Genomic DNA, 230,686 nt, shown 5'->3' with positions numbered 1-230,686 from the left:
ATCGGCACCCTGACCGCCCTGGACTTCCTCGGCTTCGGCCTGCCGCCCGGCGCGCCTTCGCTGGGTGAGCTGGTGGCCCAGGGCAAATCCAACCTGCAGGCGCCCTGGCTGGGCATCAGCGCCTTCGCCGTACTGGCGGTGATGTTGAGCCTGCTGGTGTTCATCGGCGAGTCCGCCCGTGACGCCTTCGACCCGAGGAAATGACATGAGCGAAGACAACCTGATCGAAGTCCGTGACCTTGCGGTGGAGTTCGTCACCGGCGAGCAGGTCAACCGCGTGGTCGATGGCATCAGTTTCGACATCCGCAAGGGCGAGACCCTGGCCCTGGTCGGCGAGAGCGGTTCGGGCAAATCGGTGACCGCCCACTCGATCCTGCGCTTGCTGCCCTACCCCCTCGCACGCCACCCCGGCGGCAGCATCCGCTACGAGGGGAAGGACCTGTTGCATCAAAGCGAAAAGGCCATGCGCCACATTCGCGGCAACCGCATCGCGATGATCTTCCAGGAGCCAATGACCTCCTTGAACCCGCTTCACTGCATCGAGAAACAGATCAACGAGATCCTGCTGATACACAAGGGCCTGACGGGCAAGCAAGCCACCGCCCGCACCCTCGAACTGCTGGAAATGGTCGGTATTCCCGAGCCGAAGAAGCGTCTGAAGGCCTTGCCCCATGAACTGTCCGGCGGCCAGCGCCAACGGGTGATGATCGCCATGGCCCTGGCCAACGAGCCTGAACTGCTGATCGCCGACGAACCAACCACGGCACTGGACGTGACAGTTCAGCTGAAGATTCTTGAGCTGCTCAAGAAACTGCAGAAGCGCCTGGGCATGGCCCTGTTGTTGATCAGCCACGACCTCAACCTGGTGCGGCGCATCGCCCACCGCGTGTGCGTGATGCAACGCGGACAGATCGTCGAACAAGCCGACTGCAGCCAACTGTTCAGCGCACCGCAACACCCTTACACGCAGATGCTGATCAACGCCGAGCCCAGCGGTTTGCCTGCACATAACCCGGAGGGCGCGCCGCTACTGGAGGTGAAGGACCTCAAGGTCTGGTTCCCGATCAAAAAGGGGCTTCTGCGGCGCACGGTTGACCATGTGAAGGCGGTGGATGGCGTCAACTTCAGCCTGCCCCAGGGGCAGACGCTAGGGATCGTGGGTGAGTCCGGCTCCGGTAAATCGACATTGGGCTTGGCCATCCTGCGCTTGATTTCAAGCCAGGGGGCAATCCGGTTCCACGGGCAGAACCTGGAGCGCTTGAACCAGAAGGAAGTCAGGCCACTGCGGCGGGAAATGCAGGTGGTGTTCCAGGACCCCTTCGGCAGCCTGAGCCCGCGCATGTGCGTGGCGGACATCGTCGGCGAGGGTTTGCGTATCCACCGCATCGGCACTGCGCAGGAACAGGAAGCGGCGATTATCGCGGCACTGGAGGAAGTGGGGCTCGATCCGCGGACCCGTCACCGTTATCCCCATGAGTTTTCCGGAGGCCAACGTCAGCGGATCGCGATTGCCCGGGCCTTGGTGTTGAAGCCTGCACTGATCTTGCTGGACGAGCCAACTTCAGCGCTGGACCGGACCGTACAACGGCAGGTCGTGGAATTGCTGCGCAATCTGCAGAGCAAGTACAACCTTACCTACCTGTTCATCAGTCATGACCTGGCGGTGGTCAAGGCGCTGAGTCACCAGTTGATGGTGATCAAGCATGGACATGTGGTGGAACAAGGGGATGCGCAGACAATCTTCCATGCGCCGCAGCATGCCTATACGCGGCAGCTGCTGGAGGCGGCGTTCCTGGAAGTGGAAGCGGTCGGATAGGTTGCCCGCGAAAAACCAACTACTCGGGGATCAGGAGGCGTACCGCGTCTTCTGCTCGCCGAGCGTGTGGTTTCAGCACACCCTGCAGAAGGTCACGAGCCTTGGCGAGCTGGCGAAAAAACAGTCTCACTGCGCGTGCCTCAATTGAAGACCCAAAGCACGCGGGTGGGTTTGTCCGTTAGGTTGGCGTAACGAAAACGTGCGTGGGATTGCAACTGAAAGCTGTCATTGGTGCGAAGCGTCACAGGCTCACCGTCGTCCAGCCAAACCGTCAACTCGCCTTCGAGCACGAAGCAGCCCTGCTCCGAACTGTCATCCAGGTATTCCTCCCCGCTGCTAGCCCCTGGTTCGAGGTGGCTGTCCAGCATGGAAAAAGCCCCGTTGATCGTGGGCGAGACCAGCACATCGGTAATACCACCGCCCAGATGCAGCGTACGACGGGCCTCAGGACGGGTTACCCAGTCAAGCCCACGGGGTTTGTCCAGGTTGTAAAAGTACGCCGTCGACACACCGAGCGTTTCACTGATCGCCGTCAAGTCCGCCACGGTTGGACGCGACACGCCCCGTTCTACCTGGGAGAGAAAACCCACCGAACGGCCAATACGTTGAGCCAGCTCGCCCAGTGTCAGGCCTTTGAACTTGCGCAAGTCGCGAATGAGTACAGCCAGCTCTTCAATTTCTTCGTGAACTTTCATGCTTGAACCTTGAACGCAAGAACATCGCATGCCGTGATCTTCAATGGGCTCGACAACATGAAGGCGGGTTCACGAGTTTGTGCGAAGTAAACGTACGACCCAAGATCAAGCGCGGCTAAGCAACATAGAAATGATTGGCATGGAAAATACAGGAATGCCTTCACAAATCAAGCCCGCCACCGCGCTTGCTTCAAGGCAGTGAAGCGAGCCCCTCGGCGGGAACCGCTTGGCCCCTACCGAGACGCCCTACCCTCACTGAATGGCCTGGTAGGTCAGGTCCAGGCACTTGCGCGCCTTTTCCACCAGTTCGTCGATCTCTTCGATGCTGATGACCAGTGGCGGCGCGATGATCATGGTATCGCCCACGGCGCGCATGATCAGGCCATTGTCGAAACAGTGCTGGCGGCAGATCATGCCGACCCCTTGGCCTTCGTAGCGCGCCCGAGTGGCTTTGTCCTTCACCAGCTCGATCGCACCGAGCATGCCCAACCCGCGCACTTGGCCCACCAGCGGGTGGTCGGCCAACTCGCGCAGGCGCTTTTGCAGGTAGGGCGCGGTTTCTTCGCGGACCCGCTCGATGATCTTCTCGTCGCGTAGGATACGCAGGTTTTCCAGGCCTACCGCAGCCGCCACCGGGTGACCGGAGTAAGTGAAGCCATGGTTGAAGTCACCGCCTTCGCCGAGCACCTTGGCCACTTCGTCACGCACGATCACACCGCCCATGGGGATGTAGCCAGAGGTGAGGCCCTTGGCGATTGTCATCAGGTCGGGCTCAAGGCCATAGTAATCGGTACCGAACCACTGGCCGGTTCGACCGAAGCCGCAGATCACCTCGTCGGCGACGAACAGGATGTCGTACTTGGCCAGAATTTCCTTGACCTTCGGCCAGTAGGTCTGCGGCGGAATGATGACACCTCCGGCTCCCTGGATCGGCTCAGCGATGAAGGCGGCGACATTGTCCACGCCAACCTCAAGAATCTTCTGTTCCAGCTGCTCGGCCGCCCACACACCGAATTCGGCCTCGGTCATGTCGCCGCCTTCGCCAAACCAGTACGGCTGCGGGATGTGCACGATATCCGGAATCAGGCCGCCCTGCTGGTGCATGCCGCTCATGCCGCCCAGCCCCGCACCGGCCACGGTGGAGCCGTGGTAACCGTTGATGCGGCCAATGATGACCTTCTTGCTCTTCTTGCCCTTGATCGCCCAGTAGTGACGAACCATGCGCACCACGGTGTCGTTGCCCTCGGAACCGGAGCCGGTGAAGAACACATGGTTCATGCCTTGGGGGGCCACGTCGGCAATCGCCTTGGCCAGTTCCAACGCGGGTGGGTGCGCGGTCTGGAAGAACAAGTTGTAGTACGGCAGTTCCTTCATCTGCCGGCAGGCCACGTCGGCCAGCTCGTCACGACCGTAGCCGACCGCCACGCACCACAGGCCGGCCATGCCATCGAGGATCTTGTTGCCTTCGCTGTCCCACAGGTACACGCCCTTGGCAGAGGTAATGATACGTGGGCCTTTCTCGGCAAGTTGTTTGACATCGCTGAAAGGTGCCAGGTGATGGTCACGACTCATCGCTTGCCAGGCAAGGGTCTGCGAATTCTTTTCACTCATCGACTTCTCTCCATCAATATACGCAGGCGGGCTGCGCGGATACTTTTCTAAATGCGGGATCGGGCAGTTTTCAGGCGGACTTCAACATCAGTTGGCGCAGCACCGAACGTTGCCGGCAGGCTTTTCCAAACGACTGGAAGATCGTCAGGTAATGTGGGTTTTCCAGCACCTGAAACTCCGGGTGCCATTGCACGGCCAGGGCAAATCCCTTGCTGCCTTCCACCGAGATCGCTTCCACCAGGCCATCCGGTGCACGCGCTTCCACCCTTAACCCAGGCGCCAACACATCTATGCCCTGGCCATGTATGGAATTGACATCGATGATCGCCGGCAACCCCATGCGGTCCATCATGCCGCCTGGCTGTATATGCATCGTGTGGCGCGGGCCATATTGCTTTTCCATGGGTTCATCCTTGCCCTCGCGGTGGTCCATGAATGAACCCGTCTCATGAACTTTCTGATGTAAGGTGCCACCCAGCGCAACATTCATCTCTTGGAAGCCACGGCAAATGCCAAGTACCGGAACGCCTGCCGCGATGGCTGCACGCATGAGCGGTAAAGTCGTGGCGTCGCGCACAGGGTCGTGATGAGTTCCCGGTGCACTGGCTGGGCCGTTGTAATGGAAAGGTTCGATATTGGACGGCGAGCCGGTAAAGATCAGCCCATCCACCGTGTCGATTATGTCGGCGGTATCCATCAAGTCAGCGAGACTGGGAATCACGATTGGTAAACCACACGCCGCCTTGGCCGCAGCGCGCGCATACTTCTCGCTGATAATCTGGGTCGCATGCTGTTCAATCATGCGGGTGCATGCTGTGATGCCGATAACGGGCACACGTGGCATATCATCCTCCGGCAAATCAGTGTTGGGAGTTAAATTCAAACTTGTTGAATAGAGGGTGCAGCGTCATGACTTGGCTATTGGCACTTACAAGAACCAGCGATATTCGCGAGCACTGATGTCATTGAGAAAATCCAGTTGCTCCTGGTATTTGTTTTCGCAGTAGACCATCACGAACTCACTGCCTAGCCCCTCGTTGACCACCGGATGGTGGCGCATGGCGGCTATTGCGCTCAGGGCATCCTTGGGAAAGTCGATACCGCTCTTGCGGTTGTCGTTCAGTGGCGCAATGGGTTCGATGCCGCGATCCAGGCCATGCTCCATCCCAGTCAGGATGGCCGCCAGCACCAGGTACGGATTGGCATCGGCGCCGGCGAGCCGGTGTTCGATACGCACGTTGCGCGAGTCGGACTCGGGAATGCGAATGCAGGCGTCGCGGTCTTCGAAGCCCCAGCTCGCAACGCTGGCAGCGTTGACCATGGCCCCGTAGCGGCGGTAGGCATTATGGTTGGGTGCGAAGATCGGCATGCAATGGGGAAGCAGCTCCAGGCACCCGGCCACCGCATGGCGCAAGTTGCGCTGTTCGCGACCGGCGAGGATGTTGTTGCCAGCGTCGTCGTACAGACTCACATGCACATGCATCCCGCTGCCCGGGGCGTCCAGGTATGGCTTGCTCATGAAGCTTGCACGATAGCCATGCTTCATCGCGACACCGCGAGTGCTGCGGCAGAACAGCGCCGACCAGTCCGCCGCGCTCAGCGCATCGTCGCTGTGGGAGAAGTTGATTTCGAACTGGCCAGGGCCAAGCTCCGCCGTGATGACGTTTGCCGGCACGCCCTGCTCGTTAGCGACATCGACCATCTCATGCAGTACGGACGAAAATCGCGACAACCGTTCGATATGCATGTTCGGCTGATCATCTTCATCGTCAGTCGCGGTATCGCGCGGGAACCGCGGCAGGCCGTCCTTGAGCTTGCGATCGAACAGGTAGAACTCAAGCTCGAAGGCCACGACCGGGCGGATGCCGCGCTTGGCAAGACGTTCGACCACACGGGCCAGCACTTCACGGGGCTCGAACTCGATAGGATTTGCAGTGCCGTCCGAAGTCATCAGCATCTGTGCGATCACTTCCTTTTCCCAGCGCACCGGTCTCAACGTCCCAGGCACCAGGCGCCGTGCTGCATCCGGGTCTCCATCGGCAAAGCAGTAGTCACCAATCGGGTAGAGGCCACCCTGGGTGCCCAGCAGTACACAATTCTGCGGCACCTTCAGCGGGGCGCCGGCTGCGACTTTCTCGAGCATGTCCATTGGGTATCGCTTGCCATAAAAGTGCCCGGGAATATCCAGTGCAATCAGGTCGACATACCGTACTTCTGGGTGTTCCGCTCGGAACGAGCGCACTTCAGTCAACAGATCCGGAAAGATGAGACTCATCTTCTTATCCTTGTGATGTGAACGAATTCAATTGAATACCCAAAGCACGCGGGTGGGCTTGTCCGTCAGATTGGCGTAACGCAAGTGCGCGTGGGGTTGCAGCTGGAAGCTGTCGTTTGCATGGAGTGTCACGGCGTCGCTGTCGTCCAACCACACCGTCAGGTCACCCTCGAGCACGAAGCAGCCCTGTTCCGAACGGTCGCTCAGGTACTGCTCGCCACTGGTCGCACCCGGCTCGAGAAGGCTGTCGAGCATGGAGAAGGCGCCAGCGATAGTGGGCGAAGCGAGCACATCGGTAATGCCCGAGCCGAAGTACAACGTGCGTCGCTCATGAGGGCGAGTCACCCAACTGACGGCGCGAGGCTTGCTCAGGTTATAGAAGTATGCGGTGGAAACGCCGAGCGCTTCGCTGATTGCGGTAAGGTCCGCCACGGTGGGACGGGTAGCACCCTGCTCGACCCGGGAAAGGTAGCCCACCGAACGATCAGCGCGCTCAGCCAGTTCGCTCAACGACAGGTTCTTGAATTTGCGCAGGTCGTGAATAAGGATCGCCAGGGCCTCAACCTCTTCGTGCATCTTCATCGCTTAGAGCCACCGTGAAATTTTTAGACTTATTTTTCATGAAAAAATACATGAAAAAATTCACGAGTCAAGCGACGTGTCATTTTCTGGCCAAGGGCAAGCCCACTCCAGTCCTGTAGGAGCCGGCTTGCCGGCAAGAAGCCCGACACTGATGCGCAGTGCAACCTTTGCCGCAAAGCTCAACAGGCATCGCAGAGAGAATGCCGAGCAAGTGCGACGTTTAGCCCTTCCACCCGCTGTAGTCCCAATCCTACGAGTCGTGTCGACCCGCGTCTGACATACCTGGGAATCCCTTCCCGTAGTGTTTCCAGTGATTGCCACGGCGCAGGCTTCGCGCCTAACCAGCCCATTTCCCGGACTTCGGTTCCGTTCCCTGCCGTGTTCGCGCGACGGACAGCAGTCGTTTTCACTACGTTTTCCTAAAGGAGGACAGGGATGTTTGCCGCCGCGAACCAGACCCATTTCAGCTTGCACATCGACGGCCTGGAGCACGATTTCCAGGTCCTCGCCTTCGACGGCACGGAAGCCATCAGCCAACCCTACGCCATCGACCTCGAGCTGGTCAGCGAGCGCCCCTCGCTGGACCTGGAACGCCTGCTGCACAAACCCGCCTTCCTCCAGCTCGACGACAGCGGCCGTGGCCTGCACGGCCTGAGCCCTCCCGCCAACCCGGCCAAGCGCCCGCTGGGCAGTGAGGTGCTGGCATGAGTGGCGAAACCAAGCAACGCGAAGCGCAAGTCGCGGTCGCCCCACTCAACACCATCGACGCCAAGGACGTGGGCCGCGGCGCCGCCGCCTTCGACGCCTGGCCTGACCTGGGACCTGTTCGACCGTCTGGTCCGCTTCGACGATGGCAAGCTCAGCGTCGCGTACAGCTACGACGCGCTGGGCCGTCGCCTGCACAAACACTCGACCGCGCATCACTACGACGATCCCCGTGCGGGCAGTGGCTGGAACCAGATGCAACGCGCCAAGCGCCAGCGCGAACTGGGTTGCGGTTACACCCTGTACGGCTGGGATGGCGACAACCTCGCCTGGGAAAGCTCGCCACCGCAGGACGAAGGCGAAACCGGGCGGACCGTGCACTACCTGTACGAACCGGACAGCTTCGTGCCCGTTGCGCAGGCGCTGCGCAAGGCACCGATTCGCCTGTTACGGCAGCCGGACTGGCGTGGACGCGAATACGACATCGACCAGGACCCGCTGTGGCAGCACGAAGTGAAGCCGCAGCCGATCGATGCGATTGCCTGGTATCAGTGCGATCACCTCGGTACGCCGATGGAGCTGACCGACCACCACGGAGAGGTGGCGTGGGCGGGGCAGTACAAGGCGTGGGGTGACGTGCGCGAGGTGCGCTCGGAGTGGGCCAAGCAGGTTGGGATGAGCAACCCGATTCGCTTCCAGGGGCAGTACCACGATCATGAGACCGGGCTGCATTACAACCGGTATCGGTACTATGATCCGAGGGTTGGGCGGTTTGTGAGCCAGGACCCGATCAGCTACGGTGGAGGGTTTAATCTTTTTGAGTACGCACCGAACCCCATCGGTTGGCGCGACATGCTCGGGCTTGCAAGAGATTGCCAGCTTGGAACTTACGGGAGTTTAACCAGCAAACCCAATAGAGGAGACAAGTTGGATGCCCATGAGTTTGTGAGGAATGAGTTGCTGGAGCAAATGCGTCTGACGCCTGAGGGGGTTAGAAATAAAGCGAATCCTTCAATTGCCATACCAAAAACCATACATCAGCAAGTTCACAGAAATGAGAACAAGCTTGCTGCTGAGCACTTAGGGCTTGGCCGGGATGAGTTTCAATATGATACAAACGGACGTCCTAGTAGGCGTCAGATGGATATTTGGCAGGGAGCGTTGCGAACATCAGGCCTGCCGGCCTCTCGAGCCCGGCAGTTAAGGCAGGAAGCGGAGCAGTTCTTGTCGAACTGTCCTTGTACGATTTGATTTGGAGGTGTGGGATGTTTAATGAATTGACTTTTGAAGAGGGCGAATTTGATCTGCGTAAACCTTATCTAGGCGGTGGGGCGCACCTACCAGGCTCCATAAGCTGGCCTTTAGACCGTCAAGGCAACCCTAAGCTCCACTTAGCGTGTTTTCCGCTTTCCTTTTTGGCTGAATACAGTGATGTCAAGCTGGATGGTGCTAAGTTGGTCTCTGTATTTGTACCCTACTCTAAAATGAGTGATGACTATATTGATGAGGTCATGGAGGAAGGAGGAGATGTGTTGATTTATTCTCCGGGCGCGCAGCCAATTTATGGCTATGGTACGGATTTTTTACCGCCAAGATTGATTTCTGTTGTCAAAAATCAAGGCGAAGACAGTGATGAAAATGGGATCGCAAAGATTGGTGGGACTCCATGCTGGCTCCAGGATGAAGAATTTACGCCAGGAATGAGCTATGCCCTACAGATTAATAGCTCCCGCTTGAATAAAGCGGTTCCTTCACATAAGGGAATTCTTGTAGGTGGTATAGGGACACTGCTACTCGGGAGGCTAGATGGCGAAGTGCAGGGTAGATTTATAGTTCAAACAACTTGATGTTTATTTGATCGGGCTTTGGTGATGTCGGATTATAAGGTCTCCCATTCTGGTGTCGCTGGAGTCAATGCGCCCCTTTATATGAATTTAATGCGTGAAGGGGCTGCGCTACCGAGGGATCCTTGGCAAGGGTTTTGGTCATAACATCACGTCAGAATGTATAGCGCAATTCTGTTTTCGACAGATCTATATGTGAGGAATTACGCAAAAAAGATAGGCTACAATATATTTCGCGGGCTTCTTGAAGTCTATCACTATGCATTTGCACGAAAAAGCAATGTGCTTTTTTGGGTGGTGATTTTAAGAGTGTTCGGGAGTACATTGATCTTTCTCGTTTCCGCAGGACTTTAGGCCAAGAGTACCTGGTACTACTACGATATCCAGGGCCATCTGTATCGCATCCGCTACCCGGACGAACGCTCCGAGTGGCTGTTCCGCGATGAGCGCAAGAAGCTCCTGCGCCACGTGCACGCCGATGGCAGCGAAGACCGCTACGACTACGACGATCAAGGCAGCGTCATTCGCCATATCCGTGCCGACCACAGCAAGACGCACTTTGCCTACGACGACCGTCGTCACCCGATCAAGATCCGCGACGCAGAAGGCGGCCTGTGGCTGCGTGATTACGACCGGAAAGGCAACCTGGTCGAAACCACCGACCCGCTGGGCAACAAGACCGAATTCGCCTACACGCCTTCGGGCCTGGTGAAGGCGATCAAGGATGCCAACGGCAACGAGAAGAAGCTGGCGTACAACGCGGCGGACCAGCTGATCGAGTACACCGACTGCTCGGGCAAGACCAGTCAATGGGAGTACGACGACGTCGGTCGTCTGGTGCTGTTCACCGATGCGGCGGGCAACAAGACCACCTACGCGTACAAGGCCGGTCAGCTGGCGAAAGTCACCCACCCCGACAACACCGAAGAGCGTTTCGAACGCGATGCCGAAGGCCGCCTGTTGGCCCACGTCGACGCGCTGGACCGCTGCACCACCTGGTCCTACGACGCGGCCGGCAAACTGGTCGAACGGGTCGACGCCAACGAGCACACCTTGCGCTACCGCTGGGACAAGCTGGGCCGCCTGATCGGGCTGGAGAACGAGAACGACAGCAAGGCCACGTTCCTGTACGACCCGGTCGGCCGCCTGCTGGAAGAAAAGGGCTTCGATGGTTTGGTCACCCGCTACCAGTACGACCCGGACAGCGGTCGACTGGCCAGCACCCAGGTCGGTCAACGCCGGATCGACATCACCTTCGATGCCGTCGGGCGTCTGGCCTCGCGCACGGCCCGCCAGGGCGACCAGCGCCAGGAAGAAACCTTTGCCTACGACGGCAACGGCAAGCTGATCCAGGCCATCAATGCCGACAGCAAGCTGCAATGGTTCCATGACGAAGCGGGCAACCTCACTCGCGAGCATCAGTACTACCTCAAGACCGCTGTGCCGATGGTCGCGGTGTGGAGGCACGAGTACGACGCGCTGAACCTGCGCACGGCGACGATTCGCCCCGATGGCCATAAGGTCAGCACGCTCACCTACGGCAGCGGTCACGTGCTGGGCATGACCATCGACCAGCATGAGCTGCTGGCCTACGAGCGCGATGATCTGCACCGCGAGGTCGTGCGGCACCAGGGCAACCAGCTGATGCAGACCCAGGCGTGGGACCCGGCGGGTCGCCTGCAGGAGCAATGGCTGGGTAGCCACGACGGCAAGTCCACGTTGCTCAAGCGCCAGTATCAATACGATGCCGTCGGCCAGCTGACCGACATCCACGACACCCGCCGTGGTCACCTGGCCTATCAGTACGACCCGGTGGGCCGCCTGCTGCAAGCCACCAGTCGCCTGGGTGTCGAGACCTTCGCCTTCGACCCGGCCGGCAACCTGCTGGACCAGAAGACCCAGGAACTCAACCGCCCGCTGGAAAGCGACCCGCGTCGCAACAAGCTGATGGACAACCTGCTGCGCGAGTACGCCGGCACGCATTACCAGTACGACGAACGCGGCAACCTCATCCACCGCCTGCACAACGGCGACAAGGCCCGCCTGACCTGGGACCTGTTCGACCGTCTGGTCCGCTTCGACGATGGCAAGCTCAGCGTGGCATACAGCTACGACGCGCTGGGCCGTCGCCTGCACAAACACTCGACCGCGCATCACTACGACGATCCCCGTGCGGGCAGCGGCTGGAACCAGATGCAACGCGCCAAGCGCCAGCGCGAACTGGGTTGCGGTTACACGCTGTACGGCTGGGATGGCGACAACCTCGCCTGGGAAAGCTCGCCACCGCAGGACGAAGGCGAGACTGGGCGGACGGTGCATTACCTGTACGAACCGGACAGCTTCGTGCCCGTCGCGCAGGCGCTGCGCAAGGCACCGATTCGCCTGTTACGGCAGCCGGACTGGCGTGGACGCGAATACGACATCGACCAGGACCCGCTGTGGCAACACGAAGTGAAGCCGCAGCCGATCGATGCGATTGCCTGGTACCAGTGCGATCACCTCGGTACGCCGATGGAGCTGACCGACCACCACGGAGAGGTGGCGTGGGCGGGGCAGTACAAGGCGTGGGGTGACGTGCGCGAGGTGCGCTCGGAGTGGGCCAAGCAGGTTGGGATGAGCAACCCGATTCGCTTCCAGGGGCAGTACCACGATCATGAGACCGGGCTGCATTACAACCGGTATCGGTACTATGATCCGAGGGTTGGGCGGTTTGTGAGCCAGGACCCGATTAGCTACGGCGGCGGTTTAAACCTGTTTGCCTATGCGCCGAACCCTGTGGAGTGGATTGACCCGTTGGGGCTGTGGAAAGGACAGCCGCGTCAGTCGAATGGGCGGTTTGGGGCAGGGAAAGATCCTTCGATACCGTGTCCGTGTGAGACCGAGACCTCAGAAAAAGTTCATGGCAATAACTTAAATACTACTGCTTTAGCAGTTGGTTACACGCTGAGAGATCGTAATGATGATGAAAAAATTATGAAGTTTGGCGAAACGACGATGGGCACAAGACGGTATACAAAAGCATATCTCGATAAAAATAACGTGAATATGCAGATCGAAGTTTCTGGCACGAAAAGGGAGATGCATGCTTGGCAGCATCGGCAGATCTTGGATTATAAGGCTCATAACGGAGGGGGTAGGCCTCCTTTGAATAAAAGCGATTTCTAGGAGTGGCTTATGAAAGTTTGGATGTCGAGCGAGAAGGAAGCGCTGGTAGGTAAGGCTGAGCACGCTGCTCGTAACAAAATCGAGCCTGTAATAAATCGAATTTTAGACAAGGTTAATTTGGTCGGCGACCTCGAGAAGTGGAGTGTTATTTTTATAATTATGCGCGATGAGTGGTTGGAAAGTTATCCGGAATTGAAACGCTATCATAAGGCAAAAAAAGATGTAGAGCTGCGAGTGCAGTTGCCATTTTCTGAGTTTAGAGATGCTGATGAAAACCAGCAGGTCAACCTACTGCTAGACGCACTGTTGCGCTCTGTAGATATGATGGGTGAAATGAAGAACTTAAAGCTAAAATATGAGGATTACTATTTGTTAAAGGAAGTGATTGAAAGGGCGCGTTTAGAATTAAATCCTACTTAGGCGCTGGACGAAAAGAGATGTCGCAAACACTGCATGGAGCAAGCCAGCGAGACCGTGGCTTCTTAGCTTTTCGCGAGCTTGTCGAAACGTGTCACGATGCGCCTATTTTCTTTCAGCTAGCCAAACATGCGCTCGATGAGGTTGCGTTGTCGGTACTTGGGCCTTTCAAACAGTCTGGGTAGGCCAGGTTTGGGTTTGCGCTTCATTCCACTGCGACTGCGGCCTAGAGCGTGACCGGTAGGCTCGTCAGCCCCCCTTTTTCCGAGCGCCAGATGAGACTCGGGTTGCGCGTACTGCGGTTGAGTCGACTATCCAGGTTTGCAAATCGATCAACCCTTGCTCATTCAATCTCAGATGTAACCGTTTGAGCATCTGATCGAATGCCCCATGATGACGCCAGCCTCGAAACCGTTGATACACCGTTGACCTTGGGCCGAAGCGCTCCGGAACATCTCGCCACGCAGCCCCCAAGCAGAGCACCCAGCGCACACCATCGAGCATCAGGCGTGACCAGCATGAGCTGCTGGCCTACGAGCGCGATGCTCTGCACCGTGAGGTGGTCCGGCATCAGGGCAACCAGCTGATGCAGACCCAGGCGTGGGACCCGGCGGGTCGCCTGCAGGAGCAATGGCTGGGTAGCCACGACGGCAAGTCCACGTTGCTCAAGCGCCAGTATCAATACGATGCCGTCGGCCAGCTGACCGACATCCACGACACCCGCCGTGGTCACCTGGCCTATCAGTACGACCCGGTGGGCCGCCTGCTGCAAGCCACCAGTCGCCAGGGAGTCCCGACCTTCGCCTTCGACCCGGCCGGCAACCTGCTGGGCCAGAAGACCTAGGAACTCAACCTAAACGCTGGTGCACGCCGAGCCCCAAGGCGGTGTACAGTACCCCCACGAAAATCCCAGGAGCCTGACAATGACCGCAACGCTGTCCCCCCTGAAAATCGACTGCGATTTCGATTCCGGCAACATCCAGGTACTGGATGCCAGCAACCCGAGCCGGGTGCACCTGGCCATCCGCCCGGACACGCACAGCGGCCATTTCCAGTGGTTCCACTTCAAGGTCAGCGGTCTCACGCCCGGCCAGGTCCATCGCTTCAGCCTGGACAACGCTTCGCAGTCTTCCTACAAGAACGCCTGGAGTGGCTACAACGCGGTGGCGTCCTACGACCAGCAATCCTGGTTCCGGGTCCCCAGCCAGTTCGATGGCAAGGCCCTGTCATTCGAAGTGAAGGCCGAACAGGAGCAGATCTGGTTCGCTTATTTCGAGCCCTACCCCCGCGCCCGTCACAACCAGCTGATCGAACGCGCCCGGCAGATTCCGGGAGTCGAGCTGCTGGCTAGCGGCCGCAGCGTGCAGGGCCGCGATATTCCGTTGCTGCGCGCAGGCGATGGCGCTGCAAACAAACGCAAGTTGTGGCTGATCGCCCAGCAACATCCGGGCGAGCACATGGCCGAGTGGTTCATGGAGGGTGTGATCGACCGCCTGCAAGCCAACGACGCGGTGGTGCAGCAACTGCTGGCCAAGGCAGACCTGTACCTGATCCCGAACATGAACCCCGACGGCGCCGTCCTCGGCCACCTGCGTACCAACTTCAAGGGCAAGGACCTCAACCGGGCCTGGCAAGACGCCAGCGTCGAGCTCAGCCCAGAAGTGTTCTTCGCCCAGGCGCAGATGAAACAGTACGGCGTGGATGCGTTCATCGACGTGCATGGCGATGAGGAAATTCCGCATGTGTTCACCGCCGCCTGTGAAGGCAACCCAGGGTACACGCCGCGGCTGGCGAAGCTGGAGGCGCAGTTCCGCAGCACGCTGTGCAGGGTGACGCCAGACTTTCAGACCGAATATGGCTATACCCGTGACGAACCGGGGCAGGCCAATACGACCCTGGCGTGCAATGCGGTGGGCATGGCCCATGACTGCCTGTCGCTGACCCTGGAGATGCCGTTCAAGGATCATGACGATGCGCCCAACCCTGAGACCGGATGGTCGGGGGCGCGGTCGAAAGCGTTGGCCGGGGCAGTGTTGGAGACATTGTCGAAGATGGTCGATGATTTGCGTTGAGGTTGTCGGCGTCCTCGCCGGCCAGCCGGCTCCCACGAGGCTGTGGGGGCCGCAACAGCGGTGTCAGAACTGCACGTCCAGCACCACATTATCGATGTAAGTCGCCGCCGGCGGTGTGGCCTGGTCGGTGTATACCTTAGCGTTGTAGTTGAAGACCTGGCTCCCGGTACCAGTCCCATTGCCCGGGTTTATGTCGGCATCGCTGCTCGAACGCCGGGCGCTGCTCAACGCCCCCCAGCGCACCGCACCGGCACTTTTGAAGATGTCGTACGCCAGGTAATTGTTGGCGCTGGATTTCATCCGGCGCCGTCCGCCCGATACGTTCTGCCCGTCGTCCAACCCTACCGTGTAGCTGCTGCCCTTGGTACAGGACAAGCTCACGCTCTGGCTAACCGTGCCAAACCCACTCACCACCGGCGCGCTGGCGAAACTGATGTTGGGTGTGGTGATCTGGCAGTCGTTGCTCACGGTCAGGCTCACATTGAGCGACCTGCTGCCACTACCGGAATCTCGCCCCGCCAGGCACAGGCCGCCGACGGCGACCCCCACGCAATAATCCCAGTTCCAGGAAAGGGTCAGGGTTTCCTGGTACAAGCCTGCCGCCACATTGCTGCCGATCTGGGTCCTGAAGTACAGCGGCACGGTTTTGGGCGCAGTGCTGCCAAGCAGCCCGAGTGCTTCGAGGATGCCCTTGGGTGCGAAGTCGAACGCTGGTGTGCCGCGGCTGATGGGATAGGACGTAGTGTTATCGCCATAGATCGTATAGGGGATGACATCCCCCGTCGGCCCAACCAGACCGGTCGTCGACGATGTGATCGTGAGATAGAAATGGTCAGTGGTCGACAGCAGCGCCAACAAAGAGCCCGTGCATTGAAGCCCGGCATTGGTTGTGGAGGCACTCTGCACGACGGTGCGTACCAGGGTCGAGTTGACCGTGCCGAAAGCAGCGGGCGCGGTCGATACCAATGTGCATCCCGCCCAGGCAGGCCCGGTCGACACCAGTGCGCACGACAGCAAGCCGCCAAGTCTCACCTTCATCGGCACACCAGTGGGCCGATCAGTGGAATCGAGCCCTCCCCTTCAGGCAGATCGAATTCGACCTGACATTGCCCGCCCCCTTCCAGGTCGACGCGCAGGCGGTTGTGCGGCGACAGATTCTCCAGGTACACCAGGCCATCCCAGCCGACCACCGCCTGTCCACCGCTTTGCTGGTGGGTCACACGGCTGCCCAGCTTGAGTGCCTGCTGGCCAACATCGACCAGTTCGATGCTCGCCGCCATCACCCGCTTGAGCTGAAATTCCAGCAAATAGCCGCTGCCTCGCCGCACCGCTACTCGCTGCTCCACCTCTGCCGCCAGGATGTCCGGCGGCAGGTTCATGGGGTCGATCTCGTACTTGCCGCGGTAGTAGCCGCTGCCATAGGGCACCAGCAGGTGGCCGTTCCGGTCGGTACGGCCCACCTCCTGGTTTTCGTAGCGCACGGGGATATCGGCATAACCGCCGGTGCTGACCACTACGAAGGCATCGTCGATGCGGTTGGCGGCGAACAGGCCGGCGTCCATCCACACCAGGGAACCGGTGGCATCTGCCCAGCGGGTCATCGCGCCACTGCTGCCGTAGGCCCCGACCTGCAACTGCACCGACTGCAGGCGCCAGGTCACATCGGCTTGGCGGTAGGCGTCGCGGTCACCGCCCGTGGCGTACCCCAGGTTGTAGCCAACTCCACCGCCCAATGGCACGGCGCGGCTATAGTTCACGCGTTGCAGGTCTTCGCCCTGCTGACTGCGCTCGGTACTCAGGGCCAGGGTTCCGTGCAGGTCGAACGGGATCACCAGCTGGGCCTGCACTGCCCACTGGCTGTCGCCTATCTCGCGATTCGCCGACAGATACAGGCTGCTGTTGCCCCAAAGCGGCTTGCTCCAACTCAGGTTGAGCAGGCGGGTCCGTGTGCCATCGCCGGCGCGCACATCGAAATAGCCGGCACCGAGGCTACCGTACCGATTCAGGTTCAGACTCGCGGTGACCTGCTCGCTGCGCTGACTCAACTGCATGTCCGGGGTATCGACCCGTGACAGATCAGCATAGCCGCCGTGACGCTGCAAGCGCTGATAATTGAAACCCAGCCGCTGGCTGTTGAATTGATAGCCGAACGCGACCTGATGGCCTTTTTCCCCCTCGAACTGGCTTTGGGCCAGGGCCGCATTGAGCACGCCGAAGTTACCCAGCCGCATGTTCCCGCCCAAGCCACCGAGCAACAGCGATTCGGCGGTCTCGACATGGCTTTCCAGGGTGAAGCTGTCGGAAACGCCATGGCGCAGGCTGGCTGAGGCGACGCCTGGGCCATAGCTGAAGTCGCGCACGCCATAGTCACGGCGCAAGCTGCCAGCCGCCACCGAAAAATCCGACAAGCCTTTCTGCAACAAGGTGCTGGTGACATAGAACGGCAAGGTGGTGGAAACCTGACGGCCGAGTGCGTCGGTGGTGACTACCACGGCCTCACCCGCACCGTTGATGAAAGGCACGTTAGTCAAGGTGTAGGGGCCCGGTTGCAGCTCGGTGGTGCTGCTCTTGTAGCCGTTGATGAAGAGGTCCAGCGACGTCGGCACTGCTGCTTCACCGGCAAATGCCGGCAGTGGGTAGGTGACCAGGTCCGGCCGGGCGCCGAAGTCGCGCGACACCTGCACACCGCCGACGCGCACCGATCCGGTCCAGGGCAAAGCACCGGTGACCAGGTCACCGGCATCGTAGGTCAGCAGGCGCTGTTCGTCGGTGTAGCGCCATAGGGTGTCATAGCGCAGGAAACCCTGACGGCTGTCATCGCCTGGCATGCGCTGGAACGACTGACGCCACTGGCCGGTGGTGGCAAACGAGCCCCAACTATCGAACAAGCGCAGTTCATTCCAGGCAGCGAGGTAGGTACCACCCTCATCGGTATCATTAAGGTAGAGGTCGTAGTTGAACAATGCGCCGAAGCTGCTGCGGGCGTCGCTGGGTGGATACAGGTTGCGATCGCCGACCTGCTGGTCTGGCAGCCATGCGGGGGGCACTTGCAGCATAAGGCGCTGGTTCTGACTGTCGTAATCGACGTGAAGGCTCTGCACGGCATCCAGCTCCACTTCCCCTTGGGGGTTGCCCGGCAAGTCGATACCCGCACTGCGAAGCACGTCGCTTTCCAGATAGAGACGTCCGTTGCGCTGCTGGACCGGTACCAGTTCAACCCTGGGCACTTGGTTCACCCATACATCGAGGTACAACGTGGCGTCGGCGACGGCAGCCATCTCCGTGGGAGGCGGCGGCAGGTCGTCGGCCACGCCGAGGTTGGGGCTTAACACAGCAGCCCCCAGGCACCATGGACGCGCCATCAGTGACAGCCATTTCACGCACGGTTTCCAACCATTGCCGGGGCCCCCTTGGCCACTGCCTAGCAATCAGCTGAAGATTCATTGGCCCTGACGGATAGCCTCGGCCACTTCCTGGCCATTGATCCGCCCTTTGAGCACACTGCCAGCGTTCGGCGCCAGTGGTGCCGGCCAACGCATGCTGGCACCCGGCAACACATAGCCCAGCAAGCCTTCGGCCAGCGGCTTGGCCTGACTGCCCTGCTGTACCACCACATCCGTCAGGCGTGCGTGGACAGGGCCAGTGTTGCGCAACTCCACATAGGGCTTGCCCTGTATCGTGACCGCACGCCAACTCAGTTGCGGCTTGCCGACACTGTCGACGCTGCGCTTGCCCTCGGGATCTGGCTTGCCCCACAAACCCTCGCCGTAGACGAACAACGGCACCGAATAGCGCATCTGCAGGCGAATGGCCGCGGTGGTGCCTTGGCTGGCATTGTCGGTGGGCAGCGGCGAAGGGATTTCATCGATGATGATGCGGTATGCCTGCTCCTGGCCGGCAGGTGAACTGCCGGTGCGGGTCAGTCGTACGAGTTGCTTCTGCCCCGGCGCGATGGTGGCCACGGGCGGGCTGCCGATGATGTCGCGCTGGGCCTGGAACTGCTCCTGGTAATCGCCTTGGCGCCAGGCGAATACTCGAACCTGCAGGCTTGCCGGCGCCGTCCCGCGGTTTTCCAACCACAGCGCACCGGCTTTCTGGCCCGCTTCCAGCACCGGGTCGATCGGCCAGATCAGCACCGAGGTGGCCGCCCCAGCCGGCAAACAGACCAGCAGCAACCCCCCGATCAATCCTCGCGCACACTTCGCGCCTGACGCCATACTGCTCTCCTTGATTGCTTGTCATGGTTGCCGGCTGCATCACCAGGTCACCGTCACCTGCACCACGTCGGTGTAGATGCCGGCTGGCAAGGTGCCGCTCAACAGCGTCCGGCCATAGACCGGTAACTTGATCGCGGTGGGGTCGGCGTAGCTGACGTTTAGGCTCGCCCCAATCCCCAGCACCTGGCTGTAGGCGGCATCGCTGTAGAGTTGATACGCCAATAATTGGCTTCCACCGCTGCGCTTGAGGTTGCGTGTACCACTGGCGGAGTTCTGGCCGCCGTCCAGGCTCATGCTCAGGGTCACCCCCGGGGTGCACTGGAACGTCACCGTGGTGCCGCCCAGGGACGTGTTCAGGGTGCTGGTCGACAACGCCGACTGGGTACCGAAATCCAGCAGGCCATAGTTGGTCGCGCCGCCGATCACCAGGCAGCCAGCAACGATTTGTGCGGAAACCTGGAATGTGCTGCTGGTCGCCGCATCCAAAGGCGCGGCCAGCAGCGCCCCCGCCCCCGCGAGGCAGATGTTCGTCCATGGACGCATGACTCAGAACGACAGCTCGACCGCCACGGTGTCGGTATATACCCCCGCCGGCAGGCCAGCCTTGCCCCGTGCCTGACCGTACAGGTTGACGGACTGGGCCACGCCTGTGCTGGTCGGTAAGGTTATGGTGCCGTCGATGGGCAGCAGCGTGGTGCGCCCGGCATCGGTATAGAAGTCGTAAGGCACGAAATTGCCATTGCCATCGGACAAGGCTCGCGTCCCACCACTGGACTGGCCATCATGAGTGCCCGTGCGCACCTTGATCACCGGCACGGTGCCTGCCGAACAGAGGATGCTCATCGCGGAGGCGCCACCGAGCACCTGCGCGTTGGCGCTGGTGAACAGGGCTTCCTGGCTGCCGAAGTTGAGGGAGCCGAAGTTCAACCCCGAGTCGCCTGAAGTGCCGTTGACCTGGCACGCGGCAGTCAGCGTGAGCGTCGCACTGATGGTGCCAGTCACCGTGGCGGCCTGAGCCTGGTACGCCAGCGCCAATCCGAGGCCGGCGAGGATACAACGGGTGATTGTCGTGCGCATCGGAGTCTCCTTGCGTGATTACCAGTCCAGAGTCACTCTCAGGGTGTCGCGATACAGCCCGGCCGGCAGCGCGCGCGATTGCGCTACCACCACGCCGTAGATGGGAATCGGGATCTGCTGGGCGCTGCTGATGGTGAACGCGCGTGCCTGGCCAATGCCGTAGTGGCTATTGCCACCCGGGTCCAAGGCCAGTTGGTAAGGGATGGTTTCGCGGCCGTTGCTGAGCCGACGCACACCATCGCTACCGTTGAGGCCACCATTGATTCGCACGTTGAATGCCCTGACTTCAGGCGTGCAGCTGATCCTCAGGCTGCCCTCACCGCCCACTTCGTCCACCCGCCCGCGTAACGGCTGGTCCCAGCTCGGCCCGCGCGCGCCGAAATCCATCACCCCCGGATTGGCCAGGGTAGCGGGCTGATCGGTACCGTTGCTGATCTGACAGGCCGTGCTGATGACCAGGCGCGCCTGGATGAACCCGGTGGTGGTGCCATGGGCTATGCCACTGGGCAACAGCAGTGGACCAAGGCTAAGCAACAAGATCGAGGTTCGGTTCATGGCGTCGCGTCCCTGGTCATGGGGCTTCCTACCAAGTCACTGTGACTTTGAGCATGTCAGCGTAAAGCCCCGCTCGCGGGACCCAGGCCAGGCTGTCGATACGGGCGTAGAGCGGAAGCGCCACCGAGCCGCTGTCAGGCACCCGTGCCGAGTGCGGCACACCCGCCGCTACCGGCTCGCGCCAAGCGGCATCCCGGTATAGACGATAAGGAATCGGACGGGACTTGCCGTCGTTGCTCGCCAGGTAGCGTAGCTCGCCGACTCCGCCATGCTGGCCACCATCGACCCGCACCTGATACGGCGTATCAGGATTGCATTCCAGGCGCGGGGGGCGCCGGCTGATCAGCACGCCGCTCAACGGTGTGCCTGGGCCGTCCAGGCGTGCGGCGGCCCCCAGATCGATTCGTCCCAAGGCCTGCGCGCCGGCGTCGCGTTGCTGGTTGACCAGCATGCAACCGCGCTCTACCTGAACCCGCACTTCCACAAGGAAGTCAGTCGCCACGGCATTGCCGCTCAACAGCAGGCCCAACAGCGCGGCCAGAAGGCGTTCCGTCACTCTTTTATCCTTGTATTTATGTGCTGGATTTCAGCGTAGCAGCGGAATGCAGTTCCCGTGATGGCTTTGAGCCACTCTTTTGTATTAACTCTGACGCGCGACGTGGTGCCAAATGAGTAAGAAAATTTACCCATACACCGAACCCGCGACGCTTCCCATGCCTCAAATAGCTATTGGGCCGGTAAAGCGGCCTACATTCTGTTACGTTAACCACCATTCAACAGCCTGTATCAGACGCATGCACGATGCATGGGCGCAGAAGGACAGGAGTTTTCATCGATGACTTTAGACAAAGCGCTTGCCGAAGCCCTCGAGCGGTGCGCCCAGGAGCCGATCCAGGTCCCAGGCAGCATTCAGCCCCATGGGTTTTTGCTGGTGCTGGACGAGCATGATCTGCGCGTCCTTCAGGCCAGCGACAATACCGAACGCTGGTTGGGCGTGCCGGCCAGGGAGCTGCTGGGCAGCCTGTTCGCCGACCTGATGAGCGGATCCTTCGACCTGCGCGGGCACCTTGCGCGGCTGCCTGCGCAGGAAGTGTTCCCGTTTCACATAGGCGATGTGCGCCTGCGCCCTGGTTCACCCTACGGCGACGTCCTGCGCTTGTTGGTCCATCGTCACGACCAGGTGCTGATTACCGAGTTCGAGCCTTTGCGCACGCCGCAGGGCCTCGAAGCCCATGGTGACTACTATCCGCTGGTTCGGGGTTTCGTGGGTAGCCTGCACAAAGCCGGCAGCCTCCAGGCATTGCTGCAACAGTCGGTGGAGCAGATCAAGCGCATCACCGGCTTCGGTCGGGTCAAGGCCTACCGCTTCGATGGCGAGGGTAATGGCGAGGTACTGGCCGAAGTGGCGGATGACGGTTATCCGAGTTACCTGGGCCTATGCTTCCCGGCCTCGGACATTCCGCGCCAGGCCCGCGAGTTGTACCGGGTCAACCGGATTCGGGTGATCGAGGACGCCCATTATCAGCCGGCAAACCTGGTTCCCGCCGCCAACCCGCGCACGGGCAAGACGTTGGACATGAGTTTCGCCACCCTGCGTAGCGTTTCGCCGGTGCACCTGCAGTACATGCGCAACATGGGCACCCTGGCGTCGATGTCGCTGTCGATCGTGGTCGATGATCAGCTGTGGGGCCTGATTTCGTGCCACCATGCGCAGCCGCGTCCCGTGGATTTGCGCACCCGCACCGCCTGCGAACTGCTGGCCAGCGTGCTGTCGCTGCAGATCGAGTCACGCGAATCCCATGCCCGTACCCGCATGCTGCTCGACCTGCGCCAGCATATCGTGCAGATGATTTCGTCGATGGCCGACCATGACAGTGTCAGCGAGGGCCTGCACCAACTGCCGCAGGTACTGCTGGACTTTGCCGGTGCAACCGGGGCTGCGGTCATCTCCGCCGAACGCTGCGAGCTCATCGGCCAGACACCACCAGTCGCGCAGGTGACTGCACTGGTGCACTGGCTGTCCCGGGATGACGAAGTGGTATTCCATAGCGACAACGTGGGCCGCGACATCGACGAACTTCCCGAGCTCACCCGTCACGTCGCAGGTGTGCTGGCCGTGGCGATTTCGCAGATCCATTCGCATTACCTGCTGTGGTTCCGGACCGAGCAGGTTCGCACCGTGCAATGGGCCGGGCGCCCTGAAAAACATATCGGCCCGCAGGGCAATCTCGACCCGCGGCACAGCTTCGAACGCTGGCAGGAAGAGGTGCGTGGCTACAGCGAACCGTGGGACCCACTGCTCATCGAAGGCGTCGTCGAGCTGCGCACCGCGGTGCTGGGCATCGTCCTGCGCAAGGCTGAAGAGCTGGCACAACTGGCGAACGAACTGCGTCGCTCCAACAAGGAACTGGAGGCCTTTTCCTATAGTGTGTCCCACGATCTGAGGGCGCCGCTGCGCCACATTGCCGGGTACAGCGAACTGCTTGGGGAAATCGAAGGTGAAGTCCTCAGCCCACGTGGCAGGCGGTTCTTGCAGCACATCGGCGAGGCAGCGCAGTTCGCTGGCAGCCTAGTGGACAACTTGCTGAACTTCTCGCAGATGGGCCGCTCTGCCTTGCGCCTGTCGGACGTTGACCTCAACGCCCTGATCACCGCCATTCGTAGCGATCTCGCGCCGGACTACAAAGACCGGGAAATCGTCTGGGACATCGCCGATTTGCCAAAGGTGCACGCCGACCCCGCCTTCATCAACATGGCCTTGCAGAACCTGATCGCCAACGCCATCAAGTATACCCGCGGGCGAGCGCCGGCCCGAATCCAGATCAGTGCTGTGCAACACCCGACAGAAATCGAGATCTGCATTCGCGATAATGGCGTAGGATTCGATATGGCCTATGCCAACAAACTGTTCGGCGTGTTCCAGCGCCTGCACCGCATGGAAGACTTCGAAGGTACCGGCATCGGCCTGGCGAGTGTGCGACGCATCATCGAGCGCCACGATGGCCGGGTGTGGGCCGAAGGCCAGATCGACCACGGCGCTGCATTCCATTTCACCCTTCCACGTGACCCCTCGATTTATTGAGGCACCTGAAACCATGCTCAAGCCTATCCTGCTGGTCGAAGACAACCCCCGTGACCTGGAGCTGACACTTCTGGCCCTCGAGCGCAGCCAGTTGGCCAACGAAGTCATTGTCCTGCGCGATGGCGCCGATGCCCTTGACTACCTGCTGCGCCGTAATGCCTATGCCGGGCGCGACGATGGCAACCCGGCCGTCTTGTTGCTGGACCTGAAGCTGCCGAAGGTCGACGGCCTGGAAGTGCTCAAGGAAGTTCGCGCCACCGCGGAGCTGCGCAGCATTCCCACGGTGATGCTGACCTCCTCGCGGGAAGAGCCCGACCTGTTGCGTGCCTACGAACTCGGAGTCAACGCCTACGTGGTAAAACCGGTGGAGTTCAAGGAGTTCGTTGCCGCGATCTCCGACCTCGGCGTGTTCTGGGCCGTGCTCAACGAGCCACCTCCCGGATCACTGAGGCTGAACCGCCGTGGCAACAATTGAGGCGAGCGCAACCATGCTGCCGACTCCGCTGAAACTGCTGATGGTCGAAGACAGCTCGATGGATGCCGAGCTGACCTTGGTGCGCCTTGAACGCAGTGGGCTACAGGTGCAATCGCAATTGGTCTTCAACCATACCGAGGCTGAACATGCCCTGCGCGAAAACGACTACGACCTGATTCTCTGCGATTGCGTGCTACCCGGCTCATCGGGCACCGAAGTGCTGGCCATCGCCCAGCGCCTGGCGCCGGATGTGCCGTTCATTTTCTTGTCTGGCATCTACGGTGAAGAGCATGCGGTGGAAATGATCCGCCTGGGTGCCACCGACTACGTGCTGAAGAAGAACCTGCCACTGCTGCCCAAGGCGGTTCGCCGGGCCCTGACCGAAGTGCAGGAGCGCCAGCGTCGGCGTCGCGCCGAAGAAGCGCTGGCCGATGTCGAGGCACGGGCCCGCATCGCCATCAACGCGGCAGGCATGGGCACTTGGGATTATCGACCCCAGGAAGACGTGCTGCTGTGGGATGACCGTTGCAAGACCCTGTTCGGTCTGCCCACCGACACCGAGATGAACCTTGAGGTGTTCTACGCCGGCATCTACCCCGACGACCTGCAAATGGTCCGGGACGCCGTCAACCAGGCCCTTTGCACGGACAGCGACGGGCATTACAGGGTCGAATTCCGAATCGCCCTGCGCAACGGCATGGAGCCCCGCTGGTTGCTTAGTAGCGGCCAGAGTCAATGGGTCGATGGCCGGTGTGTACGCTTTTCTGGTGTGCTGCAGGACATCCACACCCAGCGCATGGCCACCCAGGCGCTCAAGCAACTCAATGAGATGCTCGGCGAGCGGGTGGAACGCCGCACTCGCGAGCGCGACCGCGCCTGGGAGCTGTCCCAAGACCTGTTGGCAGTGCTCAACAAGGACCTCACCCCCGTCGCGCTGAACCCAGCATGGGAGGCCAGCCTGGGGTTTTCCCGCGAGCGTCTGAGCCAGGTTTCGCTGTTGCATCTGCTTCCCGAGGCCGACCAGGAAACCCTGCTCACCGAACTGGCGGCCCTGGCCCATGGTCGCACCAGTGCCCGCTTCGTCAGCCGCATCCAGCATGCTGGCGGACAGCAGCGCTGGTTGTCTTGGGTGGTGGTGCCTGAAGACACCCTGCTGTATGTGGTAGCCCGTGACATCACCAGCGAACGTGAGTCCGCGCTGGGTCTGGCAGAAGCCAACACCCGCCTGCGCGAACAGATCACCGAGCGTGAGCGCATCGAGGCCGCACTGCAGCAAATGCAGCGGCTGGAGGCGGTCGGCCAGCTCACCGCCGGGGTCGCCCATGACTTCAACAACCTGCTGACGGTGATTCTCACCGGCGCCTCCTTCCTCGAGCGCGACCTGGCCAAGGCCGACATGGATAAAGCCCGCTCTCGCCTGACCCACATCCGTGAAGCCGGGGAGCGTGGCGCCAAGCTGACTTCGCAGTTGCTGGCATTTTCTCGCCGTCAACGTCTGGAACCTGTCCCATTGAACCTCAACCAGACACTGGCCGGGCTGGAGGAACTGCTGCGCCGCACCCTGGGCGGCAATGTCGCGGTGCGCCTGGACCTGGACACCAACCTCTGGCAGGCGCTGACCGACCCGACCCAGACCGAGATGATCATCCTCAACCTGGCGATCAATGCCCGCGATGCCATGACCGACGGCGGCCAGTTGACGCTCTCGACCCGCAACACCCGGATCAAGGCACGTCCCCAACGTCCGGAAGACCCAGAGCCTGGCGAATACGTGATGCTGAGTATCCGCGACACCGGTTGCGGCATGAGTGAAGAGGTGCTGGCCAAGGTCTTCGAACCCTTCTTCACCACCAAGGACATCGGCAAGGGTTCTGGTCTGGGTCTGGCTCAGGTGTTCGGTTTCGCCAAGCAATCCGGCGGTGGCGTGCGCATCGACACCGAGCCAGGGCGCGGCACCCAGGTCGCGGTCTACCTGCCGGCGGTCAAGCAAGAAGTCGAGGCAAGGCCGATCGTGGCCAGCATCGCACCATCGGTCAGCGAGAGCGGCCGGGACCGAACCGTGCTGCTGGTGGATGATGACCATCTGGTACGCGACATGATCGGCGATGTGTTGCGCCAGTACGGCTATCAGGTGCGCCAAGCGCACAACGGCGAGCAGGCACTGGCACAACTGGACGAAGGCATCGACCTGCTGCTGACTGACTTCGCCATGCCTGAATTCAATGGTGCCCAGCTGGCCGTGGCCGTGCGTGAGCGCTTCCCGCGCCTGCCGGTGGTGTTCCTGACCGGCTATGCCGAACTGCAAGGCCTGGAGTTGCCGGGCAGCCTGGTGATCCAGAAACCGGTGCAGGCCGAGGAATTGGCGCGGATATTGAAGGAATTGCTCGGCATGCCAGGATAGGCATGATGCGCAGAAACGACTTTACCCAGCGCCGATCGACTCCGCACTGAGCTTTGAATGTTCTACGGGAAAATGGCAGGGGCGGCTGGATTCGAACCAACGCATGGCAGGATCAAAACCTGCTGCCTTACCGCTTGGCGACGCCCCTGTATCGGAAGTAACGATCATTAACTTGATGTTACTTTGACAATTCCAAGTGAGTGACAACTGGGTTGTTGTCTTGGAATGCGCGGCACTTTAACAACATTATTCGTACCTGGGAAGCCCCTAGTGCAAAAAAAATTGCAGTAAAACAGCGAGTTAGTGTTTTTCGGTATTCGAACGCCAGCTACCGCACAAGCAAGTCGAGGGTAGCTGGATCGGCTTCCCCGGCATAAAACTGCAAAAGCGCCTGGTCGATCACGCTGTCATGCGGGTCGACCTGGGCGAACAGCGTGAGGCAGGAACGAAGCTTCAGATCGTCAGGCCGACCAAGGATCTGGCGAGCTGTCTTATCGGTGTGGGGCAGCAACGCATCGATGCATTGCAGCAAGCGGGCGCCCAGCAGCGGATGGTTCAGGTACGCCCGCGCTTCGGCCAAACCGGAAATCGCGTAGCGCTCGGCCATGGCGCTGTGCCCGAGGCCATCGAGCTGCGGAAAGATGAACCACATCCAGTGGCTGGTCTTGTGTCCAGCCACAAGCTCGCTCAGCACACGCGGGAACACCTGCTCCTGCGCGTCCACGAAGCGGGACAACTGAAAGTCATCGCTCATCTGGGCACCTCGCTTGCAATTGATGGGGGCTGCACCGCAACCCTGAGCGCTCAGCGATCCCCCTCAGCTCAATCCGATACATCGCCTGCAACGATGATTGCCTCCAAGTTTCATTATTAGTCAAAATAGACGGCTTCCCGCAGACTGCACCCTGCCCTGCCATAGCCCAAGGAGGCTTCGTCTTGCCCGCCTGGATTCCGTCCCCTTTGCGTCAGCTCGGCCAGCGCCTGCGCGCCGGTATGTCCAATGACAGCGAGTTGCTTGCCTGGTTCGAAGACAAGGCCAGTGCCCGTGGCTACCAGCTCAGCGAGGGGCAACGCAGGGTCATCCAGTGCATGTCCGAGCAACTGGCCCGACTGGCGCAAGGCCAGCCTCGCAGCCTGTACCTGCATGGTTCGGTGGGCCGTGGCAAAAGCTGGCTGCTCGACGGTTTCTTCCAGGCCGTGCCGGTGCAGGCCAAGCGGCGCCTGCATTTCCACGATTTCTTCGCCCGCTTGCACCAAGGCATGCATCGCCACAGGGCCCTGGATGACGCCCTGGGCGCGACGCTGGACGAGCTCCTGGGCGATTGCCGGGTACTGTGCTTCGACGAGTTCCATGTGCACGACATCGGCGACGCCATGCTGCTCAACCGCTTGTTCAGCGCCTTGTTCGAGCGCGAAATTTTCCTGCTGGTAACCTCCAACTATGCGCCGGAGGGCCTGCTGCCCAACCCGCTGTACCATGAACGTTTCCTGCCGGTGATCCGCCTGATCAACAGCCGAATGCAGGTGCTGGAAGTCAGTGGCGATACCGATTTTCGTAGCCTGCCGGCCAACCGCGAGCACCAGCGTTTCACCTACGGCAGTTTTGTATGGCCTGGCGATGCTGCACAACGCCGGCTGCTGAACGTGCCAGCGCTGCAACCGATCATGCTGGAGGTCAACAAACGCCCCCTGCGCGCGTTAGCCACAGCAGGCCGACAAGTGATGTTCGCGTTCGAGGACTTGTGCGAGCACGCCACAGCGGTCATCGACTACCTGGTGCTGACGCAACAGTACGATGAATGGATCATCGACCGGCTGGATGATTTGTCGGAGTGTTCATTGGCCGCGCAGCAACGCTTCGCCAACCTGGTGGATGTGCTGTATGACCAGGACAAGCAACTGACGGTCATCGGCCAGCGACCACTGGCCGACAGCCTCGGTGGCACGCTCGCCGACCTGATGCGCACGCGTAGCCGCCTGGGGCAGTTGCATCAAGTCGGACCGGATCGCGACTAGCTTCTTGTGTTGCGCTCGCTGACCCTACCGCGTGCAAGCCAGCTGCTGCTAGTGCACCGGTCACCCAAGGCCGACACGGCACACGGTCCATGTGGACGCGGCCCCGCGTCGCGAAAGAGCTGCGCAGAGCCCCAGCCATCGTGACACCGAAGCCAGGGCTCTGCGGCACGATAGCATCTAACCAGCCCGTGGCAAGTCGGCCAGCACTGCTTCGATCTCCCCCAGCACCGCTGGGTCATCCAGGGTCGACGGCGGCACATAGTCCTGGCCATCGGCGATCTTGCGCAGCACCGCCCGCAGGATTTTCCCTGAACGCGTCTTGGGCAAGCGCTTGACCAGGCGTACCCGGTTGAAGCACGCCAGCGCGCCAATCTCTTCACGCACACTGCCGACCAGCTCGACCAGCAGCTGCGACTCGGCAATGCCCTCCCCGTCCTTGAGCACCACCAGCGCCAACGGCACCTGGCCCTTGATCTCGTCATGCACGCCGATCACCGCGCATTCCGCCACTGCGGGATGTCGTGCCACCAGGTCCTCCATCTCGCCAGTGGACAGGCGATGCCCGGAGACATTGATCACATCATCGGTGCGCCCCATGATGTAGACGAAGCCGTCATCGTCCAGATAGCCGCCATCACCGGTGTGGTAATACCCCGGATAAGTCCGTAGGTAAGCCTGCAGGTAACGTTCGTGATCACCCCATAGCGTCTGGCTGCAACCCGGCGGCAGCGGCAATGCGATGACGATCGAGCCCTGATGATTCGGCCCAAGCAGGCGCCCTTCGTCATCCAGCACGCGGACGTTGTAGCCGGGTACCGCTCGGTTGCTGGATCCAGGCCGCGCCGCGCTGCCTTCCAGGCCCACGCAGGGGGCGGTCACCGGCCAGCCGGTTTCGGTCTGCCACCAGTGATCGTGCACTGGTTTTCCGCTGACCCGTTCCAGCCACTCGTGGGTACTGGAGTCGAGCTTCTCACCCGCCAGGAACAGGTGGCGCAGCGAACTCAGGTCATGACGACGGATCAGTTCTCCGTCCGGATCCTCCTTGCGGATCGCACGCATCGCCGTCGGCGCACAGAACAAGGCGTTGACCTTGTACGCCTCGACCACGCGCCAGTAGGCCGAAGCATCCGGCGTGCGAATCGGCTTGCCTTCATAGAACACCGTGGTGCAGCCATTCATCAGCGGGCCGTAGACGATCAGCGAATGGCCCACCACCCAACCCACGTCGGAGATGCCCCACCACACATCGCCAGCCTGCATGCCATAGATATGGCGCATGGCGTAGCACAAGGCGACCGCATTGCCACCGTTCTCGCGAACGATGCCCTTGGGTTTTCCAGTGGTTCCGGAGGTGTACATGATGTAAAGCGGGTCGCCGGCTTCCAGCTCCACCGGGGGCACCGGCTTGGCGTCGACAAGGGCCTGGTTCCAGTCAAGATCGCGCCTTGCCTGAAGCTCGGCACGCGCTTGCGGACGTTGCAGCACCAACACCTGCCTGGGCTGGTGCCTGGCCAGTTGCAAGGCACGATCGACCAGCGGCTTGTACTCGATCACCCGATCGAACTCCAATCCGCACGAGGCCGTGAGCAGTAACGTTGGCCGGGCATCGTCGATACGCAAGGCCAGTTCATTGGCGGCAAAGCCACCGAACACCACCGAGTGCACCGCGCCGATACGCGCACAGGCGAGCATGGCCATGGCCGCCTGCGGCACCATGGGCATGTAGATGATCACGCCGTCACCCTTGCCCACGCCCAGCTCACGCAGCAGTCCGGCCAGGCGTGCCACCTCATCGCGCAACTGGTTGTAGGTGAAGCTTTGCTTCACGCCGGTGACCGGCGAATCGTATATCAGCGCCAGTTGCTCGCCCCGGCCCTGCTCGATCTGATGGTCCAGGGCCAGGTAGCAACTGTTCAGGCGACCGTCGGCGAACCAGCGGTGGGTGCCATCAGGGTTCTGTTGCAGGGTTAGGGAAGGCTTGCGGTGCCAGGCCAGCCGTTCGGCCTGTTCGGACCAAAAAGCAGCAGGGTCGGAAATGGAATGGGTGTAGCTGTGCTGGTAAGTCATGGCGAAGGAAACCCGGTACTTGTTGTTATTGAAGGGCGGATATTGAGTATGGACCCGCACGCCGGGGCCGCCATGGGACTAAAGTCACAACCGACCTGCAAATTTGCAGACAACGCAATTGCGCCCCATAACAGTGCAAAGCCTCTAGAATAGGCCGCCCCTTCAGTCACCGAGCAGCCCATGGATATCGATCAGGCCCGAACATTTCTGGAAATCGTGCGGTGCGGCAGCCTGGTGGCCGCTGCCGAACGCCTGTTCGTGTCGCAGACGGCCATAACCGCGAGGGTGCAGCGCCTGGAACGACAACTGGGCTGCCAACTGTTCGTGCGTAGCCGAACCGGTGCCAGCCTGACCAGCGACGGTGAAGCCTTCGTCAGCTACGCCAACCAACTGGTGCAGACCTGGGAGGCGGCGCGGCGCGACCTGCCGCTACCCGAAGGCTGCCAGCAGGTGCTGCATATCGGTGCCGAGGTAAGTCTGGGCAACCCGATGCTGCTCGATTGGGTCAGCGCCCTGCACCGTGAGCTACCCAGCCATGCCATCCACAGCGAGGTCAGCGACGGCGAGTCGTTGCTGCGCAAGGTTGAAATGGGCCTGCTCGACGCGGCCCTGGTGTACCAGCCGACCTACGGCCCAGGGCTGCAAGTGGAGCAATTGATGGAAGAGAAGCTGATCCGCGTGCGTCGCGTCGATCGGCCAGAGCCTTACATCTACATCGACTGGGGCGAAGCCTTCCGCCGCCAGCATGATGCCGCCCTGCCTGACTGCGCGCGCCCAGCCCTGAGTTTCAACCTGGGGCCGCTGGCCCTGCAGTTCATTCTCGACCAGGGTGGCAGCGGCTACTTCCGGACGCGCGTGGTCCAGGCCTACCTGGACAGCGGGGTGTTCGAGCGGGTGCCTCAGGCACCGGAGTTCACCTATCCGACATTCCTGGTGTACCCGCGCAAGCGTGACAGCGAAGCCCTGCAGCAGTCCTTCGCGCTGCTGCGCCGGCTGGTGGCTGCCGGCGCCAGCGATTGGTCACAACGCTGGGACCCGCTGATCTGAGCCGTTGAGAATCTGGCGCTTGAGGCCGGCGATCAGATCGGTCTGGGTGACCACCCCCACCAGACGCTCCCCCTCGAGCACTGGCAAGCAATGCAGGCCTTGCTCACACAGCAGTGGCAGCAGGCGCTCAAGAGGGTGTTGCCCGCTCACGCTGACCACACGACGGCTCATGACCTGAGCCATACGCACGGTTTTGCGACCGAACAGACCCTGCCAACCGAACCGCCCGCGCTGCATGGCCGGGCCGACCAGGTCACTGAGGCTGACGATGCCCACCAGCTTGCCTCGCTCCAGTACGGGCAGGGTTTTCAAGTGGTGACTGGCCAACATGGCCCAGGCCTGCTCCAGGGTGGTGTCGGGTGTGGCGAACTGCACGTCACGGGACATCACCGAGGCGGCAGTGATACCACCAAGACTGCGCTGCAAGGCGTTTTGCTCGGTGGCGAGAATGATGCGTTGCAGTTCGTCGCGGGTGACGTCGACGAACTCGCCCAATTCGTCCAGTGCCTGGTCCAGGTCTTGGCTGCTGACGCCGACACGCTGGCTGGGCAGCGGGTCGTGCGTGTGGTGCGGTTCATTGCGCGGTGCTGCACCCTTGGGGTAGCGCACACCGGTCATGCGGTTGTAGATCACCGCCACCGTCACCAGGATCAAGGCATCGAGCAGCACCGGCTCAAGCAGATGATCCCCCAGGGCGGTCAATCCCGCGTCGGCCAGCACTGCGCTCACCGCCACGCCACCACCCGGTGGGTGCAGGCAACGCAGCAAGCACATCAACACCAACGACAGCCCCAGGGCGACGGCCGCTACCCACAGTTCGCTACCCAAGCCCTGGCGCATGGCCAGACCCACGGCACCCGCCAGGGCATAGCTGCCCACCACCGACCAGGGTTGGGCCAAGGGCCCGGAGTGCACGGCGAATACCAGTACCGCCGAGGCGGCCAAGGGCCCAAGCAAGTGCAAGGCAATCCCAGGGCCATAGGCCAGGCTGGTCAACCAACCGGCGAGGAACAGGCCAAGCAGTGCACCGAAGGCGGCGCGCAGCCACTCTTGGGGAGGAATGTTCAAGGGGGCAGGCAACAGCCTGCTCAGACGGCTTTCAGAAGACGAGGCAGACATTCAGGTAATGGGGGTCATGTTTTTTGGGTTGAAAAGGAAGCCCAGCCGCAGCGGCCTGGGCCCTGGAAGCCATCCATGGAGAGATGGAAACTGCAGCGTTTCATTGTGCAGGGATGCCCAGGGGTTGGACCAATTCAAAAAAATGCGGCTGTACTGCAATTTTTTTGCAGTGCTGATACGGCCCCACGCTCGGCAAGCTGATACCTGCAGGCGCGTCAGCCGGTTATCAGCGCTGTCTTGCGTGGTAGTTCGAGGCGGACCCGCAACCCGCCCAGGGGGCTCTCCAGCAAGGCCAGTTGCCCGCCCCAGGCTTCGACGATGTCGCGCACGATCCCCAGCCCCAGGCCATGCCCGTCGACCTGCTCATCCAACCGCGAACCCCGCTCCAACACCTGCTGGCGCTGCCCTTCGGGAATCCCAGGGCCATCGTCGTCGATGCAGATCCGATACCCCTCAGGCGTCGGCGCAATCGACAGTCGGACCTCGCTGTCGGCCCATTTGCAGGCGTTGTCCAGCAAATTGCCCAGCAGCTCCAGCAAGTCCTCGCGGTCCCACGGCAACAGCAGCCCAGGCGGCACCTCATGCACGAGCGACAAACCCTCGCCATGGATCATGGCCAGCGTGCCGAGCAGCCCTGGCAGCTCGGCATCGCAATCGAACTGCGCACCCGGCAGTGCGTCCCCGGCCAGGCGCGCCCGGTTTAGCTCCCGGGCCAGACGCTGCTGGATCTGCTCGAGTTGTTCGCGCATCTGCGCCTGCACCTCGGGCAAATCCTTCAAGCGCTCGCTGGACGCCAAGGTGAGTAACACCGCTAGCGGCGTTTTCAAGGCATGCCCCAGATTGCCCAGGGCGTTGCGCGAACGGCGCAGGCTGTCCTCGGTGTGGCTCAGCAAGTGGTTGATCTGGTCGACCAGCGGCGCCAGCTCGGTGGGCACTTCAGCATCCAGCTGCGTACGTTGGCCCTGTTGCAGCTGGGCGATCTGTTGGCGTGCCCGCTCCAGCGGTCGCAGCGACCGGGTGACCGTGACCCGCTGCAACACCAGGATCAGCACCAGCGCCACCAGCCCAATGCCCAGGCCGATCTGCTGCATTCGCCGAAAGCCCTCGCGCACCGGGGAATAGTCCTGGGCCACGCTGATGGAGACGTCCTGTCCAAGGCGCCGATAATCCGCACGCAACGCCAGCAGTTGCTGGCCTTCTGGCCCTAGCGCATGGCTGTCCGACAGACCCGGCGCAGCGGGCTTGGGCATGTTCAGGTCCCACAGCGAGCGCGAGCGCCAGGTGCCTTGGTCGAAGTCGATACGAAAGTAGTAGCCGGAAAATGGCCGTTGGTAAGCAGCGGAAATACGTCGTTCATCGAGCTGCAAGCCGGACGGCCCGCGCACCATCGCCACCAGCAGGTTCTCGCTTTCCTTGCGCAGGCCCGCCTCCAGGTAGCGCTGCAGCCCCACCTCGAACAGCCACAGCGTCAACTGAGCGAGCGCCACGCCCACCACCACCAGTACTGCTACGAGGCCCAGACTCAGGCGCGCCTGGATCGACTTCACTCGGCGCTCCCGGCGTACAGGTACCCTTGGCCACGGCGGGTCTCGATCACACTGCGACCCAGTTTGCGCCGCAGATGATTGACGTGTACTTCCAGCACATTGGAATCGCGCTCGGTTTCACCGTCGTACAGATGCTCGGCCAAGTGGCTCTTGGACAGGATCTGCCGCGGGTGCAACATGAAGTAACGCAACAAGCGGAATTCCGCTGCGGTCAGCGGGATATCCACCCCATCGCGCTTCACACACTGCTGGCTCTCGTCCAGGTGCAGGCCGGCCGCTTCGAGCGTGGGCTGGTTGGCCAGGCCACGGGCACGACGCAACAGGGCCTGGATGCGCAGCTGTAATTCTTCAGGGTGGAACGGCTTGCTCAGGTAATCGTCGGCCCCAGCCTTCAGGCCCTCGATACGCTCGGCCCAGGAACCCCGGGCGGTTAGAATCAGCACAGGCGTGACCAGGCCAGCGGCACGCCATTGGCCCAGTACTTCAAGGCCCGGCAACCCTGGCAAGCCAAGGTCGAGAATGATCAGGTCGTAAGGCTCGCTTTGGCCTTGGTACACCGCGTCACGGCCATCGGCCAGCCAGTCCACGGCATAGCCTTGGCGTTGCAGGCTGGTGATCAGTTCATCGGCCAGCGGTACGTTGTCCTCGACAAGCAACAGGCGCATTCAGTCGTCTTCCTCGTCTTTGAGCAGGGCGCCGGAGGTGGCATCGAGCTTGATTTCACGCACCACGCCTTCGGTGGTCAAAAGCTCGACCTCGTACTCGTAGCGGTCGTCCTCTTCTTCCAGTTCGGCCTCCAGCAAACGCGCCCCGGGGTGACGCCCCAGGGCGGTTTCGAGCAGTCGCTCGAGCGGCAGGATGATGCCCTTCTGGCGCAGCTCCAGGGCTTCGTCCTGATCCAGATCCCGGGCAACGGCCAGGGAGCAGACGGCCAGCAGCGAAAGCGCCAGGTAACGCGCCGGCCGCGGTAACGCGATCATCAGTTGTCCCGCTCGTCCTTCAGCACTTCACCGGTCTTGGCATCCAGGTCGACATCCCATTCGACGTTCTGCGCATCACGCAGATCGACCTTGTAGATGTAACGGCCGTACTCGTTTTCCAGTTCGGAGTCGGTCACGGTAGCGCCTGGATGCTTGGCAACGGCAGCTGCCTTGAGTTCATCCAGCGACTTGATGGTCTTTTCGCTAACCAGCTTGACCACTTCGTCAGGCTGAACGTCCTTGGCGAAGGCGGCATTGGCGCCCAGGGCAAGGGCAGCGGCGGCGAACAGGGCAGTCAAGGTTTTCATCGTTTCTCTCCTTGGAGATGTTCAAGTTGTCTACGGGGTTAAGATTACCCAGCGGTCCTTAATTCAACCTGAAAACAGCTGGCGCCATGATAGCGCATGTTTCCCCTTGCGCCCCGCGGATGCAGAGCCGGTGTGGGAAAGCGCCGGACCTGCGAGCGATGGTTCTATAATGACCCGCTTGTTGCCAGCGAGAACCTCAATGAGCGCCATCCACATCAAGTACCCCGCCCTGACCTTCAAGGCCGGCACCCGTGCCCTGCGGCAGATCCGCGAACGTGGCTTGCAGGCGGCCGATGTCGGCGTGCTGCCCGGCGCCGCGGGTGGCCCGAAACCTCTGGGTATCCAGGGGCTGGACCTGGCATTGTTCGGCCAGTGGCTGCCCTCGGCGCCGCGCCAGCGGTCGCTGATCGGTGCGTCGATCGGCTCGTGGCGCTTCGCCAGTGCCTGCCTGGACGACCCGGTCGCGGCCCTGCGCCTGCTGGGCGAGCTGTACACCGAACAGGACTTCGCCAAGGGCGTCACCCCGGCCCAGATCAGCCGCAGTTGCCAGCGCATGCTCGATGACCTGCTGCAGGGGCGCGATGGCCAGATTCTCGCCAACCCGCACTACCGTCTGAATATCCTGGTGGTCAAAAGCCACGGCCAGCTCGCTTATGACCACCGTGGTCGATTGGGGATGGGGCTGTCGTCGGTCATCGCTGACAATCTGCTCGGGCGTTCGCGACTGGGTCGACACTTCGAGCGGGTGATCCTCCATGATGGCCGCGCCACACCCCCGCTCGATGCGCTCACCGACTTCCCATCACGCTGCCTGCCGCTCGACCTGGGCAACCTGCGCCATGCGCTGCTGGCCTCGGGCTCGATCCCGATGGTCATGGAGGGTGTACGCGACATCCCCGGCGCCGGAACCGGCACCTACCGCGACGGCGGCCTGCTCGACTACCATCTGGACCTGCCCTACCGCGGCGACGACCTGGTGCTTTACCCCCATTTCACCGACAAGGTGGTGCCCGGCTGGTTCGACAAGGTCCTGCCCTGGCGCAAGGGCGACCGCACGCGCCTGCAAAACGTACTGCTGATGACACCCTCGCCGCAGTACCTGGCAGCGCTGCCCTACGGCAAGCTGCCGGACCGTAACGACTTCAAGCGCTTCATGGGCGATGCGCCAAGCCGCAAGCGCTACTGGTACAAGGCCATCGCCGAAAGCCAGCGCCTGGGCGACGAACTGCTGGAGCTGATTGCCACCGGGCGGCTGCATGAACAGCTGCAAGCCTTGTAGCGGCCATGCTGGTAGACTGCGCGCATTATCGATTCACACAGAGTTATGACAGTCGTGGAAATCTTCAAAGAGTTTACGTTCGAATCGGCCCACCGCCTGCCCCACGTTCCTGCCGGGCACAAGTGCGGGCGCCTGCATGGTCACTCGTTCAAGGTCGGCCTGCACCTGACCGGCCCACTCGACCCGCACACCGGCTGGATCCGGGATTTCGCCGAGATCAAGGCAGTCTTCAAGCCGATCTACGAGCAACTGGATCATAACTACCTGAACGATATTCCAGGCCTGGAAAATCCGACCAGCGAAGTGATCGCAAAGTGGATCTGGGACCAGGTCAAGCCGCTGCTGCCAGAGCTGTCCAAGGTACGCATCCACGAAACCTGCACCAGCGGTTGCGAATATACCGGGGACTGACCTGGCGTCCCCTTCGCTGGCAAGCCAGCTCCTGCGGGACAAACGCGCCCCCTCGTAGGAACTGGCTTGCTGGCGATGTATCAGGCAGCTTCACTGCACGGCTTCAGCCCTGTCCGCCCTCTAGCGCATCACGCAGGAAACCTGGGGCGATGTACCGCTGGTAATGCGCCTCGGAAAGCAGAAAGAACTCCCGGTCGATGGCATCGCGCAACTGCGGCAGTTCCCAGTCGCGAAACTCCGGCAGCAACACCATCCCGTAGGCCTCGACGTCACGAATCATCCGCGCCCCACGCGCGATCAGCTGATACGCCCAGCAATATTCCGACTGCTGTTCGACGAAGCGAATCGAACGCTGCACCAGTTGCTGGCGCAGCAGGTGTTTGTCGAACACCTCCAGCTTGGCCATCATCACCTGCGCCAGCAGTTGCTCCAGACGCATCCAGACCGCGCGCTTCTGCTCGTCGTCGTAGCCGTTCCAGTGGATCACCTCATGGTGGAAACGCTTGCAGCCACGGCACACCGTGTCTCCATAAACCGTGGAGCACAGGCCGACGCAAGGGGTCTTGATGGCGTGATTGGACATGGAAAAACAACGGCTTGGCGATGGAACACTGGCCCATGTTAGCCCTTTGTCTAACCAGGGTCACTCGTTAAAGTCACATTCGCCGCCTTACCTTCAGGCTTTTTTTGCCGTAGAATCATCCCGCCTTTTCAAGGCAACAATGTCCGTTGGAAGCTGTTTTCAAAGCGTCACGAGCACAGTTCATCCGGTAGAACGGCGTTGGCCCGGGCCATGTACCCACATGCCCGAGCCAGCCCTCATCAGCCTTCCGTTCTACAGGCGTAAAACTTTGAAAGCAGCTTCTGTAAGGATTCTCTGCGACTCTGGCTGGACGGCTCAAAAAGCCGTGCTCCGCGCATGGGTGCAGGGAATGCTGGATGAGCGTCCCGGACTCCCTTTAGGGACCACTGATGAGGGTAATAACTGTGCTTGAAGCCTACCGCAAACACATCGAAGAGCGTGCCGCCCTGGGTATCGTCCCCCAGCCGCTGAACGCCGAACAAACTGCAGGCCTGGTCGAGCTGCTGAAAAACCCGCCGGCCGGCGAAGAAGCCTTCCTCGTAGACCTGATCACCCACCGCGTTCCGCCAGGAGTCGACGAAGCTGCCTACGTCAAGGCCGCTTTCCTCTCCGCTGTCGCCAAGGGTGAAGCCAAGTCCCCACTGATCGACCGCAAGCACGCCACCGAGCTGCTGGGCACCATGCAGGGCGGCTACAACATCGAAACGCTGGTCACGCTGCTGGATGACGCCGAGCTGGGCGCCGTCGCGGCCGAACAGCTCAAGCACACCCTGCTGATGTTCGATGCCTTCCACGACGTGGCCGAAAAGGCCAAGGCCGGCAATGTTCACGCCAAGGCCGTCCTGGAATCCTGGGCTGCCGGCGAGTGGTTCACCTCCCGCCCGGCCATCGCCGAGAAGTACACCCTGACCGTGTTCAAGGTGCCTGGCGAAACCAACACCGACGACCTGTCCCCTGCTCCAGACGCCTGGTCTCGCCCTGACATCCCGCTGCACGCCCTGGCCATGCTGAAAATGGCCCGTGACGGCATCGAGCCGAAGCAGCCTGGTTCGGTCGGCCCGCTGGCCCAGATCGAAGCGGTCAAGGCCAAGGGCTACCCAGTTGCCTACGTCGGTGACGTGGTCGGTACCGGTTCTTCGCGTAAGTCCGCCACCAACTCGGTGCTGTGGTTCTTCGGCGACGACATCCCTTACGTGCCGAACAAGCGCGCAGGTGGCTTCTGCTTCGGCACCAAGATCGCCCCGATCTTCTACAACACCATGGAAGACGCCGGCGCCCTGCCGATCGAGTTCGACTGCACCAACCTGGCCATGGGCGACGTCATCGACGTTTACCCATTCAAGGGTGAAGTACGCCGTCACGGTAGCGACGAGCTGGTCACCACCTTCGAACTGAAAACCGAAGTGCTGCTCGACGAAGTTCGTGCCGGTGGCCGTATTCCGCTGATCGTCGGCCGTGGCCTGACCGAGAAAGCCCGTGCCGAACTGGGCCTGGGTGCTTCGGACCTGTTCAAGAAGCCAGAACAGCCTGCCGATTCCGGCAAGGGCTTCACCCTGGCCCAGAAAATGGTCGGCCGCGCTTGCGGTCTGCCAGAAGGCCAAGGCGTACGCCCAGGTGCCTACTGCGAACCGAAGATGACCACCGTCGGCTCCCAGGACACCACTGGCCCGATGACCCGTGACGAGCTGAAAGACCTGGCATGCCTGGGCTTCTCCGCCGACCTGGTCATGCAGTCCTTCTGCCACACCGCGGCCTATCCGAAGCCGATCGACGTCACCACCCATCACACCCTGCCAGACTTCATCCGCACCCGTGGCGGCGTGTCGCTGCGCCCAGGCGACGGCATCATCCACAGCTGGCTGAACCGCATGCTGATGCCGGACACCGTCGGTACCGGTGGTGACTCGCACACCCGCTTCCCGATCGGCATCTCGTTCCCGGCCGGTTCCGGCCTGGTAGCCTTCGCTGCTGCTACCGGCGTCATGCCGCTGGACATGCCTGAGTCGGTACTGGTGCGCTTCAAGGGCAAACTGCAACCGGGCATCACCCTGCGTGACCTGGTTCACGCCATCCCTTACTACGCCATCCAGAAGGGTCTGCTGACCGTCGAGAAGAAGGGCAAGAAGAACATCTTCTCTGGCCGCATCCTCGAGATCGAAGGCCTGAACGACCTCACCGTCGAGCAAGCTTTCGAGCTGTCCGACGCCTCGGCCGAGCGTTCTGCCGCAGGTTGCACCATCAAGCTGCCAGAGAAGGCCATCGCCGAGTACCTGCAGTCCAACATCACCCTGCTGCGCTGGATGATCGGCGAAGGCTACGGCGACGCCCGTACCCTGGAGCGCCGTGCCCAGGCGATGGAAGCCTGGCTGGCCAAGCCTGAGCTGCTGTCGGCCGACGCCGATGCCGAATACGCCGAAATCATCGAAATCGACCTGGCCGAAGTCAAGGAGCCTGTGCTCTGCGCGCCGAACGACCCGGACGATGCCCGCCTGCTGTCCTCGGTACAAGGCGAGAAGATCGACGAAGTGTTCATCGGTTCGTGCATGACCAACATCGGTCACTTCCGCGCTGCCGGCAAGCTGCTGGACAAAGTCAAGGGCGGCATCCCGACCCGCCTGTGGCTGGCTCCGCCAACCAAGATGGATGCTCACCAGCTGACCGAAGAAGGCTACTACGGCATTTACGGCAAGGCTGGCGCGCGCATGGAAATGCCAGGCTGCTCGCTGTGCATGGGTAACCAGGCACGTGTGCAGACCGGTTCGACCGTGGTCTCCACCTCGACCCGTAACTTCCCGAACCGTCTGGGCGACGCCACCAACGTGTACCTGGCATCGGCCGAGCTGGCTGCTGTCGCTTCGATCATCGGCAAGCTGCCGACCGTCGAAGAGTACATGCAGTACGCCAAAGACATCGACAGCATGGCTGCCGACGTCTACCGCTACCTGAGCTTCGACCAGATCGCCGAGTTCCGCGAAGCGGCAGCCAACGCCAAGATCCCAGTGGTCCAGGCATAAGCTGAGTTGTAAGATGTAAAAGAAAAGCCCCGGTAGAAATACCGGGGCTTTCTTGTTTCAACCTGTGCCGACCTCTTCGCGGCTGAAGCCGCTCCTACAGGGACCGCACAGTTTTCGAGGGTTGTGCAGGACGACGAGCAACCTCAGATCACGAACAAATCGACAAACCGATGCACCGCCATCTGTTCCAGCTGCTGCTGGTCCTTGCACACCTGAAGAATCTCACCACACCGCTGCCGCGCAAAACGCGTCGCCAGGTTCTCCCTGAACTTGGCCTCCAGCAACGCAATGCCCTCCCCACGCCGCCGCCGATGCCCGATCGGGTATTCCACCACTACCTGTTCGGTACTGGTGCCATCCTTGAAGAACACCTGCACGGCGTTGGCGATCGAGCGCTTGTCCGCTTCCAGGTATTCGCGGCTGAAGCGAGGGTCTTCCACTACCTCCATTTTTTCGCGCAAGCGGTCGATGCTCGGGTGGTTGGCGTGGAAAGCATCCTCGTAATGCTCGGCCACCAGATGGCCGAAGATCAGCGGCACCGCCACCATGTACTGCAAACAGTGGTCGCGGTCGGCGGCATTGGCCAGCGGCCCGCTCTTGGAGATGATACGGATCGCCGACTCCTGGGTAGTGATGACGATTCGGTCGACTTCGTGCAGGCGGTTACGCACGAGGGGATGCAGGATCACGGCTGCCTCACAGGCGGTCTGGGCGTGGAACTCGGCGGGGAAACTGACCTTGAACAGCACATTTTCCATCACGTAGCTGCCCAATGCCTGAGGCACGCGCAACGCCTGCTGGCCGGCAGGCTTGAGCGCCAGGTCCTTGTTGGTATGGCTGAACAGCACGTCGTAGAACCCCCACTGCGGCGCAGTGAGCACCCCTGGTACACCCATCTCGCCGCGCAAGGCGATATCGGCCAGGCGCACGCCCCGACTGGACGCATCCCCGGCAGCCCAAGACTTGCGCGAACCGGCGTTGGGTGCATGACGGTAGGTGCGCAGTGCCTGACCATCGACGAAAGCATGGGACAACGCACTCAGCATCTGCTCTCGGTTGGCCCCCATCAGCCTGGCGCACACAGCTGTAGAAGCCACCTTGACCAGAATCACGTGATCGAGGCCAACGCGGTTGAAGGCGTTTTCCAGCGCCAGTACACCCTGGATCTCATGGGCCATGACCATGGCTTCGAGCACATCACGCATCAACAACGGTCGCTCGCCCGTGGCCACGCGCTTTTGCGACAGATGATCGGCGACTGCCAGAATACCGCCGAGGTTGTCAGAGGGATGCGCCCATTCGGCGGCCAGCCAAGTGTCGTTGTAGTCCAGCCAGCGGATGGTACAGCCGATGTCCCAGGCGGCCTTCACCGGGTCAAGGCGATAGCTGGTGCCGGGCACGCGCGCGCCATTGGGTACCACGGTGCCCTCGACCAGCGGGCCGAGGTGCTTGGTGCATTCAGGGAAGCGCAAGGCAAGCAAGCCGCAACCCAGCGTGTCCATCAGGCAGTTGCGCGCGGTATCCAGGGCCTCGGGTGAATCGACCCGGTAGGTCAGGACATAGTCGGCGAGGGTTTGTAGCACGCCGTCGTAATCGGGGCGCTCGTTCAGATCCACGTTGGCGCTCATTTGCAGCTCCTGTGAATTCGGGGCCGCAGGGCGGCCCTACTCATTCAAAGCCAAGCGCCAGTGGTGCGTCAGAAACTATCGCCAGGCACCCTCACCCAGCCTTCCATCAGCACGCGAGCACTACGGCTCATGATTGCCTTGGTCACCGTCCACTCGCCGCCCACCTGTCGCGCCTCGGCCCCGACGCGCAATGTGCCCGAGGGATGACCGAAACGCACGGCACTGCGTTCGCCCCCGCCTGCGGCGAGGTTGACCAAGGTGCCCGGAATGGCGGCAGCGGTGCCGATTGCCACGGCTGCAGTACCCATCATCGCATGGTGCAGCTTGCCCATCGACAACGCACGCACCAGCAGGTCGACATCGCCGGCCGCGACCGTCTTGCCACTGGACGCAGTGTAGGTGGTTGGTGGCGCGACGAAGGCGACTTTCGGCGTGTGCTGACGCCCGGCAGCCTGATCGACGTTGTCGATCAACCCCATGCGCACTGCGCCATGGGCGCGAATGGTCTCGAAGCGCAGCAAGGCCTGCGGGTCACCGTTGATGGCATCCTGCAGTTCGGTGCCGGTATAACCAATATCGGCCGCGTTGACGAAAATGGTCGGGATACCGGCATTGATCAGCGTCGCCTTGAAGGTACCGACACCCGGCACCTCCAGGTCGTCCACCAGGTTGCCAGTGGGGAACATCGCACCACCGTCGCCATCCTCGTCAGCTGCCGGATCAAGGAACTCCAGCTGCACCTCGGCCGCCGGGAAGGTTACGCCATCCAACTCGAAATCACCGGTTTCCTGCACTTCACCTTCGGTGATCGGTACATGGGCGATGATGGTCTTGCCGATATTCGCCTGCCAGATACGCACGGTGGCGATGCCGTTGCGCGGGATGCGCGCTGGGTCGACCAGGCCGCTGCTGATGGCGAACGCACCAACGGCCGCGGACAGGTTGCCGCAGTTGCCGCTCCAGTCAACGAAGGCCTTGTCGATCGACACCTGGCCGAACAGGTAATCGACATCGTGCTCCGGCTTGATGCTGGGCGAAAGAATGACGGTCTTGCTGGTGCTGGAGGTCGCGCCCCCCATGCCGTCGATCTGCTTGCCGTAAGGATCGGGGCTGCCAATGACCCGCAGCAACAATGCGTCGCGGGCCGGGCCGGGAATCTGGGCTTGCTCGGGCAGGTCTTGCAGGCGGAAGAACACGCCTTTGCTGGTGCCACCACGGATGTAGGTGGCGGGGATCTTCACTTGCGGTACATGGGCCATGTTCAATTCCTGTCTCGCACAGCCCTTGTGGGCGCGGGGCTTGCCCGCGCCCACAAGGGACCGCGCTACTCCTGATTAGGCGGTCGCTTCGAGGAAGTCCTGGGCAAAGCGCTGCAGCACCCCGCCGGCCTCGTAGATCGATACCTCCTCGGCGGTATCCAAGCGGCAAGTCACCGGCACCTCGACGCGCTCGCCATTCTTGCGCGTCACCACCAGCGTCAGGGTTGCACGCGGCTTGCGCTCGCCCAGCACGTCATAGGTCTCACTGCCGTCCAGCGCCAGGGTCTTGCGATCGGTGCCTGCCTTGAATTCAAGCGGCAACACGCCCATGCCCACCAGGTTGGTCCGGTGAATGCGCTCGAAACCTTCGGCGACAATGGCCTCGACACCCGCCAGGCGTACGCCCTTGGCCGCCCAGTCGCGAGATGAACCTTGGCCATAGTCGGCCCCGGCAACGATGATCAGCGGCTGTTTACGCTCCATGTAGGTCTCGATCGCCTCCCACATCCGGGTGACCTTGCCTTCCGGCTCGATGCGCGCCAGCGATCCCTGCCTGACACTGCCGTCTTCCTTGCGCACCATCTCGTTGAACAGCTTGGGGTTGGCAAAGGTGGCACGTTGCGCGGTGAGGTGGTCGCCACGATGGGTGGCGTAGGAGTTGAAGTCCTCCTCCGGCAGGCCCATCTTCGCCAGGTACTCGCCCGCCGCGCTGTCGAGCAGGATCGCGTTGGAGGGCGAAAGATGGTCGGTGGTAATGTTGTCCGGCAGCACCGCCAGTGGGCGCATGCCACGCAAGGTGCGCTCACCCGCCAGGGCGCCTTCCCAGTAGGGTGGACGACGAATGTAGGTACTCATCGGGCGCCATTCGTACAGCGGTGCCACCTTCGGCCCACGGTCTTCCTCGATGGCGAACATCGGAATGTAGACCTTGCGGAACTGCTCCGGCTTGACCGCCGCACGCACCACCGCGTCGATCTCTTCATCGCTCGGCCAAATGTCCTTGAGGCGAATCTCCTTGCCGTCGACCACACCCAGCACATCTTTCTCGATGTCGAAGCGGATGGTGCCGGCGATGGCATAGGCCACCACCAAAGGCGGCGAGGCCAGGAAAGCCTGCTTGGCGTAGGGGTGGATCCGCCCGTCGAAGTTACGGTTGCCCGAAAGCACGGCGGTGGCGTACAGGTCGCGGTCGATGATCTCTTGCTGGATCACAGGGTCCAGCGCGCCGGACATGCCGTTGCAGGTGGTGCAGGCAAAGGCGACGATACCAAAGCCCAGTTGCTCCAGTTCCTTCTCCAGACCCGCTTCTTCCAGGTACAGCTGAACAGCTTTGGAGCCCGGGGCAAGCGACGACTTGACCCAGGGTTTACGCATCAGGCCGAGTTTGTTGGCGTTGCGCGCCAAGAGGCCTGCGGCGATCACGTTGCGCGGGTTGCTGGTGTTGGTGCAACTGGTGATGGCGGCAATGATCACCGCGCCGTCCGGCATCTGGCCCGGGACTTCCTCCCAGGCTCCGGCGATACCCTTGGCCGCCAGGTCGCTGGTGGCCACGCGGGCATGCGGGTTGGACGGCCCTGCCATGTTGCGCACGACACTCGACAGATCGAAGCGCAGCACGCGCTCGTACTCGGCCTTGGCCAGTGCGTCGGCCCACAGGCCGGTCGCCTTGGCATAGGTCTCCACCAGCTTGACCTGCTGTTCTTCGCGACCGGTCAGTTTGAGGTAGTCGATGGTCTGCTGGTCGATGGCGAACATCGCGGCAGTAGCGCCGTACTCCGGGGCCATGTTGGAGATGGTGGCACGGTCGCCCAGGGTCAGGGCGCGGGCACCTTCACCGTAGAACTCGAGGTAAGCACCCACCACCTTCTGCTTGCGCAAGAATTCGGTCAAGGCCAGGACCAGGTCGGTGGCGGTGATGTTCGGCGCCAACTTGCCGCTCAGCTCGACACCGACGATCTCCGGCAGGCGCATCCAGGAGGCGCGGCCAAGCATGACGTTCTCGGCCTCAAGGCCACCCACACCGATGGCGATCACACCCAGGGCATCGACATGAGGTGTGTGGCTGTCGGTACCGACACAGGTGTCCGGGTAGGCCACGCCACGGTCGTTGTGGATGACCGGCGACATCTTCTCCAGGTTGATCTGGTGCATGATGCCGTTGCCCGGCTGGATCACATCGACGTTCTTGAACGCCTTCTTGGTCCAGTTGATGAAGTGGAAGCGGTCTTCGTTGCGGCGGTCTTCGATGGCGCGGTTCTTCTCGAACGCCTGCGGGTCGAAACCACCGCACTCGACGGCCAGGGAGTGGTCGACGATCAACTGCACCGGCACTACCGGGTTGACCTGTGCCGGATCACCGCCTTTGTCGGCGATGGCATCGCGCAACCCGGCCAGGTCGACCAACGCGGTCTGGCCGAGGATGTCGTGGCACACGACACGGGCCGGGAACCAGGGAAAGTCGAGGTCGCGCTTGCGCTCGATCAACTGCCCCAGCGAAGCGTCGAGGGTGGCCGGGTCGCAGCGGCGCACCAGGTTTTCGGCGAGAACGCGGGATGTGTAAGGCAGGCCATCGTAGGCGCCGGGCTTGATCGCCTCGACCGCCGCGCGGGCATCGAAGTAGTCCAGGTCGGTGCCTGGCAGGTGCTTGCGAAATGCAGTGTTCATATCGTTATCAGGCTCGGTCACGGTGTTCGGGGCAGGTGCGGCGTGGACCTCCGGAGGCACAGTGCGCCCCCGGCGTCTTCCACGATCAGCGCTGGTCGATCGGCACGAACTGGCGCTGCTCGACGCCGACATACTCGGCGCTCGGACGGATGATGCGGTTGTTGGCACGCTGCTCGAAGACATGCGCCGCCCAGCCAGTCAGGCGCGAGCAGACGAAAATCGGGGTGAACAGCTTGGTCGGGATACCCATGAAGTGATACGCCGAGGCATGGTAGAAGTCGGCGTTGGGGAACAGGCGCTTCTGCTCCCACATGGTCTTGTCGATGGCCTCGGAAACCGGGTACAGCACTGTGTCGCCCACCTCGTCGGCCAACTGCTTCGACCAGCCCTTGATCACCTCGTTGCGTGGATCGGACTCTTTATAGATGGCATGGCCGAAGCCCATGATCTTGTCTTTGCGCTCGAGCATGGCGAGCAGCTCGGTCACGGCTTCCTGCGGGCTCTGGAAGCGCTCGATCAGCTCCATCGCCGCCTCGTTGGCGCCGCCATGCAGCGGGCCGCGCAACGAACCGATGGCCGCGGTGATGCACGAATACAGGTCCGACAGGGTCGAGGCGCAAACTCTAGCGGTGAACGTCGAGGCATTGAACTCGTGCTCGGCGTAGAGAATCAGCGAGACGTTCATGACCTTGACGTGCAGCTCGCTTGGCTTCTTGCCGTGTAGCAGGTGCAGGAAGTGACCGCCCAAGGTGTCTTCGTCGCTGGTGCAGTCGATACGCACACCGTGATGGGTGAAGCGGTACCAGTAGCACATGATCGCGGGGAACACCGCCAACAGGCGGTCGGTCTTCTCGCGCTGGGCCTCGAAGGTCAGTTCGGGCTCCAGGGTGCCGAGCACCGAGCAACCGGTGCGCATCACGTCCATGGGGTGGGCATCACGCGGGATGCGCTCCAGGACTTCCTTCAGCGCTTGCGGCAGTTCGCGCAGGCCCTTGAGCTTGCGCTTGTAGTCGGCCAGTTCAGCCTTGCTCGGCAGCTCGCCGTACAGCAGCAGGTAGGCGACTTCCTCGAACTCGGCGCCGGCGGCCAGGTCACGGACGTCGTAACCGCGGTAGGTCAGCCCGGCACCGGCCTGGCCAACTGTCGACAATGCAGTCTGGCCGGCTACCTGGCCACGCAGGCCTGCGCCACTGAGTACTTTTGCTTCGGCCATGGTTTTTCTCCTTTCTTGAAATTGTTATTGAAGCGGTCTGGCTAATTTCTCAGGTCACTCTGCTGCCCCGTCGCGCCTACCGGTTCGGCGCGGGCACAGGCTCAACCTTTCTTCTGGGCGAACAATGCATCGAGGCTCTGCTCGAAGGCGTGGTAACCAATGGCATCGTAGAGCTCCATGCGGGTTTGCATGGTGTCGATCACGTTCTTCTGGGTCCCGTCACGGCGCAACGCGGTGTAAACGTTCTCGGCGGCCTTGTTCATGGCACGGAACGCCGACAGCGGGTACAGCACCAGCGACACGTCGACCGAGGCCAGCTCTTCGGTGGTGTAAAGCGGCGTGGCGCCGAATTCGGTGATGTTGGCCAGAATCGGCGCCTTCACTCGATCGGCGAAGGTCTTGTACATCGACAGCTCGGTGATGGCTTCCGGGAAAATCATGTCGGCGCCCGCCTCGATGCAGGCTTCGGCGCGCTCCAGCGCAGCGTTCAGGCCTTCAACAGCCAGGGCGTCGGTACGCGCCATGATCACGAAGCTGTCATCGGTGCGGGCGTCCACCGCAGCCTTGATGCGGTCGACCATCTCCTGCTGGCTGACAATCTCTTTGTTCGGACGGTGCCCGCAACGCTTGGCGCCCACTTGGTCTTCGATATGAATGGCCGCGGCGCCGAACTTGATCATCGAGCGCACGGTACGCGCCACGTTGAAGGCTGAAGCGCCAAAGCCGGTGTCGACATCCACCAGCAGCGGCAGGTCGCAGACGTCGGTGATACGCCGCACATCGGTCAACACGTCATCCAGCCCGGTGATGCCCAGGTCCGGCAGGCCCAGAGAACCTGCAGCAACACCGCCACCAGACAGGTAGATGGCCTTGAAACCGGCACGCTTGGCCAGCAGGGCATGGTTGGCGTTGATGGTCCCGACCACCTGCAGCGGATGTTCGGCGGCAACGGCGTCGCGAAAACGCTGACCGGGGGTGCTCTTCACAGTCATGACTCACCTCGTGGGCTGTTGTTGTTGGCGTCCAGGTAGTGACGCTCGATGTTGCGTTTGGACGCGCCGATGTGACGGCGCATCAGGAGTTCGGCCAGTTCGCCGTCTCGGTCGGCGATGGCGTCGAGAATACGGTGGTGCTCGGCGAAGGCCTGGCGCGGCCGGTTGGGCGTAGCGGAAAACTGGATGCGGTACATGCGCACCAGTTGGTACAGCTCGCCGCACAGCATCTTCACCAGGGTCTGGTTGCCGCTGCCCTGGATGATCCGGTAATGGAAGTCGTAGTCGCCTTCCTGCTGGTAATAGCCCTGCCCCGCCTGAAACGCGGCGTCACGCTCGTGGGTGTCGAGCACCCGACGCAGCTCTTCGATGTCGGCCAGGCTCATGCGCTCGGCGGCCAGGCGACAGGCCATGCCTTCCAGGGATTCGCGAATTTCGTAAAGCTCGATCAGTTCGGCATGACTGAGCGAAACCACCCGCGCCCCCACGTGCGGCACACGCACCAGCAGGCGCTGGCCTTCCAGACGGTGGATGGCCTCGCGCAGCGGACCGCGGCTGATGCCATAGGTACGCGCCAGTTCAGGCTCGGAGATCTTGCTGCCAGGGGCGATCTCGCCCTTGACGATCGCGGCCTGGATACGGCGGAAGACGTTCTCGGACAAGGTTTCCGTTTCGTCGCTCACTGCCGGGCTGTCGATGGAAAGGTCCAGCATATTGTTGACACCTTGCTAGTCACTTCGCCAGAAACTAGCGAATCAGGCGCAAGCAGTCAAAGACAAAATGAATATTGTCGACAATCGTCTAAGAACGAACTTACCCAAGCCCAGTGCTGTCTGATTGCGACGCGCTGGCGTCAAGACATCGTCGTGATAGAATGCCGCGCCTCCAACGGAGTATGGATTGCGTGTCTGTCATCCATTCATGTTGTTGACAGATGAACGAGGAAGCTTGCGCCGTAGTTGCCAGTCGCCTTACACCGAACCCTGCACAGCACCGCGCCAGGACTATGAGACTTACACCCGTTTTATTGCTGTCATGCCTCACCCTGTTGCCGGCCCTTGGCCAGGCGGCAGGCAAGACCGTGTATGGTCTGAACGAATACGCCCGCCTGGGCGACCTCGACCTGGAAGTGGCCGCCAAGCTCGACACCGGCGCCAAGACCGCATCCTTGAGCGCGCGCGACATCAAGCGCTTCAAGCGAAATGGCGAAAGCTGGGTGCGTTTCTACCTGGCCATCGATGCCGCCCACTCGCACCCGATCGAGCGCCCCCTGGCCCGCGTCAGCAAGATCAAGCGCCGTGCCGGCGACTATGATGCAGACTCCGGCAAGGCCTACACGGCCCGCCCGGTCATCGAACTCGAAATCTGCATGGGCCAGACCCTTCGCACCATCGAAGTCAACCTCACCGACCGCAGCGCCTTCCAGTTCCCGCTGCTGATCGGCTCCGAGGCGCTCAAGCACTTCGACGCACTGGTCGACCCAAGCCTTAAATACGCGGCCGGCAAACCTGCCTGTGCCACCGAAGCTCCTAAAGCAGAGTAATCCCGATGCGCTCTCTTACCCTCCATTTGAAAGTCCTGATCACCGTGCTGGTGCTGCTGGGCGTGGCGGTCACGGCTTATCAGATCTTCTTCCTCGGCATACCGGTGACCGAGGACGAAACCGATGACCTCTGGAACATCGACGCCAAGGTCGAGTTCGTGGCCAGCGCCAAGGACCCGGTCAAGGTCCAGATGTTCGTGCCGCCGCTGAACCGCGACTACGTCAGCCTCAATGAAAGCTTCATTTCCAACAACTATGGGGTGAGCGTCAACCGGGCCGATGGCAACCGCAAGGTCACCTGGTCGGCCCGCCGCGCCAGTGGCAACCAGACGCTCTACTACCGCCTGGTGCTGACCAAGCGCTATAGCAAAGAGAAAACCACGGTAAAAGGCCCTACCTTCCGTGACAGCCTGGCCGTCGAGGGCCCTGAGAAGATCGCCGCCGAAGCCCTGATGGCGCCGATCCGCCAGCACTCGGCCGACGTCGAGACCTTCGTCAGCGAGACCATCAAACGGGTCAACAACCTCAACGACGACAACGTCAAGTTGCTGCTTGCCGGCGACACCTCGGCGATGAAGAAAGCCCAGGTCATCGACCTGCTGCTGTCGATCGCCCACGTGCCGATCGAAAAGGTCCACACCATCCGCCTGGTCGCCGATACCCCGCAAACTCCTGAGTTGTGGCTGCGCAGCTTCAACGGCACCGACTGGCTGTACTTCAATCCGGACACCGGTGAGCAGGGCCTGCCCAGCGACCGTCTGCTGTGGTGGACCGGCGATGACAACCTGATCACCGTCGATGGCGGCAAGAAAGCCAACGTCACCTTCAGCATGAACAACAGCGAGATGAACGCCATCCGCCTGGCCAAGCTGACCGACGAGAACACCGACGCCGACTTCCTCGAATACTCGCTCTACGGCCTGCCGCTGCAGACCCAGCAGACCTTCATGATCATGGTGATGATTCCGATCGGCGTGCTGGTGATCCTGGTGCTGCGCAACCTGATCGGCATCCAGACCCTGGGCACCTTCACCCCAGTGCTGATCGCCCTGGCCTTCCGGGAGACCCAGCTGGGCTTCGGTATCATCCTGTTCACGGTGATTACCGCCCTGGGCCTGTCGCTGCGCTCGTACCTCGAACACCTCAAGCTGCAGATGCTGCCGCGCCTGTCGGTGGTACTGACCTTCGTGGTGGTGCTGATTGCCGCCATCAGCCTGTTCAGCCACAAGCTGGGCCTGGAACGCGGCCTGTCGGTCGCCCTGTTCCCGATGGTGATCCTGACCATGACCATCGAGCGCCTGTCGATCACCTGGGAAGAGCGTGGCGGCGGCCATGCCATGAAAGTCGCCATCGGCACTCTGTTCGCGGCCTCGCTCGCGCACCTGCTGATGACCGTGCCTGAGTTGGTGTACTTCGTCTTCACCTTCCCGGCGGTACTGCTGATCCTGGTGGGCTTCATGCTGGCGATGGGTCGCTACCGCGGCTACCGCCTGACCGAGCTCGTGCGCTTCAAGGCTTTCCTGAAGAAGGCTGACGCCTGATGCTCGGCCTGATCAAGACCTGGAAAGCCCTGGAGGCCCGGGGCATCATGGGTATCAACCGGCGCAACGCGGACTACGTGTTGAAGTACAACAAGCGCCACCTGTACCCGATCGTCGACGACAAGATCATCACCAAGGAACGTGCCTTGGCCGCCGGCATCCATGTGCCGGAAATGTACGGCATCATCGAAACCGAAAAAGAAATCGAGAAGCTCGACCAGATCATCGGCGAGCGCAACGATTTCGTCATCAAGCCGGCGCAAGGCGCCGGCGGTGACGGCATCCTGGTGATTGCCGACCGTTTCGAGGACAACTACCGCACGGTCTCGGGCAAGATCATCAGCCATGAGGAAATCGAACACCAGATTTCCAGCATCCTGACCGGCCTGTACTCGCTAGGTGGCCACCGCGACCGCGCGCTGATCGAGTACCGGGTGACCCCGGACCAGATCTTCAAAAGCATCAGCTACGAAGGCGTGCCGGACATTCGCATCATCGTGTTGATGGGCTACCCGGTGATGGCCATGCTGCGCTTGCCGACCCGCCAGTCCGGCGGCAAGGCCAACCTGCACCAGGGCGCCATCGGTGTAGGCGTGGACCTGGCCACCGGCATGACCCTGCGCGGCACCTGGCTGAACCGGATCATCAGCAAGCACCCCGATACCACCAACGCGGTAGACGGCGTGCAGTTGCCGAACTGGGACGGTTTCATGAAGCTGGCCGCCAGTTGCTATGAACTGTGCGGCCTGGGCTACATCGGCGTAGACATGGTGCTGGACCAGGACAAGGGGCCGTTGATTCTCGAACTCAACGCCCGCCCTGGCCTGAACATCCAGATCGCCAACGACTGCGGCCTGACCCAGCGCACCCACGCCATCGAGGCGCACCTGGAAGCGCTGGCCAAGAATGGCGAAACCGAAGATGCCGAGCAGCGCGTGCGCGTTGCCCAAGGGCTGTTCGGGCACGTTCTTCAGCGTTGACGGCACCAGCCAATCGCCGGCAAGCAGGCTCCCACAGCGCTCCGCGATCGTCGCGGTGCCTGTCGGAACCGGCTTGCCGGCGATGCGGCCGCGACACGCCACACAAATGCCGCACCAATGCTAGGCGCATACCCCACTCAGGTCTACAATCGCCCTCCTCGCTTTGTCATCGCCGTCCATCCTGATGCCGACCTGTACGCTACATCCCCTACCCTATCAGCCCGACCCCGCAGCCTATTTCGCACGTCTGCGACAGGCGCCCGGTGCCATCCTGCTCGATAGCGCCCGCCCCGGTGCCGAACGCGGTCGCTTCGACCTGATCAGTGCCTGGCCCATGCAGCACCTGCAAGCACACCCCGACGAGACGGGACGCGCCTTCCTGCAGCGCCTGCGTGCCGGACTGGCACGACTGGGCCGGGCCGAGTTGCCCGAAGGTGTCGAACTGCCGTTCGCCGGCGGCCTAATCGGTTACCTGAGCTACGACTTTGGCCGTCGCCTGGAGCACCTGCCCGCCAAGGCCCGCGACGACCTGGGCCTACCCGATGCCCAATTGGGCCTGTACGCCTGGGCACTGGTCACCGACCACCAGCTTGGCACCAGCCAACTGGTCCTGCACCCGAGCCTGGCGCCTGGCGAGCGGGACCGGCTGATGGACCTGTTCCAAGCCCCTGCCGGCATCGAGCACCCCGAATTCAAGCTGCTCGCCCCAATGGCCGGCGATCTGACCCCAGTGCAATACAAAGCTGCCTTCGACCAGGTCCAGCAGTACATTCAGGCTGGCGATTGCTATCAGATCAACCTGACCCAACGGTTCCGTGCACCCTGCCAGGGTGATCCATGGCGCGCCTATCAAGCCTTGCGCAAAGCCTGTCCAACGCCTTTCTCCGGTTTCCAGCAACTGGCCGACGGCAGCGCATTGCTCAGCTTCTCTCCGGAGCGCTTCATCCGGGTCAGCCAAGGACTGGTCGAAACGCGGCCAATCAAGGGCACCCGCCCGCGCTCTGCCGACCCGGCCGAAGATTTGCGCAACGCCGAAGAGCTGCGTCACAGCCCCAAGGACCGCTCGGAAAACCTCATGATCGTCGACCTGCTGCGCAATGACCTGGGCCGCACCTGCCAGATCGGCTCGGTAAACGTGCCCGAGCTGTTCAGCCTGGAGAGCTACCCCAACGTCCACCATCTGGTCAGCAGCATCACCGGTCGCCTGGCCGACGACAAAGATGCCCTGGACCTGATTGGCGACAGCTTCCCCGGCGGCTCAATCACCGGCGCACCGAAGATCCGCGCCATGCAGATCATCGACGAACTCGAACCCACCCGCCGCGCCCTGTATTGCGGCTCACTGCTGTATGTGGACGTGCGCGGCGAAATGGACAGCTCCATCGCCATTCGCAGCTTGCTGATCAAGGACGGCCAAGCCTGTTGCTGGGGCGGCGGCGCCGTCGTGGCGGATTCGAACTGGCAGTCGGAGTACGAAGAGTCGATCGCCAAGGTGCGGGTACTGATGCAGACCCTGCAAGGGATGTAATTGTGCGTGCGCTTTCGCCCATCAGCGACGTGACCAGGACGGCTGTCACGCAGGACGTCTGCCCCGCCGTTTTTTGTTACCATCACATCACTACGAGCGCACAGCGCCACAGCCAAGATGGAAACCGCCTGATGAGCCAACCCTTCGACGTCGCCGCCCTGGCCGCGACCTATGCCAACAAGTCCCCCCAGGACATCCTTAAGCTTGCCTTCGAACACTTTGGCGACGACTTGTGGATCTCCTTCAGCGGCGCCGAGGACGTGGTCCTGGTCGACATGGCCTGGAAGCTGAACAAGCAGGTCAAGGTGTTCAGCCTCGACACCGGCCGCTTGCACCCGGAAACCTATCGCTTCATCGACCAGGTACGTGAACAGTACAACCTGCCGATCGAGATTCTCAGCCCAGACCGCGCCAAACTGGATCCGTTCGTCAAGGAAAAAGGTCTGTTCAGCTTCTACAAGGACGGCCATGGCGAGTGCTGCGGCATCCGCAAGATCGAACCGCTGCGACGCAAGCTGACCACAGTGAGCGCCTGGGCCACCGGCCAGCGTCGCGACCAGAGCCCCGGCACCCGCAGCCAGGTGGCGGTAGTGGAAATCGACACGGCGTTCTCCACCCCCGAGCGCACCTTGTACAAGTTCAACCCGCTGGCACAGATGACCAGCGAGGAAGTCTGGGGCTACATCCGCATGCTGGAGCTGCCCTACAACAGCCTGCATGAGCGCGGCTTCATCAGCATCGGTTGCGAACCCTGCACCCGTCCAGTGCTGCCGAACCAGCACGAACGCGAAGGTCGCTGGTGGTGGGAAGAGTCGACCCAGAAGGAATGCGGGCTGCACGCTGGCAACCTGATCAGCAAGGCCTGAACCACAGGCAAAGAAAAACCGGCCCTTGAGCCGGTTTTTCATTGCCTGTCGCTATCAGTGCACGGGCAGCTCGACGCCGTCGAACAGCTCTTCGAGTTCCTGCTTGTTATGGCATTGAATGGCCTTGGCCATTACCTCGCGGGTCAGGTGTGGGGCGAACTTTTCGATAAAGTCGCACATGAAGCCACGCAGGAAGGTGCCACGACGGAAGCCAATCTTGGTGATGCTGGCCTCGAACAACTCGCTGGCATCCAGAGCCACCAGGTCACTGTCGAGCTTGCTGTCCACAGCCATCTTGGCCACGATACCCACGCCCAGCCCCAATCGTACATAGGTCTTGATCACGTCGGCATCAGCGGCGGTGAACACCACCTTCGGCGTCAAGCCACGGTGATTGAACGCTTCGTCCAGCTTGGAGCGGCCGGTGAAACCAAATACGTAGGTGACGATCGGATACTCGGCAACGGCTTCCAGGGTCAGCTTCGGTAACTTGGCCAGCGGATGGCCCTGCGGCACCACCACGCAACGGTTCCACTTGTAGCACGGCATCATGATCAGGTCGCCGAACAGCTCCAGGGCTTCGGTGGCGATGGCGAAGTCGACGGTGCCGTCGGCGGCCATCTCGGCAATCTGCATGGGCGAGCCCTGGTGCATGTGCAGGGAAACTTCCGGATACTGCTTGATGAAGCTGCTGATCACTGGCGGCAGCGCATAGCGTGCCTGAGTGTGAGTGGTAGCGATGGACAGCGTACCCTTCTTCTCGTTGGAGAATTCCTGGGCGATCTGCTTGATGCTCTCAACCTTGCGCAGGATTTCGCCTGCAGTGTTGATGATGCGCTCACCTGCGGGCGTAACGCGGGTCAGGTGCTTGCCGCTGCGGGCGAAGACTTCGACACCCAGCTCATCCTCGAGCAGGCGGATCTGCTTGCTGATCCCGGGCTGGGAGGTATACAGACTCTGTGCCGTCGCAGAGACGTTGAGGTCATGGTGCGCCACTTCCCAGATGTAGCGCAGTTGTTGAAGCTTCATAGGTTTCCCTCGGATCAGCGGTAAGTCACCGGCAGCAGGCAGCGACGAGATATAACTATATTAGTGGTTCTCGAAATAAATCTAGAACTATTTTGTTACACGCCTCAGGAAAGATTCCTACCGTCACGGTCACGATTTCCTACGCCCCAAATGCTGAGCCAGCGGCACCATGTACACCGGCACCGGCGACAACTGCAGCAAGCGAACCGCCGTGCGCCCGAGGGGCACATCGACACCTGCCCCCTGGCTGTGGCTACCGAAAATCAGCAGGTCGACCGCCAGGCGCTGCGCCTGGTCGAGTATCACTTGGGCCGGATCACCTTGGCGCACCCTGACGTTTTTGATCACCGCCAGGTCCGCCGCCTCCCCCAGTTCCTCGCGAAAATTCTCCAGCACCCGCTGCTCGATGTTGGCCATGACCGTATTGACGCCCTCGCTGTGCAGCTCATCCAGGGTCTGCTCGTCGAGGTAGCTTTGCAGAAGCGACTCGGCGAACTGCCCCATCGGCTCCACTGCATGGATCACGTACAGCTCCGCGTTGAAAGTTCGCGCCAGGGCCAGGGCATGCTGCATGACGAATGGCGCGTAAACACCGAGGTCGGTGGCATACAACATGGAACGAATCATTCGACCTCCTCGACTGCCGCTAAGGCAGAGCAAGCTACAGCTTAGCAGCGCCGGGCAGCCTCGCTTCGCCGCCCGGCGCACCGGGGCTGCACGCCTGGGCAGGCTCAGGTGCGGCGACTGTCGCGGTCGATGAATGCCAGGGCCTTATAGAGCATTTCCATGTTCGGCAGGCGGCAGCCGGCGGCATGCGCCTGGGCCAGCGGTTCGGCGTAGATGGCTTGCAGCTCCAGCGGGCGGTGCTGGGCAAAGTCGTGATACATGCTGGGCCAGTAATCAGGCATCTGCTCGGTCATGCGAAACAGCTGTTCAGCGTAACCTTCAGGCAAGGCATGCCCGCACGCTTTTGCGCCCAGGACGACTTCCGCCATCAGCGCCTGAATCAATGCCCGGCTGTCGGCGTCGGCCATCAGTGGCGTAGTGCTGGCCCGCAACAGCACCGACAGGCCGTTGTAGGGCACGTTCCACACCAGCTTCTGCCAACGCGCCTGGTCAAGGTTGCTCATGGCCTTGGAGTCGATTCCCGCTGTACGGAACAATCCGGCGCCCTCTTCGACGATCGCCTCGCCGCCGTCCGTGGCCGGCCCGCTGTGATAGCCCAGGTGGACCGCCCCCAGGGCTTGATGTCGGATCAGCCCCGGTGCCTGTCGGTTGACGCAGATGAAACACAAGCCACCCAGCAGGTGCAGGTCGTCGCGCAGAGCCGGGCGCAGCTGCGTTTCAACCCCAAGGCCATTCTGCAGCAACACCACGCGGGCGCCCGGCGCAGCTGCCTGCATGATCAGCGGTGCCAGCTCGAGATTGCTGGTTGCCTTGGCTCCCACCAGCAGCCAATCGCACTGCGGCATGTGCGCGACGTCAGCATAGGCCTGAACCTCCATCCGCACCTCACCGTGTACCGCACTGTCGAGCCTCAACCCCTGCTGACGCACCACGTCGTATTCACTGCGCAGCAAGAAGTGCACATCGAAGCCGGCGCGCAGCAGCATCAGCCCATAAAAGCCACCGATGGCGCCACTGCCGATGATGCCGATACGCGGTTTGCCAGAATGCATAGGGGGACTCCAGGTAAAGGACGGTGAGCATTTTTACACCGGTTTGTCGATGCGAAGCACCTGATTCACCATCAGGCGCCCAGGGCTTTGGGGAAAAACCCCGCAACGACGGGACTCAGCCCATTGTCGCGCCCCCCTTAACGCGCTAAGGTTCGGCTCCCCGCTGCGAATTTTCTTGCTGCTGGGCCGCACGGGGATTGCTGGCGGCCGGCACCCGTGACCTGACGAGTAACACGATGGCTGATTTACCGATCGATGACTTAAACGTTGCCTCCAACGAGACCTTGATCACCCCTGATCAGCTCAAGAAGGAAATCCCCCTCAGCGCCAAGGCCCTGCAGACCGTTACTGCCGGCCGCGAAGTGGTGCGCAATATCCTCGACGGCAAGGACCACCGCCTGTTCGTCGTGGTAGGCCCCTGCTCGATCCATGACATCAAGGCGGCTCATGAATATGCCGAGCGCCTGAAGGTCCTGGCCGAAGAGGTTTCCGACACGCTGTACCTGGTCATGCGCGTGTACTTCGAGAAGCCACGCACCACCGTCGGCTGGAAAGGCCTGATCAACGACCCGTACCTGGATGACTCGTTCAAGATCCAGGATGGCCTGCACATTGGTCGTCAGTTGCTGCTGGACCTGGCCGAAATGGGCCTGCCGACCGCCACCGAGGCGCTCGACCCGATTTCCCCGCAGTACCTGCAGGATCTGATCAGCTGGTCGGCCATCGGCGCCCGCACCACTGAGTCCCAGACCCACCGCGAAATGGCCTCGGGCCTCTCTTCGGCAGTGGGCTTCAAGAATGGCACCGATGGCGGCCTGACCGTGGCCATCAACGCCTTGCAGTCGGTCTCCAAGCCTCACCGCTTCCTCGGCATCAACCAGGAAGGTGGCGTATCCATCGTCACCACCAAGGGCAACCCTTACGGCCACGTGGTACTGCGCGGCGGCAACGGCAAGCCGAACTATGATTCGGTCAGCGTCGCCTTGTGCGAACAGGACCTGGCCAAGGCCAAGATCAAGGCCAACATCATGGTCGACTGCAGCCATGCCAACTCCAACAAGGACCCGGCCCTGCAGCCTCTGGTGATGGAAAACGTCGCCAACCAGATCCTCGAAGGCAACCAGTCGATCATCGGCCTGATGGTCGAGAGCCACCTGAACTGGGGCTGCCAGTCGATCCCGAAAGACCTGAGCGAATTGCAGTACGGCGTCTCGATCACCGATGCCTGCATCGACTGGAGTGCCACCGAGAAGACCCTGCGCAGCATGCGCGCCAAACTCAAGGATGTGCTGCCGCAGCGCAAACGCGGTTAAGCCACGCCCAATGAAAACGCCGGGCATCGCCCGGCGTTTTCGTATCTGGCGTCCAGCGCCGGTATCAGACTTTGCTCGAATGGCGCTGCTGGCGTTCCATGTAGCGCTCGACGTAAGAGCACGATGGGATCACCGTGTAACCCATCTGATCGGCGTACTCCAGGGCCTTCTCGGTCAGCGCTGCGGCAATACCGCGGCCGCGCAGGGCGTTCGGCACGAAGGTGCGATAAATGTCCAGCGTCTGCTTGCCCAGGTCCATGTACGTCAGATAGGCACGGTGACCGTCCACATTGGTCTCGAACTGATGACCGGCCTGGTCATGGTGGATAGTCAGCGCTTCACTCATCACTACTCCTCACAGGCCTTTATGGCAGGCCCTTACCTTAACCGATGATGGTTTATCCGGCGGAGGAACCTCTACGCCACCATTTGCCCCTTGGACCTCGAGGCGATTGCAATCGTTCGGTCGGCTGGGCACTCACAAATAGTAGGCGCCGCAGGCAGGATTGCTCAAGGTGGGAGCGATTAAAAAGCTCGGAACTCCACGGCGAACCACCCACCCTGGACTCCGGAACAGCAGCCGGATGCTCTTGGGCTTAAGACGTCAACCGACAGTTAAAGTCACCGTTAGTTCAACAAAAAAGTTCCCACGCTACAAACGCTTGCGTCACCTGTACGGTTTTTTCACAAATCCCCTACAAATCTTGTCGGCTACCCCTTCGCCAACATTTTTTTGCAGTTCTTGCGCTTAGTCAGTTTACTTACTACAAGTAATGGGTACTATGTACGCCGGCCAGTTTCTCTTTTCCGAGAGATGGCTATTTAATAGAAAGTCCTTGAAGGGGAACACGATGAACAACGTTCTGAAATTCTCTGCTCTGGCTCTGGCCGCAGTTCTGGCTACCGGTTGCAGCAGCGTATCCAAAGAAACCGAAGCTCGTCTGACTGCGACTGAAGACGCAGCAGCTCGCGCTCAAGCTCGTGCTGACGAAGCCTACCGTAAGGCTGACGACGCACTGGCAGCCGCTCAGAAGGCTCAGCAGACCGCTGACGAAGCCAACGAGCGCGCTCTGCGTATGCTGGACAAAGCCAGCCGCAAGTAATAATCCTCACGGATTGTTGAGAAGCCGACCCACTTGTGGGTCGGCTTTTTTATTGCCTGTCGTCTTTACCTGCCTGTCTGCGGCAGAAACGAAAAGGCCTGCACTAAGGCAGGCCCTAAAGGCATCGCGAAACGGCTTTACTGCAGTTCAGCCGGGATGCTCGACACCATCGGTGCCGCACCCTGGTTGTTGACCGGCACTGCAATTTCAACCGGCATGCCATCTTCCGCGGCGACTACGTCACGCACCATGTCCCAGTTCATGCGCAGGTTGTTGGCCAGGTCTTCACGCTTGAGCAACGCGTTGATGACCGCGGTGTGCTTGTCGACCACCGATGGGTTGCCATGATCGTCCAACGGCGTGTGAGCCTCCAGATAGACCTTGCCACCACTGATACCGAACTTGTAAGGCTCGTTGATGATACGAACCGGCGTACCCACCGGCACCATCTTCGACAACTCCAACACGTTGTTGTTGAGCATGCGGAAGCAACCATGGCTGGTACGCATGCCAATACCGAACTTTTTGTTCGAACCGTGGATCAGGTAACCCGGCACGCCCAGGGTGAACTTGAACGGGCCCAGCGGATTGTCGGGTCCTGCTGGCACCACCGCAGGCAGGATGTCGCCATCGGCAGCGTGCTCGGCACGGATCGAAGCAGGTGGTGTCCAGGTCGGGTTGGGCGTCTTGGCGGTGATCTTGGTGTTGGCGATCGGCGACCCCCAACCTTCCCGGCCGATACCCAGTGGGAAGGTGTGCACGACGTTTTGCCCTTTCGGGAAGTAGTACATGCGGTATTCGGCAAGGTTGATGACGATCCCTTCACGCGGGCCTGGCGGCAGCACATAACGGGTCGGCAGGATGATTTCGGTACCGGCGCCCGGCAGCCACGGGTCGACACCCGGGTTGGCGGCGATCATTTCAAGGTAGCCGAGGTCGTTGGCCGTGCCGATGTCGGCAAAGGTGTCCTCGTACTTGGCCTTGATGACCTGCACTTGACCGACGACGTCTTCACCGGGTGGCGGCAAGGGCAGCTCCAGCGCGACGGCGGGCCCAGCTACCAGCAGGGCGACCAGGGACAGGCTACGGGTGACGGCGGGAAAGCGCGGCAACATCCGGTAAATCCTTCGAAAGATGGGTCAAGACAGTCGATTGTACACCCGCCCTGTTGGGAACGGGAGGCATTGACGAGCTGCATGCGTTTCAGATGATGAAAGGTGCTCAGAGTTCCGGCCACACGGGGCGCATCCCCCGCCGCTGGGCCTCGAGAATTGCCCGGCACAACGTGCACAGACGGTTGTCGCGATAGATCGAGCGCTGCACACCCGACCAGCGTGGTTGCGCCGGCAGCAAACCGCCACACAGCGTGCGATCCACGGGCACCCCCAGCTCGAGCTGACGGGCCACCAGATGAACGCGGATTTCCTGGCACGCGAACAGGTCGAGCTGTTCGTCGGGCTCGATCAGTTGGTAGGCATACAAGGACCAGGCAGGACGCGGCATTGGGGGCTCTCGAAACGGGGGGCGCAACATTAGCCGAAAGCCGGCCCCGTTAAAAGCGTCACAGCAAGGGTTTTATCGCCGGCCAGGCATTTTCCAGCAAGCGTGTCTGGGCGCCCTGGGCCGGGTGGATGCCATCCGCCTGCATCATCTCCGGTACACCCCCCACACCTTCGAGGAAAAACGGCACCAGCGACACCTTCTTTTGCGCTGCCAATTGCTCGTATACCTGAGTGAAGGCCGTGGTATAGCGCACCCCGTAGTTGGGCGGTAACCGCATGCCCAGCAGGACGACCTTGGCGCCCGCGTCATGGGACTGGTCGATCATCGAGGCAAGATTTTGTTGCAATTGCTGCGGAGGCTGACCACGCAGCCCGTCGTTACCGCCCAACTCCAGTACCACCAGGGTCGGCTTATGCGCTGCAAGCAGCGCCGGCAGCCGCGCCTGGCCTCCGGCACTGGTATCGCCACTGATCGACGCGTTGACCACCTGATCGTTGAAACCCTCGCGTTTCAGGCGTTGCTGCAACAGGGAAACCCAACCTTGGCGGCTATCCAGCCCAAAACCGGCGCTGATACTATCGCCAACAACCAGCAGCGTTCCCGCTGCCGCGCTCTGGGCCAGGCAAAACAGCGCCAGACCGGCACTCAACCACCACACTCGCATTGGATTCTCCATGGGCCCCAGCATTCTCGTTGCGCAGAACCTTAGCAAAGTGGTCCCAAGCGCGGAAGGTGACCTGACCATCCTCCACGCCCTCTCCCTTGATCTCGCCCAGGGCGACAGCCTGGCCATCGTCGGTGCATCGGGCTCGGGCAAGTCGACCCTGCTCGGCCTGCTCGCCGGGCTGGACCGCCCCAGCGCCGGCAAGGTCATCCTCGCAGGCCAGGACCTGGGGCCACTGGACGAGGACCAGCGCGCACGGGTGCGTGCCGAGCATGTCGGCTTCGTGTTCCAGTCGTTCCAGTTGCTCGACAGCCTCAACGCCCTGGAAAACGTGATGCTGCCGCTGGAGCTCGACGGTCGTCGCGATGCCCGCGAACAAGCCCGCACCTTGCTCGAACGCGTCGGCCTGGGCAAGCGCCTGAGCCACACGCCTCGCCAACTGTCCGGTGGCGAGCAGCAACGGGTAGCCATCGCCCGGGCATTTGCCGCGCATCCGGCGGTACTGTTCGCCGATGAGCCGACCGGCAATCTGGACAGCCATACCGGCGAGCGCATCAGCGATCTTCTATTCGAGCTTAACAAGGAACGCGGCACCACCCTGGTGCTGGTCACCCATGACGAGCGCCTGGCCCAGCGCTGCCGCCGCCAGATCCGCCTGGACGCTGGCCGCCTGGTGGCCGCTGCGGAGGTCTGATGACCCACATGCCCTTTTCCCGCCTGTGCGGCTTGGCCGTGCGCCAACTGCTGCGCGACGCCCGCGCCAGTGAAGTGCGCGTGCTGTTCTTCGCCCTGCTGGTCGCCGTGGCCGCCAGCACGGCCATTGGCTACTTCGGTGCCCGCCTCAACGGCGCCATGCTGTTGCGCGCCAGCGAGTTCCTGGGCGCAGACCTGGTGTTGCAGGGTAGCTCGCCCGCCCGCCAGGACCAGATAGACGCCGGGCGATCTCTGGGACTGAGCCATGCGCAGGTGGTCGAGTTCACCAGTGTGGTGGGCGGTGACGCCGGCATTCAGTTGTCCAGCATCAAGGCCACCGATAGCGCCTATCCGCTTCGAGGGCAGGTGCGCAGTGCCGCTGCGCCTTATGCGCAAGAAGCGCCTGGTGGCGGCCCTGCCCCCGGTGAAGCCTGGGTCGAGCCGCGTCTGCTGGCGGCACTTGGGCTGTCGATTGGGGACAGTATCGACGTGGGTATGAAACCCTTGCGCATGAGCCGCGTACTCACCTACGAGCCGGACCGCGCCAACAACTTCTATAGCCTGACACCCCGGGTGATGATGAACCTCGCGGACCTGCCCGCCACCGGGGTCATCCAACCCGGCAGCCGGGTGACCTACCGCGACCTGTGGCGCGGCGAAGGCCCGGCCCTGGCGCAGTATCGCCAGACCCTCGAAGGCGGGCTGGCGGCTAACCAGCGACTGCGCGATACCCGCGACGGCAACCAGCAGATCGGCGGCGCCCTGGGCAAGGCCGAACGTTACCTGAACATGGCCAGCCTGGTGGCGGTGCTGCTGGCTGGCGTGGCGGTGGCCTTGTCGGCCAGCCGTTACGCGGCACGACGCCTGGACGCCAGCGCGCTGCTGCGCTGCCTGGGGCTCTCCCGCCGGCAGGCCCTGGGACTGTATTGCGTGCAACTGGCCCTGCTCGGCCTTGCCGCAGCCCTGGCTGGCGCCCTGCTCGGCTGGCTGGCGCAGCTAGGCCTGTTCCGCCTGCTCGAAGGTCTGTTACCGAGCGTTGTACCACCCGGTGGATTGACGCCAGCGCTAGCGGGAATCGGCACCGGCTTGGTGGCCCTGGCCGGCTTCGCCCTGCCCCCGATCGCCGCTCTCGGCCAAGTGCCACCTTTGCGGGTGTTGCGTCGTGACCTGCTGCCCGTGCCACCGAGCAGCTGGCTGGTCTACGGGGCGGCCTTGCTCGCACTGGGTCTGATCATGTGGCGCCTGAGCCTCGACCTGCTGCTGACGTTCGCCCTGCTGGGCGGCGGCCTGCTTGCCGCACTGGTGCTCGGCGGTTTGCTCTTGCTGGGCTTGCGCAGCCTCAGGCGGCTGCTGGCCGGTGCCCCCCTGACCTGGCGCCTGGGGCTGGGCCAACTGCTGCGCCACCCCATGGCCGCCGCCGGCCAGGCCCTGGCGTTCGGCCTGATTCTGCTGGCCATGGCTTTGGTCGCACTGTTGCGCGCCGAACTGCTCGACACCTGGCAAGCGCAATTGCCCAAGGACGCGCCCAACCATTTCGCCCTGAATATCCTGCCGGACGATCGCGAACCGTTCGCCGAACGTCTGCGTCAGGTCAACGCCAGCACAGCGCCGCTCTACCCGGTCACGCCGGGGCGGCTGATCCGGATCAACGACCAACCCGTGCAGCAGGTCGTCAGCAAGGACTCGGCGGGCGAGCGCGCGGTACAACGCGACCTTAGCCTGACCTGGGCCGCCGAACTGCCCGAGGGCAATACGCTGACCGCCGGCAACTGGTGGCAGGTTCCGCCGCCCGTCGACCAGATTCCTGGTGTTTCTGTCGAAGCCGAACTGGCCAGCAGCCTCAAGCTGCACATGGGCGACCTGTTGACCTTCGACATCGGCGGCCAGCAGCGCCAGGCCCGGGTCACTAGCCTGCGCAGCGTGCACTGGGACAGCTTCCAGCCGAACTTCTACATGATCTTTCAGCCTGGCACGTTGCAAGGGCTACCGACCACCTACCTGACCAGCTTCTACCTGGGGCCTGGCCACGACCTTGAAGTAGTGGCACTGTCACGGGCATTTCCGGCGGTGACCATTCTCCAGGTCGATGCCTTGCTTGAGCAGCTACGCAGTATCCTTGCCCAAGTCACCCTGGCAGTCGAGTACGTCCTGTCGTTCGTGCTGGCGGCGGGCCTGGCAGTGCTGTTCGCCGGGCTGCAGGCGACCCTGGACGAGCGCATCCGCCAGGGTGCATTGCTCCGTGCACTGGGTGCGCCGCGACCGCTGCTGGTCAAGGCCCGGCGCATCGAGTTCGGCTTGCTGGGCGCTGTCAGTGGCACGCTCGCGGCGTTGGGGTGCGAGCTGATCACGCTGGTGCTGTATCGCTATGCCTTCGACTTGCAATGGAGCCCGCACCCCTGGCTGCTGGTGCTACCGCTGGCCGGCGCGCTGCTGGTGGGTGGCGCGGGCGTGTTGGGCACGCGACGGGCATTGAACGCCAGCCCGCTGGCCGTCCTCAGAGAAAGTTGAAACCCCGGATGCCCACGGCAAGGTCCGCTGCTGGCCATAGCGGACCCACGTCAGGGGGTGGAATAGGTAATCTTGGTGATGTACCAGACAGCTTCGCCAGCCGGCGTCGCGACGACCACTTCGTCGCCCTCGGACTTCTTCAGCAGTGCCCTGGCCATCGGCGAGTCGATGGAGATGTAATCCTTGCGATCATAGATTTCATCGTAGCCGACGATACGGAATGCCTTGGTGTCGCCCTCGACGTCCTCCACTTCGACCCAGGCCCCGAAGAATACCCGCCCTTCCTGCTCTGGCGAGTAATCCACCACCTTTACATCTTCAAGGCGCTTGCGCAGGTAGCGTACGCGGCGGTCGATTTCCCGAAGCAGCTTCTTGTTGTACTGGTAATCGGCATTCTCGCTCCTGTCACCCAGCGACGCTGCCCATGCCACTTTCTGGGTAATTTCCGGCCGATACACTCGCCACAAATGGTCGAGTTCACCTTTCAAGGACTCGAACCCATGGCGGGTGATGATGTTTGTTGGCAACTCTGACCCCCGACAACGTCTGATCAACGAACAGTCCGGGGCCAAGCATACAACAATCCATCAGTGCCTGAACCGCTGTCAGCGGCGGGTGATCAGGCCCTGGCGCGCAATGCGGGTGAGGTGGCCGATGACCTGGCCGGCATCCTGGGCTGTGGGTGCCTGGATCACGGCAAGGTCGAAGCGGTCGTTGCCGTACTGTTCGAGGTCGAAGCAGGATTCGGCGAACTGGATGAGAAACGCACGGGCCTGGCCTTTACGGCGCGACAAGCCTTCGAGATGACGCAAAAGCGTGGGCTGATGCTGGCCGCCGAGCAGGATGCGCGGGGTACGGGACGCCTGGTTGGCAGGCAGTGGGGTCAAGCAGACACTGGTACGTGGACAACTCATGGAGCATCTCTCCGCCTCGCGAATCCCGCTGGGCAGCGGTGGGAGGCGTCACCGAACCAGCGCTTTAGCGGTATTTCGGATGACCCGGAGGGGGCTTATCCCGCGCCCCGCAAGTAGCTGTTTAAATCGGCGCAGGCGGTATCCTAGAGCGAGAAGCGGCAAGCTGCAAGTAGACCTTCATCGCAGCTTGCCGCAGACCGATTTCAGCGGGCGATCAAACGGTCCAGCGAGAAGCGACCCGCGCCCTCGATGAGCACCGCCACGGTACCGGCCAGCAGCGCCAGGGCGAACTCGTAGCCGTTGTTGGACATGAACAAGCCGTTGCCGATGTGCACCGAGAAGATCGCCACGATCAGGGGCACGGTCAGTGCCAATGCAGCAGGACGGGCCAACAAGCCGATCACCAATGCCAGGCCGCCGAAGAACTCTGCGCTCCCCGAGAGCAGGGCCATCAGGTAGCCAGGTGCCAGACCGATGCTTTCCATCCATTGGCCAGTGCCTTCCAGGCCGTAGCCGCCAAACAGGCCGAACAGTTTCTGCGCGCCGTGGGCCATGAAGATGATGCCGACCAGAATGCGAATGACGCTAAGACCTGCGCCGGCACGGGTGGAGAACAGGGCGTTGAGAGTGGTGGTGTTCATTTCGAGACTTCCTTGAGTAAGCGGTGTGTGTTGGGATGGGCGCCATCTTAATCAAATTAACGGATAGTAAAATCGCAAAATAACGCTAACCACTATCGATATATTCGATACTTTAACGCTTGGCCACTCGCTCCAACACCGCACGCTCGCGATTGAACGCCAGGAAGTATTTATTGACGCTGTTGACGAAGTTGACCGGCCCCATCCCCACCTGCTCCATGGCGATGCGCTCGGTTTGGAAGAACCATTGGTTACCGTTGAGGCCTCGGCGCCGAGCCTCGGCACGCATGGCTTGGACGCGCTCTGGCCCGAGGTTGTAGGCTGCCAGTACGAAGGCCATGCGTTCACGCTCGTTGATCTGCGCACTGGCGAAAAACTTGCGGCGAATCATCGCCAGGTAGCGGGCACTGGCCTGGACGTTGCCATCGACGGTCGCGGTATTGCTCACCCCCACCCGCTGCGCCGCCGAGGGTGTGATCTGCATCAGCCCGTGGGCCCCTCCACTGCCACGGGCACTTGGGTTCAGAGTGGACTCCTTGAACGCCAGCGCGGCCAGGTTCAACCAGTCGATCTGCTGGGCCTGGCCGTGCTTCTGCAACACCGGGCGCAGCGAGGCCAACCGCTGGCGGTCCTTCTTGGCCAACGGGTCGTGCACACGGTACTGGCGTCGATAGATGCGTTCGAATGCCGCATCCTGGTTGTCCGGTGCACGGTAGACCTGCAGGAAACGGTCGACGGTGGCCAACAGCTGCGGTGCATCGCGCCGGACATACCACCGTATGGCCTGCGGCCTGCCCACTTGCACCCGGGTGTCGAGACGAAGCCGCGGCATCACCTTGGCCCAGCGCTGCGCAATGGGCCGCTCGACCAGGGTCAGGTGGTAGATGCCGGCCTGGACCATCTCCAGCACGTCTTCGATCGCCAGGGTCGCATCGACCCACTCCACCTTGATCGGCGGCCGCTTGCGCAACGCCAACTGCTGGTTGAGCTGTTCGATCACCGGGCCGGCGGCGCTGGCACTGGTCAATGCCACGGTGCGACCCGACAGTTGCTCGACCCGGCTGAAGCTGCGTTCGCCCTTGCGCCCCACCAGCACCAGCGGCACCAGGTCCAGCACCGGAGCGCTGGTGTCGACGCCGCGCACCATGGAGGGGTCGAGCAACTCGCCCGGCGCGGCCAGGTCTCCTTCGCCACGCTGCAGTGCACCCAGCAATTGCTCCTTGGCCCTGGGGATCAGCTTGAGCTGAACCTGCTGGCCGTCACCCGCGCGGGCGTTGAGGTAATGCTCGAGCGCACGCAGGCGATAATACTCCAGGCCAACCGGCTCGCCCTTGACCTCGCCCGAGCTGTTGCGACTCTGGTTGACCAAAACCCGCAACACTTTACTGGCGCGGACGTGTTCCAGATCACGGACATTGGCAGGCGGCACGCTCTGCTGAGGGCCAGGCAGACGCGGCTGGGCCTGGCCGGTCGTGAGCAGCCCAAGCGTCAGCAGCAAGATGAGCAGGTATCGCAGCATGCTAGAACGTGTCCGAGGTCGGGAGGCGGCATCCATGTGGCACAGGCAGCTCGTAATAAACGGCGGCAGAAGACCACGGCAACAGCCTGAAGTTCTTGGCTTTTTTCCGAATATCGCGCTTTTTGCTATGCTGGCCGCCCCGCGGCACGAGGTAGCACCATGCAACTGATCGATATCGGCGTCAACCTGACCAACAGCAGCTTTCATGATCAACAGGCGGCCATTGTCGAACGCGCCATCGAGGCCGGTGTGGCGCAGATGGTCCTGACGGGCACCAGCCTGGAAATCAGCGAACAGGCCCTGGCCCTGTGTCAGCAGCTCGATGCAGACGCCCGCCACCTGTTCGCCACCGCCGGTGTGCACCCCCATGACGCCACATCCTGGGATGCCGACAGCGAACGCCAGTTGCGCCAACTGCTGAACGAACCAAGGGTGCGTGCAGTCGGCGAATGCGGGCTGGATTTCAACCGCGACTTCTCCCCTCGCCCGCTGCAGGAAAAAGCCCTGGAAGCCCAGCTGGCGCTCGCCGCCGAATTGCGCCTGCCGGTGTTCCTGCACGAGCGCGACGCCAGCGAACGCCTGCTGGCGGTGCTCAAGGACTTCCGCGACCACCTGCCTGCCGCTGTGGTGCACTGCTTCACAGGCGAGCGCGCGGCGCTGTTCAGCTACCTGGACCTCGACCTGCATATCGGAATGACCGGCTGGATCTGCGATGAACGCCGGGGAACCCACCTGCACCCTCTGGTTGGGAACATCCCCGAAGGCCGGCTGATGCTGGAGAGCGATGCGCCCTATCTGCTGCCGCGCAGCCTACGGCCAAAACCGAAGAATGGACGCAACGAGCCAGCGTTCCTGCCCGAAGTATTGCGCGAGGTGGCCTTGCATCGTGGCGAATCGCTGGAGCACACCGCCGCCCACACCACGGCAACGGCACGGGCCTTCTTCGGGCTCCGTTGACGCATATCAACACAGGCGCTGGCTTGCCCGGGCACAATGATGGCACCTTGCCAACAATGTTCCCGCTCAACTCAGAGAAGACCTGCCCATGGGTGCCTGGATTAGCAATGTTTCCCTGAAGTACAAGTTCTGGGCCGTCAACGCGGTGGCCTTCGTCACGACCCTGCTACTGGTGCTGTACGCCGTGCACCTGGAGCAACGCGCCCGGGCGGAAGCCGCGCAGGGCCAGGCATCCGCCCAGGCAGCGCTACTGGCTGCCTGGCCAACCGGGCAAGCCCTGCCCGTGCAGGCCAATGTCATCACCTGGCAGTCCGGGCAAACTCCAACCTATGCCGGCGAACCCGTGGAAGGCCTGCGCGATGCCCAGGGCTGGGTCGAGTTACCCGCCGCCTGGATCCTCGGCGACAACCCGCTACGTGGCGCCCAAGTACTGCGCCATGGCAACCAGCAGGTTGCGGTGCTGGCCGCTTCGCCGAGCCTGCGCCAGGTGTTCCTTGACCGTTTCACCAACTATGCAGTGTGCGTGCTGATCCTGATGCTGGCGATGCTCTGCGCGTCGCAACTGTTGATTCGCTTCCTGCTGAGCCAACTCAACACCCTCAAGGACGTCATGCTGCACGTGGAGAAAACCGGCGACTTGTCGGCGCGGGTCCCCTTGGCCTGTGGCGATGAAGTCGGCCAGATGGCCGGTGCCTTCAATGCCATGCAGTCGACCTATCACCGCGTGGTCAGCACCGTGGCACGTACCGCCGCGCAACTGGACTCCGGCGCTGCGCGCCTGGCAGCGAGCATGAACGAGGTGCGCCACGGCATGCTTGGCCAACAGAGCGAAACCGACCAGGCCGCCACGGCCATCAACGAGATGTCGGCCACCGTGCATCACATCGCCCAGCACGCCGGCGCCACCCGCGACCTTTCGCAGACCGCTGATACCTTGGCCGGGAGCGGCAAGGATGTCGTCAACCGGGTTCAGGATTCGATCTCCGGGCTGTCCAGCGGCGTGCAACAAACCGCCGAAATGATCCGCCAGCTCGCTGATGACAGCCAGAAGATCAACGGTGTGGTCAGCGTCATTCACAGCATTGCCGAACAGACCAACCTGCTGGCACTCAACGCCGCTATCGAGGCCGCCCGCGCCGGCGACCTGGGCCGCGGTTTCGCCGTGGTCGCCGACGAGGTGCGCAACCTGGCCAAGCGCGTACAAACCTCCACCGACGAAATCACCACCATGGTCGCGGCGCTGCAGTCCGGCACCCGCGATGCCGTCGAGTTCATGCAAGAGAGCTCGTACAAGGCTGACGACTGCGTCAAGCAAGCGCAGGAAGCCGGCATCGCCCTGGCAGAGATCACTGACGCCGTGGCGCAGATGCGCGAGAGCAATACCCAGATCGCCGTGGCCGCGGAGCAGCAAAGCCAAGTCGCCGAAGAGATGAATCGCGCGGTGGTGAGCATTCGCGACGTGACCGAAGAAACCGTGCAGCAGACCGTCGGCTCGGCCACCACCAGCAGCGAACTGGCGACCTTGGCCGGGGAACTGAACAAGGCTATTGGCCAACTCAAGCTATAGTCACCATAGCCAGCGTCGATTGGCTGCCGATCCTCGGCGGCACTAAGCTTTGGGCATGACCGAGAGGAAATGCCCATGAGCAAACGTCTGCCCAATCTGCCCGCCTGGCAATGGCGCGGCTACCATCACAACCACCGCCACCCCACCAACCTGGTGCTCCACCTGATCGCGGTGCCGCTGTTCATCCTGGGCGCGCTACTGGTGCTATCGGGTATCGTCGCGCTGGACTTGGGCCAGATCGCAGTCGGTGTCATCGCCCTGATCGCAGGCCTTGGCATGCAGCGCCAAGGCCATCGCCTGGAAGCCGAGCAACCGGAACCCTTCGCCAACCGCAAGGATGCCGTAAAACGCCTGCTGACCGAGCAGTTCATCACCTTTCCGCGGTTCGTGCTCAGCGGCGCCTGGTGGCGTGCCTGGCGAGAGCGACACAAACATCGGCGTTGAAGCTCCTCCCTCCTGTGGGCGTCCTGCTTCGCACCCGCTAGGCGAATACCGTGACCGTTTGCCGGCTCAGCGCCAGCAACTCACCGTCGGCCGTCCACAGGGCTGCCGCCGCGTGTCCGTAGCCATCGCGGGCATGTTCGGTTTCGACGCAATAGCGGCACCAGTCCAAGGTCGACAGTTTCGGCGTCGGCTGGATGAACTCGATGGTCCAGGTCAGGGTACTGCCCGCCGCCGGCTGTTTCAGGAAGGGCATCAGGCTGGGCGGCCAGGCATCGACCAGGGCGAGCAGGTGAGCTACGTTGACCTGCGCCTGTGCAACATCGCGCAGTCGCACCCAGCCCCCCATCTGCCGTGATGCATTGCCGCTGAACGGTAGACCACCGATCGCCCAGCGCAGGGCCACATGGCGCATGAACTCCGGGGTGACTCCTTTGATATAGGGAAGCTCCGGGGCAGACGCTTCGAGCGCCTTCATGGGGATCGCAGGCTGTGCTGGCACGTCGACCACCGAAGGCCGCCCCGCACCAAAATTGCCTTGGATCAGGGTGACGACCTGACCACCTTGCACGGCTCGGCCCAGCAGCGTGCTAACCGCCTTGCCCTCGCGCAGCACCTCGGCCTCGAAGCGTATCGGTACATCGGGGGCAGCCGGGGCAACGAAGCTGATGGCCAGCGAACGCACCGGCCGATCGTCAGGCAGTTTCAAGCTCATGGCCTTGTAGACCATGGCCGCCATGAGGCCACCGAACACAGCGCGGCCCTGGGCCCACTCAGGTGGGATGCTGATGGGGTCGGATTGCGCTCCTACAGCATTGAGCAATTGATCGAAGTTCACGGGGCAAGGCTCCTCGGGCAGGCATATGAGGCCATACTAAAGGCCCTGCCACGAGCCATCAGCCCGCATTTCGGTCATTTGCAGGGCTATCTGTGCTCAAGCGCCGCCTGCAGGGCATCCAAGGTGACATCGGACTGACGCTCGGCCTCATGCAACTCCTGCTCCCAGTCCGCACCGCAGGAGGCTAGGTCCGCCTGCTCGCGAGCCTGTATCAGCCATTGCAGCCGATCATGCCAGTCGCCCAGGTCACCCTGCGCACGCTTGAGCAGACGCCGCAGTTTCTTCCCCGTATGCCCCAGTTGCGGATAGGCTTCATCACCATAACGGGCTCGCTTGATCAGCAAACGCAAGCGATGCCGGTCATGGGCAGGGTCGGCCAGCGCCTTGCGCAATTTGCGCCATTGCTTGTCCAGACGCTTGTCGATGCGCCTGTCGAGCGACTTGGTCAGCCCCTCGCGATCAGCCGCACGCAGGAACAAGGGAAACGCATCGAGAATGGCCAGCACCCGGCCTAGTTGCGCGCTGTTCGCCACGCTGGCGAAGGTATTGCCCCGCCCTTCCAGACGCCGCTTCCCCGCCTGGACGATGCCACGGCGAACCAGCTCTGCACCCAGCACCTCACGGTCTCGCAATGGCGTGGTCAGGCTACCCAACGCCCTGGCGGCATCTTCCAGTTGCTCCACCCCAGGCAACCCGCGCAACGGCCGCAACAGGCTACGCAAGCGCCGTAGGCTGGTGCGCAGATCATGCAGCGCCTCGCTGTCGGTATCGGCAGCCAGACGCTCGCGACTCGCCAACAGTCGCACCTGCAGGTTCAGGATCTGGGCAACGACATGATCGAGCATGGTGGTGGGCATATGACGCTCCCCGGTCAGCGCCCGGCGCGGGACTCACGGATATAGAAGCGTGCCTTCTCGGCTTTGCGGGTACACCCTTCGAAGCCTTCGAACTGTTGCTGGGTCTTGGCCCCGGTCAACAGCGACAGTGCCTTGGAGTAACTGACGGTACCGGCAAAGCCTTCGGCCTTGGCCAGGTCGAGCTCCTTCCAGGCGGCATCCAACTGGGTCGCACAGCTGTCACGGTAGGCCGTCTTGCCCGCACAGCCAGCAAGGGCCAGGGCAATCAGAGGAAGGCAGATCCAGGCTTTCATCAGTGTTACCTCAAAAGAAAATAAGTGTGGCTGTTCGACGCACGGTCCGCTGAAAAGTGCCCTGCTCGATATGCCTTGCTTAGAGTAGTCCAGCGCGGTCTACATTGAAGCACAGGCATCAAAGCGTGCATTGTTGGACAATGGTTGCACAAGCCGGGGAACGATCATGAACAAACGTGTAGCGCTGGTGTTGGGATCGGGTGGGGCTCGGGGCTACGCCCACATTGGCGTGATCGAGGAAATCGAACGGCGCGGTTATGATATCGCCTGCATTGCCGGTTGCTCCATGGGCGCGGTGATTGGTGGCATCTACGCCGCCGGCAAGCTCGACGACTACCGCAACTGGATCGAAAGCCTCGATTACCTGGATGTGCTGCGCCTGGTGGATGTCAGCTTCCGCCTTGGCGCCATTCGCGGCGACAAGGTGTTTGGCCAGATTCGCAAGATCGTCGGCGAAATCAACATCGAACAGTTGCGCATACCCTACACGGCGGTAGCCACCGACCTCACCAACCAGCAGGAAATCTGGTTCCAGGAGGGCTGCCTGCACCAGGCCATGCGTGCTTCGGCGGCCATTCCGAGCCTGTTCACGCCCGTGATGCAGGGCAATCGCATGCTGGTCGACGGCGGCATCCTCAACCCGCTGCCAATCGTGCCGGTGGTATCCAGCCACTGCGATCTGATCATCGCGGTCAATCTCAACGCCACCAACCAGAAACAGTATCAGTTGCCTGTCATCGAGCGCCCGGCAGCCTTCAAGATGCGCTTCGACGCGCTGCTGACCTCGCTGGGGTCGCGCTTGCCGTTCCGGCGCAAGCCCGCAGAAGAGTTGATACGTATCGAACAGGAGATCGTCGCCGAGGGGCTCGCGCCCCCCAACCCCTGGCTCGCCGACGTCGCCGACCCCGAAGCTCAGCAGCCTGCGGCAGCTCCGGAGCGCGAAGGTGCCCCCAAGTCAGCCACCGGCTCGTTCATCATCGACAACGTCGGTCCGGCGTCACTGCTGGACCTGATCAACCAGAGCTTCGAAGTGATGCAAACCTCGCTGGCGCAGTACAAGATCGCAGGGTACCCGCCGGATGTGCTGATCAACGTGCCCAAACGTGTATGCCGGTTCTTTGAGTTCTACAAGGCGCCTGAGCTGATCGCACTGGGGCGTGAGATTGCCCGGGATACCCTCGATAACTACGAGGGTGAGAAGCGTTAGACCTCCGCCCCCTTACCCCGCGGTAGCGGCTTGCCGGTGATGAGGCCAACCCAAGCCGCAGAAACGAAACAGGCCGCATGAGCGGCCTGTTTCGGTTTGCAGCAACCACTCAGTAACGAGTGATGTCCGCTTTGGCTTCCAGCTGCTTGCGGTAGGCCGCGAAGTCCTGCTGACCGGCCCGCGAAGCGAGGTAGCTGCGGATCTGCAGCTTCTCCTCGTCGCTAGCGGCGGCGCCTTCGTTCACGCCCTTGAGTTGCAGCACTACCAGGCTGCCGTCATTGAGCACCACACTGCCGAACACCGGTTTGTCCTTGGCTTGCGGCTTGGCCAGACGGAACAGCGCCTGCAACTCGGCCGGGTCGATACCGTCCTGGCCACGGGTAACGGCTTCATGTGCAGTCCACCCCTGCCCTTCGTATGCAGCACCCGCGGCGATGGAACCATCGCGCAGACCTGCAATCAGCTTGTCGGCTTTGGCCTTGAGCTCGGCGGTAGCCTTCTCTTTGGCCAGGTGCTCCCTGATGTTCTTGGCCACGGCCTCCAGCGGCAGTTGCTCAGGCTTGCGGTGCTCCTTGACGCGCAGCACCACGGTGGTCTCCGGGTCGAGCTCGATGGCGGTGCTGTTGGCAGCCTCCTCCAGCACTTCTTCGGAGAATGCCGCCTGGATCACCGCACGGTTGGCAGTGATACCTTCGCCGCCTTCACGACCGAACGGTGCCGAAGTCTGCACCTTCAGGTTCAGGTCCTGGGCCGGCTGAACCAGGTCGGACGCCTCGTAAGCGGCATCCTGCAACTGCTTGGCGGCATCGACGTAACGCTGCTCGACCAGCGGCAGCTTCAGGTCGCGAGTCAACTTGTCCTTGAGGCTGGCAAAGCTCGGTACTTCCGGCGCCTGCACGCCCAGCAGCTTGATCAGGTGGTAGCCGAACTCGGTGCGCACCGGAGCCGATACCTGACCGTCCTTGAGCTTGTACAGCGCATCCTCGAAGGCGGGGTCATAGACGCCCGGGCCAGCGAAACCGAGATCACCACCGCTGTTGGCCGAGCCAGGGTCCTGGGAGAACTCCTTGGCCAGGGCGGCGAAATCCTCACCCTTGGCCAGACGCTGCTCGACTTCCTCGATGCGGGCCTTGGCCTGGGCATCGCTGACCTTGTCGTTGACTTCGATCAGGATGTGAGCGGCATGGCGCTGTTCGGCCAGGTTGGCGATTTCTTTCTCGTACTGGGCCTTGAGCTCGTCATCGGTCACTTTGACCTGGTCGAAGAACACCGACTTCTTCAACTCGATGTAGTCGATGACCACCTGGTCCGGCGACATGAACTCCTTGGCATGCTCGTCATAATGCGCCTTGACCTCTTCGTCGCTGACCTTGACCACAGCCGGGTTGGCCTTGAAGGTCAGGGAAGCGAAGTCACGGGTCTGGTTTTCCAGGCGAGCGAATGCCTCCACCTGCTTGTCAGTGACGAAGCTGCTGCCGGCAAGGCCGGTACGCAGTTGGCCGATGAGCATTTCTTCGGCGAGCATGTCGCGGAACTGCATGCGGCCATAGCCCATCTGGCGGATGACCTGGTCGAAACGGTCGGCATTGAACTTGCCGTCGACCTGGAATTCCGGTCTTTGCAGGATCACTTGATCCAGCGCTGCCTCGGATAAGGCAAACTTGGCGTCCTCGGCTCCCTGCAGCAGCAGTTTGCGTTCGATGAGCCCGTTGAGCGCGGCGTCGCGCAGCATCTTGTCATCCAGCAGCGCAGGGTCGAAATCCTTGCCCAGCTGTTGCATCAGCTGACGACGCTGCATGTCCGCGGCCTGGCTCAGCTCGTTCTGGCTGATGGTCTGGCCGTTCACCTTGGCGGCGTCCTGCGAATGAGTGGCGGCCTGAAAAATGGCCTCGAACCCGGTCAACGCCATCAGCACGACGATGAGGCCGATGATGGTCTTGGCAATCCAACCTTGTGAATTGTCCCTGATATTTTGCAGCATGCGTCCCCCAGAAACGGTTGTACCACTGCGTCGACAACCGCGGAGCGTGGGTAGAGTCCTGATATGAAGAAAGGCGCATCCGGTGGATGCGCCTTCTCAAAGCGGGCGTGCTCGGCGGGAACGTTTGCGCCCCACCGCCACGCGGTCGGACCTGGCCAAGCCAGGACCGGCTGAAAGAGACGACTTAGTTGACGGCGTCTTTCAGGCCTTTACCAGCCTTGAAGCCTGGAACCTTGGCGGCAGCGATCTTGATAGCCTTGCCGGTCTGTGGGTTGCGGCCGGTGCGCTCGGCGCGCTCCTTGACCGAGAAGGTACCGAAGCCAACCAGTACCACATCGTCACCTTGCTTCAGGGCGCCGGTGACGGATTCGATGACTGCGTCCAGCGCACGGCCGGCTACAGCTTTCGGGATGTCAGCAGATGCGGCGATAGCGTCAATCAGTTCCGACTTGTTCACTCTAAGTCCCCTTATTCTCTATTGAGTTTGTTTCTAAGTATGTAATGAAAAGCTTATGAAACGTGCGCTGGGCGGCTTGTTGACAATAGCGTGCCGCTTTATAGCAAGGCCCCGAAAAAACTGTCAAGGAAAGCCCCCCAGCTAAAAACTACTAGTGCGTGCTGATTCTTTCCTTAGCATCGCCGTCGCGCTTTTCATCTTTCGCGACTATCTCCGGAGCCACATCTGGCAAGGGCTCCGGGGCGTATTGCAGCGCAATTTGCAGGACTTCGTCAATCCATTTGACGGGTTTGATCTGAAGATCCTGTTTGATATTTTCCGGAATCTCCTTCAGATCGCGAACATTCTCCTCGGGAATGATCACCGTCTTGATCCCGCCACGGTGTGCCGCCAGCAGTTTTTCCTTCAAGCCGCCGATAGCCAGAACCTGGCCACGCAGGGTGATCTCACCGGTCATGGCAACATCGGCGCGCACCGGAATCTGGGTCAGTGCCGACACCAGCGCAGTGCACATGCCGATACCCGCGCTCGGCCCGTCTTTGGGCGTTGCCCCCTCTGGCATGTGGATGTGCACGTCGTGCTTCTCGTGGAAATCGGCGGCAATGCCCAGGCTTCGGGCACGGCTGCGAACCACGGTCTGCGCGGCCGTGATCGACTCGACCATAACATCGCCCAGCGAGCCGGTCTTGATCAACTGGCCCTTGCCCGGAATCACCACGGCCTCGATGGTCAGCAATTCGCCGCCCACTTGGGTCCAGGCAAGGCCGGTAACCTGGCCGATCTGGTCTTGCTGCTCGGCCAGGCCATAGCGGAACTTGCGCACGCCAAGCAGGTGCTCGAGCTGCTCGCTGGTAACCTTGACCTTGACCTGCTTCTGCCCGGTATGTTCCTTGACCACCTTGCGGCATACCTTGGCGATCTGCCGCTCAAGGCCACGCACACCGGCTTCGCGGGTGTAGTAGCGAATGATGTCGCGGATGGCCGAGACGTCGATCTCGAGCTCTTCCTTCTTCAAACCGTTGGCCTTGACCTGCTTCGGGGTCAGGTACTTGACCGCGATGTTGATCTTCTCGTCCTCGGTGTAGCCCGGCAGACGGATGACTTCCATGCGGTCGAGCAGCGCCGGCGGGATGTTCATCGAGTTCGAGGTGCAGAGGAACATCACGTCCGAGAGGTCGTAATCGACCTCCAGGTAGTGGTCGTTGAAGTTGTGGTTCTGCTCCGGATCCAGCACTTCCAGCAGCGCCGAAGCCGGGTCGCCACGCATGTCGCTGCCCATCTTGTCGATTTCGTCGAGCAGGAACAGCGGGTTGCGCACACCCACCTTGGTCATTTTCTGGATCAGACGACCCGGCATCGAACCGATGTAGGTACGACGGTGACCCCGGATCTCGGCTTCGTCACGCACGCCACCGAGGGCCATGCGCACGAACTTGCGGTTGGTGGCGGCAGCGATCGACTCGGCCAGCGAGGTCTTGCCGACGCCAGGCGGACCGACCAGGCACAGCACCGGGCCGCGAATTTTCTTTACGCGCTTCTGTACGGCGAGGTACTCGAGAATGCGCTCCTTGACCTCTTCCAGGCCATAGTGGTCGGCATCGAGAATTTCCTCGGCCTTGGCCAGGTCCAGGCGCACTTTGCTCTGGGCCTTCCACGGCACCTGCACCAGCCAGTCGAGGTAGGAGCGGACCACCGTGGCCTCGGCCGACATCGGCGACATCTGCTTGAGCTTGTTCAACTCGGCCTGGGCCTTGGCCAGTGCGTCCTTGGGCAGGCCGGCGGCTTCGATGCGCTTCTTCAGCTCTTCGACTTCATTGTGGCCTTCGTCGCCGTCACCGAGCTCCTTCTGAATGGCCTTCATCTGCTCATTCAGGTAGTACTCGCGCTGGCTGCGCTCCATTTGCTTTTTGACCCGACCGCGGATGCGTTTTTCCACCTGCAGCAGGTCGATTTCCGCATCCAGTAGCGCCAACACATGCTCGACACGGGCCGGCAGGTCGACGATCTCAAGGATTTCCTGCTTCTGCTCGATCTTCAGCGCCATGTGGGCAGCCATGGTATCGACCAGGCGGCCCGGCTCTTCGATGCTGTTGAGCGACGACAGCACCTCGGCGGGGACTTTCTTACCCAGTTGGACGTACTGCTCGAACTGCGACAGCAGGGTACGCACGAAGACTTCCGACTCGCGCTCGGCGGCGTCGACTTCGTCGATCAGGGACACTTCGGCACGGATGTGCCCTTCAACTTCGGTGAAACGCTCGACCGCGCCGCGCTGTTCGCCCTCGACCAACACCTTCACGGTGCCATCAGGCAATTTCAGCAGTTGCAGCACGGTGGCAACGGTACCGACACGATACAGGGCGTCTTCGCCCGGATCGTCATCGGCTGGGTTCTTCTGGGCAAGCAGGAGAATCTGCTTTTCGCCCGTCATCGCGGCCTCGAGGGCTTCGATAGACTTTTCGCGCCCCACGAACAGCGGGATAACCATGTGCGGGTAAACAACGACATCGCGCAATGGCAAAAGAGGCAAGTCGAGGGTGGTCTTCATGATTTCGCCTCTACAGCGGCCTTATGGCCGGAAACCGGTGGAAATTATGCTTGGACCTAATGTGGGGGCAGGCTTGGCAAATTACAAGCGCTGGAGAAGGAAAAGCAGAAAGGGGCCCGTAGGCCCCTTCTTGCTTGTTGCCATCGCCCGACTCAGAGGTCAGGTGCGGCCTTGGCTTGCGGCTCACTGTTTTCGTAGATCAGCAGCGGCTGCGAAGTGCCTTCGATGACGCTCTCGTCGATCACCACCTTGCTGACATCCTTCTGCGAAGGAATCTCGTACATGGTGTCGAGCAGCACGCCTTCGAGGATCGAACGCAGGCCACGGGCGCCAGTCTTGCGCTCCAGGGCCTTGCGGGCGACGGCCTTGAGGGCGTCGCTGCGGAACTCGAGGTCCACGCTTTCCATCTCGAACAGCTTGGCATATTGCTTGGTGAGGGCGTTCTTCGGCTCGGTGAGGATCTGCATCAGTGCAGCCTCGTCCAACTCGTCGAGCGTCGCCAGCACTGGCAGACGGCCAACGAACTCGGGGATCAGGCCAAACTTCACCAGATCGTCCGGCTCGACCTCACGCAGCGACTCACCGACCTTCTTGCCTTCTTCCTTGCTGCGCACTTCCGCGCCGAAACCGATGCCACCTTTGGTGGAGCGGTTCTGGATGACCTTTTCCAGGCCCGAGAAGGCGCCACCACAAATGAACAGGATGTTGCGGGTATCAACCTGCAGGAATTCCTGTTGCGGGTGCTTGCGGCCCCCTTGCGGCGGTACGGAGGCGACGGTGCCTTCGATCAGTTTCAACAGCGCTTGCTGCACGCCCTCACCCGATACATCGCGGGTAATCGACGGGTTGTCCGACTTACGTGAAATCTTGTCGATTTCGTCGATGTAGACAATACCCATCTGGGCCTTCTCCACGTCGTAGTCGCACTTTTGCAACAGCTTCTGAATGATGTTCTCGACGTCCTCGCCCACATAACCGGCTTCGGTCAGGGTCGTGGCGTCAGCGATGGTGAACGGTACGTTCAACAGACGTGCCAAGGTTTCGGCGAGCAGAGTCTTGCCCGAGCCGGTTGGCCCGATGAGCAGGATGTTGCTCTTGCCGAGTTCGACCTCGTCACCCTTCTTGTCACGTTGGTTCAGGCGCTTGTAGTGGTTGTACACCGCTACGGACAGCACCTTCTTGGCGCGCTCCTGACCAATTACGTACTGGTCCAGGATGCCGCTGATTTCTTTCGGCGAAGGCAATTTGTGCGCGCTGCTTTCGGCCTGGGCTTCCTGCACCTCCTCACGGATGATGTCGTTGCACAGGTCGACGCACTCGTCGCAGATAAATACCGAGGGCCCGGCAATCAATTTGCGCACTTCGTGCTGGCTTTTGCCGCAGAAGGAGCAATAGAGCAATTTGCCGCTGTCCTCGCCGTTACGGGTGTCAGTCATTCGATCGATCCAATCCGGTAGGCTTGCAACACAAGATGAAGGCAATTGCGGGCTTTTTCAAGTCCGCAGGTAGGCGCTTTCGGCACCTACCTGCTCTGGCACCTGGGTTCAGGAGGCCAGTTGCCGCTTGTCGTATACCGAGTCGATCAGGCCGTACTCGGCCGCGCGCGAGGCGCTCATGAAGTTGTCACGCTCGGTGTCGCGCTTGATGGTCTCCAGGTCCTGGCCAGTGTGGTAGGCCAGCAGCTCGTTCAGGCGCGCCTTGATGTTGAGGATTTCCTGGGCGTGGATCTCGATATCGGTGGCCTGACCCTGGAAGCCGCCCAGCGGCTGGTGGATCATCACACGCGAGTTCGGCAGGCAGTGACGCTTGCCCTTGGCACCGGCCGCCAGAAGGAAGGCGCCCATGCTGCAGGCCTGGCCGATGCAAATGGTCGAGACGTCCGGCTTGATGAACTGCATGGTGTCGTAGATCGACATGCCAGCAGTCACGGAGCCGCCCGGAGAGTTGATGTACAGATGGATATCCTTGTCCGGGTTTTCCGCTTCAAGGAACAGCAGTTGCGCCACCACCAGGTTCGCCATGTAGTCCTCTACAGGGCCAACCAGGAAGATCACTCGCTCCTTCAACAGGCGCGAGTAAATGTCATAGGCACGTTCGCCACGGGCGGACTGCTCGATAACCATCGGGACCAGACCGCCTGCGGCCTGGATGTCAGAGCTCTGCTGAATATAAGAATTGCGGGACATGTCCTGCGCTCACTCCCAAATAGTCATGGCTTGAATACGCACAAGCCAGCGCGAAGGCTGGCTTGTGGGGGTTTCCTACGAGAGAAACGTATTACTCAGCGGCTGGAGCCTGTGCTGGTTTTACTGCTTCTTCGTACGAGACCGATTTGTCGGTCACAGTCGCTTTCTGCAGAACAGTATCTACAACTTGTTCTTCCAGCACAACCGAACGGACTTCGTTCAGTTGCTGGTCGTTTTTGTAGTACCAGGCGATGACCTGCTCAGGCTCTTGGTAAGCCGAAGCCATTTCTTCGATCATCTCGCGAACCTTGACGTCGTCCGGCTTCAGCTCGAACTGCTTGACCACTTCGGCGACGATCAGGCCCAGCACAACGCGGCGCTTGGCTTGCTCTTCGAACAGCTCGGCTGGCAGCTGCTCAGGCTTGATGTTGCCACCGAACTGCTGAACAGCCTGGACGCGCAGGCGGTTGACTTCGTTTTCCAGAAGGGCTTTCGGCACTTCGATCGGGTTGGCGGCCAGCAGACCGTCCATGACCTGGTTCTTGACCTTGCTCTTGATCGCCTGACGCAGCTCACGCTCCATGTTCTTGCGAACTTCGGCGCGGAAGCCTTCCAGGGTCGATTCCTTGATACCGAACTGGGCGAAGAACTCTTCGTTCAGCTCTGGCAGCTGAGGCGCGGCAACGGCGTTGACGGTAATGGTGAACTCGGCGGCTTTGCCAGCCAGGTCCAGGTTCTGGTAGTCCTCTGGGAAGGTCACGTTGACAACGCGCTCTTCGCCAGCCTTGGCGCCTACCAGGCCATCTTCGAAGCCTGGGATCATGCGGCCGGAGCCCAGCACCAGCTGAGTGCCCTTGGCCGAACCACCGGCGAAGGCTTCACCGTCGATCTTGCCGACGAAGTCGATGTTGACCTGATCGTCTTTCTCGGCGGCGCGCTCGACGGTTTCGAAGCGCACGTTCTGCTTGCGCAGCACTTCCAGCATGTTGTCCAGGTCAGCGTCAGCCACTTCGGCGCTCAGGCGCTCGACCTTGATCGACTCCAGGCCCGCAACGGTGAACTCTGGGAAGACTTCGAAGACAGCGACGAATTCCAGGTCCTTGCCCTTCTCGAAGGACTTCGGCTCAACGGACGGAGCACCAGCCGGGTTCAGCTTCTGCTCGACAACCGCCTCGTAGAAGGAAGCCTGGACCAGGTCACCGAAGACTTCCTGACGGGCATCGCCCTCGAAGCGCTGGCGGATCACGCTCATTGGCACCTTGCCCGGACGGAAGCCCGCGACCTTGGCGCGCTTGGCAGTCTGCTGCAGACGCTTGTTGACTTCGTTCTCGACGCGCTCGGCCGGAACGGCGATGGTCATGCGGCGCTCGAGAGCGGAAGTGTTTTCAACAGAAACTTGCATGGATATTCCTCGTTGCACAGACGTTAGCCGGCGATAGCCCGACTCCAGAATCAAGGGCAAACATTCTAGTGAGTCGCGCACCAGAAGTCACCCCACCCGGGACGACGGAAAACCACGCCGGTCGATTAACTTGCAAGGCCCGCACGGCGCACCGCCGGGCCCTTCTATATAAGGAGGCTGCGCGACGCCTTGGGCGGCACACAACCGAAATACCTTGTCAAACAACTGCCAGGGCAAGCGACACTGTTTACTCAGGGTCGATCTCGTTGAACTGGCAGTACTCTTCCCACTCCATCCCCAGCGCCTCGGCCACTTCGCGATGGGTCTCCAGGCGCATCGCCTGCAGTTGCTCAGGGCTTTCGGCGATCAACTGCAGCGCCAGCTCCCAGGGCTCGATACCCTGCTCCTCGGCGGCATCCTCGAAGGCCCATTCGATCTGCTGGGCTTGCTCACGGGCATCAAGCTCGCAAATCTCTTCGAGCAGCTGCGGATTGGCTTCGGCGAAGCGCTGCAGCGCCAGGGCCTGACGGGCTTCTTTTGCAATCATTGGGTTGTTCCTCTGCCGGCCAGATGGTCCGGTGTTTCAACCGGCTGAAATCTAACAGCTTTTATTGGGGCGCCACCAGAGGATTGCAAGGGGGGAGGGAATCCAGCAATTCGCACGGCGCATCGCGAGCAAGGCTCGCTCCTACGTTCGTTTCGGGCCAATCATTCCTGCGAGATTTGCGCTCAAACGCTTCGGCACTCGACGCGATATCGCGTCGTCAAACAAGGCGGTCGCGCGCGTCTGTCACTGGCGGTACCGGCCCGAAACAGACGCAGGAGCGAGCCTTGCTCGCGATGCGCCGCGTGGGCGGCGCTCGATACCCGCACCAGCCAACAACTCAAGACACGCCCCAAAAGGCACAAAAGCCGCAATAAGCGGCTTTTCAATGCAAAAGATGGTGCGGACGAAGAGACTCGAACTCTTACAGCTTGCGCCGCTGGAACCTAAATCCAGTGTGTCTACCAATTTCACCACGTCCGCATACAGCAGATAACATAAAGGCGCCCGACCATTCGATCAAGGCGCCCTTAAAGAATATGGGGTGGACGATGGGAATCGAACCCACGACAACTGGAATCACAATCCAGCGCTCTACCAACTGAGCTACGCCCACCATATTGCGGTCTTGCGGTACTACATTACAACCGTGTTACAACCTTACAGAAGCATGGTGCGGACGAAGAGACTCGAACTCTTACAGCTTGCGCCGCTGGAACCTAAATCCAGTGTGTCTACCAATTTCACCACGTCCGCGTAGCGCTTAAAACAAAGGCGCCAGATCATGCAATCAAGGCGCCTCTGAAGAATATGGGGTGGACGATGGGAATCGAACCCACGACAACTGGAATCACAATCCAGCGCTCTACCAACTGAGCTACGCCCACCATATCGCTATACAGCCTTACTTGCTCGCCCAAGCAGCCTAATGGCGCACCCGGCAGGACTCGAACCTGCGACCATCCGCTTAGAAGGCGGATGCTCTATCCAGCTGAGCTACGGGCGCATAAGCAGTGTGCCTGACCGAACGAGCCAACAAACCACTCATTCTGCCCGACCTTGCCAACCCGTGCTAGGTCGTACCCGACAAGTGCGGCGAATCTTATAGACGAGCGGGAATACCGTCAACACCTTTTTCTAAAAAATTTAAATTATTTAAGGGGTTAGGGGATTTGCCCGACCACCCGCCTTTGCCCTTTGGCCATGTCGTGCGAGAATGCGCCCTCTTTAATGTTCCTTTCTCGATGGTTAATCACGCGTCTATGACTGCACACCTAATCGACGGCAAGGCGATCGCCGCCAACCTGCGCCAGCAGATCGCTCAACGTGTCGTGGAGCGTCGCCAGCAAGGCCTGCGCACTCCAGGCCTGGCGGTGATCCTGGTCGGCACCGACCCCGCTTCCCAAGTCTATGTCTCGCACAAGCGCAAGGACTGCGAAGAGGTCGGCTTCATTTCGCAGGCCTTCGACTTGCCCAGCGAAACCACGCAGCAAGCCCTGACCGACCTGATCGACCGCCTCAATGACGACCCGGCCGTCGACGGCATCCTGTTGCAACTGCCGCTGCCCGCACACCTTGACGCCTCCTTGCTGCTTGAGCGGATCCGCCCGGACAAGGATGTCGATGGTTTCCACCCCTACAATATCGGCCGCCTGGCCCAGCGTATCCCGCTGCTACGCCCATGCACGCCCAAAGGCATCATGACCTTGCTGCACAGCACCGGCCAGGACCTTTACGGCATGAACGCAGTGATCGTCGGCGCCTCCAACATCGTCGGCCGCCCCATGGCCATGGAACTGCTGCTGGCCGGTTGCACCGTCACCGTCTGCCACCGCTTCACCAAGGACCTCGCCGGCCACGTTGGCCGTGCCGACCTGGTGGTAGTGGCCGCCGGTAAGCCGGGCCTGGTCAAGGGCGAGTGGATCAAGGAAGGCGCCATCGTCATCGACGTCGGCATCAACCGCCAGGACGACGGCAAGCTGGTCGGCGACGTGGTCTACGAGACCGCCCTGCCCCGCGCAGGCTGGATCACCCCGGTACCAGGCGGTGTCGGGCCGATGACCCGGGCGTGCCTGCTGGAGAACACGCTGTACGCAGCGGAAGAACTGCACAAGTAAGCACACGTGGCGCACGACGTGAAACGGCACCCAGAGGGTGCCGTTTTCGTTGGCGAGCCCTACCGCGCCAAACCCGGCCCCTGGTGCTAACACTGTACGCAAGGCATTCGCCGCATCGCCATTAGCCTCACTGCTCCCCCCCCATCAGGAGCAGCCCATGCAGACCTTGCAACCTCACCACCTGGCGCTGATTCAGCAGCGCCTGCCCGACTGGCTGACCGAGGCCACCAAACAGCAACGCCAGATCCTGCGCAAGCGCGTGCAGCACAGCCACAAGGCCACGAGAAAACTGCACGAGGCCATGACTCCCCTCGAATCGGTGGAAGCCTTCTGTCGCCCCTTGCTCAACGAAGCCCTCGCCCGCTGGTATCCGGACATACCGCTCCCTTCACCCGATACGGCCGTGCTGGCCGACCGCACGCCCGCTCATCGACGCATGATGTCCTGGCTGGAAGCCGCCATGCAGAACATGGCCGACGACACGCCCATCCGCCTTTATGCCTCCGAAGACGCCCTCGAGCCCATGGCCGTAGACACCACGCTGTTCGTCAAAGGCGTGCGCAATCTTGACCTTGGCCAACGCTACCTGAACCACCTGCGGCAACACATCGACACGGATGACTTTCGCGCCCTGCTTCGCGGGCAGGACCACGCAGCCTTCGCGGCGGAACTGACCTACGCTCGCCTGCAAGGACGGATCGACAGCCGCGGGGAATCCTTGGGCGAAGCCGCGCTCGCAGGCTCGCACGAAGTGCGCTCACTGACCGGTACAAGACGCCTTCAATGTGGCTACCTGAGCGTTCTCGGCGTCCCCCTGAGCGGGCCTTTGCTGGTGCGACTGGAGCCACGCGACGAGCAAGAGCCCTGCCTGCTCTACTTGCCCGCAGACCCCTCGGGCGCAGTACGCCAGTACCCCTCCCTGCAGGCTGCCGGCACAGCGCTTACCCACCGTTTATGGCAGGAGGACTTCCGACTGTTCTTCAACCGCTTCGTCAGCCACGCGCAACAACCCGCCTTCGCTGCCCGACTGCGGCAAAGACTCTACCCTCGTTACCCCTACGCACTGCTCTACCCAACGCCACCTGTGCTGGAAAAAGGCGAGTCGGTAAGTTGGATCAAACGGCTGTTCCCCTCCCCCCACGACGTATGGCAGGAGACCCTCGACAAGAATGCCCGCCTGACGCTGACCTTCACGCCCTGGACAGGTGACTGTTTCGAACAGCGAGCCAGCAGCCAGGTGCAGGTCGCCTTGACCGATGCCGTGACGCTGGTCGTACCCACGGCGCGTTTCGACGCTGCGATCGGGCAGGCACGCCTGCTGGGCTGGCTGGGCGTGGGCCTGACCGCACTGAATGTGGCGAGCTTGTTCGTGCCGGCGCTGGGCGAGTTGATGCTGGTGGTCGGCGGCGCGCAGATCGTGAACGCGTTTCTCGAAGGCGTGCATGCACTCAACGAGGGAGAAACCGATGCGGCCATCGGCCATCTGTTCGATGTGTTCGACAATCTGGTGCAGATTGCCGTACTGGGCGCCGCTCATGCGGCAATCGGTCTGACTGGCCCGCTGGAGAACTGGACACGCATTCCAGGCCCCTCTGGCCAACGCCTCTGGCATGCAGACCTGCTGCCTTTCAGCCGAGAAGCGCCCTGGCCACCAGGCGCTCCGGCAACCAAAGGCTTGCATCATCATCAGGGCCGTCCCTGGCTCACCCTGGAAGGCAACCACCTTCCGCTCGAAAAAACAGCAGCCCATGGCTGGCGTCTCGCAACCGCCAGAGGCCACCAGTATCAGCCTCGCCTGCTGGGCAACGGCCACAGTCCTTGGCTGCTCGAACACGAGCAACCTCTGGCTTGGACCACCGCCAGGCTCATGCGCCGAATCGGCAACAGTGGCGTCGCGGTGAGTGACGAAACCCTGCTACGGGCCCTGCGCAGCAGCAGTTTCAGCGATGCAGCCGTGCGCCGCGTGGTGGTCGATCAGGAAGCCGCCCCAGCCCTGCTGCTCGACAACCTGCAGGCACTTGGCGCAACGGATGCCGCAACACCTGGGCCGACAAACACCGGCATGGTCGTCCTCGGACGCGATTTTCCTTCCCTGAGTCTCAGGGCCAAGTCCGAGATCCTTGCCAAAGCCAGCAACCGCGACCTGGACCATCTGCAACGCAGTGGCCGCCTGCCTATCGCCATTGCACAGACAGCTCGCCTGTACCTGCGCGAAGCTCGCATCAACCGCGCCTTGCTGCGTTTTTACCAGGACAGCGGCCCCTGGCAGGATCGCGATGCCCTGGCCTTGGGTTGCCTGGAGCAGTTACCTGGCTGGAGCAACGCGGTACGTATCGAGTTGCGCGAAGGCAGTCTGCACGGCCGGCTTATCAACGCTGCCGGCCCGCGCGGTCGACCGGTCAAGACCCTGGTGCGCCATGAACAAAGCTACCAACCCTATGACGAGCACGCAGAATCATTGTCCGGTCACAGGACCCTTTACCAAGCCCTGCTCGATGCCTTGCCGGACAGCGAGCGGACAGCGCTGAACCTGCAGATACACGACCCCCTGCCATTACGCGATGCATTGTTCGAAAAAGCCGCCGCCGACCGCGACAATGCTGCCCGCCTGCTGGGCATGGCTCCGGTACGCAAGCTCTACCAATTACCCACGCGCCTTCTGGAAACAGGACGCATAGGCTATCCACTCAGCGGCCGCGGCCAAGGCTGGGCGAATGACGACGCGTTGTTCGACATGCTGTTTCCCAGCCGCGAGCCAGGCGATCGCGAATGGTTGCGTTATCGCCTGCGCCAGGCGGCCGGAGACGCACCCGGCGCGTTCACCAGGCTGCTCGAAGGCTTGCGAACAGAGTACCAACGCCTTGGCACTACGCTCGACACCTGGGTCAATGACGCAGAAGGGCTTATGGTGGGCGCCATCGAACAGCGCCGCATCGCTCGCACCGAGGCGGCCTGTCGCATACGCCAGGCATGGCGACGGGAAAGCCCGCAAGTCGATCAGGTCGAATTGGTGCTCGAGGTGCAACACCTGGGCTCTCTGCCAACCTTGCCGGTACGCCTGACGCACGTGAATTGGCTGATCGTGGTCGGTTCACGCGCCGGTGAAGCTGCCAATCTGGATGGATTCCTGCAGGCGTTTCCTGGCGTACGCCATCTGGATCTTTCCAGCAATCTGCTGCGCTGGCTGCCTGAACCCTTGACCCAGATGACTCAGCTGGAGTCCCTGGACCTGTCGGAAAACTTCCTGCTTCTGGACACGCCTCGCAACCTCGACGTTCTGGCGCACCTTCCTCGCCTGCAACGCCTGAACCTCACCGACGCGCTAGAAGACTTGCCCACCCAGGCCCTGGAACGGCTCGGTCAGTTGCAGCACCTGTACTCGTTACAGGCAGACCTCAACAATCTGGTGCTGCAGGCCGAACACTTCGATGCCCTGCAAGGTTGGCCTGCATTGACCGAGCTGAGCCTGGGGTCGAACGAAATCACCCTGACCCCGGAAAGCCGCACCGCGCTGGCACGCCTGAATCACCTGCAGTCGTTGCGCCTGGGCGAGAACCCGCTGCGCCTCGCGCCTGACGTGACCGGGTGGCAGCGACTGCACACCCTCGACCTCGACCGCGTCGAGATCACGCAGTGGCCCGTGGGACTCGTCGGCTTGATGGATCAGCGCCCCCTGGTGCTGCGTTCGCTAGACCTTAGCGGCAACCGCCTGGTTGACGCGCCCGAACTGCGCGACACAGCCTTCGCCGAAGCCATTCGCAGTGGCGAGGAAGGCACCTACTATGACTTCGACGACAACCCCTTCGACGAACAGGCCCAGCTCAGGCTGGTCAATGCCGGGCTCCAAGCCATCCCTGACCTCGACGTCCTGGAAGAAGAACCCTGGGCCCTCGAGCTTCCCGCCGAACTCGACGCGCACCGTCAAGCCCATGCCGAAGACCCCGCCTGGTCCGCGCTGTATCGCCTGGTCGAGCGCATGGTCCAAACACCGGACTATCACTCAAACCCAACCCTCACCCGCGAGCGAATCGTCCATGTGCTGAGCACCCTGACCGCCGAAGATCTTGTCGATGGGGAAACTGGCTGGGGACGCGCGCAATTGCTCGAACAAGTCACCGCCGAGATCAACGATGCCGCCGAGGCCTGCGTGGATCAGGCCAGCCTGCTGTTCCAGCGAGTGGAAACGCAAGTCGCGGTGTGGCGCTGCGTAGCCACTTCCCACACCGGAGCATCGGACGAGGCTGTCGCTGTCTCCGTGGTCACCAGCCTGGCACGCCAAGCATGTCTCGATGAACGGGTCGGCGCCCTGTACAACGCCCGCCGGGCGCGACGCCAAGCCTTGAGCGCAGCCGAGGACGAGGCCGCGCGCCAGGCCGCTCCAGCGCTGTTGGCCGACGATGACATGAGCGATGAGCGACTGACCGACCCTCAACTCCCTCCCGACGAAATCGAAATAGCCCTGGTCGCACGCATCGCCTTGCGTGAACGTCTGAGCCTACCCGATCAACCGGCGCAGATCGCTTTCGGCTACCTGGCGCAACTGAGCGAGGGCACATTGGAGCACCTTGCCCAGGCGGTACTGGCCGAGGTGGATGGGGCTTTCCTGGCGCGCTGGGCAAGCGAGCAACCCTTTTGGCGCGCCTGGGTGCAACGGCTTTACCCTGAGGCCTTCCAGGCACTGGCCCGGGAGTGGCAGGCGGCTTCGGAGTACTACACCGACTTGACCGAGCCGACCTCGGCAATCGCGCCCTACACCGGACCGGCCGTGCCACCGAGATTCATCGAAGCCCTGGAGCGGGAGACCTCCGCAGTACAGGGCTTAAGGTGGCGGATTGAAGGCATCTTGCAACGTATCGACCTGGTATCAGGACGGTACAGCGGCGAAAGCGAGCTGTACGAACGGGCTGGCCGATTGCTGCTCAGCACCCGTCGCGACGCCCAAGACGCCCTGTATCGACAGCTGGCGATGACAATGTTCAACACGCAGTGAGGTTCCCTGCACAGGCCTTGGGCGAGCTTCGCGCCAGGGCCGCCCACAGCCGATTCGGCTGCCTGGCGCTTGATTTCAGCTGTTGCGGCTGAGCCCCGCCCTGCGCACAGCCAGCTTTTGCACAGTGCCTGTCGGAAAATATACCTACAGCCCACCCTGAGAGCCCACCCGACGCTCAGGTGCGCCGCTGTACGGAGAACCCCATGACCCGCTATATCGATGTGCAAGACCTCGCCCGCCTGGTCAATCGCAAAGGTCTGTCGACCTGCCTGGTGGAAATGGCCGAGTACATTCGCCAGGACTATCTGCGCTGGCAGGACTTCGAAAAATGCGCGCGCCTGGCCAATCACTCGCCGGACGGAGTGATCGAGCTGATGCCGGTTTCCGATCACAACCTGTATGCCTTCAAACACGTCAACGGCCACCCGAAGAACACCCGCGACGGCCTGCTGACGGTGATGGCGTTCGGCGCCCTGAGCCGCGTCGACACTGGCGCCCCGGTGCTGCTCAGCGAAATGACGCTGACCACCGCACTGCGCACCGCAGCCACCTCGGCCCTGGCCGCCCGCTACCTGGCCCGCGAGGACAGCCGCAGCATGGCCTTGATCGGCAACGGCGCACAGAGCGAGTTCCAGGCCATTGCCTTCAAAACACTGTTGGGTATCGACGAGATTCGCCTGTACGACATCGACCCGACCGCCACCGCCAAGCTGGTGGCCAACCTGGCAGATCGTCCCGGCCTGAAGCTGACCGTGGCAGGCTCGGTCGCCGAGGCCGTGCGCGGCGCCGACATCGTGACCACGGTGACTGCCGACAAAGCCTACGCCACCATCCTTACCCCGGAAATGATCGAACCGGGCATGCACCTCAACGCCGTGGGCGGTGACTGCCCGGGCAAGACTGAGTTGCACCGGGCCATCGTCGAAGCGGCGCGGGTGATTGTCGAGTACGAGCCACAGAGCCGGATCGAAGGCGAGATCCAGCAGGCGGCGGCAGACCTGCCCGTCACCGAATTCTGGAAAGTGGTGACGGGCCAGGTGCCTGGCCGCGAACATGACCGTCAGGTGACACTGTTCGACTCGGTCGGCTTTGCCCTGGAGGATTACGCGGCCCTGCGTTACGTACTGGATTGCGCCCAAGCTCTGGACATCGGGCAGGACATCGAGCTGGTACCGACCCTGGAGAACCCAAAAGATCTATACGCACTGCTGCAACCGCGCAGGGTGGGCATTCGAGCGGCACACCCAGCCAGCTGCGCAATCGCCTGATATTGCGGGGCCGCACGACGGCCCCTCTTTTCCCTGCAGCGACAGTTGCGGAATTACCGCCTAACCTGTCCATGCCTCCCGCTGAATGAAGCCATTGCGCATGGACACCAAGGCCGATTCCAACCACCCCCTGGACCGCATCGACGAGGCGATCATCGACGTGCTACGGCACGATGGCCGCATCACTTTCGAGAAGCTGTCCACCCTTGTTCACCTCACCCCACGCCCCTGCCTGGAGCGTGTGCGCAAACTGGAGCGACGTGGGGTGATACGTGGATACGGAGCGATCATCGACTTGCAGAAAGTATCGCCTGGGCTCTCGTTGCTGGTACTGGTGGCACTCTCCAACCAGAGCGGCCGCGCTGCACAAAAGGCCTTCGAGGCCACCATGCGCAGTTGCCCCGAAGTGTACGAGTGTCATTTGATCAGCGGCCATTTCGACTACAGCCTGCGCATGCGCTGTCGGGATATGGAGCACTACCGGGTCCTTACCGAACACTGGATGAACGATGACGCCCTGCATATCGACAAACTGGTGGCGCACCCGGAGCTGGCGGCGGTCAAGAGCATGGCCCCACTGCCGTGATCAGGCCGAGCGCCATGGCTCCGGTTGTCGATAGGCCTGCGCCCATGCCGCCACCTCGCCCACTGGCATCGGGGCAGCGATGCCATACCCCTGCGCCAGTGCGCAACCAAGCTCCATCAGCACCCGCCCATGCTCGACGCTTTCCACCCCCTCCGCGATGACCTCGCGGCCAAAGGCCCGTGCCAGGCCGATCACCGCCCCGGTGAGCGCCAGGTCATCCTGGTCATGGAGGATGTCGCGCACGAACGACTTGTCGATCTTGATGGTCTGAGTCGGCAGGCGCTTCAGGTAGCTCAAGGACGAATAGCCGGTGCCGAAGTCATCCAGCGAAAAACGTACCCCCAGCGCCAGGCACGCGTCCAAGCAACGGCTGACGTGCTGGAGATTATCCAGCGCCACCGACTCGACGATCTCCAGGTCCAACCGAGTGGGGTCAATGCCTGGGTGCTCGGCCAGCAACTGCGCCAGCCGCGCGGCAAAGTCATTGCGCTGCAGATGTCGGGCGGCGATGTTCACACTCAGCGACCAGTTACGCCCTTCGCGTTGCCATCGACGCAGTTGGTGCAGCGCCTGCTCGATCACCCACTCGCCAATCTCCACGATCAGGTCGGTCTGTTCGACCAAGGGCAGAAACTCGCCTGGCAATACCAGTCCACGGCCTGGGCACTGCCAGCGCAGCAGGGCCTCGAAACCCAGCACCTGGCCGCTGTGCAGGTTGACCTTGGGCTGGTAATACAGACACAGCTCGCCCTGGCGCAGCGCACGGCGCACCTGCGCGACCGTCTGGTGCGTCGCCTTGAGTTCCAGTTCCTGGGAAACATCGAAAATGTGATACCGGTTGCGCCCGCGCTGCTTGGCCACGTACATGGCCTGATCGGCATGGCGTACCAACGTATCGGCATCTTCGTCATCCTGTGGGAACAACGTCACGCCAACGCTGGCACTGAGCGCCAGGCGCTGCTCGCGAATGACATAAGGCGCAGCCAGGGCGTGCAGTATCCGATGCAAGGCGGCATGCAACTGTTGACTGCCATCGACATGACGCAGGATCAGCACGAATTCATCGCCCGACAGCCTTGCCACTGCATCACCGCCGCGCAGGATGCTCCTCAACCGCTGGGCCACCTCGACCAGAAGCAAGTCGCCCGCGGCATGTCCGTAGCCATCGTTGACCGCCTTGAAACCGTCGAGGTCGAGCATGCACACCGCCAACGGAATGTCCTCGCGACGGGAAAACGCCAGGGCCTGGTTGAGCAACTCGGACAAGTACGCGCGGTTGGGCAACCCAGTGAGCACATCGTGTCCGACACGCCATTGCAGGGTGTGCAGCAACTGGCGTTTTTCAGTGACATCGAAGCGGATCGAGACGTACCTGTGCACCTTGCCAGTCTTGGGGTCGATCAGCGGCACCATGGTACTGTCCACCCAGTACAGCGAGCCATCCTTGGCCCGGTTACAGATCTCGCCTTTCCACACCCGCCCTGCGACCAGGGCCCGCCACATGCCCAGGAAAAACTCCGGCTCGTGCAGGCCTGAATTGAGAATACGGTGATTGGCACCGAGCAGTTCTTCACGGCTATAGCCAGAGATACTGCAGAACTGCTGGTTGACGTAGGTGATTCGCCCGCGCAGGTCGGTCTCGGAAAAGATCGCGGCCGCGTCCACGGCCGCGCGATAGATATCGTCCATAGCATCCTGCCTTTAACGGTTGAAGCGCTCCACAAGGGCGCGCAATCCGGCGCACACCTGTTCCAGCTCGGCGCCGCGCGAGGCGGCGGCATTGGCGCTATGGGCACTTTGCTGCGCGATGCCAGCGACCCCGTTGATTTGCCGGGACACCTCTTCGGCTACCGAAGACTGCTGCTGCGAGGCCGTCGCCATCTGCTGGCTCATGTCGCTGATTCGCTGCACCGCCTCGCGTATACCTTGCAACGCTTGTTGCGCCTCCTGCACCTGGGCTACACCGTGCTCGGCCCCTTCGATGCCCTGGCTGGCGATGGCCACGGCCTGCTCGGCGCCCTCGCGCAACGTGTCGATGACGCCCTGGATGTGCAGGGTCGACTGGCGGGTCTTGTCGGCCAACGCCCGAACCTCATCGGCCACCACCGCGAACCCACGCCCTTGCTCACCGGCACGGGCCGCTTCGATGGCCGCGTTCAGTGCCAGCAGGTTGGTCTGCTCGGCGATGGCGCGGATCATCCCGGCCGCCTCGGAGATGGCGTCGGTCTGGTCCGCAAGGTCAGTGACCGCCCGGTTGATCTGCCCAACGGTGGCCGCGAGGTTGCGAATAGCCGTACCGGTCGAGTCGGCGACCCGGTTCCCCTGCTCGGCGAGCCCATGGGCGGTATGGGCTTCACTGGCCGTTAACTGCACATGGCTGGCAACCTCACCGATCGAGGCGGCCATCTCGGTCATGGCGGTGGCGGTCAGGTCGGTTTCGGCGCGCTGCTTGAGCAGGGCGGTTTCAGTGCCACGGGACAACTGCCCCGCCTGCGCGGCGGCCACGGCCATCTGCGCGGCAAGATCGCTCAGGCGGGTCAGCGCTGTCTTGAGTCGCGCATGCTCACCGACCAGGATCAACTGCAACTGCCCGGCAGCGCCCGGCAGGTCGCTGTAGGTCAAGGCTGCGATCGGGTCCGCGAAGGTACCGTCTGCGCCCTGGATCACACGCTGCAACTGCCGGCGCAAATCGTTGCGTCCCCATAGGCCGTAGGCCACGAACAGCGCGAAGGTCACGCCCTGGCCCAGCGCACCAGGCAAGCACTGGTTGGCCGCCACTGCCAGGGCACCACCGAGCATCGGCAGTGCCAGCGCCTGCCCCAGCAATGCCAGGCGACGGCCGGTCGACAACGCCGACTTGCCTTGGCGCAAGCGCGCATACAACGCCTCGGCCCTACGCACTTGATCGCGGGTCGGACAGACCCGTACCGACTCGTAACCGACCACCCGCCCATCTTCCAGGATCGGCGTGACATAGGCATTGACCCAGTAGAAATCGCCGTTGCGACAGCGGTTCTTGACGATCCCCATCCAGCTTTTACCGGCCTTGAGGTAACGCCACATCAATGCGTACACCGCCTCAGGCATGTCCGGGTGCCGCACAAGGTTATGCGGGCTGCCGATCAGCTCGGCTTCGCTGTAGCCGCTGATGGCAGCGAATTCTGGGTTGCAGTAGGTGATCAGGCTGGCCGTATCGGTGGCCGATATCAGTCGCTGATCTTCGGGGAAACGCTGCTCGACCGGTGTAACCGGCAGGTTGACACGCACGATGGGACTCCATTCACAAGAAAACCGGCGCCGCGCTCATCGGACACACCGGAACCGCTTCACATCGTGGGGCTCCAACGCTCCAGAGCACCTGAGCCCCTTGCAGCCTCGGGTCGAGCATAGAGCGAGAGCCGATAATGACTGGCCGGTCAAAGTGCGAATTCTACGAATACCATCACATAAATCAAGCAAATGTGATCCAAGGCAGCGTTGCCTTACACCAAACTATACCGGTAAGTTCCTGATTCTAAATGGGAATTAATTGATGAAGAGATCAGCTCTGGGATTTGCCCTGCGCCGCTACCGTAAGCTGGCAGGCTTGACGCAGGCACAATTCGGCGAGCAGACCGGCTTCGACCCCAAGACCATCAGCCGCTTCGAGACCGGCACCTACACCCCCAGCATCGACGCCCTGCTAACCTTCGCCGACGTTCTGGGCATCAAGCCCAAGGTCTTCTTCTGCGAGCCTGACGATGAAGACGAGCAGCGAGCGTACCTGTTCGATGTGATTCACAAGGCCCCGCCCAAGGCGCTTGGCAAGCTGATTGCAGCAGTGGATCAGGCATTGGCCAAATCCTGAACTCTTTCGCCTCATCCGCGCGGGCGCCCCACCAGGCCCGCAACGCTATGTGCACCGAACTAGAGCCAGTGAGGCCACAATGCCCCATAACTGGTCAGACCGGTAAGGCCGAATTTCCTTGCAAAGTCGGATTTTTCGCGCTTTTATGACCCTGCACTGAACAAACCGGTAAGACCACAATAATTAAGTCCTGCGCTCTTTCGCCCTCGCGGCATCGAAGCAAGGACACCGATCAGAGACCCCTCCCATGCTCAAATGGTGCTCGCGTTCGATCTTTCTGCAAGTGGTGCTGGGCCTTGCCCTCGGCATTGCCTGCGGCCTCAGCTTCCCCGACCTGTCCCTGCAACTCAAACCCCTCGGCGACGGCTTCATCAAGCTGATCAAGATGCTCATCGGCATCATCGTGTTCTGCGTGGTGGTCAGTGGAATCTCCGGCGCCGGCGACCTGAAGAAAGTCGGGCGAATCGGCCTGAAGTCCGTCATCTATTTTGAGATCCTGACCACCATCGCCCTGGTCATCGGCCTGGTCTTCGCCTTCACCAGCGGCATCGGCAGCGGCGCCAACATTCACCTCGAGCAGCTGTCCAGCGCCGACGCCAGCAGCCTGGCCGAACGTGGCCAGCACATCCATGGCGCCACGGCGTTCTTCATGGACCTCATCCCGACGTCGGTGGTCGGTGCCTTCGCCGATAACAACATCCTCCAGGTGCTGCTGTTCTCGGTGCTGTTCGGCAGTGCCCTGAACCTGGTGGGCGACTCGGCGGCGGGTATCTCGCGGCTGATCAATGAGCTGAGCCATGTGGTGTTCCGCATCATGGGCATGATCGTGCGCCTGGCCCCCATCGGTGTGTTCGGCGCCATTGCCTTCACCACCAGCAAGTACGGCCTGGAATCCCTGCAGCACCTGGGCGGGCTGGTCGCCTTGTTCTACCTGACCTGCGCGGGCTTCGTGCTGATCATCCTCGGCACCGTGATGCGCCTGTCGGGCCTCAAGCTGCTGCCGTTCATCAAGTACCTGCGCGAAGAGCTGACCATCGTACTCGGCACCGCCTCCTCCGACGCCGTGCTGCCACAGATCATGCGTAAGCTCGAACACCTGGGCATCGGCAGTTCCACCGTCGGCCTGGTGATTCCGACGGGCTACTCGTTCAACCTCGACGGCTTCTCCATCTACCTGACCCTGGCCATCGTGTTCATTGCCAATGCTACCGGCACACCGCTGGCGATGACCGACCTGCTGACCATTCTGTTGGTGTCGCTGGTGACCTCCAAGGGAGCCCACGGCATCCCAGGTTCGGCGCTGGTCATCCTCGCTGCCACCCTGACCGCCGTACCGGCGATTCCAGTAGTGGGCTTGGTGTTGGTGCTGGCGGTGGACTGGTTCATGGGCATCGGCCGGGCGCTGACCAACCTGATCGGCAACTGCGTGGCTACCGTGGCCATCGCCCGATGGGAAAAGGACATCGACATGCAACGTGCGCAGAATGTGCTCGATGGCAAGCCGGGTTTCGCCCACACCCCACGCAAGCAGCCCAACGCCCATCAACAGGAATTTTGACCGAGTGTGGCCGGCAATGATGCCGGCCCCTCCAGGAGCGAACCGTGATCAGCTCATCGACCGTCGTCAACTCAGTGGTGGAAAAACTGCGCCAGGCGCTTGCACGGGGCCAGTGGCGCTCCGGCGACATGTTGCCTGGCCAACGCGAGCTGGCCGAGCAACTGGGCATCAGCCGCCCTAGCCTGCGCGAAGCCGTCACCGTGCTGGAAACCCTGGGCCTTGTGCGCGCCATGCCGGGCAAGGGGGTTCTGGTACTCGATGCCGAGGCGATGGTGACCGAGCCCGGTGCCGATTCCACGGCACCGGCCAGCCTGGCCGACGTGCTGGAGCTGCGCTACACCCTCGAACCTTTCATCGTCGGCCTGGTGGCGCAATCGGCCAACAGCCAGGACATTGGCCAATTGCGCCTGACCCTGATGGACATGCGCGAGGCCCTCGAGGCCGATGACAGCGAAGCCGGTGTCAAAGCCTACATTGCCTTCCACGAGGCGCTGTTCGCCCTGACCACCAACCCGATCTTCCAAAGCGTGGTACAGCAGACCAGCAATGCCCTCAAGCAAAGTGCCGACATGCTACGCAATTCCCCCGAGCACCTGGCCGCCCGACTCAAGGAGAACGAAGCCGTGGTGCGGGCCATCCGTGATCGCAACAGCGCCCAGGCCAGCGCCCAGATGCGCCGGCACATCCTGGCCGAAGGCCAGCGCATGGGAATCGAGCTGAACATCCCGGACGAACATCACAGCCAATGACCCCAGGAGAGCGACCATGACCGCCTGCGCCCAAGCCGCCCCTCAGTTGCCTGCCCTGCTCGCCGCTGGCGAGACGCGCCTGTCGGCCGATCAGATCTACCCCCGGCTGTTCGACGCCATTCTCGAGCAGCGCCTGCCACCGGGCAGCCTGCTGCCCGAGCAAGCGCTGGGCAATGCCTTCGGCGTCAGCCGCACGGTGATTCGCCGGGTGCTGGGGCGCCTGTCGGATCAGCAAGTGGTGGTTCAGCGCCCAAGCCACACCGCCCACCTGGCCGCACCTGGCCCTGAGCAAGCACGCCAGGTGCTCAGCGCCCGACGCCTGGCGGAGACGACGTTGATCACCCTGGCCACCCAGCGCGCCAAGCCCTCGCACATTCGCCAATTGCGCTCGCTGGTGGAGCGCGAACGCCTGCACCACGAGCGTGGCGAGCGCTGTGCGGCGATTCGACTGGGGGGCGAGTTCCACCTTAAACTCGCGCAAGTGGCCGCCAACGCCCCCTTGGCGCGCTTTCTCAACGGCCTGGTACCGATGACCTCGCTGATCATCGCGCGCTACGAATCACCGTGCTGCGAACACTGCGCCTGGGAGGAACATGCCGCGATCATCGACGCCGTGGAAGCCGGCAACGAGGAAACAGCGCTGACCCTGATGCACCAGCACCTCGACCGTTTGGAAGACAAGCTCGAACTCGAGTGATCCACACCGCCTTTGCGCCATCGCCGCTGCTCGTCGCGGCGACGCGCCGTCGCGATGGGCTGCAAGGCAGGCACCGAATGCGCCCCCTATACTCGTTGAACCCCCTTCACTTATCAGGGAGGCGCTCGCATGACGCTGCGCATTCCCTCACTGCTGATCTGCCTGCTGGTGGCCCTCGGCGGTTGCGCCAGCAAGCCAGCGCCGCCACCGCCGCCCGTGGCGCTCACGCCCGCCATCTGGCAACGCATCGACCAGGAACTGATCGAGGCTTCGGTAGGCGCCGCCGGTTCGGCCAATGACTATGCCCGGCGGTCGATGCGGGTATGGAAAGAGCAAGTGCAGCAGCGTACCGAGAGCGACTTCATCCCTTGGTTCACCGGCTATTGGACCCAGCAATGGCTGACCCTGAAGGTCGCCTGGTACAAGCTCGACAGTGGCGAAGGCCGGGAGCCTGCGGAAAAGCGCCTGGCCCTGTACCTGCAGGAGCAGTATCACGAACGGGTGATCGAACCAGTGGCCGAACAGATCAACCCCGAAGGCATCCGTGATCGGGCTTGCGAGTTGTACGTGCAACTGCTCGGCCAGCAACTGCCAGCCATCATCGCCCGCTATCGTGCGCCGCCTGAGCAGTTCAGCCAGCGCCTCAATCGCATCCCGGCCATCGCCCTGGGCCCGCCCGAGGCACGCAATGCCAGCCTCTATCAGTTGCTGCGCGCCAAGCCACTGGAACAGCAGCCCGCCTGGCAGGCCCTGCGCCAGCACCTGCACCTGCAAGCAGCAAAAGGCCCTGGGCAAACCGATATTGGCTTGTCAACGGTTGCCGACCGCGCCAGCGAGAAGCTCGGGGCCACCCTGGCGCCACGCGGCATAGCCAGTGCCGTGGCCAGTGCCGTGGGCAAGGTGGCCGGGGCGATGATTTCGATCGTCTCGGCCGGCTACGGGATGATCACCCACGACCGCGAGCATCCGCAGATGGTCGAGCAGTTGCGGGTGATCCTGAACGTGGCGCTCAACCAGGAATGGCAGGCGCTGATGGAGAACCGCCAGAGTGGCGCCATGGCGGGGGTGTACTACTTGTCCGGCCAGGTCGAGGACAGCTTGCTGGCCAGCGCACCACAGCTGAGGGAGCAAGAAGTGCAGCAGCGCCAGGAGCCATTATTGATACGCCTGCCGCCCTGAGGCTGGCTGGGCGGCGTCAGGCCACGGCCATCGCCGAGGTCGGCAGGCCGAAGATCCGGTCGAACGCCCAGTTGTAGACGAAGGTGTAGCAAGGCACCAGAACGATGAACGCCAGGTCCACCAGGAACGCCTCGACCAGGCTCATGTCCAGCCACCAGGCAATCAGCGGTATCAGGTACACCACCAAGGTCAGCTGGAAACCCACGGCATGCGCCACCCGCCGCGCCACGCTGCGACCGCGCTTGGCCTGGCGGCTCTCCCAGTACTCGAACAGGCTGTTGTAGATCAGGTTCCAGAGCATGGCGATGGTGGTGATCATCACCGCCAGTGGCCCGGTGTGCGATGCCTGAGTGTCCGACAGGTAGGCCAGCCCCACGGTCGACATGCACAGGCCGATCAGTTCATAGAAGGTCACATAGACCAGTTTGCGTTTCAGTCCCTGCACCAGGGGTTACCTCAAATGACAAAAGCGATGGGCGCAAGGATGATTCATTTTTATTGACAGGCAAAGTCAACAGCTTTCAGATTGACTGACAGGAGGCTGCCCATGAACTTTTCCAGCGATAACATCCAGTTGTTCCTCGCCGTGCTCGACCATGGCTCGTTTTCTGCCGCTGCGCGCGCCTTGGGCAGGGTACCCTCGGCGGTGAGCATGGCCATCGGCAACCTCGAAGCCGAACTGGGCTATACCCTGTTCGAACGCGGCCCGCGCGAAGTGCGGCCCAGCCCCCGTGCCCTGGCCCTCGAGCCCCACGCCCGGCTGATTGCCGAGCAGCTAGGCCTTCTGCAGGTGCATGCACTTGAGCTGTCCCAAGGGCTTGAAAGCAGCCTGTGCATCGCCGTGGTCCCGGACATCGACCACCGTCCCTTGCTGGCCGCCATCGCCCACCTGGGCGAGCGCTATCCGCTGCTGGACATCGCCCTGCTCAGCGCCCCTCAAGAGGATGCCCTGCAGCTGCTCGACAGTGGGCGGGCGGACCTTTGCCTGGCCTTCGCCGGTCTGCACGTAGACCCCCAACGAGGATTCCAGCACATCGGCACAGAGACACTGGTGGCAACCCTGTCTCCCAACCATCGCGCCATGCTCGAAGAGCGCATCCATTATCTTGAGGACCTGGTTGCCGTACGCCAGATCCTGGTGCGCAGCCGCGACCTGCCGCTGGCCGACCCGCGTGCCTCGATCGGTGCCACCCATTGGTACACCGACAGTTTCGACCTCGCCCTGCAGATGGTCGAAGCCGGCCATGGCTGGGGTGATCTGCCGCTCAGCCGGGTCGCCCCGCTGATCGAAGCCGGACGCCTGGTGCGCCTAAATTTTCGCAACACGCACAATGAGCTGCAGCTGCCGATCCATGCCTTCTGGCGCAAGCAACAGCCGCTGCGCCAGGCTGCTCGCATGCTGATCGAACACTTGGCTACACGCTGACCTGCCGTCCGTCGACAGAGGATCAATAAGTCACTGTTACTGTTTCAATTTTTTACCCAGCACGCCGATATGAAAGGTGAAAGGTCCGCACGCCCGTCACAAGCGCGCAGCGCCCTCCCATCACTGGCTCAAGGTCTCGAAACATGAACCTGAAATTCCGCCACAAGATCCTGCTCAGCGCCTGTGCCGTCGTGGTGCTGGCCTTCGCTCTGTTCACGCTTTACAACGATTACCTGCAACGCAACACCATTGCCCAAAACATCGAATCGTCCGTGCAACAGTCCGGTGCGCTGACTGCCAGCAGCGTGCAGAACTGGATGAGCGGGCGCATCCTGGTGCTGGAGAACCTGGCCCAGGACATCGCCGAGCAAGGCGCTGGCGACAACCTGGCCGGGCTGATCGAGCAACCGTCCTACACGAGCAATTTCCTCTTCACCTACCTGGGCCAGGCTACCGGCGCGTTCACCCAGCGTCCCAACGCACAGATGCCTGCCGGCTACGACCCACGCCAGCGCCCCTGGTACGGCGCGGCGGTCAGCGCCGGGCAAACCGTCCTCACCGCCCCCTACCAGGGCGCCGTAGGTGGCCTGATGGTCACCATCGCCACCCCGGTCAAGCGCAAGGGCAACGGCGAGCTGATGGGCGTGGTTGGCGGCGACCTGACCCTCGATACCCTGGTGCAGATCATCAACTCGGTCGACTTCGGCGGTATCGGTCATGCCTTCCTCGTCGACAGCGAAGGCCAGGTGATCGTCAGCCCGGACAAAGACCAGGCGATGAAGAACCTCAAGGACATCTATCCCGGCAGCGGCCTGCGGGTCACCACCGGTATGCAGGATGTCACGCTCAATGGTCAGCAACGACTGATTTCCTTCGCCCCGGTCAGCGGCCTGCCCTCGGCGAAGTGGTACATCGGTCTGTCGATCGACAAGGACAAGGCCTATGCCGCGCTTGGCCAGTTCCGCACTTCGGCGGTCATCGCCATGATCATCGCGGTAGCGGCCATCGCCGGCCTGTTGGGCCTGCTGATCCCGGTGCTGATGCGCCCGCTGACCACCATGGGCCGCGCCATGCGTGACATCGCCGAGGGCGAAGGTGACCTGACCCGCCGCCTGACCGTGCAACACAAGGACGAATTCGGCGAATTGGCGACCTCGTTCAACCGCTTCGTCGAGCGTATCCACGCGTCCATGAGCGAAGTGTCTTCGGCAACTCGCCTGGTACACGATTTGTCGGAAAAGGTGGTCAACGCCTCCAACGCCTCGATCATCGGTTCTGAAGAACAAAGCATGCGCACCAATAGCGTTGCCGCCGCGATCAACCAGCTCGGTGCCGCCACCCAGGAAATCGCCCGCAACGCCGCCGATGCCTCGCAGCATGCCAGCGGTGCCAGCGAACAGGCCCATGGCGGTCGCGAAGTGGTCGAAGAAGCGATCAACGCCATGACCGCTCTGTCGCAACGGATCAGCGAATCCTGCGAGCAGATCGAAGCGCTCAACGCCAGTACCGACGACATCGGCAAGATCCTCGATGTGATCAAAGGCATCTCCCAGCAGACCAACCTGCTGGCACTCAACGCCGCCATCGAAGCCGCCCGCGCCGGTGAGGCCGGACGTGGGTTCGCGGTGGTGGCCGATGAAGTGCGCAACCTTGCGCACCGCACCCAGGAGTCGGCCGAAGAGATCCACCGCATGATCACCAGCCTGCAGGTCGGTTCCCGCGAGGCGGTCCACACCATGAACACCAGCCAGGTGTCCAGCGAGCAGACCGTGCAGGTGGCCAACCAGGCGGGCGAGCGGCTGGCCAGCGTGACCCAGCGTATCGGCGAGATCGACGGCATGAACCAATCCGTCGCCACCGCCACCGAGGAACAGACCGCCGTGGTCGAGAGCCTCAACCTGGACATCACCCAGATCAACGCACTGAACCAGCAAGGGGTGGAAAACCTCAATGAAACCCTGCGTCACTGCGATGCGCTGGCCCAGCAGGCCGGGCGGTTGAAGCAACTGGTGGGTAGCTTCCGAATCTGATTCGGCCCCATCGCTGGCAAGGCGGCTCCCCCTTCGACGAGGGTCCGGCTTGCCGGCGTTTGCTGCATCATCGGGATGCCGCTGCATCAGCGCAGTTATAACCTAATAACGAACAAGTCTATTTGGCTATAAAAAAATCTATATGCTGGGCAGCATCCGAAAACGGGCAAGCTGGGCAGTCGAGTAGCGTATGGATGTAGGTTCTTTTGGTTTCACCATTGCCGGACTGGTTGTAGGTTTCATCGTCGGCATGACCGGCGTCGGTGGCGGTTCGCTGATGACGCCCATTCTTCTTTGGTTCGGCATCAATCCGGCCACCGCCGTGGGTACCGACCTGCTGTACGCCGCCATCACCAAGGCCAGTGGTGTCTGGGTGCATGGCCGCAACAGGAACATCGACTGGAAGATCACCGGCCTGCTCAGCCTGGGCAGCGTGCCTGCCGCCGCGCTGACGCTGTGGTTTCTCAGCACCCTGCACACCGACACCTCGGCACTCAATGCGGTGATCAAACAAGGCCTGGCGGTGGTGCTGATCCTGACCGCGCTGGCGATCCTGTTCAAGTCGCGCCTGCAGGCTTTCGCCAATCGCCATGCCGGTGACCACTACCATCTGAGCGATCGCAGCCTGAATATCCTCACCGTGCTCACCGGCGTGGTGCTGGGCGTGATGGTCACGCTCACTTCCATCGGTGCAGGGGCCCTGGGCACGGTGGCGTTGTTCCTGCTCTACCCGTTCCTGGTTACCCGCCGTCTGGTGGGGACCGAGATCGCCCACGCCGTGCCGCTGACCCTGGTTGCCGGCCTAGGCCATGCGGGCATGGGCAACATGGACTGGTCGCTGCTGGGTTACCTGCTGCTCGGCTCGCTGCCAGGCATCTACCTGGGTAGCCACCTCACCGGGCGTATCTCCGACCGCGTGCTGCGGCCTTGCCTGGCCGGCATGCTGCTGTTGATCGGCTACAAGCTGGCGTTCTGAGCTGACGCGCCTGCGTCACGCCAGACGCAGGCGCCATTGCCCGGTGTAACTCAACGCCAGACGCGACAGCGGCAACACATCGATGCGTTGGTACGCTGTCAGCGGACACCCCAGTAGGTGAACGATCACTGCCCGGATCACCATAGGGTGCGTCACTGCCAACCAGTCCCCCTTCCCCTCGAACGCCTCCAGCCAACCGCCCACCCGCTGGCACACCTCGGCAAAGGATTCGCCCCCATGGGGTGCGCTGCGAGGGTCCTCCAGCCACTGCGCCAGCGCCTCGGGCTGCTCGGCCTGCAACTGCTTCAGCGTCATGCCCTGCCAGCGACCCAGGTCGCAATCGGCCAGGCCGACCTCGACCTGAGGCGCGCCCGACAACCAGGCCGCCGTTTCCCTGGTACGTGCCTCTGGTGCCGTCAACACGCGCACATCGGGCATAGGGGTCAATGGCCGATCGGCGTGGTCCAGAATGCCATCCTGCGCACGATGCAAACGCCCCGCTCGCTGAGCCGCGGTCTGGGCATGACAAATGAGTGTGAGGCGTACAGCTTTCACCGGGAATCTCTTGAGGGTCGAGTTGAGCAGACTGGTTTAGCACGTCTGTGGATGTTTTACCGCAACCGCCAGGGTGACGGAAGGCAGCGTCAGCGCGCCAGGGACTGGCTTGCAGCCTCGCGTCCGGCTCAAAAGCACAGCTGCAGCAGCCCCCAGACCGGCACCAGCGCAACCAACGCAACCGCCAGCCGTGGCCAGTATGGCAGCAGCATCAGCAGTGCCATCCCGGCCAGCGACATCGCACCGAACCAAGCCACCGGTCCCATGGCCCAACCCCAGGCCTGGGCACAGAGCCACAGGCTCGCCAGCAAGGCCAGCCAACCTGCGCTGCGCAGGGTCAGACGAAGCGACCGGGGGCAGGTGCGCTGCCAGACCTGCTTGTAGTGGCGCTCCAGGCCCTGGCACAGCCCGAGCATTCCAGCGTAGGCGCACAGCACGCCGCCTGTGACCAGCATGATCATGCTTGCATCTCCCTCAGGCGCCCTGCCCTTGCCTGCCTGGGCGCCGACGGCTTACGCTGCACCCGCCACGCCGCCGCCCCCAGAAGCCCGCCCAGCACCAGCGCCGTGACCACCACGCCAAGACGGATGGCATCGCCGACTCCCCCGAGCGAGGCCAAGCCTGCGCACAGCAGCGCGGCCAGGCCAAGTTGCTCGACCCAAGCGCGCTTGGCCGGGCGCACACCCGCATGCAGCAGCGCCAGCAACCACACGCCAAAGAACGCCCGTACTTCCCACTGCTCCCGCAGTGCCAGTTCGACTGGCAGCAAGCGGCTGGCCCACAGCAAGCCGATGCAGGCCAGCAGCAGGCCGGTGATGAAGCCGATGTTGCACACCTCGGCAACCCGGTACCCACCAAGCCCGCGTGCTTCGGCACCGCTGTTGGCGTATTGGCGCCCGCGCTTGACGCAGAACAGCACCAGGCCGCTGGCGATCATCGCGCAGCTGACCAGCCCGCAGGCGAAGTACAGCCAGCGCATCGGGTAGCCCCCGAATTGAGCGAAATGCAGGCCGACCATCACCCGCTGGGTCAACGGCGCAGGGCGCAGCTCAGGCACATCGCTGAGCAGCTTGCCGCTGACGCCATCGAACACCATCGCCTGGCCCTTGCTGAGGGCGATGCGGTTGCCCAGCTCCGGGCGGATCTCGATACGTGCGCCGGCCGTGTTGGGGTTACGGATGCTCAAGCCAGCAATCGGGCCGAGCTGGGCCTCGGCCTGGGCCAGCAAGGGTGCGATGTCCACCAGCTCGCCGGGTTGCCTGGTCAACCCACGGGGTTGTTCGAGCCGCGCATTGCCCTGGGCCTGGAAGTAAGCGCGGTGGTTGCCATCGAACAGCGCATCGACGCCCGCGGGAATGTAGATCAGCATGAAGATCACCAGCCCGGTGTAGGTGATCATCAGGTGAAACGGCAGCAACAGCACTGCACTGGCGTTGTGAAAATCCAGCCAGGAGCGCTGGCCTTTGTTCGGTCTGAAGGTGAAGAACTCCTTGAAGATTTTCTTGTGAATGACGATGCCGGTCACCAGCGCGGCGAGCATCACCAGGGCCAGGGCTCCGACCACGAAGATGCCCCAATTGCGCGGCAGGTCGAGGGTGAAATGGAAACGGAAGAAAAAGTTGCCGCCGACGCTGTCACGGACCTCGATGACTTCGCCGGTTGCCGGGTCCAGTTGCACCCCACCGCCATGGCGGCGCTCCCCCGTGGACACCCGCAGCCCCGGCGCCCGCTCGGTGGGCAAGCTGATACCCCAGTGGCTCGCTGTCGGCTCATGCGCCTGCAAAAAGGCCACCGCTTGTCGGGCAGCATCGGCCTGGGAAACGCTACGGGTCGGGATCTCAGGCTTCATCCAGTGATTGAGTTCCTCGTCGAACACCGCCAACGTGCCGGTGACGAAAATGGCGAACAGCAACCAACCGAAGATCAGCCCGGCCCAGGTGTGCAGCCAGGCCATGGATTGAGTGAACGTGTTTTTCATGCCAGCCACTCCAGTGTCTGGGGCCAGAACCCGATGAGCGCCAGCGGCGCTGCCAGGACGAGCGGCGCCCAGGCGCGCAAGGCGTCACGGCTGGCGAAGGCCCAGAGGATGGCGCCGGTGTAGAGGACGAATGCCAGCAGGGTCGAGACGATCACCGCGTCGGCGGGCGATAGCGGCAGCAGACGGGCAAGGCAAGCGGTGGCCGAGTAACTGAAGGCGTAGCCGCCGAGTAACGCGGCGCAGCTGCGGGAGAGGATCTGCAGCCAGGCGGGGACTCTGATCATCGAGTGGTCCTTGGTGTTTTTCCTAGGGGGCTGCGTGCAGCCCGATCGCTGCGGTTCGTCACCACCACAAGCCGACTCCCACAAGGGTCGTGTGGGGCCGGCTTGCTGGCGATGATCAGAACGAGATGTTCAACGAAGCGAATAACGCGCGCCCTGGCTGGTTGTAGGTGTTGGCGCCCGAGCTGCTGGCATTGCCGCCGCGCAGGATCTGCTTGTCGAACACGTTGTTCACCCCTACCCGCACGTTGTAGTTGGCGTTGAACGTGTACCCGGCACTGACATCCACCAACCCGTAGGCTTCGACATCCTGCTGCGCCTGTTCGTCGTAGTCTTCCTGGGTGCGGAAGTTGTAGGTCGGCGATTTCTGCTTGCCGTAGTAAGTGCCGGCGACCTGGAACGACAGCTTGTCGGTGGCACGCCAGTCCAGCGTGGTGTTGACCGTGTACTCGGGGATCACCGACAGCGGCTCGCCGGTTTCGCGGTTGTCGTTGTCGAGCATCCAGGTCAGGTTGGTGTTCCAGTCCACCGTCGGGCTCAGCTCGACGAACAGGTTGCCCTCGATACCCTCGACCCGCGCCTTGCCGGCGTTTTCCCATTGGGTCACACGACGGCCACTGTTGATGGTGTAGAGCACATCGGTATCGCCGATGATCTTGTTCTTGTAGTCGTTGCGAAAGTAGGTCGCGCTGGTGCGCCAGGTGCCACGGTCGTACAGCAGGCCGACTTCCTTGTTGACGCTGATTTCCGGCTTCAGGTCGGCGTTGCCTTGCAGGTAGCAGCCACCGGCGTTGGTCTGCTGCACGCTGCAGCCGTTACCACGGCTGTAGAGCAGGTAATTAGGGTTGGACTGGTACAGGTTCGGCGTCTTGTAGGCGCGGGCAATCCCCCCTTTGAGCGACAACGACTCAGTCAACTTGTGCGCCACATTCAGGCTCGGGCTGAAGTTGTCGCCAAAGGTCTCGTGATGGTCGAAACGCAGGCCAGGGGTGACGGTGGTGTCACCGATAACGATGTTGTCCTCGACGAACAGCGCATAGCTCTTGGCGGTCATCTTCGAGTCGCTGCGGTCGAAACCGCTGATGACGTTGTTGCCCGCGCCACTGGGGTCGAAGCTCTGCGGGCGGAACGAGCCCTGGTCGTTGAGCGACTCGTAGAGGTACTCACCGCCCAGGGTCAGCACGTGCTCGGTGCTGCCCGTGGCGAACGGCAGGTTCACTTCGCTGCTCAGGCGGGTATTGCGCAGGCGCGACATAGCCGCCCCGGTGTCGTTGATCGCCCCTTCAGGCCCACCGGCCAGGCCTTCGTTAAGACGCCAGTTGCGCACGTACTCGTAGGCCAGGGAGGTCTTGCTGGTGCCCCAGGTGAAATCACCCAGGTGGGTCAGGTCGTAGGTGCTCCGTTGCATGACATTGGTCTCGTGGCCATACAGGCTGGAGATCAGCTCGACATTGCTGCCACCGTTGCTGTTCATGGTATCGCCAGCGTAGATGTTGCCCTGGCGGCTGTAACCTGCGCTGGCTTCGAGGCGATGCTCATCATTGAGTTTCCAGCTCAGCAGACCATTGATGTCTTTGTTGCGCACCCCTTCACGGCCAGCGACCAAAGCGCTGTTGGCATGGCTGGCGTTGATGTCCAGGTCGTCGGCATCGGTCTTGGCCAGGCCTCCGTACAACCGCCCCCCCAGGTTTTCGGTCAGCCCGCCGCTGAGGTTGAAGTTGGTCCGTTGGCTAGCCCCTTCGGCGCTGTCTTGGGGCAGTTGGGTGTACAGGTTGACGTTGCCTTTGAACGCTTCGGTGGGGCGTTTGGTGATGATATTGACCACCCCGCCCATGGCGCCGGAGCCGTAGCGCGCTGCAGCCGGACCGCGAAGAATCTCGATGCGCTCGACAGCCTCGGCCGGCACCCAGTTGGTTTCGCCACGGGTGTCGCGGTCGCCGTTCCAGCCATAACGCACCGCATTGCGTGCACTGGAGGGCTTGCCATCGATGAGGATCAGGGTGTTTTCCGGCCCCATGCCCCGCAGGTCGATCTGGCGGTTGTTGCCCCGCGCGCCACTGGCACTGTTGCCGGTGAGGTTGACCCCCGGCTCGCGGCGAATGATGTCGGACAGGTCATTGGCTGGTGGGTGACGCTGGATATCTTCAGCAGTGATGATCGACGAACCCAGCGCCTGGCGTGCCTCACGCTCGGCGGTCACCAAGGTGTCCTGGATCACCAGCGCAGGGTCGGCCATCGGAACCTCCACCACCTCACCGGTGTGTTGCTGTTCGGCCTCGGCCGCAGTCGCCACCATGGCCGGCGACGCCAGCGCGACAAACGCCAGGGCCAGGCTGTTGGGTGAGGTTCTGGATTGCATCGACACTTCTCCTGCGGTCATGGGCAAAGGCACGGCCCGGCCTGCGCGCCGACGGGCCCCTCGCCCTTCGGCCCGGCAAGTATTGTGTGGGGCCAACAGGGATGGTGAATATAATGATTCTCAAATGTGTTTAAATCTTATTTACGAAATTTACATGTTTGTGACGGAACTTCGCCAAGCGGGGGTTCGGTATGTTCGCTTCAGGAGTGGGAGCACGGTCGCCGCGTCGCCCCCAGACGTTTTTCGGGCACTGTCGCAGCGCCGGCAAAGCGGGTCGGCTGGCATGAACAACCCGGCACACCAGCAATGTTGCAACCTGCCCAATGACTCCTACAGTTTCGAAGGTAGGAAGCCGAGGCCAACCATGCGCGCCGCCGAAAAATCCGAACGCTCAGGACCCACCCGGGTACTGCCGAAAATTCCCCGCAGTGTCTGGGCGCTGGGCTTCGTGTCGATGTTCATGGACATTTCCTCGGAGATGATCCACGCCCTTTTGCCGCTGTACATGGTGACCGTGCTTGGTACCTCGGTCGTTGCGGTGGGTTTCATCGAGGGTATCGCCGAGGCCACCGCATCGATCACCAAGGTGTTCTCCGGTGCCTTGAGCGACCGGCTGGGCAAACGCAAGCTGCTCACGGTGCTGGGCTATGCCCTCGCGGCCCTGACCAAACCAGTATTCCCGCTGGCGACCGGCCTTGAGTGGCTGACCGGTGCGCGCTTTGTCGACCGCATCGGCAAGGGTATTCGCGGGGCGCCCAGGGACGCGCTGGTGGCGGATGTGACCCCTCCAGAGCTTCGCGGTGCAGCATTCGGCTTGCGTCAGGCGCTGGATACGGTCGGCGCCTTGCTCGGGCCACTGCTGGCGATCGGGGTGATGTGGCTGACTTCCAGTCACTTCCAGACGGTGTTCTGGGTGGCGGTGGTGCCTGCGTTCCTGGCAGTGTTCATCCTCATAGCCTTCGTCCGCGAGCCGGACACCCTGCCCAAGACGCGTCCCGTACGCTCACCGCTTGCCCTGCGCCAGTTGGTGCGGCTAGGGTCTGCTTACTGGCGGCTGATCATCCTGGCCACGCTGTTCACCCTGGCCCGCTTCAGCGAAGCCTTCCTGTTGCTGCGCGCTCAGGACATGGGCCTGGCCGCGCAGTGGGCACCGGCGGTGCTGGTGCTCCTGGCCCTGGCCTATTCGATCTCGGCCTACCCTGCCGGTACGCTGTCCGACCGGCGCGGCCGCCGCGTGGTGGTGATGCTGGGGCTGGCATTGCTGCTGATCGCCGACCTGCTGCTGGCGCTGTGTCCGGGCTGGATCGGGCTGGCACTCGGCGTGGTGGCCTGGGGGCTGCACCTGGGCTTCACGCAGGGCATATTCAGTGCGTTGATCGCTGACAGTGCCCCGGCCAGACTGCGTGGGACGGCCTTTGGCCTGTTCCACCTGCTCACCGGCGCGGCGCTGCTGGGTGCCAGCGTGGTCGCTGGCCTGTTATGGGATGGCGCAGGTTTTCGGGCCACATTCCTGGTCGGCGCCGCATTCGCCGGCGCCACGCTGGTCGGCTTGGCCCTGTTGCCCCACTTCAGCAGCCAGGTGCGCTCACAGTGAAAACGCTGCATAGATCATCAACGCTTCACTGTCGGCGAGGTAACGTGCCACAGACCCCGGAGCCTTCCAGCTTCGCCCCACCCGCCTCAGGGAGTAACGCCCATGTGTGAGTGCTTCGCCCAATACCAGGGCCCTGCCGACTACCTGCGAGTGCTGGGCGCCGAACAGCCTGTGCTCGACAGCGCCAGCAACGAGCCCCCTGGCCACCCCACCATCGAGCCGGGCACTCGCATGCTGATCCTGCACGACAGCGACACCGGCCTGCGCTTGACGCCACGTCCGTGGGGGTGGACACCGCTGTGGGCGGGGAAGCGCCAGCCTGCGTCGATCAGCGCGCCACTGCAGATCATCAGCGCCTGCCTGCCCTTCCATGCCTTGTGGCCACAGACCCGAGCGCTGGTGATGGCGGACGGATGGTACGCCTGGTCGGACGATGCACAGGCGCCTAACGGGCGACGGTGCCACTTCGTTCGCCTGAAAAGCGGGGCTCCGATCTTCGTCGCCGCGCTGACGCAGATTCGTATAGGGCTGGCGCCAGAAGAGGACGATGGTTTCGTGATCCTGACGCAGGACCATGATCCACGAGCCGGCACCGCCCTGCCCCTGGTGCTGGCGCCGGAACACGCGCGGTCGTGGCTCGATTCGCAGCTGCCGGCGGAGCAGGTGCAGTACCTGGCGCCAGACCAGTTCGAGTGGTCCGCCGTAACCGACCCAGCGCAAGTGCGGCGCTGAACTACAGGCAGGCGCCTCCCACAGGTGCACGCCCTAGCCGACGGGTAGCAACTCCTGTTCGATCAACGACCAACCGCCATGGCCATCCACTTCCAGGCGGTGGGAGTGGAAGCTGGCCAAGGTACTGCGGTGGCCGACACTGACCAGCAAGGTGTCAGGCATCTCATTGCGCAACAATGAATACAGCGCATGCTCCAGCCCCTCGTCCATGGCTGAAGTGGACTCGTCGAGAAACACCACTTGGGGCCGGTTGAACAGCACCCGGGCGAACGCCAGGCGCTGCTGCTCGCCAACCGAGAGTATGTGCGACCAGTCGCAACTGACGTCCAGCCGCTCGGCCAGGTGGGGCAGGTTGACTTGACGCAACGCCTGCTGCATGCGCGCATCGTCCGCCGCACCGCTGCTCGCCGGGTAGGCGATGGCGGTTCGCAGGTCGCCCAGTGGCAGGTATGGGCGCTGCGAAAGGAACAGCGCCTGATTGCCCAGGGGTCTGCGGACCAAGCCTTCGGCATAGGGCCATAGCCCTGCCAGCGCGCGCAGCAAGGTGGTCTTGCCGCTGCCGGACGGCCCCTTGATCAACAGCGCCTGGCCGGCCTGAAGGTTCAGATTCAAGTCGGCGATCAAGGGGTGGCCGTCGGGGCGCAGCACTTGCAGCCGGCTGATGTCCAGCGCGTGTGCCTGGTCCTGCGTGGTGACCTGCGGCAGTTCGCTGGCCTGCTGGTTGGCATCGAGAAAACCGGTCAGACGGTCGAGGGTGGCGCGGTACTGAGCGAAGGTATCGTAGGACTCGCGGAAGAACGACAGCGAATCCTGCACCTGGCCAAAGGCCTGGGAGGTCTGCATCACATCGCCAAGCTTGATTGCACCGCTGAAGAACCGCGGCGCCTGCAGGATGAACGGAAACACCACGGCCACCTGACTGATACCCAGGTTGAAGCCGCTGAACTTCAAGGTTCGGAACACCAACGCCCAGACGTTGCCGATCAGCGCGGTGAAGCGGCCGAGCAACGTGCCTCGCTCCACCTGAGCGCCCTGGTAGAACGCGATGTTCTCCGCGTTTTCGCGCAGACGCATCAATGCATAACGGAAGTTGGCCGTGAGTTTTTCGTTGAGGAAGTTGAGGCGAATCAGCGGACGCCCGAGGCGAAAGGCGATCCAGGTGGCGACGATCACATACACGTAGACGGCGAATACCATCGCCCGCGGGATTTCGTACCCAGCCACCGACAGCGGCGCCGACAGCCCCCAGAGAATGCCCGTGAAGGCGACCAGCGAAACCAGCGCGCTGACCGCACCCAATGCCAGAGACACCGAATTGGTCACGAAGGCGTTGACGTCCAACTCGATACGCTGGTCGGGGTTGTCCACCGGCTCGGCGAGGAACTGCCCACGGTAGTAGGCGTCGCCATGCATCCAATCACCGGTCAGGCGCTCGGTCAGCCAGACTCGCCAATGGATGTTGAAAGCCTGAGTCACATAATAAGTGAACAGCGAGCGCAGCACATGGATGGTGGCCAGCACCGCGAATACCCCGAGCAAGTACCAGAACGCTGTCTGGTCCAGGGCCTGCAACGCGCTGTAGAAGCCGTTGTACCAGAACGAGAAGAGCACGTTCAGGCGCACCGCGAACAAGGTCAGCACCAGCAGCAGCGCGAACCCAAGCAGAGGCCGCCAGCTGCGCCGGAAACTGAAGTAAGGGCCGGCCAACTGCCAGAACTGGCTGCCCCAACGGGTATAGCGCACGGCCAGCGCGGCCGCAGCGGTGAAACAGGCAAGGGTGATGAACGAGGCGATTGCAAGCCAGCTCAGGCTCTCCTGCAAGGCCTGGTGCCAGTTCATGTCCATGGTGCAATTCCGTAACGAGTGCATGGGGTTGTTTTCGCGAGCGTAGCATTACCCCAGGACTCGACAGAAAAACATTACGGACATTTCATCTTCGCACCACCCCCACCCCGGCACACCCTCTGTAGTAGCCGGGTTGCCGGCGACAGGACCAGCACTCCCTCCCCTAGGCCAGAGCCTCCCGCACTTTCGGGTCCAAGCCCTCTCCCCCATGGGCTTGGTTCCACTCGCTCAGTTGCCGACGCATGGCCGGTGTCCAGAAGCTTTTCAGATGCTGCCTCACGCCCTGTACCGCCAGGGCGTGATCCGGTTCGCTGTCGAAGTAATGGGCAATCTGGTTGGCCATCTTCACCAGGTTTTCACTACTCATCGACGTACCTCGGCTTTCTCCGGTTGTTCCGCGGCGCGGCGCTCCTTGAGCAGACGACGCTGCTCCTCGCTGAAGTCCTGGTAGCGTTTCTGCCATTGCGACGGCTGGAACACCTTCACCACCTCCACCGCCGTAACCTTGTATTCCGGGCAGTTGGTGGCCCAGTCGGAGTTGTCGGTGGTGATCACGTTGGCGCCAGACTCGGGGAAGTGGAAGGTGGTGTAGACCACCCCGGGCGCTACCCGTGTGCTGACCTTGGCACGCAGCACCGTCTGCCCCGCACGACTGCCAATGCCAACCCAGTCACCCTCGACGATGCCCCGGCTCTCGGCATCGGTAGGGTGAATTTCCAAACGGTCGGCATCATGCCAGGCGACGTTGGCGGTGCGCCGGGTCTGGGCGCCAACGTTGTACTGGCTGAGGATGCGGCCGGTGGTCAACAGCAGCGGATAGCGGTTGTTGACCTTCTCGTCGGTAGGCACGTACCCAGTGAGCATGAAGCGCCCCTTGCCCCGCACGAACTGGTCGATGTGCATGGTCGGCGTGCCGTCGGGCGCTGCCTCGTTGCACGGCCACTGCAGGCTGCCGTGGCGGTCGAGCTCGGTGTAGCTGACGCGGTGGAAGGTCGGCGTGAGGCGGGCGATCTCGTCCATGATCTCGGACGGGTGGCGGTAGTTCATCGGGTAGCCCAGGGCATTGGCCAGGGCCACGGTAGCCTCCCAGTCGGCTTTGCCGGCCAGCGGCTCCATCACCTTGCGCACCCGCGAGATACGCCGCTCGGCATTGGTGAAGGTACCGTCCTTCTCGAGGAACGAACTGCCCGGCAGGAACACATGGGCGAACTTGGCCGTCTCGTTGAGGAAGATGTCCTGCACCACCACGCACTCCATGGCAAGCAGCGCTGCGGTGACGTGCTGAGTGTTTGGGTCGCTTTGGGCAATGTCCTCGCCCTGGCAGTACAGCGCCTTGAAGCTGCCGTCGAGCGCGGCCTCGAACATGTTGGGAATGCGCAGCCCGGGGTCGGGTTGCAAGGTCACGCCCCAGGCTTGCTCGAATTCGGCACGTACGGTTTCGTTGGAAATGTGCCGGTAACCGGGCAACTCGTGGGGGAACGAACCCATGTCGCACGAGCCCTGCACATTGTTCTGCCCGCGCAATGGGTTCACCCCGACCCCTTCCCGGCCAATGTTGCCGGTGGCCATGGCCAGGTTGGCGATGCCCATTACCGCCGTACTGCCTTGGCTGTGCTCGGTAACGCCAAGCCCGTAGTAGATCGCCGCGTTGCCACCGGTTGCATACAGGCGCGCCGCGGCACGGATCTGCTCGGCGGGTACACCGCACACAGGGCCAAGTACCTCGGGGGCGTTCTCCGGCTGACTGACGAAATCGCGCCAGTGGGCGAAGTCCACGGTCTCGCAGCGGGCGTCGATGAAGCGCTGCGCCAGCAGCCCTTCCGTGACGATCACATGAGCCAAGGCATTGAGCATGGCCACGTTGGTGCCGGGCCGCAGTTGCAGGTGCAGGTCGGCGCGGGCATGGGGCGAGTCGACCAGGTCGATGCGCCTAGGGTCGATGACGATCAGACGCGCGCCCTGGCGCAGGCGCCGTTTGAGCTGCGAGCCGAACACCGGATGGGCGTCGGTGGGGTTGGCGCCGATCACCAGCACCACATCGGCCTGCATCACCGAGTCGAAGCTCTGGGTGCCTGCCGACTCCCCCAGGGTTTGCTTGAGGCCATAGCCAGTCGGTGAGTGGCAGACCCGGGCACAGGTGTCGACGTTGTTGTTGCCGAACGCGGTGCGCACCAGTTTCTGTACCAGGTAGGCTTCCTCGTTGGTGCAGCGGCTGGAGGTGATACCGCCAATCGAGTCGCGCCCGTATTTGAGCTGGATGCGCCGGAACTCACTGGCCGCATAGGTCACCGCCTCGTCCCAGCTGACTTCCTGCCAAGGGTCTTCCAGTCGCTTGCGGATCATCGGTTTGGTGATGCGGTCGGGGTGGGTCGCATAACCCCAGGCGAACCGGCCCTTGACGCAGGCATGGCCGTGGTTGGCGCCGCCATTCTTGTCCGGGACCATGCGTACCAACTGGTCGCCTTTCATTTCGGCGCGGAACGAACAGCCCACGCCGCAGTAGGCGCACGTGGTGATGACCGCTCGCTCGGGCTGGCCAAGCTCGATCACGCTTTTCTCGCTGAGGGTGGCGGTCGGGCAGGCTTGCACGCAGGCACCGCAGGATACGCACTCGGAGCTGAGGAAGTTGTCGCCACCGGCTGGCGCGACCCGCGAGTCGAAACCGCGTCCGGTGATGGTCAGGGCGAAGGTCCCCTGGATATCCTCGCAGGCGCGCACACAGCGGCTGCAGACGATGCACTTGCTGGGCTCGTAATCGAAATACGGGTTGGACTGGTCTTTCTGTTCCGCCAGGTGGTTGGCGCCATCATAGCCGTAGCGCACCTCGCGCAGGCCAACCTGTCCGGCGACGGTCTGCAGTTCGCAATTGCCGTTGGCCGAGCAGGTCAGGCAGTCCAGCGGGTGGTCGGAGATGTACAGCTCCATCACGTTGCGGCGCAGGCCGGCCAGGCGCGGGGTCTGGGTGCGCACCACCATGCCTTCGCTGACCGGCGTGGTGCACGAAGCCGGGTAGCCGCGCATGCCTTCGATTTCCACCATGCACAGCCGGCACGAGCCAAAGGCTTCCAGGCTGTCGGTGGCGCAAAGTTTGGGGATGCTGGTGCCCAGCAACGCGGCGGCACGCATGACGGACGTGCCCGAAGGAACGCTGATCGCGCGCCCGTCGATGGTCAGGCTGACCTGCACGTCGCTTTCGCGCGCTGGGGTTCCGAGGTCGGTCTGGGGGTCGAAGAAATTGATCATTGGGCGGCCTCCGTGGTGGTCAACCCGAAGTCGGCGGGGAAGTATTTGAGTGCACTGGCCACCGGGTAGGAGGTCATCCCGCCCATGGCGCACAGCGAGCCGTACTGCATCGTGTCGCACAGGTCACGCAGCAACAGGGCCTGGTCGTGGCGTTCGGTGAGGTCACGGGTGGCGATCAGCCGGTCCACCACCTCCATGCCACGGGTAGAGCCGATTCGGCACGGGGTGCATTTGCCGCAGGACTCCTCGGCACAGAACTGCAAGGCGAAGCGCGCCATGCTGGCCATGTTCAGGGTGTCGTCGGCCACCACCACGCCGCCGTGGCCGAGCATCGCGCCCATGGCGGCGAACGCTTCGTAATCCAGCGGGGTGTCGAAGTGGCTGGGAGGCACCCAGGCGCCGAGTGGCCCCCCCACCTGCGCGGCCTTCAACGGCCGGCCGCTGGCGGTGCCGCCGCCATAGCCGTCCACCAGGTCCCGCAGGGTCAAACCGAAGGCGCGTTCCACCAGGCCGCCGTAGCGGACATTGCCCGCCAGCTGGAACGGCATGGTGCCCAGCGAGCGCCCCATGCCGAAGTCGCGATAGAACGCCGCGCCCTTGGCCAGGATCGTCGGCACCGAGGCCAGGGTGAGCACGTTGTGCACCAGGGTCGGCAGGCCGAACAAGCCTTGCAGGGCAGGCAGCGGTGGCTTGGCACGGACGATTCCGCGCTTGCCCTCGATGGACTCCAGCAACGCGGTTTCCTCGCCGCAGATATAAGCACCCGCCCCTACTCGCACCTCCAGGTCGAAGGCCTGGCCGCTGCCGACTATGTCGTCGCCCAGATAACCCGCGTCACGGGCGATGAGCAGTGCCTGGTCGAGCACGCGGATCGCATCCGGGTACTCCGAGCGCACATAGATGTACCCCTTGGTTGCGCCCACCGCGAGACCGGCAATGGCCATGCCTTCGATCAGCAGGAACGGATCGCCCTCCATCAGCATGCGGTCGGCGAAGGTGCCGGAGTCGCCTTCGTCGGCATTGCACACCACGTACTTCTGTCCAGCGCCGGCTTCACGCACGGTGCGCCACTTGATGCCCGCCGGGAAGGCTGCGCCACCACGGCCGCGCAGGCCGGATTCGAGCACCTGGGCGACCACATCGGCACCGCCGATCGTCACGGCGCTGCGCAAGCCTTCGAAGCCGCCATGGGCGCGGTAGTCCTCCAGCGACAAGGGCCGGGTGATGCCGGCGCGGGCGAACAGCAGGCGCTGCTGGCTTTTCAGATACGGAATGTCTTCAACGGCACCCAAGGCCAGCGAATGGCCACCCGGCTCGCCCACCAGCGCATCGAGCAAGGCTGGCGCGTCCTCCGGGGTAACCGGCCCGAAGCCTTGACGCCCCCGGCCGAAGTCGCACTCCACCAAGGGTTCGAGCCAGTAGAGACCACGTGAGCTGGTGCGCTGGATCTGCAGCGGCAATTGCCGACGCTCGGCCTCGCGCAACAGGGCATCGGCGACCTGATCGGCACCGACGGCACGGGCCACGGAGTCGCAGGGGATGAACAGCTTCAGCATGCTGCGTCCTCCAGGCAACCCTTGACCAAGGCCCGCAACCGCTCAGGGGTGAGCCTTGCGTGCAGTTGACCGTCCAGCTCCAGGGCTGGCGAACAGGCACAGGCTCCCAGGCAATACACAGGTCGCAAACCGATAGCCCCATCGGCGCTGGTGCCATGATCGTCCAGCGCCAGCTGCTCGCGCAGTTGCGCGGCCAGGGCTTCGGCTCCACGGCTCTGACACGACTCGGCGCGGCACAGGCGTAGGGTGTGCCGGGCTGGCGGCGCGGTGCGGAAATCGTGATAGAAGCTGATGACCCCACGCACCTCGGCCAGGCTGAGGTTGAGGGCATGGGCAATCTCGGGAACGGCGGCATCGGGTACGTAGCCGATGCTGTCCTGGATGGCATGGAGAATCGGTAACAGCGCGCCAGGGTTTTCCTTTTCGCGCGCCAGAATGCTGTGGATCAACGGCAGGTCAAGCAGTTCATCAGGCATACAGCGGACCTCTGCATCACGGGCCCGCCTTTTGTTGTAGTGGCAAGTGCCCGGCGTGTTCTGCTGCGGCGTACCGACCACGTCACGGTTGCGTGGTTGTCGGCAGCCTCCTTGCCCAAGGCCGTGCGTCTGCGCGCACTGGACTCCGGGGCATCCAACAAGCATGGCACTTGTAGGGCCAAGAAGGTGCGTGGGAGCGACCAGGCGCATCCTGAAACCGACGTGAAGGGTTGGCAGCTGCGTGCGCTTGTCGCAGTGGCCATACACGCCCACCGGGATGCCCATCGCTCAACGATAAACCCCGGCGCAAGTTATTGCGTCAGCACCACAACCGTGCCAGGGTCGCGAAGCGCCTTGTCCGCCTCGGTGGGCTGTCTTCAGTGCGCGATTCAGTCGGCGAAGCTAGCGCTTCCTGCAGACGCGGGCGCAGGTGACAGCCTCATCAAGATCAGTTCGCAGGCCGGTGTCGCTGGTACATCGAGAGTGGTCGCTTCTGCGCCCAATCAATCCTTACCGGTCGGCATAGTCGAATCACCGCCCCATATGCGAAGGCCAACCGCCATGGAAGAAACTCGCCAGCGACTTATCCACGCCGCCCTGGAGCTATTTCTGAGCCAAGGACTACATGTCACCGGCGTAGCGGCCATCGCTGCGCGGGCCGGTGTCACCAAGATGACGCTTTACGGCCACTTTCCATCCAAGGATTCGCTGATCGTTGCATGCCTGGAGGAGCGTGATCGCATCTGGCGAGCGAGAGTCGAGCAACTGCGCAACGACTTGCCCGATCCCCTGGAGGCGCTTCTGGCGTTCTTCGATCTCTATCAGGGCTACGTCGAGCACGACAGTCATCGCGGCTGCCTGTTCGTCAACAGTGCTGCCGAGTTTTCCTCATTCAGTCACCCGGTATTCCTTGCTGCGGAGCGGCACAAAGCGGGGGTGCGCGAGCAATTGGTTTCGCTGGCCAGGCTGGCGAAGTTCAACGCCCCACAGCAAATCGCCGATAGCCTGTTTCTGCTGCTGGAGGGCAGCTTTGTGAGTGCCGCGCACGGCAATTGCGCGGCGGTTTTCAATACGGCACGACAAATGGCCAGACAATGGCTGCATTGCCAACCTCACACAGAGCAGTGCACATGAAAGTTGGATTGATCGCGGCCATCGCAGCCACTTTTTCCTGGTCGTTGCTCTATTTGTTGCCGAGCCTGATCGGGGAGTACAGCACCTTTGACCTAGCGGTGGTGAGTTACGCGTTTGCCGGCCTGGGGGCGCTCATTGTGCTGGTTCGGTTCCGTCGACAAGTGACGACGCTGACACTTGGCGATTGGCTGACGGTCGGCCTGCTCGGCTTTCTGGGCTACATCGGCTATTTCTTCCTGATCACCAGTGCCGTTATCGCAGCTGGGCCGGTGATTCCACCGGTGATGCTAGGTTGCGTGCCCATCGTCCTGGCCATCGCCGGAAACCTGCACAGCCAAGTGATTCCTTGGCGTAGCATCGCCGCCCCACTGCTGCTGGGCGCGTTGGGTATCATCATGGTCAATGCCAGCAGTTTCGAGCGCGCCAATGGGCAAGCCTCGCAGCCCGCTGTCATGGTGCTGGCGGGCATCTTGCTTTCCCTGCTGGCGATTGGATTCTGGACTGCCTTCGGCTTGCTGAACGAGCGCGCGCTCCGGACAAGACCGGGCATGGATCCGCTGTTCTGGTCGGCACTGCTTATCCTGACGTGCAGCATCGAAATGGTCGCATTCCTACCCGTGGGGCTCTACCTGAAACTGTCCAGTTTCGTAAGCCACGGCGGCGCTCTCGACGGAACCTCGGCGGTGCTTCTCTGCGGACTGGTACAGGGGTTGGCAGCAACCCTCGGCGGTGCCTGGGCTTGGTCCATCGCAACGCGAAGCATTCCTCTGGCGTTAGGCGGGCAATTGATTGCCAGCGAAACGCTTTACGCCACTACGTTCGGTCTTCTCATCCAGCAGCGTTGGCCATCGCCATTGGAAGCGCTGGGGACGGCAACCCTATTCCTCGGGGTTACCGTGGCGATCGGGCAGTTCTATCGTGCTGATCAACGTCATCGCCAAGGCAGCAGGTAAACCTTCAGGATCTCGCGGTAAGAGTCGGAAGCGGACCTTACCGATTGCCCTTTCCTCTTCCTAAGATTGAATGACCCGGACTGGAAAGCGACGCAAGTTGAGGAAAACTGGGCTCGATTGCATCACCGTACCGTGTGGCTAATACACTTTAAAGAAGCTTATGGCGCCTGAACGGCGGCCAATTAGGGTTTTGCTCGTCTGGGAGATATCTATGTCGTCGCCAATCTTTGCAGCAGCTCAGTGCGCCGTTCAAGCTGGCGATCTCAATGGCAACCTAGCCATGCACATGGCGTTCATGCGACAAGCACACGAGCATGGGGTGAGGTTTCTACTGTTCCCCGAGTTATCGCTTACGGGATACGAACCCTCCTTGGCTGATGGCTTGGCGCAAAATATCGATACCCCGCTAATTTCTCCCTTGCGAAACGTTGCACGGGAAACCTGCATGACCACTGTAGTCGGTTTGCCGTTACGCCTAGCGGGCCATGAAAAGCCTTTAATTGCGTCCTTCGTACTGCACAGAGACGGTTCAGTGACTGCCTATACCAAGCAGCATTTACACGTTGGCGAAGAGCAATATTTCAGTGCGGGTAATGGCGGTGAATTGTTGTCTATCGCGGACGTATCCATAGCCTTGTCAGTGTGTGCTGACTTCAGCCGAGCGGAACACCCATCACATGCAGCGAAGCAGGGCGCACACCTGTATGCCACAAGCGTACTCATCGGGGAAGCTGGCTATCCGCACGATAGCTCGCTTCTGCAGGCATACGCCGAGCAACACGGCATGGCGGTACTGATGGCCAATCATGGCGGCCCGACTGGCGGGTGGGCCGCCGCGGGCCTGAGCGCGTTTTGGGATGAGCAGGGTCACTGCGTTGCGTCCACCGGTGGTACAGGGAATCGCTTACTGGTCGTCTCGAAATGTCTCGATCGCTGGCAGGGTTTTGAAACGCAAGTATCCTTTACACGCTAAATTCGTTAATGCGTTTTGCCATAGTTGAGTGAACGCCGCACGAAATTTAACTATCCGACCTCATCAAATATCTCGGGTGCCGCCTTGAGGTGTAGCAAGCTCAGCAAGGCCGACATCAGCACCAAGATGGCGCCAATCGCAATACCCGTCCTAGAGGCCTGTTCGATAGTCTCTAGGTTAAACAACATACCCATTATCACCGCCCCGCTCGTCTGACCAACCAATCGCGCAGTACCTTGCAGCCCGCCCATTGCACCGCTCCTCTGCACTGGCGCGCCCAAGAACATATTGCGATTGTTCGCAACATTAAACACGCTGAATCCGAACCCACATGAAACTACGCAGAGTATTAGCAACCAGGTTACGCCACGGTCAACTAAAGACATAATGAAAAGCCCAGCAGCAAGCCCCATTCCACCGAACAGACACAGTTTTGCCGTGGAGACTCTATCTGCAAGTGCTCCGGAAAATGGAGCCATGACGGCGACGCTCAGCGGCCATGCCGCCATCAATCCGCTCACCACCCAATTACTCAGACCAAGGCTCTTTTGAAGCAAGAATGGCAGGGCGACCATCCCGACAGTCTGCCCCGAAAAGCAAAATATCGAAGACATAACCGACACACGCAAGCGGTAATGCTTAAGCAAGTCTATCGGAACTAATGGCGCGGCATTCGCCCGTTCCCTTCTAACCAGCATCCACATCTGCACAACAGAAAACACAAGCAACAGAGCACCCGCTATCGGCCTGCTCGCCAACACACCTAGCGCAGCGATGAGGGCTGCAAAGACTCCGACACTCAACAACATACTGAACAGATCAAGCGGATCATCTTTCTTCGTGGAAGGCGGTAGACAGACGGTTGCAAGCAACACCACTGCCACCACTGGAAGTGTGACGCTGAAGAGCCAAGACCACTGGGCGACTGAAATTATGGCAGTGCCGATGAAAGGACCCGCGGCCGATGAAAATGCAACAACTGATGCATTCCAGCCTATGGCGGCTCCAAGTCTCTGATGACTCACAATGCTGCGCAACAGTGCCATCCCCAATGCCATTATGGCGGCTCCGCCAATGCCCTGCAGCAAACGGGCAGCAACCAGCCAGCCAAGCGTAGGCGCTAGTGCACATGCCAAGCTACTGGCGGCAAACAAACCCAGGCCCCACGTGAACACACCGCGATAACCGAATTTTTCTCCTAGCGCCGCACAGGGCAACATCGCTATCAGCAAACCTGCTTGATAGGCCGTCAATATCCAGGTGGCATCAGCGGGAGATACCCGCAGTTCCAAGGCCATTGCCGGGAGCGCTACTGTAGCCATCGCGGTGTTCATAACCACCAACATCATTCCGGCCAGTACGGCGCCGACCGCTATTTTCGATGATGGTGGCGGCGTGTTGTGTGGTCCGGCCACAGGCGGCATCAAGTCGTATGAGCCTGACATCTTCTTCACTGCCGCGTCTCTGGGACCCAATTTCCAGCTTGCTCTACATACCGAGTCATCCGTCGCGCCTCCTTGTCTTCTTTCTTAAGATCGCGATCGGTCAAGCGGAATATCAATGCTTGGCTTCCTAGACAGCGCGTATCGTGGATATCTCCGGGCAAGTACACTTGACTCTCTCCAGCATGGATCACTGTCGAGCCACGTTTGATGAGCTTTACATCACCATTTTGGTCTTCGATCCTGGCATATGTACCCACCTCTACCGCGCCATGCTGCACGGCATAGATGGCCCAGCCCCTGCCATGGTCATGAGGCTGACGGTAAAGTCCAGCCGGCTCCGTATAGGCCAGCAGAATGAACCCATGTTCCGGGTCCCGATAAAGCTCTTTTTGAACTGCCGCTTCCAAGTGAAGCAAAGCGAGCCATTGCTCAGAGCAGTCAGCGTTGACCAGGTCGTCCAATTGTTGCTGGCAGGCCGCGACAAGCTCGGTACTCATCGGCCCCCATGAAGATCTTACGTTGCTGACGAATCTTTCAAGCGTACTCATACAGACTCTCCCAATCGGTTTCTGCTCGCCATTCCACTCTAGGGAGCACCGTTGGTTTGCGGAAGACGCCATACCTGCATTCTAATAGTGCATACGACGCCATACCTCCCTTGAACGAGCGACTTCCACATGACTGCTCCCGATTTGAATCTGCTCATCACCCTCGAAGCCGTATTGGCAGAGGGCAGTGTGGCTCGAGCTGCGAAGCGTCTGCGCCTCAGCCCTTCGGCGATGAGTCGTGCGCTTGCGCGTTTGCGGGAGACGACGGGCGATCCGTTATTGGTGAGAGCGGGTCGTGGCCTTGTCCCCACACCCAGGGCAATAGAGCTTCGTGACAGGGTGAGCCAGTTAGTGAGCGAAGCACAGTCAGTTCTGCGTCCTTCGAAAAAACTCGACCTGCAGAGGCTGGAGCGCACGTTCAGACTCAGGACGAGCGAGGGATTTGTAGAATGTTTCGGGCCAGAACTCATTGCCCGTGTTGCCGACCAAGCCCCACATGTGCGTTTATGTTTCATGCAGAAGCCTGACAAAGACAGCAAGGCATTGCGCGAAGGTGCCGTTGATCTCGAAACAGGTGTGATAGAGACCTCTACGGCACCAGAGCTCTACTCCCAGGCGCTATTTCGAGACAATTATGTTGGGGTAGTGTGCTTATCACATCCTTTGGCTCAAGGCGTGGTTACAGCAGAGCGGTACGCGGCAGGCAAGCACATCCTGGTGTCGCGGACTGGTGCTGACAGAGGCCCCATTGACGACGCGCTTGTATCTCAGGGGTTATCGCGCAATGTGGTTACGATGGTTGCTGGCTTTTCAACCGCAGTGGGACTGGCTCGCGTGTCAGACCTAATCGCTAGCGTCCCTGCACGGCACACCACAAGCCTGCGTGAAGGCATGTACAGTTTTCCGTTGCCGGTCCCAACCGAAGCTTTTACGTTGTCGTTGCTTTGGCATCCTCGCTTCGCGGCCGATCCCGCGCATCAGTGGTTACGCACGCTGTTGAGAGAAGTCTGTTTGGACATGCAGACCGATCCGATATCGGCCTCAGGCGTGCACTCAAACTCCTGAACAATAATGCCGCTCCCTGCGCAGTGACGCTTTTTCGCGCTCGATGGCAGAGCAAAAACTCGGTTCCACCCAGAACTACCGGCAACCGCAAAGATCGGGTGTAAACCCATGCGACCTGCACACAGGCGAATGTGCGGCACTCTTGGTAAACTAGGGCACTTTCTCTTCAGGCGGGCCTGAACGGTGCAGTCGACCGCCCCGTCAGCTCCCCGCTTGCTTGGACATTGACATGTTCTGCGTTGGCACAAGCACGATCTCGGTATGGGTACGCCCTACCCTGTCGCTCTCAGCAGCCTCCAGGACGGTACACACTGCGTAGACCCAGAATGCCCCTAGAATCAGCCTCAAAGCCACAAACCACGCAACCTGAGCCCTCCCGCCGCTTCAGCGTTGCACCGATGATGGATTGGACCGACCGACACTGTCGGTTCTTCCTGCGCCTGCTGTCCAAGCACACCCTGCTCTACACCGAAATGGTCACCACCGGTGCGCTCCTTCACAACGACGCCAACCGCTTCCTGCGCCACGACGTTTCCGAGCACCCGCTGGCACTGCAACTGGGCGGTAGCGTCCCGGCCGACCTGGCCGCCTGCGCGAAACTGGCCGAGGAGGCTGGTTACGACGAGGTCAATCTGAACGTCGGCTGCCCGAGCGACCGGGTGCAGAACAACATGATCGGTGCCTGCCTGATGGCACATCCCGCGCTGGTGGCCGATTGCGTCAAGGCCATGCGTGATGCCGTATCGACTCCGGTCACGGTCAAGCATCGCATCGGCATCAATGGCCGCGACAGTTATGCCGAACTGTGCGATTTCGTCGGGCAGGTACGCGAGGCCGGTTGCCGTAGCTTTACCGTGCATGCGCGTATCGCCATCCTCGAAGGGTTGTCGCCCAAGGAAAACCGCGAAATCCCGCCGCTGCGCTACGACGTTGCCGCGCAGTTGAAAGCGGACTTCCCCGACCTGGAAATCGTGCTCAACGGAGGCATCAAGACCCTGGACGAGTGCCAGACGCACCTTGAGACCTTCGATGGCGTGATGCTGGGGCGCGAGGCGTATCACAATCCGTACCTGCTGGCCGAGGTGGACCAACGCCTGTTCGGCAGCGAAGCGCCGGCGGTAAGCCGTAGCCAGGCACTAGAGACGCTGCGACCGTACATCGTTGCGCATCTGCAAAGCGGGGGCGCAATGCATCACATCACCCGGCATATCCTCGGGCTTGGCCAGGGCTTCCCGGGGGCGCGGCGGTTCCGGCAGTTGCTGTCGGCGGATATTCATAAAGCGCCTGAACCGTTGGTGGTGTTCGACCAGGCGGCGGAGTTGCTGCAGGGGCGGTGACACGCCAGTCAGCGCCTTGCTGCCGACAAGCCGTCTTTTACGGGGACGGGATTGCAAAGCGACGCCAAGGAACCTCTGGCTCGGTTGCGACTCGAACGCTCACCTTTAAAGCCCGCGCCCACAGGGATTCGCGGTGTTCGCCCGAGCAGCGTCGGCAGGCCTTGAGCAGCTGCCGGGGCTCGGGTAATGTCGAGTAAATGCACAGGACAGAGCACGCCCATGACCTCCAAGCTGGAACAACTCAAGCAGTTCACCACCGTGGTCGCCGACACCGGGGACCTGGATGCCATCACTCGCCTCAAGCCAGTCGATGCCACCACCAACCCGTCGCTGCTGCTCAAGGCAGCCGCCATCCCTGGCTATGCCGACCTGCTCAAGCAGGTGAAAGCGGACGCCAAGGGTAATGTCGACCTGGCGTGCGACAAGTTCGCCGTGGCCGTGGGCGCGGGCATTCTCAAGGTCATCCCTGGGCGCATCTCCACCGAAGTGGATGCCCGTCTGTCGTTCGATGAACCGGCGCTGCTGAACAAAGCTCGCCAACTGATCGCCCTTTACGAAGCCGCCGGTGTGAGCAAAGACCGCGTGCTGATCAAGCTAGCCTCCACGTGGGAGGGTATCCGCGCCGCCGAGAAGCTGGAAAAGGAAGGCATCCAGACCAACCTGACCTTGCTGTTCTCCTTCGCCCAGGCCCAGGCCTGCGCCGATGCCGGGGTGTTCCTGATCTCGCCTTTCGTAGGCCGTATCTACGACTGGTACAAGAAGAGTACCGGCCAGGAGTACGTCGGCGCCGAGGACCCGGGCGTGCAGTCGGTCACCCGCATCTACAACTACTACAAGGCCAATGGCTACAACACCGTGGTCATGGGCGCCAGCTTCCGCAACATCGGCCAGATCGAGCAGTTGGCAGGGTGTGACCGCCTGACCATCAGCCCTGAACTTCTGCAGCAGTTGAGCGATGATCAAGGGCAATTGCCACGCATACTCAAGCCGGGTAATGCCGGTGAGGCCAAGCAGGTACTGAACGAAAGCCAATTCCGCTGGGCGATGAACGAAGATGCCATGGGCACCGAGAAACTCGCCGAAGGCATCCGTCAGTTCGCGCGGGATCAGGAGAAACTGGAAAAACTGATGGCTGAAAAAGCCTGATACATACCGGGTTTGCCTGACGGGCGGGAAGTGTTCACATTTTCCGCCCGTTTTATTTTGCACCGTCCGTTAGACGCTGGCTTGCCAGCGTAGGGCCTTTTAGCCACCAGAGCTGTCAATGACACCCTCCTCCTCTTTGCCGCTCGTTCTCGCAGGCCCAGTATTGCGCCGCCTGGAGCCCCAGCGCCTGGCCATCTGGCTCGCCTGCACGCAACCGCTGCAACCCGAATTCACCCTGGACTACCCTGGCATCACGCCAAGGACCGATTGCCAGGTCATCCCAGTGGGCAAACACGCCTACCTGCACCTGCTGGACATCCATTTCGCGCAGCCCCTGCCCTGCAACGTCGAGCTTCAATACGATGTGCTTCTCGGCGGCCGAGGCATTGCCGACTGGGCCGAGCACCTGCTTTACCCCGGCCAGCGGCGCCCCAACTTCGTGCTGCGCGAACGCCTTGACCAGCTACTACACGGCTCTTGCCGCAAACCGCATCACCCCGCCACCGATGGCCTGTTATGTGCCGATCGCCTGCTGCAGCAATGCCAACGGCCTGAACAACGTCCGGCGCTGCTGTTGATGACTGGCGATCAGGTCTATGCCGACGATGTGGCCGGCCCGATGCTGCGGGCCATCCATGCACTGATCGCACGCCTGGGCCTGCTCGATGAAACCTTGGACGGCGCCCTGGTCAGCAACAGCGCCGCACTCTACAAGCACCCCGCCTGCTACTACCACCGTGCGGACTTGCTGCCGGCGCAGGAGCGCAACGAAACCCTGCGCGAGCGTTTCTTCGGTGGCAAACGCAAGCCGATCTTCTCCTCCAGCAATGCCGACAATCACCTGGTGACCTTCGCCGAGGTCATGGCCATGTACCTGCTGGTATGGTCGCCCACGCCCTGGCAACTGGTCGACCTGACCATGCCGCAAGGACTGAACCCCCAACGCCAGGGTCGGTACCACAAAGAGTTGCCGCTGATCGAGGCCTTTGCCGTCAACCTGGCTCCGGTGGCCCGGGTGATGGCGCACCTGCCGTGCTTGATGATCTTCGACGACCACGACATCACCGATGACTGGAACCTGTCGGCACAATGGGAAGAAACCGCCTACGGCCACCCCTTCTCGCGGCGGATCATCGGCAATGCGCTATTGGGCTACCTGCTGTGCCAGGCCTGGGGCAATGACCCCGATGGCTGCAAAGCGCTGGTCGGGCAAGTCGGCGCGCTGGCCGAAACCGCGTCGGGTAGCCAGGTGCAGGATGAACTGATCGGCGAGCTACTGCGCTTTCAGGGCTGGCAATTCAACCTCCCCACCAATCCGCCTCTGCTGGTGCTGGACACCCGCACCCGACGCTGGCGCAGCGAAAGCAACCTGGCCAAGCCCTCCGGCCTGTTGGATTGGGAAGCGCTGTGCGAGCTGCAGCAGGCGCTGCTCGACCATCCTTCCGCCATCATCGTGTCACCTGCACCGATTTTCGGGGTGAAGCTGATCGAGACCGTGCAGAGGGTGTTCAGTTGGCTGGGCTACCCGCTGCTGGTAGATGCCGAAAACTGGATGGCCCACCGGGGTGCAGCGCAGGTGATCCTGAACATCTTCCGCCACTCGCGCACACCGGGGCATTACGTGATCCTGTCGGGGGATGTGCACTATTCGTTCGTCTACGAAGTTCTGATTCGCCATCGTCAGCGCAGCCCGCACCTGTGGCAGATCACCAGCAGCGGCATCAAGAACGAATTCCCCAAACGCCTGCTGGCGGTGCTCGACCGGCTGAACCGCTGGCTGTACGCGCCACGCTCGCCGCTCAACTGGTTCACCAAGCGTCGGGAGATGGAAGTGATACCGCGCACGCCCAGCCATGCCGATGCAGGCGAACGGCTATGGAACAGCGCGGGGCTCGGACAGGTATTCTTCGATGAACAGGGGCGGCCAGCGCGGGTGTTCCAGTTGAATGCCGCCGGTGGAACGGCGACGGAGTTCATGCGACGGGCGTGAGCTTTGGCTTGGATTCACTGGCGCCTTCGCGGGTGAACCCGCGAAGGCAGCGATGCAGAGGTGGGATCAGGTCCGCTCCAGCGCATTTACCAGGTCGTGGAAGGCTTCGCGATTGGAGTCGTTCAACCCCATCAGGATTTTGTGCGCCTCCAGCACCTTGGAGCGCACCACGTCCTCGCTCTGGTCCTGGGATGGCAAGTCGGTCAGGCATTCCGGGCACGGCACCGGACGATCGACGATGTTGAACACCTGATCGAAACCCATCGACTGCAAAAGACGCGAAATGTCCGGGTTGGTGGTGACCACGGTCGGCAACAGGCCAACCTTCTGCCGCGACAGAATCGACAACTTGGCCAACAGGCCCAAGGTAGTGCTGTCGATGCTTTCGGTCTCGGTCAGGTCGATGACGATGGCCGAGAAGTTCAGCGCGGTGAAGATCTTCTCGATCGTCGCATCCAGCGCCGAACACAGGGTCAGGCGCACTTCACCGACAAATTTCAGTACAAAGGTACCGCTTTGCTCGGCGAACTGGATTCTACCGGTACTCATTGAAGGTTCCTGCTCAACACCAATAGGGCGATATCATCCGGCATCTCCCCAAGCGTAGCCAATCCAAATCGTTGGCGCAGCCCATCCAGGCTACCACCCGCTGTCTTGACGATGTCCGGCAAGGCAGCTTCTTTATCTTTGAGCGTGTCTCCCGGCAAAAGGTCCAGAATGCCATCGGACATCAGGCTCAGGCTGAACTGCGGCGGCAGCTCGATCACCTGGTCCTGATAGGTGGCCTCGTCGAACAGGCCCACCGGCAAACCACGGCCTTCCAAGTAACGCGCCTGGCCCGGGGTATACAACACCGGTAGCGGCAGGTGACCACCAACGGCGTAGGTCAGCAGGCCGGTTTCCTCGTCGATCACCCCGCCCACCATTGTGACATGCTTGCCCAGCTTACAGTTGATCAGCCCACGATTGATGTGGCTGAGCACTTCCGAAGGCTTGAACTCACGATTCCTGTTGCGTTTTAGCTCGAACAGCAGCCGTGTGGTCATGAACTTGAGCAACACGGTGACGAAGGCCGACGACGCACCGTGTCCGGAGACATCGGCCAGGTAGAAGGCAATGCGTCGGTCATCCACGCGGAAGTAGTCGGCGAAATCGCCAGACAGGTACAGCGACGGGATGATCTGGTGTTCGAACACGAACTCGCCGGCGCCCCAGGGGCTTTCCGGCAGCATGTTCATCTGCACCTGACGGCCGGCGGTCTGGTCTTCCTGCAACAAGTGCAGGCTGGCCTCGAGCTCACGGTTGGCCGCTTCGAGCTTCTCGCGGTAACGCTGGTTTTCCAGCACCAGCCGCGAACGATCGAGCGCTCGGCGTACCGAGTGCTCGAGCACCGCCAGATCTTCCAGCGGCTTTATCAGGTAATCGGCCGCACCCAGGCGCAGGGCCTCGACGGCATCGCTCATCACCCCGGCTCCGGACACCACGATGACCGGCAACTGCGGCGCGCGCTCGCTGACCTGGCGGATCAGTTCGAGGCCGCCCATCTGCGGCATGCGCAGATCGCAGATCACGAGGTCGGGCTGGTGTTCTTCGAAGACCTGGAGCCCCTGCTGGCCATTGCTGGCCTGAAGGACGCTGAAGCCACTGTCTTCCAGATAGGCGGCGAGGCTCGCACGGACCACGTCGTCGTCATCGATGATCAGCAGCGTTGCACTGGTTTTCTGCATGTGGGCGAACGGCGCCGGTTTGGGTTGGTGAAGCGGTGTCATCAAGACTGACAGCCGACTACAGGGATACTCGGTGGTAACACTCTCTTTGAGTTGTAGGACAAGAAAACTGACCCAGCAACTGGCGGAGGTACCTCGTAAGGCGCAGACGGTACTCCCATCCGCCAGGCGTTTCAAGCACAGCTAGGTCGACGCCCCTGCTCTTTACAGGGCAAATCACCGGGAGTTATAAGAAAGCCGACCCGTGCAACCCGATGGGAAGGATGCAGCATGCCCCAGACGCCCACCAGCCACAGCGAAAAACGTGATTTCATCCGCATGCGCATCGATACCGAGGTCAGCCTGCTACATGCCGGCCAGGTGATCGCGGCGGTATGCCTCGACCTGTCCAGCGGTGGCATGCAGGTACAAGCCGCGCAGCACTTCAAGGTGGGCGATCGACTCGAAGTGCGCATCGACTCCGACCATCCGGCACTCAGGGGATTGCACGCCAGCACCGAGGTCGTGTGGATCGCCGACCAGCCCACTGGGCAGCAGAAACTTGGCCTGCGTATCCTGGCCATGCATTGAACACGCATGGCATACGAAAAAGGCGACCCTGAGGTCGCCTTTTTCGCACCAATGTGAATCAGAAGTCGTCTTCGACTTCGCCATCCTTGACCTTGAACTCGCGGTTCTGCAGGTAGGCATTGCGAATGAAGATGTACTTGTCACCCTGAATCAGCTTTTCCGCCGACAGCAGATTAGCGCGGGTATTGATCACGTCCAAAGCGAAGATCGAGTTGCGGGTCGGTACATGGTCCATGTAGCGGTAGGGCTTGGTGTAGGTGTCCGGGTACTTGGACAGGCCGTCACGTACCGTGCTGGGGCCCAGCAGCGGGATCACCACATACGGACCGCTGCTCACGCCCCAGTAGCCCAGGGTCTGGCCGAAGTCTTCATCGTTGCGCTGCAGGCCCATCTTGGTGCCCACATCGAAGAAGCCACCAAGGCCGAAGGTGGTGTTGACGATCAAGCGCGCGGTATCGATGCCGGCAGCACGGGGCTTGAGTTGAAGCACATCGTTGACCAGGTTGGTCACATCGCCCAGGTTCTGGAAGACATTGTGGATACCATCTTCGAGGAACTGCGGGGTAATGGCCTGGTAGCCCTTGGCCAAGGGCTTGAGTGCATACGTGTCGACGGTGTCGTTGAACCTGAAGATCGGACGGTTGACCGCCTCCCAAGGGTCCTCCTCGGTGGCTGCCTGGGTAGCTGCCACGGGCGCCAGCAGCAAGCTGGCGCAGACACAAGCCTGGGTGACCCGCTCGATCACACCGGCACCGATCCTACGCATAGATGTTTCTCCATCGATTTTCTCGGCCGCAGCCACGCTCAGTGCGCTGCAAATAAGCCGCCAGTATAAAGGCTTGCGGGTTGAGAAACAGCTTTACACATTTTTGCTCAATATTTTGTGAACATCTGTTGCTGGTCATTGGGCCGTAACATTCGCGCCCTAGCCTGCGGACTATTTCAGGGACGTTGCCATGCATGATGCACCTGCCTTCACCGCTGTGCTGTTCGGCCTGCGCAATTGCTTGGTACAGGCTCGAAACGGCAGCCCCCTGCCCGCCCCTGGCGCGCTCGATGCCCTGGCCGGCTTGCGGCGCCGGCAAGTGCCATGCATCTGGCTCGATGAGCAGAGCGTAGCCCAGAGCAAGCACCTGGCCAGTGTGCTTCCGCAATGGCTGCCTGGCCATGGGGCCAATGGCGCCCAATGGCCTGCGCCGAATGCCTGCTGGCAGGCGCTGATGTGCCTGGGTAGCCCGCGCCTGGAAGGCTGCGTACTGGTCAGCGGGGAACCCCGGCTGCTGCAATCAGGCCTCAGCGCCGGCCTGTGGACCGTCGGCCTGGCTGCTTGCAGCCCATCCTGCGACCTTGCCTCCAGCGATTGGCAAGCCATGAGCCCGCACGAGCAGGAACTGGCCCGCGGTAGGGCGACCCTGGCATTGTTCGACCTTGGCGTGCACTCGGTCATCGACCACCTCGAAGCGCTGGACACCTGCCTGGTCGACATCGCCCAGCGCCGACGCAAAGGCGAAAAACCCTGATACAGCACCGTTGATGCGGGTCATGCAAAGCGTGGGCAAGTGGATTACGCTTGAAGACAGGCGAGAACCTTTGCCCCGTCGCCGAGGTCCATGCCTTGCCAAGCCATTGATGGAGAACAACCAATGCCTGCCCGCGAATTGCAAGAGCGACTGAACAGCCTGCGCGAGCAACTGGATCGAAACGTGCCGCTTTCGGATGAGGAACTGGCCGCCCTGCATGAAGAGGCGCGACAGATCGAGGCGCAGTTGAAGCTTGAGGAAGCGACACCAGACCACAACCTGGTGGATGGGGTGAACCTGGCGATCGAGCGTTTCGAGGCCGATCACCCGGATCTGACCGCGACCCTGCGCAGTATCGCCAACTCGCTGCACAGTATGGGTATCTGAAGAAGCGAGGGCCGCTGCGCGGCCCATCGTCGGCAAACCGGCTCCACCAGGGCGTAAAGCAGTCCTAGACTTACTGACGCACCAACCGCAGGTTCTGCGGACTGACCGGACCCGTGCTGCGATACGGGTTGATGTCCAGCCCGCCCCGGCGCACATAGCGCGCATAGACCGTCAGATGCTCAGGCTCGAGCAGATGCTTCAGGTCAAGGTAGATCCGCTCCACACACTGCTCGTGGAAGTCAGCATGCTGGCGGAAGCTGATCAGATAAGTGAGCAGGCTGGCATGATCCAGCGCCTTGCCCTTGTATTCGACCACCACGCTGCCCCAGTCAGGCTGGCCGGTCACCGGGCAGTTGGATTTGAGCAAATGACTGTGTAGCGTCTCCTCCACCACCCGGTCAGGGTCACAATGCAACAGTTCCGGCTGGGGCTGCTCGTAGTTGTGGATAGCGACATCCAGCGCATCGATGCACTGCCCAGGCAACGCCACCACGCCTTGCGCCTCGACTTCGGCCAAGGTGCGCACCTGCACACCCACCGGTTTGCCGGCGGCAGCGGAGAGGTCTTTCACCAGGCACGCCTGCAACTGGGCAATCGACTCGAATACCGTCTGGTTCAACGAGTTGAGGTACAACTTGAACGACTTGGACTCGATGATGTTCGGTGAATCGGCCGCAATGGCGAACTCGCCAATCGCTACCACCGGCTTGCCCGACGGCAGCAGCCAGGACAGCTCGAAGCAGTTCCAGAAATCCACACCTTGCCATGGCAGCGTCTGGGCGGTTACGCCCAACTCGGCCCACTTGGCGGTACGCGGAATCGGAAACAGCAGCGAAGGGGTATAGGTGGCAATGTATTCGCTGGACTTGCCCAGCGGGGAATGTTCGGCGGCGGGATGCATGGAAACTGACCTGAAGGTTCGAAATGCCCCTAGTCTACCGTTTTTGCGCCTCGCCTTGGGGCTCTTGTCACTCGATGGCCGACGACCTGACGGGAACAGGAAGCAATGACTGGCGGTTGGCTGACGGGAAGATTACAACTTCGTCAGCTTGGCCGAGCGGACACATCGTCACGTATCATTTACAGGCCCCCTTCAGCCAACACGGACAATGCATGAAACTGCTGATCGTCGAAGACCAGGCCCGCACCGGTCAGTACCTGTGCCAGGGCCTCAGCGAAGCAGGCTTCGCCACCGAACTGGCCGCCGATGGCGACACCGGTCAGCACATGGCGCTGACTGGCGACCATGACCTGCTGATTCTCGATGTGATGCTGCCAGGACGCGATGGCTGGCAAATTCTGCAGGCCGTACGCCAAGCCGGCCTGGACACACCGGTGCTGTTCCTCACCGCACGCGACGCCATCGAGGATCGGGTCCACGGCCTGGAGCTGGGCGCCGACGATTACCTGGTCAAGCCCTTCGCCTTCTCCGAGCTGCTGGCCCGAGTGCGCACCTTGCTTCGCCGGGGCGCCAACCCCGCCCAGGACACCTCACTGAGCCTGGCCGACCTGCGCCTGGACCTGATCCGCCGCCGTGCAGAACGCGCCGGCCAGCGCATCGACTTGACCGCCAAGGAGTTTGCGCTACTGGAATTGCTGCTGCGCCGACAGGGCGAGGTGCTGCCCAAGTCATTGATCGCCTCGCAAGTCTGGGACATGAATTTCGACAGCGATACCAACATCATCGAAGTCGCGATCCGCCGCCTGCGCCTGAAGATCGACGACCCGCATGGCAATAAGTTGATCCATACCGTGCGCGGCATGGGCTATGTACTCGAAGAGCGCCACGACTGATGCGCCCGGTTTCACTGAGCAGCCGCCTGGCACTCCTTTTCGCCGCCTGTACCGCAGCGGTTTCCCTGGGCGCAGGCTTGCTGTTCAGCCACGCCAGCCGGCAGCACTTCATCGAACTGGACCAGCAGTTGCTGGAGTCGCGCCTGTCGCTGTTTCGCACCCAACTGGCCGGCGTGAACGACGCTCGCGATCTGCGCGCACGCGAGCCTGCTTTGCGCAACGAACTCAGCCACCAGTCGGACCTCGCCCTGCGCGTAGAGGGCCAGGATGGTACGCTGTGGTTCGACAGCCAGTCGGCGTTGCCCGAAACACCCTTGCCTTCCGGGTTGGCCACCTTGCATGCCAACGGTATGGATTACCGCAGCCTCACAGCCCCCTTGAGCGCAGGCGACCGGCACGCTGCGCGCCTGACGCTGTTCCTCGATATCACCCACCACCAGCATTTTCTACAAGGCATGCAGCGCCTGATATGGCTCACTGTCGGTCTTTCGGCGCTGGCCACCGCGCTGCTCGGCGCCTGGGCTGCGCGCCGTGGACTGCGGCCCTTGCGCCAAATGGGCCAGGTCGCAGCCAGTGTGTCGGCACGCTCGCTGACTACCCGTTTGCCCGCCGAGCAGATGCCAGATGAGTTGGCAGAGCTGGCCTGCACCGTGAACGCCATGTTGCAGCGCCTGGACGACGCCTTTCAGCGGCTGTCGGCGTTTTCCGCCGATATCGCCCACGAACTGCGTACACCGCTGTCCAACCTGCTGACCCACACCCAGGTCACCCTCACCCGCCCGCGCAGCCTAGAAGACTACCGGGAGGCGCTACATGGCAACCTGGAAGAGCTGCAACGGATGGCGCAGATGGTCAACGACATGCTGTTCCTGGCCAAAGCCGACCATGGCTTGTTGGTACCCGGCCTTACGCCGCTGGCCTTGCATGACGAAGTGGATGCCCTGCTGGAGTATTACGCACCGCTGGCCGAGGACGTCGAGGTGCGGATGCAGCGCGACGGTGAAGCGATGCTGCAGGGCGACCGCCATATGTTGCGGCGGGCGCTGTCCAACCTGCTGGACAATGCCTTGCGCTTCACACCCGCCGGTGGGCAGATACAAGTGACGTTGGAGCCAGGGCTACGCCTTTGCGTCGCCAACACGGGAACGCCGATAGAGGCGGCGGTGTTGCCTCGGCTGTTCGATCGGTTCTACCGCGCGGACCCGGCACGGCGGGAAGGCAATAACGAACATGCCGGGCTGGGATTGGCGATTACCCGGTCGATCGTACAGGCCCATGGCGGGACCATTCGGGCGGAGTGTACGGATGGGTGGACGCGGTTCGTGATCGAATTCAGCGCCCGGCAGTGAATCCCGGGAGCGGCCTTGCGTAACGAAAGGGGCGCAAAACGCCCCCTAGCACCAACCCGATTTCAGACAGCGAGCCCAATAGCCGGCTGCACCTGCGACGCCCGATACGCTGGGTAGATGGTCGCCAGGAAACTCATCACCAACCCCGCCGTGCAGATGATCGCCACATCCCCCCACTGCAACTCGGACGGCAGGCTGCTGACGAAGTACACATCCGAGGTGAAGATGTGCTGCCCGCTGACCCGCTCCAACCAACCGACGATCTGACTGACGTTGATTGCGGCAATCACCCCGAGCACACCGCCGATCAGCGTTCCGACGATACCGATCAGGCTGCCCTGAACCATGAAGGTGCCCATGATCTGCGCGGGCGTGGCGCCCAGGGTACGCAGAATGGCGATGTCCGGCCCCTTGTCGTTCACCACCATCACCAGTGTGGCGATGATGTTGAACGCCGCCACTGCGATGATCATCAGCAACAACAGGCCGATCATGGTCTTTTCCATCTTCATGGCGCTGAACAGGCTGCCCTGGGTGTGCGACCAGTCGTCGGCGCGGTAGGCATCGCCCAGGCTGGCGGCGATGGCCTTGGACACCTGGGGCGCGGCATACAGGTCATGCAGCTTGAGGCGCACCCCTTGGACCTGGCCCGCGGCCCAGTGCTGCATTTCGCCGGCATCGGCGACATGCATGTAGGCCTGCGAGCCATCGAGCTCGGCACCGACCTTGAAGATACCGACCACGGTCAACCGCTGCATGCGCGGGGTGATACCGCCCGGTTCCTTGCTGATTTCCGGGACGATCAGGGTCAGCTTGTCGCCGGTATTGAGACGGAAGCGACGCGCGGTCAGCTCACCGATCACCACCCCGTATTCTCCTGGCTCAAGGTCCTGCAAACGCCCCTGGACGATGTGCTGGCCGACGATGGACACCTTGCCCTCCTCGGCGGGGTCGATACCGCTGACCTGGATCGGCTGCATGGCGCCCTTGTACGACAGCATGCCTTCCATTTCCGTGATAGGCGCAGCGGCCATCACCGCAGGATTGCTCAGCGCGGCATCGGCCGCCTTGCGCCAGTCGTCCAGCGGCTGCACGCCAAGGATCGCCGCATGGGGTACCAAACCGAGAATGCGCGAGCTCATCTCGCGCTGAAAGCCATTCATCACCGACAACACCACGATCATCGCCAGCACGCCCAGGGACAGGCCGATCATCGAGGTCATGGAGATGAACGAGATGAAATGGTTGCGGCGCTTGGCACGGGTGTAGCGAGCACCGATGAACAAGGGCAAGGGTCTGAACATGTACGAAAACACCCAATGAATAAGTTGCGGGGCGGCTCAGGCCGCCCCAGGCACGCTGATCAGATCGCTACCAGGTGGCCATCGTCGAGCTTCAGCACGCGGTCCATCTGACGCGCCAGATTGAGGTCGTGGGTCACTACCAGGAACGCCGTCTTGGATGCACTGGACAATTCCTGCATCAGCTCCTGGATGCCCTGGGCGGTGTGGTGATCGAGGTTGCCGGTCGGCTCGTCGAGCATCACCAGGCCCGGGCGATTGACCAGGGCTCGGGCGATCGCCACGCGCTGACGCTCGCCGCCGGACAGCTCGGCCGGCTTGTGATGCAGACGATGGCTCAGGCCAACGCGCTTGAGCAAAGCCTCGGCGCGCTCGCGGGCCTCGGGTATGGGCGTGCGGCCGATCAGCAGCGGCATGCACACGTTCTCCATGGCGGTGAACTCGGGCAACAGGTGGTGGAACTGGTAGACGAAGCCCAGTTCACGGTTACGCAGCAGGCCACGGGCACGCTCGCCCAGCGCCGACAGTTCTTCGCCGGCCAGCCAGACACTGCCTTGGGTGGGCCGGTCGAGCCCGCCCAGCAGGTTGAGCAAGGTACTCTTGCCCGAGCCGGAACTGCCGACGATGGCCACTCGCTCACCGGCATGCAGTTCGAGGTTCAACCCGGACAACACCTGCACCGACTCCGGGCCCTCCTCGTAGGACTTGCCCAGGTTGCGGCAACTCAGAACGGCTTTATCACTCATGCGCGACTCACTCATAACGTAGCGCCTCTGCAGGCTGGGTGCGGGCCGCACGCCAGGCCGGGTACAGGGTGGCGAAGAAACTCAGGACCAGCGCCGCACCGCAGACCATGTACACGTCATTGGCCTGGATCTGCGACGGCAGGTAATCGATGAAATACACATCGGCGTTGAGGAACTTGTGCCCGATCAGCTTCTCGATGCCGGCGATCACCGCGCTGACATTGAGCGCGGCGATAATCCCGACCACGGCGCCGATCAAGGTGCCGATCACCCCGATCACCGTGCCCTGGACCATGAAGATGGCCATGATCTGCCCCGGCGTGGCACCGAGGGTACGCAGGATGGCGATATCGCCGCGCTTGTCGTTGACCACCATCACCAGGGTCGAAATGATGTTGAATGCCGCCACGGCCACGATCAGCAGCAACAGCAGGCCGATCATGGCTTTTTCCATGCGAATGGCCTGGTACAGGTTGCCGTGGGTGCGGGTCCAGTCGCGGCTGTAGAATTCCTGGTCACCCAGGCGCTGGGCGATCTCCCAGGCCACGCGCGGGGCCTGGAACAGGTCGTCGAACTTGAGGCGCAGGCCCTGCACCTGGTCGGCCTTCCAGCGGTGCAGGCGCGACAGGTCGGCGATATTGGTCAGGCCCAGGTAGCCATCGATCTCGCCGGCGCCGACGTGGAAGGTGCCGACCACGGTGAAGCGCTTCATGCGCGGGAACATGCCGGCCGGCGTGACGCTGACTTCGGGGGCGACGAAGGTGAGTTTGTCGCCGATGGCCACCCCCAGCTTTGCCGCAGCCTTGTCGCCGATCATGATGCCCCACTCGCCCGGCGCCAGTTGCTCCAGGCGCCCTTGCAGGATGAAGTTGTCGATGATCGACACCTCACGCTCGCGCGCAGGGTCTATGCCATTGAGCAAAACCTTCTGCACCTTGCCATCGTGAGTCAGCAGGCCCTGCATCTGGGTGTAGGGCGCAACTGCCACCACCTGCGGATTCTGCTTTACTTGTTTGGCAAGGGCTGGCCAGTCGTTGACGGGCTGGCCGCTTTCGAGCGTGGCGTGGGGAATCATGCCCAGCACGCGGGTACGCATCTCGTGGTCGAAGCCGTTCATGACCGAAAGCACCACGATCATGACCACCACGCCCAGGGCGAGGCCGATCATCGAGGTCAGGGAAATGAACGAGACGAAGTGATTGCGGCGCTTGGCACGGGTGTAACGCGTACCGATGAATGCGAAAAGAGGTCTGAACATGTCGGGGCTTGTTCGGATGAAAGGGAACGTCCTTGTGGCGAGGCGCCTACGGCGGCTTTACACTCGGACCACCGCCGCTACCATGGGTTCGCCATGACGACATTAGACGAAGAAGATCGCCGCGAATACTACCGCATCGAAGACCGGATCGCACTGGAAATCAGTCCCTTGAGCGCGGCCGAAGCCCTTGAGACAGAACTGTTGCAAGATGAGTCCCCGCTGTTCAACCTGCTCAGCGAACTGCACCTGTCCGACTTCGAGTCCCAGCACCTGCTGCGCCAGCTGAGCGAGAAGGACCGCACCCTGGCCGCCTTCCTGCGCGCCCAGAACAAACGCCTGGACCTGCTCAGCGCCGTGGTTGCGCAGACCCTGATCGGTGAAATCGGCAAGCCTCAGGCAGTGGTCATCTCCGAAGGGGGCATCGAATTCGCCCAGGCCAAGCACATCGCCCCTGGCACGCGAGTGAAGGTAAAGATGGTGCTCATGCCCCGCGCCCATGGCCTGTTGCTGCGAGGCCGGGTGACCCATTGCGATCCTCGACCGGACGGCACCTACGAGGTTGGCACCGAATTCACCGACATGACCGACGCCCAGCGCCAGTTGCTGGCCCGCTACATCCTGCAGCGCCAGCAGCAGCAACGGCGCCAGCAGCTGGAACAGAACCCACCCTCCTCCTGAGCCTGACACTCTTTTGAACTGAAGGAACGAACGTGACCCTGATCTATGGCCACCGCGGCGCCAAGGGCGAAGCACCCGAGAACACCCTGACCAGCTTCCGCCAGTGCCTGTCCCACGGCGTCACCCGCTGCGAACTGGACCTGCACCTGTCCGCCGACAACGAGTTGATGGTCATCCACGACCCCACCCTCAAGCGCACGACCGGACGACGGGGCAAAGTGGTGGAACACACCGCTGACGAACTGGTTACCTACGATGCCCGTAAAGGTGGCCCTGGCCATGTGCAGCCCTGCCCTATCCCGCGCCTGGAAGAGCTGTTCGAGAAATGCGCCTTCGAGCACTGGCAACTGGAAGTGAAAAGCGCATCGCGCACCCGCGCCGCCACCACCGTGCTGGCCATTCGCGAGCTGGCCCAGCAATACGGCATGCTGGACAAGGTAACCATCACCTCGAGTTCACGCGAAGTACTGGGCGCCGCACAGGAACTGGTCCCGGACGTGAAGCGCGGCCTGGTCGCCGAGTACGCCTGGCTCGACCCGCTGAAGGTCGCGCAGAACTACGGCTGCGAAATGCTGGCGCTCAACTGGACGCTGTGCACCCCTGAGCGTCTGATCAAAGCGCAGAACCAGGGCTTGCACGTATCGGTGTGGACGGTCAACGAGCCGGCACTGATGCGCCGGCTCGCTGATTTTGGCGTGGACAGCCTGATTACAGACTTTCCCGGTTTGGCCAAGACCACCCTCGGGTAGGGCTGAAATCGGTCTCCCCGACCGGCTCAGGCCACCGGCCGGAGCCGCTCAAAAAAGCCGGTTCAGGCCGTCGTAGGCAGCTACCCGATAGGCTTCGGCCATGGTCGGGTAGTTGAACGTGGTGTTGACGAAGTACTTCAGATTGTTCTGCTCACCTGGCTGGTTCATGATCGCCTGACCGATGTGAACGATCTCCGAAGCCTGGTAGCCGAAGCAGTGCACACCCAGGATCTCCAGGGTTTCACGGTGGAACAGGATCTTCAACATGCCCTGCGGCTCACCGGCGATCTGCGCACGGGCCATGCTCTTGAAGAAGGCCTTGCCCACTTCGTACGGCACCTTGGCCTGGGTCAGTTCCTGCTCGTTCTTGCCGATCGAGCTGATCTCCGGAATGGTGTAGATACCGGTCGGCACGTCATCGACGAAGCGCCAGCTGCCGTTGTCGACGATGCTGCCGGCCGCCGAACGGCCCTGGTCGTGGGCGGCACTGGCCAGGCTCGGCCAGCCGATCACGTCACCGGCACCGTAGATGTTAGGTACGCTGGTGCGGTAGGCCTCGTCGACCTCGATCTGGCCACGGCTGTTGACCTTGATGCCAATGTTTTCCAGGCCCAGCTTGTCGGTGTTGCCGGTACGGCCGTTACACCACAGCAAGGCGTCGGCCTTGATCTTCTTGCCCGACTTCAGGTGCAGGATCACACCGTTGTCCAGGCCCTCGACCCGCTCGTACTCCTCATTGTGGCGCACGGTGATGTTGTTGTTGCTGAAGTGATAGCTCAGCGCCTGGGAAATTTCCGAGTCCAGGAAGCTCAGTAGCTGGCCACGGTTGTCGACCAGCTCAACCAGTACGCCAAGACCGCTGAAGATCGAGGCGTATTCGCAACCGATGACACCGGCACCGTAGACGATCAGCTTGCGTGGGGTGTGGCTCAGGCTGAGGATGGTGTCGCTGTCGTAGACGCGTGGGTGGTGGAAGTCGATGTCGGCTGGGCGGTACGGGCGCGAGCCGGTGGCGATGATGATGTGCTTGGCCACCAGTTTCTCGACTACGCCGTTGGGGCAAACCACCTCGACGGTCTGCTCGTCGGCGAAGCTGCCGGTGCCGACGAAGACATCGACACGGTTGCGGGCGTAGTAGCCGGTACGCGACGCGACCTGCTTGGAAATCACTTTCTCGGCGCTCTTGAGCACGTCCGGGAAGGAGAACCAACGTGGCTCACCGATGGCGCGGAACATCGGATTGGTGTTGAACTGCATGATCTGCCGCACCGAGTGACGCAGTGCCTTGGACGGGATGGTGCCCAGGTGGGTGCAGTTGCCGCCGACCTGACGACGGCTGTCGACCATTGCCACCTTGCGCCCTGCTTTGGCGGCATTCATTGCCGCGCCTTCTCCGGCCGGGCCGGAACCCAGCACCACTACGTCGTAGTTGTAGACAGCCATGCGTACTCCTTCAGAACTGGCCCGCGGGTCACGGTGGCTCGCGGGGCTCGATCATGCCGCCGAGGCGCCATGAAAAAATTCGGGTGCAGTCTAATCAAGCGTGAACGCCGCGAACATTAACCCTTGGTCGCGTCGTAGGCTATTTTTACCTGCACTACATGTCGTTCACCGACTCCGTGGCGCCGATCATCCGTCCTTGTGCTTTCACTCGCCTTTCACCGCCCGTTCGAACGCAGGCGTAGCTCGGGAGACGAAGCCACCCTCTGCCCGAGTCACCAATACCGCCGCCAACTCATGAGCCACGGCGAAGTCCCAACCGCGCTCAGGCCCAAGAATCAACAGCAGGGTCGAATAACCGTCCGCTTGCAGGGCCGAGGCATCGAGCACGGTGACTGCCGCGAGACTGTGATCGACCGGGCGCCCGAGACGCGCATCGAAGGTGTGCGAATAGCGGCGGCCATTCTGCTCGAAATAGTGGCGATAGTCACCCGAGGTCGACACGGCAAGGCCGTTGACGGGAATGATCTGGCGGGCAATCTGGCGATCTTCACGGGGCAGTTCGAGGGCGATGCGCCAGGCACTGCCATCGGGCTTGTGGCCCACCGCCTTGAGCTCCCCGGTGGCCTCGGCGATGAAGTTGCCGATACCCATGGCGCGCAGGCGCTCGGCGATCAGGTCGACCGCATGGCCAGCGGCGATGCTGTTGAAGTCCACTTGCACCGGGGCATCCTTGCACAGGGCCTGGCCATCGATGTGCAGGTGGCGATAACCCACACGCTGGCGAGCCTGGGCCAGAGCCTGCGGGTCCGGCACCTGCTCGGCCCGTGCCTGCGGGCCGAAGCCCCAGAGGTCGAGCAGCGGCTCGACCGTAAGGTCGAAGGCTCCCGCGCTCTGTTCGGCGAGGCGCTGACCGAGGGCGACCAACTCCAGCATGTCAGGCGGCAGTGCCAAGCACTGGTTGGCCGGGAGCTGGTTGAAGCGGCTGACGGTGGAGTCGCCCCGGTAGGTCGAGTAGTGCTGGTCGACGCCCTGCAAAAGGGTCTCGACCGCTGCCTGCACCTGCGCAGGCGCCGGGCCGCCGGGTTCGCGAACGTACTGGATGCTGTAGCTGCTGCCCATGGTCGGGCCGCTCAGGCGCTCCAGGGTCGGCCCCTGGTCGCAGGCGGTGAGGAGCATCAGGATGAACAAAAGGGCTGTACGCAAGGTTGGGTTCTCGATTGCCTGCACCGACCTTATCGTCAGCCAGCTGACTGACGATAAGACCGGTACAAACACAATAAATGCAGGCCAAAAAAAACGGGAACCCGAAGGTTCCCGTTTTTTCATTGCCTTACAAGCGGATCAGCGCGGAAACGCTGGCGGGTTCACACCGGCCATCTCTTCCATCACGCGAACCACCTGGCAGCTGTAACCGAACTCGTTGTCGTACCAGACGTACAGGACAACACGGTTGTCGTTGCAAATGGTGGCTTCGGCATCGACCACACCGGCGTGGCGCGAACCCACGAAGTCGGTCGAAACCACTTCCTGGGAGCTGACGTAGTCGATCTGCTTGTGCAGTTCCGAGTGCATGGCGGTCTGGCGCAGGTACTCGTTGATTTCGTCGCGGCTGGTGGCCTTTTCCAGGTTCAGGTTCAGGATGGCCATCGAGACGTTCGGCGTCGGCACGCGAATGGCGTTGCCGGTCAGCTTGCCCTTGAGCACTGGCAGGGCCTTGGCGGCGGCAGTGGCGGCACCGGTCTCGGTGATGACCATGTTCAGCGGCGCGGCGCGGCCACGACGGCTGCCCTTGTGGAAGTTGTCGATCAGGTTCTGGTCGTTGGTGAACGAGTGAACGGTTTCGACGTGACCGTTGACGATACCGTACTGGTCGTTGACAGCCTTGAGCACCGGCACGATGGCGTTGGTGGTGCAGGAGGCAGCCGAGATGATCTTGTCATCGGCGGCGATGTCGCCATGGTTGATGCCGTGAACGATGTTCTTCAGCGCGCCCTTGCCAGGTGCGGTGAGGATCACGCGCTCGATGCCTTTGCACTGCAGGTGCTGGCCCAGACCTTCGGCGTCACGCCATTTACCGGTGTTGTCGACCAGCAGGGCGTTTTCGATACCGTACTGGGTGTAGTCGATCGAGGCCGGATCGTTGGAGTAGATCACCTGGATCAGGTTGCCGTTGGCAGTGATGGTGTTGTTGGCTTCATCGATGGTGATGGTGCCATCGAACGGGCCGTGCACCGAGTCACGACGCAACAGGCTGGCACGCTTGACCAGATCGTTCTCGGCGCCTTTGCGCACGACGATGGCGCGCAGGCGCAGGCCGTCGCCGCCACCGGTTTTCTCGATCAGGATGCGCGCCAGCAGGCGGCCGATGCGGCCGAAGCCGTACAGCACGACGTCGGTGCCCTTACGCGCCGAAGCGTTCTGCTGGCCAACCACTTCAGCCAGCTCTTCACGCACGAACTGCTCGGCGCTGCGGCCGTTGCCTTCCTGCTTGAACTTGTTGGCCAGCTTGCCCAGGTCGACCGAAGCGGCGCCCAGTTTCAGCTCGCTCATGGCCTTGAGCAGGGGGAATGTCTCGTGGACGGACAGTTCGGTCTCGTCGGTTTGACGGTGACGCGCAAAGCGGTGGGCTTTGAGGATCGAGATAACCGAACGGTTGATCAGGCTACGGCCATAGATCGAGCTCACCACGTTGTTGTTGCGGTAGAGCTGACCGATAAGCGGGATCATCGCTTCAGCAAGAGCTTCACGATCGATCCACTCACCAAGACACTGGTCGGGCTTCTGAGTCACGGGAACCTTCCACATGTAGGGACAGAAAAAAGGGGCTACATTATGACGCCCCAACGCGTATCGGGCAATGAGCGCCTGTCGCCGACGCCAGAGCGAGTGTTCATGGCCTTTCGAGCCTGACAGCACGCACCGGCACCGGTACAATTGATCTCTTTGCCGCAACGCTTGGAGTGCAATCTCCCGTGTCAGTTCTGCGCCTACCGCAAATGTCGGCCACGGCCGGCAAACAAACCTGGGGCAACTTGCCCGGTGCCGCCCTCAGCCTTGCCATTGCCGAAGCCGCCAGCAACGCTGGTCGCTTCACCCTTTTGCTGACGGCCGACAGCCAGGCCGCCGACCGTCTGGAGCAAGAGCTGCGTTTCTTCGCGCCGGACTTGCCAGTGCTGCCTTTCCCTGACTGGGAAACCCTGCCGTACGACCTGTTCTCGCCGCACCAGGACATCATTTCCCAGCGTATCGCCAGCCTCTACCAGTTGCCTGAACTGGACCACGGCATTCTCGTGGTGCCGATCACCACGGCCCTGCACCGCCTGGCGCCGACCCGCTTCCTGCTGGGCAGCAGCCTGGTGCTGGACATCGGCCAGAAAGTGGATGTCGAGCAGATGCGCACGCGCCTGGAAGCCACCGGCTACCGCTGCGTCGACACCGTCTACGAGCACGGCGAGTTCGCCGTGCGGGGTGCCTTGATCGACCTGTTCCCGATGGGCAGCAAACTGCCCTATCGCATCGACCTGTTCGACGATGAAATCGAAACCCTGCGCACCTTCGACCCGGAAACCCAGCGCTCGATCGACAAGGTGGACTCGATTCGCCTGCTGCCGGCCCGCGAGTTCCCGATGCAAAAGGACGAAGTGACCCGTTTCAAGGCCCGCTTCCGCGAGCGTTTCGACGTCGATTTTCGCCGCAGCGCGATCTTCCAGGACCTCACCAGCGGCATCATCCCCGCGGGTATCGAGTATTACCTGCCGCTGTTCTTCGAAGAAACCTCCACCCTTTTCGACTACCTGCCGGACGACACTCAAGTGTTCTCGCTGCCGGGTGTCGAGCAGGCCGCCGAACACTTCTGGAACGATGTCCGCGGCCGTTATGAAGAACGCCGTGGCGACCTGACCCGCCCGCTGCTGCCGCCAGCCGAACTGTTCCTGCCGGTCGAGGACTGCTTCGCCCGCCTCAAGCAGTGGCCGCGCGTCGTGGCAAGTACCGACGATGTAGAACCAGGCGCCGGCCGTGAGCGTTTCCCCGCCCGCGCCTTGCCCAACCTGGCCATCGAAGCCAAGGCCAACCAACCGCTGGCCGAACTGGCCAACTTCCTGGACCAGTTCCCTGGCCGGGTCCTGTTCACCGCTGAATCGGCAGGCCGCCGTGAAGTCCTGCTGGAACTGCTTGAGCGCCTGAAGCTGCGCCCGGAGACGGTCGAAAGCTGGGCCGAATTCATCACCGGCAGCGAGCGCCTGGCGATCACCATCGCCCCGCTCGATGACGGCCTGCTGCTGGACGACCCTGCCGTGGCGCTGATTGCCGAGAGCCCGCTGTTCGGCCAGCGCGTCATGCAGCGCCGGCGTCGCGAGAAACGCGGCGAGGCGGCCAACGATGCAGTCATCAAGAACCTCACCGAGCTGCGCGAAGGTGCGCCAGTGGTGCATATCGACCACGGCGTGGGTCGCTACCTGGGCCTGGCAACCCTGGAAATCGACGGCCAGGCCGCCGAATTCCTGACCCTGGAATACGCCGAGGGCGCCAAGCTCTATGTGCCGGTGGCCAACCTGCACCTGATCGCCCGTTACACCGGCAGCGATGATGCCCTGGCACCGTTGCACCGACTCGGCTCCGAAGCCTGGCAGAAAGCCAAGCGCAAAGCCGCCGAACAGGTGCGCGACGTGGCGGCCGAACTGCTCGACATCTATGCCCGCCGCGCCGCGCGCAAAGGCTATGCGTTCGCCGACCCGGCCGCCGACTACGCCACCTTCAGCGCCGGCTTCCCGTTCGAGGAAACCCCCGACCAGCAAGCCGCCATCGAAGCCGTACGCGCCGACATGCTGGCCGCCAAGCCCATGGATCGCCTGGTGTGCGGCGACGTCGGCTTCGGCAAGACCGAAGTGGCCATGCGCGCAGCCTTCATCGCGGTGCACAGTGGTCGCCAGGTGGCAGTGTTGGTGCCCACTACCCTGCTCGCCCAGCAGCACTACAACAGCTTCCGCGACCGCTTCGCCGACTGGCCGGTAACCGTGGAGGTCATGAGCCGCTTCAAGTCGGCCAAGGAAGTGGCGGCAGCGGCGGCTGATCTGGCCGAAGGCAAGATCGACATCCTGATCGGCACGCACAAACTGCTCCAGGACGATGTGCGCTTCAAGGACCTAGGCCTGGCCATCATCGATGAAGAACACCGTTTCGGCGTTCGCCAGAAAGAACAGCTCAAGGCCCTGCGTAGCGAGGTGGACATTCTCACCCTGACCGCCACGCCAATTCCGCGCACGTTGAACATGGCGGTGTCCGGCATGCGCGACCTGTCGATCATCGCCACCCCGCCGGCCCGCCGGTTGTCGGTGCGCACCTTCGTCATGGAGCAGAACAAGAGCACGGTGAAGGAGGCACTGCTGCGCGAGCTGCTGCGCGGCGGCCAGGTCTACTACCTGCACAACGATGTGAAAACCATCGAGAAATGCGCCGCCGACCTGGCCGAACTGGTGCCCGAGGCACGGATCGGCATCGGCCACGGGCAAATGCGCGAACGCGAACTCGAACAGGTGATGAGCGACTTCTACCACAAGCGCTTCAACGTGCTGATCGCCTCGACCATCATCGAGACCGGCATCGACGTGCCCAGCGCCAACACCATCGTCATCGAACGCGCCGACAAGTTCGGCCTGGCCCAGTTGCATCAGTTGCGCGGCCGGGTTGGTCGTAGTCACCACCAAGCCTATGCCTACCTGCTGACGCCACCACGCCAGCAGATCAGCGCCGATGCCGAGAAGCGCCTGGAAGCCATTGCCAATACCCAGGACCTGGGCGCCGGCTTCGTGCTGGCCACCAACGACCTGGAGATTCGCGGTGCCGGCGAACTGCTGGGCGAAGGTCAGAGCGGTCAGATCCAGGCAGTCGGCTTCACCCTGTACATGGAAATGCTCGAACGGGCGGTCAAGGCCATTCGCAAGGGCACCCAACCGAACCTGGAGCAGCCATTGGGCGGTGGTCCGGAGATCAACCTGCGCCTGCCGGCGTTGATACCCGAAGACTACCTGCCCGACGTACATGCCCGCCTGATCCTCTACAAGCGCATCGCTTCGGCCGCTGACGAGGAGGGTCTGAAGGACCTGCAAGTGGAAATGATCGACCGCTTCGGCCTGCTGCCGGAGCCGACCAAGAACCTCATGCGCCTGACTCAGCTCAAGCTGCATGCCGAGAAGCTGGGCATCAAGAAAGTCGATGCCGGCCCCAACGGCGGCAAACTCGAGTTCGAGGCCGAGACCCCTGTCGACCCACTGACCCTGATCAAGCTGATTCAACGCCAGCCCAAACGCTATAAGTTCGAAGGCGCGACCCAGTTCCGCTTCCTGGTTCCGATGGAACGCCCCGACGAACGCTTCAACACCCTGGAGGCGCTGTTCGAGCGCCTGACACCACAGCCTGCTTAAGGAATATCCATGCGTGCCATCCGTTGCCTGACCTTGCTGCTGACGCTGTTCGCGCCGGCCGCCTTCGCCGAAGGCCTGTATCAGGTGGAAATGATTCTGGTGCGGCAGAACAACGTGCCCGCCTTCACCAGCCCGTTCGCCCCGGAAGACTGGAGCGCTGGCGCCCCGCGCCTGGAAAAGGACGACGAGCGTCGGGTCGCCCTGGACGATGAGGTGACCCGGCTCGAAGCCACCCCGAACTACACCGTGCTGTTGCACAAGGCGTGGCAACAGCAGGTGGGCAGCGAGCCCAGCCGTATCGCGCTGGGCACGGGCAAAGAGCAGTTCGGCCACTTCCCCATCGAAGGCAACCTGAGCATCACCGAAGGCCGCTTCATCACTGTCGAGGCCAACTTCTGGGTCAACCAGCTCGATGGCAACGGCAACGTGCTGCAGAGCGAACAATTCAAGCAGAGCAACAGCAATGTGAAAGGCGGCCAACTGACCTTCCTCGATGGCGGCCACCTGGCAGTGCTGCTGAAGGTCACGCCTCCGGGCACACCGAAGATGCCGGTCATGGACCCGGAGATGATGGAGCAGTGATGTGAACGCGGGTGACGCAGAAGAATTGCTCAGGGCCTATCCGCACTGGGTCGATCACTTCGATCCCGGCGCGCTGAGCCGCGGTCGCGCATATGCCGCGCAGGAGCGAACCCGCATTCTGTCGCAGGATGCCACGTCCATCGAGTCGACCTGCAAAGGCTCGTCAGGGCAAACGTACACCCAGATAATCAAGCTGTTCGCGCATGCCGGAGAGCTGCGCATTCTCGGCAGTTGCAGTTGCCCGGTGCGCCTGAACTGCAAGCACTGCGTCGCCGCCTTGCTGCTCGTACAGGACGGCGCCAGCGGTCTCGCCCCCTCCATGACCCGCGAACAAGCCGCACTCTCGCTGCCCCCTGATCTCAACCAGTGGGTGCAGGCACTGGAGACCCCCGCCAAACCGGTGAGTGCTCCGGCACCGGCGCGCAAGGGGCCGGCCATCTATTACCGGGTCTACAAAGACCGCGAACAATGCCGAATGGAAGTGCTCAAAGGCACCCGCCAGGCAGACGACACGCTCAAGCTGGCCCGAATCACGTCGCTGCCTGAACTGATCTACTATACCCCCCGCTACGTGACCGAGGACGACGGCCGCTTGTTGCGCCTGATCGATGCACGCACGCAGTCCGTGACGCCGGTGGTCGAGCTGGAAGGCAAGCAGGGCGCAGAGCTGTTCGGCTACGCCCTGGCGACTGGGCGCCTACTCTACGAGCAGGACCCATCGCCACTGCTTGGCGGCCCGAAGCTGCACGCTGAATTTCGCTGGGTAAGGCTGGAAAACGGCAGTTACCGGGGCGCCTGGTACCACGATGAGCACCTGCAACTTCAGGCAATTCCGATCGAGCCACTGTATTACGTGGACCGGCAGTCGCACCGCTGCGGCATACTCGACCACGACCTTGACCCCTTCATTGCCAGCCAGCTCGCCCGTGCACCCACGGTCCCCGAACACCTCGTCGTGCCCTTGAGCCATCGCCTGAATGCCCTGAACCGCCAGGTTCCAACACCCACCGCTGTCAGCAGCGAACAGATCGAAGATATTTCACCACGCGGTCGACTGACCCTCGGCAGCCTCGAATTCAGCGCCTACATGCCCAAGACCGGTCGCATGCAGCGCCAGATGCAACACCGCGCAGCCCTGTCGTTCGACTATGACGGCCTGCGCGCCAGCGGCAGCGACGAAAAGCCTCTGACTCGCCTGGTGGACGCCACCAGCCAACGCATCCGCCGCCAGCCCCAGGCTGAGCAAGCCCTGCGCAAGACCGTGCGGGACCTCGGTTTCAAGGCCGCCACCCGGCAGAGCAAAGCCCTGCCCGACAGTGCCGGCGAGATGCTGCAATTGCCGGACGACGAAGCCTGGCTGCGCTTTGCCCGCGATGGCCTGCCGCGCCTTCGCGAGGCGGGCTGGGAAATCGACATCCACCGCGATTTCGCCTTCAGCCTGCACGAGGTGGACGACTGGTACGCCACCATCGACGAAGCCCCAGGCCATGAGTGGTTCGACCTGGAGCTGGGGATCGTGGTCGATGGTCAGCGCCACAGCCTGTTGCCGATCGTGCTGCAACTGCTGCGCAGCAATCCTGAGCTGCTGCGCCCAGCCGAACTGGCCCGCCGCAGCGACGACGAGCACCTGCTGATCGACCTCAACCGAGGGCGGCTGGACAGCCCGGCGCTGCGCGTCGCCCTGCCCTACGGTAGGATCAAGGCCGTGATGGGCACCTTGGGTGAGCTGTACCTGCACGAGGACACCGCCGGCCCGGCACTGCGCCTGGACCGCGCCGACGCTGCACGCCTGAACGACATCGCCGATCTGCCACTGCACTGGGAAGGCGGCGAACACGTACGTGACCTGGGCCGGCGCCTGCGCGATGCCCGTGACCTGCAAGTCGCGCCGCCCCGCGAGCTCAACGCCACCTTGCGTCCTTATCAGCAGCAGGGCCTGAACTGGATGCAGGCCCTGCGCGAGATGGGTACCGGCGGGATCCTGGGTGACGACATGGGCCTGGGCAAGACGCTACAGACCCTGGCCCACCTGCTGCTGGAAAAACAGTCCGGGCGCCTGACCTCCCCCGCCCTGGCGGTGATGCCGACCAGCCTGGTGCCCAACTGGCTCGACGAGGCCCAGCGCTTCGCCCCCAGCCTGCGGGTACTGGCCCTTCACGGCCCCGGACGCAGCAAGCACTTCGCCTCTCTGCATGAATACGACTTGGTATTGACCACTTACGCCCTGGTGCCGCGCGACCTGGAACACCTGCGCGGGCAACCTTGGGCGGTCCTGGTGCTCGACGAAGCACAGAACATCAAGAGCAGCACCAGCAAGGCCGCCCAGTCGGTGTGCGAGCTGCAAGCCAGCCAGCGCCTGTGCCTGACCGGTACGCCCATGGAAAACAACCTGGGCGAGCTATGGTCGCTATTCCACTTCTTGATGCCCGGCTGGCTGGGCGACCTCAAGCGTTTCAACCAGGACTACCGCACCCCGATCGAGCGTCAGGGCGACAGCGAGCGCATGACCCACCTGGCCAATCGTGTTCGCCCGTTCCTGCTGCGCCGGACCAAGGAGCAGGTAGCCACCGAGCTGCCCGCCAAGACCGAGATGGTCCACTGGGTCGAGCTCAGCGACGCCCAGCGCGACACCTATGAAGCCGTGCGGGTGGCGATGGACAAGAAGGTCCGCGAGGAAATCGCCCGCAGCGGCGCGGCGCGCAGCCAGATCGTGATCCTCGATGCCTTGCTCAAGCTGCGCCAGGTGTGCTGTGACTTGCGCCTGGTCAAAGGTGTGGAGGCCAAGGCCAACCAGGCCGACAAAGGCAAACTCGGCGCCTTGATGGAAATGCTCGAAGAACTGCTGAGCGAAGGCCGTCGTGTGCTGCTGTTCTCGCAGTTCACCTCGATGCTGGCGCTGATCGAGCAGGAGCTTGCGAAACGCGATATCCGCTACAGCCTGCTGACCGGCGATACCCGAGATCGCCGCGCTCCGGTCAAGCAGTTCCAGGACGGTGACAGCGACGTATTCCTGATCAGCCTGAAGGCCGGCGGTACAGGGCTTAACCTAACTGCCGCAGACACGGTGATTCACTATGACCCTTGGTGGAACCCCGCCAGCGAGAACCAGGCCACCGACCGCGCCTACCGCATTGGCCAGGACAAACCGGTGTTCGTATTCAAGCTGATCACCCGGGGTACCGTGGAAGAGAAGATCCAGCAACTGCAGCAGGAGAAGGCGGCGCTTGCGTCCGGCTTGCTCGACGGCGGCCAGGCCGGGCAGTGGCGCCTGGGGGATGACGAGATCGAGGCGCTGTTCGCACCGTTGCCAGGCAAACGCGGGCGCTAAGCTTCTGGGGCCGCTACGCAGCCCCTTCGCGACACGAGGCCGCTCCCACAGCGATAGCGCAAACCGTGGGATGTCGCAAGCGACGCCTCAGTCGACCAGCTGTGCCTCTTTCAGTGCGCCGAGTGCCTCCCGCCAACGAGGCTGCTGGCGGTAATCGGTCCGGGCAAAGCCCTGCCCACGCATCCGCGCGATCCGTGGCGATGGCTTCACCTTGAGCCGCTGCGCCGCACTCAACGCCAGTTCAGCCGACGCGCGGTCATTGCACACCAGACCCATGTCGCAACCGGCGCTCAGTGCCGCTTCGATGCGGTTGGCGGCATCCCCGACCACATGCGCGCCGGCCATGGACAGGTCGTCACTGAAGATCACACCCTGGAAGCCCAGCTCGCCGCGCAGGATGTCTTGCAACCAGCGGCGCGAGAAGCCGGCCGGCTGGTTATCCACCTGCGGGTAGATCACATGGGCAGGCATCACGGCGGCAAGCTGGCTGCCCAAGCGGGTGAATGGCAGCAAGTCAGCCTGGCGCAATTGCTCGAGGCTACGCTCGTCGGTGGGGATAGCCACATGGGAGTCGGCCTCGGCCCAGCCGTGCCCAGGGAAGTGCTTGCCACAGGCCGCCATGCCTGCGGCATTCATGCCACGGATGAAGGCACCAGCCAATTGCGTGGCGCGTTGCGGGTCACCTTCGAAGGCGCGGCTGCCGACCACTGCGCTGCGCTGGTGATCCAGGTCGAGCACCGGCGCGAAACTGAGGTCCAGGCCAACCGACAGGACCTCGGTGGCCATCAGCCACCCGCACTGTTCGGCCAGGTACTCGGCATTGGCGTTATCGGCAATCGCACGCATGGCCGGCAAGCGCACGAACCCCTGACGCAGGCGTTGAACGCGACCGCCCTCCTGATCGACCGCCAGGATCAGGTCGGGACGAATGGCGCGGATCGACGCACACAATTCACGCACCTGACGGGGGTTTTCGACATTGCGCGCAAAGATGATCAAGCCAGCCACTTCGGGCTGGCGCAGGAGATGTCGGTCCTCGGCGGTCAGCCATTTACCGGCAATATCCACCATCAGAGAGCCTTGCAGGCTGACGGTCATAAGGAATCCTTCATTGAAGACTGAGAGAAGCCCACTGGGGGCAGGCAGCCTCTTCGATACGCACCGGGCAATGGGCCGGCACTCGGTCGAACAGGTCAAGCAAATCCGTGTTGCGCAGGCGTATGCAGCCATGTGACAACGGTACGCGCAAGGGTTCGATGTCCGGCGTCCCGTGCAGGTAAATGTAGCGACGAAACGTGTCGACACCGCCCCGGCGGTTGAAGCCAGGCTCGCATCCACTGAGCCACAAGATGCGGGTCAGGATCCAGTCACGCCCAGGACACTGCTCGTGCAGCGCTGGCGTCCAGACCTCACCGGTCCAGCGTCGCCCGCTCAACACCGCATTGAGCGGCAAACCCGCACCGATCTTCGCACGCACTTGATGCAGGCCACGCGGCGTACAGCCGGAGCCATTGCGCTCACCCGCGCCGTTACGTGCCGTGGAAACATCGAGACGAACCCGCAATTGCCCACGGACGAAGCCGTAGAGGCGCTGGTCGGTCAGGGAAATGTGCAGAAAGTCGAGGTCAGGCATGGGCGCTAGCTTAGCCGAAGCGCCCTGCCCCGCCCAGTGTTCAGGCCTTGGCGGTGGCGTTCTTGCTGCGTGGACGCAGCTGAGCGCTGGCCATGGCCTCGTCGGTGACGCCACTGTCGGCACGCATGCCGGCCGCCAGGAACGGCACCATCAGGCGCATGACTTGTTCGATCGAGGTATTGATGCCGAAATCGGTTTCGGCAATGGCCCGCAGTGCCTTGATACCCGACATGCTGAAGGCCGCGGCACCGAGCATGAAATGCACACGCCAGAATAGCTCCAGCGGCGGGATGCGCGGTGCAGCCTCGTTGACCAGCAGCATGTAGCGGCGGAACACCTTGCCATACATGTCCTCGAGGTAGCGGCGCAGGTGCCCCTGGCTCTGGCTGAAGGCCAGGCCCAGCAGGCGCATGAAGATAGAGAGGTCGTTGTTGCTGCGCGGCTGCACGGCAAGCGCCTGCTCCACCAGCATCTCCAGCAGTTCTTCGAGCGAGGGTTTCTGTTCAGGCCGGGCCTGGCGACGCTCCAGCTCGCGCTCGAGGCTGGCGCAGAACGGGCCCAGGAAGCGCGAGAACACCGCCTGGATCAGGGCCTTCTTGGAACCGAAGTGGTAGTTGACCGCGGCCAGGTTGACGCCAGCCTTGCTGGTGATCAGCCGCAGCGAGGTTTCGGCGAATCCCCTCTCTGCGAACAGCTGCTCGGCAGCATCGAGAATGCGTTCAACGGTTTCCGATTGGGCCATGACTACTCCGCCAGACAAACAGGTGTTTGAAACATACGTTTCAGGCCTGTTTATGTCAAGGCTCGCTGACCGTGCGGTCGCCATTAAAACACAGCTTCGCCCTACACGCTGAAGGCCACGCTGCCCGCCACGCCCAGCGCCTCATGCAGCACATTGCCAGCCTTTTCCGCGTGCACAACGCTTGCAGTGGGCCAGCCACTGTATATAATCCCAGTCACTGTATAAAAAGACAGAGCGCTCGCCATGTTGAAACTGACGTCACGCCAAGCCGAAATTCTGGCCTTCATCAAACGTTGCCTCGAAGACAACGGCTTCCCGCCGACGCGCGCGGAGATCGCTCAAGAGCTGGGCTTCAAGTCGCCCAACGCCGCCGAGGAACACCTCAAGGCCCTCGCCCGTAAAGGCGCGATCGAAATGACCCCTGGGGCCTCCCGCGGCATTCGTGTCCCTGGGTTCGAAGCCAAGGCAGAAGAAAACGGCCTGCCAATCATTGGCCGGGTCGCGGCCGGCGCACCGATTCTCGCCGAGCAGCATATCGAGCAATCCTGCAACATCAACCCTGCCTTCTTCCATCCACGCGCCGACTACCTGCTGCGCGTACATGGCATGAGCATGAAGGACATCGGCATTTTCGATGGCGACCTGCTCGCCGTCCATACCTGCCGTGAAGCCCGAAACGGCCAGATCGTCGTCGCCCGCATCGGTGACGAAGTAACGGTCAAGCGCTTCAAGCGTGAAGGCAGCAAAGTCTGGCTTATTGCCGAGAACCCCGAATTCGCCCCCATCGAAGTCGACCTGAAAGAACAGGAACTGGTTATCGAGGGCTTGAGTGTCGGCGTCATTCGCCGCTGATCCAGGAGGCGTCATGCAGCAGTCCATCCATGCACCCCAGCAAGTTCAGCTCCCGCTGTTCGAGGCTTTCCTCGCCCAGCCGGTATTGCCTGGCTTGAAGGCACAAGAGCCGGCGCGCAAGCACAGCCAACCCGAGCTGTTTAGCGAACTGTCACTGCGCGGCGCAGTTGGACACTGCCAAAACCTGCTGGCGCCTGTGCTACGCGAGCTGAGCGAAGAAGACGACGCCCGCTGGCTGACCCTGATCGCCCCACCCTCTAACCTGACCCAAGCCTGGCTGCGGGATGCAGGCCTCAACCGCGAACGCATTCTGCTGCTGCACCCTCGCGGCAACCAGAGCCCGCTGCAACTGGCCTGTGAAGCCCTGCGCCTTGGCCTTAGCCACACCGTAGTGAGCTGGCTAGGGAACATCAACGCCAGCGCACGCCAGCAATTGGTGCGCGCAGCCAACGCCGGAAACGCACAAAGCCTGAACATCCGCCTCGGCTGATGTTCAGGCTTTGCCTGTTACCTCACACCACACTCTTCGTTTAGTGCAGTACGCGCGGTCCTTCGTCGCGTTCGAGTTCGCCATCCATGAGACGACCTGCCATTTGCACGCCGACGCTCAGCATTGCCTTGGCGACTTCGACGTGCTGCCCCTGCAAGAACGCCTTGGCGTCCTCCGAGAAATCCAGGGTTACCAGAGAGCCTTCGTCCTCGGCACGACGCAGTTCGATCCGGCCATCAGGCAACTCGACAATTTCTAGAAAGGACGTTGACATATAGGGCTGTTCTCCTCGAAAGGCCAGCATTGTACCAGTCGAATCAGTGATCAGCACTCACTCAACGCGTCACGGAACCGTCTCACCAAGTCCTTAAGGTTGTTCCTCCAGCTTTCCAGGGTTGCTCTCGACAGCGCAGGTTGCTCGGGTTCGTCGAGATTGACAGCCTGGATCAGCGGTTGGGTGACGTCGGTTTTAGGGGTTTTCTTCGCGACCGGCGGTCGGAACAAATCGGCATAAGCACTGACCAGTTGCGCCAGCCAGGTTTCCCGCTGGCGCACCAGTTCGAGCATTTCAGCCACTTCAGGGATGGCGATGTCGTTCAGCGCATCGTCGGCGAGCGCCTGCTCGACCGAAGCCACTACCGGCAGGCGGTAGAAGCCGCCGATCTCGTGACACAGTCCCAGCAGCGCGCCATTGAGGTGAAACAACGCTGCCTCGCGTTCAGCCTGGACCAGGCCCTGGGCATTCATGGCCTGGCTCTGTTCGGCCTTGGCCATCGATTCGAGGGCGAGGCCGGCGAAGAACAGTTTCTGGTTGGTGCGGGTGTAGAGTTCCTGGGCCATTTCGAGTGCCCTCCCATAGGCTGCAAGGCATATTACTGCATCATAAATGATCAGGGCCGCAAAGCGGCCCCAATTACAGCACCGAGGAATCAGCGCTTGTCTTCGACTTTCCAGGTACTCCCGTCGTAAAACGCCTTCCAGCCGGTCGGCTTGCCATCGACCTCGGACTGCACGTATTGCTCCTTGGTCTTGCGGCTGTAGCGAATCACCGCTGGACGGCCTTCAGGGTCCTTCTGCGGCGCATCGCAGAGGAAGTGGTACTTAGGGTCGATCTCGTGCTTGTGTGGAACGATCTCCATCACCAGCGGGGCCCGGGTTTCGCGGTTCTTGGGGAACTGGCTGGCGGCCAGGAACAGCCCAGAAGCGCCGTCGCGCAGCACGTAGGTATCGTCGACCTTCTCGCACTTGAGCTCCGGCATGTCCACCTTATCCATCTTCGGTGGCGCCGCTTCGCCGCTCTTGAGCAGCTTGCGGGTGTTCTTGCACGAAGGATTGGTGCAACCGAAGAACTTGCCGAAACGGCCTGTCTTGAGCTGCATCTCGCTACCGCACTTGTCGCACTCCAGGCTCGGCCCTTCGTAGCCCTTGATCCGGTAGTTGCCTTCCTCGATCTCGTAGCCCGCACAGTCCGGGTTGTTACCGCAGATATGCAGCTTGTGCTTTTCGTCCAGCAGGTAGGCATCCATCGCCGTCGCGCAGATCGGGCAACGGTGCTTGCCACGCAGCACGCGGGATTCCGACTCGCCCTCGTCGTCTGCAGCAATCTCGTCACCCGGCACCAGGTTCACGGTGGCCTTGCAGCGCTCTTTGGGCGGCAGGCTGTATCCCGAGCAACCCAGGAACACGCCGGTCGAAGCGGTACGGATCATCATCGGCCGCCCGCATTCCTTGCACGGAATGTTGGTCATGGTCGGCTGGTTGGCACGCATGCCGTTCTCTGCCGACTCGGCCGTCAGCAGTTTCTTGCTGAAGTCGCCGTAGAACTCGTCCAGCACGTTCTTCCAGTCACGCTCGCCCTGGGCCACGTCGTCGAGGTTCTCTTCCATGTCGGCGGTGAAGCCGTAATCCATCAGATTGGAGAAACTCTCGGAGAGGCGTTCGGTGACGATGTCACCCATCTTCTCGGAATAGAAGCGGCGGTTGTGCAGGGTCACATAGCCACGGTCCTGGATGGTGGAGATGATCGCCGCATAGGTGGACGGACGACCGATCCCACGTTTTTCCATTTCCTTGACCAGGCTGGCCTCGGTGAAGCGCGCCGGTGGCTTGGTGAAATGCTGGCTCGGGTCGAGTTGGATCAGCTTCAACGCCTCACCCTGGGCCATTTCCGGCAGCACATCGTCTTCGCCTGGCTTGCTCTGCTGTGGCAGCACACGGGTATAACCGTCGAACTTCAGGATACGGCCCTTGGCACGCAGCTCGAAGTCGCCAGCAGCGACCGTGACGCTGGTGGACAGGTATTGCGCCGGCGGCATCTGGCAGGCCAGGAACTGACGCCAGATCAGCTCGTACAAGCGCTCGGCATCGCGTTCCATGCCGCTGAGCTTGGTCGGATGGGTATTGACGTCAGAAGGACGAATCGCTTCGTGCGCTTCCTGAGCGCCCTCCTTGCTGCCGTACACCAGCGCAGCTTCCGGCAGGTACTGCTTGCCGAACTCACGCTCGATGTAGCTGCGCGCCATGTCCAGGGCGTCGGCCGACAGGTTGGTCGAGTCGGTACGCATGTAGGTGATGTAACCCGCTTCGTACAGACGCTGGGCCATCATCATGGTCTTCTTCACCCCGAAGCCCAGGCGATTGCTCGCAGCCTGCTGCAAGGTGGAGGTAATGAACGGTGCCGACGGCTTGCTACTGGTCGGCCGGTCTTCGCGCTTGACCACGCTGTAGCTGGAAGCCTTGAGCTTCTCCAGTGCGGCCATGGCCTGGGCTTCATTGAGCGGCTTGAAGGCTTCGCCGTTCTCGCGAGCCACTTCGAAGCGCACCTTGGCGTTCTTGGCGGTGCCCAGGTCAGCGTGGACTTCCCAGTATTCCTCGGGGATGAAAGCCCGGATTTCGCGCTCGCGCTCGACCACCAGCTTCACCGCCACCGACTGCACCCGTCCCGCGGACAGGCCGCGGGCGATCTTGGCCCACAGCAATGGCGAAACCATGTAGCCAACCACCCGGTCGAGGAAGCGCCGCGCCTGCTGGGCATTGACGCGGTCGATGTCGAGTTCGCCCGGTTGGGAGAAGGCATCCTGGATGGCCTTCTTGGTGATTTCGTTGAACACCACGCGCTTGTAGCGGCTGTCGTCCCCACCAATGGCTTCGCGCAGATGCCAGGCAATGGCCTCCCCTTCGCGATCCAAGTCGGTTGCGAGATAGATGGTGTCGGCATCCTTGGCCAGGCGGCGCAGTTCGTCGATCACCTTCTCCTTGCCAGGCAGGATCTCGTACTTGGCCTTCCAGCCGTGTTCTGGGTCGACGCCCATGCGTGCCACCAGCTGGCGCCGCGCCTTTTCCTTGGGCGACAGGGCCGGAGCCTCACCCGCAGTCTTGCCGCGCTTGGCGGCCGGCTCTTTGCTGGCGCTGGCCGAACCGCTGGTGGGGAGGTCTCGGATATGGCCGATACTCGACTTCACCACGTACTGGTTGCCCAGGTACTTGTTGATGGTCTTGGCCTTGGCCGGGGATTCCACAATGACCAGCGATTTGCCCATGGATCGGAGTATTCCTGAATCTGAAGATTAAAAACGCGTCAGGTGCCAGACGCGGCACCGCTATATATAGTGGCAAAAGAGTGAGGTCAAGCGCGGTCGATCACTCGCCTGGCCCGGCCAAGTGCCCGGACAGCCCCTCTTCGGCCTTGACCAAAGCAAAGCGTGGCACCTGCTCGCCGTCAACCTCGACTGATTCGAGGAACATCGAAAGTGGCCGTACCCACAGCCCGAATTCGCCGTACAGCGCCTGGTAGAACACTACCCATTCTTCGGTCTCGGAGTGCTGGGCAGCGGCGAAGACACGGTACTCAGGCCCTTTGTAATGACGATACACGCCTGGTTGTATCTGCATGTCACTCACCCTCTTGAAACAAAATCTGTAAAAAAACAAAAACCGGGGCACTGGGCCCCGGCTGCTGACTTGCAACGCGATCAGACGCGCTCGAAGACAGTGGTGATGCCTTGACCCAGGCCGACGCACATGGTGGCTACACCGAGGGTACCGCCATTCTGCTTCATGACGTTGAGCAGGGTGCCGGAAATTCGCGCCCCAGAGCAACCGAACGGGTGGCCCAAAGCGATGGCGCCGCCGTGCAGGTTAACCTTCTCATCCATCTTGTCGAGCACTTTCAAATCTTTCAGCACTGGCAGGGCCTGTGCGGCGAAGGCTTCGTTGAGCTCGATGAAGTCGATGTCGGCCATGGTCAGGCCAGCACGCTTGAGGGCTTTCTGGGTCGACGGCACCGGACCGTAGCCCATGATCGCTGGGTCGACACCGGCCACCGCCATGGAGCGGATGACCGCCAATGGCTGGATGCCCAGGTCCATGGCACGCTGGCCAGACATGACGATCATGCACGAGGCACCATCGGTGATCTGCGACGACGTACCGGCGGTGACGGTACCCCCTTTGGGGTTGAACGCCGGCTTGAGCGACGCCAGGCCTTCGAGGGTGGTTTCCGGGCGGATGGTCTCGTCGAAGTCGAAGACCTTCAGGAAGCCGTTCTCGTCATAGCCCTGCATCGGGATGATCTCGTCCTTGAACTTGCCCTCGACCGTCGCCTTGTGGGCGAGCTGGTGCGAGCGCAGGCCAAACAGGTCCTGTTGCTCACGGCTGATGCCGTGCATCTTGCCGAGCATTTCAGCGGTCAGGCCCATCATGCCTGAAGCCTTGGCGGCATACAGCGACATGTGCGGGTTCGGGTCGACGCCGTGCATCATGCTGACGTGGCCCATGTGCTCGACGCCACCGACCACGAACACGTCACCGTTGCCGGTCATGATCGCCTGGGCGGCGGTGTGCAGTGCGCTCATCGACGAACCGCACAGCCGGCTGACGGTCTGGGCTGCGGAAGTGTGCGGGATCTGGGTCATCAGCGACGCCATGCGGGCGATGTTCCAGCCCTGCTCCAGGGTCTGGTTGACGCAGCCCCAGATCACGTCCTCGACTTCTTTCGGGTCGACCTTGTCATTACGCTCCAGCAGCTTGCTGATCAGGTGCGCAGACATGTCTTCGGCACGGGTGTTGCGGTGCATGCCACCCTTGGAGCGGCCCATCGGGGTGCGACCGAAGTCGACAATCACCACGTCTCTTGGATTGAGGCTCATATCAATACTCTCGCTCTACTCTTGCTCTCAGGCGCTGTGGGGCCGCTCAGTTGAAGAAGCGCTGGCCATTCTTGGCCATCTCGCGCAGCTTCGCGGTCGGGTGGTACAGCGGTCCGAGGTCGGCATATTGGTCAGCCAGGGCAACGAACTCGGCCACCCCGATCGAATCGATGTAACGCAGCGCACCACCACGGAAGGGAGGGAAGCCAATGCCATAGACCAGACCCATGTCGGCTTCGGCGGCGGTTTCGACGATGCCATCTTCCAGGCAGCGCACGGTTTCGAGGCACAGCGGGATCATCATCCAGTTGATGATGTCTTCGTCGCTGACTTCACGCGCTTCGAACACGATCGGCTTGAGGACGTCGAGCACGCTGCTGTCGGCCACTTTCTTCGGTTTGCCGCGCTTGTCGGTTTCGTAGGCGTAGAAGCCCTTGCCGTTCTTCTGGCCGAGACGGTTGGCCTCGTAGAGCGCATCGACGGCCGAGCGACGGTCATCTTTCATGCGGTCCGGGAAGCCTTCGGCCATTACGTCACGGCCGTGGTGGCCGGTGTCGATGCCGACGACGTCCATCAGGTACGCCGGCCCCATGGGCCAGCCGAACTTCTCCATGACCTTGTCGATGCGCACGAAGTCGACACCGGCGCTGACCAGCTTGGCGAAGCCGCCGAAATACGGGAACAGCACGCGGTTGACCAGGAAGCCCGGGCAGTCGTTGACCACGATCGGGTTCTTGCCCATCTTCTTGGCGTACGCCACGGTGGTGGCGACCGCTACATCGCTGGATTTCTCGCCACGAATCACTTCCACCAGCGGCATCATGTGCACCGGGTTGAAAAAGTGCATGCCGACGAAGTTCTCTGGACGCTTGAGGGCCTTGGCCAACAAGTTGATGGAGATGGTCGAGGTGTTGGAGGCGAGGATCGCATCTTCCTTCACCTGGCTTTCGACTTCGGCCAATACAGCCTGCTTGACCTTCGGGTTCTCGACAACGGCTTCGACCACGATGTCGACGTTGGCGAAGTCGCCGTAGGACAGCGTCGGACGAATGGCGTTGAGCGCCTCCGCCATTTTCGCCGGGGTCAGGCGGCCTTTCTCGACACGCTTGCCGAGCAGCTTGGAAGCCTCGTTCAGGCCCAGCTGGATGGCTTCCTCGCGAATATCCTTCATCAGGATCGGGGTACCTTTGACCGCCGACTGATAAGCGATACCACCCCCCATGATTCCGGCGCCGAGCACGGCAGCCTGCTTCACGTCGTGGGCGATTTCATCATGGGCCTTGGCCTTGCGCTTGAGCTCCTGATCGTTCAAGAACAGGCCGACCAGGCTTTCGGCGACCGAGGTACGGGCCAGCTTGGCGAAACCTGCGGCCTCGACTTCCAGCGCTTTGTCGCGGCCGAAGTTGGCGGCTTTCTGGATGGTCTTGATGGCTTCGACCGGAGCCGGATAGTTCGGGCCGGCCTGCCCGGCCACGAAGCCTTTGGCGGTTTCGAAGGCCATCATCTGCTCGATGGCATTGAGCTTGAGCTTCTCGAGCTTCGGTTGGCGCTTGGCCTTGTAGTCCAGCTCGCCGCTGATGGCGCGCTTGATCAGGTCCAGGGCCCCGGCCTGCAGCAGTTCAGGGGCGACCACGGCATCGACCGCACCGACTTTCAGCGCGTCATCGGCACGGTTTTCCTTGCCCGAGGCAATCCACTCGATGGCGTTGTCGGAGCCGATCAGGCGCGGCAGGCGCACGGTACCACCGAAGCCAGGATAGATACCCAGCTTGACCTCTGGCAGACCGATCTTGGCGCTGGAGGACATGATGCGGTAATCGGCCGCCAGGCACATTTCCAGGCCGCCACCCAGGGCGATACCGTTGATGGCCGCGACCGTCGGTACTTCGAGGTCTTCGAAGGCATTGAAGATGCGGTTGGCTTCCAGGTTGCCGGCAACCAGTTCGGCCTCGGGCAGCTTGAAGTTCTCGACGAATTCGGTGATGTCGGCGCCGACGATGAACACGTCCTTGCCACTGCTGACGATCACGCCTTTCACCGAGGCGTCGGCCTTGATAGCGTCGACGGCCTGGCGCAGCTCGTCCAGGGTCAGGCGATTGAACTTGTTGACGGACTCACCCTTGAGGTCGAACTTCAGTTCGACGATGCCGCTTTCAAGAGCCTTAACCGTGATGGCTTTACCTTCGTAAATCATCAACTGATCTCCACGATATGGAAGCTGAACTGTACGCACCGAACGCTGGCGGCAGAGCTGGCCATGCTGCCCTTGCCCCAGGCACACCCGTTAGCGCGCGAGTCGGGGTTCTGAGTGAGCGTTGTGACATACAAACGCTCAATTCATACGCCCGTTTGATTTGGGTATGCACACATTCTCCGAAAAGATCGGCGTTGTCAAATGCTCGCGAAGACCATGAAAACGCGACTTTCCAGTCATTTTGCAACGGCAGGGTTCGATACATGATGACAGTGATCGCAGATCATTCATGTCAGCGATTGACCATTCAGGGGGGGGCGAAGGTGTTGGTCTTGAGATGTTCGGTGAAGCGTAGATCGCGAGCAAGACTCGCCCCCACGTCTGTTTCGGGCTAGTTATTCCTGTGGGTAGGAAATCGATGATCTGTAGGAGCGAGCCTTGCTCGCGATGCGCCGCGCGGGCTGCGGGCGATCGAACAGGCCCCGAATAATCATCGCCAGCCACCTACCGCGCCCCTGCGCACATCCCACAAAAAAATCCAGGCATTCTCTCAATAACCCTCTACACTGCCAGTGGCTCCAAGAAATTCCCGGCCTGCCTGGCCTTTTCTGCACTGCAGAAACGACAAAGCGGCAACCTGGCACCTACCCTCCTGGGGCGTTGCCATGTTGCCGCTTTGTCGTTAACGCGTGTTCAAGCGAGGGTTTCAAAGGCGTGAGCAATATCCTGCAACACAGATTTATCACCGCGCTCGCTCCAGTACAGCGCAATCATGCTTTTGTCAGCCTCGACCTTGTAGACGGTCCCAGGCAGACGCGCGAACACCTCGTTCAGGCGGGGTTCCTCGCACACTTCACGCCACTGGTTCCACCATACGCCGGGACTGACCTGCCAGTAGCACCAGCTATCTTCGTGCCCTTTGCGGCGGGCCCGATGGTACTGAGGACACGGACTAGGCGGCTCTTTTTCCAGCCAGTGCGGCCACTGCTGCGGCGCCAACTGCATGGCCAGCCCCATGCGCCGAGCCTCCAGGCGCAGACTCATCTGTTCTCCCTGCTTGCGTGAAAGACGCAGCCAGGAAAGCGGACTGAGAATCAGGGCAAGGATTGACACCACCAGCCATACCGTCATATCTAGATTCCATAAAGCGTTGCAAATGAGCGGGTTACTCAAGTTTCACGGAAGACCTGCCCCAAAGCGACCATACTTCCAATATCGCGATTGTCAGGAGTACAGCTCATGTCCTACGAACATCTTCTGGTTGCCGTCGACCTGACCGAAGAATGCGACCCGGTGATCAAGCGCGCCATGAAGCTCGCAGAGCCTACAGGCGCCAAGGTCTCTCTGGTGCATATCGTCGAGCCGATGGCCATGGCATTCGGCGGTGATGTGCCCATGGACCTGTCTCAGCTGCAGCAGCAGCAGTTCGACCAGGCCAAGGAGCGCATGGACCGACTGTTCAACAAGTACCCGGACATCAATCGTGGCGATTCGCACCTGACCTACGGCCAGCCGCGCCAGGAAATCCACCAGTTGGCCAAGGAACAACATTGCGACCTGATCGTGGTCGGCAGCCATGGCCGCCACGGGCTGGCATTGCTGCTGGGCTCTACCGCCAATGACGTGTTGCATGGCGCCCCTTGCGATGTCTTGGCGGTGCGGTTGCAGAAGAAGGAATGATCCAACCCGCACGGGCCCTATCGTCGGCGTGCCGGCGATAGGGCCCGTCGGATCAACCTTCCAGCTCGGCCCAGCGCTCTACCAAGGTATCCAGCTCAGCCTGCAGCTTCTCCAGCTTCGCCAGCACAGCCGAGGTTTCACCGATAGGGCGCTGGTAGAAGCCAGGTGCATTGACCTCTTCCTGAACCACCGCCATGCGCTGCTCCAGCTCGTCGATCTGCCCCGGCAACGCCTCCAGCTCGCGCTGCAACTTGTAGCTGAGCTTTTTCTTCGACGCATCAACGGCCGCGGCTGCAGGGGCCGGCGCCGCCTCGACGACAGGCTTTTCCACCACCGCGCTGTTGAGCTCCGACTTGCCGCCCTTGCTTTCGGTCACACCCAGCAACTTCGGCGAGCCACCCTGGCGAATCCAGTCTTCATAGCCACCGACGTACTCGCGGACCTTGCCCTCCCCCTCGAACACCAGAGTGCTGGTCACCACGTTGTCGAGGAAAGCCCGGTCGTGGCTGACCATCAGTACCGTGCCCTTGTAGTTGGACAGTACTTCCTCCAGCAGCTCCAGCGTCTCGACATCCAGGTCGTTGGTCGGCTCGTCGAGGACCAACAGGTTGGCAGGCTTGCTGAACAGCTTGGCCAGCAGCAGTCGCGCACGCTCGCCGCCGGACAGCGCCTTGACCGGGGTACGCGCGCGCTGCGGGCTGAACAGGAAGTCGCCCAGGTAGCTCAGCACATGGCGGCTCTGCCCGTCGATGTCGATGAAGTCCCGGCCTTCGGCCAGGTTGTCGATCACGGTCTTTTCCAGGTCGAGCTGGTGGCGCATCTGGTCGAAATAGGCCACTTCGAGCTTGGTACCACGCTCTACCTTGCCGGAGGTCGGCTCAAGATCGCCGAGCATCAGCTTCAGCAGCGTGGTCTTGCCTGTACCGTTGGCGCCCAACAGGCCAATACGGTCTTCGCGCTGCAGGACCATAGAGAAGTCCTTCACCAGCATCGGCCCCTCAGGGTGTGCGAAGCTGACATTCTCCAGCACCATGACCTGCTTGCCGGACTTCTCCGCCGCCTCGATCTGGATGTTGGCCTTGCCCTGACGCTCGCGGCGCTCACTACGTTCCACACGCAATGCCTTGAGCGCACGCACACGACCTTCGTTGCGGGTACGACGGGCCTTGATGCCCTGGCGAATCCATACCTCTTCCTGGGCCAGACGCTTGTCGAACAGCGCGTTGGCGGTCTCTTCCGCGGCCAGGGCCGCTTCTTTGTGCACCAGGAAGCTGGCGTAATCGCCATTCCAGTCAATCAGGCCGCCACGGTCGAGCTCGAGGATGCGCGTCGCCAGGTTCTGCAGGAACGAACGGTCGTGGGTAATGAACAACACGGCACCGTTGAAGCCGCTCAGGGCTTCTTCGAGCCAGGCGATGGCGCCGATGTCCAGGTGGTTGGTCGGCTCGTCCAGCAACAGCAGGTCGGGCTCGGACACCAACGCCTGGGCCAGCAGCACACGACGGCGCCAGCCGCCTGACAGCTCGGCCAGGGTCTTGTCGGCCGGCAATTGCAGGCGGCTCAGGGTGCTTTCCACCACCTGCTGCAGGCGCCAGCCATCGCGCGCCTCCAGTTCGTGCTGGACATGCATGAGTTTTTCCAGATCTTCATCACCCTGAATGTTCTGGCTCAGGTGATGATATTCGGCCAGCAACGCGCCCACGCCATCAAGGCCTTCGGCCACCACGTCGAACACGCTGCGCTCGTCGGCTACGGGCAGCTCCTGAGGCAGCTCACCAATCTTCAGGCCGGGGGCACGCCAGATTTCGCCGTCATCGCCCTTCTGCTCACCCTTTACCAGGCGCAGCATGCTCGACTTGCCGGTGCCGTTGCGGCCGATGATGCACACCCGCTCGCCACGGGCGATCTGCCAGGACACTTTGTCCAGCAGCGGCATGGCGCCGAATGCGAGGGACACATCGCTGAATTTGAGCAGGGTCATGTTCGTCTCCAGAAAGCGGGCGCGCATTCTACCTGACTTGGCCCCTTCCGGCATTAAGTTGGCCATCCTGCCAGGGCCTGGCGACATCCGGTCGAACTTTACGCCTTGATACAAGCACAGCGCTTTCACCCGTCGCGGGCAAACGGCTAAGCTAAGCAATAGATTCCAACAGTGCTGGCATCGCCGTCACTTTCCCATGGTTCAACTGCCCGGACGTATCATGCGCAGCCGCCTGTTACACATTGCATCCTGCCTGCTGCTCACCGCTGCCGCCACAGCGGTGCAGGCCACCGACCTCTCCCTGCAACGCCAGTACTACGACGAGGCCAAACGTGCCTTGGCCAAGGGCGACAAAGGCCCGTACCTGCGTTACGCCCAGGCCCTGCGCGACTACCCGCTGACGCCTTACCTGGCCTATGACGAGCTCACCGCTCGCCTGAAAAGCGCCAGCAATGAAGAAATCGAGGGGTTCCTGGCCAAGCATGGCGACCTGCCACAAGCCAACTGGATGAAACTGCGCTGGCTGCGTTGGCTAGCCGAACGTGGCGAATGGAATACCTTCGCCAAGTACTACGACCCCAAGCTCAATTTCACTGAACTGGACTGCCTCAACGGTCAGTACCAACTGAGCCATGGCATGCGTGCCGAAGGTTTCGCCAGCGCCGAAAAACTGTGGAATGTCGGCAAGTCGCAACCTGCGGCCTGCGACACCCTGTTCGGCATGTGGGCAGCCGAAGGCCAGCTGACCGAGGCCAAGCGCTGGAATCGCACCAAGCTTGCCGCCCAAGCCCGCAACTATGGGCTGGCCAACAACCTGGTCAAGACCCTGACCACCCTCGCCCCGCAGGGCCGCCTGCTGGTCGACGTGGCACAGAAACCCGAACTGCTGAACCAACCTTCGCGCTTCACCCCGGTCAACGAAGCCATGTCCGACGTGGTCAGCCTCGGCTTGCGCCGCCTCGCCAGGCAGGACCCAGAGCGCGCCATGGCGCTGCTCGACGATTACGCCCAGCGCATGCATTTCTCCCGCGACGAAAAAGTCGCCATCGCCCGGGAAATCGGCCTGACCCTGGCCCGTCGCTATGATCCGCGCGCCCTGGACCTGATGACCCGTTTCGACCCGGAACTGCGCGACAACACCGTCAGTGAATGGCGCCTGCGTCTGCTGTTGCGTCTGGGCCGCTGGGAAGATGCCTACGAGCTGACCAAGCGCCTGCCCCAGGACCTGGCCAGCAGCAGCCGCTGGAAGTACTGGCAAGCCCGCACGCTGGAACTGGCCCAGCCGAACAACCCGCAGATCCCCTTGCTTTACAAGAATGTGGCACGCGAGCGGGATTTCTATGGTTTCCTCGCCGCCGACCGCGCTCAAACGCCCTACCAGCTGAACAACCGCCCCCTGGTGCTGAGCCCGCAACTGGTCAACAAGGTGCGTAATACGCCCGGGATCAAACGCGCCCTGGAATTCCACGCCCGCGGCCAGATCGTCGAAGGGCGCCGCGAGTGGTACCACGTCAGCCGCCACTTCACACGTGACGAGATGGTGGCCCAGGCGCGCCTGGCCTATGACTTGCGCTGGTATTTCCCGGCCATTCGCACCATCAGCCAGGCTCAATACTGGGACGACCTGGACGTCCGTTTCCCCATGGCCCACCGCGACACCCTGGTGCGCGAGGCCAAGGTACGCGGCCTGCATTCGAGCTGGGTGTTCGCCATAACCCGCCAGGAAAGCGCCTTCATGGAAGATGCCCGCTCCAGCGTGGGTGCCAGTGGCCTGATGCAGCTGATGCCGGCAACGGCCAAGGAAACCGCACGCAAGTTCAGCATCCCGCTGGCGTCGCCGTCGCAAGTGTTCAACCCGGACAAGAACATCCAGCTGGGCGCAGCCTACCTGAGCCAGGTACACAGCCAGTTCAACGGCAACCGGGTGTTGGCCTCGGCGGCCTACAACGCCGGGCCCGGACGGGTACGGCAGTGGCTCAAGGGCGCCAAGCACCTGAGCTTCGATGTGTGGGTGGAATCGATCCCGTTCGATGAAACTCGCCAGTACGTGCAGAACGTGCTGTCGTATTCGGTGATCTACGGACAGAAGCTCAATTCGCCGCAACCGCTGGTGGATTGGCATGAGCGGTACTTCGACGATATGTAAGCCATGCTCCCCCTGTCGGTTGTCAGGGGGTACACGGCCAGGCTCCCTGCAAGAGCCGGCTTGCCGGCGATGAGGCCGGCAAGCACTCCCGCTATTCCACCACCTCGACCCTCATCCCCACTTCAAGCACCCCTCGGCCATCCACCGCCAGGTTCTGCCCGAACAACACATCCCCTTCCTTTTCACGGAATGTCTTGAGCGTGGTCAACGGCTCACGGTCCGGGCTGCGCTCTCCGGTCACCGGGTCGAGCGTGGTGAAGATGCAGCGCACGCTGGGCTTGAGCAGGCGAAACTCCAACTCGCCGATGCGAATGCGCTTCCAGTTATCCTCGGCGAACGGCTCACTGCCCTGCACCACCAGATTCGGTCGGAAGCGGAGCATTTCCATGGGCCGGCCAATGCGCCGGTTGAGTTCATCCAACGACCCTTGGCCAATCAGCAGGAATGGAAAGCCATCCGGGAACGCCGCCCGGTCGCTGTTCAAGCCATAACCGCTGGGCAGGTAGCGAGCACGCTGTGGCGGGCAATACACCAGACGTACAGGCTTTGCGAGCATCTGCGACAACCAGGCAGCCGCCTCGTCGCCCGCATCGGGCACCCGCAAGGTATCGCGCCAGATCGTCACCCCGCGCAAATCATCGTCAGCCTCCGGCATCTTCACCTGCAGCGACGGCTGCCCTGGGGTTTCCAAGAGCAGCCCCGTTTCAACATGGCTTGCCTTGAGCTGGCTCAGTTGCGGCCAGGCGCGCTGGGTCAAAAAGCGGCCGTTTTCCTCCTCAACCACCATCCAGCGACGATCACCGAGCACACCCAGGTGATCCACCGGCGAAGCCTGCAAGCGTTGCGCCTGCCCCGACTTCACCGGATATCGATACAACTCACTCAGAAACATCCTTGCCAGCCTCGCACTCTCCGAAAACGCCTAGCTTATACCCGGCGCACGGTCAGCGCAGGTATCAGGCGCTGGCGGTATCCAGCAACAGACGCTGCTTCACCACATCGACCAGACGATCAGGCTGGAACTTGGAGAGGAAATTGTCGCAACCGACCTTCTTGACCATGGACTCGTTGAAGCTGCCCGACAGCGACGTGTGCAGCACCACATAGAGCTTGCGCAGGCGCGCATCGCCGCGAATCTCGGTGGTCAGCCGGTAACCATCCATTTCCGGCATCTCGGCGTCAGTGAACACCATCAGCAATTTCTCGCAGACATCTTCGCCAGCATCGGCCCACCCCTTGAGCATGCGCAGTGCTTTGAGGCCGTCGCTGGCCACATGCAGCTTGACGCCAAGCTGGGACAGGGTGTCGCGCAACTGCGCCAGGGCTACGCTGGAGTCATCCACCAGCAACACTTCTCGCCCGCGAGCACGCGACAGCACCGGGTCGGCGAGCTTGTCGCCGGAAACCCTGGCGTTGTAGGGAACGATCTCGGCCAGGACCTTTTCCACGTCGATCACTTCCACCAACTTGTCATCGACCTTGGTAATGGCGGTCAGGTAATGCTGACGGCCAGCGCTGGAAGGCGGCGGCATGATGGCTTCCCAGTTCATGTTGACGATGCGATCGACTCCGCCCACCAGGAAGGCTTGCACCGAGCGATTGTACTCGGTGACGATGATGGTGCTGTCCGGGCCCGGCTGCAGCGGGCGCATGCCGATCGCCTGGGACAGGTCGATCACTGGCAGGGTCTGCCCGCGCAGGTTCACCACGCCGCAGACGAATGCATGACGCTGCGGCATCAAGGTCAGCTTGGGCAGCTGCAGCACTTCCTGCACCTTGAACACGTTGATCGCGAACAGCTGGCGACCTGCCAGGCGGAACATCAGAATTTCCAGGCGGTTTTCACCCACCAATTGCGTTCGTTGGTCTACCGTGTCGAGAATGCCAGCCATTGGAAAAGCCCCCAGGCTCGTGTGGGAAAAGTGAGTTGATCCATCCTGTATCGGCATTTTTATGCGCAGCTTGACCCCCGCAGGAAAAAGCCTTGCCAGCGATTGATATCACTTTACCATCATGCTTTACTGCGATCATCGCAACCCCACCTTCTTCGTCGCCACCCCTACCCAGTATCAGGGAAACCCTTAGCAGCAATCGGGTGCAACCTGATGTTCGCAATATCCTTTAGCCATTAATGTGACGCCATTCTCATTGCATGAATGGAGTCAGGCTTTTGCTAGCAATCGTCTTGGCGTTGCCAACCCCCGCTCCAGCTAAAGCCGCCGGAGTGACATGATGGACCACGCCTCCTCGAACAGCATCGCCCTGCAGGAATTTCTGCTGGATGCGCAGATCTTGTTAACCCAGTCCCAGGAATGCCTACAGCACCTGGAACTGATCGACAACGACCCGGATGCCTGCAATTGCCTGAACAACACCCTCGATACTCTTGCCCGTCGCGCCAACGACCTGGGCCTGATCGAAGTCGCCCTCTACGCCGAAGCCTTGCAACGGATGCTGGCCCCTGCTTGCCACGAACGACACCTAAAGGGTGAAGCCCTACCGGCCGTGGATGCCTGCCTGACACTGCTGGCCTGGCAACTGGAGCTGGTCGACCCGCGCACCGGCCGCCTGAGCCTGGACACCTGCGAACAGACCACGCTGCTGGGTGAGCTGGCCCGGATATTGGGCCAACCTGCTCCGCAAACGTGTGCCTCCTGCAATGAGCGCGAACAGTCGGGCGCCCATCCTCATTCGGCCGCGCCAGCGCAGCGCTCATCCCCCCTTTAGAGCGGCGCGAACGCCCCTTCCGAAGAGCAACTAAGCGTATTGTTCAAGGCCCACCATGGTCGAACTAGTGAAGTTTGGCCAAAGTTTGGCGTTTGCACTTGAGTACGATTCAAGCGAGTTGCGCCGGAAAAGCACACAACTTGGTCAAACAATGGCATTTTGCCTCGTCCGGAGATGAAAAAACCTCCGGATACCCCCGCAAATCCTAAGGATTCGATGCTCTGGCTGCCCGCGACCAAATCATCCCAAAGTGTTAATATGCGCACACGAAAACGCTCTCGGCACCCCTGCAGATCCTTTCGACGTGCGCTGGACGATTGATTGAAAGCACTACGCCAAAGCCTCTGGTAATACCTGTGCAAGGCCCTCCATCAGCAATACTTCAGTGGCTTCCCTATTTATGCTCCCACGCTTGAAGATCCCTCTGCGTTGCTGTTCTCGCACTGCCCTGCTGCGCTGGATGACGGCGTTGCTGTGCGTGGCTTCGCTGGTCGCCAATCTCGTGCTGTTCATGGCCAACCAACCCCTGCCGGGTGGCCTGCTGGTATTGCAACTGATCGCCACGCTGGGTGTGGCCTGGCACTTGAGCCGCGGCGCTAGGTCGATCAACCTGCAGCCGGCGGAACTGGCCGACCGCATGCTCAAGGTCCAGGAGAGCGAGCGCCAACGCCTGAGCCGCGAACTGCATGATGACATCGGCCAACTGCTGACCGCTGCCAAGCTGCAACTGGACTGGCTGCAACGGCGGATGCCAGCCGACCTGCAGCCACAGTGCAGCACCCTGCGCGACACCCTGGAAGACACCTTGAGCAACGTGCGCGATGTCTCGGCCATTCTCAACCCAAGGCAACTGGCCAGCCTGGGCCTGGAAGCCAGCCTGCGTGCTCACCTGGTTCGCACACTGGCAAGCAGCGACGTGCACTGGAGCCTGGAATGCCACCAACGCCTGGGGGGGATTGGCGAGGAAGTGTCCATGGCCGTCTTTCGCATCACCCAGGAAGCCGTTACCAACATGCTGCGCCATGCCCAGGCACGCAACCTGACCATCAAGCTGCAACGCAGCCCCGAAGGCCTGGCCCTGACCATCCAGGACGACGGTCGCGGCTTCACTCCCACGAGCAACCCGGCCGAGGCCGGCCAACGCGGCATGGCCGGTATGCAGGAACGGGTGGTGGCCCTGAAGGGCAACCTGACCATCACCAGTCAGCTTGGCCTGGGCACCCGGATCGATGTCATTTTCCCATGGCCGCCACGCACCCATGAACGTGCCAGGACCCCCGCTTCCCATGACCTGTAGATTGCTGTTGGTGGACGACCACTCGCTGATCCGTGCCGGGGTCCGAGCCCTGGTTTCCGACATTCCTGGCTACACCGTGATCGGCGAAGCCGACGACGGCAACCAGCTGCTCGAACAGGTGCATGCGTTGGCGCCGGACATCATCCTGCTGGACATTTCCATGCGTTCCACCAGCGGGCTGGATGCGCTCACCCAACTGCGCGCCAGCGGCAATACCAGCAAGGTGCTGATCCTGTCGATGCACACCGACCCGGAGCTGATCATGCGCGCCCTGGAAAGCGGCGCCCATGGCTACCTGCTCAAGGACACCACCGCTACCGAGCTGGAACAGGCCCTGGCCGCCCTGCGCAATGGCGAGCGCTATCTCAGCCCGGCCATCGCCCACACCGTGATCAATCAGGCACTCATGCATGCACAGCATGGCAAGCACGCCGTCAGTGAGCGTCACAACCTGACCGCCCGCCAGCTGGAGATCCTGCGTCTGATCGTGCGCGGCAAATCGACCCGCGAGATCGCCGCCGGCCTTGGCCTGTCGATCAAGACCGTTGAAACCCACCGCTCGCAGATCATGAAACGTCTGCAGATCTATGACGTGGCCGGCCTGGTGCTGTTCGCCGTACGCGAAAAAATCATCAGCCTGGACGACTGAGCAGCGGCGAGCCCTCCGGCAGGTGCAAGCGCAGGGCCGCAGGTTTCGCCTCGAAGCGCAGGCTTTCGGCTTGCAACGGTTCGCCGTCAAGGTTGATGTCCAGCCCCTGGGAGCACTTGACCTCCACCCACGGCAACCTGGCGCGGACGAACAAGCCCTCGCCGGCGAAGAGGTCACGCAGCGCCCCTAACATTTCCTGAGGCGCAGGGAGGATGGCGATGTCCAGCAGGCCATCGTCGGCCACCGCCTCCGGGCACAGCACCTGACCGCCGCCAGCCTGGCGTCCATTGCCGATCCCCAGGGCCAGCAACTCGCCCTGCCAATCGAACCCCGGCCCATGCAACGCCACCTTGGCGGCTTGCAGCTCACTGAAACGCGACAGCCCAGTGAACAGGTAAGCCGCCGCCCCCAGCACTTTTTTCAGATCCTCCGAGGTGTTGGCCGTCACCTGGCTACCGAAACCACCAGTGGCCATATTGAGAAACAGTTGCTCGCCCACCTGCCCCAGGTCGATCGGTTTTGCGGGCTGCTCCAGCAGCGCCAACGCCGCCGCAGGTTCCAGCGGTATTCCAGCAGCCTTGGCGAAATCATTGGCGGTGCCCAGCGGTAGCAGCGCCAGGCTGGCGTCCGTGGCCGCCAGCCCCACGGCTTCGGCTACATCGCGCAAAGTGCCATCGCCGCCACCTGCGACCACATGGGTGTAACCGGCCGCCACCGCCTCATCGACAAAGCGTTGGGCATCCCCGGCTTCCCAGGTGACGCGCACATCCAACGTCCAACCGCGCTCGCGCATACCGCGCACGGCTTCACGCACTTCGTCATTCATCGCCTGCTTGCCGTGCAGGATCAACACTGCCTTGCGCCCTTGCATCGTTTTTCTCCCCAGTGAAGACAGTCTTCTCCAGATGTCGACCATCGCCTCTCGCAGAATGCTGCATGGCCCTGCTCGACTGACGAGGGCCTCCTGCGCAAGCCATCGTACGAAAAACAACCAAATTCACACATTCATCATTGAAAGCTTCGCTCACAGGGAGCATGATCGACAAATATTTGGCCTTCATGGAAGATGATGCCTAGAAAAGTCGGTTTTTTGACTTTTTGCCGCCATAACCCTGACAGGTCGCATCGTTCCCCTTCAATGGCGCCACTGACGGCGCCCTGAGTCGAGGTCGTGAAATGAGCGTTCTGATCCCCTGTATCATTGCTGGCGGTGCCGGTACCCGTCTTTGGCCGGTTTCCAGGGAAGCCATGCCCAAGCCCTTCATGCGCTTACCGGATGGCGAGAGCCTGCTGCAGAAAACCTTCGTGCGCGCCAGCGCCCTACCGGGGGTCGAGCGCTTGCTGACCGTGACCAACCGAGAAGTATTCTTTCGCACCCAGGATGAGTATGGCCAGGTCAATCCAGGCAAGCTGCCCTTGGACTTCATTCTGGAGCCAAGTGGACGCAATACGGCTCCGGCGATAGCCGCCGCCGCACTCCACTGTGCCACGCAATATGGTGAGGACAGCCTGCTGCTGATCCTGCCCGCCGACCACCTGATACAAGATTTCGAAGCCTTCGCCCAAGCGGTCGCTCATGCACGCCAGCTGGCCGAAAACGGCTGGCTGGCCACCTTTGGCCTGGTGCCCGACCGCGCCGAGACCGGGTTCGGCTACATCGAACGTGGCAAAGCGCTGAACGAGCACGCCTATCAGGTGGCTCGTTTCGTTGAAAAGCCCGACACGCCTACCGCCCAGGAATACCTCGACGGTGGACGCCACCTGTGGAACGCCGGCATGTTCTGCCTGCGCGCCAGCAGTGTGCTTGAGGAACTGCAGGCTCACGCCCCCGAAGTGCTCGGCAGCGTCGCCACCTGCCTGCAGCGCAGTGCCATCAAGCAAGGCGACAAGGCGCTACAGGTGGAGTTGGACGCGGACAGCTTCGCCCTGGCCGAGGACATCTCCATCGACTACGCCCTGATGGAGCGCTCCGATAAGGTCGCCGTGGTGCCCTGCGAGCTGGGCTGGAGCGACATCGGTAGCTGGGAAGCGGTGCGTGAGCTGCGCCAGACCGACGACGCCGGCAACCACTGCAACGGTGAAGCGGTGCTGCACGATGTACGCAACTGCTACATCGACTCACCCAAGCGCCTGGTTGGCGCCGTGGGCCTGGACAACCTGATCGTCATCGACACCCCCGACGCCCTGCTGATCGCCGATGCCTCGCGCAGCCAGGAGGTCAAGGTCATCGCCCAGCAGCTCAAGCACCAGGGCCACGAAACCTATCGCCTGCACCGCACCGTCACTCGTCCCTGGGGGATGTACACGGTGCTGGAGGAAGGCCCGCGGTTCAAGATCAAGCGCATCATGGTGCGCCCTGGCGAGTCCCTGTCACTGCAGATGCACCATCACCGCAGCGAACATTGGATCGTGGTCAGCGGCATGGCCTGCGTGACCAATGGTGAAGAAGAATTCCTGCTCGATACCAACGAGTCCACCTTCATCAAACCAGGCCGCACCCACCGCCTGACCAACCCTGGCGTCATCGACCTGGTGATGATCGAAGTACAGAGCGGCGAATACCTGGGCGAAGACGACATCGTACGCTTTACTGATATCTATGGACGCGCCCCGACAGCAGCTGCTGGCTGATTGTCAGCGGGCGCGTCTTGTTATCCGCGACCTTTAGCGAGGATTCCGGGTCATGCGCATTCTCTGGACACTGCCCTACCTGCCCTGGCCCACCACCAGCGGCAGCAAGACCCGGCAATACCACCTGCTGCGTGCCCTCGCGCAGCACGGTCACCGGATCACCTTGCTGGTGCAGTCGAAGATTCCGCTCAGCGATGCCGCCCGCGATGCTCTGGAACCATTGGTCGAGCGCCTGATAGTGCTGCCCAGGCGCCCGCTTCACAGCCCACTGAACCTGTTGGCATCCCCCATCATCGACTACCCGATGCGGGCCATCATCAACGGCCTGGCCCCCTGCCTTCGACACCGCTTCGAACAATTGCTGGATGAACCCTGGGATGTGATCCAGATCGAGCACAGCTACAGCTTCCAGCCTTTCGAAAAAGCCCTGCAGGCCCGTGGCTTACCGTACATGCTGACCGAGCACACGGTCGAATCGGTGATGGGCGCCGCCTGCCATGACCAACTGCCCCTGTGGCTGCGACCGCTCAATGCCTTCGACCGCTGGCGCTACCGGCGCTGGGAGCAACGCGTGTTGCGCCAACCCACCGAAGTGGTGGCGGTGAGTACCCATGACGCCGACCTCATCAGCCAGGTCAGCGGGCGTCCGGTAAACGTGGTGGTCAACGGTGTCGACTGCGATCACTACCAGAACGTGCGCCCGGCATTTCATAGCCAGCGTCTGCTGTTCGTGGGCAATTTCGAGTATGGCGCCAACCTCGAAGCCATCGAGTGGGCGCTGGAGGAGATCCTGCCCCAAGTCTGGATGAGCAACCCCGCCGTGCGCCTGGCTATCGCCGGGCACGCCATGCCCGCCAGCTGGAAACTGCACTGGAACGATCCGCGCATCGAATGGCTCGGCTACCGCCCTGACCTGCGCGAACTGCAACAACGTTCCGCGCTGTTTTTCGCGCCCCTGCGCTATGCCGGCGGCTCCAAAGTGAAAATTCTTGAGGCAATGGCCGCAGGCTTGCCCGTCATCACCACTGCCAAGGGCGTTTCAGGCTTGGCCGTGAACAACGGCGAGCACTACTTGGGCAGTGACGACGGCGACCAGTTGGCGCTGTTCATCACGCAACTACTCAACCAACCATGGCGCATGTGCCAGCTCAGCGAGGCCGGCCGCCAGTTTGCCCGACAACGCCACGACTGGAGCGTCAGCGCCCAGCAGTTGGAGAATGTGCATATGCGCCTGACTCAAGCCACGCCGGCCGACGCCAGGCAAAACGATGCTGCCTGGCTCGGGCGTTCAGTCAAGTAGCTCGCTGAAGGGAATGAACGGCACGCTGTCGCCCGGCTTGGGCAGGGTGCCTTCGCGTACCTCCACCAGACCTTCGGCCCATGCCGCGCTGCGCAGCACACCAGAACTCTGGTTCTTGTAGATCCGCACCTGGCCTTGCTCGATACGCGCACGCAGGTATTCGCGGCGGGTTCCTGCCTTGGTCCATTCGAAACCGGCAGGCATATCGAAACGCAAGGGCGTCACCTCGGTCACGCCTTGACGGCGTAACAGGTAGGGGCGGGTCAGCAACCCGAAGGTGACGAGCGTGGACGCTGGGTTGCCTGGCAAGCCGATCACCGGCACACCACGGAAATGTCCGAACGTGAGGGGCTTGCCCGGCTTGATCGCAAGTTTCCACAACGCCAGCTCACCGGCCTCGCGCAGGACTGCACCAAGGTAGTCAGCTTCACCGACGGAAACACCGCCCGTGGAAAGGATCAGGTCGACATCGCCCAACCCGGCCAGGCATTCGCGCGTGCGGGCCAGGTCATCAGCCAGGATGCCCACATCGCGAACCTCGCAACCCAGGCGCTGCAACCAGCTCACCAGCAGACGGCGATTGCTGTTGTAGATCTGCCCAGGCCCTAGCGGCAGGCCAGGCTCCACCAATTCATCGCCGGTGCTGAGCACTGCCACTCGAATCTTTCGCACCACCTCCAAGGTGGCGAAGCCAAGTGTCGCCGCCAAGCCCAACTGAATCGGCCCGAGACGCGTACCGGCAGCCATCACCTGTTCGCCCTGGCGGGTCTCCTGGCCCTGTGGTCGCACATTCTGCTCGAGCTTCATGGGCTCGAGGAAACGCACCCGGCCATCGTCCAGCACCTCGGCGTTTTCCTGCATCTCGACGCAATCGGCGCCCGCGGGCAGCGGCGCGCCGGTGAAGATCCGCGCACAGGTTCCAGGCTGCAAAGGTTGGGGGGCATGCCCGGCAAAGATGCGCTGGCTGACCGGCAGCGGCTCGCCTCGCCAGTCGTCCAGGCGCAGCGCATAGCCGTCCATGGCACTGTTCGGCCAGGGCGGCAGGTCCAGCGTAGCCACCAGGTCGGTCGCAAGGACCCGGCCCTGTGCCTCGGCCAGCGGAACGATCTCGCGTGCCTCGATCGGCGCAGCCTCGGCCAGGGCAATCAAGCGCTGCAGCGCTTCTTCGACCGACATCAGCGGCTGCTTCTGCACTGCCTCAACCACGGCTGTCACAGGCCGTTGCCTGCTTCAGGTGCGGCACGAAGTTGCAGGGGCGATGGCGGGCGTCGAGCTGCTCGGCCAAGATGCCGTCCCAACCGGTACGCACGGCATTGGTCGACCCTGGCAGGCAGCAGACCAAGGTGCCATTGGCCAGGCCTGCCAGAGCACGAGACTGCACCGTGGAAGTGCCGATATCGGCAACGGAGATCTGCCGGAACAATTCGCCGAATCCTTCCACCTGCTTGTCCAGCAGGCACGCCACGGCTTCCGGGGTGCTGTCACGGCCAGTGAAACCGGTACCGCCAGTGATCAATACCACCTGCACGGTCTCGTCGGCGATCCAGTTCGCAACCTGGGCGCGGATCTTGTATAGGTCGTCCTTGAGCAATACCCGCGCCGCCAGTTGGTGTCCGGCCTCGGTCAAGCGGTCGACGAACAGTTGGCCGGAGGTATCGGTTTCGAAGGTACGGGTGTCGCTGACCGTGAGCACGGCGATGTTCAGCGGCACGAAGGGGGTGTCTGCTTTAGCTTTCATGAGCATTCGTCGCAGTAGCAAGTGATGGCCGCAGTTATATCACAGCCGGCCCTGGCCGATGCCGCCGTTGTTCCCGGTCAATGTCCGGGCTTTAGCGCTATGCTGCACTGTCAGAGGAACTTGCATGGACGCCCTGCGTCTTAATGTCATCTAGCACCATCGCACTGGAGAAACACGATGATTCAACGGACCCTTCCTGCCTTCATTCTCGCCCTGGGGCTGGGCGCCCTCGCTGGCTGCGCATCGCCAACCGTCATCACGCTGAACGACGGTCGCGAGATCCAGGCCGTGGACACCCCGACGTTCGACGAGGACTCCGGGTTCTATGAATTCGAGCAACTCGACGGCAAGCGCACGCGCCTGAACAAGGACCAGATTCGCACCGTAAAAGAGCTCTGATGGAGCCCGCCTTCGAGCAAACGGCCTTTACACAACAAGGGCTTGCGTTCAAAAAGGCGATACAGTAGGATTTTGTTCATCGGAGTGTAGCGCAGCCAGGTAGCGCGTCTCGTTCGGGACGAGAAGGCCGCAGGTTCGAATCCTGTCTCTCCGACCAGATCCTTCAAAAAGCCCGCCTTGTGCGGGCTTTTTGTTGCGTCCAGAAAATGTCGGCAGGCTGTACCGGCGCTGCGAACAGGCCGGCACAGCACTCCACTCACTTAAGGTCGGCTACGGCCTGTTCTGCCTGCACCGGTATGTAAAGCAACTGCAAGCGCGCGCTGCTCCACTGACGGGTCTTGTTGGTCAGCTCCAGATCGTTGTTCAGCTTTTGCCCATAGGTCGGCACGATTTCCTTGAGCTTGGCTTGCCATTGCGGCGTCCGGATGCGGTCCTTGAAGGTCTTTTCCAGCACGGTCAGCATGATCGGCGCAGCGGTAGAAGCCCCTGGGGAAGCGCCAAGCAACGCGGCGATGCTGCCGTCCTGGGCGGCCACGACTTCTGTACCGAACTGCAAAACGCCACCGTGTACCGGGTCCTTCTTGATCACTTGGACGCGCTGGCCGGCCTGCAGCAACTGCCAGTCTTCGTTCCTGGCATTGGGGAAATACTCGCGCAGGGCGTTCATGCGGTCATCGAAGCTGAGCATCAATTGGCCCATCAGGTAAGTGCTCAGGTCGATGTTGTCGATGCCGGCATGCACCATCGGCAGCACGTTGTGGCTGGTCAACGACGCGAACATGTCCAGCAGCGAGCCGTGCTTGAGGTACTTGGTGGAGAAGGTCGCGAACGGGCCGAAAAGCAGTACTTGCTTGCCATCGATCATCCGCGTGTCCAGGTGCGGGACCGACATCGGCGGCGCGCCGACCGAGGCTTTGCCGTAAAGCTTGGCCTTGTGGCGGGCGACGATGTCCGGGTTGTCGGTCATCAGGAACTGGCCACCCACCGGGAAGCCGGCGTAGCCTTGCGCTTCGGGAATGCCCGATTTCTGCAGCAGTTTAAGCGCACCGCCACCGGCACCGATGAACACGAACTTGGCGTTGACGCGAGTCTGCTCCCCACCATTGGCCAAGTCGGCCACCAGCACATTCCAGGTGCCGTCATCGTTGCGCACGATGTCACGCACTTCGTGGCGCAGGTGCAGCTTGACGTTGGGGTTGCGCGCCATCGAGGCGAACAGCTGACGAGTGATCTCGCCAAAGTTCACGTCGGTGCCGATGGCCATCCGCGTGGCAGCCACTTTCTGCTCTGGGTCCCGGCCCTCCATCACCAGCGGCACCCATTTGCGGATCTGCTCGTGGTCCTCGGAAATTTCCATACCGCGGAACAGCGAACTGTGCTGCAGTGCGGCCACGCGCTTGTGCAGGAAGGCGACGTTCTCGTCGCCCCATACGAAGCTCATGTGCGGCACATTGTTGATGAACGACTTGGGGTTGCTCAGCACGCCCTGCTCGACCTGATAGGCCCAGAACTGCTTGGAGATCTCAAACTGCTCGTTGACACCGACGGCCTTGCTGATGTCGATACTGCCGTCCGTGCCCTCACTGGTGTAGTTCAGCTCGCAGAAGGCCGAATGCCCGGTACCGGCGTTGTTCCAGGCATTGGAGCTCTCTTCGGCGACCTGGTCCATGCGTTCGTAGACGTCGACCTTCCAGTTCGGCTCAAGCTCGGTGAGGTAGGTGCCGAGGCTGGCACTCATGATGCCGCCGCCGATCAGCAGGACATCGACGGACTTTTGCGGCGCCTCGGGTTTGGAGCAACCGATGACGCTCAGGCAGAGGAGCGTCAGCAGGATTTTCTTCATTGATGTGATCCAGTTGTTGTGTACACGCGCGCCGCTATGAGCAGGGAGCGTGCCAACAGGCCCTGGACCAGGCAACATGGGGTGAGACGGTAGGTCGCATGGCGACAATCCGCCACAGGGCAGCGGATTGCGCCAACCTGGGTGGCGGATTTCCCCCGGATGCTTCGCCGGTGAACCCGCGCCTGGCGCTTGCGCGTCAGGCGGTCAGGCGTGACGTCACCTCACCCAACTGCCCCGAGAGGCCATGCAAGCGCTGCCCGGCTCGTTCGGTGTGCTGCACGGCCTCCTGGTTCGCCGTGGCGATGCGGGTGATTTCGATCAGGTTGCACGAGATGTCTTCGGCCACGCTGGTCTGTTCCTCGGCCGCCGTGGCAATCTGCCGGTTCATGTCGCGAATCGCCTCCACCGACAGGGTAATGCGCTGCAGCATCTGCCCCGCCTGCTGGACCTGCTCGGCCCCCTCCTCGCTGCGCTGCCGACCGCTTTCGATGGCCTTCACCGCGTCCACCGCACCCGACTGCACCGCCTCTATGATCTGATGAATTTCCGCGATGGAAGCCGCCGTGCGCTGGGCCAGGCTGCGCACTTCGTCGGCAACCACCGCAAAACCACGCCCGGCCTCGCCAGCACGGGCCGCCTCTATGGCAGCGTTGAGCGCCAGCAGGTTGGTCTGTTCGGCGATGCCGCGAATCACTTCGAGTACCTTGCCAATGCGGGTGCTGTCGTTTTCCAGTTCGCGAATCACCGCAGCCGTACCGGCAATTTCACGGTTGACCACGGCGATGATGTCGATGGTCTGCTGCATCACCTGCTCGCCGGCCTGGGCGCTTTGGTCTGCTTCATCCGCCGCGCGTGCTGCCTCGGCAGCGTGGCGTGCCACTTCCTGGGCGGTAGCGGACATCTGGTGCATGGCCGTGGTCACCTGGTCGGTGCGCTGGAACTGGTCATGGGTCCCACGGGCCATGTCACTGGCGATGCTGCGCAATTGGCCGCTCGCACCTTCGAGCTCCTGGGCGTTGTCCTGCAAACGGCCGACGGTGTCGGCGAGGAAGTCACGCAGGGTATTGGCTGCCCGGGCCAGGCGACCGAGTTCATCCTCACGGCGGCTGTCCACCCGCGAGACAAAGCGGCCCTGACTCAGTTGCGCGACGTACTCGATCAGCTGGCCGATAGGCTTGATCAGGCTGCGATTGATCAACCAAAGACTAAGCAGGCCGACCAGCGCAGCCGACACCAACATGACCAACACACCCAACCACACTGTGCGCTCGGCGACGGCGCTGATGTGGGACGCCCGTTCGCGGGCATCGGCGCGCAGCTGTTCGACCAGCGCACTCATTTGCTCGCTGGCAGCGCGGTCGACCCCCTTCACCGCCTGGTCGCCCGCCACAGGGTCGCCGCCTGCGGCCAAGAACGCCTGACGCCCCTTTTCGTAGGCTACCCCCAACTGCCGGTGGCTCTCGCGCAACTGTTGCAAGGGCGCCTTGAGCTTGCCATCGGTGGTCTCGATCAATTGCCCGAGCAACTGTTGAACCTGCTGCTCACGCGTCTGGAACTGCTGCCAGTACCTGTCCAGATCAGCCGGCTGGCGACCACGCAGCAAGACGTTCTTCCACTCCTGCACCTGAATCTTGAACTGCAGATTGGCTTCGTCGATCAGTTGCGAAGCCCGTAACGGCCCATCCACCAGCCCGGCATAACCGCGCACGCTGGAAGACAGAAACTGAAAGCACACCAGGGCGATCAACAGCATCGCCGCCAGGCTACCGGCCAGCAGGGTGAGCATTTGTACTCTGAGGGATTTACGCAACATCGGGATCTCGGGAACCAGGAGGAAGAAAATGGCGTGCGCCGGCAGCGCAGATCAAGACATCCATGTCCTCGTTCGCAGACCAAAAAAAAGCTGCCATCGGTCGATAGCAGCCAGGTCGAGCACTTACGCAACAGCTGATCCAGATACTCTCAGGCAATTGCTACAGAAATGTTACATAGGGCCACGCACTAACGCGTATTGAACTGCAGCGAGGCCAATCGCGCGTAAAGTGGGCTTTGCTCGATCAGTTGGGCATGGCTGCCCACCGCTACCAAACGGCCCTTGTCGATCACCGCGATCCGGTCGGCGTGTTGCACCGTGGCCAGGCGGTGCGCAATCACCAGGGTGGTCCGACCGGCCATCAGGCTCGGCAGCGCTTGCTGGATCAAGTGCTCGCTCTGGGCATCGAGGGCGCTGGTGGCTTCGTCGAGCAACAGGATAGGCGCGTCTACCAACAGCGCTCGAGCGATGGCCAGGCGTTGGCGCTGCCCTCCCGAAAGGCCGGTCCCGCCCTCCCCCAGCATCGTCTGATAGCCCTGGGGTAACTGCCGGATGAACGCGTCGGCATGGGCGCCCCGCGCAGCCGCTTCCACCTCCTCCCAGGTCGCCTCGGGCCGACCGTATCGGATGTTGGCCTCGACGCTACCGCGAAACAGCGCGGGGCTCTGCGCAACCAAGGCGAATTGGCGACGTACGTCGGCCGGGTCCAGGTCTGTGATGGGTTGCCCGTCGAGCAGAATGCGCCCGCGCTGGGGGTCGTAGAAGCGCAGCAGCAGGTCGAACAGGGTCGACTTGCCGGCACCGGACGGTCCTACCAGCGCCACGGTCTGCCCCGGCTCTACCACCAGGCTCAGATCGTCGATGGCCGACACCGAAGGCCGCGACGGGTAGGCAAACCCGACCTGTTGCAACTCGATCCTGCCAGACACCCGTGGGTACACCAATGTCGTCGGCACCGAGGGAAGCAGTATTGCACTGCGCGCTGCCAGCAACTCGTCGATACGTTCGGCCGCGCCTGCCGCGCGCTGCAACTCCCCGATCACCTCACTGAGGGTACCGAAGGCGCTACCGACGATCAGGCTATAGAACACGAAGGCGGCCAGCTCACCGCCCGAGATACGCCCGGCGATCACATCCATGCCACCGACCCAGAGCATCACGCCAACGGCCCCCAGCACCAGCACGATGACCAGGGTGATAAGCCATGCGCGCTGGGCAATGCGCCGCCGCGCCACACCGAAAGCCGCCTCGACAGTACCGGCGAACAGCTCCCGGTCCCGCGACTGGTGGTTATAGGCCTGTACTGTCTTGATCTGCCCCAAGGTCTCCGCCACGTAACTGCCCACGTCCGCCACCCGATCCTGACTCTGACGCGACAGGCTGCGCACCCGCCTGCCAAACAACAGTATCGGTGCCAGCACCAGGGGCAAGGCGACCACCACGATGCTGGTGAGCTTGGGGTTGGTGACGAAGAGCAGTACCACACCTCCCACCACCATCAAGGCATTGCGCAGAACCATCGACAGCGATGAACCTATGACCGACTGGAGCAAGGTGGTGTCGGCAGTCAGACGCGACTGGATCTCGGAACTGCGGTTGTCTTCGAAAAAGCCGGGGTGCAGTCCCACCAGGTGATCGAACACCGCCCGCCGAATATCGGCCACGCAGCGTTCGCCGATCCATGACACCAGGTAAAACCGGCTGAAAGTGCCCACCGCCAGCGCCAGGACCAACACCAGGAACAGGCCGATGGTCTGGTTGAGCTGGTGGGGCGAGCGGGTCATGAAACCTTGGTCCACCAGCAAGCGAATGCCCTGGCCCATGGACAAGGTAATGCCTGCCGTGACCACCAGTGCCAGCACTGCCAGCAGGGCCTGGCGCCGATAAGGACGAATGAACTGCCAGGCGAGGCGCAGGGCCCGTCGCTGACGTGGTGAAACCGATTCGGGCATGGTGAGGTCCAGAGGAGACGGGAACCCTGAGACTACCATTCATCCGATAAGGGGGAACGGTTGCAGGCGAGCGCGGACCAATTCTGGGTAATGCAGTCCAATAGTGCGCACACCCTGGTGAGTATAGCTTTTCGTTCTAACCGGTCACTGGAGCTTTGAGGCGCTTTCTGTTGGACTGTCCCTGTCGTGACAACAGAACCAGAGCTGTCACAGGCCGGTCACGGCGCAGGGTTACCCTGAGCTTGAACCTGATGAGGAGACAGGAAAGATGAGTCTGCAGCGAAGCAGCGATAGCCAAAAGCCACAGAATCAACCACCGTCGAAGGTCTGCGGCTCGATCATCGACGCCCAAGGTCGCGAGGTGCCGATCACCGAGCAGATGATCCAGCAAGCGTGCAAAGACCTCGAAGACAGTCGGGTAGAAAAAGTGCGCAAGGGCTGAGCAATAGATTTCTGACAACCCGGCCCTTTGGCCGGGTTTTTCATGGGCGCCTGATGGGGTTTTGCGCTGGACTGCCCGGCCTGAACGCCGGCGAGCCGGCTCTTACAGGGCCGCGCAACCCAAGGCGCTGACCATCTGTGCCAGTTGCGGCGCCTCGCCCCGAATACGCACCGCCAGCCCTTCGATCTCACGCCGCGGTGGATAATGCTTGCGCAAGGCATCGAAGGCCGCCCGCTGCTGGGCCGGGTCATCGCTCAGGCTACGACGGAAGTCAGCATCGTCACGGCGTGGGTCATACACGGCGCGACACAGCGTCGCCAGGGACCAGGCCAGGTCGGCGCTGGCATCCAGTTCGATCTGCGCCAGCGGTGGCTTGGGCAGCAAGTCTGCCAATTGCACCTGCTCGGGCTGACCGAGGAAACGGCACAGCGCCTGGTAGATCTGCGCCGTGCCACGCTGGCGACCGTCCAGGCTATAGCCTGCGATATGTGGCGTGGCCAAGGTACACAAGTCAGCCAACTGCAGGTTTACCTGGGGCTCGCCCTCCCATACATCGAGCACGGCATGCACATCCTCGCGGTCCAGCAACAGCTCGCGCAGGGCATGGTTGTCCACCACAGGTCCGCGACTGGCATTGATCAGCCAGGCGCCAGCACGCAAACGCGCCAATTGCGCCTCGCCCAGCAAATGCCAGGTCGGGTGGTCGCCGCCATGCTGCAACGGGGTGTGCAGGCTGATGACATCACACTGCTCGAGCACCGTATCAAGGCTGACATAGTCGCCCCCTTCTACAGCCTGACGCAGCGGATCACAGACCAGCACCTTCCAACCCAGACCATGCAGTACCCGCACCAAGCGGCCGCCCACCTCACCTGCGCCCACCACGCCGTATACGCGCTCAGGCAGTGACACACCGTCGAGGTCGGCCAGGGTCAGGAGGCTACCCAGCACGTAATCCACCACGCCACGGGCGTTGCACCCAGGTGCGCTGCTCCAGCGGATGCCAGCCTCGGCAAAGTAGTCCAGGTCCAGGTGATCGGTGCCGATGGTGCAGGTGCCCACGAAACGGACACGGCTGCCTTCGAGCAGTTGCCGGTCGACCCGGGTCACCGAGCGCACCAGCAGTACGTCGGCATCCTTGACGCTGGCCGCGTCAAGGCTTCTGCCGGGGTAACGGCGGATCTCGCCGAAGCCTTCGAAGAAGGCATCGAGCAGCGGGATATTCTCGTCGGCAACTATCAGCATGGCGCTCTCCTGTGCGGGGAACGCAGTGTAGGCGCTACGCCCGGCTTGATCCAGCGCGGCTCAGTCGGTCTTCTTGCGGATCCAGTACAGGAAGGTACCGGCCTCTTCCTGCTGTTGCAGCAACTCATGACCCAGGAAGTTGCAGAACTTGGGGATATCACGGCGGGTCGAGGGGTCGGTGGCGATCACCTTGAGCAGGCCGCCAGCGGCCAGGTCGCGCACGTGCTGGTGCAGCATCATCACCGGCTCCGGGCAGTTCAGGCCAGTGGCATCGAGGATGGCGTCGGGGGTGAATTCAGTCATGTGGAACTCCGCAAATGATCGCTATTGTCGCGCATGCCAGGCTTCGGTCCAAGGGGCCGGCTGCCGGCCCCAAGCACTCAGCGTGGCTTCAAGTCGAGCCGGCGCAGGTGACATGTCACTTCCTCGCGGTCGTGATACAGCTGCTTACAGGCAATCGAAACCCTGACCTTGCGCGCCTTGAAGGTGGCTTCCATGCGATCCAGCAGACGCCGCACCTCGGCATAGCGTTGCTTCATCGGCAACTTGAGGTTGACCACCGCCTCGCGGCACAGCCCCTCGCCTAGCCAGGTTTCGATCAAGGCAGCGGTGCGCGCGGGCTTTTCGACGATGTCGCAGACCATCCAGTCCACCGTCTGCTTTGGCTGCCAGGTAAAGCCATCGGCCATCAGGTGCTGCACCAGACCGGTGTCCATCAAGCTCTCGGCCATGGGGCCGTTGTCGATCGCGGTGACCAGCATGCCCCGACGCACCAGCTGGTAGGTCCAACCACCAGGCGATGCGCCCAGGTCGACACCGGTCATGTCGTCACCCAGACGCTGCTCCCACTGCTCGCGGGGAATGAATTGGTGCCAGGCTTCCTCGAGCTTGAGGGTCGAACGGCTGGGTGCCTCGCGGGGGAACTTCAGCCGAGGGATACCCATGGCCCAGAGCGCGCTGTTGCTCGGTGGCGCCATGCCGACAAACACCCGCCTGCCGCTGATGAACGTCAGCAACAGACGCGGGCGATTTCTGTCTTCGACCAGGCGCCCGGCCTTTTCCAAGGCTTTGCGCAGCGGGACCTCGAACTTCCGGCAAAAGGTCGACAGCTCCTTGCCTTCGTTGCTGTCGAGCACCTCCAGCCATAGGCTGCCGAACTCCGGGTAAGCGCCGAGGTGCTCGAGCAACACGCTGATACGGTCGCTTTCCGGCAACTCGACGAAGTCACCACGGGCCCACTGGCGCGGGAAAATCAACTGAGCGAAGCGCAGTTCCCCCATCAACCGCTCGGCACCTTCGGCCTCGGCACAGACGAACTCGGCGCAGGCGCTCTGCGGCTTGCCCTTGGCATAACCGGCAACGCCAAGGCGGGCGGCGTGTTCACTGATTTCTGCGCACACCTCGCCCTCGAAACCGGGCCGGCAATGCATGAACAGGGTATTCATCTCTCACTCCACTTCGGCTGGCGCACAACCGGCGCCGGCAGGCCGGCGATGATAAAGGAAGATCGGAACCTGCGACATGCCCCGCCGGTCCAGAAGTGGGTCATGCATGACAAACAGGTCTAACCTGACCTTTCAGCCAGGCCCGTGACGTACGGGCCGATACAGAGCGGTGCCACTGGCAAATATCCATGATTGCCAGGCACCGGCGCAGAAGGAGTTGGCAATGCCCTCGCTCGATAGCCTGAAAACCCTCAAGACCCTGAAGGTAAACGACCATACCTACCACTACTACAGCCTCGCCGAAGCGTCCCGCCAGCTAGGCGACCTGCAACGCCTGCCGATGTCGCTGAAGGTGCTGCTGGAGAACTTGCTGCGCTGGGAAGACGGCAAGACCGTCACCGGCGATGACTTGCACGCCCTGGCCTCATGGCTAAAGGAGCGGCGTTCGGATCGCGAGATTCAATACCGCCCAGCCAGGGTACTGATGCAAGACTTCACCGGTGTACCGGCGGTGGTCGACCTGGCTGCCATGCGTGCAGCCGTGGCCAAGGCCGGCGGCGATCCGCAGCGGATCAACCCGTTGTCACCCGTGGACCTGGTGATCGACCACTCGGTGATGGTCGACCGCTATGCCTCGCCCCAGGCGTTCGCCGAGAACGTCGACATCGAGATGCAGCGCAACGGCGAGCGCTATGCATTCTTGCGCTGGGGCCAAAGTGCCTTTCACAACTTCCGGGTGGTGCCACCTGGAACGGGCATCTGCCACCAGGTCAATCTGGAGTACCTCGGTCGCACCGTTTGGACCCGTGAAGAAGACGGCCGCACCTACGCCTTCCCGGACACGCTGGTCGGCACTGACTCGCACACCACCATGATCAACGGCCTCGGCGTGCTTGGCTGGGGGGTTGGCGGGATCGAGGCAGAGGCCGCCATGCTGGGCCAGCCGGTGTCGATGCTGATTCCGAAAGTGGTCGGTTTCAAACTCACCGGCAAGTTACGTGAGGGCATCACCGCTACGGACCTGGTACTGACCGTGACACAGATGCTGCGCAAGAAAGGTGTAGTGGGCAAGTTCGTCGAATTCTATGGCGATGGCCTGGCGGACCTGCCCCTGGCCGACCGGGCGACGCTGGCCAACATGGCTCCAGAGTACGGCGCGACCTGTGGTTTCTTCCCGGTAGACGACGTGACACTGGAGTATCTGCGCCTGTCCGGTCGTCCCAACGAAACGGTGCAGCTGGTCGAACAGTACTGCAAGGCGCAGGGCCTGTGGCGCCTGCCGGGTCAGGAACCGCTGTTCAGCGATACCCTGGCGCTCGATATGAACGACGTGGAGGCCAGCCTGGCTGGCCCGAAACGCCCTCAGGACCGCGTCGCCCTGGGCCAGGTGAAGCAGGCCTTCGACCACTTCATCGAACTGCAGCCCAAACCACTGGCCAAGGAGATTGGCCGCCTGGAAAGCGAAGGTGGCGGCGGCGTGGCGGTAGGCAATGCCGATCAAGCTGGCGAAGTCGACTACCAGCATGATGGGCAAACCCACACCCTGCGCGACGGCGCGGTGGTGATCGCGGCCATCACCTCCTGCACCAACACCTCCAACCCCAGCGTGATGATGGCTGCTGGCCTGGTGGCGAAGAAGGCCGTGGAAAAGGGCCTGCAACGCAAGCCTTGGGTGAAGAGCTCCCTGGCGCCAGGCTCGAAAGTGGTCACCGACTACTTCAAGGCAGCCGGTTTGACCCACTACCTTGATCAATTGGGTTTTGACCTGGTCGGTTATGGCTGCACCACCTGTATCGGCAACTCGGGGCCGTTGGACGAGGCGATCGAGAAGGCCATTGCCAACGCTGACCTCACGGTTGCCTCGGTGCTTTCAGGCAACCGCAACTTCGAAGGCCGGGTGCACCCGCTGGTGAAGACCAACTGGCTGGCATCGCCGCCGCTGGTGGTTGCCTATGCCCTTGCCGGCAGCGTGCGCCTGGACCTGACACGAGATGCCCTGGGCACCGGCAAGGATGGGCAGCCGGTGTACCTGCGCGATATCTGGCCGAGTCAGAAAGAGATTGCCGACGCCGTGGCCAAAGTCGACACCGGCATGTTCCACAAGGAGTATGCGGAGGTTTTCGCCGGTGACGCGCAGTGGCAAGCGATCGAGGTACCGCAGGCGGCCACCTACGTTTGGCAGGACGACTCGACGTACATCCAGCACCCGCCGTTCTTCGATGACATTGCCGGGCCATTGCCGCACATCGGTGATATCCATGGTGCGCGGATCCTGGCGTTGCTTGGCGACTCGGTGACCACTGATCACATCTCCCCCGCTGGCAACATCAAGGCCGACAGCCCGGCTGGGCGTTACCTGCGCGAGAAGGGTGTCGAGCCACGGGACTTCAACTCCTACGGTTCGCGTCGGGGGAACCATGAGGTGATGATGCGCGGCACCTTCGCCAACATTCGAATCCGCAACGAGATGCTGGGGGGTGAGGAAGGCGGCAATACGGTGCATGTGCCTTCGGGCGAGAAGCTGTCGATCTATGATGCGGCGATGCGTTACCAGGCTGAAGGAACGCCATTGGTGGTGGTGGCGGGCCAGGAATATGGTACGGGTTCGAGCCGTGACTGGGCGGCCAAAGGTACCAACTTGCTGGGTGTGAAGGCGGTGTTGGCGGAGAGTTTCGAACGTATCCACCGTTCCAATCTGGTTGGTATGGGGGTATTGCCATTGCAGTTCATGGCTGGGAACGATCGCAAGCAGTTGCGGCTGACGGGCCGGGAGATCATCGATATCGAGGGCCTTGAAAATGCATCTATTCGGCCGGGAATGCGTTTAACGTTGCGAATGACTCGTGAGGATGGGGAGCAGGAGAAGATCGAGGTGTTGTGCAGGATCGATACCTTGAATGAAGTGGAGTACTTCAAATCGGGCGGCATTCTGCATTATGTGCTGAGGCAATTGATTGCAAGTTGAGGACCATGAATCATTGCTTTTGCTTTTGCTTTTGCTTCCAGCGCGCGGTAGTTCAGGCGCCACCTCATGCGACTTCAGGAGGCCGAGCGCAGGGCTTGCGGAGGGAGGTGACGGGCATGGATGCCCGTCAAGCGCTGCGGCCCAGGAGGGGCCGTTCAGCGCGGTCCTCCCGGGAGCAAGCCCGGAGCGAGGGAACCCCGGAGCGCAGCGCAGGGGCCGGATGATAGGAGCCAGACTTTTTTGGTTACTTTTTGGGGCGTCTGCCAAAAAGTGACCCGCTGTAAGAGCGGAAAGGTGATTGAGCGTCGCCTTGGCAAATGGATATGCTCATAAATCTAAATACCAAAACCTCAAACTTCAAAGCGAATACTTGGCGCTGGCATTCAAATAGCGTGAATATCCATTCGCCATGGAGGCGCTCATTCACCTTTTCGCCTTTACGGCGACCTACTTTTGCTCTTGGGCAAAAGTAGGCAAAAACCGCTGGCTCCTATCATCCGGCCCCTACGCTTCGCTTCGGGGTTCCCTCGCTACGGGCTTGCTCCCGGGAGGACCGCGCTGAACGGCCCCTCCTGGGCCGCAGCGCTTGACGGGCATCCATGCCCGTCACCTCCCTCCGCAAGCCCTACGCTCGGCCTACTGACGTCGCAATTTGCAGCGCCTGGAATATCGCGCATTAAAAGCAAAAGCGGAGCATGAAATACCAACTCCGAACAACAACAACAACAGCTAAACCAGCCGCACATTCAATATTAAAACTATAAATGCGAGGCAAATTTTCTTTTGCTTCGCTTTGCTCTTGCTTCTAGCGCGCGGTAGTTCAGGCGCCACCTAATGCGACTTCAGGAGGCCGAGCGCAGGGCTTGCGCAGGGAGGTGACGGGCATGGATGCCCGTCAAGCGCTGCGGCCCAGGAGGGGCCGTTCAGCGCGGTCCTCCCGGAGCAAGCCCGGAGCGAGGGAACCCCGGAGCGCAGCGCAGGGGCCGGATGATAGGAGCCAGACTTTTTTGGTTACTTTTTGGGGCGTCTGCCAAAAAGTGACCCGCTGTAAGAGCGGAAAGGTGATTGAGCGTCACCTTGGCAAATGGATATGCTCACGCATCCAGAAACCAAAACTTCAAACTTCAAACTTCAAACTTCAAACTTCAAACTTCAAAGCACAGATTTAAGGGCGGCATTCAGATAGCGTGAATATCCATTCGCCATGGAGGCGCTCATTCACCTTTTCGCCTTTACGGCGACCTACTTTTGCTCTTGGGCAAAAGTAGGCAAAAACCGCTGGCTCCTATCATCCGGCCCCTACGCTGCGCTTCGGGGTTCCCTCGCTACGGGCTTGCTCCCGGGAGGACCGCGCTGAACGGCCCCTCCTGGGCCGCAGCGCTTGACGGGCATCCATGCCCGTCACCTCCCTCCGCAAGCCCTACGCTCGGCCTACTGACGTCGCAATTTGCAGCGTCTGGGATATCGCGCATTAAAAGCAAAAGCGGAGCATGAAATACCAAATCCGAACAACAACAACAACAACAACAACAACAACAACAACAACAACAACAACAACAACAACAACTGAACCAGCCGCACATTCAATATTAAAACCATAAATGCGAGGCAAATTTTCTTTTTCTTCGCATTGCTCTTGCTTCTAGCTCGCAGTAGTTCAGACGCCACCTGATGCGACTGCGCAGGGAGGTGACGGGCATGAATGCCCGTCAAACGCTGCGGCCCAGGAGGGGCCGTTCAGCGCGGCCCTCCCGGAGCAAGCCCTACGCTCGACCTACCGACGTCGCAAGTAGCGGCACCTGGACAACCGCGTACTGGAAACCAGAACACAGCAAAAGCAAAAGAAAGCAAAAGCGCAGCATGCATCGCGCGATGGCTCTTTGATGGCCAATCGGTCATGATAGACGCCAAGCGTCACAAAATGGTCATAAAGTTCCGAGTAAAGGCAGCATCTTCCCTGAAAACCTAGGATTCCCTAATGCAGCCCCACCTCACAATCCTTGCGCCAGATCAACCATAATTAAATATTCATTCAATAAAACCAGTGGCTTGCCGATATCTGTGGAAAGCCTTGCGGATTACTCAGCCCATGCGTAACAACCAGCCGATTACCCAGAGAGAACGGACTTTCCCTGCCCAACAGCGGTTGATCTCCACCACCAATGCCAAAGGTGTGATCACCTACTGCAACGATGCATTCATCGAGATCAGCGGGTTCTCCCGCGAAGAACTGACCGGTGCCCCGCACAACCTGGTGCGCCACCCCGACGTTCCGTCGGCGGTGTTCTCGCATATGTGGCAGACCCTGAAGCAGGGCCTGCCCTGGATGGGCATCGTCAAGAACCGCTGCAAATCGGGCGACCACTACTGGGTCAATGCCTACGTCACCCCCATTTTCGAAAACAACCAAGTCATCGGCTTCGAGTCGGTCCGCGTCAAACCTACTGCCGAGCAGATCCGCCGCGCCGAAGCCCTCTACCAACGCATCAACCAAGGCAAGAGCGCCATCCCGCGCCGCGACACATGGCTGCCGGTGGTGCAGGACTGGCTGCCGTTCATTCTCGTCAGCCAGATCGGCTTCCTCATCGGCAACTGGCTCGGCCATTCCTGGGGCTTTGCCCTGGCCGCCGGCCTGTCGGTACCGCTGGGCCTGCTTGGCCTGACCTGGCAGCAACGCGGCCTCAAACGCCTGCTGCGCCTGGCCGAGCAGACCACCTCCGACCCGCTGATCGCGCAGATGTTCACCGACAGCCGCGGCGTACAGGCACGCCTGGAAATGGCGATGCTCAGCCAGGATGCGCGGATGAAGACCTGCCTGACACGTCTGCAGGACAGTGCCGAACACCTCAGCGAGCAAGCGCGCCAGTCCGATGCCCTGGCCCACAAGAGCTCCTCGGGGCTGGAGCGTCAGCGGGTGGAAACCGAACAGGTCGCCGCCGCCGTCAACCAGATGGCCAGCACCACTCAGGAAGTGGCCAACCACGTCCAACGCACTGCCGACGCCACCCAGGAAGCCAACCGCCTGACCAGCCAGGGTCGCCAGATCGCCGGTGAAACCCGCGAAGCCATCGAACGACTCTCCACAGCCGTGGGCGAAACCGGTCAGACCGTGACGCAACTGGCCAAGGACAGCGATGAAATCGGTGGTGTGGTAGACGTGATCAAAGGCATCGCCGACCAGACCAACCTGCTGGCACTGAACGCCGCCATCGAAGCCGCCCGCGCCGGTGAAATGGGCCGTGGTTTCGCGGTGGTCGCCGACGAGGTCCGCCAACTGGCCCAGCGTACCGCCGAGTCGACCGGACAAATCCACACCCTGATCGCCAAGCTGCAACAAACCGCCAGCAACGCTGTTCTCACCATGGAAACCGGTCACCGCCAGGCCCAGGAAGGTGTCGAGCGGGTCATGCAGGCCGACCAGGCGCTGATTGGAATCAGCGAAGCGGTAGCCAATATCACCGACATGGCCACCCAGATCGCGGCGGCCACCGAAGAACAGACCGCCGTGGCCGACGAGATCAGCCGCAACATCAGCACCATCGCCGAGCTGGCCGACCAGACCGCCGAACAGGCGCAACACTCGGCACTGCTCAGCGAAGAGCTGACCTCCACTGCCGGCACGCAGTATTCGCTGGTGGAGCGCTTCAACCGATAAGCTTGCTCGCTCCTGCAGGCGTCGCGCACCGCCTGTAGGAACCGGCTTGCCAGCAATGGAACCGGCAAGACAACAGCAATCGGGTGCTCCTGCGAGGAGCCCGCATGAAAAACGGGCCGCATAGCGGCCCGGCTTCACCAATCCAGCGTCAAACCACTCTCGAAGTACCGCTGCTCCCCCGTCAACGGATCCTCGAAACGCAAACTCTGCGCCAGCAACTTCAACGGTCGCTGGTAATCGTCTTCTTCCTTGAGCAAAACCGGGTAGAACGGGTCGTTGCAGATCCCTGCCCCGAGCGCCGCCATATGAACACGTAATTGATGAGTCTTGCCGGTTACCGGCGACAGCCCGTAGCGCCAAAGCTCGCCTCGCTTTTCCAGCACCTCGGCCAAGGTCTCGCTATTGCTCTGGCCCTCGACCTCGTGCATGCGGAAGAATGGCTCACCATGTACCAGGCGGCTTCGGTGCACCAAAGGGAATGCATGCTGTGGCATCGCCGCAGCAATGGCCTGGTAGCGCTTGTCGATGCGCCGCTCGGGAAACAGCCGCTGGTAGGCGCTGCGGGTCTGAGGGTTGGCGGAGAACAACACCAGGCCCGCGGTGTGCCGGTCGATCCGGTGCAGCGGCACCAGGTGGGGATTGTCCAGGCGGCGGATCAGGCGGCGCAGCAAGGTCTGTTCGACGTATTCCCCGGTCGGCGTCACCGGCAGGAAATGCGGCTTGTCAGCCACCACCAGGTGCTCATCCATGTGAACAATGGTTTCCTGCACCGGGATCGGCCGTTCATTGGGCACTTCGCGAAAATAGTGCAGGCGCATGCCCCGCCTATATGGCAGGTGAGCTGCAATAGGCTGGCCTTCGGCATCGAGCACACGACCACGGGCAAAACGGTCAAGCCACTGGTCGCGACTGATGGCGCTGAAGTGGTCGCAAAGACAATCCAGAACCGTCGCCCAGTTACCAGGTGGCAGGCAGACGGTGCTGGCCTGCTGGCGAGCGGGGTCGAACGGTGTGGTCATGGCAAAGCTCTGGGCGATCAGGACCGCGCATTATCCCCCAAGCCCGACGGCTCAACCAGCCCGCCCTACTCCATCGCTACGCTCTTTCAACCAACGCAACACCTCCACCGCCTCCCAACGTCCAGGGTCGTAGAGCGCATAGACCAGACCCTGATAACCCACGACATCGAGCGCCCGGTGGTAGCCGGCCCGTTGGAACAAGGCCTCGATCTCGGCAAAGCAGGTGTTGAAATGCACCTTGCCAAATGGGGTGCGGTCGTCCGTCACCAGGCCTTCAAGACGCAGTTCGACCACGGCGTCGCATACCCGGTCTGGCGACATGCGGTTGACGCTGTACTTGAGTTGCTCGACGTTGAGCATGAGTTCACCCTGATACTGTATTTATATACAGCATACGGAGAGCTTCACTATTCCGTCAATTCAGGCTGCCCTCGCACAGGTCAGCCAAGAAAGGTCACCACCTGCTCGGCATCGAATGGCCAGCGCAACTCGGCGCCGTTGTCGCATCGCCGCAACACCGGAATGATCAGGCTGTATCGCTCGAAGAACGCTTCGTCTTCGGCGATATCGACCAGCTCCACCAGCAGGCCGTGCTCGACGAAAGGCATCAGCACGGCCTCGGCCACTTCGCATAGATGGCAACCGAGGGTGCCGAACAGTTGGCATTCAGGCAGCATGGGCAGGTCCGGTCAGAGAATGGGAGAGCCTCTATTCTAGGTCGGTCCCGCCCTATGCGCATCTGACTCGGCTCAATCCTGGCTGGTGGCACCGATGCGGTGCAGCGACAGGTCGGCACCCTGGAACTCCTGCTCGTGGCTCAAACGCAGTCCATGCAGCGCACGGAGGGTTCCATACACCGCGAAACCGCCCACCAACGCCACCACCACACCAGCCAGGCTGCCCAAAAGCTGGCTGATCAGGCTGACCCCGCCCATGCCGCCCAACGCGACCTGGCCGAAGATGCCACAGGCGATTCCGCCCCAAACCCCGCACAAGCCGTGCAGAGGCCAGACACCCAGCACATCGTCGATCTTCCAGCGGTTCTGTGCAGCGGTGAAGCTCCAGACGAACAGCACGCCAGCCACCAGCCCGGTGGCCAGAGCGCCAATCGGGTGCATCAGGTCCGAACCTGCGCACACGGCCACCAGGCCTGCCAATGGGCCGTTATGCAGGAAGCCAGGGTCATTGCGCCCGGCCAGCAGGGCCGCCAGCGTTCCCCCGACCATGGCCATCAACGAGTTGATCGCCACCAGGCCGCTCACCCCCTGCAGGGTCTGGGCACTCATGACGTTGAAGCCGAACCAGCCGATGATCAGAATCCACGAACCCAGCGCCAGGAATGGAATGCTCGAAGGCGCGAACGCCACCAGACGGCCCTCCCGATAGCGCCCACGCCGCGCGCCCAGCAGTACCACTGCCGCCAGGGCCAGCCAGCCGCCCATGGCGTGCACCACCACCGAGCCCGCGAAGTCATGGAAAGGCGCACCGAAGGTAGCCTGCAGCCATGCCTGCACACCCAGGTTGCCGTTCCATGCCAGGCCTTCGAAGAACGGGTAGATGAACGCAACGATCAATGCGGTTGCGCACAGCTGCGGGGCGAATCGCGCCCGCTCGGCGATACCGCCGGAGATGATGGCCGGGATGGCCGCGGCGAAGGTCAGCAGAAAGAAGCACTTGACCAGTGCATAGCCGTGGTCGGCCGCCAGCTGCGCCGCCGGGTGCAGGAAGCTTACCCCATAGGCGATCCAGTAACCGATGAAGAAGTACACCAAGGCCGATATGGCGAAGTCGCTGAGGATCTTCGACAATGCGTTGACCTGATTCTTGTGTCGCACGGTCCCCACTTCCAGAAAAGCGAAGCCAGCGTGCATGGCCAGTACTAGAATGGCCCCCATGAGGATGAAAAGCGTATTGGAGCCATGGACCAGGGAGTCCATCGCGCTGTGCATGTTTTCCATGACGTAGGCAGACCTGCTGAAAAAAGCACCAGGACAGTTCAAGAACCTGCATCCGTGCACCTAATCGGTGCCAGCCCCCCTGCCCTGTTTCAGTGACCCGGCTGGAGCCTGCGTGGTTTTTTCTTGGGTTTGTCGAGGATTGGGTTAAGGTTTGTTGGTATCCGCCGGGGTGTCGCCCTGAATCGGCGCAACGGTCCATGCCATCGCCCCATGACGTGGCAAAACACTTAGCAAGGCCCATACCAGCGTTGGCAGTGAACCTTTGCCACGCCGCGTTACTCGAAATTTTCACCAACACTCAAGGGAGAGCCCCATGGCCAGCAAATCGGCAAAGAATGCACAAGAGATATTGATGGCTGACTTCCAGGCACTGGTGCGAGACACCGAGAAGCTGCTTGCCGACACCGCCAACCTGGCAGGCGACCAGGCCGACGAACTGCGCGAGCAGATCCACGAGCGCCTGACCCAGGCCCGCGAAACGCTGCAACTGACCCAGGACTCAGTGCGCGAACGCGGCCAGGCCGCCCTGGGTGCCGCCGAGCAGTATGTGCAGGAAAAGCCCTGGCACGCGATCGGTATCGCTGCGGGCGTTGGCCTGCTGATCGGCCTGTTGGCCAATCGGCGCTGAGGAGTCCCCATGGAGAACGACGCCAACGGCGCCGGCGTTTCGGGCAAACGCCTGAGTGCGGCCCTGCTCGGGCTGTTGCACAGCCATATCGAACTGTTCGGCATCGAACTGCAGGAGCAGAAAGCCCGCACCCTGAGCCTGCTGTTGTTCGCGGGTCTGGCACTGGTCTTCGCTTTGCTGTTGCTGACAGCCTTGTCCGGACTGTTGCTGGTACTGCTGTGGGACAGCTATCGACTGGCCGGCATCATTGGCCTGTGCGTGTTCTACAGCCTGGCCGCGCTGTATTGCGGCTTGCGCCTCAAGGCCGCGGTATTCGACGAATCGTCGCCCTTCAACGCCACGCTTGAAGAGTTGGCCAAGGACCGGGAGCGCCTACTGCCATGAGCCTGCCGGAATTGCCAAATACTCGAAACCCAAGGGAACTGCGCAAGGCACTGTTGCGTCTGCGCCTGGAAATGCACCGTCAGGAAATTCGCCACGAGTCGGCGCAACTGCTCGAACCACTCAGACGCGTGCGCGGCATGGGTAATTCGCTGCAGGACGGCCTGGGCATCAAGCATGCGCCATTGTGGGGGCTCGGCGCTGTGGTAGCGATGGGTTTCCTCACAGGCAAAGGCATGCGCAGCGGCAACCTGGCCCGTCTGGTGCGGCTGGGGGGTAGCTTGCTGCCACTGATTCGCCTGTTCATGCAGAATCGGCGCCCCTGAGGGGAATGATCAGCGGCTGGCGCTTGCACCGCCAGCCGCGACACGGGAAGCTATGGCCATCGACCGACAGGAGATCGAGCCTTGGACTGGCAAACCCTGCTGACCCGTGAACGCCTGGGCAAAGCCCTGTACAGCCCCGAAGAACTCGGCCGCAGCCCCTTCCACAAAGACCACGACCGGATCATCTTCTCGGGCGCCTTTCGCCGCCTGGGACGCAAGACCCAGGTACACCCAGTCTCCAGCAACGACCATATCCATACCCGCCTGACCCATTCCCTGGAGGTCAGCTGCGTCGGCCGTTCGCTGGGCATGCGGGTTGGCGAAACCCTGCGCGACAGCTTGCCGGACTGGTGCGCCCCCAGCGACCTGGGCATGATCGTACAGTCCGCCTGCCTGGCCCACGATATCGGCAACCCGCCGTTCGGCCATTCAGGCGAGGACGCTATTCGTCACTGGTTCCAGCAGGCCGCGGATCGTGGCTGGCTGGACGACATGAACGATGACGAAAGGGCCGACTTCCTCAATTTCGAGGGCAACGCCCAGGGTTTCCGTGTGCTCACGCAGTTGGAGTACCACCAGTTCGATGGCGGTACCCGACTGACCTACGCCACGCTGGGCACCTACCTCAAATACCCTTGGAGCGCCCGCCACGCGGATGCCTTGGGCTACAAGAAGCATAAATTCGGGTGCTACCAGAGCGAATTGCCGCTGTTGGAGCAGATCGCCCGCAAACTGGGCCTGCCACTGCTCGAGCACCAACGCTGGGCGCGTCACCCGCTGGTGTACCTGATGGAGGCGGCCGACGACATCTGCTACGCGCTGATCGACCTGGAAGACGGTCTGGAAATGGAGTTGCTCCAGTACGCGGAGGTCGAAGCGCTGCTGCTCGACCTGGTTGGCGACGACCTGCCCGAAACCTACCGCCAACTCGGCCCCTCGGACTCCCGGCGACGAAAGCTGGCCATCCTGCGCGGCAAGGCCATCGAGCACCTGACCAACGCAGCCGCCCGCGCCTTCGTCGAGCAGCAACAGGCGCTGTTGGCCGGCCGTCTGCCAGGGGATCTGGTGGAGCACATGCATGGCCCGGCCAAGCGCTGCGTTCTGCAGGCCAAGGACATGGCGCGTAACAAGATCTTCCAGGACAAACGCAAGACCCTGCACGAGATCGGCGCCTACACCACGCTGGAAATCCTGCTCAACACCTTCTGCGGAGCTGCTCTGGAACAACATGGCGGCCGCTCACCGTCGTTCAAGAGCCGCCGGGTGCTCGACCTGATCGGCAACAATGCGCCCGACCCACACGGTTCACTGCACAATGCCTTCCTGCGCATGATCGATTTCATCGCCGGCATGACCGACAGCTATGCCAGCGAAATGGCACGGGAAATGACAGGTCGTTCCAGCCCGGTATGAGTACCTGTCACGTGGCGCGGCGGCTGCCCGCGCCACCCTTTTTGAAAGAAAACTCCTACATACCGCCGAGCAAGGCTAAACACGGCTTGTTTTTAGCAAATATAAAGTTACTAAATCAGTCAAATGAATAACAACACGTGGCATTTTCGTAGTCTTATTTGTTTTTTCTTGTAAGCGATTTCCCATATATCGCTAACAGTCGTTCCTCGCATGCCCGCTGACTTCCAACTGAGTTAAGGTGCACCTGCCTTCGCCACTAATCCGCAGGAAGTTGAACATGCAATCCGTATTCATTGTCGATGACCACCCCGTTATCCGCCTGGCTGTACGCATGCTGCTGGAGAACCAGAACTACAAGATCGTCGGCGAATCGGACAACGGTGTCGATGCCATGCAGAGGATCCGCGACGCCCTCCCCGACCTGGTGATTCTCGACATCAGCATCCCCATGCTCGATGGCCTGGAAATGCTGTCACGCCTCCAGAACATGGCCTTGCCATTGAAAGTGCTGGTACTCACCGCCCAGTCCCCGGCCTTGTTCGCGGTGCGCTGCATGCATTCGGGGGCGGCCGGTTATGTGTGCAAGCAGGAAGACCTCAGCGAACTGCTGAGCGCCATCAAGGCTGTACTTGCTGGATACAATTATTTCCCCAGCCAGGCAATGAATTATTCCCAGGAAGCGTCGGACGTCGATTTAAAACTTTTCCGACAGGTTAATGACCGCGAACTTATGGTGCTGCAACTATTTGCCCAAGGCAGAAGCAACAAGGAGATTGCCCAGGGCATGTTCCTGAGCAACAAAACCGTCAGCACCTACAAGAAACGACTGATGCAAAAGCTCAAGGTCAATACACTGGTCGACCTGATAGACATGGCCAAACGCAACGCATTGGTCTGAGGCCTGGCATGGCACGCTACGTTGTCTGCATGTTCCTTGGCTTGATCATGATGAGTGCGGCCCAGGCGACACACCATGAAGCCACCGCCTATGCGTTGCTGCCCCGCTCCGGTACGACCGCGACCTATCCGCAACTGACACCCGAGCAGCAGCAATGGCTGGAGAATCGTCGCGAACTGGTGCTGGGCACCTCGGCACCGGACTACCCTCCGTTCGACATCACCAGCGGTGGCCGCGACTACCAGGGCCTCACCGCTGAATACGCCAACCTGATTGGCAAAGCCCTGAAGCTGCCAATACGGGTTTTGCGCTACCCTCACCGACAAGCAGCGGTCGAGGCCCTGAAACGGGGTGAAATCGACCTGCTCGGCAGCGCCAACAGCTACGAAGCACAAACCGACGGCTTGGTGCTGTCCCGCCCCTATGCCATCGACCAACCGGTGCTGGTCACACGCGAATATGAAAAACGTGCGGTGGACCGTGACCTCGATGGGCTGCGCCTGGGCATGCTGTATCATTACCAGCCCGAGCGAAAAGTCCATGACACCTACCCCAAGGCCGAGCTGCTGGCCTTCGGCTCATCATCCCAGGCCCTTGCCGCCGTAGCCTTTGGCCAAGCCGACGTGTTCATCGGAGACACGATCTCCACCCACTACCAGCTCAATCGCGGCCACCTGCCACGCCTACGCATGGCCAGCTTCAGCCAGCACGAGGCGGTTGGCTTCGGCTTCGCCATGCGCCAGGACGATACCACCCTCAGGGAACTGGTGAACGCCACCCTCGATATCCAGCCCAGCGTCGTGCGCACCAGTATCTTCAAACGCTGGAGCGCGGGCAGCGATACGCTGCTGACCGATCGCCAACTGCAACTGACGGCCGCCGAGGAAAAATGGCGGCAGACCCATCCGACAGTGCGGGTAGCCATCGACGAGACGGCAGCGCCGGTCTCGTTCTTCGATGGTGTCGGCCATTTTCGCGGGATCAGCGCCGACCTGCTGGAACTGGTTCGCCTGCGTACTGGCCTGCGCTTCGAGGTGCAGCGCGCCAGCGGTATCGCCGACATGATCACCCGGCTCAAGGATGGCCGGGTCGACATGATCGCCGCGTTCGCCACCGACGGCGCCGATGGCGCCGCCTTGCGCCTCAGTCGCCCGTACCTTGAAAGTGCCTACGTACTGGTTACCCGTGCCAACGAGCAACCACTGGATACCCTGGAGCAACTCCAAGGCCATCGCATCGCAATTACCCGCTACAGCGCCATGGACGAGATGCTTTCCAGGCGCTATCCCCTGATTGGCTGGATCGAAACCGAAAGCGCCTTCTATTCCATGGCCTTGTTGCGCAGCGGGGCCGTCGACGCCGTCATCACCACCTTGCTCGACGCCAACCACGCAGTGTCCGGCAACCCCGACCTGATCATCCGCAGCTCGATCGACAGCGAGCCTGCCAGCTTCGCCATGGCCATGCCGAGTGCGTCGAGCGAGCTCGCTTCGATTCTCGACAAAGCCCTGATGAGCATCTCGCCGGAGGAACTGGGGGTCATCAACAACCGCTGGCGCGGCTACAGCGTCCATGAGGACAACACCTGGCAGGGTTTTCTGCGCCTGGCGGTGCAGGTCCTGCTGGGAACCGGCCTGCTACTGCTGCTGGCGCTGCTTTGGAATGCGCGCCTGCGGCGCCAGATCAAACAGCGCCAACTCGCCGAGCGCGCCCTGAACGATCAACTGGCGTTCATGCGTGCCCTGATCAACGGCACTCCACATCCGATGTACGTGCGAGATCGCGAGGGGTGCCTGCAAAGCTGCAACGACAGCTACCTGGAGGCCGTCCAGGCCAGCGCCGAAGACGTCATTGGCAAGCGCCTGGAAGACAGCCTGAACGGCGATCCTGAACATACACGGCAGATCCAGGCCGACTACCACCGTGTGATGAGCATCGGTACCCCATTGATCCTCGACCGGCCGCTGCGGGTCAAGGGCCAGGAGATGACCATCTACCACTGGATTCTGCCGTACCGGGATTCCATGGGCGAAGTCAAGGGGATCATCGGCGGCTGGATCGACATCAGCGAGCGGCGCAAGCTGGTCCAGCAGTTACGCCAGGCCAAGCAGCAGGCCGATGATGCCAACCGTGCCAAAAGCACCTTCCTGGCAACCATCAGCCATGAGATCCGTACGCCAATGAACGCGGTCATCGGCATGCTGGAGCTGGCGGTCAAACGTGCGAACCGAGGGCAGGTGGACCGCTCGGCACTGGAAGTCGCCTACCTTTCGGCCAAGGACCTGCTGGGCTTGATCGGCGATATCCTGGACATCGTTCGGATCGAGTCGGGCCACCTTTCACTGGCGCCGGAGCCTGTAAACCTCGCTGCACTGATCGAATCGGTAGGACGCGTGTTCGACGGCCAGGCCCGCCAGAAAAACCTGTCACTGGAGGTTCTGATCGCCCCTGGCGCCCGCTGCCATGCGTTACTCGACCCGCTGCGTTTCAAACAGGTGCTGTCGAACCTGACCAGCAATGCCATCAAGTTCACCGAGCATGGCCAGGTGCGCATCAGTGTGGACGTGCAGGATGATGACGGCACCGGCCTGGGCCTACTGGATCTCGAGGTGCGTGACAGCGGCATCGGTATACAGGCCGATGATCTGCACCGATTGTTCAGCCCGTTCGTCCAGGCCAACCCTCACAGTCAAGGCGCCCGGGCCGGTACCGGACTCGGACTGGCCATCTGCCGGAACCTGTGCGAGATGATGGGCGGCAAGCTGACCATCAAGAGCCTTGAGGGCGTTGGCACCCAGGTGCGCCTGGTCATGCCGCTGCAGCGGGTGGGCCCACCGTCGCGCGCCGTGCCGGCGAACGACGCCGTGCAAACCCCCGACCCAAGGCTGAATATCCTGGTCATCGACGACCACCCGGCCAACCTGCTGTTGATGGAACAGCAGCTGAGTTACCTGGGCCTTAGCCAGTCGAGCGCCAACAATGGTCCCGAGGGCCTGGAAAAATGGCGTGAGGGCAATTTCGATGCGCTGGTCCTCGACTGCAACATGCCTCACATGAATGGCTACCAACTGGCGACAGCGGTACGTGCCGAAGAACAACGCAGTGGACGAGCGCGTTGCGTAATTCTGGGCTACACCGCCAACGCGCAGCCTGAGGTGACACAGAAATGCCTGAACGCCGGCATGGACGACTGCCTGCTCAAGCCCATCAGCCTGGGCACCCTAAGCAAATACCTGGCCGATATCAAACCGCGTCAACCAGCCAGCGCCGCCAAGCTTCACCCCTTCTGTCTCGAAGGCCTGGGCACGATCGTAGGCAATGACCCAAGCGCCCGCACTCGGTTCCTGACCACGTTGCTCGAGAGCTTGCGGCAAGACCTGACGGTGTTGATGCAAATGGACCCCGTTGAAGACGCCTTGGAGATTTCCGACCAGGCGCACAAGATCCTCAGCGCAGCGCGCATGCTCGAAGCACAGCGCTTGATGGCGGCCTGCGAGGCCCTTGAAGAGACCGCCCTGCCGACTTCGATGGTGAAGACCCGGCGACAGGCGTTGGCTCGGCACATGCGCCGAGTTGAAAAAGCCCTGGCCAGGCACCTGAGTGGGCCTGCCAGGGCTCAGTGAAGCGGTCCGTCAGCGGGACGGCCGCTCAGCTGTGGATCAGGAAGCCGGGTTGATCGGCTTGTCCGGATACCAGGCGTCCAGCAGCGGGCTGACTTCGATCTTGGTCAGTTCGCTGCGGCCCTTGAGCCAGCTCTCGACGGTGGCGCGCTGTTCTTCGCTGACCGAGCCACGCTTGGCCAGGCAGACCAGGCCGAAGTCATCGCCGCCAACATAGTCCAGGCCGTTGGCGTCCATGGCTTCTGCCAGGAAGGCATCGAGGAAGGCATCGATGGCTTCGTCGGACAGGTCTTCCTTGAAATCCAGGTTCAGTTCGAAACCCAGCTCCTGGAATTCATCCACGCACAGCTTCTTGCGCAGACGACGGGAACGGTTGGTGGCCATGAAACAATCCTCTTGAGTAATAACGCGCGGCACTTTACCAGTTTCCACGCGCCAGCGGCGCTTTTCCGTTGAACCGTAGCCCATGTAGATCGCGCTTGGGGCATAATGCGCACTCGTATGTCGTCCTGGGGCCATCATCTTTTACAGCCCCGCTATCATTCCCCTCGTGCGCAGGGTACTTATCGAACATGATCAAAACGCTCCGTCCCCTTGTTCTCGCCGGCCTGCTTCTGCCTCTGGCACTGCCCAGCCAGGCCGCAGCCGTCAACACCACCCTACCTCCCAAGGTCCAGCAGGCCCTCAAAGCCAACAAACTGCAGGACTCGGCACTGTCGCTGGTCATGCTGCCACTGGATGGGCCCGGTACCCCAACCGTGTTCAATGCCGATGTTTCGGTGAACCCGGCTTCGACCATGAAACTGGTCACCACCTATGCCGCCCTGGAGCTGCTTGGGCCGACCTATCAGTGGAAGACCGAATTCTTCACCGATGGCACGCTGAGCAATGGCGTGCTCAACGGCAATCTGTACCTCAAGGGCGGCGGCGACCCCAAGCTGAACATGGAAAAACTGTGGTTGCTGATGCGTGACTTGCGCGCCAACGGCGTGCGCACGGTTACCGGCGACCTGGTGCTGGACCGCAGCCACTTCGTCCAGCCGAACCTGCCACAGTTCGATGATGACGGCGGTGACGTCAACAAACCCTTCCTGGTCAAACCCGATTCGCTGCTGGTCAACCTCAAGGCCCTGCGGTTCGTCGCCCGCAACGATGGCGGCAAGGTGACCGTCGCGGTCGAGCCGCCGATTGCCAACATCCGTATCAACAACCAGGTCAAGGCGGTGGCCTCCAAACAGTGCAGCGGCGATGTGCGCTACAACCCGGTAGCCCAGCCCGACGGCCTGAGCGTGGTGGTCAGCGGCCAACTCGGCGACGGCTGCAACTCGCAAACCTACCTGTCCCTGCTCGATCACCCGACCTACGCGGCCGGCGCCGTGCGGGCGATCTGGAACGAGCTGGGCGGCAGCATCCAGGGCCGCGACCGCGTCGAAAACGTACCCAAGAGCGCGCGTCTGCTGGCCCGGGCGTTCTCCCCCGACCTGGTGGAAGTGATCCGCGACATCAACAAGTACAGCAATAACACCATGGCCCAGCAGTTGTTCCTGAGCATCGGCGCACAGTTCCGTACCGATGCCGACGGTGACGATGCCCGCGCAGCCCAACGCGTGGTCCGCCAGTGGCTGGCGAAAAAAGGCATCACCGCGCCGCATCTGGTCATGGAGAACGGCTCTGGTCTGTCCCGTGCCGAACGCGTGAGCACCCGCGAGATGGCGGCCTTGCTTCAGGCCGCCTGGAAAAGCCCCTACTCCGCCGAATTCATCAGTTCGATGCCGCTGGTGGGTATGGACGGCACGATGCGCAAGCGCCTGAAACGCACGGCGATGACCGGCGAGGCCCACATCAAGACCGGCACGCTGAACACCGTACGTGCCATTGCCGGCTTCAGCCGCGACAGCAACGGCCATACCTGGGCGGTGGCGGCGATCCTCAACGATCCAAAGCCATGGGGTGCTTCGCAGGTGCTGGACCAGGTTCTGCTGGACCTGTATCGCCAGCCCAAGCTCGCCAACAGCACGGCATCCACCGCTCAGTGACCATCGGCGCTCCTGCATGGACCGTGCAGGAGCACCTAGACGCTCGCGCTTTGCCTGTGAGAGCGGGTTTACCCACGAATCAGGCAACCCGGTGGATGACACGGGCTTAGCCCGTGTTCGCGGGTAAACCCGCTCCTACAAGAAGGCGCCGCAGCAAGCAGCGGCGCTCATGGCAGCTCCGTCTCGACCCGGTCCCTCCCGGCCTGTTTGGCCGCATACACCCCGGCATCCGCCCGCAACAACAACGCATCGGCCGCCTCGCCTGAACGCCATCCGGCAATCCCGAAACTCGCAGTCACCCTGCCGACACCGTCCACCGGCACATTGCGTACCCCCTGCCACAGTTCAAGCGCCAAACGGTAGGCCTGGTCGGCGTTGCTTCCCGGGCACAGCACCATGAACTCCTCGCCACCCAGACGACAAAACACATCGATACGCCGCAAGCGGTTGCCGATGCGCTGGCACAGGCTGCGCAGCACATGGTCGCCCACCGCATGGCCGAACTGGTCATTGATTCGTTTGAAATGGTCAATGTCGAGCATGATCACGGCCAGGTCCGAGTTATCGCGCTGGGCACGCTCCAGCTCCACCTTGAGCCGTTCCTGGAAGTAGCGCCGGTTATGGATTCCGGTGAGGGCATCGGTCACCGACAAGGTTCTGAGCTCCTCCTCCACACGCTTGAGGTCGGAAATGTCCGTGAGATAGCCGTGCCACAGCGTACACCCCTGCTCGCCTATTTCAGGCGTCGCCTCGCCCCGCACCCAGCGCAGCCCCGCGCGCGGCAAACAGACACGATACTCTTCACGCCACGGGGTGAGATGCTCGGCCGAATAAAGCACTGAGCGGCGCACTCGCTCCAGGTCATCGGGATGGATACGCTCGAACACCTTGGAGGCATCTTCGCGCAGCAATTGAAGGTCCACTTCGTAAATGTCGTACAGCCCCTGACTGGAATACGGGAAGCACGAACGGCCATCGGCATCGAGGCGGTACTGATAAATCCCACCTGGCACTTCGGCACTGAGCTTCTCCAGCAACCTGTCACGCAGTGCCAGCGCCTCGTGCACGCGCCGCCTTTCGGTAACATCGATGCAGATGGCCAGGTAACCGACCCACAGCCCCTGCTCGTCAAGCACCGCAGTGACCAGCATGTTGGCCACCAACTGGCTGCCATCCTTGCGCCGCAAAGTCCACTCTCCAGGTTCTCCACCCGCCTCCTGCACCGTTTCGGCGAACATGGCCTGCCCCCCCGCGATATCCCGCCCGTAACGCACGCTCAGCGCGTGGGCACGCAGGTGCAGCTCCTGGGGCAGAACCAGATCCTCGAGCCGCAGATGGCCGACCGCCTCGCTGGCCGAGTACCCCAGCATGCTTTCGGCGCCAGCATTGAACGTGCTGATCACGCCCTTGAGACTGGTGGCGATGATCGCCACCTGGGTCGCCGCATCCAATATGCTGCGTAACTGGTTGTGGGTACCGCGCAGCGTCTGCTCGCTCACCCGCAGTTCGGCGGTGCGCTGCTCGACCAGCGCCAATGCTCGTTGCCGCTGACTGAACAAGCTGTACAGCAAGGCACTGAGCAACACACTCAGCAATCCACCCAGCAGGCCGATCCCGAGCGCCGCCGAGGAGCGGTTGGCCTTGAGGAAGGCCATGCTGGGGCGGATATCGATCTGGTAGTCGTGATCGGCCAGGTGCAGCAACTGGCTGCTACCCAGCGGCAGGGGCGCAACCGGGTTCTGCGAGTCGAACAGCACTTCCTGGCCACCGGTGCCAGTGGGGTCGACGATCCGGACCACCAGATTGTCGTTGGCTACCGCCGGAAGACCTTCGGTGATCAACTGGCGCATGCTCAACAACGCCATCACGTAACCGGACGGAGGTCCGTCGGCTGCGTTATCGGAGAACACCGGTGCCACCATCAGCAACCCCCGGGTATAGTCCGGCGCGACATTGATCATGTTCAGCGGTGACGATACCGCCATGCTGCCCGGCACCACGGCACGCGCCAGCGTCGCCTCGCGCTCAGGCTGGCTGCGCAGGTCCAGCCCATAGGGTTGACCGTCCATGTTGGCTGCCTGGGTATAGAGCACCGGAAAGTAGTAATCGCGTGGCGGCGCGGGATGCCAATTGCCTTGGGCATCCCGTTCACGGATCTGGTAGGGCTGCCCGAGCCAGGCGCTGGCACGGCGCTCGAACTCGGCACGCTGCGCCGCCTCCACGCGCGGAGCCCAGGAGTAGACTTGCGTGCGCAGCAGCAATGGCCGGGCATAGCCATCGAATTCGCGGGGGGTTATTTCGCTGGAGAAGCTGAAAAAACGCCGCAGGCCGTCCAGGCGCTGCTGCTGGTCTTCGAAACGCTCGGCAATTCGACTGTAACGCTCACTGGCCAGCAGGTCGAAACGCTGGCGCAGTTGTTGTTTATAGAATGTCTGCGCGGCCAACGCCAAGGCGGCCGACAACAGGCCGCCTGCCACCAATGCCACCAACGCCACGGCCCAGGCAGGCACAACCTCCCTGCACAGGGCGAGGATCCTCGCATGCACGCCACCCTTGGACATAAAGCAATCTCGTCACGTCAGCGTCCTGCGAATTTTCCAGCCCTGCGCTCATTTATAGCTATTGGCCATCAGCCGCGCAACGTTCCTCGTCGTATCAGCGCAATTGCAGGCGCCAGGCGCGGTGAATGCGATTGTTACGGGCAAAATCCGGGTCCAGTGTCTGCGCGGTGATCTCCTCCACCCCATAGCGCGTGGCCAGGTGTTCATCGAGCTGGAACTTGCGGAAGTTGTTGGAGAAGTACAACACGCCACCCGGTGCCAGACGGGCCATGGCAAGGTCAAGCAACTGCACGTGGTCACGTTGAACGTCGAACACCCCTTCCATCCGCTTGGAGTTGGAGAAGGTCGGCGGGTCGATGAAGATGAGGTCGTAGCTGTCACGATTGCCCTCCAACCACGCCATCACATCGCCTTGTTCCAGGCGGTTACGTTCGGAGAAGCCATTGAGCGACAGGTTGCGGCGCGCCCAGTCGAGGTAGGTTTTCGACAGGTCGACGCTGGTGGTGCTGCGCGCACCGCCCTTGGCCGCATGCACGGTCGCCGTGGCGGTGTAGCAGAACAGGTTGAGGAAGCGCTTGCCGGCCGCCTCGCGCTGGATGCGCATGCGCATCGGGCGATGGTCGAGGAACAGGCCAGTGTCCAGGTAGTCCGTGAGGTTGACCAACAGCTTGACGCCACCTTCGTTGACCTCCTGGAAGCGACCCTCGGTGGCCTGACGCTCGTATTGGCGAGTGCCACTTTGCCGCTCACGACGCTTGAGCACCACACGCTGGGGATCGATACCCAACGCCTGTGGGATGGCTGCCAAGGCATCGAGCAGGCGCGCCTGGGCCTTCTCCGGGTCGACCGACCGCGGCGCCGCATATTCCTGAACGTGCACCCAGTTCTGGTAGAGGTCCACGGCCAGGGCGTACTCAGGCATGTCGGCATCGTACAGACGGTAGCATTCCACCTGCTCGCGACGCGCCCACTTGCCCAGCTGCTTCAGGTTTTTCTGCAGACGATTAGCGAACATCTGCGCGCCTTCCGACAGCCGCGCAGGCTCACTGGCCACCGGAGCCTGGCGACCACCTTCAGCGCCATCGACCGGGCCTTCGCGGCGCTCACCGGTGACGAACTGGTCAGGCTGCACCTTGAACAGCAGCAGCTTGCACGGCAACGCTCCGTTCCAGAACGCGTACTGCTTGTGGCTGCGAATGCCCATGCGCTTGCCCAACTCAGGTGCGCCGGTGAATACCGCCGCTTCCCAGCCCATGCAGGCCTGGCGCAGGCGCTCGCCGAGGTTCTGGTAGAGGTACAACAAACTGGCTTCGTCACCCAGGCGCTCACCGTAGGGCGGGTTGCTGATGACCAGGCCCTTCTGGTTCTGGTCGGGGCGCGGCTCGAAGCTGGCGACTTCGCCCTGGTAGATCTTCACCCAGTCGCCCAGGCCGGCACGTTCGACGTTGTTGCGACCCGGCTGGATCAACCGAGGATCGGCTTCGTAGCCGCGAATCCACAGTGGGGGCTTGGCCAAACCCGCCTCGGCGCGGGCCTGCGCCTGTTCCTGCACCTTGCGCCACAACGCCGGCACATGGCCAAGCCAGTTGCTGAAACCCCAGCGTTCACGCTTGAGGTTGGGAGCGATATCGGCAGCGATCATGGCCGCTTCCACCAGGAAGGTGCCCACACCACACATCGGGTCGGCCAGGGCGCCGCCTTCGGCGGCAATGCGTGGCCAACCGGCACGGATCAGCACGGCCGCCGCCAGGTTCTCCTTCAGCGGCGCAGCGCCCTGCTGCAAGCGGTAGCCACGCTGATGGAGGCTGTGGCCGGACAGATCGAGCGAAAGGATCGCTTCGCCGCGGTCCAGGCGCAGGTGCACACGCACATCAGGGTCGACCTTTTCGACCGAAGGGCGCAGGCCTTCACGGTTGCGCAGTTTGTCAACGATGGCATCCTTGACCTTGAGCGCACCGAAGTGGGTATTGTCGATACCCGAGCCATGGCCGCTGAACTCGACCGCCAAAGTGCCGTCTGCGGCCAGATGGTCAGCCCAATCCACGGCGTGCACGCCATCGTAGAGGTCGTCGGCATTCTTCATGGCGAAGCGCTTGAGCACCAGCAGCACGCGGTTGGCCAGGCGCGACCAGATGCACAGGCGGTAGGCGATTTCCATGTCGGCGACGCCGCGAATGGCCGAGGTATGCTCGCGCACCTCTTCGAGGCCGAGGCCGCGGGCCTCATCGGCAAGCAGGCCTTCCAGGCCTTTGGGGCAGGTGAGATAAAGTTCGAAACGGTCCGACATGTGGATTCCAAAGCCTTGGGCTAAATAGGTGACGGTGCGACGCATCGCCCCGCCGATGTTTGCCCGAACCCCTTTCCAACAGGTGTCCGGGTGGCCGCCCCTTGCGCTACATGCGCGGGTACAGGCCGGGCCGCCTGATTGATCGGCCGCTCGCCAGTGACGAGGACAGCTTAGATCATCAAGCAGTACAAAAAATGCCAGCGCCTGGGAGTCAAATGTGACCCTTCGTCGCATTACTGAATATTTCTGTCACCCCGCGGCAGCGCTGGCGAAATGACGTCAACGATCGGCAAACACCGATCATAGCGGCCTCAAAGCCAAATAAGGTTGAGTCGCATTTATTTACTTATCCCCTCACCCTCGGAAAGGTTACGTCCTTATGACAAATCGGTCATTCACACCGTGACCTGCTTTCGTTAGAACTGGTCTCAGGCCGCTTCGCAACGAGGCGGCATCTTCAGCTCGCCACGCCGGCAGCGAGCGCAAACCGGCAGAAAGACTCTGCCCGGCCTCGGAGAGGCCGACGGGACATTACAGTCAACAAGTGAGGGCAACACCCTATGAGAAGACTTAAGCGTGATCCGTTGGAAAGAGCATATTCACGTGGCTACCAATACGGGGTCACCGGCAAATCCCGCGAACTTTGCCCCTTCAATCTTCCTTCTGTTCGCCAAGCCTGGATCAACGGCTGGCGTGAAGGTCGCGGTGATAACTGGGACGGAATGACTGGCACCGCTGGCATCCATAGACTCAACGAAAATCACGCCGTTGGCTGAACGAGGACACTGAATTCGATTTACCATGCGCGCCCTATCCGGGCGGCGGGCTAAGGCCCAGGGGCCCCTTTCAAGGGGCCCTTTTTTATGCCCGCGCGTTTTATGTACGGGGCATGGCAGCGATGGCGTCGACAGCCTCACGGATCAGCGCAGGGCCTTTGTAGATGAACCCCGAGTAAATTTGCACCAGGCTTGCGCCCGCGGCGATTTTTTCGGCAGCGTGACGGCCTTCGGTAATACCGCCCGCCGCGATGATCGGCAACTTGCCGGCCAGCTCCCCTGCCAACACCTTCACCGTATGAGTGCTCTTTTGCAGCACTGGCGCCCCCGACAGACCACCGGCTTCACCACCGTATGGCAACCCCTCGACGCCTTCACGACCCAGGGTGGTGTTGGTGGCGATGACCGCGTCCATACCCGATTCGACCAACGCGCCAGCCACCTGGGCGGTTTCCTCGTCGCTCATGTCCGGCGCGATCTTGATGGCCAGCGGTACACGCTTGCCATGCTCGACCGCGAGTTTCTCGCGACGCTCGGCCAAGGTACCGAGCAACTGCTTGAGCGAGTCGCCGAACTGCAGGCTGCGCAGGCCGGGGGTGTTCGGCGAGCTGACGTTGACCGTGATGTAGCTGGCCTCGCGGTAGACCTTTTCCAGGCAGATCAGGTAGTCGTCGACCGCACGCTCGACCGGGGTATCGAAGTTCTTGCCGATGTTGATGCCCAGCACACCGTCGTAACGCGAAGCACGCACGCGCTCGAGCAAGTGGTCGACCCCCAGGTTGTTGAAGCCCATGCGGTTGATGATCGCCGTCGCCTCCGGCAGACGGAACAGCCGCGGCTTGGGATTGCCTGGCTGCGGACGCGGAGTCACGGTGCCGATCTCGACGAAGCCGAAACCCAACTGGGCAAAGCCGTCGATGGCTGCGCCGTTCTTGTCCAGGCCGGCGGCCAGGCCCACCGGGTTGGCGAAGTTCAAGCCCATGACGGTCACCGGCAACGCCGCTGGCTGCTTGCACAGCAGGCCGTTGAGACCGAGGCGGCCACCGGCGCCAATCAGGTCCAGGGACAAGTCGTGGGAGGTTTCCGGGGAAAGCTTGAACAGCAGCTGGCGGGCCAGGGTATACATGGGCGGGCAAGACTCGCGGTGAGTGAGGTGGCGATTATAGCCAGCGCGCGCCCGGCATGACAGGGCCTTGGCACATCGGTTGCTTCGATTGCCTGACACAGCCTATTCAGTACGGGCGAGGAATCTTGTGAACACAGTACCCCCGGCAATGCCCTTGGCATGGGTGAACGGCAGTGACGCGCCGGAAAAGCCCAGCCTGAACATCGGCTTCATGGCCCTGACCGACTGCGCATCGGTAGTGGTCGCAGCCACCCAGGGCTTCGCCCAACAACATGGCCTGACCCTGAACCTCAAGCGCCAGGGCTCCTGGGCAGGACTGCGCGACAAACTGGTCAGCGGCGAGCTGGATGCCGCGCATTGCCTGTACGGCCTGATATATGCAGTCCACCTGGGGATCGGCGGCGTACCGGCCAGCGCCATGGCGGTGCTCATGGGCTTGAACCAGAACGCCCAGGCCATCAATCTCTCCCCGGCCCTGCAACGCAAGGGCGTGACCAACCCTGAAGCATTGGCGCGCCTGGTGCACCAACAAGGCGCGCGCCTGACCTTCGCCCAGACCTTCCCCACCGGCACCCATGCCATGTGGCTGTACTACTGGCTGGCAAGCCAGGGTATTCATCCGCTGGACGACGTGAACAGCGTGGTGGTGCCCCCTGCGCAAATGGTCGCGCACGTTCAGGCCGGTCGCATCGACGGGTTCTGCGTCGGCGAGCCCTGGTCGGCCGACGCCGTGGCCAAAGGCCAGGGCTTCACCCTGGCAACCAGCCAGTCGATCTGGCCGGACCACCCCGAGAAAGTCCTGGGCTGCGCACGCGCCTTCGTCGAACAGTACCCCAACAGTGCCCGCGCGCTGGTCAAGGCGGTGTTGGCCGCCAGCCGCTTCATCGATCAGAGCCAGGAGAACCGCCATGGCACCGCGCAACTGCTCAGCGGCAGCGCGTACCTGGACACGCCCCTGGAACGCATCGAGCCGCGCTTGCTTGGCGACTACCAGGATGGCCTTGGCAACCACTGGCAGGACCGACACGCCCTGCGCCTGTTCGACGAGGGACGGGCCAACTTGCCCTACCTGTCCGACGGCATGTGGTTCATGACCCAGTTCCGCCGCTGGGGCCTGCTGCGCGAAGACCCCGACTACCTTGCCGTGGCCCGCCAGGTGCAGCAACTAGACGTGTATCGGGACGCCGCGAATGCCATAGGCGTGCCCTGCGATGCACCCGCCATGCGCAGCAGCCTGCTGATCGACGGAATCCGCTGGGACGGTAGCGACCCCCACGCCTACGCCCGCAGCTTCCGCCTGCACGCCCTGGGCGATGCCCGCGGCGCCCGTATCGGTCTGTGAGGGTGACGAACATGCTACGCATCCTGCTGATCGACGACACGCAAAAAAAAGTCGGCCGCCTCAAGGCCGCGCTGAGCGAGGCAGGCTTCGAGGTGATCGAAGCCCCAGGGCTGACCATCGACCTGCCCGCCTGCGTCGAAACGGTGCACCCGGACGTGGTGTTGATCGACACCGACTCCCCGGACCGCGATGTCATGGAGCAGGTGGTGCTGGTCAGCCGCGATCAACCACGGCCAATCGTGCTGTTCACCGACGAACATGACCCCGGCGTCATGCGCCAGGCGATCAAGGCCGGGGTCAGCGCCTACATCGTCGAAGGCATCCATGCCGCGCGGCTCCAGCCCATTCTAGATGTCGCCATGGCCCGTTTCGAAAGCGACCAGGCGCTCAAGGCCCAGTTGCTGGCGCGTGACCAGCAGCTGGCCGAACGCAAGCGCATCGAACAGGCTAAGGGCCTGCTGATGAAGATGAAGGACTGCAACGAGGAACAGGCCTACACGCTGATGCGCCGCCAGGCCATGAGCCGCCAACAGAAGCTGATCCAGGTGGCCGAGCAGATCATTGCCATGCACGAGATGCTTGGTTAGTCAGGCGCCTGGGGCAAGCCACTGCGCTGCTGGCCCCGGCCTCATCGCGACCAACCCACGTCCAGACTTGGCCCGCCTCTTGCTGAAGAATTCCTACCGGTAGCCAACGGCGGTTGCCCACAAATCCCGACAAAGACGTCGCCTCCCCTCCACAGACCAGTGGAACGGGTAGCGGCGTCTTTTTCATTTCCGTTGCTTTGCCGAGTGAGGTGTTCAAATGAGTACCAGCTTCTGGAAATCCGGGCACGTGCCCACCCTGTTCGCTGCATTCCTGTACTTCGACCTGAGCTTCATGGTTTGGTACCTGCTAGGCCCACTGGCCGTGCAAATTGCCACCGACCTGCAACTGAGCGCCCAGCAACGAGGCCTGATGGTGGCCACACCGATTCTGGCTGGGGCGGTATTGCGCTTCGCCATGGGCATGTTGGTCGACCGCCTTTCGCCCAAGACCGCTGGCCTGATCGGCCAGGTGGTGGTCATCGCCGCCCTGGCCGGAGCGTGGTTCCTTGGCGTGCGCAGCTACGAACAGGCCCTGCTGCTGGGCGTTTTCCTGGGCTTTGCCGGTGCTTCGTTCGCCGTCTCGCTGCCCCTGGCCTCGCAATGGTATCCACCCCAGCACCAAGGCAAAGCCATGGGCATTGCCGGCGCCGGCAACTCCGGCACCGTGTTCGCCGCGCTGCTGGCACCGGCACTGGCAGCAGGTTTCGGCTGGAACAACGTGTTCGGTTTCGCCCTGATTCCGCTGGCACTGACACTGGTGCTGTTCGCCCTCCTGGCCCGCAACGCACCAGAACGGCCAAAGCCCAAAGCCATGGCCGATTACCTCAAGGCTCTGGGTGATCGCGACAGCTGGTGGTTCATGTTCTTCTACAGCGTCACCTTCGGCGGCTTCATCGGCCTGGCCAGCACCCTGCCTGGCTACTTCAGCGACCAGTATGGCCTGAGCCCGGTCACCGCAGGCTACTACACCGCCGCCTGCGTGTTCGCCGGCAGCCTGATGCGCCCGCTGGGCGGAGCCTTCGCCGACCGTTTCGGCGGTATTCGTACGCTGCTGGCGATGTACAGCGTGGCAGCCATCTGCATCGCCGCGGTCGGCTTCAACCTGCCAAGCTCAGCTGCCGCCCTGGCCCTGTTCGTCAGCGCCATGCTTGGCCTTGGGGCCGGCAACGGTGCGGTTTTCCAACTCGTGCCACAACGCTTCCGCCAGGAGATCGGTGTCATGACCGGGCTGATTGGCATGGCGGGCGGCATCGGCGGCTTCCTGCTCGCTGCCGGGTTGGGCACCATCAAGCAGCACACCGGCGACTACCAGCTTGGCTTGTGGCTGTTCGCCAGTCTGGGCCTGCTGGCCTGGTTCGGCCTGCACGGCGTCAAACGCCGCTGGCGCACCACCTGGGGTTCTGCCGCAATGACTGCGGCGCGGGTCTGAGCCCCCGATGAGCCTGCAACTGCGTTTCGCCCAAGCCAGCGCCACCGGGCCACGAGAAGAGAACCAGGACGCCCTGCGCCTGGTAACCCCGGCCCCGGAACTGGCCGCCAGCAAGGGTTTTCTGTTCGCCCTGGCGGACGGTGTCAGCCAATGCGCCGACGGCGGCCTTGCGGCCAGGGCCAGTTTGCAGGCGCTGGCGATGGACTACTACGCCACGCCCGCTACCTGGGGCGTGGCCCAGGCCCTGGACCGTCTGCTGCTGGCACAGAATCGCTGGCTGCGCGCCCAAGGCCGCGGTCAGCCCTTGTTGACCACCCTGAGCGCGCTGGTGCTGCGCGGACGCCGTTTCACCCTTGCCCACGTAGGCGATTGCCGCGCCTACCGTTGGTACAACGGCCAGTTGCAATGCCTGACCGAAGACCACGTCTGGGACCAACCCGGCATGCAGCATGTGCTCAAGCGCGCACTGGGCCTGGACCAGCACCTGCTGGTCGATTACCTGGAAGGCGAGTTACAGGCGGGCGAGTGCTTCCTGCTGCTGAGCGACGGTGTCTGGGCCAGCCTGGGCGACCAGCACATTCTGGCGGTGCTGCGCGAGCAACCCGACCTGCAGCTGGCCGCCGAAACCTTGGTTGCCAGCGCACACCACAATGGCAGCCAGGACAACGCCAGCGCTTTGCTGGTGCGCGTCGAGCAACTGGGCGCAAGTAACCTGGGTGACACCCTGGCCCAGTTGCAGCAATGGCCAGTGCCTGGCCCCTTGCGCGAAGGCCAGTCGCTCGACGGCTGGCAGGTCGAGACCTTGCTGGCGCACAGCCGCCAGTCCCTGCTCTATCGGGTGCGCGATAGCCAGGGCCAGGCGTGGCTACTGAAGACCTTGCCCGCGGCACGCGAGCAGGAGCCAGGTGCCGCGCAAGGGTTGCTCACGGAGGAATGGTTCCTGCGCCGCGTCGCCGGGCGTCACTTTCCCGAAGTGCATGCGGCCAGCCAGCGCCAGCACCTTTACTACGTCATGCGCGAGCACCGCGGCCAAAGCCTGGCTAGCATGCTGCAAACACAAGGCCCCCTGCCGCTCTCGCAGTGGCTCGAAGTTGCGCGCCAACTGCTGCAGGCGGTCGGCGTGCTGCATCGGCGCAACCTGCTGCACCGCGATATAAAACCGGAAAACCTGCTGTTGGGAGAAGACGGCCAGCTGCGTCTTCTGGACTTCGGCCTGGCCTACTGCCCGGGCCTCTGCGAAGCACCAGACCATGACTTGCCGGGCACGCCCTCGTTCATCGCACCCGAAGCGTTCGACGGCCACCCTCCCAGCCCGCAGCAAGACCTCTACGCCGTCGGTGTGACGCTGTATCGGTTGCTGACCGGGCATTACCCCTACGGTGAAGTGGAGGCCTTTCAACGCCCGCGCTTCGGCACTGCGATCAACGCATCGCGATATCGGCCCGATCTGCCGGAATGGCTGCAACACAACCTGCAACAAGCAGTAGCGGCCGATCCGAAACAACGCTTCGAGACCGCCGAACAGTGGCTTCTGCTGCTTGAGCGCGGCGACCGTCAGGAACTGCCGAGCCGCAATCGACCGCTCCTGGAGCGGGAACCCCTCAAGCTCTGGCGAACCTTGGCGCTACTGTCCTTGCTATTGAACCTGATCTTGCTGCTCGCCCTGCTCAAGGGCTGAACCCATTACCGATGAGGAACACCCGATGAATGCGAAAGTCTGGCTGGTCGGCGCTGGCCCTGGAGACCCCGAACTGCTTACGCTCAAAGCCGTACGCGCACTGCGCCAGGCCGAGGTGGTGATGATCGACGACCTGGTCAACCCGGCAGTACTGGAGTATTGCCCACAGGCCCGCGTCATTGCCGTTGGCAAGCGCGGAGGCTGCCGCTCCACGCCCCAGGCATTCATCCAGCGCCTGATGCTGCGCCACGCTCGCCAGGGTCGTTGCGTGGTACGACTCAAGGGTGGCGACCCTTGCATTTTCGGCCGAGGTGGCGAAGAAGCCTTGTGGTTGCAGCGGCACGGCATCGACGTGGAGGTAGTCAACGGCATCACGGCGGGGCTTGCTGGGGCGACGCAGTGCGGCATATCCCTCACCTCGCGTGGCGTGAGCCGAGGAGTGACGCTGGTAACCGCCCATACCCAGGATGACAGCGAGCTGAATTGGGCAGCACTGGCACAGGGCGGAACGACACTGGTGGTGTACATGGGCGTGGCTCGGCTTGCAGAGATCCGCCGCGGGCTGCTAGATGGCGGCATGACACCGACAATGCCGGTGGCGATGATCGAGAATGCCTCGCTGCCAACGCAACGGGAGTGTCGCAGCGATCTGCTGAGAATGGTGGAGGACGCACAAGGGTTCGGGTTAAGCAGCCCGGCAATTCTGGTGATAGGCGAGGTCGTTGGCGAGCAGGTGGCGCGCGCGCTGCGGGTCATGGCCGGCTGATGTGCCGAGTGCCGACGGTGAGGCAACTGAAATTGCAGGCAAAGAAAAACCCGGCCGAGGCCGGGTTTTTCATGAAACGTCAAACCAATTACTTGGCCTGGGCTTCTACCTGAGCTTCAACGCGACGGTTGATAGCGCGGCCTTCTTCGGTGGCGTTGTCGGCAACCGGACGGGTTTCGCCGTAGCCAACCGAGTCAACACGGCTGGATTCTACGCCGTACTGCTGGGTCAGGACCTGCTTGACAGCGTTGGCGCGACGCTCGGACAGCTTCTGGTTGTAAGCGTCTGGGCCCACGGAGTCAGTGTGACCTTCAACCACGGTGGTGGTCTGTGGGTACTGCTTCATGAAGTCAGCCAGGTTCTTGATGTCGCCGTAGCTGTTTGGCTTGACGACCGACTTGTCGAAGTCGAACTTGACGTCCAGCTCAACGCGAACGACTTCGGCAACAGCCGGGCAGCCGTCGGCGTCAACGGTAACGTTGGCCGGGGTGTCAGGGCACTTGTCGACGTTGTCGCAAACACCGTCGTTGTCGCTGTCGGAGCAGACTTCGGCAACTGGAGCAGGCGCTGCGGCAACCTTGCCACCGCTACCACCGAAGTTCAGACCCAGACCAACGGTCGGACCCCACTCGGTGTTGCCGTTGTCGATGTTGTACATGGCTTCAACGCCAGCACGGGCGAAGAACATGTCGGTGATGTACCACTTGGCGCCAGCGCCAACGTTGGCGAAGGTGGAGTGGTCACGGCCGCTACGGGTAGCCTGACCCAGGCTCTCGTGAGCGAAACCGGCAGAGACGTACGGACGCAGAGCATCGCCTACGGTACCGAAGTGGTAGGTAGCGTCGAGCTTGGTCTTGGAACCCTTGATGTCCTTGTTGAAGACTTCGCCACGAGCGTTGTGAGTCTCGTTGTAACCCAGATCCAGGGAGACGTCGTCGGTCAGGAAGTAACCCAGGCGAACACCAGGATTGGTGCCGTCGTTCTTGAAGTTACGCTCGCTGTCGTAGTACTGCTTGGTGACGTTGCCTTCGATTTCGACAGCGCCTTGGCCTTGGGCCAGAGCACCGAACGAAGTAGCAGCTACGAGCGAGCCAATGGCCAAGCCCAAGGTGTTTTTCAATTTCATCCGTTAAATCCCCATCTGATGATAGTTAAGCAGTCCCACCAACATCCGGGGGACAACTCGACGGCAAGTCTAGCAGAACTTGCCGATTCGTTAGAGACATTTGTACACGGCTAAGTTTCACTCAACCCGGCAAATTTCTCCCGAAGCTTGTCTAGCGCGCGCTTGTACCGCATTTTTGTTGCGCTCAAGCCCATGTGCATGATATCGGCGATCTCCTGAAACTCCAGTTCTGCGACAAATCGCAGCACCAGGATCTCCCGGTCGATCGGGTTCACATGCACGAGCCACTTGTCCAGCCCGCCCTTTTCTTCCGGTTTCGGCGCCTTGTCTTCGGACGCCTCTTCAACAGGGTCCAGGCTCAAGGCATCCATCAACCGACGCTTGCGGCGCTCCTTGCGGTACTGGGTGATGCACTCGTTGTAGGTAATGCTGTAGAGCCAGGTCTTGAACTTGGATTTGCCCTCGAAGTTCTTCAAACCGTACAGCACCTTCAGCATCACCTCCTGACAGACATCGTCGGCATCCCGATCGTTCCCCAAGTAACGCGCACAGACGTTGAACAGGGTCCGTTGGTAGCGCCGCATGAGTTCCTCATAGGCGCGAGTTACGTGATACAGCTCCTCATGCGAACGCGCCACCAACTCCTCGTCCGTGAGCTCGCGGGGGTCATAACGCATGGGCGGCGAATGAACTTTATTCAAAACGGATCTGGCCGACAGTCAGGTCAATGTCGCCGCTTAGCCCCATGGGCCGATTTTCGCGGCGGCATACATTAACAGCTTTTGTGCGGTTAGCGGCTATTGACACGCTGCTCAAGTAGTTCACGGTTAGACATCGACACCAATTCGCCATCATCGGTCAGCACCGTCGTCTTGACCGTACCGATTTCCTCGATCTGCCCTTCGACCTCTCCAATCCGCACATGCTGGCCGACCTGATAGAGTTCGCGCACGTAGATCCCGGCCAGAATCTGTCCGGCGATCTCGCGGCTGCCGAGGCCCATCGCCAACGCGATTGCCAGACCAACGGTAATCAGCCCGATGACGATCACGTGGTTGAGCAGGTCGGTTTTCACCTCCAGCTGACTGATGGCCACCGAGATGCTGATGATGATCACCAGGCCTTGGGTGATACGCCCAAGCCCTGCGGAATATTCCAGCCCGATGCCTTCCGCGGCACCGCGCACCAGGCCATTGGCTACTTGCGCCAGCAGCACACCCGCCAGCAGCACCAGCGCCGCGCCAAACACCTTGGGCAGGTACAGCGCGAGCATGTCGAGGGTAGCCGAAACCCGCTCGAGCCCCAGGGATTCGGCGGCGGACACCAGGAAAATCAACAGCACGAACCAGTACACGATCTTGCCGATCAGGGTCGAGATCGGCACCTGGATACCGGTGCGACTGAGCATCTTGGTCAGGCCGGTACCGGCCATCAGACGGTCCAGGCCGAACTTGGCCAGTAGCTTGGACAGCAATGTATCGAGCAGCTTGGCCACGACGAAACCAAGCAGCACGACGACCAGGGCACCGAACAGGTTCGGGATGAAGTTCGCCACCTTGGTCCAAAGGGCGGTCATCGCAGTGACCAGGCTCTGGGTCCAGAGATCGAGTTCCATATTCAATCGGCCTTATCTGCTTTGCTGCCACCGGCAGCGTTGCGGGTAGAGTTTCTACGAACAGGCGCGACATGCGCCGAGCCATTGTTCACGGCAATCATCAACGCCTGGCTCCAGCGGCCCAGGAGGCTGAACAGATCACCCGCGCCCACCTGACGGTTGGCGGTTTTCAGGACGCGACCCAGGCACGCGGCATCGTCACGGTCCTTACCGGACGGCGACGCCTTGAGCAGGTCACGCAAGGATTCTTCGAACGGATCGTGCATAGGCACCTCACGCAGTGTCAGTCAGAGACGAGGGCGCAGGACGATGGGTCACACTGACTGGCGCTGTGGGTGTTTCAAAATGAGTGCGCAGCGGCCGGATCGCCGGCGCCTCGCTGTAGGTGCGATACGCCCCGTGCACGACTAGACCCACCGCAACCGCCGGAACAGCCACCACTGCCCCACCGCCAACCCGAGCACGACGATGCAGGCAAACAGGAAGCCGTAGGGGTTTTCCGCCCCCGGAATACCGCCCACGTTGATACCGAGCAACCCAGTGATGAAGCTCATCGGCAGAAAGATGCAGGTGATGATGCCGAACCGGTACATGGTCCGGTTCATCCGCTCACTGCGGCGTCTGTCCTCGCTTTCGAGTACCAACGCGGCACGTTCGCGGGTCAGTTCGAGCTCTTCCAGGTAGCGGATCAAGCTGTTGTTCAACTCGTTCCAGTAATCGGCGTCGGCGTCGGCGAACCAACTCCACTTGCTGCGCGACAACTGCGCGTAGATGTCTCGCTGCGGGGCGAGAAAACGGCGCAGGGCGGCGGCGCGACGGCGGATTTGCTGCAGGCTGGCCTGTTCGGGCGAGTACCGTTCGTCGGACTCGACCTTTTCTTCTTCGTTGTCGACCCACTCGGAAAGGTCTCTGACCAGTCCCTGAACCTTTTCCGTCAACAGCTCTCCCATCAACAGCAACAGTTCGGACGCCGACTTGGGCCCCCTGCCCTCGGCCAGGTGCTGGAGAATCTCGTCGCTGGCGCGCAAAGGCCGCAAGCGCAGGGAAATCACCCGCTGCGCTTCGGCGAAGATGCGCACGGAAACCATGTCTTCGGGTTCTGCACCCGGGTTGAGGTTGACCCCACGCAGGAACAGCAGCAACTGCTCGCTGGCCAGCGGCAACAACCGCGGACGGGTGTTCTCTTCCAGCAACAGGTCGCAGGCGAACTCGCTCAGGCCACTGTCGTGCAACAGCCAGGTACGTGTCTGCGGATGGCTTCGGTCCCAGTGCAGCCAGAGGCTTTCCTGCGGCTGCAACTGCAGCCCGTCCAGTTCGGTACGGACGATCGAGCGCGCGCCGCCTTTGCCATCGAGCACCAGGGCATGCACCAGCCCCCACTGCGCGTTGTCTTCCTCTAACATCGACACTCCATCAGCGCGCGCGGCGCATCACTCCGGCATTTTCAGCGGGCTTGGCGAAACGATCACGCCGTTGTTGTCGGCGTACACGTATTCACCTGGGCGGAAGGTCACCCCGGCGAAAGTCACCGGCACGTTGAGATCGCCAATGCCACGCTTGTCGGTCTTCATCGGGTGGCTGGCCAAGGCTTGCACGCCGACATCGGTCTGGATCAGCACGTCCACGTCTCGCACGCAGCCATAGATCACCAGGCCCTCCCAACCGTTCTTGGCGGCTTTCTCGGCCAGCATGTCACCGAGCAGTGCACGGCGCAGCGAACCGCCGCCATCGACCACCAGCACCTTGCCCTTGCCATCGAGCTCGACCTGCTCCTTGACCAGCGAGTTGTCTTCGAAGCACTTGATGGTGACGATCTGGCCGCCGAAGGAATCGCGGCCACCGAAGTTGCTGAACATGGGTTCCAGCACCTGGACCAGGTCCGGGTAGGCGTCGCACAGGTCGGGCGTTACGTAATGCTGCATGGGAAGCTCCTGTCAGTCACAACGAAAGCGGTAGATCACGCAAGGCTACACCGGGGAGGCAGTTGCAGTCATCCGGGACCGATCAGTCAGGTGAATTTCGTCTGCGCGGGCCTTATCGCCGGCAGGCCGGCGCGCCCATGGACTGCCCCACCCCGGGTTTGACGGCGAGGATAGCCCTGACGCCTCAACCGGCGGGCACAGCCTGCGCCACCACTGTGGACTCATGCACCGGCAGCAGCGGCTCTCGCAACCAGCGCTCCACCAGAGGCCACACCTGGGCCTGCGCTGCCTTGCTCACCAGCATGTCGACATGCCCGAAGGCATCGAAGCCTTCCTCGCGCCCCAGGCGCAGGAACTGCTTGCGCTCGCCGCCAAACTGGTCGAACAGCTTGCGACACGCCCATACCGGGTCCTGGAAGTCCCCTGCACCGGCCACTGCCAGCAGCGGCACATCCACCTCGGCCAACGCCGCCCACCAGTCGCTCTGCTTATCGCCAAAGCGACCGAACAGACCATGCCAGCGCATGCTCTCCAGCGCCAGGCCGATCGGCTCGTCCTCCGGCCCACGCTTGAAACGCGGCCCGGATATCTGTTCCCAGCGCTTGAGCACCAGCTTCGCCCCCCAAGCCAGCGGCGGCACCTTCAATGGCCAGTAGACACGGCTGACCTGGGTACCGAACAGCGCCACGCTGGCCGCCTGTTCGGCCTCGAGAAAACCGCCGCCCAGGGCCGCCACCAGGGTGGTCCCGCCCAACGAATGGCCGATCCAGTGAGGCGTCTGGCCCGACTGCTCGCGCACGAACGCAGCAATCAACGGCAGATCGTGGCGGGCATAGTCGGCGACGCTGTTGTGCTTCCACCTGAGGTTGCGCGGCGACAGCCCATGGCCGCGCATTTCCGGGATCCATACATCGAAACCGGCTCGCGCCAGATAGGCCCCAAGGCCGATGCCCTTGGGCGAATACCAAAAGCGCCGGTTGGAGAAACTGCCATGCAGCAGGATCACCGGCAGGCCTTGGGCCCGATTCTGATCTGCCAGGCCCAGGCGGGTCACGGCCAGCTCGACGCTCGGGTCAGGGCTGTTGCCAGCCTTGATCCGGTATACATCTTCGCTGAGGTCACCGCGGCGCTCGGCACTGAGCAGGGCCACGGGAAAAAGATTGCTGCTGCTTTGCATAAAGTTGCTTGGTGCACAAAAAAGGGCGGGATCCATTGCTGGAACTCGCCCTGGATGAAACCAGGCGGGGACGCGCCAGACGCGCCCCCGCAATTCACTGCATCAGGCCACACCCTGGCCTTCGGCCAGGAAGAACCAGGTCTCGAGTACCGAGTCCGGGTTCAGCGACACGCTTTCGATGCCCTGCTCCATCAGCCATTTTGCCAGGTCCGGGTGGTCCGACGGGCCTTGGCCGCAGATGCCGATGTACTTGCCAGCCTTGTTGCACGCGGCAATGGCGTTGGCCAGCAGCTTCTTCACCGCGGGGTTACGCTCATCGAACAGGTGGGCAATGATGCCCGAGTCGCGGTCCAGACCCAGTGTGAGCTGGGTCAGGTCGTTGGAGCCGATGGAGAAGCCGTCGAAGTACTCGAGAAACTCGTCGGCCAGCAGCGCGTTGGACGGCAGCTCGCACATCATGATCACGCGTAGGCCGTTGTCGCCACGGGCCAGGCCGTTTTCGGCGAGCAGGTCGACCACCTGGCTGGCCTCGCCCAGGGTACGCACGAACGGCACCATGATCTCGACGTTGGTCAGGCCCATCTCGTTGCGCACGCGCTTGAGGGCACGGCATTCGAGCTCGAAGCAGTCACGGAACGACTCGCTGATGTAGCGCGAAGCACCGCGGAAGCCCAGCATCGGGTTTTCTTCTTCCGGCTCGTACAGCTTGCCGCCGATCAGGTTGGCGTACTCGTTGGACTTGAAGTCCGACAGGCGCACGATGACCTTTTTCGGGTAGAAGGCCGCAGCCAGGGTGCTGATACCCTCGACCAGCTTCTCGACGTAGAAGCCGACCGGATCGTTGTAGCCGGCGATGCGCTTGTCGACGCTCTCTTTCAGCTCTGGCGGCAGGCCGGCATAGTTCAGCAACGCCTTGGGGTGCACGCCGATCATGCGGTTGATGATGAATTCCAGACGCGCCAGGCCAACACCTTCGTTGGGCAGTTGGGCGAAGTCGAAGGCGCGGTCCGGGTTACCGACGTTCATCATGATCTTGAACGGCAGCTCCGGCATGGCGTCGACCGAGTTCTGCTTGACGTCAAAGCCCAGTTCACCTTCGAAGATGAAGCCGGTGTCGCCCTCGGCGCAGGAGACGGTGACGCCCTGGCCATCCTTGAGGATCTGGGTGGCATTGCCGCAACCGACCACAGCCGGAATACCCAGCTCACGGGCGATGATCGCCGCGTGGCAGGTACGGCCACCACGGTTGGTGACGATGGCGCTCGCGCGCTTCATGACCGGTTCCCAGTCCGGGTCGGTCATGTCGGAGACCAATACGTCGCCTGGTTGCACCTTGTCCATTTCGGACACGTCGTTGATAACGCGGACCTTGCCGGCACCGATGCGCTGGCCGATGGCGCGGCCTTCGACCAGAACGGTGCCTTTTTCCTTGAGCAGGTAACGCTCCATGACGTTGGCGCTGGCGCGGCTCTTCACGGTCTCAGGGCGAGCCTGGACGATGTACAGCTTGCCGTCGTCGCCGTCCTTGGCCCACTCGATGTCCATCGGGCGCTGGTAGTGCTGCTCGATGATCATGGCCTGCTTGGCCAACTCGTTGACTTCGTCGTCGCTCAGGCAGAAGCGCGCACGATCGGCGCGGTCGACTTCGACCGTCTTGACCGACCGTCCGGCCTTGGCTTCGTCGCCATAGACCATCTTGATCGCCTTGCTGCCCAGGTTGCGGCGCAGGATCGCCGGGCGGCCAGCCTGCAGCGTCTGTTTGTGGACGTAGAATTCGTCCGGGTTCACCGCACCTTGCACCACGGTTTCACCCAGGCCATAGGCGCCGGTGATGAACACCACGTCGCGGAAGCCCGACTCGGTGTCGAGGGTGAACATCACACCGGCGGTGCCGGTTTCCGAACGGACCATACGCTGCACGCCAGCGGACAGGGCCACCAGCTTATGGTCGAAGCCTTGGTGCACGCGGTAGGCGATGGCGCGGTCATTGAACAGCGAGGCGAACACTTCCTTTGCCGCGCGGATCACGTTGTCGACGCCACGGATGTTCAGGAAGGTCTCCTGCTGGCCGGCGAAGGAGGCATCCGGCAAGTCTTCGGCGGTGGCCGAGGAACGCACGGCCACGGCCATGTTGTCGTTGCCCT

At 62.1% G+C, this 230,686-nt stretch carries 192 protein-coding genes, 7 tRNA genes and 9 pseudogenes (2 of these 208 only partly in view); 89 read left to right on the top strand and 119 right to left on the bottom strand.

The genetic code is table 11. The annotated features are described in order from the left end of the window. Both IF103_RS08660 and IF103_RS08655 read left to right on the top strand, forming a co-directional pair. Window positions 1-204, top strand: the final stretch of a protein-coding gene (locus IF103_RS08660; protein ID WP_023379729.1) for an ABC transporter permease. It extends 816 nt beyond the left edge of the window; only the last 204 of its 1,020 coding nucleotides appear in the window; the start codon falls outside the window, past its left edge; it ends in the stop codon at window positions 202-204. Window position 205: 1 nt separating this feature from the next. Continuing rightward, window positions 206-1,816, top strand: coding sequence for an ABC transporter ATP-binding protein (locus IF103_RS08655; protein ID WP_023379728.1), 1,611 nt, complete (start codon window positions 206-208; stop codon window positions 1,814-1,816). Between the two features lie 140 nt (window positions 1,817-1,956). On the opposite strand, the gene IF103_RS08650 is transcribed toward IF103_RS08655, so the two are convergent. From IF103_RS08650 to IF103_RS08630, 5 genes are all read right to left on the bottom strand, one after another. Next, window positions 1,957-2,511 carry a helix-turn-helix domain-containing protein gene (locus IF103_RS08650; protein ID WP_202676025.1) on the bottom strand — a complete coding sequence of 185 codons (555 nt, stop codon included), beginning with the start codon at window positions 2,509-2,511 and terminating at the stop codon, window positions 1,957-1,959. 252 nt (window positions 2,512-2,763) lie between these two features. Then, window positions 2,764-4,122 carry an aspartate aminotransferase family protein gene (locus IF103_RS08645; protein ID WP_023379725.1) on the bottom strand — a complete coding sequence of 453 codons (1,359 nt, stop codon included), beginning with the start codon at window positions 4,120-4,122 and terminating at the stop codon, window positions 2,764-2,766. A gap of 70 nt (window positions 4,123-4,192) precedes the next feature. After that, complete coding sequence (locus IF103_RS08640) at window positions 4,193-4,966, bottom strand: gamma-glutamyl-gamma-aminobutyrate hydrolase family protein (protein ID WP_023379724.1); 774 nt, start codon at window positions 4,964-4,966, stop codon at window positions 4,193-4,195. An 84-nt stretch (window positions 4,967-5,050) separates the two neighbouring features. Further along, window positions 5,051-6,397, bottom strand: a complete 1,347-nt coding sequence (locus IF103_RS08635) for a glutamine synthetase family protein (RefSeq protein ID WP_027907633.1) — start codon at window positions 6,395-6,397, stop codon at window positions 5,051-5,053. Between the two features lie 27 nt (window positions 6,398-6,424). After that, window positions 6,425-6,979 (bottom strand): helix-turn-helix domain-containing protein, encoded by a 555-nt coding sequence (locus tag IF103_RS08630; protein WP_202676024.1) that lies wholly within the window; start codon window positions 6,977-6,979, stop codon window positions 6,425-6,427. A gap of 435 nt (window positions 6,980-7,414) precedes the next feature. Between IF103_RS08630 and IF103_RS08625 the strand changes: the two are divergent. From IF103_RS08625 to IF103_RS08605, 5 genes and pseudogenes are all read left to right on the top strand, one after another. After that, window positions 7,415-7,633, top strand: a pseudogene (locus tag IF103_RS08625) (type VI secretion system tip protein VgrG); the annotation flags it as partial. A gap of 159 nt (window positions 7,634-7,792) precedes the next feature. Beyond that, window positions 7,793-8,548, top strand: a pseudogene (locus tag IF103_RS08620) (RHS repeat-associated core domain-containing protein); the annotation flags it as partial. Between the two features lie 401 nt (window positions 8,549-8,949). Further along, entirely contained in the window at window positions 8,950-9,531 is a 582-nt protein-coding gene (locus IF103_RS08615; protein ID WP_202676023.1) for a hypothetical protein, read from the top strand. 354 nt (window positions 9,532-9,885) lie between these two features. Next, window positions 9,886-12,330: pseudogene (locus IF103_RS08610) on the top strand (RHS repeat-associated core domain-containing protein); the annotation flags it as partial. A 372-nt stretch (window positions 12,331-12,702) separates the two neighbouring features. Next, complete coding sequence (locus IF103_RS08605; protein WP_023379718.1) at window positions 12,703-13,113, top strand: Imm44 family immunity protein; 411 nt, start codon at window positions 12,703-12,705, stop codon at window positions 13,111-13,113. Here IF103_RS08605 and IF103_RS08600 read toward each other — a convergent pair. Next, a pseudogene (locus tag IF103_RS08600) lies at window positions 13,110-13,620 on the bottom strand (transposase); the annotation flags it as partial. The gene IF103_RS08605 and the pseudogene IF103_RS08600 sit on opposite strands and share 4 nt — an antisense overlap. A gap of 1 nt (window position 13,621) precedes the next feature. Here IF103_RS08600 and IF103_RS08595 point away from each other — a divergent pair. Together IF103_RS08595 and IF103_RS08590 are read left to right on the top strand one after the other, a co-directional pair. Further along, window positions 13,622-13,951 (top strand): annotated as a pseudogene (locus IF103_RS08595) (RHS repeat domain-containing protein); the annotation flags it as partial. 82 nt (window positions 13,952-14,033) lie between these two features. Continuing rightward, a complete protein-coding gene (locus IF103_RS08590) occupies window positions 14,034-15,182 on the top strand; it encodes a M14 family metallopeptidase (protein ID WP_023379716.1) in 1,149 nt (382 codons plus the stop codon). A gap of 63 nt (window positions 15,183-15,245) precedes the next feature. Here IF103_RS08590 and IF103_RS08585 read toward each other — a convergent pair whose 3' ends face one another. From IF103_RS08585 to IF103_RS08555, 7 genes are all read right to left on the bottom strand, one after another. Continuing rightward, window positions 15,246-16,220 (bottom strand): Csu type fimbrial protein, encoded by a 975-nt coding sequence (locus tag IF103_RS08585; protein WP_023379715.1) that lies wholly within the window; start codon window positions 16,218-16,220, stop codon window positions 15,246-15,248. Continuing rightward, window positions 16,217-18,544, bottom strand: coding sequence for a fimbria/pilus outer membrane usher protein (locus IF103_RS08580; RefSeq protein ID WP_189672992.1), 2,328 nt, complete (start codon window positions 18,542-18,544; stop codon window positions 16,217-16,219). The genes IF103_RS08585 and IF103_RS08580 overlap by 4 nt, the downstream gene beginning before the upstream one ends. Before the next feature lie 78 nt (window positions 18,545-18,622). Then, the gene (locus IF103_RS08575; protein ID WP_023379713.1) at window positions 18,623-19,399 is read right to left on the bottom strand and encodes a fimbrial biogenesis chaperone; all 777 of its coding nucleotides are present in this window, start codon (window positions 19,397-19,399) and stop codon (window positions 18,623-18,625) included. 39 nt (window positions 19,400-19,438) lie between these two features. Beyond that, window positions 19,439-19,942, bottom strand: a complete 504-nt coding sequence (locus IF103_RS08570) for a Csu type fimbrial protein (protein ID WP_023379712.1) — start codon at window positions 19,940-19,942, stop codon at window positions 19,439-19,441. 3 nt (window positions 19,943-19,945) lie between these two features. Continuing rightward, window positions 19,946-20,476 (bottom strand): Csu type fimbrial protein, encoded by a 531-nt coding sequence (locus IF103_RS08565; RefSeq protein ID WP_023379711.1) that lies wholly within the window; start codon window positions 20,474-20,476, stop codon window positions 19,946-19,948. A gap of 18 nt (window positions 20,477-20,494) precedes the next feature. After that, entirely contained in the window at window positions 20,495-21,031 is a 537-nt protein-coding gene (locus tag IF103_RS08560) for a Csu type fimbrial protein (RefSeq protein WP_023379710.1), read from the bottom strand. Between the two features lie 28 nt (window positions 21,032-21,059). Then, on the bottom strand, window positions 21,060-21,587 hold the full coding sequence (locus IF103_RS08555) for a Csu type fimbrial protein (RefSeq protein ID WP_027907733.1): 528 nt from the start codon (window positions 21,585-21,587) through the stop codon (window positions 21,060-21,062). A 279-nt stretch (window positions 21,588-21,866) separates the two neighbouring features. Here IF103_RS08555 and IF103_RS08550 point away from each other — a divergent pair, with 279 nt between their 5' ends. Genes IF103_RS08550 through IF103_RS08540 form a run of 3 tightly spaced genes read left to right on the top strand, consistent with a single transcriptional unit; the run spans window position 21,867 to window position 26,989 of the window. Further along, window positions 21,867-24,113, top strand: a complete 2,247-nt coding sequence (locus IF103_RS08550; protein WP_023379708.1) for an ATP-binding protein — start codon at window positions 21,867-21,869, stop codon at window positions 24,111-24,113. Window positions 24,114-24,126: 13 nt separating this feature from the next. After that, window positions 24,127-24,588, top strand: coding sequence for a response regulator (locus IF103_RS08545; RefSeq protein ID WP_023379707.1), 462 nt, complete (start codon window positions 24,127-24,129; stop codon window positions 24,586-24,588). 13 nt (window positions 24,589-24,601) lie between these two features. Next, complete coding sequence (locus tag IF103_RS08540; protein WP_023379706.1) at window positions 24,602-26,989, top strand: hybrid sensor histidine kinase/response regulator; 2,388 nt, start codon at window positions 24,602-24,604, stop codon at window positions 26,987-26,989. 73 nt (window positions 26,990-27,062) lie between these two features. Here IF103_RS08540 and IF103_RS08535 read toward each other — a convergent pair. After that, a tRNA-Gln gene (locus tag IF103_RS08535) sits at window positions 27,063-27,137 on the bottom strand. A gap of 180 nt (window positions 27,138-27,317) precedes the next feature. After that, a complete protein-coding gene (locus IF103_RS08530; RefSeq protein ID WP_023379705.1) occupies window positions 27,318-27,743 on the bottom strand; it encodes a DUF1810 domain-containing protein in 426 nt (141 codons plus the stop codon). A 182-nt stretch (window positions 27,744-27,925) separates the two neighbouring features. On the opposite strand from IF103_RS08530, the gene zapE reads away from it, so the two are divergent. Beyond that, complete coding sequence (gene zapE / locus IF103_RS08525; RefSeq protein WP_202676021.1) at window positions 27,926-29,005, top strand: cell division protein ZapE; 1,080 nt, start codon at window positions 27,926-27,928, stop codon at window positions 29,003-29,005. Window positions 29,006-29,182: 177 nt separating this feature from the next. Here the strand turns inward: zapE and IF103_RS08520 are convergent, their stop codons facing one another. Then, a complete protein-coding gene (locus tag IF103_RS08520; protein WP_104882686.1) occupies window positions 29,183-31,072 on the bottom strand; it encodes a propionyl-CoA synthetase in 1,890 nt (629 codons plus the stop codon). Window positions 31,073-31,252: 180 nt separating this feature from the next. Between IF103_RS08520 and IF103_RS08515 the strand changes: the two genes are divergently transcribed. Beyond that, window positions 31,253-32,119, top strand: a complete 867-nt coding sequence (locus IF103_RS08515; protein WP_027907730.1) for a LysR family transcriptional regulator — start codon at window positions 31,253-31,255, stop codon at window positions 32,117-32,119. Here the strand turns inward: IF103_RS08515 and IF103_RS08510 are convergent. The 5 genes from IF103_RS08510 to IF103_RS08490 form a co-directional block, all read right to left on the bottom strand. Next, window positions 32,093-33,238 carry an HPP family protein gene (locus tag IF103_RS08510; protein WP_023379701.1) on the bottom strand — a complete coding sequence of 382 codons (1,146 nt, stop codon included), beginning with the start codon at window positions 33,236-33,238 and terminating at the stop codon, window positions 32,093-32,095. The genes IF103_RS08515 and IF103_RS08510 overlap by 27 nt on opposite strands. A 215-nt stretch (window positions 33,239-33,453) precedes the next feature. Next, window positions 33,454-34,785, bottom strand: coding sequence for a sensor histidine kinase (locus tag IF103_RS08505; protein ID WP_202676020.1), 1,332 nt, complete (start codon window positions 34,783-34,785; stop codon window positions 33,454-33,456). Further along, a complete protein-coding gene (locus IF103_RS08500; RefSeq protein WP_027907729.1) occupies window positions 34,782-35,450 on the bottom strand; it encodes a response regulator transcription factor in 669 nt (222 codons plus the stop codon). Before IF103_RS08500 ends, IF103_RS08505 begins: the two co-directional genes overlap by 4 nt. Next, window positions 35,451-35,765, bottom strand: coding sequence for a PepSY domain-containing protein (locus IF103_RS08495; protein ID WP_023379697.1), 315 nt, complete (start codon window positions 35,763-35,765; stop codon window positions 35,451-35,453). It abuts the gene before it with no gap. Next, window positions 35,765-36,073, bottom strand: a complete 309-nt coding sequence (locus tag IF103_RS08490; protein ID WP_023379696.1) for a PepSY domain-containing protein — start codon at window positions 36,071-36,073, stop codon at window positions 35,765-35,767. The genes IF103_RS08495 and IF103_RS08490 overlap by 1 nt, the downstream gene beginning before the upstream one ends. A 199-nt stretch (window positions 36,074-36,272) precedes the next feature. On the opposite strand from IF103_RS08490, the gene IF103_RS08485 reads away from it, so the two are divergent. Further along, window positions 36,273-37,352 carry a patatin-like phospholipase domain-containing protein gene (locus IF103_RS08485; RefSeq protein ID WP_104881970.1) on the top strand — a complete coding sequence of 360 codons (1,080 nt, stop codon included), beginning with the start codon at window positions 36,273-36,275 and terminating at the stop codon, window positions 37,350-37,352. Window positions 37,353-37,406: 54 nt separating this feature from the next. Continuing rightward, complete coding sequence (queD, locus tag IF103_RS08480) at window positions 37,407-37,763, top strand: 6-carboxytetrahydropterin synthase QueD (protein WP_015269720.1); 357 nt, start codon at window positions 37,407-37,409, stop codon at window positions 37,761-37,763. Window positions 37,764-37,866: 103 nt separating this feature from the next. Here the strand turns inward: queD and IF103_RS08475 are convergent, their stop codons facing one another. After that, window positions 37,867-38,346: a DUF1289 domain-containing protein gene (locus IF103_RS08475; RefSeq protein WP_023379692.1), complete on the bottom strand. Its 480-nt coding sequence runs from the start codon at window positions 38,344-38,346 to the stop codon at window positions 37,867-37,869. A 404-nt stretch (window positions 38,347-38,750) separates the two neighbouring features. Between IF103_RS08475 and acnB the strand changes: the two genes are divergently transcribed. Beyond that, entirely contained in the window at window positions 38,751-41,360 is a 2,610-nt protein-coding gene (gene acnB, locus IF103_RS08470; protein WP_023379691.1) for a bifunctional aconitate hydratase 2/2-methylisocitrate dehydratase, read from the top strand. Between the two features lie 143 nt (window positions 41,361-41,503). On the opposite strand, the gene prpD is transcribed toward acnB, so the two are convergent. From prpD to IF103_RS08440, 6 genes are all read right to left on the bottom strand, one after another. Next, window positions 41,504-42,988 (bottom strand): 2-methylcitrate dehydratase, encoded by a 1,485-nt coding sequence (prpD, locus tag IF103_RS08465; RefSeq protein ID WP_023379689.1) that lies wholly within the window; start codon window positions 42,986-42,988, stop codon window positions 41,504-41,506. Window positions 42,989-43,056: 68 nt separating this feature from the next. Further along, window positions 43,057-44,247 (bottom strand): 2-methylaconitate cis-trans isomerase PrpF, encoded by a 1,191-nt coding sequence (gene prpF / locus IF103_RS08460; protein WP_186598756.1) that lies wholly within the window; start codon window positions 44,245-44,247, stop codon window positions 43,057-43,059. A gap of 75 nt (window positions 44,248-44,322) precedes the next feature. Further along, on the bottom strand, window positions 44,323-46,911 hold the full coding sequence (gene acnD / locus IF103_RS08455) for a Fe/S-dependent 2-methylisocitrate dehydratase AcnD (protein ID WP_104881972.1): 2,589 nt from the start codon (window positions 46,909-46,911) through the stop codon (window positions 44,323-44,325). 85 nt (window positions 46,912-46,996) lie between these two features. Beyond that, the gene (prpC, locus tag IF103_RS08450) at window positions 46,997-48,124 is read right to left on the bottom strand and encodes a bifunctional 2-methylcitrate synthase/citrate synthase (RefSeq protein WP_023379683.1); all 1,128 of its coding nucleotides are present in this window, start codon (window positions 48,122-48,124) and stop codon (window positions 46,997-46,999) included. Between the two features lie 101 nt (window positions 48,125-48,225). Further along, window positions 48,226-49,116, bottom strand: coding sequence for a methylisocitrate lyase (gene prpB / locus IF103_RS08445; protein WP_023379682.1), 891 nt, complete (start codon window positions 49,114-49,116; stop codon window positions 48,226-48,228). Beyond that, window positions 49,113-49,829, bottom strand: coding sequence for a GntR family transcriptional regulator (locus IF103_RS08440; RefSeq protein WP_202676019.1), 717 nt, complete (start codon window positions 49,827-49,829; stop codon window positions 49,113-49,115). Before IF103_RS08440 ends, prpB begins: the two co-directional genes overlap by 4 nt. Window positions 49,830-50,122: 293 nt before the next feature. Here IF103_RS08440 and rloA point away from each other — a divergent pair, with 293 nt between their 5' ends. The 5 genes from rloA to IF103_RS08415 all read left to right on the top strand — a co-directional run bounded on the left by rloA (window position 50,123) and on the right by IF103_RS08415 (window position 55,574). Next, window positions 50,123-50,659 (top strand): retropepsin-like aspartic peptidase RloA, encoded by a 537-nt coding sequence (gene rloA, locus IF103_RS08435; RefSeq protein ID WP_027907724.1) that lies wholly within the window; start codon window positions 50,123-50,125, stop codon window positions 50,657-50,659. 5 nt (window positions 50,660-50,664) lie between these two features. Continuing rightward, on the top strand, window positions 50,665-52,200 hold the full coding sequence (gene rloB / locus IF103_RS08430) for an osmotic stress tolerance membrane protein RloB (RefSeq protein WP_023379676.1): 1,536 nt from the start codon (window positions 50,665-50,667) through the stop codon (window positions 52,198-52,200). Continuing rightward, the gene (locus IF103_RS08425) at window positions 52,200-53,180 is read left to right on the top strand and encodes an alpha-L-glutamate ligase-like protein (RefSeq protein ID WP_202676018.1); all 981 of its coding nucleotides are present in this window, start codon (window positions 52,200-52,202) and stop codon (window positions 53,178-53,180) included. Before rloB ends, IF103_RS08425 begins: the two co-directional genes overlap by 1 nt. A 184-nt stretch (window positions 53,181-53,364) precedes the next feature. Then, window positions 53,365-54,708 (top strand): aminodeoxychorismate synthase component I, encoded by a 1,344-nt coding sequence (pabB, locus tag IF103_RS08420; RefSeq protein ID WP_023379673.1) that lies wholly within the window; start codon window positions 53,365-53,367, stop codon window positions 54,706-54,708. A gap of 131 nt (window positions 54,709-54,839) precedes the next feature. Continuing rightward, window positions 54,840-55,574, top strand: coding sequence for a phosphoadenylyl-sulfate reductase (locus IF103_RS08415; RefSeq protein ID WP_023379671.1), 735 nt, complete (start codon window positions 54,840-54,842; stop codon window positions 55,572-55,574). A gap of 54 nt (window positions 55,575-55,628) precedes the next feature. Here the strand turns inward: IF103_RS08415 and cysB are convergent, their stop codons facing one another. The 3 genes from cysB to IF103_RS08400 form a co-directional block, all read right to left on the bottom strand. Further along, a complete protein-coding gene (cysB, locus tag IF103_RS08410; RefSeq protein WP_023379669.1) occupies window positions 55,629-56,603 on the bottom strand; it encodes an HTH-type transcriptional regulator CysB in 975 nt (324 codons plus the stop codon). Window positions 56,604-56,732: 129 nt separating this feature from the next. Further along, the gene (locus tag IF103_RS08405) at window positions 56,733-57,230 is read right to left on the bottom strand and encodes a universal stress protein (protein WP_023379668.1); all 498 of its coding nucleotides are present in this window, start codon (window positions 57,228-57,230) and stop codon (window positions 56,733-56,735) included. A gap of 104 nt (window positions 57,231-57,334) precedes the next feature. Continuing rightward, a complete protein-coding gene (locus IF103_RS08400) occupies window positions 57,335-58,282 on the bottom strand; it encodes a putative 2-dehydropantoate 2-reductase (protein ID WP_202676017.1) in 948 nt (315 codons plus the stop codon). Between the two features lie 236 nt (window positions 58,283-58,518). Here IF103_RS08400 and IF103_RS08395 point away from each other — a divergent pair, with 236 nt between their 5' ends. Further along, on the top strand, window positions 58,519-59,595 hold the full coding sequence (locus IF103_RS08395) for a 3-deoxy-7-phosphoheptulonate synthase (RefSeq protein ID WP_023379664.1): 1,077 nt from the start codon (window positions 58,519-58,521) through the stop codon (window positions 59,593-59,595). Window positions 59,596-59,659: 64 nt separating this feature from the next. Here IF103_RS08395 and IF103_RS08390 read toward each other — a convergent pair whose 3' ends face one another. After that, a complete protein-coding gene (locus tag IF103_RS08390; protein ID WP_023379662.1) occupies window positions 59,660-59,941 on the bottom strand; it encodes a GNAT family N-acetyltransferase in 282 nt (93 codons plus the stop codon). Between the two features lie 505 nt (window positions 59,942-60,446). Between IF103_RS08390 and oprI the strand changes: the two genes are divergently transcribed. Next, window positions 60,447-60,698 carry an outer membrane lipoprotei OprI gene (gene oprI, locus IF103_RS08385; protein WP_003259780.1) on the top strand — a complete coding sequence of 84 codons (252 nt, stop codon included), beginning with the start codon at window positions 60,447-60,449 and terminating at the stop codon, window positions 60,696-60,698. A gap of 137 nt (window positions 60,699-60,835) precedes the next feature. Here the strand turns inward: oprI and IF103_RS08380 are convergent, their stop codons facing one another. The 3 genes from IF103_RS08380 to IF103_RS08370 all read right to left on the bottom strand — a co-directional run bounded on the left by IF103_RS08380 (window position 60,836) and on the right by IF103_RS08370 (window position 62,865). Further along, window positions 60,836-61,813, bottom strand: a complete 978-nt coding sequence (locus IF103_RS08380; RefSeq protein ID WP_023379660.1) for a L,D-transpeptidase family protein — start codon at window positions 61,811-61,813, stop codon at window positions 60,836-60,838. Between the two features lie 106 nt (window positions 61,814-61,919). Next, complete coding sequence (locus IF103_RS08375; RefSeq protein WP_023379658.1) at window positions 61,920-62,201, bottom strand: hypothetical protein; 282 nt, start codon at window positions 62,199-62,201, stop codon at window positions 61,920-61,922. 58 nt (window positions 62,202-62,259) lie between these two features. Beyond that, window positions 62,260-62,865 carry an arylesterase gene (locus tag IF103_RS08370; RefSeq protein ID WP_023379656.1) on the bottom strand — a complete coding sequence of 202 codons (606 nt, stop codon included), beginning with the start codon at window positions 62,863-62,865 and terminating at the stop codon, window positions 62,260-62,262. Between the two features lie 10 nt (window positions 62,866-62,875). Here IF103_RS08370 and IF103_RS08365 point away from each other — a divergent pair, with 10 nt between their 5' ends. Together IF103_RS08365 and IF103_RS08360 are read left to right on the top strand one after the other, a co-directional pair. Then, window positions 62,876-63,559, top strand: a complete 684-nt coding sequence (locus IF103_RS08365) for an ABC transporter ATP-binding protein (protein WP_023379655.1) — start codon at window positions 62,876-62,878, stop codon at window positions 63,557-63,559. Continuing rightward, window positions 63,559-66,066: an ABC transporter permease gene (locus IF103_RS08360; RefSeq protein WP_027907722.1), complete on the top strand. Its 2,508-nt coding sequence runs from the start codon at window positions 63,559-63,561 to the stop codon at window positions 66,064-66,066. The genes IF103_RS08365 and IF103_RS08360 overlap by 1 nt, the downstream gene beginning before the upstream one ends. Before the next feature lie 50 nt (window positions 66,067-66,116). Here the strand turns inward: IF103_RS08360 and greB are convergent, their stop codons facing one another. The 4 genes from greB to IF103_RS08340 form a co-directional block, all read right to left on the bottom strand. Next, on the bottom strand, window positions 66,117-66,593 hold the full coding sequence (gene greB, locus IF103_RS08355) for a transcription elongation factor GreB (RefSeq protein ID WP_023379651.1): 477 nt from the start codon (window positions 66,591-66,593) through the stop codon (window positions 66,117-66,119). A gap of 78 nt (window positions 66,594-66,671) precedes the next feature. Further along, a complete protein-coding gene (locus IF103_RS08350; protein WP_023379649.1) occupies window positions 66,672-66,980 on the bottom strand; it encodes a hypothetical protein in 309 nt (102 codons plus the stop codon). 203 nt (window positions 66,981-67,183) lie between these two features. Continuing rightward, window positions 67,184-67,621 (bottom strand): DoxX family protein, encoded by a 438-nt coding sequence (locus IF103_RS08345; protein WP_202676016.1) that lies wholly within the window; start codon window positions 67,619-67,621, stop codon window positions 67,184-67,186. A 112-nt stretch (window positions 67,622-67,733) separates the two neighbouring features. Next, a complete protein-coding gene (locus tag IF103_RS08340) occupies window positions 67,734-69,140 on the bottom strand; it encodes an MltF family protein (RefSeq protein ID WP_023379646.1) in 1,407 nt (468 codons plus the stop codon). 159 nt (window positions 69,141-69,299) lie between these two features. Between IF103_RS08340 and IF103_RS08335 the strand changes: the two genes are divergently transcribed. The 3 genes from IF103_RS08335 (at window position 69,300) to IF103_RS08325 (ending at window position 72,108) form a co-directional block, all read left to right on the top strand. Continuing rightward, on the top strand, window positions 69,300-70,097 hold the full coding sequence (locus tag IF103_RS08335; protein ID WP_023379645.1) for a TatD family hydrolase: 798 nt from the start codon (window positions 69,300-69,302) through the stop codon (window positions 70,095-70,097). Between the two features lie 88 nt (window positions 70,098-70,185). Beyond that, the gene (locus IF103_RS08330; protein ID WP_023379644.1) at window positions 70,186-71,664 is read left to right on the top strand and encodes a methyl-accepting chemotaxis protein; all 1,479 of its coding nucleotides are present in this window, start codon (window positions 70,186-70,188) and stop codon (window positions 71,662-71,664) included. 75 nt (window positions 71,665-71,739) lie between these two features. After that, on the top strand, window positions 71,740-72,108 hold the full coding sequence (locus IF103_RS08325; RefSeq protein WP_023379643.1) for an Mpo1-like protein: 369 nt from the start codon (window positions 71,740-71,742) through the stop codon (window positions 72,106-72,108). 37 nt (window positions 72,109-72,145) lie between these two features. Here the strand turns inward: IF103_RS08325 and IF103_RS08320 are convergent, their stop codons facing one another. The 3 genes from IF103_RS08320 to IF103_RS08310 form a co-directional block, all read right to left on the bottom strand. Then, window positions 72,146-72,943 (bottom strand): acyl-CoA thioesterase, encoded by a 798-nt coding sequence (locus IF103_RS08320; RefSeq protein ID WP_023379642.1) that lies wholly within the window; start codon window positions 72,941-72,943, stop codon window positions 72,146-72,148. 86 nt (window positions 72,944-73,029) lie between these two features. Further along, window positions 73,030-73,800, bottom strand: coding sequence for a CHAD domain-containing protein (locus IF103_RS08315; RefSeq protein ID WP_023379640.1), 771 nt, complete (start codon window positions 73,798-73,800; stop codon window positions 73,030-73,032). A gap of 14 nt (window positions 73,801-73,814) precedes the next feature. Beyond that, a complete protein-coding gene (locus IF103_RS08310) occupies window positions 73,815-74,093 on the bottom strand; it encodes a hypothetical protein (protein WP_023379639.1) in 279 nt (92 codons plus the stop codon). A gap of 166 nt (window positions 74,094-74,259) precedes the next feature. Here IF103_RS08310 and IF103_RS08305 point away from each other — a divergent pair, with 166 nt between their 5' ends. Next, on the top strand, window positions 74,260-75,300 hold the full coding sequence (locus IF103_RS08305) for a patatin-like phospholipase family protein (protein WP_023379638.1): 1,041 nt from the start codon (window positions 74,260-74,262) through the stop codon (window positions 75,298-75,300). 109 nt (window positions 75,301-75,409) lie between these two features. On the opposite strand, the gene IF103_RS08300 is transcribed toward IF103_RS08305, so the two are convergent. The 12 genes from IF103_RS08300 to IF103_RS08245 all read right to left on the bottom strand — a co-directional run bounded on the left by IF103_RS08300 (window position 75,410) and on the right by IF103_RS08245 (window position 85,424). Continuing rightward, entirely contained in the window at window positions 75,410-77,281 is a 1,872-nt protein-coding gene (locus IF103_RS08300; RefSeq protein WP_027906794.1) for a SurA N-terminal domain-containing protein, read from the bottom strand. A 184-nt stretch (window positions 77,282-77,465) separates the two neighbouring features. Further along, a complete protein-coding gene (gene hupB, locus IF103_RS08295) occupies window positions 77,466-77,738 on the bottom strand; it encodes a nucleoid-associated protein HU-beta (protein WP_011533117.1) in 273 nt (90 codons plus the stop codon). A gap of 151 nt (window positions 77,739-77,889) precedes the next feature. Then, window positions 77,890-80,286 (bottom strand): endopeptidase La, encoded by a 2,397-nt coding sequence (gene lon, locus IF103_RS08290; RefSeq protein WP_023379636.1) that lies wholly within the window; start codon window positions 80,284-80,286, stop codon window positions 77,890-77,892. A gap of 152 nt (window positions 80,287-80,438) precedes the next feature. Further along, window positions 80,439-81,722, bottom strand: a complete 1,284-nt coding sequence (gene clpX / locus IF103_RS08285; protein WP_023379635.1) for an ATP-dependent Clp protease ATP-binding subunit ClpX — start codon at window positions 81,720-81,722, stop codon at window positions 80,439-80,441. 108 nt (window positions 81,723-81,830) lie between these two features. Beyond that, window positions 81,831-82,472 carry an ATP-dependent Clp endopeptidase proteolytic subunit ClpP gene (clpP, locus tag IF103_RS08280; protein WP_003259400.1) on the bottom strand — a complete coding sequence of 214 codons (642 nt, stop codon included), beginning with the start codon at window positions 82,470-82,472 and terminating at the stop codon, window positions 81,831-81,833. A gap of 91 nt (window positions 82,473-82,563) precedes the next feature. Further along, on the bottom strand, window positions 82,564-83,874 hold the full coding sequence (gene tig, locus IF103_RS08275) for a trigger factor (RefSeq protein WP_023379634.1): 1,311 nt from the start codon (window positions 83,872-83,874) through the stop codon (window positions 82,564-82,566). A 247-nt stretch (window positions 83,875-84,121) separates the two neighbouring features. After that, on the bottom strand, window positions 84,122-84,421 hold the full coding sequence (locus IF103_RS08270) for a DUF6388 family protein (RefSeq protein WP_027906792.1): 300 nt from the start codon (window positions 84,419-84,421) through the stop codon (window positions 84,122-84,124). Window positions 84,422-84,816: 395 nt separating this feature from the next. Beyond that, a tRNA-Leu gene (locus tag IF103_RS08265) sits at window positions 84,817-84,901 on the bottom strand. A 57-nt stretch (window positions 84,902-84,958) separates the two neighbouring features. Next, a tRNA-His gene (locus tag IF103_RS08260) sits at window positions 84,959-85,034 on the bottom strand. A 55-nt stretch (window positions 85,035-85,089) separates the two neighbouring features. Then, a tRNA-Leu gene (locus tag IF103_RS08255) sits at window positions 85,090-85,174 on the bottom strand. Window positions 85,175-85,229: 55 nt separating this feature from the next. Beyond that, window positions 85,230-85,305: transfer RNA gene (locus tag IF103_RS08250), tRNA-His, on the bottom strand. 42 nt (window positions 85,306-85,347) lie between these two features. After that, window positions 85,348-85,424: transfer RNA gene (locus tag IF103_RS08245), tRNA-Arg, on the bottom strand. Window positions 85,425-85,680: 256 nt separating this feature from the next. On the opposite strand from IF103_RS08245, the gene folD reads away from it, so the two are divergent. From folD to IF103_RS08225, 4 genes are all read left to right on the top strand, one after another. Continuing rightward, a complete protein-coding gene (folD, locus tag IF103_RS08240; protein ID WP_023379632.1) occupies window positions 85,681-86,535 on the top strand; it encodes a bifunctional methylenetetrahydrofolate dehydrogenase/methenyltetrahydrofolate cyclohydrolase FolD in 855 nt (284 codons plus the stop codon). A gap of 157 nt (window positions 86,536-86,692) precedes the next feature. Continuing rightward, window positions 86,693-91,525: a dermonecrotic toxin domain-containing protein gene (locus IF103_RS08235; RefSeq protein WP_202676015.1), complete on the top strand. Its 4,833-nt coding sequence runs from the start codon at window positions 86,693-86,695 to the stop codon at window positions 91,523-91,525. Window positions 91,526-91,728: 203 nt separating this feature from the next. Beyond that, a complete protein-coding gene (gene ocd / locus IF103_RS08230) occupies window positions 91,729-92,793 on the top strand; it encodes an ornithine cyclodeaminase (RefSeq protein ID WP_023379630.1) in 1,065 nt (354 codons plus the stop codon). A gap of 100 nt (window positions 92,794-92,893) precedes the next feature. Continuing rightward, window positions 92,894-93,379, top strand: coding sequence for an Lrp/AsnC family transcriptional regulator (locus IF103_RS08225; RefSeq protein WP_104881980.1), 486 nt, complete (start codon window positions 92,894-92,896; stop codon window positions 93,377-93,379). Here IF103_RS08225 and IF103_RS08220 read toward each other — a convergent pair whose 3' ends face one another. From IF103_RS08220 to IF103_RS25355, 3 genes and pseudogenes are all read right to left on the bottom strand, one after another. After that, on the bottom strand, window positions 93,380-95,068 hold the full coding sequence (locus tag IF103_RS08220; RefSeq protein ID WP_027906787.1) for a putative bifunctional diguanylate cyclase/phosphodiesterase: 1,689 nt from the start codon (window positions 95,066-95,068) through the stop codon (window positions 93,380-93,382). A 12-nt stretch (window positions 95,069-95,080) separates the two neighbouring features. After that, window positions 95,081-95,569: pseudogene (locus IF103_RS25360) on the bottom strand (methyl-accepting chemotaxis protein); the annotation flags it as partial. Window positions 95,570-96,364: 795 nt separating this feature from the next. Continuing rightward, window positions 96,365-96,646 (bottom strand): annotated as a pseudogene (locus IF103_RS25355) (PAS domain-containing protein); the annotation flags it as partial. A 265-nt stretch (window positions 96,647-96,911) separates the two neighbouring features. Between IF103_RS25355 and IF103_RS08210 the strand changes: the two are divergent. From IF103_RS08210 to IF103_RS08190, 5 genes are all read left to right on the top strand, one after another. Then, the gene (locus IF103_RS08210; RefSeq protein ID WP_027906785.1) at window positions 96,912-97,226 is read left to right on the top strand and encodes a helix-turn-helix domain-containing protein; all 315 of its coding nucleotides are present in this window, start codon (window positions 96,912-96,914) and stop codon (window positions 97,224-97,226) included. A 247-nt stretch (window positions 97,227-97,473) separates the two neighbouring features. Then, window positions 97,474-98,784: a C4-dicarboxylate transporter DctA gene (locus IF103_RS08205; RefSeq protein ID WP_027906784.1), complete on the top strand. Its 1,311-nt coding sequence runs from the start codon at window positions 97,474-97,476 to the stop codon at window positions 98,782-98,784. Window positions 98,785-98,828: 44 nt separating this feature from the next. After that, window positions 98,829-99,533 (top strand): FadR/GntR family transcriptional regulator, encoded by a 705-nt coding sequence (locus IF103_RS08200; RefSeq protein ID WP_104882697.1) that lies wholly within the window; start codon window positions 98,829-98,831, stop codon window positions 99,531-99,533. Window positions 99,534-99,549: 16 nt separating this feature from the next. After that, window positions 99,550-100,230, top strand: a complete 681-nt coding sequence (locus IF103_RS08195; RefSeq protein ID WP_023379623.1) for a GntR family transcriptional regulator — start codon at window positions 99,550-99,552, stop codon at window positions 100,228-100,230. A gap of 129 nt (window positions 100,231-100,359) precedes the next feature. Beyond that, a complete protein-coding gene (locus tag IF103_RS08190) occupies window positions 100,360-101,409 on the top strand; it encodes a hypothetical protein (RefSeq protein WP_023379622.1) in 1,050 nt (349 codons plus the stop codon). A 16-nt stretch (window positions 101,410-101,425) separates the two neighbouring features. Here the strand turns inward: IF103_RS08190 and IF103_RS08185 are convergent, their stop codons facing one another. After that, complete coding sequence (locus IF103_RS08185) at window positions 101,426-101,854, bottom strand: PACE efflux transporter (protein ID WP_023379621.1); 429 nt, start codon at window positions 101,852-101,854, stop codon at window positions 101,426-101,428. A 102-nt stretch (window positions 101,855-101,956) separates the two neighbouring features. Here IF103_RS08185 and IF103_RS08180 point away from each other — a divergent pair, with 102 nt between their 5' ends. The 4 genes and pseudogenes from IF103_RS08180 (at window position 101,957) to IF103_RS08170 (ending at window position 105,841) form a co-directional block, all read left to right on the top strand. After that, complete coding sequence (locus IF103_RS08180; RefSeq protein WP_202676014.1) at window positions 101,957-102,835, top strand: LysR family transcriptional regulator; 879 nt, start codon at window positions 101,957-101,959, stop codon at window positions 102,833-102,835. 143 nt (window positions 102,836-102,978) lie between these two features. After that, window positions 102,979-103,962: pseudogene (locus tag IF103_RS25350) on the top strand (cache domain-containing protein); the annotation flags it as partial. Between the two features lie 63 nt (window positions 103,963-104,025). Continuing rightward, on the top strand, window positions 104,026-104,865 hold the full coding sequence (locus IF103_RS25345) for a methyl-accepting chemotaxis protein (RefSeq protein WP_409268923.1): 840 nt from the start codon (window positions 104,026-104,028) through the stop codon (window positions 104,863-104,865). Between the two features lie 190 nt (window positions 104,866-105,055). Next, window positions 105,056-105,841, top strand: a complete 786-nt coding sequence (locus IF103_RS08170) for a sulfite exporter TauE/SafE family protein (protein ID WP_023379618.1) — start codon at window positions 105,056-105,058, stop codon at window positions 105,839-105,841. Between the two features lie 15 nt (window positions 105,842-105,856). Here the strand turns inward: IF103_RS08170 and IF103_RS08165 are convergent, their stop codons facing one another. From IF103_RS08165 to IF103_RS08145, 5 genes are all read right to left on the bottom strand, one after another. Continuing rightward, entirely contained in the window at window positions 105,857-106,396 is a 540-nt protein-coding gene (locus IF103_RS08165; RefSeq protein ID WP_027906782.1) for a histidine phosphatase family protein, read from the bottom strand. 128 nt (window positions 106,397-106,524) lie between these two features. Then, window positions 106,525-106,857, bottom strand: a complete 333-nt coding sequence (locus tag IF103_RS08160) for a DUF3325 domain-containing protein (RefSeq protein ID WP_023379616.1) — start codon at window positions 106,855-106,857, stop codon at window positions 106,525-106,527. Continuing rightward, window positions 106,854-108,374 carry a PepSY-associated TM helix domain-containing protein gene (locus IF103_RS08155; protein WP_023379615.1) on the bottom strand — a complete coding sequence of 507 codons (1,521 nt, stop codon included), beginning with the start codon at window positions 108,372-108,374 and terminating at the stop codon, window positions 106,854-106,856. Before IF103_RS08155 ends, IF103_RS08160 begins: the two co-directional genes overlap by 4 nt. Next, complete coding sequence (locus IF103_RS08150) at window positions 108,371-108,658, bottom strand: hypothetical protein (RefSeq protein WP_023379614.1); 288 nt, start codon at window positions 108,656-108,658, stop codon at window positions 108,371-108,373. Before IF103_RS08150 ends, IF103_RS08155 begins: the two co-directional genes overlap by 4 nt. 115 nt (window positions 108,659-108,773) lie before the next feature. Further along, on the bottom strand, window positions 108,774-111,014 hold the full coding sequence (locus tag IF103_RS08145; RefSeq protein WP_023379613.1) for a TonB-dependent siderophore receptor: 2,241 nt from the start codon (window positions 111,012-111,014) through the stop codon (window positions 108,774-108,776). A 364-nt stretch (window positions 111,015-111,378) separates the two neighbouring features. Between IF103_RS08145 and IF103_RS08140 the strand changes: the two genes are divergently transcribed. Then, window positions 111,379-112,608, top strand: a complete 1,230-nt coding sequence (locus IF103_RS08140; RefSeq protein WP_202676013.1) for an MFS transporter — start codon at window positions 111,379-111,381, stop codon at window positions 112,606-112,608. Window positions 112,609-112,710: 102 nt separating this feature from the next. Continuing rightward, window positions 112,711-113,340 (top strand): SOS response-associated peptidase family protein, encoded by a 630-nt coding sequence (locus IF103_RS08135; protein WP_023379611.1) that lies wholly within the window; start codon window positions 112,711-112,713, stop codon window positions 113,338-113,340. Window positions 113,341-113,373: 33 nt separating this feature from the next. Here the strand turns inward: IF103_RS08135 and IF103_RS08130 are convergent, their stop codons facing one another. The 5 genes from IF103_RS08130 to IF103_RS08110 all read right to left on the bottom strand — a co-directional run bounded on the left by IF103_RS08130 (window position 113,374) and on the right by IF103_RS08110 (window position 120,460). Next, a complete protein-coding gene (locus tag IF103_RS08130; RefSeq protein WP_104881985.1) occupies window positions 113,374-115,185 on the bottom strand; it encodes an ABC transporter ATP-binding protein/permease in 1,812 nt (603 codons plus the stop codon). 163 nt (window positions 115,186-115,348) lie between these two features. Beyond that, window positions 115,349-115,552, bottom strand: coding sequence for a formate dehydrogenase subunit delta (locus IF103_RS08125; RefSeq protein WP_023379609.1), 204 nt, complete (start codon window positions 115,550-115,552; stop codon window positions 115,349-115,351). Beyond that, window positions 115,549-118,428 carry a formate dehydrogenase subunit alpha gene (gene fdhF / locus IF103_RS08120; RefSeq protein ID WP_023379608.1) on the bottom strand — a complete coding sequence of 960 codons (2,880 nt, stop codon included), beginning with the start codon at window positions 118,426-118,428 and terminating at the stop codon, window positions 115,549-115,551. Before fdhF ends, IF103_RS08125 begins: the two co-directional genes overlap by 4 nt. Continuing rightward, window positions 118,425-119,984, bottom strand: coding sequence for a formate dehydrogenase beta subunit (locus tag IF103_RS08115; protein ID WP_186598781.1), 1,560 nt, complete (start codon window positions 119,982-119,984; stop codon window positions 118,425-118,427). Before IF103_RS08115 ends, fdhF begins: the two co-directional genes overlap by 4 nt. Then, complete coding sequence (locus IF103_RS08110; RefSeq protein ID WP_023379606.1) at window positions 119,978-120,460, bottom strand: formate dehydrogenase subunit gamma; 483 nt, start codon at window positions 120,458-120,460, stop codon at window positions 119,978-119,980. The genes IF103_RS08115 and IF103_RS08110 overlap by 7 nt, the downstream gene beginning before the upstream one ends. Before the next feature lie 561 nt (window positions 120,461-121,021). Between IF103_RS08110 and IF103_RS08105 the strand changes: the two genes are divergently transcribed. From IF103_RS08105 to IF103_RS08095, 3 genes are all read left to right on the top strand, one after another. Continuing rightward, window positions 121,022-121,594, top strand: coding sequence for a TetR/AcrR family transcriptional regulator (locus IF103_RS08105; protein ID WP_202676012.1), 573 nt, complete (start codon window positions 121,022-121,024; stop codon window positions 121,592-121,594). Continuing rightward, window positions 121,591-122,547, top strand: coding sequence for a DMT family transporter (locus tag IF103_RS08100; RefSeq protein WP_027906777.1), 957 nt, complete (start codon window positions 121,591-121,593; stop codon window positions 122,545-122,547). The genes IF103_RS08105 and IF103_RS08100 overlap by 4 nt, the downstream gene beginning before the upstream one ends. Before the next feature lie 211 nt (window positions 122,548-122,758). Then, window positions 122,759-123,520, top strand: a complete 762-nt coding sequence (locus IF103_RS08095) for a carbon-nitrogen hydrolase family protein (protein ID WP_186598783.1) — start codon at window positions 122,759-122,761, stop codon at window positions 123,518-123,520. Between the two features lie 50 nt (window positions 123,521-123,570). Here the strand turns inward: IF103_RS08095 and IF103_RS08090 are convergent, their stop codons facing one another. Together IF103_RS08090 and IF103_RS08085 are read right to left on the bottom strand one after the other, a co-directional pair. Further along, a complete protein-coding gene (locus IF103_RS08090) occupies window positions 123,571-124,965 on the bottom strand; it encodes an MFS transporter (RefSeq protein WP_238346464.1) in 1,395 nt (464 codons plus the stop codon). 5 nt (window positions 124,966-124,970) lie between these two features. Continuing rightward, window positions 124,971-125,513 carry a cupin domain-containing protein gene (locus IF103_RS08085; RefSeq protein WP_158664649.1) on the bottom strand — a complete coding sequence of 181 codons (543 nt, stop codon included), beginning with the start codon at window positions 125,511-125,513 and terminating at the stop codon, window positions 124,971-124,973. A gap of 129 nt (window positions 125,514-125,642) precedes the next feature. Between IF103_RS08085 and IF103_RS08080 the strand changes: the two genes are divergently transcribed. The 4 genes from IF103_RS08080 (at window position 125,643) to IF103_RS08065 (ending at window position 131,051) form a co-directional block, all read left to right on the top strand. Then, window positions 125,643-126,578, top strand: a complete 936-nt coding sequence (locus tag IF103_RS08080; protein WP_186598784.1) for a LysR family transcriptional regulator — start codon at window positions 125,643-125,645, stop codon at window positions 126,576-126,578. Between the two features lie 326 nt (window positions 126,579-126,904). Continuing rightward, on the top strand, window positions 126,905-127,915 hold the full coding sequence (gene dusA, locus IF103_RS08075; protein ID WP_202676010.1) for a tRNA dihydrouridine(20/20a) synthase DusA: 1,011 nt from the start codon (window positions 126,905-126,907) through the stop codon (window positions 127,913-127,915). A 219-nt stretch (window positions 127,916-128,134) separates the two neighbouring features. Further along, window positions 128,135-129,061 carry a transaldolase gene (gene tal / locus IF103_RS08070; RefSeq protein WP_023379602.1) on the top strand — a complete coding sequence of 309 codons (927 nt, stop codon included), beginning with the start codon at window positions 128,135-128,137 and terminating at the stop codon, window positions 129,059-129,061. Window positions 129,062-129,179: 118 nt separating this feature from the next. Then, a complete protein-coding gene (locus IF103_RS08065) occupies window positions 129,180-131,051 on the top strand; it encodes an alkaline phosphatase D family protein (RefSeq protein WP_186598785.1) in 1,872 nt (623 codons plus the stop codon). Window positions 131,052-131,117: 66 nt separating this feature from the next. On the opposite strand, the gene rssC is transcribed toward IF103_RS08065, so the two are convergent. Both rssC and rssB read right to left on the bottom strand, forming a co-directional pair. Next, the gene (gene rssC / locus IF103_RS08060; RefSeq protein ID WP_023379600.1) at window positions 131,118-131,600 is read right to left on the bottom strand and encodes an anti-sigma factor antagonist RssC; all 483 of its coding nucleotides are present in this window, start codon (window positions 131,598-131,600) and stop codon (window positions 131,118-131,120) included. Beyond that, on the bottom strand, window positions 131,597-132,778 hold the full coding sequence (rssB, locus tag IF103_RS08055; RefSeq protein ID WP_023379599.1) for a two-component system response regulator RssB: 1,182 nt from the start codon (window positions 132,776-132,778) through the stop codon (window positions 131,597-131,599). The genes rssC and rssB overlap by 4 nt, the downstream gene beginning before the upstream one ends. A 270-nt stretch (window positions 132,779-133,048) precedes the next feature. Between rssB and IF103_RS08050 the strand changes: the two genes are divergently transcribed. After that, window positions 133,049-133,348 (top strand): PilZ domain-containing protein, encoded by a 300-nt coding sequence (locus IF103_RS08050; RefSeq protein ID WP_023379598.1) that lies wholly within the window; start codon window positions 133,049-133,051, stop codon window positions 133,346-133,348. 58 nt (window positions 133,349-133,406) lie between these two features. Here IF103_RS08050 and IF103_RS08045 read toward each other — a convergent pair whose 3' ends face one another. After that, window positions 133,407-134,114 carry an MlaA family lipoprotein gene (locus tag IF103_RS08045; RefSeq protein ID WP_202676009.1) on the bottom strand — a complete coding sequence of 236 codons (708 nt, stop codon included), beginning with the start codon at window positions 134,112-134,114 and terminating at the stop codon, window positions 133,407-133,409. 190 nt (window positions 134,115-134,304) lie between these two features. Between IF103_RS08045 and pcrP the strand changes: the two genes are divergently transcribed. Together pcrP and IF103_RS08035 are read left to right on the top strand one after the other, a co-directional pair. Beyond that, window positions 134,305-134,868 carry an HAD superfamily inactivated hydrolase PcrP gene (pcrP, locus tag IF103_RS08040; RefSeq protein WP_023379596.1) on the top strand — a complete coding sequence of 188 codons (564 nt, stop codon included), beginning with the start codon at window positions 134,305-134,307 and terminating at the stop codon, window positions 134,866-134,868. Window positions 134,869-134,991: 123 nt separating this feature from the next. Beyond that, window positions 134,992-135,255, top strand: a complete 264-nt coding sequence (locus tag IF103_RS08035; RefSeq protein ID WP_015269548.1) for a DUF4404 family protein — start codon at window positions 134,992-134,994, stop codon at window positions 135,253-135,255. Between the two features lie 70 nt (window positions 135,256-135,325). On the opposite strand, the gene queF is transcribed toward IF103_RS08035, so the two are convergent. Next, window positions 135,326-136,156: an NADPH-dependent 7-cyano-7-deazaguanine reductase QueF gene (queF, locus tag IF103_RS08030; protein ID WP_023379595.1), complete on the bottom strand. Its 831-nt coding sequence runs from the start codon at window positions 136,154-136,156 to the stop codon at window positions 135,326-135,328. A gap of 212 nt (window positions 136,157-136,368) precedes the next feature. Between queF and IF103_RS08025 the strand changes: the two genes are divergently transcribed. After that, window positions 136,369-137,049 carry a heavy metal response regulator transcription factor gene (locus IF103_RS08025; RefSeq protein ID WP_023379594.1) on the top strand — a complete coding sequence of 227 codons (681 nt, stop codon included), beginning with the start codon at window positions 136,369-136,371 and terminating at the stop codon, window positions 137,047-137,049. Continuing rightward, window positions 137,049-138,398 (top strand): heavy metal sensor histidine kinase, encoded by a 1,350-nt coding sequence (locus tag IF103_RS08020; RefSeq protein WP_023379593.1) that lies wholly within the window; start codon window positions 137,049-137,051, stop codon window positions 138,396-138,398. The genes IF103_RS08025 and IF103_RS08020 overlap by 1 nt, the downstream gene beginning before the upstream one ends. Window positions 138,399-138,460: 62 nt before the next feature. Here IF103_RS08020 and IF103_RS08015 read toward each other — a convergent pair whose 3' ends face one another. Genes IF103_RS08015 through IF103_RS08005 form a run of 3 tightly spaced genes read right to left on the bottom strand, consistent with a single transcriptional unit; the run spans window position 138,461 to window position 141,703 of the window. Beyond that, entirely contained in the window at window positions 138,461-139,702 is a 1,242-nt protein-coding gene (locus IF103_RS08015; protein WP_023379592.1) for a lipoprotein-releasing ABC transporter permease subunit, read from the bottom strand. A gap of 59 nt (window positions 139,703-139,761) precedes the next feature. After that, window positions 139,762-140,445, bottom strand: a complete 684-nt coding sequence (gene lolD, locus IF103_RS08010) for a lipoprotein-releasing ABC transporter ATP-binding protein LolD (protein WP_177325244.1) — start codon at window positions 140,443-140,445, stop codon at window positions 139,762-139,764. A 7-nt stretch (window positions 140,446-140,452) separates the two neighbouring features. Next, window positions 140,453-141,703 carry a lipoprotein-releasing ABC transporter permease subunit gene (locus tag IF103_RS08005; RefSeq protein WP_023379590.1) on the bottom strand — a complete coding sequence of 417 codons (1,251 nt, stop codon included), beginning with the start codon at window positions 141,701-141,703 and terminating at the stop codon, window positions 140,453-140,455. Window positions 141,704-141,796: 93 nt separating this feature from the next. Between IF103_RS08005 and IF103_RS08000 the strand changes: the two genes are divergently transcribed. Both IF103_RS08000 and IF103_RS07995 read left to right on the top strand, forming a co-directional pair. After that, complete coding sequence (locus IF103_RS08000) at window positions 141,797-142,381, top strand: PilZ domain-containing protein (RefSeq protein WP_023379589.1); 585 nt, start codon at window positions 141,797-141,799, stop codon at window positions 142,379-142,381. Window positions 142,382-142,413: 32 nt separating this feature from the next. Further along, on the top strand, window positions 142,414-143,130 hold the full coding sequence (locus IF103_RS07995; RefSeq protein WP_023379588.1) for a glycerophosphodiester phosphodiesterase: 717 nt from the start codon (window positions 142,414-142,416) through the stop codon (window positions 143,128-143,130). A 48-nt stretch (window positions 143,131-143,178) separates the two neighbouring features. Here IF103_RS07995 and sthA read toward each other — a convergent pair whose 3' ends face one another. The 3 genes from sthA to IF103_RS07980 form a co-directional block, all read right to left on the bottom strand. After that, complete coding sequence (sthA, locus tag IF103_RS07990) at window positions 143,179-144,573, bottom strand: Si-specific NAD(P)(+) transhydrogenase (RefSeq protein WP_023379587.1); 1,395 nt, start codon at window positions 144,571-144,573, stop codon at window positions 143,179-143,181. A gap of 204 nt (window positions 144,574-144,777) precedes the next feature. Then, a complete protein-coding gene (locus IF103_RS07985) occupies window positions 144,778-145,776 on the bottom strand; it encodes an FAD:protein FMN transferase (protein ID WP_027906771.1) in 999 nt (332 codons plus the stop codon). A 138-nt stretch (window positions 145,777-145,914) separates the two neighbouring features. Continuing rightward, window positions 145,915-147,378: a glyceraldehyde-3-phosphate dehydrogenase gene (locus IF103_RS07980; protein ID WP_041925454.1), complete on the bottom strand. Its 1,464-nt coding sequence runs from the start codon at window positions 147,376-147,378 to the stop codon at window positions 145,915-145,917. Between the two features lie 167 nt (window positions 147,379-147,545). Here IF103_RS07980 and mfd point away from each other — a divergent pair, with 167 nt between their 5' ends. Genes mfd through IF103_RS07965 form a run of 3 tightly spaced genes read left to right on the top strand, consistent with a single transcriptional unit; the run spans window position 147,546 to window position 154,905 of the window. Next, window positions 147,546-150,995, top strand: coding sequence for a transcription-repair coupling factor (mfd, locus tag IF103_RS07975; RefSeq protein WP_202676008.1), 3,450 nt, complete (start codon window positions 147,546-147,548; stop codon window positions 150,993-150,995). 9 nt (window positions 150,996-151,004) lie between these two features. Continuing rightward, window positions 151,005-151,577 carry a peptidoglycan binding protein CsiV gene (locus IF103_RS07970; protein WP_023379583.1) on the top strand — a complete coding sequence of 191 codons (573 nt, stop codon included), beginning with the start codon at window positions 151,005-151,007 and terminating at the stop codon, window positions 151,575-151,577. A gap of 1 nt (window position 151,578) precedes the next feature. Beyond that, window positions 151,579-154,905: a DEAD/DEAH box helicase gene (locus IF103_RS07965; RefSeq protein WP_104881992.1), complete on the top strand. Its 3,327-nt coding sequence runs from the start codon at window positions 151,579-151,581 to the stop codon at window positions 154,903-154,905. Between the two features lie 87 nt (window positions 154,906-154,992). Here IF103_RS07965 and nagZ read toward each other — a convergent pair whose 3' ends face one another. Genes nagZ through IF103_RS07950 form a run of 3 tightly spaced genes read right to left on the bottom strand, consistent with a single transcriptional unit; the run spans window position 154,993 to window position 157,280 of the window. Continuing rightward, window positions 154,993-155,991 (bottom strand): beta-N-acetylhexosaminidase, encoded by a 999-nt coding sequence (gene nagZ, locus IF103_RS07960; RefSeq protein ID WP_202676157.1) that lies wholly within the window; start codon window positions 155,989-155,991, stop codon window positions 154,993-154,995. Window positions 155,992-156,013: 22 nt separating this feature from the next. Further along, entirely contained in the window at window positions 156,014-156,538 is a 525-nt protein-coding gene (locus IF103_RS07955) for a L,D-transpeptidase (RefSeq protein ID WP_023379580.1), read from the bottom strand. 40 nt (window positions 156,539-156,578) lie between these two features. Further along, window positions 156,579-157,280, bottom strand: a complete 702-nt coding sequence (locus IF103_RS07950; protein ID WP_023379579.1) for a TetR/AcrR family transcriptional regulator — start codon at window positions 157,278-157,280, stop codon at window positions 156,579-156,581. A 243-nt stretch (window positions 157,281-157,523) separates the two neighbouring features. On the opposite strand from IF103_RS07950, the gene lexA reads away from it, so the two are divergent. Both lexA and sulA read left to right on the top strand, forming a co-directional pair. Next, window positions 157,524-158,132 carry a transcriptional repressor LexA gene (gene lexA / locus IF103_RS07945; protein ID WP_023379578.1) on the top strand — a complete coding sequence of 203 codons (609 nt, stop codon included), beginning with the start codon at window positions 157,524-157,526 and terminating at the stop codon, window positions 158,130-158,132. A gap of 13 nt (window positions 158,133-158,145) precedes the next feature. Continuing rightward, the gene (gene sulA / locus IF103_RS07940; protein WP_023379577.1) at window positions 158,146-158,622 is read left to right on the top strand and encodes an SOS-induced cell division inhibitor SulA; all 477 of its coding nucleotides are present in this window, start codon (window positions 158,146-158,148) and stop codon (window positions 158,620-158,622) included. A gap of 40 nt (window positions 158,623-158,662) precedes the next feature. On the opposite strand, the gene IF103_RS07935 is transcribed toward sulA, so the two are convergent. The 7 genes from IF103_RS07935 to IF103_RS07905 all read right to left on the bottom strand — a co-directional run bounded on the left by IF103_RS07935 (window position 158,663) and on the right by IF103_RS07905 (window position 167,094). Further along, window positions 158,663-158,896, bottom strand: coding sequence for a hypothetical protein (locus tag IF103_RS07935; RefSeq protein ID WP_004376430.1), 234 nt, complete (start codon window positions 158,894-158,896; stop codon window positions 158,663-158,665). Window positions 158,897-158,946: 50 nt separating this feature from the next. Further along, window positions 158,947-159,462 (bottom strand): DUF6586 family protein, encoded by a 516-nt coding sequence (locus tag IF103_RS07930; protein WP_023379576.1) that lies wholly within the window; start codon window positions 159,460-159,462, stop codon window positions 158,947-158,949. Between the two features lie 89 nt (window positions 159,463-159,551). After that, window positions 159,552-162,161 carry a type I DNA topoisomerase gene (topA, locus tag IF103_RS07925; protein ID WP_027906767.1) on the bottom strand — a complete coding sequence of 870 codons (2,610 nt, stop codon included), beginning with the start codon at window positions 162,159-162,161 and terminating at the stop codon, window positions 159,552-159,554. A 100-nt stretch (window positions 162,162-162,261) separates the two neighbouring features. Then, window positions 162,262-162,513: a DUF1653 domain-containing protein gene (locus tag IF103_RS07920; protein ID WP_023379574.1), complete on the bottom strand. Its 252-nt coding sequence runs from the start codon at window positions 162,511-162,513 to the stop codon at window positions 162,262-162,264. An 80-nt stretch (window positions 162,514-162,593) separates the two neighbouring features. Next, on the bottom strand, window positions 162,594-163,769 hold the full coding sequence (gene fadA / locus IF103_RS07915) for an acetyl-CoA C-acyltransferase FadA (protein ID WP_023379573.1): 1,176 nt from the start codon (window positions 163,767-163,769) through the stop codon (window positions 162,594-162,596). A 46-nt stretch (window positions 163,770-163,815) separates the two neighbouring features. Then, on the bottom strand, window positions 163,816-165,963 hold the full coding sequence (fadB, locus tag IF103_RS07910; RefSeq protein WP_023379572.1) for a fatty acid oxidation complex subunit alpha FadB: 2,148 nt from the start codon (window positions 165,961-165,963) through the stop codon (window positions 163,816-163,818). Window positions 165,964-166,656: 693 nt separating this feature from the next. Beyond that, entirely contained in the window at window positions 166,657-167,094 is a 438-nt protein-coding gene (locus tag IF103_RS07905) for a hypothetical protein (protein WP_202676156.1), read from the bottom strand. Between the two features lie 108 nt (window positions 167,095-167,202). Here IF103_RS07905 and IF103_RS07900 point away from each other — a divergent pair, with 108 nt between their 5' ends. Then, window positions 167,203-167,643 (top strand): universal stress protein, encoded by a 441-nt coding sequence (locus IF103_RS07900; RefSeq protein ID WP_023379570.1) that lies wholly within the window; start codon window positions 167,203-167,205, stop codon window positions 167,641-167,643. A 52-nt stretch (window positions 167,644-167,695) separates the two neighbouring features. Here the strand turns inward: IF103_RS07900 and IF103_RS07895 are convergent, their stop codons facing one another. Beyond that, complete coding sequence (locus tag IF103_RS07895) at window positions 167,696-169,624, bottom strand: ATP-binding cassette domain-containing protein (RefSeq protein WP_023379569.1); 1,929 nt, start codon at window positions 169,622-169,624, stop codon at window positions 167,696-167,698. A 220-nt stretch (window positions 169,625-169,844) separates the two neighbouring features. Between IF103_RS07895 and IF103_RS07890 the strand changes: the two genes are divergently transcribed. After that, window positions 169,845-171,770 (top strand): transglycosylase SLT domain-containing protein, encoded by a 1,926-nt coding sequence (locus IF103_RS07890; protein WP_023379568.1) that lies wholly within the window; start codon window positions 169,845-169,847, stop codon window positions 171,768-171,770. A 91-nt stretch (window positions 171,771-171,861) separates the two neighbouring features. Here the strand turns inward: IF103_RS07890 and IF103_RS07885 are convergent, their stop codons facing one another. Continuing rightward, a complete protein-coding gene (locus tag IF103_RS07885) occupies window positions 171,862-172,662 on the bottom strand; it encodes an MOSC domain-containing protein (protein WP_023379567.1) in 801 nt (266 codons plus the stop codon). A 64-nt stretch (window positions 172,663-172,726) separates the two neighbouring features. Next, complete coding sequence (locus IF103_RS07880) at window positions 172,727-173,662, bottom strand: chemotaxis protein CheV (protein WP_023379566.1); 936 nt, start codon at window positions 173,660-173,662, stop codon at window positions 172,727-172,729. A gap of 340 nt (window positions 173,663-174,002) precedes the next feature. Between IF103_RS07880 and IF103_RS07875 the strand changes: the two genes are divergently transcribed. The 3 genes from IF103_RS07875 (at window position 174,003) to IF103_RS07865 (ending at window position 176,443) form a co-directional block, all read left to right on the top strand. After that, the gene (locus IF103_RS07875) at window positions 174,003-174,497 is read left to right on the top strand and encodes a hypothetical protein (protein WP_023379565.1); all 495 of its coding nucleotides are present in this window, start codon (window positions 174,003-174,005) and stop codon (window positions 174,495-174,497) included. A gap of 400 nt (window positions 174,498-174,897) precedes the next feature. Then, a complete protein-coding gene (locus IF103_RS07870) occupies window positions 174,898-175,794 on the top strand; it encodes a sensor histidine kinase (protein ID WP_027906765.1) in 897 nt (298 codons plus the stop codon). Beyond that, window positions 175,784-176,443: a response regulator gene (locus IF103_RS07865; protein WP_023379563.1), complete on the top strand. Its 660-nt coding sequence runs from the start codon at window positions 175,784-175,786 to the stop codon at window positions 176,441-176,443. Before IF103_RS07870 ends, IF103_RS07865 begins: the two co-directional genes overlap by 11 nt. Here the strand turns inward: IF103_RS07865 and yegS are convergent. Beyond that, on the bottom strand, window positions 176,427-177,314 hold the full coding sequence (gene yegS, locus IF103_RS07860; RefSeq protein ID WP_104881997.1) for a lipid kinase YegS: 888 nt from the start codon (window positions 177,312-177,314) through the stop codon (window positions 176,427-176,429). The two genes, IF103_RS07865 and yegS, sit on opposite strands and share 17 nt — an antisense overlap. A 305-nt stretch (window positions 177,315-177,619) precedes the next feature. On the opposite strand from yegS, the gene IF103_RS07855 reads away from it, so the two are divergent. After that, window positions 177,620-179,074 (top strand): mannose-1-phosphate guanylyltransferase/mannose-6-phosphate isomerase, encoded by a 1,455-nt coding sequence (locus IF103_RS07855; protein ID WP_104881998.1) that lies wholly within the window; start codon window positions 177,620-177,622, stop codon window positions 179,072-179,074. Window positions 179,075-179,126: 52 nt separating this feature from the next. After that, on the top strand, window positions 179,127-180,374 hold the full coding sequence (locus IF103_RS07850) for a glycosyltransferase family 4 protein (protein ID WP_023379560.1): 1,248 nt from the start codon (window positions 179,127-179,129) through the stop codon (window positions 180,372-180,374). Here IF103_RS07850 and IF103_RS07845 read toward each other — a convergent pair. Together IF103_RS07845 and moaB are read right to left on the bottom strand one after the other, a co-directional pair. Then, window positions 180,363-181,589 carry a molybdopterin molybdotransferase MoeA gene (locus IF103_RS07845; RefSeq protein ID WP_023379559.1) on the bottom strand — a complete coding sequence of 409 codons (1,227 nt, stop codon included), beginning with the start codon at window positions 181,587-181,589 and terminating at the stop codon, window positions 180,363-180,365. The genes IF103_RS07850 and IF103_RS07845 overlap by 12 nt on opposite strands. After that, window positions 181,573-182,112 carry a molybdenum cofactor biosynthesis protein B gene (gene moaB, locus IF103_RS07840; RefSeq protein ID WP_023379558.1) on the bottom strand — a complete coding sequence of 180 codons (540 nt, stop codon included), beginning with the start codon at window positions 182,110-182,112 and terminating at the stop codon, window positions 181,573-181,575. The genes IF103_RS07845 and moaB overlap by 17 nt, the downstream gene beginning before the upstream one ends. A 177-nt stretch (window positions 182,113-182,289) precedes the next feature. Here moaB and IF103_RS07835 point away from each other — a divergent pair, with 177 nt between their 5' ends. Together IF103_RS07835 and IF103_RS07830 are read left to right on the top strand one after the other, a co-directional pair. Beyond that, window positions 182,290-182,511: a YgdI/YgdR family lipoprotein gene (locus tag IF103_RS07835; RefSeq protein WP_023379557.1), complete on the top strand. Its 222-nt coding sequence runs from the start codon at window positions 182,290-182,292 to the stop codon at window positions 182,509-182,511. Between the two features lie 80 nt (window positions 182,512-182,591). After that, window positions 182,592-182,668, top strand: a tRNA-Pro gene (locus tag IF103_RS07830). Between the two features lie 99 nt (window positions 182,669-182,767). Here the strand turns inward: IF103_RS07830 and mqo are convergent. From mqo to IF103_RS07815, 4 genes and pseudogenes are all read right to left on the bottom strand, one after another. Then, window positions 182,768-184,354: a malate dehydrogenase (quinone) gene (gene mqo, locus IF103_RS07825; protein ID WP_023379556.1), complete on the bottom strand. Its 1,587-nt coding sequence runs from the start codon at window positions 184,352-184,354 to the stop codon at window positions 182,768-182,770. Between the two features lie 196 nt (window positions 184,355-184,550). Continuing rightward, a complete protein-coding gene (locus IF103_RS25340) occupies window positions 184,551-185,255 on the bottom strand; it encodes a methyl-accepting chemotaxis protein (RefSeq protein ID WP_374375816.1) in 705 nt (234 codons plus the stop codon). A gap of 228 nt (window positions 185,256-185,483) precedes the next feature. Next, window positions 185,484-185,594: pseudogene (locus IF103_RS25335) on the bottom strand (hypothetical protein); the annotation flags it as partial. A 761-nt stretch (window positions 185,595-186,355) separates the two neighbouring features. Further along, on the bottom strand, window positions 186,356-188,119 hold the full coding sequence (locus tag IF103_RS07815; RefSeq protein ID WP_202676006.1) for an ABC transporter transmembrane domain-containing protein: 1,764 nt from the start codon (window positions 188,117-188,119) through the stop codon (window positions 186,356-186,358). Between the two features lie 268 nt (window positions 188,120-188,387). Between IF103_RS07815 and IF103_RS07810 the strand changes: the two genes are divergently transcribed. After that, window positions 188,388-188,561 (top strand): PA1571 family protein, encoded by a 174-nt coding sequence (locus IF103_RS07810; protein ID WP_023379553.1) that lies wholly within the window; start codon window positions 188,388-188,390, stop codon window positions 188,559-188,561. A gap of 102 nt (window positions 188,562-188,663) precedes the next feature. Here IF103_RS07810 and pdxB read toward each other — a convergent pair whose 3' ends face one another. From pdxB to rlmM, 3 genes are all read right to left on the bottom strand, one after another. Continuing rightward, window positions 188,664-189,806 (bottom strand): 4-phosphoerythronate dehydrogenase PdxB, encoded by a 1,143-nt coding sequence (gene pdxB / locus IF103_RS07805; RefSeq protein WP_023379552.1) that lies wholly within the window; start codon window positions 189,804-189,806, stop codon window positions 188,664-188,666. Between the two features lie 60 nt (window positions 189,807-189,866). Continuing rightward, on the bottom strand, window positions 189,867-190,109 hold the full coding sequence (gene tusA, locus IF103_RS07800; RefSeq protein WP_023379551.1) for a sulfurtransferase TusA: 243 nt from the start codon (window positions 190,107-190,109) through the stop codon (window positions 189,867-189,869). Between the two features lie 77 nt (window positions 190,110-190,186). Then, window positions 190,187-191,251 (bottom strand): 23S rRNA (cytidine(2498)-2'-O)-methyltransferase RlmM, encoded by a 1,065-nt coding sequence (rlmM, locus tag IF103_RS07795; RefSeq protein WP_202676005.1) that lies wholly within the window; start codon window positions 191,249-191,251, stop codon window positions 190,187-190,189. A 223-nt stretch (window positions 191,252-191,474) separates the two neighbouring features. Here rlmM and acnA point away from each other — a divergent pair, with 223 nt between their 5' ends. Continuing rightward, a complete protein-coding gene (acnA, locus tag IF103_RS07790) occupies window positions 191,475-194,216 on the top strand; it encodes an aconitate hydratase AcnA (protein ID WP_202676004.1) in 2,742 nt (913 codons plus the stop codon). A 2,089-nt stretch (window positions 194,217-196,305) separates the two neighbouring features. After that, complete coding sequence (locus tag IF103_RS07785) at window positions 196,306-197,871, top strand: methyl-accepting chemotaxis protein (protein WP_023379548.1); 1,566 nt, start codon at window positions 196,306-196,308, stop codon at window positions 197,869-197,871. A gap of 134 nt (window positions 197,872-198,005) precedes the next feature. Here IF103_RS07785 and IF103_RS07780 read toward each other — a convergent pair whose 3' ends face one another. From IF103_RS07780 to IF103_RS07765, 4 genes are all read right to left on the bottom strand, one after another. Next, window positions 198,006-198,890 (bottom strand): pseudouridine synthase, encoded by an 885-nt coding sequence (locus IF103_RS07780; protein WP_023379547.1) that lies wholly within the window; start codon window positions 198,888-198,890, stop codon window positions 198,006-198,008. 51 nt (window positions 198,891-198,941) lie between these two features. Continuing rightward, window positions 198,942-199,250, bottom strand: a complete 309-nt coding sequence (locus IF103_RS07775; protein ID WP_023379546.1) for a hypothetical protein — start codon at window positions 199,248-199,250, stop codon at window positions 198,942-198,944. 80 nt (window positions 199,251-199,330) lie between these two features. Beyond that, entirely contained in the window at window positions 199,331-199,567 is a 237-nt protein-coding gene (locus IF103_RS07770) for a glutaredoxin family protein (RefSeq protein ID WP_023379545.1), read from the bottom strand. A gap of 72 nt (window positions 199,568-199,639) precedes the next feature. Beyond that, window positions 199,640-200,848, bottom strand: a complete 1,209-nt coding sequence (locus tag IF103_RS07765) for an ammonium transporter (protein WP_023379544.1) — start codon at window positions 200,846-200,848, stop codon at window positions 199,640-199,642. Window positions 200,849-201,161: 313 nt separating this feature from the next. Here IF103_RS07765 and IF103_RS07760 point away from each other — a divergent pair, with 313 nt between their 5' ends. The 6 genes from IF103_RS07760 (at window position 201,162) to IF103_RS07735 (ending at window position 208,117) form a co-directional block, all read left to right on the top strand. Beyond that, entirely contained in the window at window positions 201,162-201,476 is a 315-nt protein-coding gene (locus tag IF103_RS07760; RefSeq protein WP_023379542.1) for an ElaB/YgaM/YqjD family protein, read from the top strand. A gap of 9 nt (window positions 201,477-201,485) precedes the next feature. Continuing rightward, window positions 201,486-201,860, top strand: coding sequence for a phage holin family protein (locus tag IF103_RS07755; RefSeq protein WP_023379540.1), 375 nt, complete (start codon window positions 201,486-201,488; stop codon window positions 201,858-201,860). After that, window positions 201,857-202,183 (top strand): hypothetical protein, encoded by a 327-nt coding sequence (locus IF103_RS07750; protein WP_023379538.1) that lies wholly within the window; start codon window positions 201,857-201,859, stop codon window positions 202,181-202,183. Before IF103_RS07755 ends, IF103_RS07750 begins: the two co-directional genes overlap by 4 nt. An 81-nt stretch (window positions 202,184-202,264) precedes the next feature. Continuing rightward, window positions 202,265-203,596: a deoxyguanosinetriphosphate triphosphohydrolase gene (locus IF103_RS07745; RefSeq protein ID WP_023379537.1), complete on the top strand. Its 1,332-nt coding sequence runs from the start codon at window positions 202,265-202,267 to the stop codon at window positions 203,594-203,596. A 277-nt stretch (window positions 203,597-203,873) separates the two neighbouring features. Beyond that, entirely contained in the window at window positions 203,874-204,494 is a 621-nt protein-coding gene (locus tag IF103_RS07740; protein WP_104882791.1) for a response regulator transcription factor, read from the top strand. Window positions 204,495-204,502: 8 nt separating this feature from the next. Further along, complete coding sequence (locus IF103_RS07735; protein ID WP_202676003.1) at window positions 204,503-208,117, top strand: ATP-binding protein; 3,615 nt, start codon at window positions 204,503-204,505, stop codon at window positions 208,115-208,117. Window positions 208,118-208,153: 36 nt separating this feature from the next. Here the strand turns inward: IF103_RS07735 and IF103_RS07730 are convergent, their stop codons facing one another. Continuing rightward, the gene (locus IF103_RS07730; protein WP_023379534.1) at window positions 208,154-208,498 is read right to left on the bottom strand and encodes a YggL family protein; all 345 of its coding nucleotides are present in this window, start codon (window positions 208,496-208,498) and stop codon (window positions 208,154-208,156) included. 188 nt (window positions 208,499-208,686) lie between these two features. Here IF103_RS07730 and dacB point away from each other — a divergent pair, with 188 nt between their 5' ends. Then, window positions 208,687-210,150 carry a D-alanyl-D-alanine carboxypeptidase/D-alanyl-D-alanine endopeptidase gene (dacB, locus tag IF103_RS07725; RefSeq protein ID WP_202676002.1) on the top strand — a complete coding sequence of 488 codons (1,464 nt, stop codon included), beginning with the start codon at window positions 208,687-208,689 and terminating at the stop codon, window positions 210,148-210,150. Window positions 210,151-210,317: 167 nt separating this feature from the next. Here the strand turns inward: dacB and IF103_RS07720 are convergent, their stop codons facing one another. Together IF103_RS07720 and rlmKL are read right to left on the bottom strand one after the other, a co-directional pair. Then, a complete protein-coding gene (locus IF103_RS07720; protein WP_202676001.1) occupies window positions 210,318-212,711 on the bottom strand; it encodes a sensor domain-containing diguanylate cyclase in 2,394 nt (797 codons plus the stop codon). A 94-nt stretch (window positions 212,712-212,805) separates the two neighbouring features. Next, window positions 212,806-214,998, bottom strand: a complete 2,193-nt coding sequence (rlmKL, locus tag IF103_RS07715; RefSeq protein ID WP_202676000.1) for a bifunctional 23S rRNA (guanine(2069)-N(7))-methyltransferase RlmK/23S rRNA (guanine(2445)-N(2))-methyltransferase RlmL — start codon at window positions 214,996-214,998, stop codon at window positions 212,806-212,808. Window positions 214,999-215,558: 560 nt separating this feature from the next. Here rlmKL and rmf point away from each other — a divergent pair. Then, entirely contained in the window at window positions 215,559-215,774 is a 216-nt protein-coding gene (rmf, locus tag IF103_RS07710; protein WP_003248687.1) for a ribosome modulation factor, read from the top strand. A gap of 100 nt (window positions 215,775-215,874) precedes the next feature. Here the strand turns inward: rmf and IF103_RS07705 are convergent, their stop codons facing one another. Continuing rightward, a complete protein-coding gene (locus IF103_RS07705; RefSeq protein ID WP_023379530.1) occupies window positions 215,875-216,900 on the bottom strand; it encodes a quinone-dependent dihydroorotate dehydrogenase in 1,026 nt (341 codons plus the stop codon). 127 nt (window positions 216,901-217,027) lie between these two features. Here IF103_RS07705 and IF103_RS07700 point away from each other — a divergent pair, with 127 nt between their 5' ends. The 5 genes from IF103_RS07700 (at window position 217,028) to cobA (ending at window position 222,702) form a co-directional block, all read left to right on the top strand. Then, entirely contained in the window at window positions 217,028-218,242 is a 1,215-nt protein-coding gene (locus IF103_RS07700; protein WP_202675999.1) for a CmpA/NrtA family ABC transporter substrate-binding protein, read from the top strand. 11 nt (window positions 218,243-218,253) lie between these two features. Then, entirely contained in the window at window positions 218,254-218,829 is a 576-nt protein-coding gene (locus IF103_RS07695; protein ID WP_023379528.1) for an ANTAR domain-containing response regulator, read from the top strand. 217 nt (window positions 218,830-219,046) lie between these two features. Continuing rightward, a complete protein-coding gene (locus IF103_RS07690) occupies window positions 219,047-220,258 on the top strand; it encodes a nitrate/nitrite transporter (RefSeq protein WP_023379527.1) in 1,212 nt (403 codons plus the stop codon). A gap of 7 nt (window positions 220,259-220,265) precedes the next feature. Continuing rightward, a complete protein-coding gene (locus tag IF103_RS07685; protein ID WP_027907806.1) occupies window positions 220,266-221,936 on the top strand; it encodes a bifunctional protein-serine/threonine kinase/phosphatase in 1,671 nt (556 codons plus the stop codon). 25 nt (window positions 221,937-221,961) lie between these two features. Then, a complete protein-coding gene (cobA, locus tag IF103_RS07680; RefSeq protein WP_023379525.1) occupies window positions 221,962-222,702 on the top strand; it encodes a uroporphyrinogen-III C-methyltransferase in 741 nt (246 codons plus the stop codon). Window positions 222,703-222,790: 88 nt separating this feature from the next. On the opposite strand, the gene IF103_RS07675 is transcribed toward cobA, so the two are convergent. The 8 genes from IF103_RS07675 to ppsA all read right to left on the bottom strand — a co-directional run. Further along, a complete protein-coding gene (locus tag IF103_RS07675) occupies window positions 222,791-223,828 on the bottom strand; it encodes an OmpA family protein (protein WP_023379524.1) in 1,038 nt (345 codons plus the stop codon). 110 nt (window positions 223,829-223,938) lie between these two features. Further along, window positions 223,939-224,505 (bottom strand): RNA polymerase sigma factor SigX, encoded by a 567-nt coding sequence (sigX, locus tag IF103_RS07670; protein WP_023379523.1) that lies wholly within the window; start codon window positions 224,503-224,505, stop codon window positions 223,939-223,941. Between the two features lie 113 nt (window positions 224,506-224,618). Continuing rightward, window positions 224,619-225,443 carry a mechanosensitive ion channel family protein gene (locus IF103_RS07665; protein ID WP_023379522.1) on the bottom strand — a complete coding sequence of 275 codons (825 nt, stop codon included), beginning with the start codon at window positions 225,441-225,443 and terminating at the stop codon, window positions 224,619-224,621. A 2-nt stretch (window positions 225,444-225,445) separates the two neighbouring features. Next, a complete protein-coding gene (locus IF103_RS07660; protein ID WP_023379521.1) occupies window positions 225,446-225,709 on the bottom strand; it encodes a hypothetical protein in 264 nt (87 codons plus the stop codon). A gap of 141 nt (window positions 225,710-225,850) precedes the next feature. Continuing rightward, complete coding sequence (gene cmaX, locus IF103_RS07655; RefSeq protein WP_202675998.1) at window positions 225,851-226,846, bottom strand: divalent cation transporter CmaX; 996 nt, start codon at window positions 226,844-226,846, stop codon at window positions 225,851-225,853. A gap of 27 nt (window positions 226,847-226,873) precedes the next feature. Continuing rightward, window positions 226,874-227,365, bottom strand: coding sequence for a ribonuclease E activity regulator RraA (gene rraA, locus IF103_RS07650; protein ID WP_023379519.1), 492 nt, complete (start codon window positions 227,363-227,365; stop codon window positions 226,874-226,876). A gap of 184 nt (window positions 227,366-227,549) precedes the next feature. Further along, window positions 227,550-228,542, bottom strand: coding sequence for an alpha/beta fold hydrolase (locus tag IF103_RS07645; RefSeq protein ID WP_023379518.1), 993 nt, complete (start codon window positions 228,540-228,542; stop codon window positions 227,550-227,552). A gap of 102 nt (window positions 228,543-228,644) precedes the next feature. Continuing rightward, window positions 228,645-230,686: the 3' portion of a phosphoenolpyruvate synthase gene (ppsA, locus tag IF103_RS07640; RefSeq protein WP_023379517.1), read on the bottom strand. It continues 334 nt past the right edge of the window; 2,042 of the gene's 2,376 nt are visible here — the last part of the coding sequence; the start codon falls outside the window, past its right edge — the gene reads right to left on this strand; the stop codon is at window positions 228,645-228,647.

It is taken from the genome of Pseudomonas sp. SK2, from assembly GCF_016772395.1.
Taxonomy (GTDB): Bacteria; Pseudomonadota; Gammaproteobacteria; order Pseudomonadales; family Pseudomonadaceae; genus Aquipseudomonas; species Aquipseudomonas taiwanensis.
The sequence above is the reverse complement of the archived record's forward strand: the minus strand, read 5'-3'. Positions and strand labels throughout refer to the sequence as shown.

What these genes read in the sequence shown, in the direction of transcription:
- IF103_RS07895 (WP_023379569.1), bottom strand. Translation starts at nt 169,624, where the DNA reads ATGACCCTGCTCAAATTCAGCGATGTGTCCCTCGCATTCGGCGCCATG.
- IF103_RS08350 (WP_023379649.1), bottom strand. Translation starts at nt 66,980, where the DNA reads ATGAGTTGTCCACGTACCAGTGTCTGCTTGACCCCACTGCCTGCCAAC.
- IF103_RS08565 (WP_023379711.1), bottom strand. Translation starts at nt 20,476, where the DNA reads ATGCGCACGACAATCACCCGTTGTATCCTCGCCGGCCTCGGATTGGCG.
- IF103_RS08145 (WP_023379613.1), bottom strand. Translation starts at nt 111,014, where the DNA reads ATGCAATCCAGAACCTCACCCAACAGCCTGGCCCTGGCGTTTGTCGCG.
- IF103_RS08605 (WP_023379718.1), top strand. Translation starts at nt 12,703, where the DNA reads ATGAAAGTTTGGATGTCGAGCGAGAAGGAAGCGCTGGTAGGTAAGGCT.
- IF103_RS08125 (WP_023379609.1), bottom strand. Translation starts at nt 115,552, where the DNA reads ATGAGTAGTGAAAACCTGGTGAAGATGGCCAACCAGATTGCCCATTAC.
- prpF (WP_186598756.1), bottom strand. Translation starts at nt 44,247, where the DNA reads ATGGCCCATGTACCGCAAGTGAAGATCCCCGCCACCTACATCCGTGGT.
- pdxB (WP_023379552.1), bottom strand. Translation starts at nt 189,806, where the DNA reads ATGCTGATAGTTGCCGACGAGAATATCCCGCTGCTCGATGCCTTCTTC.
- IF103_RS07765 (WP_023379544.1), bottom strand. Translation starts at nt 200,848, where the DNA reads ATGGAAAACATGCACAGCGCGATGGACTCCCTGGTCCATGGCTCCAAT.
- IF103_RS08650 (WP_202676025.1), bottom strand. Translation starts at nt 2,511, where the DNA reads ATGAAAGTTCACGAAGAAATTGAAGAGCTGGCTGTACTCATTCGCGAC.
- IF103_RS08110 (WP_023379606.1), bottom strand. Translation starts at nt 120,460, where the DNA reads ATGCCTGATGAACTGCTTGACCTGCCGTTGATCCACAGCATTCTGGCG.
- IF103_RS07865 (WP_023379563.1), top strand. Translation starts at nt 175,784, where the DNA reads ATGACCTGTAGATTGCTGTTGGTGGACGACCACTCGCTGATCCGTGCC.
- IF103_RS08090 (WP_238346464.1), bottom strand. Translation starts at nt 124,965, where the DNA reads ATGTCAGGCTCATACGACTTGATGCCGCCTGTGGCCGGACCACACAAC.
- IF103_RS08220 (WP_027906787.1), bottom strand. Translation starts at nt 95,068, where the DNA reads ATGGACGATATCTATCGCGCGGCCGTGGACGCGGCCGCGATCTTTTCC.
- IF103_RS07870 (WP_027906765.1), top strand. Translation starts at nt 174,898, where the DNA reads ATGCTCCCACGCTTGAAGATCCCTCTGCGTTGCTGTTCTCGCACTGCC.
- ocd (WP_023379630.1), top strand. Translation starts at nt 91,729, where the DNA reads ATGACCCGCTATATCGATGTGCAAGACCTCGCCCGCCTGGTCAATCGC.
- IF103_RS08540 (WP_023379706.1), top strand. Translation starts at nt 24,602, where the DNA reads ATGCTGCCGACTCCGCTGAAACTGCTGATGGTCGAAGACAGCTCGATG.
- IF103_RS08000 (WP_023379589.1), top strand. Translation starts at nt 141,797, where the DNA reads ATGACGACATTAGACGAAGAAGATCGCCGCGAATACTACCGCATCGAA.
- queF (WP_023379595.1), bottom strand. Translation starts at nt 136,156, where the DNA reads ATGCATCCCGCCGCCGAACATTCCCCGCTGGGCAAGTCCAGCGAATAC.
- IF103_RS08025 (WP_023379594.1), top strand. Translation starts at nt 136,369, where the DNA reads ATGAAACTGCTGATCGTCGAAGACCAGGCCCGCACCGGTCAGTACCTG.
- IF103_RS08115 (WP_186598781.1), bottom strand. Translation starts at nt 119,984, where the DNA reads ATGCTGAAGCTGTTCATCCCCTGCGACTCCGTGGCCCGTGCCGTCGGT.
- IF103_RS08345 (WP_202676016.1), bottom strand. Translation starts at nt 67,621, where the DNA reads ATGAACACCACCACTCTCAACGCCCTGTTCTCCACCCGTGCCGGCGCA.
- IF103_RS07875 (WP_023379565.1), top strand. Translation starts at nt 174,003, where the DNA reads ATGGACCACGCCTCCTCGAACAGCATCGCCCTGCAGGAATTTCTGCTG.
- IF103_RS07880 (WP_023379566.1), bottom strand. Translation starts at nt 173,662, where the DNA reads ATGGCTGGCATTCTCGACACGGTAGACCAACGAACGCAATTGGTGGGT.
- IF103_RS07675 (WP_023379524.1), bottom strand. Translation starts at nt 223,828, where the DNA reads ATGAAATTGAAAAACACCTTGGGCTTGGCCATTGGCTCGCTCGTAGCT.
- prpB (WP_023379682.1), bottom strand. Translation starts at nt 49,116, where the DNA reads ATGACTGTGAAGAGCACCCCCGGTCAGCGTTTTCGCGACGCCGTTGCC.
- sulA (WP_023379577.1), top strand. Translation starts at nt 158,146, where the DNA reads ATGCAGCAGTCCATCCATGCACCCCAGCAAGTTCAGCTCCCGCTGTTC.
- IF103_RS08645 (WP_023379725.1), bottom strand. Translation starts at nt 4,122, where the DNA reads ATGAGTGAAAAGAATTCGCAGACCCTTGCCTGGCAAGCGATGAGTCGT.
- sigX (WP_023379523.1), bottom strand. Translation starts at nt 224,505, where the DNA reads ATGCGTTATGACCCCCGCGAGCTCACGGACGAGGAGTTGGTGGCGCGT.
- IF103_RS25345 (WP_409268923.1), top strand. Translation starts at nt 104,026, where the DNA reads ATGAGCGAAGTGTCTTCGGCAACTCGCCTGGTACACGATTTGTCGGAA.
- IF103_RS08655 (WP_023379728.1), top strand. Translation starts at nt 206, where the DNA reads ATGAGCGAAGACAACCTGATCGAAGTCCGTGACCTTGCGGTGGAGTTC.
- IF103_RS07770 (WP_023379545.1), bottom strand. Translation starts at nt 199,567, where the DNA reads ATGCTGCCTGAATGCCAACTGTTCGGCACCCTCGGTTGCCATCTATGC.
- IF103_RS07855 (WP_104881998.1), top strand. Translation starts at nt 177,620, where the DNA reads ATGAGCGTTCTGATCCCCTGTATCATTGCTGGCGGTGCCGGTACCCGT.
- clpP (WP_003259400.1), bottom strand. Translation starts at nt 82,472, where the DNA reads ATGTCCCGCAATTCTTATATTCAGCAGAGCTCTGACATCCAGGCCGCA.
- IF103_RS08210 (WP_027906785.1), top strand. Translation starts at nt 96,912, where the DNA reads ATGAAGAGATCAGCTCTGGGATTTGCCCTGCGCCGCTACCGTAAGCTG.
- IF103_RS08550 (WP_023379708.1), top strand. Translation starts at nt 21,867, where the DNA reads ATGACTTTAGACAAAGCGCTTGCCGAAGCCCTCGAGCGGTGCGCCCAG.
- IF103_RS08335 (WP_023379645.1), top strand. Translation starts at nt 69,300, where the DNA reads ATGCAACTGATCGATATCGGCGTCAACCTGACCAACAGCAGCTTTCAT.
- IF103_RS08085 (WP_158664649.1), bottom strand. Translation starts at nt 125,513, where the DNA reads ATGAGTACGCTTGAAAGATTCGTCAGCAACGTAAGATCTTCATGGGGG.
- IF103_RS08020 (WP_023379593.1), top strand. Translation starts at nt 137,049, where the DNA reads ATGCGCCCGGTTTCACTGAGCAGCCGCCTGGCACTCCTTTTCGCCGCC.
- IF103_RS07690 (WP_023379527.1), top strand. Translation starts at nt 219,047, where the DNA reads ATGAGTACCAGCTTCTGGAAATCCGGGCACGTGCCCACCCTGTTCGCT.
- IF103_RS08485 (WP_104881970.1), top strand. Translation starts at nt 36,273, where the DNA reads ATGAGCGCCATCCACATCAAGTACCCCGCCCTGACCTTCAAGGCCGGC.
- IF103_RS07905 (WP_202676156.1), bottom strand. Translation starts at nt 167,094, where the DNA reads ATGACGGTATGGCTGGTGGTGTCAATCCTTGCCCTGATTCTCAGTCCG.
- IF103_RS08015 (WP_023379592.1), bottom strand. Translation starts at nt 139,702, where the DNA reads ATGTTCAGACCCTTGCCCTTGTTCATCGGTGCTCGCTACACCCGTGCC.
- IF103_RS07890 (WP_023379568.1), top strand. Translation starts at nt 169,845, where the DNA reads ATGCGCAGCCGCCTGTTACACATTGCATCCTGCCTGCTGCTCACCGCT.
- IF103_RS07980 (WP_041925454.1), bottom strand. Translation starts at nt 147,378, where the DNA reads ATGTGGAAGGTTCCCGTGACTCAGAAGCCCGACCAGTGTCTTGGTGAG.
- lon (WP_023379636.1), bottom strand. Translation starts at nt 80,286, where the DNA reads ATGAAGACCACCCTCGACTTGCCTCTTTTGCCATTGCGCGATGTCGTT.
- IF103_RS08310 (WP_023379639.1), bottom strand. Translation starts at nt 74,093, where the DNA reads ATGAAAGCCTGGATCTGCCTTCCTCTGATTGCCCTGGCCCTTGCTGGC.
- IF103_RS07740 (WP_104882791.1), top strand. Translation starts at nt 203,874, where the DNA reads ATGCAATCCGTATTCATTGTCGATGACCACCCCGTTATCCGCCTGGCT.
- IF103_RS08545 (WP_023379707.1), top strand. Translation starts at nt 24,127, where the DNA reads ATGCTCAAGCCTATCCTGCTGGTCGAAGACAACCCCCGTGACCTGGAG.
- IF103_RS08500 (WP_027907729.1), bottom strand. Translation starts at nt 35,450, where the DNA reads ATGCGCCTGTTGCTTGTCGAGGACAACGTACCGCTGGCCGATGAACTG.
- IF103_RS07750 (WP_023379538.1), top strand. Translation starts at nt 201,857, where the DNA reads ATGAGCCTGCCGGAATTGCCAAATACTCGAAACCCAAGGGAACTGCGC.
- IF103_RS08640 (WP_023379724.1), bottom strand. Translation starts at nt 4,966, where the DNA reads ATGCCACGTGTGCCCGTTATCGGCATCACAGCATGCACCCGCATGATT.
- IF103_RS08065 (WP_186598785.1), top strand. Translation starts at nt 129,180, where the DNA reads ATGACACCCTCCTCCTCTTTGCCGCTCGTTCTCGCAGGCCCAGTATTG.
- IF103_RS07950 (WP_023379579.1), bottom strand. Translation starts at nt 157,280, where the DNA reads ATGGCCCAATCGGAAACCGTTGAACGCATTCTCGATGCTGCCGAGCAG.
- IF103_RS08530 (WP_023379705.1), bottom strand. Translation starts at nt 27,743, where the DNA reads ATGAGCGATGACTTTCAGTTGTCCCGCTTCGTGGACGCGCAGGAGCAG.
- IF103_RS08150 (WP_023379614.1), bottom strand. Translation starts at nt 108,658, where the DNA reads ATGATCAGAGTCCCCGCCTGGCTGCAGATCCTCTCCCGCAGCTGCGCC.
- IF103_RS07775 (WP_023379546.1), bottom strand. Translation starts at nt 199,250, where the DNA reads ATGCTCAACGTCGAGCAACTCAAGTACAGCGTCAACCGCATGTCGCCA.
- IF103_RS07810 (WP_023379553.1), top strand. Translation starts at nt 188,388, where the DNA reads ATGAGTCTGCAGCGAAGCAGCGATAGCCAAAAGCCACAGAATCAACCA.
- IF103_RS08205 (WP_027906784.1), top strand. Translation starts at nt 97,474, where the DNA reads ATGCTCAAATGGTGCTCGCGTTCGATCTTTCTGCAAGTGGTGCTGGGC.
- IF103_RS08270 (WP_027906792.1), bottom strand. Translation starts at nt 84,421, where the DNA reads ATGATTGCAAAAGAAGCCCGTCAGGCCCTGGCGCTGCAGCGCTTCGCC.
- cmaX (WP_202675998.1), bottom strand. Translation starts at nt 226,846, where the DNA reads ATGTTAGAGGAAGACAACGCGCAGTGGGGGCTGGTGCATGCCCTGGTG.
- IF103_RS08495 (WP_023379697.1), bottom strand. Translation starts at nt 35,765, where the DNA reads ATGATCGCGTTACCGCGGCCGGCGCGTTACCTGGCGCTTTCGCTGCTG.
- folD (WP_023379632.1), top strand. Translation starts at nt 85,681, where the DNA reads ATGACTGCACACCTAATCGACGGCAAGGCGATCGCCGCCAACCTGCGC.
- IF103_RS08035 (WP_015269548.1), top strand. Translation starts at nt 134,992, where the DNA reads ATGCCTGCCCGCGAATTGCAAGAGCGACTGAACAGCCTGCGCGAGCAA.
- IF103_RS08180 (WP_202676014.1), top strand. Translation starts at nt 101,957, where the DNA reads ATGAACTTTTCCAGCGATAACATCCAGTTGTTCCTCGCCGTGCTCGAC.
- rmf (WP_003248687.1), top strand. Translation starts at nt 215,559, where the DNA reads ATGAGAAGACTTAAGCGTGATCCGTTGGAAAGAGCATATTCACGTGGC.
- IF103_RS07665 (WP_023379522.1), bottom strand. Translation starts at nt 225,443, where the DNA reads ATGGAACTCGATCTCTGGACCCAGAGCCTGGTCACTGCGATGACCGCC.
- IF103_RS08170 (WP_023379618.1), top strand. Translation starts at nt 105,056, where the DNA reads ATGGATGTAGGTTCTTTTGGTTTCACCATTGCCGGACTGGTTGTAGGT.
- IF103_RS08635 (WP_027907633.1), bottom strand. Translation starts at nt 6,397, where the DNA reads ATGAGTCTCATCTTTCCGGATCTGTTGACTGAAGTGCGCTCGTTCCGA.
- IF103_RS08340 (WP_023379646.1), bottom strand. Translation starts at nt 69,140, where the DNA reads ATGCTGCGATACCTGCTCATCTTGCTGCTGACGCTTGGGCTGCTCACG.
- IF103_RS08425 (WP_202676018.1), top strand. Translation starts at nt 52,200, where the DNA reads ATGCTCGGCCTGATCAAGACCTGGAAAGCCCTGGAGGCCCGGGGCATC.
- prpD (WP_023379689.1), bottom strand. Translation starts at nt 42,988, where the DNA reads ATGAGCGCCAACGTGGATCTGAACGAGCGCCCCGATTACGACGGCGTG.
- IF103_RS08005 (WP_023379590.1), bottom strand. Translation starts at nt 141,703, where the DNA reads ATGTTCAGACCTCTTTTCGCATTCATCGGTACGCGTTACACCCGTGCC.
- IF103_RS08615 (WP_202676023.1), top strand. Translation starts at nt 8,950, where the DNA reads ATGTTTAATGAATTGACTTTTGAAGAGGGCGAATTTGATCTGCGTAAA.
- rssC (WP_023379600.1), bottom strand. Translation starts at nt 131,600, where the DNA reads ATGAGTACCGGTAGAATCCAGTTCGCCGAGCAAAGCGGTACCTTTGTA.
- clpX (WP_023379635.1), bottom strand. Translation starts at nt 81,722, where the DNA reads ATGACTGACACCCGTAACGGCGAGGACAGCGGCAAATTGCTCTATTGC.
- IF103_RS08140 (WP_202676013.1), top strand. Translation starts at nt 111,379, where the DNA reads ATGCGCGCCGCCGAAAAATCCGAACGCTCAGGACCCACCCGGGTACTG.
- IF103_RS08590 (WP_023379716.1), top strand. Translation starts at nt 14,034, where the DNA reads ATGACCGCAACGCTGTCCCCCCTGAAAATCGACTGCGATTTCGATTCC.
- IF103_RS07920 (WP_023379574.1), bottom strand. Translation starts at nt 162,513, where the DNA reads ATGCAGATACAACCAGGCGTGTATCGTCATTACAAAGGGCCTGAGTAC.
- IF103_RS08360 (WP_027907722.1), top strand. Translation starts at nt 63,559, where the DNA reads ATGACCCACATGCCCTTTTCCCGCCTGTGCGGCTTGGCCGTGCGCCAA.
- IF103_RS07815 (WP_202676006.1), bottom strand. Translation starts at nt 188,119, where the DNA reads ATGCCCGAATCGGTTTCACCACGTCAGCGACGGGCCCTGCGCCTCGCC.
- IF103_RS07735 (WP_202676003.1), top strand. Translation starts at nt 204,503, where the DNA reads ATGGCACGCTACGTTGTCTGCATGTTCCTTGGCTTGATCATGATGAGT.
- dusA (WP_202676010.1), top strand. Translation starts at nt 126,905, where the DNA reads ATGCCCCTAGAATCAGCCTCAAAGCCACAAACCACGCAACCTGAGCCC.
- IF103_RS08520 (WP_104882686.1), bottom strand. Translation starts at nt 31,072, where the DNA reads ATGACTTACCAGCACAGCTACACCCATTCCATTTCCGACCCTGCTGCT.
- IF103_RS07835 (WP_023379557.1), top strand. Translation starts at nt 182,290, where the DNA reads ATGATTCAACGGACCCTTCCTGCCTTCATTCTCGCCCTGGGGCTGGGC.
- tig (WP_023379634.1), bottom strand. Translation starts at nt 83,874, where the DNA reads ATGCAAGTTTCTGTTGAAAACACTTCCGCTCTCGAGCGCCGCATGACC.
- IF103_RS08380 (WP_023379660.1), bottom strand. Translation starts at nt 61,813, where the DNA reads ATGTTGCCGCGCTTTCCCGCCGTCACCCGTAGCCTGTCCCTGGTCGCC.
- IF103_RS07955 (WP_023379580.1), bottom strand. Translation starts at nt 156,538, where the DNA reads ATGCCTGACCTCGACTTTCTGCACATTTCCCTGACCGACCAGCGCCTC.
- IF103_RS07780 (WP_023379547.1), bottom strand. Translation starts at nt 198,890, where the DNA reads ATGACCACACCGTTCGACCCCGCTCGCCAGCAGGCCAGCACCGTCTGC.
- IF103_RS08225 (WP_104881980.1), top strand. Translation starts at nt 92,894, where the DNA reads ATGGACACCAAGGCCGATTCCAACCACCCCCTGGACCGCATCGACGAG.
- rloB (WP_023379676.1), top strand. Translation starts at nt 50,665, where the DNA reads ATGCGCTCTCTTACCCTCCATTTGAAAGTCCTGATCACCGTGCTGGTG.
- IF103_RS07695 (WP_023379528.1), top strand. Translation starts at nt 218,254, where the DNA reads ATGCTACGCATCCTGCTGATCGACGACACGCAAAAAAAAGTCGGCCGC.
- rssB (WP_023379599.1), bottom strand. Translation starts at nt 132,778, where the DNA reads ATGCAGAAAACCAGTGCAACGCTGCTGATCATCGATGACGACGACGTG.
- rlmKL (WP_202676000.1), bottom strand. Translation starts at nt 214,998, where the DNA reads ATGTCGGACCGTTTCGAACTTTATCTCACCTGCCCCAAAGGCCTGGAA.
- rlmM (WP_202676005.1), bottom strand. Translation starts at nt 191,251, where the DNA reads ATGAATACCCTGTTCATGCATTGCCGGCCCGGTTTCGAGGGCGAGGTG.
- fadB (WP_023379572.1), bottom strand. Translation starts at nt 165,963, where the DNA reads ATGATTTACGAAGGTAAAGCCATCACGGTTAAGGCTCTTGAAAGCGGC.
- IF103_RS08515 (WP_027907730.1), top strand. Translation starts at nt 31,253, where the DNA reads ATGGATATCGATCAGGCCCGAACATTTCTGGAAATCGTGCGGTGCGGC.
- IF103_RS08630 (WP_202676024.1), bottom strand. Translation starts at nt 6,979, where the DNA reads ATGAAGATGCACGAAGAGGTTGAGGCCCTGGCGATCCTTATTCACGAC.
- pcrP (WP_023379596.1), top strand. Translation starts at nt 134,305, where the DNA reads ATGCATGATGCACCTGCCTTCACCGCTGTGCTGTTCGGCCTGCGCAAT.
- IF103_RS25340 (WP_374375816.1), bottom strand. Translation starts at nt 185,255, where the DNA reads ATGTCCGCTACCGCCCAGGAAGTGGCACGCCACGCTGCCGAGGCAGCA.
- fadA (WP_023379573.1), bottom strand. Translation starts at nt 163,769, where the DNA reads ATGAGCCTCAATCCAAGAGACGTGGTGATTGTCGACTTCGGTCGCACC.
- moaB (WP_023379558.1), bottom strand. Translation starts at nt 182,112, where the DNA reads ATGAAAGCTAAAGCAGACACCCCCTTCGTGCCGCTGAACATCGCCGTG.
- fdhF (WP_023379608.1), bottom strand. Translation starts at nt 118,428, where the DNA reads ATGATCAATTTCTTCGACCCCCAGACCGACCTCGGAACCCCAGCGCGC.
- IF103_RS08415 (WP_023379671.1), top strand. Translation starts at nt 54,840, where the DNA reads ATGAGCCAACCCTTCGACGTCGCCGCCCTGGCCGCGACCTATGCCAAC.
- IF103_RS08405 (WP_023379668.1), bottom strand. Translation starts at nt 57,230, where the DNA reads ATGATTCGTTCCATGTTGTATGCCACCGACCTCGGTGTTTACGCGCCA.
- rraA (WP_023379519.1), bottom strand. Translation starts at nt 227,365, where the DNA reads ATGCAGCATTACGTAACGCCCGACCTGTGCGACGCCTACCCGGACCTG.
- IF103_RS08400 (WP_202676017.1), bottom strand. Translation starts at nt 58,282, where the DNA reads ATGCATTCTGGCAAACCGCGTATCGGCATCATCGGCAGTGGCGCCATC.
- lexA (WP_023379578.1), top strand. Translation starts at nt 157,524, where the DNA reads ATGTTGAAACTGACGTCACGCCAAGCCGAAATTCTGGCCTTCATCAAA.
- IF103_RS08580 (WP_189672992.1), bottom strand. Translation starts at nt 18,544, where the DNA reads ATGGCGCGTCCATGGTGCCTGGGGGCTGCTGTGTTAAGCCCCAACCTC.
- IF103_RS07785 (WP_023379548.1), top strand. Translation starts at nt 196,306, where the DNA reads ATGCGTAACAACCAGCCGATTACCCAGAGAGAACGGACTTTCCCTGCC.
- IF103_RS08370 (WP_023379656.1), bottom strand. Translation starts at nt 62,865, where the DNA reads ATGCGAGTGTGGTGGTTGAGTGCCGGTCTGGCGCTGTTTTGCCTGGCC.
- IF103_RS07705 (WP_023379530.1), bottom strand. Translation starts at nt 216,900, where the DNA reads ATGTATACCCTGGCCCGCCAGCTGCTGTTCAAGCTTTCCCCGGAAACC.
- acnA (WP_202676004.1), top strand. Translation starts at nt 191,475, where the DNA reads ATGCCCTCGCTCGATAGCCTGAAAACCCTCAAGACCCTGAAGGTAAAC.
- IF103_RS08100 (WP_027906777.1), top strand. Translation starts at nt 121,591, where the DNA reads ATGAAAGTTGGATTGATCGCGGCCATCGCAGCCACTTTTTCCTGGTCG.
- IF103_RS08330 (WP_023379644.1), top strand. Translation starts at nt 70,186, where the DNA reads ATGGGTGCCTGGATTAGCAATGTTTCCCTGAAGTACAAGTTCTGGGCC.
- IF103_RS08585 (WP_023379715.1), bottom strand. Translation starts at nt 16,220, where the DNA reads ATGAAGGTGAGACTTGGCGGCTTGCTGTCGTGCGCACTGGTGTCGACC.
- IF103_RS08315 (WP_023379640.1), bottom strand. Translation starts at nt 73,800, where the DNA reads ATGCCCACCACCATGCTCGATCATGTCGTTGCCCAGATCCTGAACCTG.
- IF103_RS08325 (WP_023379643.1), top strand. Translation starts at nt 71,740, where the DNA reads ATGAGCAAACGTCTGCCCAATCTGCCCGCCTGGCAATGGCGCGGCTAC.
- yegS (WP_104881997.1), bottom strand. Translation starts at nt 177,314, where the DNA reads ATGCAAGGGCGCAAGGCAGTGTTGATCCTGCACGGCAAGCAGGCGATG.
- IF103_RS07935 (WP_004376430.1), bottom strand. Translation starts at nt 158,896, where the DNA reads ATGTCAACGTCCTTTCTAGAAATTGTCGAGTTGCCTGATGGCCGGATC.
- IF103_RS07850 (WP_023379560.1), top strand. Translation starts at nt 179,127, where the DNA reads ATGCGCATTCTCTGGACACTGCCCTACCTGCCCTGGCCCACCACCAGC.
- IF103_RS07930 (WP_023379576.1), bottom strand. Translation starts at nt 159,462, where the DNA reads ATGGCCCAGGAACTCTACACCCGCACCAACCAGAAACTGTTCTTCGCC.
- IF103_RS07755 (WP_023379540.1), top strand. Translation starts at nt 201,486, where the DNA reads ATGGAGAACGACGCCAACGGCGCCGGCGTTTCGGGCAAACGCCTGAGT.
- IF103_RS08570 (WP_023379712.1), bottom strand. Translation starts at nt 19,942, where the DNA reads ATGCGTCCATGGACGAACATCTGCCTCGCGGGGGCGGGGGCGCTGCTG.
- IF103_RS08080 (WP_186598784.1), top strand. Translation starts at nt 125,643, where the DNA reads ATGACTGCTCCCGATTTGAATCTGCTCATCACCCTCGAAGCCGTATTG.
- IF103_RS08575 (WP_023379713.1), bottom strand. Translation starts at nt 19,399, where the DNA reads ATGGCGTCAGGCGCGAAGTGTGCGCGAGGATTGATCGGGGGGTTGCTG.
- sthA (WP_023379587.1), bottom strand. Translation starts at nt 144,573, where the DNA reads ATGGCTGTCTACAACTACGACGTAGTGGTGCTGGGTTCCGGCCCGGCC.
- IF103_RS08050 (WP_023379598.1), top strand. Translation starts at nt 133,049, where the DNA reads ATGCCCCAGACGCCCACCAGCCACAGCGAAAAACGTGATTTCATCCGC.
- IF103_RS07900 (WP_023379570.1), top strand. Translation starts at nt 167,203, where the DNA reads ATGTCCTACGAACATCTTCTGGTTGCCGTCGACCTGACCGAAGAATGC.
- IF103_RS07760 (WP_023379542.1), top strand. Translation starts at nt 201,162, where the DNA reads ATGGCCAGCAAATCGGCAAAGAATGCACAAGAGATATTGATGGCTGAC.
- IF103_RS08190 (WP_023379622.1), top strand. Translation starts at nt 100,360, where the DNA reads ATGACGCTGCGCATTCCCTCACTGCTGATCTGCCTGCTGGTGGCCCTC.
- topA (WP_027906767.1), bottom strand. Translation starts at nt 162,161, where the DNA reads ATGGGCAAATCGCTGGTCATTGTGGAATCCCCGGCCAAGGCCAAGACC.
- IF103_RS08365 (WP_023379655.1), top strand. Translation starts at nt 62,876, where the DNA reads ATGGGCCCCAGCATTCTCGTTGCGCAGAACCTTAGCAAAGTGGTCCCA.
- IF103_RS08395 (WP_023379664.1), top strand. Translation starts at nt 58,519, where the DNA reads ATGGCTGATTTACCGATCGATGACTTAAACGTTGCCTCCAACGAGACC.
- IF103_RS08105 (WP_202676012.1), top strand. Translation starts at nt 121,022, where the DNA reads ATGGAAGAAACTCGCCAGCGACTTATCCACGCCGCCCTGGAGCTATTT.
- IF103_RS08390 (WP_023379662.1), bottom strand. Translation starts at nt 59,941, where the DNA reads ATGAGTGAAGCGCTGACTATCCACCATGACCAGGCCGGTCATCAGTTC.
- IF103_RS08440 (WP_202676019.1), bottom strand. Translation starts at nt 49,829, where the DNA reads ATGCTGGACCTTTCCATCGACAGCCCGGCAGTGAGCGACGAAACGGAA.
- IF103_RS08375 (WP_023379658.1), bottom strand. Translation starts at nt 62,201, where the DNA reads ATGCCGCGTCCTGCCTGGTCCTTGTATGCCTACCAACTGATCGAGCCC.
- acnD (WP_104881972.1), bottom strand. Translation starts at nt 46,911, where the DNA reads ATGAACACTGCATTTCGCAAGCACCTGCCAGGCACCGACCTGGACTAC.
- prpC (WP_023379683.1), bottom strand. Translation starts at nt 48,124, where the DNA reads ATGGCCGAAGCAAAAGTACTCAGTGGCGCAGGCCTGCGTGGCCAGGTA.
- IF103_RS08130 (WP_104881985.1), bottom strand. Translation starts at nt 115,185, where the DNA reads ATGGACATGAACTGGCACCAGGCCTTGCAGGAGAGCCTGAGCTGGCTT.
- IF103_RS07730 (WP_023379534.1), bottom strand. Translation starts at nt 208,498, where the DNA reads ATGGCCACCAACCGTTCCCGTCGTCTGCGCAAGAAGCTGTGCGTGGAT.
- rloA (WP_027907724.1), top strand. Translation starts at nt 50,123, where the DNA reads ATGAGACTTACACCCGTTTTATTGCTGTCATGCCTCACCCTGTTGCCG.
- IF103_RS08045 (WP_202676009.1), bottom strand. Translation starts at nt 134,114, where the DNA reads ATGCGTAGGATCGGTGCCGGTGTGATCGAGCGGGTCACCCAGGCTTGT.
- IF103_RS08475 (WP_023379692.1), bottom strand. Translation starts at nt 38,346, where the DNA reads ATGTCCAATCACGCCATCAAGACCCCTTGCGTCGGCCTGTGCTCCACG.
- oprI (WP_003259780.1), top strand. Translation starts at nt 60,447, where the DNA reads ATGAACAACGTTCTGAAATTCTCTGCTCTGGCTCTGGCCGCAGTTCTG.
- tusA (WP_023379551.1), bottom strand. Translation starts at nt 190,109, where the DNA reads ATGACTGAATTCACCCCCGACGCCATCCTCGATGCCACTGGCCTGAAC.
- IF103_RS08235 (WP_202676015.1), top strand. Translation starts at nt 86,693, where the DNA reads ATGCAGACCTTGCAACCTCACCACCTGGCGCTGATTCAGCAGCGCCTG.
- lolD (WP_177325244.1), bottom strand. Translation starts at nt 140,445, where the DNA reads ATGAGTGATAAAGCCGTTCTGAGTTGCCGCAACCTGGGCAAGTCCTAC.
- IF103_RS08300 (WP_027906794.1), bottom strand. Translation starts at nt 77,281, where the DNA reads ATGCTGCAAAATATCAGGGACAATTCACAAGGTTGGATTGCCAAGACC.
- mqo (WP_023379556.1), bottom strand. Translation starts at nt 184,354, where the DNA reads ATGAAGAAAATCCTGCTGACGCTCCTCTGCCTGAGCGTCATCGGTTGC.
- IF103_RS07885 (WP_023379567.1), bottom strand. Translation starts at nt 172,662, where the DNA reads ATGTTTCTGAGTGAGTTGTATCGATATCCGGTGAAGTCGGGGCAGGCG.
- IF103_RS08305 (WP_023379638.1), top strand. Translation starts at nt 74,260, where the DNA reads ATGAACAAACGTGTAGCGCTGGTGTTGGGATCGGGTGGGGCTCGGGGC.
- IF103_RS07660 (WP_023379521.1), bottom strand. Translation starts at nt 225,709, where the DNA reads ATGCACGATCCGTTCGAAGAATCCTTGCGTGACCTGCTCAAGGCGTCG.
- tal (WP_023379602.1), top strand. Translation starts at nt 128,135, where the DNA reads ATGACCTCCAAGCTGGAACAACTCAAGCAGTTCACCACCGTGGTCGCC.
- IF103_RS08095 (WP_186598783.1), top strand. Translation starts at nt 122,759, where the DNA reads ATGTCGTCGCCAATCTTTGCAGCAGCTCAGTGCGCCGTTCAAGCTGGC.
- IF103_RS08560 (WP_023379710.1), bottom strand. Translation starts at nt 21,031, where the DNA reads ATGAACCGAACCTCGATCTTGTTGCTTAGCCTTGGTCCACTGCTGTTG.
- IF103_RS07720 (WP_202676001.1), bottom strand. Translation starts at nt 212,711, where the DNA reads ATGTCCAAGGGTGGCGTGCATGCGAGGATCCTCGCCCTGTGCAGGGAG.
- pabB (WP_023379673.1), top strand. Translation starts at nt 53,365, where the DNA reads ATGCCGACCTGTACGCTACATCCCCTACCCTATCAGCCCGACCCCGCA.
- IF103_RS07645 (WP_023379518.1), bottom strand. Translation starts at nt 228,542, where the DNA reads ATGCAAAGCAGCAGCAATCTTTTTCCCGTGGCCCTGCTCAGTGCCGAG.
- cobA (WP_023379525.1), top strand. Translation starts at nt 221,962, where the DNA reads ATGAATGCGAAAGTCTGGCTGGTCGGCGCTGGCCCTGGAGACCCCGAA.
- IF103_RS08195 (WP_023379623.1), top strand. Translation starts at nt 99,550, where the DNA reads ATGACCGCCTGCGCCCAAGCCGCCCCTCAGTTGCCTGCCCTGCTCGCC.
- cysB (WP_023379669.1), bottom strand. Translation starts at nt 56,603, where the DNA reads ATGAAGCTTCAACAACTGCGCTACATCTGGGAAGTGGCGCACCATGAC.
- IF103_RS07970 (WP_023379583.1), top strand. Translation starts at nt 151,005, where the DNA reads ATGCGTGCCATCCGTTGCCTGACCTTGCTGCTGACGCTGTTCGCGCCG.
- IF103_RS08490 (WP_023379696.1), bottom strand. Translation starts at nt 36,073, where the DNA reads ATGAAAACCTTGACTGCCCTGTTCGCCGCCGCTGCCCTTGCCCTGGGC.
- IF103_RS08510 (WP_023379701.1), bottom strand. Translation starts at nt 33,238, where the DNA reads ATGTCTGCCTCGTCTTCTGAAAGCCGTCTGAGCAGGCTGTTGCCTGCC.
- IF103_RS08155 (WP_023379615.1), bottom strand. Translation starts at nt 108,374, where the DNA reads ATGAAAAACACGTTCACTCAATCCATGGCCTGGCTGCACACCTGGGCC.
- IF103_RS08135 (WP_023379611.1), top strand. Translation starts at nt 112,711, where the DNA reads ATGTGTGAGTGCTTCGCCCAATACCAGGGCCCTGCCGACTACCTGCGA.
- IF103_RS08160 (WP_023379616.1), bottom strand. Translation starts at nt 106,857, where the DNA reads ATGATCATGCTGGTCACAGGCGGCGTGCTGTGCGCCTACGCTGGAATG.
- dacB (WP_202676002.1), top strand. Translation starts at nt 208,687, where the DNA reads ATGATCAAAACGCTCCGTCCCCTTGTTCTCGCCGGCCTGCTTCTGCCT.
- IF103_RS07685 (WP_027907806.1), top strand. Translation starts at nt 220,266, where the DNA reads ATGAGCCTGCAACTGCGTTTCGCCCAAGCCAGCGCCACCGGGCCACGA.